This window comes from Olivibacter jilunii (genome assembly GCF_900607235.1).
Classification (GTDB): domain Bacteria; phylum Bacteroidota; class Bacteroidia; order Sphingobacteriales; family Sphingobacteriaceae; genus Olivibacter; species Olivibacter oleidegradans.
In genome coordinates, this window is sequence record NZ_LR027849.1 from 57,672 (window position 1) to 288,357 (window position 230,686).

Sequence of the window (230,686 nt, forward strand, 5' to 3'; positions counted from 1 at the left end):
CCGGTAAGTGGTATCGAACATAGAGCGGCTAACAGAATAGCCGTACCTGGAGTGGAAAGGTAGGGAATAGGCACCTCTGTTAAACCGATGTTGATTTTGGCTTGCGCCCACTCATCGAACGCTCGTTTTAATGTGGGTATGCCCCAGAGTATAATGAATAGCGTAAGTAGTAAAAACGGACTGAAAGCGCGGAGTACGCCACCTTCTGCTTGCTCTTTTTCTGTTGATATCTTGCGGAAGCGCAAGTAGCCCCATAGGGCAAGCAAGGAGCCGAGCCCTGCGATGATATCGGGCAGCGTGGGGCCAATGAAACTGGCGGAGAACCATTGCAACAAAGCAAAAGAGCCACCCGAAACGAGCAGTGCGGGAAGTATGGCTACCATCTGCTTCCAACCGGCCAAGGTGATGATGAGATACATGGGCATCATCAAAGATAGAAAGGGTAAAGTGCGCCCGACAGTCTGCGATATGGCCATCTCCGGTAAACCGGAGATATCGGCCAAAACGGTAATGGGGATACCTACGGCGCCAAAGGCTACCGGCGCCGTATTGGCAATCAGGCAAATGCCGGCAGCTTGTAAGGGTTGGAAGCCCAGACCTACTAACATGGCTGCCGTAATGGCTACGGGTGCACCATAGCCGGCAGTGCCTTCTAGGAACGCGCCGAAAGAAAAGGCTACCAGTAGTACCTGTAAACGCGGATCGGGCGTGATAGCGGCAATGTACTGTTTGATTGTCTTGAATTGACCACTTTCTACGCTCAGATTAAAAAGAAATAGCGTGTTGATTACTATCCAAGATATAGGAAATAAACCATAGAGCATACCGCGGACACTGGAAAAAGCAATCGTTTGCATCGGTACATGAAAGACGCTATAAGCTATTAAACAGGCAAATGCAAGAGCGAATAGGCTTGCCCAATGTCCTTTCCATTTAGCAAATACCAGTGCCCAGAATATCGCGAGTATGGGCAGGGCCGCAGCTCCTACCTGTACCAGCTTCCAGACATTACTGTTTGTAAAAAGACTACAGATCATGGCGTTTTATTTATCGGCTGTGCCTTTATGAACTTTTTGTTGAACACGCGTGGCATCTGGTAAACGGTGCCATTTTTGCCCAGGTAATATAAATGCGAAATAGAGGGCTTCCGTGCATTGCCATCGGCCCAAATGGCATAAAAGTCGGGTTGCGCATTACGCGGTTTCCGCACGTAACTGTGATTCATCTCGCTATGGGCCGTTAGTTGTTTAACCTGAGCCCAGTTTTTACCGGTATGGGTGCTCCGCCAAATGGCGATTTCCCCGCCTGGATTATAGGTTTGCGGGCCGTCTGCAGTGGGCCCGATGATATAGATGCCATCCTTATTCAGGTAGATAGAGCCCATATCGTAATTACTGTCAGACTGTGTGATGGTGTCGGCAATCCACTGCCCATCAAATGTAGAGAGTGTCCAATTCCTCGGTGCGTTTTTAGGGCCGGCTTCATAGCCTTTACTGGTAATCGTGAGGATAAAGGGTTTTCCCGCCTCGTCTAAATCAATGTCTAAAAGATAGCTGTTGCGTTGCGGGTTGCTGTAATCATGTACCAAAGCTGCATTTTGTATTTCCTGAAGGGGAAGGCTAACGGGCTTTCCTGCGGCGGTCGTCCACGTTTTTCCGAAATCAGCAGTCTCCAGGTAATATAAATTGGTACGGTAATTCAATCCTTTACCTTTAGGATGGTAGTCAAAGGCAACGCCAATCTTCCCGTTTCGCTCGGCACTTACTTGGTAATGCCCGTCTTCTATATGTGCCAAGACCTGCCATTCGCTCCAGCTGCGCCCATCTGCGCTGGTGTTAAAACCAATAACCCGGTGCCCTTGCTTATTGTACTTGGTAAATAAAGCAATAAAACCCTTACCTGTAAGATGATAAACTTGGAAATAAGAAAAGTTATGGAAGGGTTTTGTTTCGCCATCAACTATTTCTGTCGCCTGGATGGATTCAAATTGATCAATGTGATAAGGTGTTTTGGATTTAGAGATATAGGACGGACGGGACGTGCCATGAGAGGTGGAAAAAACCCAAATATAGCCGTCGTCATCCATTGAAATAACCGGATTATCATGGGCATCGGTTGTCTTTTTATCTAAAATGATGGTGGGATTGGCGAGTTTTTTCCGTTGATGATCATAATAGGAAACATTGTGGTATAAGGTGCTGTTTTCGTCATCGCTTCCGCCAAAACAAAAAAAAGTTTTCCGCACCTTTGGGGCATAGATAGCAAAAGGCCGATGGTTAGCGGGGTAGGTGGCCATACCGCCACTGTATTTATATGCATATTCGTCATCGGAAGGCTGATTCATGTACCAAATGCCTTTAAAGCCATTTGCTTTTTGTCCGATGATATTCGCTTCGGCAAATTGGGCATCGGGATGTATGCGCTGTTGCGCCCATATTTCGCCCGGAAAGGAGAGGAGCGTACTTATCAGTATGGTGATCAGCACAATGTTATATCTTTTCATTTTATTCGTTTTTGGTAAATACATGCTATTAAAGGATAGCGAATATTGTTAATAGCCCGGATTTTGCTTGAGGACGTCTGGATTGATATCGATCTGTTCTTGTGGTATCGGAAATAGCAGCTGATGGTCTTTTATGGCTATCCCCTTAGCACGCAGCACCTCCACTGCGCGGCCTGTGCGCACTAAGTCGAACCAACGATGGTTTTCAAAAGCAAGTTCTACCCGCCTTTCGTGTTCGAGGGCTGCTCGGAAGCTTTCCTGATTACCAAGCGCAGCACTGCTAAGCGAGGCTAAACCAGCACGTTTGCGGATGCTGTTAAGCAGTTCGAAAGCTTCCCCGTCCGGGGTGTATCCAAGCTCATTGAGTGCCTCTGCGCGCATGAGTAAAATATCGGCATAGCGTAATACCGGCCAGTTATTGTCGGCATCACCGGCACTAAAAGGGGCAGGATCCAGGTATTTCTTGATATAGCGTACCGCAATAAATTGGTTGCCCTGCTGATAACCATCTGCCATGGAGACGGCGCGCCTTTGATCACCTCCTTCATAGCTATTGGCCATGTCGGCAGTAGGTTGGTTCTGTCCACCTCCGGCGCCAATAGTGGTTACAATCTGTCCGGATAAGCGGGGTGCAAATGCATTGTTGAATGGACTGCCAAGTCCGAATCCTCCCTTTTTATATTGGACTTCAAAAAGGGATTCTGCGTTGTTTTTATTGGCTATCGCAAATACGCCCTCGTAGGTAGGCATGAGCTGATAAATACCTAGGTTCATCACAGCCTTTGTTTGCTCGGCGGCTTCTTGCCATCTTTGCAGGGTTAAATAGACTTTGGCGAGTAAGCCTCGGGCAGCTCCTGCGGTAGCTCGACCGACATCTGCAGAACCATAGCTGTTGGGAAGCGTAGCAGCGGATTGTTCCAAATCGGCAATGATCTGCTCATACACGGTTTCCTTTGGGCTGCGTGGGAAGGCATAACCTTCTTGCACATCCACAATTTCTTTAGTTATCAAAGGGATGTCTCCAAAGGTTCTAACCATATTAAAGTACATGAGTGATCGGAGAAATAAACATTCACTTACATAGCGTGCTTTTAGCGTTTCGTCCATATCCACGGCAGGAATACGATCAATAACGGCATTACAGGCGAGTATGCCCTTGTAGTGCGCATTCCACATGGTCCTGAGGATGCCATTGTTGGTGATGGTGGTAAAGGCGTCTATCTGGCTAATATCGATACCGGATTGGGCATCTAAGATTTCTGTATTATCGGATGCTACTTCACCGATGGCGTATAGGGCAGCATTGTATTGTCCGCTGTTTTGTAAGGAGGCATAAGCTGCATTTACGGCATTGAGCATGTCCCCGGCGGTACGATAGAAATTGACGGTATTGGTGTCCGATATGGGCGCCAAATCTAGAAAGCCCTTCTTGCAAGAAGTGATCAGCAAGAGGAGGCAGGTGCTGTATATAATAATCTTTTTCATTGACATAAGCTGTTTGGTTAAAATCCCAGGTTTAAACCCAGTGTGAATGTTTTGGCAATGGGATAACCGCCATAGTCTACTCCCGGAGTTAAGGAGCTGATGCCATTTACACTTACTTCCGGATTATAACCGGTATAGTTGGTAATCGTAAACAGGTTTTGTGCCTGGGCGTAGATCCGGACGTTCCGCAATTTCCATTTTTGCAGAATCTGGCCGGGTAGGTTATAAGCCAGCGATATATTGCGTAAACGGATGAAGGAGCCATCTTCGATGTGCGTGGATGATATGTTGGCACTGGCATTGCTGCTGCTATAGCGGGACAAGTCGCGGTTGGCTCTAGGGGTAAATCCATTACCCGGATTTTCCTCTGAACGCCAGCGGTTATTCAACTCCTTTAATCCGTTAGCAGTTCCGGCGAAGTTGGCATAAAAACGGCGGCCTAAATGCATAATTTCGTTACCTTGAACACCTTGTATCAAAAAGCTCAATTCGAGATTTTTGTAGCGAAAGGCATTGGTGATGCCGAAGACATAGTCGGGTTGGGGATTGCCCAGAATGGTGCGGTCGTCTACACTTAGTATTCCGTCGCCATTAACATCTGCAAAACGGAATTGCCCCGGCTTTGAATCGGCAAAAGAGGCATTCTGATCAATTTCCTGCTGATTTTGGAAGATGCCAATTACCTCGTAGCCATAGAAATTTCCCATGGGCTTTCCGATTTCGGTAATATGACTATTGGTAAGCTGATAATTGCTGAATAGGGGCTCGCCACTGGGGCCGAGGGCCAGTACTTTGTTCCGGTTAAAGGACAGGTTGATATCGGTTGTCCATTTAAGGGCTTTTGTTAGATTTTGGCTGCGCAGATCAAATTCCCACCCTTGATTCTCTACACGACCGATATTTTGGGTAGCTATGGTGTAACCGGTGAGTGATGGCACGGGTACATTCAATAACAGATCGGAGGTTATCTTGCGGTAATAATCAGCAACGAAGAATAAGCGCCCGCCAAATAATCCCAGCTCCAGGGCTAGATCCAGTTGCTTGTTCTTTTCCCAACTCAGGTTGGCGTTGCTTACGGTATTGGGCCCTAGGCCATGGGCAATGGCGCCGCCACTGCTGCCGAATACGTAATTGCTATTGCTGAGTAGGCCAATATGATCATAATTGCCAATAAAGTTGTTGCCCGTAAAACCATAACTGGCCCGTAGTTTCAGTTCATTGATGGCAGTAAGGTTGGCCATAAAATCCTCTTGAGAAAGACGCCATCCACCTGAAAACGAAGGGAAAACACCCCAACGGTTGTTGGCACCAAAACGCGAAGATCCGTCTGTTCGAAGGGTGGCTGTAAAGAGGTATTTGCCAGCGTAATCGTAATTGAGTCTGCCCAGATAGGAGAGTAAAGACCACTCCAGCGCAGTAGTGCTAGCGCCCGAAACCACTCCTGCGTTGATCGTCTGTACCAAGTCGTTCGGGAAATTCGTGGCGTTGATACTAGCCATATCAGACCGCACTTTTTGTGCAGTAAAGCCCGCTAAAGCATCAACATGGTGATCTCCGAAGAATTTGTTATAGCTGAGGGTATGTTCAATTAACCAATTATAAGATTCCTGTGAACTGTAAGAGGCACTCGGAATAACCGGTGCCGGATTACCGTCGCGTCCAACAGTGGATGGGTTGAAGGTGTTAGACTTCATGTGTTGCAAATCGGTGCCAATTAGCAATTTGTATTTCAACTCGTCCGTAAACGCGTATTCCGCAAAAGTTGTACCCAATAGTCTGAAATTAGTGCGGTGGTTCACCAGCTCGCGGGCAACTTTTACGGGGTTTTCCAGACTGCTGAATCCATTTCCGAGGGAGATGCCGGAGCTATAGCTTCCATCCGGATTATAAACCGGTAAATTTGGTGGCATCATCAATGCGCTCAACACAACGGCGCCATCTGCAAAATGGCCTTCTGCCCTAACAGGGTTGCTTACCGTGTAAGTGGGGCTCAGGTTTAAACCTATCCGGAATTTTTTTGAGGTATTGGCATCGAGGTTTACGCGAAAAGAATAGCGCTCAAAATCGGAGTTTAGGATGATGCCTTCTTGTTTAAAATAGCCCGCACTGGTCAGGTAATTGACCTGTTCGTTACCCCCGGAGAAAGTGAGCTGAATATTATGCATGGGTGCCGTACGGAATATTTCTTTCTGCCAGTTAGTGCCTTCTCCGAGTGTTTCAGGATGCTGAAGCTCAGGTAAAATTTGATAGATGGCGCTGCGCTCCTCATTGGGTGCATTGATGTCGCCGCCCATATCTACCCAAGCGTTGTTGCGCGAATCGACGATATAGGAAGCAAATTCCTGCGCATTCATCAGATCCATATATTTGCTTACCTTTTGCAAACCGGTATAGGTGTCTAAGTCGATTTTCATTTTTCCCGACTTGCCGCTTTTGGTAGTAACGATAATGACCCCATTGCTGCCCCTGGAGCCATAGATAGCAGTTGCCGAGGCATCTTTTAACACTTCTATCGATTGTATATCGCTCGGGTTGATGGAGTTTAAGGGGTTGTTGCTCTGGTTATAATTTGCGGTGATGGGGAAACCGTCAATCACATATAATGGCTCATTGCCAGCTCCGATAGATCCGGTACCGCGCACCTTTACCGACAGGCCGCCGCCTGGCGCACCGGTTGTTTGCGATACTTGTACCCCCGCCATTTTGCCGGTGATGGCGGCATCCAAACTGGGAGCGGGTACATCCTGAATATCTTGAGCACTAACCGAAACCACGGAGCCGGTGATGTTGGTGCGCTTTTGGGTACCGTAACCTACCACCACCACTTCATTTAAGTCGGCCACCTGTTCCCGGAGTTGGATTCTGATTTCCCGCTCGGCGTTTGCTACGCGCTCTTCGGTGCCATGACCCATTAAGCTGAAAACAAGCACGCTTTCTGCCGAGGGCACTTTTATACTAAACCGGCCGGATGCATCCGTGCTGCTTTGCAAACGCTCATTCTTGATGCGCACCGTAACACCGGGCAAGGGGTCTCCTTCGGTATTTACCACAGTGCCGCTGATGATTCGATCTTGTACTGCCGAAGCCGCTTTTTTTATAATAATATTCTTATCCAAAATCTCATAGCTCAAGCCTTGGTTGACTAGGGTTTGCTCCATCGCTTCCTTGATGGATACACGTAGCAGTTGTAGGCTAACGGGCTTCGTGTTACGGAGCATTTCGGCATCATAAAAGATATGATAATCACTCTGCTTTTGAATTTCTTTAAATATAGCGGTGATGCTGGCGTGTTGCTTATGAATACTGATCTGTTGGGCATAGCTCGCGGCGTTGACTTTCCATAAGCTGATACACAGGAGGATGAATGCGAGCTTCATGACAAGTATGGGTTTGAATAAGGCGTTTCTTTCCCATCTGCGGGAAAAAGCAGTATTTTTTTTATACATTTGATGGTGATTTAATGAATGATCCTACGTTTTTTAAATCCAGGCATTTGATGCTATCGGTCAGGAGCGGTTCCAAGCGTTCCTGACTTTATGTGTCAATGCCGCTTCTAGTTAGGGAGACACGGTAACCCTCCTTCCTGTTATGGTAAATTTAACGGATCCTGTTTGTTCTATCGCATGCAATAGCTGTCGGAAATCAGTATACCTGGATAATGTTCCGCCAAAGGTTTTACCTTTTAGATTTCCTTCATATACGACTTCTATATCGTACCACCGGGCCAAGGTATTCATAACCTGTTTAATGTCATCTTGGTCAAAAACAAAATAACCCCTGGCCCAAGCCATGATTTCGTCTGGATCTACCTCCCGAATAACGATGGGGTGCCCAGTTTCGTTACTAAGTGCCTGTTGTCCGGGGCGCAGTATTTTGGACTGTACTTTCAGACTCCCGGTAAGTAAAGTAGTGACAACATAAGGATCTTCCTGATATGCGCTAACGTTGAATGCCGTTCCTAAGACGTGAATATCGGTGCCTTTTGCTTGCACAAGGAAAGCTTGGTTAGGATGTTTGGCGACATCAAAATAAGCTTCACCTTGGAGTTCCACTTTACGTTCCTGCCGACCGAAGGCGACGGGAAACGTAAGGGAAGAACCGGCATTGAGCTGTACGCGGGTACCATCCGGTAAGGTCAGCTTATAATCCATTCCGATAGGGGTGGTGATGGTATGTAAAGCGGGCGATGGATGAGCCTTTGTGTCTTGGTCTTCGGTATAAATCAGCTGGTTTTGATCTCTTTTTACATGTGTGCCGGATTGAAAGGTCTGAACGCCTTCGCTGAGTGCATTAACAGGGATTTGATGTCCGTCTGATAGGGTAAGCATAACTTCTCTTCTATCCGATGTAAGTGTATCTTCTTCTTGAGTTAGCAACTTTTCTTTGGCCGCTTGAAGTGGAAGGGGGGTATATTGCCTAACTAATAAAGTGGCGAGACATACCAGCGCTGCTATGCTCGCGGCAATCAACCAGACCTTTGGTTTTTTCCTCCGGGCTTGTGTGTTAAGCTGTGGCGAAGTCATTATCCCGTGTAAGACACGCTCTGCATCCAATTTGATCGGGAGCTGCTGATTTGCTTGCTGCCAAGCTTTGTCAAATAAGTCCAACAGTTGCTCGTTTAATTGCGCTGTATCTGCTTGTTGTATATAGTTTACGAGCTCCTCGAATTCGGATTCGCTGATTTGCTCATTCATATAAGCCTTTAAAAGCGTAATAAATCTTTCTTCTTTGAAGCGCATCGTTATTGGTTAGCAGGGGACAGTTTTATCCCTTTTATATATAGATACGGATAAGGAAGGGGATCGAACTAGTGTAAAAGGAAAAAAAATAAAAAAAAGATAGTGATATCATTTTTTGAAATAAATATCTTCATGGTTTTTAAAGCACTTACGAGGTGATTGCGTACGGTATTGCGGGATATTTTGAGATTTTTGGCGATTTCGTCATACGACAAACCCTCTAAGCGATTAAGCTGAAAAACAAGCCGTTGCTGATGGGGTAATTGTTTCATTCCAGCATCAATACATTGCCGCAAATCGTGTAGCAATAGTTGCTCTTCGGTGTGGTTGCTTACATCGTTCACCACGTATTGCAAATGCTCTTTCAATTTGTTTTCTGTAATTACTTTGCGAAAAGCATCGATCGATAAACGTCGGGCGATAAGGTATAAGTAGGGATATAGTGGCTGCTGGCTGTCTAATTTATGCCGGTTCGCCCATAGCTTGATAAAGGTTTCCTGCAGGATTTCCTCGCTATGGCTTTGGTCTTTTAACAAGGCATAGATGAAACGATAAACAGCAGGATGTAGTTGCTCGTACAGTACCCTAAACGCGCGTTTATCTCCCGATTGGAGCGCAGTAATCAAAAGAGATTCATCCTTTTCTACGACTGATACTGGTTTCATCTATTTATTTTTAGCTTTTCATTTGTCAGATGGAGCCTTTGATGATTGCTTTAATCATGCCGGGTTCATATTGGTTATGAGTGCTAGGTCTACCGTACAAACGTATAGAATTTAATTGGTATTTGCAATCCTTTGCACAGCCTGTCAATAAAATGACCATATGGGCATTGATTGGCCATTTGCAGTAACCGCTGGACGTTAAATTCAATTTAAGTATGCTCTAAAATAAAATTCGTCTTCCTGCTTTCAGCTATTTTTATATAGAACCTATATTCTATTGCACGGAAAATTCTATTTCCTATGTAAGGTTGAAATTTCAAAGGAATTAGCTCCACGCTTACGCAGTTGGATTTTGGAAGCAATAGGGAAAATTGAGAAGGAGGATGGAAGTTAAGATCGCTGTCAATTCATTTGGCATTGGTTTTCATATATCCATTATTCTTTGAACTGTTGACTGAATTTTTCGACGGCTGCTTCAAGTGCACGATTGGCTTCTATCAAAATGGCAGGCTCTATTTCTTTAGTGGTACTATAATCTTTGAACAAGGCCTGCTGTGAAGCGAACTCCAGATAGGCCATCACTTCTTCGCAATCCCAGAAAAAATCATAGATAAAAGCGACACCGGTATCTGCTGCATCTTGATAGGTTGCCAATTGTTTCAGCAGAGAGAGCATCGGTGATATCTCTGTATAATTCTCACTAAAAAAAACAACGATGAATGTCCATCTTTCCGTATTTTTGTCGTAATGCTCAACACCCCCGAAATCTCTTCCATTAAGCAATTGGTCGAAGACGGCACGGTTGTTCTGAACGCGATAATAGGGGAGGTCCGATAAAGGTTGTTTGCTATACATTCTTCGGCTGTCCCACCATTTCGACCAGTTTTCATCGATGCTTTGCGGCATGGGTTTCTCTTGAAAAAAGTGTTGAAGTTTTTCTTCTTTGATCTGGATGTTGATATAAAGCGAAGAGTATTCTGACATGATCTAAAAATTAAATTATTCCGAATTTAAAGAAAAAATGGTTTACTCCAATGAACAACATCGAAGTAGAAACTGCAGCGCTTAACTTTGCTGAGCTCGCGCTGCATACCCTCATATTTTTGTGTTACTTAAATTCAGGTAAATTTATACGACTGATTATATCATATAACGATTCCGTTGATTTTGCCATACGCTATTCAACCCAAATATCTAAATTTAATTTGGTGATTGCTAGCCGTGTCCTGTACGGCTAGCTTTTTGGGAAGGTCGTTTGACTCATTTACCTTTTTTTTTCGATAAAGCCCTCTAACGCAAAAGGCTTCCACATAATAATAGTTGGAACTGTTAAGAATTCGCATAATTCTTCGCCAGTATATAAAAAAGTGGGTGTTAGCTGGGTGATGCCCTCGTACTGCCCGCAACCGAACAACAACTGTTCGATATCGAACAGCCTTGGTAAGGAATGGCCTACCAGTGTGCTTTGCAGCGTTTTCTTTACAGATGGCAGATTAATTGTAGTAGCATGGTTCAATCTGTTTCATTATGATCAAGCATTACTTTAAGACCGCTTTACGTAACCTTTGGAGAACCCGTAGCTTTAGCTTTCTCAATATCTTCGGACTCGCTGTAGGCATTGCCACGGCATCGCTGATTTTTTTATGGATTGAGGATGAAGCCGGGTACGATAAGGACTTCCCGAACAATGAAAATATATACATAACGAAATCGAAACAACCTTCGGGTGAAGGGGTGCGGGTTTTTGATGCCGTTTCAGGCCTTTTAAGTGACGCGATGAAAGCTGAAATACCAGGTGTTAAATACAGTGCACGTGCAGATTGGGGCAGATCTTTTCTGTTTACGAAAGACGAACGGTCGATTTACCAGAACGGACAAATTGTAGACCCTGAATTTATGGACATTTTCTCGCTTGAATTTGTGGAAGGGAACAGATCGAGTGCATTGGTAAGGCCTGATCAATTGGTTATCACACAATCTGCAGCTAATCGCATCTTTGGACAAGGGTCGGCGCTTGGAAAGACTGTACGCGTGAATAACGATAAGCGTTTTGTGGTGTCTGGTGTGGTTAAAGATCTTCCGAGGAATAGCAGCATTCAGTTTGATTGGCTTATCTCATTTGAAGAGTTTGAAAAAGATAATGCGTGGGTACGTGATTGGGGCAATTCGGTTGTGATGACTTATGTACAACTGGAACCAGCTGCCAGCTTAGCAAACGTGAACAAAAGGCTTTTTGATTTGGTAAAACGTCAACCGGGCAATGAGCAAGCAAACATTCGAAACTTTCTGTACCCGATGGAGCGCTGGCGGCTCTACAATAATTTTGATAAAAATGGGAATGAACAGGATGGCCGTATGAAATACATTCGCTTGTTCAGCATCATTGCCTGGGTTATATTACTCATCGCCTGTATCAATTTCACGAATCTCACAACCGCCAGATCTGAAAAGAGGGCGAAAGAAGTAGGTATGCGTAAGGTCGCAGGAGCTCGCAGGGCTTCGCTGATCGGCCAATTTTTAGGGGAATCGCTTATCCTGGCTACGATATCGGCTTTGCTTGCTATGGTGTTTATATACAGTTCGATTGGTGCGTTTAACGCCCTGGTTGGAAAAGAATTAGTGATTAATTTATTCAAACCAGCCCATCAGCTTTTTTTGATAAGCATTGTGCTGATTTGTGGTTTATTGTCCGGGATCTATCCTGCCTTTTATCTCGCCTCTTTTAATCCGATAAGCACCTTAAAAGGGGCCAAGCAAAGGATCGGATCGGTGGGATTTATTCGCCGTGGTTTGGTAGTGCTCCAGTATGCAGCATCTGTCACGCTCATTATTTGCACCGTGATCATTTTCCAGCAGATTCGGTATGCTAAGGGGCGCGACTTGGGTTTTGACCTTAGTCAGGTGCTGACAGTTCCTTTGCGAGGGGAGGCCGTGAAACACTCGGATCTCATCAAGGAACAGCTGCTAGCAACAGGCCGTGTGGAAAGTGTAGGAGCGGGTGCTGGAAGTATACTGAATTTTGGCGTGAGGACCGACCTGGACTGGGCCGGGAAGGATCCCAATCAACAGATAGATATATTTTATTCTTGGGCGGATGAGGGCATTATTCCGGCCATGGGATTGGAATTAGTGGATGGCCGTAACTTTCACCCGAATATACAGGGAGATAGCAGTAGTTTCCTGGTCAACGAAACTTTTGCAAAGCTGATCAGCGCGGACGGAAAAGTTGCTGGCCGGCAGGTTTTCTGGGAAGATGAACCGTTCACCATTGTAGGGGTGGTAAAAGACTTTGTTTATAATGATGTTTATAGCCCAACCGCACCGGTATTTTTCCGTCCTTATACGGGTAACGGAGGGATGCTGAGTATTAAAATTAAGGCAGGGGCAGACCTCGCTAAAACAGTTGAACAGATCGAACAGGTCATGAAGGCCAATAACAAGGAATTTCCATTTGAATATCAGTTTCTGGATGAAGCTTTTAATGAAAAGTTTAAATCCGAAATGCTCCTCCAGAAACTGGGCAGTATATTTGCGGTCTTGTCTATCATTATCTCTTGCCTCGGTTTGTTTGGACTTGCCGCCTTCACAGCCGAAAGGCGTACGAAAGAGCTGGGTATCCGAAAGGTATTGGGCGCTTCCATTTCTTCATTGATCAGTTTACTTAACCGAGAGTTTGTTATACTTATTCTGATTTCCTGTCTGGTATCATTTCCTCTGGCGTGGTGGGTAATGAACGACTGGCTAGATAACTTTGCGTATCGTACTGATTTACAGTGGTGGGTGTTTGCTTTCACAGGATTAGGGGCTTTGATACTTGCACTCTTTACCGTGAGTTCACAGGCGATAAAGACTGCTCTTACGAATCCGACAAAGAGCCTTCGAGAAGAGTGACAACGTGGAGTCCACCAAACCCTTTCTTAAGCGTTTGGGTGATTATTTATTAAAACAATGTGCTAATGTTGAGCTGCAGAAATTCCTGCCAAGGTAAACTGCTGTCACCAACTAACAGAACCTGGTCAGGCTTTTGCGTTTTTTGAAATACTTGCATGCCGGATGTAGTTTGTGCATGACCGCTTTTTATCTCTATGCCGATTACCTTACCCCGGTATTCCAAAACAAAATCGACTTCATAATTTCCCTCCCGCCAATAATATAATTGGAAACCAGTACTAAATGAACTGTTGATTAGGTAGGCACCGATTGCAGATTCAACCATTCTTCCCCAGGAATCGGGCTGCGATCGTACTTCTTGAAATGTTTCCACCCTTTGGGCACTGATAAGCGCAGTGTTATGCACCTGAAATTTTGGACTGGACGATCGCTTGCGTATCAGTTTATTGTCAAACTTCTCTAATCCATTTAGCAGACCTGCTGTATTTAGAAGGCCGAGATAATGAGCCAGTGTGGTTGTATTTCCAGCGTCTAACAGTTGTCCCATTATTTTCGTGTAGGATAGTATTTGTCCGGAATAATTGCAACCGATCTCAAAAAGTCTTTTCATGAGTGCCGGTTTGTCTACTCGAGTAAGCATTAATATGTCTTTAGAGATACTGGTTTCGATCAGGGACCCAACAACGTACTGTTTCCACCTCTCTTCATCTGAAATTAGACTTGCTGATCCTGGATATCCCCCAAACCATACATAATCATCCACCGTCCAGTCAAAGGCCTGTTGCATCTCGGAGAATGACCAGTGCCCCATATAAGTGGTTTCAAATCTCCCAGCCAAGGATTCGGTTAAACCCTGTTGAAGGAGTAAGCGGGACGATCCAAGTAAAATGACTTTTAAGTTGGTTTCTGTTCGGGTGTCTGTATCCCAAAGGAGCTTTACAGTTTCACTCCAATTATTTATTTTTTGTATTTCATCGATGATCAAGAGAAATTCATTGCTCTCCTTTTGCTTCATTTGTATACGCGCAGTATCCCATTGCGCTGAAAGCCAGCTGCCATCAGAAGCAGGTACAGCATCGGCCGAAACAAATAAGTAAGGAATGCTTATTTTTTTTGTCAATTGGGTTATCAAGGTGGTTTTGCCCACTTGGCGAGGTCCCATTAAAATTTGAATGAACTTTCTTTCTTCGTTTATTCTGTTTGTAAGTGTCTGTAAATAAGGTCTTTCAAACATATTTATAAAATTACTCAATACGTTGAGTAAAATTACTCAATATATTGAGTAATTACAAATAATCCATTATTTAGCTTTCTCCAAAGCTAATTTTTTTATCGGCTAGGTTTCCGAGGATGCTAAATCAAGGAACAGTTATCTTATTGCCATTTAAGATTTTTCATCACGCCATATCTTCTACAGGTACTTCCCCAGGCTATATTGCCCAATTGTGCAGCTACAAGAACCTCTCGCATTAATTCGTCCTTTATCTCGTAAGATGCTAGCAAATAGTCATTGGCCATTTGCAATAACTCTTGGACGTTATGTTCAATATCGTTTTTTTCCTTCTGTAGTAAAACGAGGGCATTATATTGCTCGTTCTCTGCTTTTTCTTTAATATAAGAGTGTAGGTCATTAAAAATAAGAATGTTAAAAACGGCTTTTCTGAAATAATGATCGTGTTCGGTAGGGAAATTCAAATTTAATGCATCGTACAGCATGATAAAGAAAATATGCACAGCGATGTTTTTAAGACGTTCATTTAAATAATCGTCCATACTGCTAAAATGCTTCTCCTGGTTACCGTCAAATTCCGTAGGTAAAAAGTCAAGCAAATCTTTATGTACAAGTTCATAGTTGAAGGGGCTCAGCGTTTCCTGTAACAGCTTTTCATAGTAATAAACGATGTCATACTTGTTGCGGTCATATTCGTCCGTTGGAGCCGTGGCCCGCCTACTATGAATATCCATCGCATGATGAACAAAATCCTTGTACCTTACCTTTGCATCTTCTACGTAGAACAGATAAGTGACACTAAAACAGGCCAGGTATAAATGTTTTTCACTGGTTAATATTTTAGGGAGTATGTAGGGAGCCCAGAGCATTTGTTCTTTTATGGTGTTAAAGTCGTAACGCCAGTCGATTCCCTTATTCAATGCTATGTTTGCTGTTTTATGGATCACATCTTCTACTATCATAGGAGTCCTAAATTTTAAGTGCGCTCTAAAATAAAATTCGTGTACCTGCTTTCCGCTATTTTTACACAGAACTTATATTCTACTACACGGAAAGTTTCGGTCTCTTTATAAGATTGAGATTTCGTTTAAAAAAAGAAATTTTTTAGTCTATTTTATTCGTTATCCTTTGTTCTAAAACGAACTCATGTTACTTCGTGGTTTTGCCGCTTTGGCATGATGTTTTTTTTAATTTCATTCTCGTTACCCGGACGCAAAAGAGGAGTTTATGTCGGGCCTCTTCGCATGAAACGCTTCTCTTTCAACTGTGAACAATTTTTACTTTTATGTTTATAATTGAGTATTGATGAGTATATTTGAGATGAATCATCGAACTTTGTGTGACATAACTGTGCAGTGAGCGTTGGGAGCATAAATAAAGAGGTCGACGGTCATTGTTCCACGCAATCAGCTATGAAATTAAAAGGCAAAATTATTGTGATATTAAGTTATATGCGGTTTGATGGATTGGCGTCCACGAATCTAACCATAGCTAAATATCTGAGCAACGAAAATGCCGTTTATTATGTAGATCATCCCTACACATGGCGAGATTATTTTTTTTCGGACAAAGCTAATAGCTCTTTTAAGTGCAGAAAGCCGTTCTTCTCGTGGTTCTCAAAGAAAGTTTTAATGCTGGAAAAATTGAGGCTTATTATTCCCTCTCCGGTACTTCCTATAAACTGGTTGCCGGAAGGACCTTTGTACCGTTTTTTTCTTAAGCTTAATGAAAAGATGATTGCCCGGAAGATACGAGCTGTTTTGGAGAAGGACGGAGTAACGAATTATATTTTTATCAATTCCTGGAATTTCCATTATCCGAATATAGGTAGATACCTGAAGGCCGATTTGTATGTTTATCATTGCGTTGATCCTTTGATAACCCCCTATGATAAAAAGCATGGCGAAACTTCAGAAAAGATATTGGTAACAGAAAGTGATGTAGTGATCTGTACGAGTAGGGCATTGGAACGTGAAAAGAAACTGCTGAACCGACATACATTTTTTATTCCGAATGCGGCTGATTTAGTGCTTTATTATCAAAAAAATAGAGGAAAAATAGTGAAGCATCCTGCAGTTAACACAATTCCTTATCCTAGGGTAGGGTATATCGGCGCGGTGGAGCGGCGCTTAGATTTTGATCTGCTATATAAGGTGGCGACCAAAAATAGCGATATGCAGTTCGTTTTTGTAGGACCGGTGAGTCATGATGTGGTGCCAAAATGGTTTTTTGGTCAACCCAATGTGCATGTGATACCGGCTATCCGTTACGAAGAGGTGCCGGCATGTATAGCGAGCTTTGATATTTGCATTATACCCTTCAAAAAGGATGAGGTAAGTGATACGATTTTTCCGCTTAAACTTTTCGAATACTTAGGTATGGGCAAGCCGGTTGTGTCTACTGATTTTAATCTCGACTTGCAAGAGTTTACAGGCAACGTAGTACGTTTTGCCGCTTGCGACATCGGTTTTAGTGATCAGCTTAAAGAGGCATTGATAAATCCTCAGAAAGGGCTGGAAAAACGGCTACATATTGCAGCGCAGAATACATGGCAGCAACGGGTGAGTCAATTTGGTGACTTAGTTTGTGAATGCTTAAATGATAAAAAGATGTCAATTTAATTTTCATGTGTATATTAACGGGCTTCATATGGTGCATCAGATAGCAATAGACAAAATTAAAATCCTTTACCTGGATGACGAACTGCACAGCTTACATGCTTTTAAAGCAATGTTGCGGGAAGCCTATGAAGTGTTTATTACCACAGAGGAAGAGCGTGCCTATGAGCTGTTGGCCGAACATAAGGATATACGGATTGTTTTTTCCGATCAGTCCATGCCAACACATTCGGGAACCGATTTCTTTGAAAAAATAAGTCATTTACACCCATTGCCGATACGAATCTTGGTTACAGGATACAGTGAGGATGAACAACACATTATTGACGCAATTAACAGAGGTAATATTTTTCGGTACCTGAAAAAGCCATGGAGCATAGATATGCTGCATAGGGTGATAGGGGAAGCCAATAGAAGCTATGTAACGACCTCCTTGCTCCAACAAAAGAATAGCGAGTTAACCGAGGCCTATGCTGAACTAGATAAATTTGCTTATAGTGTCAGTCATGACATGCGAGGTCCTTTGGCAGGCATTATGTCGGCCATGCAGTTGTTACGTATGATTGATGATCCGGCCGAGCGTGAGGAGATTGTCGAGATAGCTATTAATTCTGCTGAGCGATTGGATCGTTATATTATTAATCTGCATGATTATTATAGTGTGAGACGTGGCCAATTAACCATCGCTGAAATAAATTTATTGGCGCTGAAGCAAGAGCTAGAGCAGCTCTATGAGGCAATAGCCAATGCTAAGCAAATCCAATTTAGTATAAGTCTACAAAACGAAGAGCCCTTCCGGAATGACGAAATGGCCATCAGGTTAATCCTCACAAATCTTATTTCAAACGCCTTCAAATATCAGAAAAAGTCTTCTGGACCGAAGTATGTGGAAGTAGCGATTGAAGTGACTAAAGGAACTGCAGTCTTTTTCGTCCGGGATAATGGTATCGGTATAAAAGAATATTATCTTGATGAGATATTCACGTTGTTTTTTAGAGCATCTTTGGATGAAGCCGGTAGCGGATTAGGACTTTATAATGTTAAAAGCGTGGTGGAGCAATTGGGAGGGCAGATTAGTGTCGAATCGACAGTTGACGTTGGGTCGACTTTCAAGGTGGTACTCCCAAACAAATAATTTTCGAGCATTTTGTTTAAATTTGAATACTAAATACTATAAAATAGGTCTATTATGATGTTCTCTTTTCTTGTAATTGATGATGACGATCTGGATGGTTTGATAGCCAAAAAATTTATCTCTTTAACGGGAAAAGCGAAAAATGTGCTTTTGATGCAGAGCGGAAGAGAGGCCCTAGATCACCTAGCAGCTTTTGAGCTTACCACGGTAGACGCTACTTGGATTATTGTGCTGGATTTAATGATGCCAGGTATGGACGGCTTTCAGTTTCTTGACGAATTTTCAAAGCTACCCGCCTCTGTGAAACAACATTTCAGAATTATGATTCTGACACTCTCTAGCGATCCCTATCGATTGAAGAAGCTTGCACATTACGCGACTGTGAATGCGGTGCTTGAAAAACCGATTACTTTGGATAAGTTAAACAGCACCCTCGCTAGAATCGAACAAACCATTGTGTGAAATTTGTGTTTTAATCAACAAAAATTCATAACAATTGCATCTTTAATGCGATAAATATGTTGTTTAATGAGAAAAAGTTGTGTCATTTCTATTGATTAAAATGATGGTATAGCTGATTTATTTTTTGTAATAATCTTTTTACATTATTGTTAATGTGTATATTTGTAAAATATTGAGATGTATTTTTTTACGATATTTCACATGAATTTTTACCTTTACTTCTCGTCAAACGGCTAGTCTCTTAAATGTTATAAAATTATGAAAAAGCAAATTCTCGTAGTTGATGATGAGCCGTCCATTTTACAACTGTTGAAGTTCATTCTTGCTAAAGATTACGATGTAGTGTTGAAGAGTAACGGCTACGACGCTACATTATGGTTGGAGGAAGCCAATTGTCCTGATTTGATATTATTAGATGTCGAAATGCCCTACTTTAATGGTCCCGAATTTTTAAAGTCGATCAGAATCAGTGGTTTGTTTCGAGATATTCCGGTGGTTATTTTATCGGTTACCGAAGACATGGATTCCTTAGCACAACGGACTCCCTATTTAGTAAACAAATTTATAAAAAAACCTTTCGACCCAATCTATTTAAGAAATGTAGTGAAAGAACTGTTGGAGGAAAATGTTCATGAAAAATCCTTATGAGGAGCTGGAACAGCGACGTGCATTTGTACCTAACCTTGCCTACTGTGGCCAAAAGTATGTAGACGAATTACAGCACTTACTGGAACGTGATTTTGACCTCAATTTTTTAGCGTCAACCGATGCTTTGAAGATACATCTAGAACACTGCTCCATTATTACAAGTCCGGAGATCATCATAATGGAAGTGGATGAGGAACGGGCAGTTTTTCCATTAATCAATGCGATTAGAACAAACCCGCTTACTTCTGGATCGGTTATTATTTTGATCGCCGATAAAAAGGATGCTGGATTAAAAGCCCGTTCATTGAAGGCCAAAGTTAATGATTTTTATGTTTGCCCTTTTGATAAAGCAGAGCTGATGGAGCGTCTGAAGTTTTTGATTAAGTTCAAATTGATCAAGCCTGATATCAAAAAGCTGATTCCAAACACGGTGCAGGAGTACAAGATACCTCCTGCCAAGCGGCTGTTCGATGTTTTCTTTTCAGCTTTGGCGGTACTGCTACTTTTGCCTGTCTTTCTCCTGATTGCTATCTGTATCAAATTGGAATCAAAGGGGCCTGTATTTTACAAAAGCAAACGAGCAGGTACGGGCTATCGGATTTTTGATTTCTATAAGTTTAGATCGATGGCCGTAGGAGCGGATGCAAAATTAAAGGATCTAGCAAAAACGTCCAATCAATATGCCGGGACGGAGGCCTCGGCAAATGAACCTTTGGCTTTCGTCAAGATTAAAAATGATCCCCGCGTAACAAAGGTGGGAAATTTTATTCGGAATACGAGTCTGGATGAGCTGCCACAACTTTTTAACGTTTTAAAAGGCGATATGTCCATTGTCGGAAATAGGCCGCTTCCACTTTACGAGGCGGAACAACTGACTTCCAATTTATGGTCAATGCGCTTTTTAGGCCCTGCAGGTATTACTGGCTTATGGCAGATTACGAAAAGAGGAAAGAGTGAGATGTCTGATGAGGAACGGAAAGGACTGGATAATTTCTACGCGCAACATAGTTCCGTATGGATTGATTTAAAAATTCTGTTAAAAACTTTTCCGGCGCTTTTACAAAAAGAAAAAGTATAAATTTTAGAAACGTATTTATAACCTATGAGAATACAGTTTACCCTTATTAGTATGTTTTTCCTGGCTTGTTTTAACTTGAGCGCGCAGGAATCTATCATCGAGGATGTCAATTATGCACAGCTAGAGCGCTTCATTGAATTGGCGAAGGAACATTACCCGCGGAAAAAAATGTTCGAAGCGGCGGAAGAAAAGGCAAAAGCAGGCGTTCCCGCTGCGAAAGTTTCCTATCTGGATATACTAAATGCCTCATATTTCTACCGGCCGGAGGGTAAAAGTGCCATTGACGTAGTCAATCCGTATATAATCAATGGATTTCAATTCGGCGCGACACTGAATGTTGGAAATTTTTTACAAAAGCCTCATGAAGTTAAACAAGCGAAAGCAGACTACAAATTAGCGCAATACGAATCGAAAGAATATGACATCTTGTTGAGCAATGAGGTCAAAAAAAGGTATTACGATTATATCCTTCAGCAGCGCAAACTCAAGATCAAAACACAGGCAGAACAAGATGCGAATAGCCTGATGGAAGATCTCCGATTTAAGTTTGAAAAAGCCGAAATCACCCATGATGTATATAGCGAGGCACGCGCTGCTTTAACGACTGCAGAAACGGATAAAGTGGAAGCAGAAGCTGATTTCTTAAAGTCGCGGGATGCACTGGAGGATATCATCGGTATGAAGCTAACAGAAATTAACTAAGAGTGAGCGTAAAGAACGGATAAGCTATGGATATTAAAGCCCTATTGAAGCACTACGGTAGGTATAAATGGTTGATTATCTCTGTACCCCTATTGTGTGTGGTGGTTACTTATTTCTTAGTGAAAGATCTGCCTCAGAAATATATTTCACAGGCGCAGGTAGCTACGGGCTTAACTGATGAATCGCAGCGAACCGCTGACAGTCAGAACCTCGACTATTTCAGAGTGACCACACAATTTGGCAATATCATGGAAACGATGCGCAACCGTACCGTTTTGAGTATACTGACCAACAGTCTGATGTTACATGATCTGCAAAATCCGGTGACGGCTTTTCAACCTTGGAGTGATTTGTTGCAGAAACTTTCACCGCAAGAGCGGGAAAAGGCTGCCTCATTCGTCCGTCAGAAGCTAATAGCACGTGAGCCCATTACCTTAAACGACAATAAAGCAGCAGGTATACCTTTGCTGGATATTGCCAAATCAATGGCTTATGACGAAAAAGGGCTGTTGAAAAATCTGAACATTCAACGCCTCGGAGAAAGTGATTTTATCAATATTGAATTTACTTCTACCAATCCTGACCTCTCGGCTTATGTGGTAAACACGCTGGCGCAGGAATTTTTGACTTATTACACAAATACTACTTTTACCAATCAACGTAACTCGCTGACCTTGCTGGATTCGCTCTTGAAGGATAAAGAACGGGTAATGACCGAAAAAAATGCGGAACTGAAAAATTATAAGATAGGCAGTGGGGTATTAAATTTGGACAAACAATCTGATGTCATTTATACCCAGATATCGCAAATAGAGGCCAAAAGGGCCGAAACAATCAGTCAGATCCAGTCATTGAAGGGAGCCTTAAAGGCGATCAATACGAAATTGGCGGCCGGTGGGGAAGCTTCTACAGGCGGTACTTCCCTTGAGGAGAATAACCAGATTATTGATCTTGAAAATCAATTGAAAATTGCCAATCAGCAATATATTAAGAATAATTTCAGGGCAGAGGATAAACGGCAGATTGACTCTTTGTCTGCATTGAGACGGCTCAAAGTTGCCGCTGCTGCTGACAAGTATATAACGAGTCCATCTGCTGTAAGAAAAGAATTGAATGATCAGCGACTCAAACTGGAAACTGATCTGGCACTTGCGCAGAATAGTATGTCGTCCATAGAAGCCGAATTGGCTACCCTGCGTGGCCGCTACAGTTCATTGGTGCCGACGGATGCGGGCGTGCAGAATTTAGAGCGAGATGCTGATGTGGCCACAAAAGAGTATATGGATGCCTTGACACGCTATAATCAGACCAGCGTCGAAAAGAATACTACCGCCAAATTACATCTGGCGCAACCTGGCTTACCGGGAACGCCGGAACCATCGAAAGGTTTTATTTATGTGGGCCTCGCTGGTTTTGCCGGTCTCTCCTTGTGTTTAGCCATACTCACAATAGCTTTCGTATTGGATAAAACGATCCGTACGCCACGGGATTGGAAATCCGCAACAGGGATCAACGTGGTGGGAAGTTTAAATTTTATTCAGGAAAAGAATAAGGATCTTCGGGATATTTGGGAGGATAATGCTATTGTTGGTAACTATAGTATTTATAAGGATCTTTTGCGTTCCTTGCGTTTTGAGGTAGACCGCGAGCTGCTAACAGTTGAGGGCAACGTCCTTGGTGTGACGAGCTTGTATCGCGGAAGTGGTAAAACGTTCTTGAGTTCCAGCTTGGCCTATGCCTTCGCTATGACTGGCCGGAAGGTTTTGCTGATTTCAGAACACTCACCAAATTTAGCCAGCATGATCCGTAATGATCAGGAGCAGCCCATGCAAGGGTTTGAATCATTTCTGGTAAAGAAGGAAATTAAGGTAGAGGATCTGATTACTATTTTGAACCGAACCCCAGGGAGTAAATCCCTATTGGAAATGAAGGATGCGAACAGCTTAATAGCAGGATTCTCTTATCTGAAAGACAAGTTTGACCTGATTATTATTGATATGGATAGCCTACAGGACATGAACCGCGTGAAAGAATGGATGATGTTTGTGAGCAAATTCCTGTTGGTATTTGATGCGGGAACAAAATTAGATGATCATAGTTTAGAACTACTGGAACAGGTTAGGAAGGAGCCTGGTTTTTTAGGAGCCGTGTTAAATAAAGTGGTGCTAAATCAACCTGTATAGGAGGTTTACAAAATACCGATAGGGTTCAAATATATGGAAATGGTAATCCCTTATAGCCGCAAAGTAATTGTCGCATGTGTCTCGTCTGCACTGATCATATCGGTGATGACACCAAGAATAGGGCTCGCGCTTCCTGTATTGGCTTCGGTTTTTTGCTTTGGATTGATATATACGATTTTCTTATTTAAGGATCCTGCTGTTGGACTTTATACGACCTTGGCATTTTGCTTTCTCATGCCCATGTTAGGGCGTGAGCTAAACGGCGTGCCCTTCGGTATTGGGGTGGAAGTATTACTGATCGGCACGTGGATAGCAGTTTTGTTTAATCATCACCTGTATGATTGGTCTGTTCTTCGGGTAGATTTGGTGGCATGGACCGCTGGCTGGTTTATTATCTCTGTCTTAGAGGTATTCAATCCGGCCGGCGCAAGTGTGATGGGCTGGATACAGGAAATCCGTAATTCCGCATTGCACGCCATGTTATTAATCCCTTTAGCTCTTTTAATTCTTCAGCAGAAGAAAGTGTCTTCAGTGAATTGCATACTTTGGATTTGTCTTGCTGTATCTGTATTGGCGGCAGTAAATGGTTATAGACAATTAAAGATCCTCACGCCGGGCGAGCAAATTTTTTTGCAGGAGATGGCTTCAACGCATTTGATATGGGGAAAACTACGTGTATTTTCCTTTTATACGGATGCTGGCCAGTTCGGCGCCTCTCAGGCACATATTTTATTGGTAGCAGTGCTCTTAGCTCTCGGCCCGTTTAAATGGTGGGTGAGAGGATTGTGCCTGGTTGGCGCTGTAAGCTTGTTGGTTGGCATGATGATATCCGGAACAAGAGGTGCCTTTTTCGTGCTTTTTTTTGGCGCTTTCTTTTCGCTGATTCTCTTTAAGAATTTTAAAGCGTTATTGTTGGGAGGACTGGCGATGATGCTATTGGTAGGATTTCTGAAGTTTACTACTATAGGAAACGGGAACTACGAGATAGCGCGTCTAAGAACCGCGCTGGACCCGCAAGACGCCTCATTAAATTTACGCTTTATAAACCAGCGGAAGCTTGCAGATTATTTGAAGACGAGACCTTTTGGCGGAGGGTTGGGCGTGATTGGCGTTTGGGGACATGAATATAATAGTGATAAATACCTGTCAACGATTGAGCCGGATAGTTATTGGGTAAAGGTATGGGCCATGTATGGTATTGTTGGCTTCACAATTTGGTTTTGCATGATGATGTACTTGTTTGGCAAATGTGGCGGTATCATTTGGAAAATTCGCAATCCAAAACTCAAAATCAAGCTGGTTGCACTGACCGCCGGAGCCTTTGGGGTCTTTATTGCCAGTTATGGTAATGAGGTCATTAACAGAGTGCCTTCCTCACTTGTGGTGTATGTGTCGCTCGCCTTAATATACCTCGGACCAGCATTTGATCGGCAGGTGAATCGAATGAATTCTTTATCTAATCCTAGCTGATATGCCTTTTGAACTGTTTTTATTGCCAGGTATTGTATGTTTGATTTTTGGTTTCTATAAAGGAATGAAGTTTTACAAGGATAATGATTGATTGTTGCAAGAGATAAATGTATGCTGAAAGGGCAATGTATAATTGTGGTTGGTCAACAACCTTGGGACATCGATATAGGCAGTAATTGCAAGGATATAGCACTTGAATTCAGTAAAGATAATCGGGTGCTTTATGTAAATGCACCACTGGATCGGATCACAGCCATCAGGCGGGCGGGAGAGCAAGAAGTCATCAGAAGAAAGCGAGTTATCCGGCATCAGGAAGAGGGCTTGTTGAAGGTAAATGATCGTTTGTTTGTACTGTATCCCGATTGTCTGGTTGAATCCGTAAATTGGTTGAAACCCTATTTTCTATTCGATTTCTTTAACCGGTTCAATAATAAAAAATTTGCGAAAGTAATCGCTCATGCCATAAGACTCTTGGATTTTACCGACTTTATCTTGTTCAATGACAATGAAATTATTAAATGTTTTTATCTGCAAGAGTTGCTGAAACCAAAGTTAAGTGTTTACTATTCACGTGACTATATTTTGGGTACACCCTACTGGCGCCGCCAAGGTCTGATTGCTGAGCCCAAAATGCTTGAAAAGGTTGATCTGTGTGTGGCTAACTCGGCTTACCTGAAGAAATATTGTAAACAATACAATCCGCATAGCTATGATGTGGGGCAGGGATGCTGGTTGCCTGAGCCCGCACAGGAATATGTCACTCCGGCTGATATGATAACGATACCCAGGCCTATCATCGGTTATGTGGGTTCACTGCAGAGCAGTAGGCTGGATATGGAACTTTTGCTGAAAATAGTTGCGAGCAAACCGTACTGGCAGTTGGTATTAGTTGGGCCTGAAGATGAACAATTTAAAAGCTCTCGTTTACACGTTTGCGCAAACGTTCATTTTTTAGGTAGCAAGTATCAGCAGGAGCTGCCAGCTTATGTGAACGCTTTCGATGTCTGTATTAATCCGCAATTGGTGAATCCACTCACGATTGGAAATTATCCGCGTAAAATAGATGAGTATTTAGCACTTGGCAAGAAGGTCGTAGCGATGTCAACGGATGCCATGCTGCTGTTTAAAGAATATGTTTACCTAGCCAATAACCAAGATGAGTACATCGAAAAGATAACAGAAGCCCTGTCAGAATCTTTTAACTTAGAACGTGTAAAAGCGCGCATGGACTTTGCCGCTTCTCACACTTGGTCGAATTCGGTTTCGTCCATTTACAGAGCCATGCAGCAGCGATTAAGCGAATTAGTAAGGAAAAATAAAAAAGAATGATTGCCTTAAAAATCATATGGTGGTTGGTACAATGCGTTATATTATTTAACTTATTGATGCCCATTATTTTTTATTGTTTCTATAAGTTGATTTCCCGCAAGATGCCTCCACCGGTACCTGCTACAGAAGCGGACTATGCTATTATTGTAACCGCCTATGAAGATGTTTCAATGCTCCCCGCCGTTGTTCAGTCATTACTGGCGCTCGATTATCAGCGGTATACAATATACGTAGTTGCTGATAAGTGTGATACTTCTTCGTTACAATTTGATTCGGATCAGGTGGTGTTACTCCAGCCGGAAGTGGTGCTGGCCGGAAATGTGCGATCTCATTTTTATGCAATAGAACGATTTCAACGATCACATGATCGATTGACGATTATTGATAGCGATAATCTAGTACACAAAGATTATTTAAAAGCCTTGGACGAGTACTTTGCATTGGGATTTGATAGTGTACAAGGCGTACGTATGCCTAAAAATACGAATACCATGTATGCTTCTTTGGATGCAGCGCGCGATCTATATTATCATTTTTATGATGGAAAGGTTTTGTTTTCGTTGGGATCTTCGGCTACACTGGCAGGTTCCGGAATGGCTTTTAAGGTGGATCTTTATCGGGAGATATTCTGTAATAGTGGGGTGCAGGGCGCTGGATTTGATAAGGTCTTGCAATATGGTATTGTACGCAAGAATCTCCGTATCGCTTTCGCTGACAAGGCGATCGTGTGGGATGAGAAAACAGCCAGGACCGATCAGCTAGTGAAACAGCGAGCCCGTTGGATAAACACTTGGTTCAAATATGCAGGCTACAGTTGGAAATTAATCTTTTTTTCTTTTTCAAATGCAAGCATCAATCAGTTTCTTTTCGGCTTGGTTTTAATGAGGCCGCCTTTATTTATTTTCCTCGGGCTGGGCTCTTTGTGTTTTGTGGTAAACATGCTGACACAAAATTGGTGGATTGCCTGCTCGTTTGTGCTCGGATTTCTTTTGTTTGTGAGTGCTTTTCTGTTGGCATTGAAAGAAGGGAATGCGAACAGAAGAATATATAAAGCCTTGAAAGGAGTGCCTAATTTTATATTCTATCAGCTGAAAGCGCTATTATTGGCCAGAAGGGCAAACAAGGTTTCGGTGGCAACGAAACACGATTATCATCAACAACAGGAGTAACGGTGAAATTAGCTTCTGTTTTTTTTGAGGCGCTTGAAATGGATGTCATAATTGAACTTTATTTGCCTGAAAAGATCGCGCCCCCACTTTAGGAGAAAAAAGTTACTGTAACGCAGTTTATTTCGAATCATGGTGCTGGGTTCGTCGCTGGTATTCACCTGCTTAAAAAGGGCCCGATAGTCACGATGAAATAACACTTCACCTTTGTTTTGTATAACACTCAAACACATATTGTATTCTGTCACATCACCTTTTATTCCTTCTTTGTATCGCCCGAATTTCTCAAAGAAGTTGCTGCGCCGTAGATGGGGGTGGTCACTGTACATATGTAGCTTGTTGTATTTGATGCCGAAACTTTTAAATAGTAATTTAGAAAAGTGTTCGTCATAAGGGCGGCTGTAAGGAAAAGGTATATACGAATAGAACCTGACGAGATCAATTTTTTGATCTCTTTCCATGTGATGCAGTGCCATACCCAGCCTTTCTATAAACAAAGGCATAGGTATAAAGTCTTCCTGCACATAAAGCGTATAGAGCTTGCTTACGACGTCCTGTCCCTTATTCAAGTTATTTCCAAGTCCACGGTTTCGCTCTGACGTGACGCACCGAAAGTTAAATTGCTCCTGCAATTGACGGATGTATTCTATGTGCTCCGGTCTGCTGCCATCGTCCGAAACAATGATTTCTCCAAAAGTGCAGTTCAGGTTTGAAAATGCGTTTAACAAATTGTGTAGTGACCTGCTGCGGTTGTAGTGTGTAATTAATAAGGAAACAGATGGGAATTGATTCATAACCTAAAGTGCAAAATTAGTCATTCTTCGAGGTCTTCGTGTCGTGTGGTTCTTGTTTGCGTAGTAGGCTGGTGAAACGTTTGGTTTCCTTGGCAATTCTTAATTTCATAGCTTGCCAGAGACTGCCATCTTGTTTCAAGGTGCGCGGTTTCGTCCATACCCGCGCCCGTGTCCGTTTAAGTTGTTTCACTGTTCCGTAGTGCATTAGATCAAAACAAAGACGCCCATCTTCGCCTCGGATCTTTTGCATTACGTAGCCTATTTTTTTGCCGTATTCCGTAACATACCCAAAACTCATACCATAGGCGTTGAGGTGGGGTCGATGGAGGTGCCTGAAAGAAGCGATGATGTCTTTTAGACCTTCGTATAAATAGAGTTTCCATCGTGGATAGCCCTCTTCCGGAATAAATGAATAACGACCGTATACAGCAACGACCTCACGCTGCTCCAATAGCTCAACCATGTCATCAACCCACTTCCTGGGATATAGCACATCGGCATCCGCTGATAGAAGGTATTTTCCCCGCGCGTGATCTAGTCCCATCTGCCTTCCAGGCCCCCATCCCTGAATGGGTTGAAAATAATGTTTTACATGTAAAGCTGCCAACGTATCGCGGGTCCGATCGGTTGAGTTGTTGTCTACTACGATGATCTCCAGCGGAATGTTGGTCTCGAAGTCGGCCATGCTGGCGATGGTTTTCACCACATTCGTTTCCTCATTCCAGGCAGTAATGACAATGCTAACGAGGGGAGGTGCAGCCTGTAGCCTATCTAGCTTTTTATTGATACCGTCAAAAAAAGCAGCGGGAATCTCTTCAAATTTAGTGAAGGGAAAATCGTACTGTTTGATCCATTTAGGTGTATTTAAAGCAGGCATATGGCATGTGATTTTTTAGGTGTTTTTCATCGTCTTTTTTAATGCTCGGAAAATTTCTTGCGCACCCATTTGATAGGCCTTCTGAAGCCTGAAAGGCGCGTAATGTTTATTAACAGCCTTCAAGGACAGGAAGATCGCAACTAATACCGGAAGTGTATTGGCGAAAACGATTACATAAATATTCTGAAAAACGTACAGTCCAATGCCACCAACGGATAGATTCATGCAAAGCATAATGAGTATTTTTCTGAAATTAATTTCCGGTTTGTGAATAGCATCCAGCATCACAGCTAAAAAGCGGTCTGCCGGATAAAACAAAGCAAAGAGTACAAACAAACGAAAAATATTACCGGCCGTATGGCCGGTTGGATTGTGATAGTATTGACTGCCTCCGATAATTCCCATCGCTAAGTCCGCAAAAAGCAATGCAAACAACAGTGCTGGGATTATTGATAGGGTGATGGTGCCAATATATTTTTGCGTTGTTCGCACTACTTCATGCTTGAGGCCCTGATTGTAGTACTTAGAGAGCATTGGCATGGCTGTTGCAACAAAACTACGTAGCGGGATTTCAACAATTTCCATCAAACGGGTTCCGAGATTATAAATAGCGAGATGTGAAGGTCCTAGTATGAAATTTATGAGGGTAGCATTGGTGACATTGAATAAGTTCGCACTTATAATGGTACCTACTGTATACCGACCAAAATTAAATAATTCGGATATCGCTTTTTTTGTGCTGAATTTTATATAGTGTATTCCTGTCCACCCTTTTATAAGGCAACGCAGACTGGTGCAGACGCTTGCGAATATATTAATGTACATCAAATGCTGCAAGTCATTGCGTTTAAGAAGAATAAGGGCGACAAAGCTTATGATAAGCAAACTTATCTGTATCAAGCGAATAGACAACAGCCGATCAAAGCGTAGCTGGGCCTGAGCAAGGCACATGGCAATAATCATTGGTAAGGATGCAACAAAATTGAAAGAGAAGTAGCTTATAAAGTTACGCAAGCTCGCATCTTTGATGTAATGGATAAAAAGTAGCGATATCAGGTCGATGACAATCGCAGATGAGGTAATACCGCCAAGTATAATCCAGGTAGAGCCGACGAGTTGCCGTTGCCGTTTGAAAGTGGCTCCGGCATAAAATTTAACAAAGGCCGTGCTCAAAAAGCCCTGACGAAACATGTCAAAAAAAGCAAGTGTGGTCTGAAAAAAGAACCAGATACCGATCTCCTCGATTTCCATAAAGCGGTAGAGTACAGCAGAAAATAGGAATGTCAGTACGGACATGCTACCTGTGCCCAGTAAAGACAATAGATGAATATTTTTAAATAATTTTCCTGTTTTCATTTATACAAAACACGCACTGGTTACTTGATTTTCGCTTACTTGCTATTTAACCAATACAAAGGTCGGTTTTTCATTTACATTTAGCTCAATCCGATTATTTTTTATCCGTTGATCTATTCGCTTCCCACGGGTTTTTCCCACTATGGGTTCAATAATCGTCGCATGTCTTGCGCGGGACTTAATTTTCAATCGGTAATTGTTTTGCTGATAACCAGTTGATGTGCCAGACCAAAGTACATAGACTAGCTCATTCTTCGACAAGTGTTTGAATTTATAAATTAAAATCGTGGGATGCGTTGATCTTTCTTCTCCGGCAAACACCATATTCGTTAAAACATTTTTCATGGTATAAACATAATACCAAGATGTCTTCGGTTCCCAGACGCCTTTTTCACTAACTAGTCCGCTGGAAGAAAACTGTATGGGATCATTTGGATTTACATCGCGCAACATGTACAATTGGGCTCTGTCTACACCTGCGGCTGCAAAGGCAAGGTAGGCTCGCAAAATCCATCGTGCCTGCACTTCTCTGATGTCTGACTTGCCGATAGCAGGGGGGCTTAGAACGGACCCCGGATGGGTATCCCAACCGAATTCGGAAATCCATACCTCCAAATTTGGCAAGTGTTCATTCCGGTAAGCAACCAGCGCGGCGGCTTGTTCTTTGAATTTGGCCTGCTCAGGACTAATGGCCGGCCCACCTCCTTGCCAGTCTTTCCCGTTTTTCCACGCATAGGTGTGTACGTTAATAACATCTGCCGCAAACTTTTTGTCGCGCCGATTTTGCTTGAACCATTGATTCATTTGATCAATGTATTCCAAATTGATGCTGCTCAAGCCGCCCATGACCAATTTGATTGTTGGATCTGCATTTTTTACACCAAAGCTCGGTTTACCTGTCTTATAATGTACCATGCTCTGTTCATGGCCGTCGTAATCTGCGCTGAGCATGGCAGCAAATTCGTCGGGCTTGAATGCCGATTTAGCGCCTTCCCAAAAGCGATCAGGCTCATTCCAATCTTCCAGATACTGTATATGACCAAGTCCGGAGACCATTGGCTGATCTGCAGCAAAACGCTGTTCTTGGTTCGGAATAGGATGACTGCCGTAACGGCCGGCAAATTGGAAAAGATAGCTGGCCCTTGCTTCATAAGAACTCGGCTGATCTGCGGCAGCATTCGGCTGATCTGTCGGTTTGATGTTTGTTGGAAACCAAGACGCACTGTCCAGCCAGGGAACCGAGCTTTGAATACAAGGCGAAACTTGCAGACCAATCTGTCTTAACTGTCCATAAAATTGGTCGAAATTCCAACCAGGATATCCAGGGGCTACCTTTATCTGACGATATGGATGACCTTGGTAACCGGTACTCCCATTTCCTTCATCCCACACCCATGAGTGATATTCACGAATGAAACCCAGCGCAAGCATGTCTTCCGGGGGATCATCTACGAACGCGTTTACCCCCATAAATCTGTCTACGGTTATGGACGGGATCAAGGCGGTCGTATCCTGAAAAACAACTTTTGTTTGACTTTGATGATGTCCATCGCAGCGAATAGCTGCTAATAGGTGCATCGAAATTGCCAAAAACCTCAATGGTAAGTAAAACAGTTTGATCACCATATTAAGAATGTATGCATGCACGTCTTCGTTTCTGTGATAAATGTAACATATTGCTGCGTAAAAACGGTTCTTTTTGTGTGTAAAAAATCTAGTTTTGAGTATGGTATGTATATATTTGTGTAATAATTTTAACAAGATCGCTAGCCTCTAGGAAAGTTTGCTTATGATTAGAAATATAACGCTATGCCAACTCATTGCAATTATGGTGCTGCTGTTCTTTACGAAGTGTACCGTTGATTGGGGCGAATGGTCTCCGGCAGGCGAACCGGTGGCTGTGAAAAATATGTTGGGCATCAATGCCTTCGAATGGGATTTTCTGCAGGATCCGAATGTACCTCATAAAATCGATAGTATTCAGGAGAGACAAATGCATTTGATCAAATCGTTTAGTTCTGTCAGACATTACCTCGATTGGGATAAGTTAGAGCATGCGGAGGGAAGCTTTACATTTAATCCCACCTACAGTGGCGGCTGGAATCTGGATTTGGTGTACGAGCGTTGCAAGCAAGATAGTCTTACTACACTGGTATGCATCAAGAATGTTCCGGATTGGCTTTTTAATACCTATCCGGAAGGTGAGCGTGACCCGGAGAACATTCCCGCACCCTATAGCAGCGATTTGGAAGACGCTTCTTCCTATCACTTGATGGGACGTGTAGCCTTCCAGTTTGCTGCCAGATATGGATCAAACAAAGATCTCGACAGTAGTTTGGTGCGCGTTGATAAAAGGCCACGCTGGAAGGACGACTCGGTGAATAGGGTAAAGATTGGTTTAAACTTGGTGAAGTACATAGAGTGTAATAATGAGCCTAATAAATGGTGGAAAGGGAAAAAAGCACAACAAAATGGTCGTCAATACGCGGCTAATATGTCAGCTTTTTACGATGGACACAAAGGAAAATTGGGGAAGGATGTTGGGGTTAAAAATGCAGATCCGAACATGGTGGTTGTTATGGGTGGTTTGGCAAAAGGTGATATCAATTTTGTGAAAGATATGGTTGCTTGGTGCGTTGAAAACAGAGGTTACAAAACGGATGGTTCAGTAGATCTGTGTTTCGATGTACTGAACTATCACATTTATTCGAATGATAATCTTTCTTGGTTCTCCAAAGTGTATAAAAGCAAGAGGCGGGGTATTGCGCCGGAGCGGAGCGATATGGGCGACGTCGCTGATGAATGGGTAGCGTATGGTAAAAACCTCAAACCAGGTTTGCCGGTTTGGGTGAGCGAAACAGGTTATGACTTGCGGCAAACGAGTACACAGCGCGCCATTCCAATTGGCAATAAAGATGTACTGCAAACCCAAGCAGATTGGCTGCTTAGAACAGCGCTACTATATGCCAAACATGCTGTACAAAAAGTATTCTTTTATCAGCTGTTTGATTTCGATGCAGAAGGGCAAAACTCGGGTACGCCGTATGGTAGGTGTGGTCTTGTTAACAGAGACAGCAGACGTCCTGCAGCCAACTATTTCATACAGGTAAATCGGCTGATGGGTAACTATCGGTTCATCACAAGCCTAAGTAAAGACCCGGTGGTGGATCAATACAGCTATCAAGGAAACGATATATACGTGGCCTTCGTTCCTGATGAAGAGAATAGAAAGGAACGGTATACGCTGTCCTTGCCGGGTGCTAAGCAGGTAGTACTATATGAACCTGATCGCTCCGGAACAACCATGCGAAAAAAAGCAAAAAAATTGGTGGGGGAAACGCTGGAATTAGAAGTGGGCGAAACACCGTTGTTTATACAGCCAGTCAAATAATTTGGTAAAAAAGGTGATATGGGACTCGTTTCAATCATTTCCGTCAACTATAAGCAGCCCGTCGTTACCGCCGCATTTTTGGAGTCTATCGTCGCGTTGGCGCCTCAAATTGAATTGGAAGTAATTATCGTGGACAATGGAAGTGAGCAAGACCAAGAAGATTATTTTAAAAAGATTTTACCAAGTCTGACTTATCTGCGTGTGGAAAAAAACATAGGTTTCGCCGGCGGAAATAATATCGGAATACAGGCCTCAAGCGGCGATTACCTGTTGTTTTTAAATAATGATACAGAGATTACTGCCGGGATGATCGAGGCGCTTTTAGCAGTATTGGAAACCAAACAGGACGTGGGTATTGTATCTCCTTTGCTTTTGTATTATGACGATAAAAAGCTTATACAGTATGCCGGTTATACAGAAATGAATTATTTGACGGGACGGAATCAACAAATAGCATTTCAAGAAGTAAACCAAGGTCAATATGCATCGACAAGTCGGGAAACAGCCTATTGCCATGGAGCTGCCATGATGGTACGGCGAAAGGATGTGAACCGGATAGGACTGATGGACGAATCTTACTTTCTCTATTATGAAGAGCTGGACTGGTGTGAGAAATTTAGGAAAAGTGGGTTGCGTTGCTGGTTTCATGGTCAGGCGGTCATTTACCATAAAGAATCGATTTCGGTTGGTAAAGCAAGTGCCTTAAAGACATATTTTATGGCGCGCAACAGAATGCTCTTTATTCGTAAAAATTGCTCATGGCCATTCGTGCTGTTTTTTTCTCTTTTTTTTGTGTTTGTATCTTCTACAAAACAAGCCTTGGTTTTTTTAAGAAAAGGGCGAGCGGATCTGATCAAATGGCATTACAAAGGGATATGGTGGAATCTTACCCATGGCACAAAAAGCAAACGGCTTGGGTTTCAAACGTAGATGATTTGTCTGCAGCAATGAAACAGCGTTGTGAAAAAAACAAATTTATGAGTCTGTCATCAGTCTTTGGGCATTTATTTATAGCGGAAATATAGGATGTTATGATTTTCTTTTTTTGGTTTTGTTTAGCCTTGATTGCTTACACATTTGTTGGTTATGGACTACTATTATATATATTCGTCCGTTTAAAAGAGTTTTTTGTAAAGCCGAGATTATGGGAGGCAGGGGAGAGATATGTTCCCGAGGTTACCTTGATCGTTGCGGCCTACAATGAAGAAGCAATTATCGAAGAAAAATTAAAGAATTCACTGGCGATAGACTATCCACAGGATAAATTGCATTTCATTTTTATCACCGATGGATCTACCGATCGTACGCTGCAAATTGTTCAGCAATTTGAAATGGTTACTCTTATGCATGATGCTGCGCGGCGTGGCAAAATGGCGGCCATTAAAAGGGCTATGCAGGTTGTTAGTAGCGAAATAACCGTTTTCACAGATGCCAATACTTTTCTCAATAAAGAGGCTATACGTAATTTAGTGAGACATTATCGGACACCGAAAGTTGGCGCGGTAGCGGGGGAAAAACGTATTGCGCTACGAGGCTCAGCAGACGCCAGCGCGGCAGGTGAGGGCTTCTATTGGAAATATGAGTCTTGGCTCAAACGGCTGGATTATGCTTTCTATTCTAATGTGGGAGCCGCAGGCGAACTATTCAGTATCAGGACTGCTCTGTTTCCTTATGTAGAGGAAGATACCATCATTGACGATCATATGATTGCTATGCGCATTGCTGAAAAAGGGTATATTATTGGTTATGAGCCTGAAGCCTACGCAAGCGAGGTTGCTTCTGAAAATACCGCGGAAGAACTGAAAAGGAAAATCCGTATCGCAGCTGGGGGAATGCAATCCATCCTTCGTTTACCAATAGCTGCCAATCCTTTTAAATATCCCATGTTTTGCTTTCAATATATCAGCCATCGCGTGCTACGTTGGACGATTGTGCCCTTTTTATTGATCATATTCTTATTGCTCAATATTCTCTTGGTCATCCAAGGGCAAGGTATGTTCTATGTAGTGGGCCTTTTTTTCCAATTGGGCTTTTATTTGTTAGCCCTGATCGGTATGGCCATGGAGCGCGTATCGTTGAAAGTAAAAGCATTTTTTATTCCATACTATTTTTGCCTGATGAATTACGCTGTAATCGTGGGTATTTATCGATATTTTTCAGGTAGACAAAGTGCCATTTGGGAAAAATCAAAAAGAAAATCGGACTTAATGTTGCCGCACCATAAATGAAAAATATAATACCTCTTCAAACGCGACTGTATCTAGGTTTAGCTTTCTGTATCATCATGGTAATTGCCATTGGGGTTGTGTCATATGATCGTATTAAAAGTCAAAATAAGGAAGCCGAATGGGTTACCCATTCTTATCAGGTTATCAGTACATCACAGCATGTACGGAACTTGTTACTGAGGTTGCAAACCAATAAGATGGCTTATCGGAACACGGGTGACGAATCTTTTTCCAAACTCGTGGAGGGCTTACATGGTAAAGTAGTTTATACCCTCGATTCGCTTACAGAGCTGACGAGAAGCAATTCTGTTCAGCACGGGCTGGCTAAACAGATCATGTTAGATGTCAAGGACTATCTTGAATTTGAGGGATCTGAACAGAGAAAAGCTGTATCAAATGCGGATGATTCCATGTTGATTATGAAGGAGGATGGTTATTTTTCGGTTATTAATAAGACAATCGACCAATTTCAACATAACGAAAGGAACTTACTCACAAAGCGTAAAGACCGGAACGATCATCTGGTGAGGTTAACCCTGCGGGTCATTGTTATCAACCTATCCATCGTTTTGTTCATCGTCTTGATTTTGTGTTATGTGATACGGGCGGAGCTTATTGGCCGATTGAAAGCCCAACGTAGATTAAAAGACACCATAAAGAATATCGAACAGCTGAATGAAGAAGCAAACGAAAAAAACTGGCAGCTGGAAGGGGTGGTCAAAATCAATGATGAGTTACAAAAATATCCCCATGATTTGGAGCAGTTGGCGCAGAATGCACTGAATGTTGTTACCGACTACCTGATGGTGCCGGCCGCTGTATTTTATGTGTTTCGCGAGGAAAGACAGTCGTTGGAGGTCGCTGGTGCGGTAGCCGTTCCTGCTGCTAAAAGAATAAGTGCTAAGCTGGGTGAAAATTTAGCAGGTAGAGCGGCGCTCAACACCAAAGTGCAGGTGATTAATGGCATTGATCCAGCTTATTGGAAAATTGAATCAGGCTTAGGCAGTATCGATATAGATACCTTGGCATATGTGCCGTTGTATGACGCGACAGGATTAAAGGGATTGATTGAGCTGGCATGTGTTAGCGATACCATTAATAACAAAGCTGACTTCTTGCAGATTATTGCTTCTAATATAGCGCGGGCGTTGAACAGTTGTATTGCACATGGCAAAATGGAATCGTTAATTGAACATGTTAATCAACAAAAGGAAGAGTTGATCGCTCAAAAGGAAGACTTGGCCGCCTCGAATGAGCAAATCAAAATACAGACCGAAGAGCTGCGCGCATCAGAAGAGGAGCTTCGTGTTCAGCAGGAAGAGCTTAGGGAGATTAATGCCGAGCTGGCTATTCAGAACGGGATGATGGAAGAAGCCAAGAAAGCCATCGAATCACAGAAGAATGAACTTGAAAAAAGTAGCCGATACAAGTCTGAGTTTTTGGCAAATATGTCGCATGAGTTACGTACCCCTTTGAACAGCATATTGGTGTTGGCGAAAATGTTGGCCGACAACACCTCCGGAAACTTGACTGAAAAGCAGCAGCAATATAGCGAGATCATACATAAATCCGGATCGAATCTCCTAAACCTGATTAATGATATTCTAGACCTATCAAAAATCGAAGCGGGTAAGATTGACGTTTTTTTCGAGATGATTTCCCTTGGTTCTATTGTACGGAATATGGAAGAAACGTTTGAGGCTGTAGCAAAAGAACGCTCCATCAACTTCGTCATTGAATTCCAGGAAGATCTTCCTGAAAAAATCGAATCTGATCAAAAGCGATTGGAACAGATCTTAAAAAATTTACTGTCAAATGCCTTCAAATTCACCCCTGCGAACGGACGTGTCACCTTGGCTATAGACACAGAAGAACGAGATGCAGAAAAATTTATCGCTTTCCATGTCATGGACACCGGAATCGGTATAGCTAAAGATAAGCAGGCACTTGTTTTTGCCGCCTTCCAACAGATCGATGGAGCTATTAATAGAAAATATGCCGGTACGGGTTTGGGGCTTTCGATCAGTAGTGAACTTGCCAGGCGTCTGAACGGGTTTGTTAAACTGGTGAGTGAATTGAACGAAGGAAGCACATTTTCCCTCTATATTCCAATGGATGCTACTAGTCCACAAAACAAGCAGCTCGAACGGACTAACGCTGTTGAGACTTCCCAAATTCCCATTGCGATACCTTCGATGGTGAAGGAACAAGAAATCATACGGGATGACCGAAACGTTGTGAGCAGAGGAGATAAATGTATATTGATTGTGGAAGATGATATCAGTTTTTCTACGATTTTGCGAGATTTTGCAAGATCAAAGGGCTACCGTGTTATTGTTGCCCTTAGCGGAGATGAGGGGATCTTCTGCGTCAATAAATATAAACCAGATGCCATCATACTCGATATGAATTTACCTGTTTATAGTGGACGGGAAATTCTCCAATATGTCAAAAGTTTAGAAATACTGCGGCATATACCGGTGCACATTATTAGTTCACAGGATGATCCGGGTATAGACAAAAACGATATAACAGGTTACACCCTCAAACCGCTAGTTATAGAGGAAATGGATATGGTTTTCAATTTAATAGATAGTCAAGGAGTAGCGGATCAGCCAAAGCGGATCTTGATAGTTAATAGCGGAAAAGAAAGCACAACAGGTTTAGAGGAGCTTTTAAAAAACTATCAAGGTGTTGAGTTAACGATTATTAATGATTTTACAGCCCTCGATAATGATAAAACGGATCGCTATGATATTATTCTTTATTATCTGAATGCTCCGCTTCCACACGTAGAGAAGCGTTTATCGGCACTGAACGATCGACTGCAAGTGGATCACGGAAATATGATTATTTTTATCAACCGCCAAATTGATGAAAAAGAAGAGTTACTACTTAAAAAATATGCCAGGACGCTCATTCATATTTCTCCGAAAGCCAAGGAGCGTTTGATAGACGAGCTTGATCATTTCCTGAAAAAAAAACGCGAAGTGTCGTCGGCAGTTCCAACGGAAAGGCAAAGTTTGATTGACGACCATGTATCGAAAGTCAATACAGTCTATGATCTCCGCGATACATTGGTGTTATTGGCAGACGATGATATGCGAAATGTTTTTGCGCTGACGGCTGTACTGGAAGAGAAAGGCGCCCGAATAATTGTTGCAAATAATGGGCAAGAAGCTCTTGATGAGTTGTACGCTAATCCTAGTATTAAAGTTATCTTGATGGATGTTATGATGCCGGTAATGGATGGGCTGGAAGCAATAAAGCGGATTCGTGCAATTGAAAAATATAAGAGTCTGCCAATCATTGCTTTAACTGCAAAAGCCATGCAGGGTGATCGTGAAAAATGCATGGAGGCCGGAGCCTCGGAATATGTGACCAAGCCGCTCGATGTAAATAAACTACTAAATCTGATTAAAATTTTGGTTAGCGAAATAGCTTAGATTTATGCAAGATAAAAAGGAAAATATCAATATACTGATTGTCGATGACAAGCTGGAAAACTTACTCACGCTGGAAGCTATTTTAGAAGCACCTAACCGAACGTTTATACGCGCAACTAGTGGCAATGAGGCGCTTAGGTGCGCCATTAAACAGGGTGATATAGGGTTGATCATCTTAGATGTACAGATGCCGGAAATGGATGGTTTTGAAGTGGCATCCATTTTACAGTCCAATTCAAGCACGAAACAGATTTCTATCATATTTGTAACGGCTATCAATAAGGAAGAACATTATGTGATGAGAGGATACGCAGATGGAGCGGTTGATTACCTGTCGAAACCGTTGGATATCAAGCTTGCCCAGGCGAAAGTGAACGTTTTCGAACGTATGTATTTTTACCAGAAGAACTTAAAATTGGCGCTGGAAGAAAAAAAAGAGATTAACAATCAGCTGGAACGTTTTATGTACGTCGTCGCTCACGATCTTAAATCGCCCTTGGCAGGCCTAATCTCCATCTTGGGCATGATGGAATATGCGCTGGATGATGATGATCAGGAAACACTCAGGTCATATCTTCATTTAGGCGAAGTTTCCGCCAATAAACTAAACCAAATGATTTCATCCATTCTCAATTATTCGAAAAATGCACATAATTTTCAAGAGAAGGAATTGGTATCGGTAAAGGACCTTTTGTCAGATATAAAAGCTGCTTTGTTCCTGCCAGAAAAGGTGCAAGTCTCTGTTATAGAGCCTCTGCCCTGCTTTTATACGAATGCTGTACAGCTTTATCAGGTATTCCAAAATCTAATTTCAAACGCCATTAAGCACAACGATAAGGAACGGGTGCAGGTGGAAGCTGGTATGTCCCGTGAGGATGAAGATTTTTACACATTCTATGTAAAAGACAATGGTTCTGGAATTGCACAGAAGGATTACGCGAAGGTCTTTGGCCTTTTTCAGACGGTCGATCAGGTGGACGGTGATACCAAAGATAATACAGGAATAGGTTTGAATTTAGTAAAAATGTTTGTTGAGAAACAGGGCGGAACGGTCGATGTTGTTTCCGAGCTTGGGACAGGAAGTACATTTTATTTTAAATGGAGAAGGGCAAAACCCGAGTAAAGAGGAATGATACGGGGTTAGCATAACGACACAACGAATGCGATCGCCGACTTAAGTATGGAGAAGTAAATACGGTAAGGTACAGCTTTTCGGCACAGGTATTTACCTGCCGAAAAAAACTATGTCATTGATGGAAATGCACAGGTGCTTGTTGGTATCGATAAGCTGGCAGAATTAAAGTTTGCAGATTACACGACGAAGTTAACCGAGAAACTACAGTGATCATTTTCTTTGCAGCATGTGTAATGCCTTATCTATTATAGCGTTGCTCTACTTCAAATTGGTTGTGACACCTTCTTGGATGCTGGGTTCGGATGGTATTATTTTAAGTTGTTTCAAATGGTGTTTTCGCTGCCAAAGTTGCGAGCTGTCTTGAAAAAACAGCTCGCAATAATACACCTTATCTTATTGGATGGTGCTACCTTCTTTTATCTCATCGTTTGCGTGTAACAGAATCTGGTCATGAGCCTTTAAGTTACCGAAAACTTCTACCGAATCGTTGGCGGCGATTCCTTCCTTTACATCTGCAAAGACGGCTTTCTGGTTGACTACTTTAACAACATACTGCCTTTCTGTTGAACGTACAACACTGTGATTGGGCACCAGCAGGGAGCTTGCTCCCGATAATAAGGGGATGCTTACTTCACAATACATACCAGGTTTGAGGCGTTGATCCTTATTGATGACGTCTATTTCAATGGCTTCAGATTGTGTGGAACCGAGCATGTTGGCCGAGCGGCTGATTTTACCTTGATAGCGCTTACCGGGCTGGCTATTGAAGATATAGGACACCGGCTTACTGAGATCTACTTTATCTACATAGTTCTCCGGAATATGGACTTCAAGTCTGAGCTTGGCGATATCCTGTAGGATGAACATGGGCCGCTCATTGCTTTTTCCGGGGCCAACTAATGCTCCGGCAGAGACATTCCGCTGTACCACCATGCCGCTAAAGGGGGCGTGGATGTTGAGATAGGATTGCACCATCTTCATGGCTTCGACGTTCGACTTTTCTGACATGGCAACGGCTTCATCACCTTTCATTTTTGATAGGGCGTTGTCTAGGTCTAGTGGTGATACGGCTCCTTCTTCTAAAGAAGCTTCCTTGAGTCGGCGATATTTTTCTCTACTGGCATTGGCGGCTTCGTTTGCTTGGATGTAACGCGAGTTGGCGGATTGTAGCTGTGATAACATTTCGGGTGCTTCTAAGGCTACCATCAATTGCCCTTTTTCTACAATGCTGCCGCGGTCTACAAAAATCTGGTTGACAAAGCTATTGACTTTAGCAAATATATTGACTTCGTTGAAGGGTCTGAGCTGCCCGGGAAGGCGCACGGAACTGGCGAGTGACTTTTCGGTTACTTGCCCTATTTCGTAACGGCTTTTTGTTTGTTGTCCTTCTTTTTGAGCCGAGAGGTCAACAGGTTTATTTTGGCCTCCACATGCCGCTGCGAGCAGAGCAAAGGAAAGGATATAAAGTTGTTTGTTCATCGTTAATTGTTATGAATAATGTCTGTTACTAATGGATTACTTGGTTTATGTGCATTGTCAATTGCGTTGGGAAGTAAGGAAGGAGATTGAAATCCGGCCTTTCCTTTAGCCCAGGCAAATACGAGCGGAAGAATAAATAACACAGCAAAGGTGGATGCAAAAAGCCCCCCAATAACCGCGCGCCCTAAAGGTGCAGCCTGCTCGCCGGCCTCGCCCATTCCCATGGCCATGGGGATCATACCTGCAATCATGGCCAAACTGGTCATCATAATCGGTCGAAGGCGTGTAGAGGCGCTGAAAAGGGCCGCTGTTTCTGCATGTTGGTGATGCAAACGGAGTTGTTCTGCATTGGAAACAATAAGTATGGCATTAGCCACTGAAACGCCTGTTGACATGATCATGCCCATATAGGATTGGAGGTTAAGGGTAGATCCGCTCAGCAGCAGAAATACCAGCGAACCGAGCACTACAGCCGGAATGGTGGCAAGGGCAGTGAGCGAGAGTTTGGTCGACTGGTAATTGGCTGCGAGTAAAAGAAAGATAACCAGCATGGCGAAGCCTAAGCCTAATTGTAAACTATGAAGGGTTTCGTCCAATAAGGTTGCCATGCCTTGTAATGTCACCGTAACACCACGCGGAGGTGCCTCTAGCCGATCGAGTACTTTTTGGACCTGTACGGTGGCCGACCCCAAATCAATATGGTGGAGGTTAGCTATAACGGTTAGGTATCGGCGCGGGCCCTGGCGATCGTACTGCCCGGCTTCATAGGAAGTGTTAAAGGTGGCAATATCGCCTAAGGTGGGCGATCGTTGGCCTTTTACGAGGGAAATTTCGCGTAGTTCGTCCATGGTATTCATCACATATTCCGGAACTTGTACCTGCACTTGATAAGTGTAGGTGTTTTTCTCATCAAGCCATTGTATTTTTTCGGTAAAACGGCTTGAAGAGGTGCTGGCGGTAACGGAGCGCGCAATATCAGTCATTTTAAGTCCGAGTTGTGCAGCTTTTAAACGATCAATGTGAATGGAAACGGTGGGCATTTTCAGTGGCTGGGCAATTTGAATGTCCCGAAGGTCTTTAATTTGTTTCAAACCATCTTCTACCTGACGGGCATAAGCTTTTAACTGATCCATATCTTTTCCGGCTATTCTTACCTCAATGGGGGTAGCGGCACCTCGGCTCATAATCTTCTCCGTCATATCAATGGGCTCGAAATTGACCCGTAGATTGGGAAGTTTATAGGCAATGTTGCGCCGGAGGGCGTCTTTTAACTCGTCGGTATTGATGTGGTATCCCTTTTTTAGGTTTACTTGAATAACCGCTTCGTGGGTGCCGGTATTGAAGACATATAAGTTGCTGACACCGTAACTGCTGGGTACAATACCGACATAGGCTGAAGTGATTGCGACTTGGCCGTTTACGGTACTGTCGATAATGGCGAGCACTTGCTTAACTTTTTCTTCGGTCCGCTCTAAACGGGTTCCGTCAGGCTCTTTGATCCGCAATTGGAATTGACCGTTGTTTAATTTTGGCATCATGTCTTTGCCGATATAAGAGAAAGCGAAGGCCGTGAGCAGGATGGTGGCGACGAGATAGATGAGGGTAGTTGTACGCTTCCATTTCATCAGACCCCTTAATATATGGAGGTATTTTTTTTGTATCCTGTCAAACAGCGAGGTATCTGGGGAGGTTGCTTTGACATGATCTTTTAATAGCCAGTTGGCCAATATGGGCACGAGTGTTTGTGCCATGACATAAGACGCGATCATGGTAAGCCCAATGGCTAAAGACAGCGGCAGAAACATGGCTTTGGGAATACCTTCCATCAGAAAGGATGGAGCAAAAACGGCGAGGATACACAGCAAAATCAAAAAGAGCGGAAGGGCAATTTCTGCACACGCATCGTAGATTGCTAGGCGCTTCGGCTTGCCTGCTTCCTGATGCTGGTGGATACTCTCTATCGTGACCGTAGCTTGATCTACTAAAATACCAATAGCTAAGGCCAACCCGCTCAGGGTCATGATGTTGATGGTTTGATTGAAAAGGCTGAGTAAGAGAACGCCAATGAGCACGGAGACCGGAATGGTAATGACGACAATGAGGCTGCTTCGCCAATCTTTCAAAAAGAGCAACACCATAAGACCGGTTAAAAGTGCACCGAGCCCCCCTTCGGTGAGGAGGCTTTCTACCGAATTCATCACCGCTACGGATTGATCAAACTCGTACGAAATGGTAACATCCTCTGGTAAGAGGCTTTGTATCTCGGGTATTTTCTTTTTTAAGCCTTTTACAACTGACCAGGTGGAGGCATCTGCAGTTTTTACGGCGGGTATGTAAACAGAACGCCGCCCGTTGATAAGGGCATAGCTCACCGTTACATCGGAGGCGTCGGCCACGCGTGCTACATCTTTGATGTAAATAGGAACACCGTCTTTGGTAACTACAGGGATATTACCGAATTCATCTACATCTTTTATGAGGGAATTGATGGTGGTTACATACATGTTGTTGTCCATGCGCAGGTTGCCCGATGGAGACATGACGTTGAAAGCGGCGAGCGCTTGTACAACCTCGTCCGGTGTTAGGTTGTAACTGCGCAATTTGTTGGGATTCACGTTGATGGTGATGGTTCTGGAGTTGGCACCAAATGGGGGAGGGGCGGACAGCCCCGGCACAGCGGAGAAGCTTGGCCTTACCAAGGTGCTGGCCATGTCGTAGATTTCTTTTAGGCTGCGGCTCTTTGAGGAGAGTACCAGTTGCCCTACAGGTAATGACGATGCATCGAAGCGTATCACTTGCGGGGGCAACGCGCCGGGAGGAAAGAATTTCATAGCACGATTTACCTGCAAGGCTACCTGTGCGGAGGCTTCGGCCATGTCGGTTTTTTCGTAGAAACTGAGCTTAAGCAAGGTTAGACCCTGAATATTTTTGGCGCTTATTTCCTTAATACCCGTAACGTACAGGAATTGATCTTGAAGGCGCGACGAAAAGAACCCTTCCATCTGCTTTGGCGACATCCCGCCATACGACTCAATGACGTAAATGGTTGGGGAGTTGAGCTTCGGAAAAATATCGATGGGTATTTTGGTGGCCGCAATAAGGGAGAATATCAAGAGGCTGACGGTAAAGATAATAACCGAAATGGGCCTTTTTAATGCGTTTGTTACTAAAGACATGCGATAGATCAATTAAAGAGTTGAAGAAATGGGTCGACGTTGTTCTGCGCAATAACTTGATGAAACAACGCAAGGTAGTAGTTGTACTTGGCTGTTATATAGTCTGTTTCGGCTCGATAAAGCATGTTTTGTGCAACATTCAGTTCTACAATGTCCGTTAGGCCGTTTTTATACAGCGAGAACTTCTGCCTGTAGGCTGCATTGGCAGCTTTCACTTGTCGCGGTATTTCATGCAGGCGCTCTTCTGCGGCGCTTACTTCGGCTTTAGCCTGTAGGATATTAGTTTGCACATTCACCTGTTCTTCGGCTAGCTTTTTACTGGCACGCATGGTTTGCCTTTCGGTAAGGGCTAGATCGAGCCGCTGCCGTCGCCTATCAAACAAATTGTAGCTAATACCTAGGCCTACTAAGTAATTGCCTCGTTGCATACCGATACCTTGGTTAAGGGGAAGAAATTCATCCACACTGTTTACGCTGCTTGCGCGCCCCCATACGGCCGCCGATAGGAAAAGCTTTGGACGGTAACTTTTTCGTACCAGATCCTCTTTAAGCTCTTGATTGGCTACAATGGATTGATAGTAATTAATGAGTGGATGCTGATTGGTTTCCTGTAGCGTTGCAGGTAATGCGGTCACCTGTTGGAATAAGATATGCTCGGCTGCGGTATCGGGAATAACCTCCTGTACTTGGAGTCCGCTCACGGCGGCGATTCTTATTTTGAGTTGATTTTCTTGATTTTTGAGGTCAATCTGCTGCAGTCTGGCCTGTGAAAGCGCTGCTTCAGCCATGCTGGTGTCAACGCCGGCACGAATACCGCTTTTGGCCAAAGCCAAAATAGAACGATGTATTTCAACATTTCGTTCGATGCTGCGCTGTTGGATAATGGATAAGTCCGTTAGCTTGAGGAGCTGAAGGTAACTGTAAATGGTAAATGATTGCAAATCGAATTGCGCTTGGGCGAACTTATTGGCCTCCACGGCTAAGTCGCCTTCTGCAGCGGCCCGCTGTGCCCGGTATGCGCCAAAGTTGGCGAACTCCCACTGAAAGGCGGCAATACCTAGATTGGAGCTGACAGGCTGATAGTTGTTGCTTTCACGTACACCGCGATTATTGGTGGGTACAATACCGAAGCCAAAGTAGGGGCCTGCGACATTATTGTTGGATCCTAGGTTTGTTTGATAAGATAAGTAGAGATCTGGCGATCGGTTGTTTGCTGTTTTCTTTATTTGACTTTCCCGAATGGCTAAGGCTGCTGCATCGGTTTGTAAGGAGGGTGCATGTTGTCTCACCAGCTCCAACAGCTGATGGAGTGTAATCGGGGTAGGATTCTCTTGACCATAGCAAAGCAGTATGCCACATAGCATGCTATAGCCAAGCAATAAAAAATGCTTGAGCATATGTACGTTGTTTTAGTTTGAATGAGAGACGTTAAGGTGATCACCCTGACGGAGGCTTCACCTACTAAGAAATAAAATGGAGTGGAGGCGCATCATAGCGCTAATTGCTCGAAAATGAGGTATTGTTTAGTGGGCCAAAACCGATAGATTGAACATTGCCTTAATTGAACCAACCAGTTCGTTAGCTGATCCTTATAGCGATTAATGTATTGTAAAATGTAACTTAAGCGTAGGGGTAATAAGTTGGTTTGTCCGCTTTGCGTTGCAATATCATTCTCGCAAAGCATATCATCGAAGTATTCTTGTTTTCGCTTACTGAATGATTTTATAATAGTGATTAGCTCGTTGGCAGATAGTGGCTGCGTTTTAGCATACAGATGAAAACCGACTATTGGCTTCACTGAAAATAATAATGCTATCGTTAGCAAAAGAAGTTTTGAAAAGATGTTCTTTGGCATGTTGATCGGCGTTAGTACTATCCGCTTAGGCCAAAGATAAGTATCCTGAAATAAATCGTGTAATATATTAGAAAAATATAATGTTAAAATAACTGTTTACAGTTATCTATAAGGGTTTATCGGGTACAACCGGTCGCACCCGGCACAAGTCTGTTTCATGGCCGAAGGGTGCACGAAGTTAATCGGTAAAAAGCATTGCCGTTATCATGGCAGCTCTTTATATAGCGGTATACCCACCATCAATTGCATAATAGCTGCCATTGATAAAAGTAGAGGTCTCTGCACTTAAGAACAGGACGAGGTTGGCAACTTCTTCTGCTGTTCCGAGACGACCAATGGGATGCTTGCCGATTAATGCCTGCTTTTTTTCTTCATCAAGCTGATCTAGCAGCGGCGTATCAATATAACCGGGGCCTACAGCATTGACGCGTATGTTTTGTGCAGCATATTCGACACCAAAATTGCGCGTAAGTCCCAAAACCGCGTGTTTGGATGCAGCATAACCGACAGACTGCGGTACGGCGGTAATGCTGTGGATGGAGCCTACATTGACAACAGCGCCGCCTCCATTTTTCAACATCTGGGCAGTTGCATATTTACAGCCATAGAATACGCCATTGAGATTGATGTCGATGATGGTTTTCCAACCTTCAATACTCAGGTCTGCACCGAGGTTAGCCTCTCCGCCAATACCGGCGTTATTGCAGGCAATGTCTAAGCTGCCATATTGCGCTACTGTTTTTTCAACGAGATTTTCCACCTCTTCCGGTATGGCTGTATTGGCATTTACATAAATGGCATCTCCACCATCGTTTTTGATGGACGCCACCACAGCTTCACCATGCTCGTCGTTTATATCTGAAACAACCACCTTAGCACCTTCTTTGGCATATAATAAGGCAATTGCTTTTCCAATACCAGAACCGGCTCCGGTTACGTAGGCAACTTTATCATTTAAAATACCCATGATCGATTGTAGTTTTGTTATAGGTATAACAATGAACTATTTGCATTGTTCACCGTCAGGATACTGAGTTATTCATGGTAAGCAAAAGGTACCGGATTTACAACGGTTAAAATGGGGAAACAATGGAAGTGGTTATTTTCCTGACAGAAGTGGATTACTTTATCAAACCCGCTTTCTGCATTAAGTGGGTGGCATTTTTATTCTTCGTAATACCTTTGTTTATTTTATAATCAAAATAAAGCTCATTGGCTTCCAACCGGCTTTCAAAGCAATAGTTGCTTACTTCCAATGGATATTTGCTTTCGAGTTTATGCAAAATATGAATAAAGTTATCCATTACAAATGGATAACTTTATCCACTAGTACTGGATAAAGTTATCCAGTATTAATGGGAAACTATGAAAAAAATGTATCACCGCTAATGCTGTGCTGCTGATAGGCTATAGTATAGTCCACAGCCCGCGCATATTATTGCCGCTATAAGGTGCGCATAAAGATAACCGGTTATTCGCCCTTGGTAGGATAGTACGGTGATGAAATCACTAGCTGGAATGATGGTTCCGGCCAATAGAATATAGCCCAATATCCGGAAATCTTTTTTCAGCAGCAGTAGCAAGATAATGAATCCGAAAAAGAAGTCGCGTACACCTTTGATGTGGTGAAACGAAAAATCTCCGTTGGTAGGTGTATTGATGCCGAAAGCAATTTCTGCGCCTACCGGATCGAAAAAGAATCGGGCACCAATAAATAATAAACCTATGCCTGAAAGTAGGCATAACCACCAATTGATTTGTTTTGTTAAACGTTGCATAACATTGAATTTTTGTTGAAACAAAATTGCCCAATGGCTTACTCAATTTAATGCACCTAGGTTAACAAAATCAGGAAGTGAGCAACCTTTTTCTAATGCGACTGAGCGATTGCGGTTTTACGCCTACATAAGAGGCTATATAATATTGCGATAAGCGCTGCTGCAGCTCGGGATGCTGCCGGATAAAATTTTCATAGCGTAATGGTGCGGTATCCGTATAAAAGGAGTTTAGATCTTTTAGCGTTTGGATAAACACTTGTTCAATGACCAACCTGCCAAAACGATCACCCGCATGTATTTTATCGTAAAATTGCTGTAAATCACGGTAGGATATCACCAATAGTTCGCTGTCTTCTAATGCTTGGATGATCTGGCGGGAAGGTTTCTGTGGTACAAAACTTTCGTAATTACAAATAAATTCAGCTTCTTGGGAAAAGCCATAGGTTTTCTCCTCTCCATCATCGTTGATATAATAACGCAAAATGCCTTTTTTGATAAAGCCAACATATTTGCAGGTTTCTCCTTCTGCTAAGAAAAAAGTACCTTTTTTATAGGTTTTTAACTTGAATAAGCGTTGGATAATGTCAATCTCCTCAACATTGAGTGGAATGGCTTGTGCTATTACCTCGATTAATGGTGCATGTATAGCGGTGATGTTCATCGTCATATTGTCAAATAGACTGTTCGCTAATTTAGGCATATTGTTCCTTTTTGCCAATCCAACAACGATACATCGACTTAATTAATTCAAGTAGATCCCCTCATCAAGAGTCAGCTACCTTTTTCATACTTACTTCATAGGTTTCTCGATATTTAATTAGTTTCATACCAAGTTTTTACCAGATTCTGATCAGGTTTATCTGATGAGAATCTGGTGATACCTGGTAAAGATCTGATAACGAGCGAAATTGGTGGGGAGTTAGTAGGGGCTTGATACGTTCAACGCTGAAACCCTCATTATTGCACGGACCTTATTTATTGTTTTTCGTCTTTTACTTCTTTGTAAAAGATATAACCACCATGGTGAAGGGTATTTTCGTCAACAAATGTTCCGTCTGCCGTAAAGCCGGTGTCATCTCGATAAAAGATTTCATTTCCGCTTACTTTATAGGCTCCCTGATAAGCACTTAGACGGCTTCCCCGAGCTTCGTCGTAACGGTTGCCGGGAAGTAATTCTTGGCGTATATGTCCATCTGCCGTTACCCACATGCCGATGTACCCTTTGGTTTCTTCTATTGTTTTCTTCATAACTGTTATATTGTTTTGCATTAATTGAACTAATTCATACGTGTCTAAAAAAGCAACCGCGTGGATGATTTTCCCGTCGTTGAGTTGCAGTTTCCAGATGTAGGTGTTTTCATAAATCGTATTCGTTTTGGTTTTTGCCTGTGCTTTGAAATGAAGCCAGATAAATCGGTCGTCTGCCGTAAGACTAATTAGTTTTGGCTTTAAGGGCTCTTTCAATTTTTCAATAATGGGCGCTACAGCGCGCTCCATAAACGCTTGCTTGCCTTTATAAGCACCGGAAACGGGAGACCGTCCGCTAACCTCCCAGTTAACGTCATCCGCTAGCAGATCAAAGAAACTCGCTGTGCCATTTTCCCATTGCTTAAACTGATGGGCAACCAAGTCTAACTGTTTTTGCAAAGCAGACTCTTTCTTTTCTTGGGCATTTGCAGAAAAAACAACATGCCCAAGAAATAGTGCGAGCGTTAGAGCGCCGTAGACAGTGTGTAGCTTTTCCATTGCTCTACTTCGCTGGTTATAAAATCTACTTTTTTATACACGATATCATAGGCATCACTACCCAAAAACAAATGAACCGGCGGTTTTTCTTCTTTGCTTATCGCAATCAATACTTCTGCTGCCTTTTCCGGATCATTGGGCTGATTGCCATTTATGTCGCTAAGGTGTGCCTGTTGGGATTGGCGGGCAGCTTCATACTCCTCAATGGTATGCTGAGGTGTTTTTACCGAACCTTTGGCGAGAAAATCGGTACGGAAATAACCGGGATAAACAACAGTAGCATGTACACCCAATCCTTTGACTTCTTCGGCCAAGCTCTCTGTAAAACCGACAACGGCAAATTTAGTGGCGCAATAGATGCCCCAACCCGGAAATGCACCGGAAAAGCCGCCAACAGAGGCGATATTGAAGATATGCCCCGATCTATTTTTGCGTAAGTAAGGCATGGCATTTCTGATGACATTCAGCGAGCCGAAAACGTTGACATCAAAACTGTTTCGCGCTTCTTCATCTGTCAGTTCCTCCAATGTGCCTATTTGTCCGAAACCGGCATTGTTTACGATAACGTCTAGCTGACCGAAATGGGCGATGCTTTTGGCAATTCCTTCCTTTACATGTTCATTGTCTGTTAAACGAACTTCCAGTGGTAGGAATACGTCTGAGACTTCACCAACTTCAGCGATTAATGACTGGATGTTGCGGGAAGTGGCTACTACGCGATAGTTCTGCGCTAACAATTTTTTAACCAGTGATAGGCCTAAACCTTTTGAAGCACCGGTAACTAACCAAACTTTTTTTGTTGTGTCCATATGTTTTAATTTTTTATGATGACACAAAATTAAAGCGGCCGTAGCGGAACAATTAACGAAATGCTAACAATAACTTACGAAATTCTAACATTGCGGAATTGGGTAGGGTTTATGTTCAAATGTTTCTTAAAAAAGTTGTTGAAATGGGTCACTTCGGTAAAGCCCAAGGCAAAGGCAATTTCTGATATATTCCAGGTGGTTTGTGTGAGCAAGATTTTAGCTTCCTGTAATAAGCGCTCAGCGATAATCTGTGAAGTGGTTTTTTCTGTGGTTTCTCTGATCGCTCTGCTTAAATGGTTGACGTGTATTGAAAGTTGATTGGCGAAATCGGATGCGGAACGGAACTGTACGCGTTGTCTGACGTCCTCAATGGGAAATTGCCTTTCCAGTAATTCCAGAAATAGGATGGATATTCGATGAGATGCATTGATTTCCTGTTTGTCAATTTTCTTTGCGGGTTTCATTTTATGGGTTTGATGTAAAATAGCAAACACCAGATTTCTTAATGCATCGTATTTATGTTCATAATCTGAGCTAATTTCTTCAAACATCTGCAGGTAAATCTGCTTGATGCTTTCAGCCTGCTCATCGTTGATTTCAAAAATAGGTGTACCGTTGGGCTGGAAAACTTCGTACTTGCTCAGGTTTCCGAAATGGTGAAAAAAAGCGGGTGTAAACACACAGAAATAGCCGGATTGTTCGTCATCAAGCGATTCCCAGTTATAGGGTATCTGCGGGTTGGCAAATAATAATGCCTGCTTGGTTATTTCGATTTCTTTATCAGCATAATAGATTTTATTTCTGCCGATAATCAGGCTGATTTTGTAATAGTCTTTTCTGCTGTACGGAACCGGTTTGGGATGGGTGCCTGCGAAATCATCCAACTTGAAAACGTTAAAATGGCCAATCTCCCTACGGATATTGTCGGGTACCCAGTTGAGTTTGCTTTTGTAGAATTCTTCTATTGATTGCGTTTTCTCCATGGGACAAAGTTACGAAAATCAAACAGAATTCGCTGGATGTTTGTCTGTGCGTATTCTGCAGCAAAGTATACCGTTGATTTCACTTTGAATTGGTTGGGGCACCTGCTAAGACATGTTAATGATGGTAAAGTAACCAGGTATAGAAAAGAAAAGGTAATAAACATTGTTCTAATGTTGCTATTTTATCCGTTGTATGCATAAATGAGTTAATTTTCATACGGATTGGATAGCCCATGTTGGATCTCTCCGTACGACAGCGGTACGGAGAGATTTGATGCGAATGACCAGCGACCGGGGCTAGGCTGTTACTTCGCATGTAAACGTGACTGCGGGGCCTTCGTTAACACCAGCCTTCACGCTAAACCTGCCGATTGCATAGTAGGCATAAACACTGTAGCCTCCATAAAATTTTTCAAAACGTGCTATCCCATTTTGATCGGTTTGTACCATCGTTGGATATGCGCCGGAAGGATCTACCTGTACGGCCATACCAGTAGGCTGTTCAAACGGACCGAGGCTTACATATGCATTTGCTATTGGCCGATCATGTTCGTCTGTTACAAGAACAACCATTGGTGTAAATTTAGCGGATATAGGACCCCCACCACCCGCCGTACGGGCAAGCTTTTGGTCATTACCACTTATAATGGTGAGTTTCGCGTTTGGCAAAGGAGGTAGCGGTGGTGTGGGAAGAACTGTTAGTGAATATGTTTGTGCCTGCCCAAAACCAGCAGCGATAATGGTAAAATCACCTTGGTCATAGTAACATATGACCGAATTGCCCGACAATTTTTCAAGTCGTGCAAATCCACTGCTATCGGTCAGGATTTTTACTGTCTTCGCTGCGCCACCCGGGTCAATTTGTACCGCCATTGATTTTGGAAATTCACCTACAGAAAAAGTTACTTCTACACCTGGCACACCCACTCCTTTATCGTCCCGCACGGCAATGATTAATGGCTGGAAAAAGGCCTGACCTCCTGGAATGTGTGTCAGATTTGTACGTGGCACTGCTTGGTTATTGCCAGCTACGATACTGAGGCTAGCGGGGTTACCGGCGGCAGGCGTAATAATGGGTTCTGAAAGTGCGGACCAAGGGCCGGGTGCCCCTGGATAGGGGAGCGTTAGGTAAACAACGGCCCCTGTCATTTTACTGCCGTAATGGCCCCTCCAGAACTTGGTGTCTTTGCCACTATGTTCAAAATATACCGAGCGAACGCCCTTTCCATAATCCGTAAATTGATGTGCTATGCGCTCCCATTTGTAGACCCAATCGGGTGTACTCGGTGCGATAACCTCCCCGCTGTCAAATCTGGCTATAGCTTGATTGTTAGTATCTCTTAGCTCGATATACATGCGATAAATGCCATTGCAATCGCTTCTGGAAGAAATCCAATCGGCTACTGTAATCAAAGGTGCTTCATCAAGTTGCGCTGCGGTAAAACCATTGGCTATTAGGTCGATGGTTTGCGCCTTTTTACACCATAGATAAGAAGTAACGAAGTTGTGTTGGCTTGTAGTACCGGGGCAGCTTTTAGCCGGTCCATCTTCAATGGCCCAACCGTTGCCACCATTTTCCAGTATGTTCCAACCGCTGAAGTCGGCCGAGGCATCTCCGTTTTGTAAGAGTTGTGGCGGCGCAGGATTGAGCGCTCGGATACGGGCAATGTAGGCCGTATCTGCCTTAAGGTCGCTCAATAATACCTTTGCCCCTTGTTCATCATATTGAATAGGAGGCTGTGGATTCAATGGCATGCCATTGTTTGGATCAACAAGCTGCGCCTCATAATGGGTAGCAGCTAGCCATTGATCTTGGGGGATAATTTTCAGCGTATCTCCCGCAAGGGATAGTAAAGGCGCTTGAGGTGTTTCAATCGGGTTATAGTGGATCACATCTGAAAGTGTCCAAATACTATCGATGAAATTGCTTGCAGTAGCGTGTGTACGTACTTGGATATCCTTCCCTGCCACCGAAGTGTCTAAGGTATAAGAAGCGGTATAACCGATGTTATCTTCTTTTACCATTTGTGTCGCCTCGTTTGAAGGTGTGCCATCTATAACCAGCTGTGCCCAATAAGCAGTTGCATTTGCTACTTCTTGGCTTAAGGTAGCGCTGAGTTTATTGGCGGTAAGGCTAAGGCTAGCTGGTTCTGTTGCTGCTAGCCTAGCTACCGTATTAGGCGCAGGTTGCCAAGCGCTTGGAGCGTAACCCTCTTTTATGGCGCGAGCTTGTACCGTAAAAGTGTTGCCGGTTTCATCAGGTATGGTAAAGTTTGCTTGGTATTTCGGCGGATCGCTTTCTGCGAGTTGCATGGGTATGATCTCACCCAGGGGTGTAGCATCTGCCAGCAGTTGGGCTTCGTAGCCCGTGGCCTCTTTGGAAAGTTGCGCCAGCTCCGCCTGAATTTCATTGCCGTCTTTTATTAGGAGTGCTTGCAAGCTAGGTGCGGGTAAATTGATAATAGTTACTGGATCACTTTCTCCAGGTAAACTGTTGAGTTTGTTAGCATCGCCCAAAATTTGTGCCCAAGCTCGGTAAATTCCATTAGGCAAGGAAGGAAGACCGTCTGCAGGCCAGCTACAGCTATTGCTTGTTCCGCTAACAGTTCGCCTAGCTAAAACAGTGGGAGTATCCACTTCTTGGACTTCTACAAGGATTTGTACGCTTGGCTCGGTTTGGGCCCAACTAACGCGCAGTTCTTGCGTGGTTGTGATCTTTGCCCCGCCGGGTCCGTCTTCTTCTGCTGTCGCGGAGATGAGCCAGCTTAACTGAACCTCTTGCGGTGTGGCTTGCCGCTCGACCATATTACTGCTGGCTGAAAGCCCGCTGTTGATTGTTTGCGCATCAGCAAGGGTGAGCACACGGGCGCTAAAGGGGCCGATATCGCCATCAAAGAGGTCTGGCAAGATTTCCCAGTGATTTTGATCCGTTGCAAAGGAACTGGTATCTGCCAGCTCTTCGCTGCTGTATAGATTTGCCGTGTAACCTTGATTCGGATTGACTTGCTCCCAATCGGTAACAACTTTACCGTCTACAATTGACAGGGTAGGAGCAGAAGGCATGATCGCCCGATTAATGTTTTCAGGTGAAGAAGTGGGGTTACCGTCTAGTATCTGGGCGTTGCCGCAAGCTTTGACCTGCACGGTGAGCGAAGTTCCGCTTCCTTGTAACGAAGTAAGCGAAATATCAGACTGGAGGGTGTTTGGAGCGATGTTGTCTACATAACAAACTGAAGCTTCTTTTTCGTCTACCACCCGTACCGCATAGGTGACAACTCCGTCAACAGCACTCCAGTTGCATTGAATATAGCCGGCTTGTTTATCTAGCATGCTACCGACGGTTTCCGGCGAAGCGAGTTTAGAAAGATTGTTGCTCGTAGCTGCGGGGGCGTTTATGGTGTTTACACCGTTGCCGATGGCCCACAATATTGCGTTAACATTACCCGCTGCTAAGTTATACGTATCAACTGAATAGTTTCTGTCGTCTTTGGGAATACTGTATTGTTGCTTATCGGTGCCTTGTATCACTTCGAGTAGGTAGTGGTCAACACCTGTCTGACTGTCCTGCCAACTGGCTTGCAGCGATTGTTGATTGGCGGCGAGGGTGAAGGCGCTTACTGCGTGCAGTTTTTGCATCGTATTTCCGGATTGCACGCTTTGACTCGGAACAACCTCTGCGTTGTGCTGTTTGGTGGCTGTTACCTTTGCAGCATAAGTGCCTGGTACCCAATTTTCGGTTGTGGTTGTTATCGGGCTTGTTTGGGCAGGGCTTTGCCAGCAGGCCATGCCGTCTGCCGTGTTAAATACGGTTATCTCAAAATTTGTAGCTCCATCCTGCGCCCAGCTAATGGCAAGTTTATCATCGTTAGGTGTATAGCTCAGCTGTACATCATGCGGATCCGCCAGTTTCGGAATAGTGACTGATACCCAATCCGATTTTTTCGAATCACGAGTACTCCTCAAATCTGCACGGTAGCTACCACCATTAAATTGAAGGGAAATTGTTTCGCTACCTTGATAGGTATTCATACCGAACTGTTGTATAGTGCCTATCTGCTGCCCATTTGGATCATAAAAGGCTAGTTCGTACCCGACGGCATAAGAGGCTCCGTTCCATTGTGCAGTAAGCGTAGTTCCCGCCAAGCTAAGTGGAGGGCTGGCAAAACTTGGTTTTTCCGGATCGGGATCATTTCCGCCACCACCACCTTTATTGTGCACTAGGTATCCATTTGCGTGGTAACTGTTATTGCCAGTCAGCAGAAAATTGTAAAGTGGTGTCAGTGGATCAGCCTCAGTACTGTCGATGCTTAATAGCTCCTCCTGTTTACCATTTATAAGAGCGAGTATATCGCCTACCTCCAGCATCCCAACTTGCAGCGATGGATTCTCTGCCGCGGTTGCCAAGGGATCAATGGCTTTCCATCCTTCTGTGGTGTAAAAAGGGTGCTCGGCGGTTACGAAATAATCGCCTTTATTCAGCGCATAGAGTTTACGGTTACCTAAAAGGGGATGGTCGAAACCGATCACCTCGTTTATCTGTCCATCCATTCCTAACAGTTTATCGCCAAGTTGAACCTGTTCGATGGGCTTGGTAGAACCGTCTATCAGTAGTACCTGCGTGCCTGCAATAAAACAGGTGCTCCCTTTATTATGCGCCAGCAGTTTATTGGCAAAGTAGGTATTATTGCCGCTTAGCTTAAAATTATATAACGGAGTATGAAAATCGGCCTCAACCGAACGGATCAAGCTGAGCACCAAACGTTGCCCATTAGCAAGTAGCAGCTTATCACCACCTTCAAGTTTGGTAACGGGCAGATTTGGATTTTCTCTTTTGGTGGCCTCGGGATCGATGGCTTTCCATCCCGTTTCAGTTAAAAAGGGATGTTCGGCTGTTACGAAAAAGGGGCCATCATTGAAAGCGTACAGCTTTCTTTTACCAAGTAGCGGCCGATCGTAGGCCACTACGGTGTTAATCTGTCCATCATAGCCCAAGAGCTGATCGCCGATGCCGATCAATTCAATAGGCTTTACACTCCCGTCTGCTAAAATAACTTCGGTACCAGCTGTGAAGCAAGAGGAGAATATAGCCGCTGCCGCAACTGCACCTGCTGTGATTGCTGCGGCAGCGGCGGCTCCGCCTGCTGCAAGTGCCGCTACGCCGCCCGCCGATGTTACCGCTGCAGCTCCGGCTGCAATAGCTTCGGCAGTGAGTGCATCTATAAGTCCTTCACATAGCCACTGGGCCGCCAGTTCTGCAGCCTGTTCTACAAATAACACAGCGGCTAATTGTGCCCATTGCGCTCCATTATTGACTAAGCTTTTAACGAAAGAGCTTGCTGATTCTTTTAATGCCGCTGCAATATAATTACCCAAATCATCGAAAGAGGTATTGTCCGGCAACGGAATCCGCACGGTATCGGGAAAGTCAATGGTGCTGACCTGCTGATTGGCTACGAGCACGGAAAATTGCCCATCCAATACAAAGTATAAGGTGTATTCGCCGCCCTCATCTTCCACAGTATCAAAGCTTGGTGTCATGGTAAACTGGTTGCTGTAGGCAACATCGGCGACTAAATCGACAATGGCGCCGCAAACGAAGGTGGGGTCGGTTGCTTTCATTAATTTGGAAACCTCATCAGCTATATCAATAATCTTCTGTATGCTCTCGTATAGCTGCGTAAAGGACGGCCAGTTATTGACGACGAAACCTTCGCTTTGACAGTAGGTAAAATCAATCGAAAGGTTGCCGAAAATCGGTACAGCTTCATCTGCTGTTAATTTTGCACCGATCTTGGTTTCAGTACGACCGTTGGATAAGCTCTTCGAACCAATGCTTATATCTGCTGTACCGAAGGGATATTCAAAGAAATTGAAACCTGTAGCGAAACCAAAAACAGGTGTTTCTGCTTTGGTGTTCAAGGTTAAGAGAGGTCCGCTGATATATTGTTTATTGCCTTCGTTTGCTTTTTGTTTACCGGCTAATTCCAATATAAATATAGAGATTGGACCGCTAAGCCCTAGACTTGCTTCCATCCCTATATCCTTTTGTACATTAATACGTAATTGTAAGCTGATGGTATAGAGAAAAGTTAAATCAATGGTGGCTTCTAAGTTATAGCCGTTTACAAAACCGTTACCCGCAAAATGGGCAGGATCTGCTTGGGCATCATAATAATATACGCGCGATGGACTTTGATCGCTATTGGCTTTGAATACAATATCAAAGAAATCAGTAGGCCAAGCTTGACCGTTACCTACCAAGTTTCCGATGAGACTGCTGATGGAAAAATCCTGACTAAGGCTAACGGATGCAAGCATAGGATTTCCATTTAATAGGTAAAGGTTGGCCTGGAGGAAAATTGCAGCAAGAAGTTCGATCCGCCCGGATACTTGTAGTTCCAGTTGTTTTTCCTTCCGTGTTTCTGTTTGAAAATAATATAGTACATCGAGCCCGAGGTCGCGCAGTACAAATACCGGTGGCAAGTTCTCTGGAAACAACTGGATCGTGACACTCGTATCGGGCGTGGTGGTTAAGGTGAAATGGGTTTGATCTTTATTTACCAGTAAATTGCCTATAAAAGCATAAGTTTCTCCAAATACTTGAAAACTAATCGTTCCGTTGAGTTTAAATTCAGTTGACGCGGTTTGTGTGTACTCCAGAAGGACGCCGGGATCTTCGTTAGCTCCACTGAACTGAACGATGCCGGAAATGATGGAAAACGGAGCGATTACGGCCCGAAAAATAGTTTTTGCTGAACCTTGATTGGGTTCGGCTTGGGTTGAGATAAAAGCATAGAGCGTCACGTCCAGGCCACTTGTGCTATCTGCATCTAGTTGTGTAAATACGGCAAAAAGTGGCCCGGTAAAGAGCAGTTGCGCGTAAAGATGGACTCCTTTTTCTAAGGTGTCGGTTGGTAAGTTACCCTGTTTTATCGGATTTTGAACGGTACCCGGTTTGTTGTTGATGCTTAGTATTTGGTCAACCTGCTGAACCAGATCTGCTACAGACGGCAGGGTATAGCTTGTGATGGCGATACTGGCATTTCTTACAAGTAAAATGTTATCAATGGGTGCAAGCGCACTGAAAAGACTGGAAAATTTAAAATTTTCTGCCAAAGCGAAGGCGAAAAGATAACCACGTTCATCGCCATCTGCTGTTTTCTGCGCAAGTAGTATGGCATCGCCGAAATTGGCGATGGCACCGTATAGGAAAAATTGGTTTTGTGTTTGGTTAAAATATACAACGGCTTGGGCGTAATTGACTGCCTGCATGTCATTGGGCGTAAGTACTGACCAGCTGGTTTGGTCAGTATCCGGTTGATCTGCCACTAATCCATCGCCGAAAGTGCTTATCTGTAAGGAAGCAATCTCATTTACGGTTAGGGTACCGGTAAAAATGGTGTCTATGCCCGCAGAGCCAAGTTGCAAAGTAAGCAGCACTTGAAGGCTGTTCATATCCAAGAGCGCACGCAAATTAGCTTTATAGAAGTTTTTATTGGCGGGATCTTCGGGTTCGAGGCTTTTTAAGGCCACTTCGGCATCTAAACCAAACATCTTTAGTTCCAATCCTAAAAACGGTACGGTCCAATCGGCCGTCTGGTTGTTCGCAGGCGGCGTAGAGGGCATAACGATAATTGACCCGCTGGCTTGAAAGTTACCGGTTTCGGGGGTCATACGACCTTCTAACGTTCTAATGGTAAGGGTAGGCAAGCCAATCGAATTTGGAATTACAAATAGCTCGTTGAGGTGTATTGCCTGCAAAAATGCATCGAAGTTAAAACGCTCTTCGCTCAGTAAGCTAGCGGTAAATACCCAATGCGGTGCCTCTGAACTGTAATCTGCCGTAAAAACAATGGGTGCGCTAGATACAAAAAGCGTTACGCCGAGATGCATTGTAAGTGTGCTATGATTGGGATCTTCCGGCACTACTTGTACACTTGATTCAATACGGGCATTATCGAACACTAGAAGATTACCTATTGCATGCCATGGAGCACTGTTAACAATCGTGAAGTCGATCTTTTCAACTATTTCTGTGGTGATATTGAAGCTAATGTTTAACGCGGTGAGATCAAAACCTTTCCCAAAGGGCATAAACGTTTCTGGAATGTATTCGACCACCACAGCAGGCAGCATCCAATTGGCAAGATCGCTTAGTCCGGGTAGATGGATCGTGTCTTTTACCGCTAATGTAAATTGCCAGTTTTTCGCTAAATCATCCCGATACGCCTGTATCCATATAGCGTTGTTGAAAATATGGACAAAGGCATTGAAGGTGCCGGTACTGTTATACCCTTTGTCTTCTTGACTTATATTCAATGAGGCATATACGCTAGAGAAACTGAGGAAATCAGGCAGTACCACCCAGTCTTGTTTGCCCTTCAATGCAAATTGAAAATTTTTAATGTTAGCCGGTTGGGGCATAAATTGGATGCGCAACTGCGTTAAGCTAAAATTGCCAAAAGTATTGAAGCTGGCGGGTAACCCATCGGAAGATCCGCCAATTAATTTTAATAATTCGCCTATACCTGGAAACTCGATCGTGCTACCGGGTTTTAGGCTAATGGTCCAACCCGTTTCACCTGCAGGAATGGGCATGCTTATCTCCATGTCTGCCACCGTACCTATCTTCATGAAGCCGTGTAGTAAGCCGGTGATGGTATAGTTAGCCGCTACATCTACGAACATATTAACGTCCCAACCATATACTTCGAAATCGGCTAAAATTTTCCAGCTTCCGATTTGAGAGAGGTCGAAGCTGACAGAAGACAGTGCCGGCGTAAAGGGATTGAAGGCAATTGCAATTTCATTGATGGCAATATTGAGCGAGCTATCTACCAAGCCTTCGGGGAGCGGTGCCAAAATATCTTGTTCCGAATGTCCTCCTTGCGGCCATATAAAGTTTGCTAGGTCAGTTAAGGTTGGTAGCTGCACATTGTCTGCGCTAATGCGGAGTGTCCAATTGCCTTCCAGCGGAATTTGCATAACAACTTTCAGATTGGTAACACTGCCAATGGCAATTTCGCCGCTCACGAAGGCCTGCAGAATAAAAGGCGCTGGATTATCTTCTGAAGGCACGAACGTGGTGCTCAGGCCGAATTGAAAACCGCCCACTGCAATATTGGGGCTAGTCAATATCTGCCAGTACCGGGCTGTGCCATCTTCATTAGGCAAGAAAGTAATGGCTGCAAAAAATTGGGCCCATAGTTGTGTACTGGGATCAAATTGGATGTAGTTACCGCCCACATGTAGTTGCAGCAAACTGGTGAGAGAAGGCGGGAAGATACCGGATAGCGCATTCCCTCCCGCCAACCGAATGGCATCTTCCATCGTGGCCAGCTGAATCCCTTCTGTTGTGTCGTTACTTAAATACCAGTTGGTATTGGCTGCATTCGGAAGGGTTAATTTGGCCGGATAGTTGAAGGATGCTGATAGGGTATACATACCGGATACAAAAGCGGTATTCACCACCTGATTTGCTGCGGCCACCTCGCTGCTTAGCGAAAGGATAGGAGATACCAAGGTGGCTGCTTCTAAACCTATTGGTGCAATAGATAAGGTGCCGGCCAATTCGCTGTTCATGCGCAATTGGTAACCATCACTCTTTTGTGTTACCTTACCGCGTAAGGCAAGAGCATCTTCTGTCGTGTATATATTGCGAAGTACCGCTAATGAGCCCTCGTTCAGTGATGCAACCCAATACAGGTTAAGCCCGGGATCGAGCGCACCTATCGGCGCCACGTTCTGTTGCGCATAGGAGCTGGCAATCATGGCTTTTTCTGACAGTATTAGTCCATCAAAGAGTTCGCTCTGTGTTTGCGGGAAACTAGTGGATGGCAACCAATCGTCCGGAAGTGGACTTATGTGTAAGGTGAAATCGAGCCGCTGATTATCGGTCTCTACCACTTGAATCCGGATTGGCTGATTTGTTAGGTTATAAATTTGGGTATCGCCGTTTATGGTAAGCTGATCTCTCGTCTGTTCTAGTGATGCATTGCTAAGTTGCAGCGTCTGAGCAAATACCGCCGCATCAAACAATGGAGCTACGACATCGCCGAAATCTGTGTCGAATATAGTAAGTTGACCGTCCTTCAACCGTTCATTCAACGTAATGTAAAGTTGATCTAGGAGGTCGAGCGTTGTAGGCACTTCTACAGCTACGGGATAGGTGAAATTTTCTTTTTGGTACGTTCCTTTAAGGTAAGCTAAGTTGAGCGCTTGCTCGTTACCCGATTGAAGGAGTAGAGTGGTAGTGGTTAGCTGCAAATTAATCGGTTGCTCTAAATGCGCTTGTAGGCTTACTTGAGTAGCTGCCTCGCCTGTCTGGATCATCCCTCGCAAGGCTACCGTTTGTATGGCTGTGTTTAATTGTTGCAGACTGGCCAAAGCTGCGGTGGTCGTGCTGTTTGAGATGAAATTTAAACCAGCTTCCAAATTAGCTGAAGGAAGTTCAATGGCGTGTGCGTAGGAACAGCCAATAAGCCAGGTTTGCTGTAAATCGAGATTGTCAAAGTACGTGTTCTGCAAATCTGGAAAGCTATCGGGAAAACTCCATCCCGTTAAGGCTTCCTGATGCTGAATACTAAATTGGAGAGTTTCATTTTTTTCGATAACAGTGAGTTGCGCTTGTAAGGAGCTTGACAAGTTCCAAAGCGCCGCTTGTCCGGTGACCAGCAAAGGGCTTCCTTCGGGACTTATGCTAGTAGCCGTAAAATTTAGAGTATCAGTATTTAATGTAGACAAAAAGATCTGGCTGTTAGCGCCAAAATCTGCTGCATATATAGCAAGCTTTCCGTCGGAAAGGCGTTCCTGTAAGGTAGTTCTAAAAGTGTCTAAAAGTCCCATGGTTTATAATTGAGATGACTACAGATAAGGTACGAGTTGACTGCCCGGATTTTGGTGACTGATAAATGCTTGAACGGTCTGCAAAAACTGTTGCCTGTCTATAGCTAACAAAGGTTCAGTATGGAAGGTAGTATCAAGCCATTGTTCGTTTCCCGAGATGATATAATTGTATTGTTTAGTTAACACTACGCGGAACCCATCGAAAACTTTTAAGTGATAAAGCTTGGTATCGGCATTATAGATGGTAGCACAGGCATAAGTGTCGTAGCGAAGTGATAAGCGAAATTTTTCAATCGATAGATTCTTAATGTAATATCCATATCGGCTACTTAATTCACCGTTTAAAGCGTTCAAATCTGGCCTACCATATATCAATTGTGCTTCTTCCCATTCTTCCTGCAGGTCGTCATCTAACACTGCGTAATAGGTTGTTTGCCCATCATTCCAAACCGCAAGGAATGTTTTAGAGCGTATGCTTCTATTAGCTTTTTCCGCGAAACTCTCATAACTAATTAAAAAATAAGAGATGCCATTTATGGTTTGTGTGTTTTTTATTTGAGCGTTGTTGGGAATAATCCCCTGATCTGCAAGATATGTCTTAATAAAGGGAGCCTGGAACGGAACAATTGCTGGAATAGCCGTTCCCCTGAGCGTCGATAAATCAAGTGTGTTGAAATAAGTTAGATTGTTGAAGTCTACCGGCAGCCCTTGATAGCTCAATGCGGTCTCTAAGGTCATGAAGGCGCAGAGATTATCATTCCCTTTACGCGTAATGCCTGCTGGATTATAGCGTGTGTATCCTCCGTAAAGTTGCGGATACTTGTAAAGCTGCGGTAAAGTTAGTTGTGGATCGTCTTGTAGGGCCCACAAGGGATACTCCGGGAACCATAAATTTTTGAGAGGATTATCGTATTGCTTGGGAATATTCATCCATTTTAAAAGCTCGGGTGCATGCGATTGCGAATTGAATTGATTAGTGAAAAGGAAGGGGCTTGTCGGATCTTTCAGTTGAAAGGGCGTTTGCAAACCGTTGATCAAAAAATCGCTTACTTGAATAAAACAGATCTGGTCGTAAGCTTGGTCTCGCGCCAAAGGCGATAAAGAGGGATCAAAAAAGGCTTTGATGGTGTAGGTAAGGTCGTCTAAACGAGTAAATCCGACTACCAACGGGTTGGAGGAGCCGCCAAAGGTCTGCGCGGTTTGGCCAATCCGGATCGCTGAGGTCCCTTGACCCTCGTATACACCGGTAACTACTTTGTATCCATTTGCGGTACTTAACGTTAATGCCATGATAATTGGTGTTACTGATTATTTAAAATAGACGAGGTCTGCATTGTTGGTTTTCACTTCGTGGCACTCCATCTTAATATTCCCCTCGGCATTTGGGGTGCGCATTACGTGACTTACCATAGTGCCCGGTAGTTCGCCGTTCCAGAAAACGGTAAACCTGCTTTTTTGCTCAATATCCTCGTCATTAACAATCACCACGATATCGCCTGCAATAACGCCATTGCTTTTGGCGGGATTTCCTATATTGACGCGTGCTGAGTCGGTAAAGCCATCCATTAAAGAAGTAAGAAAATAGCGTTGAAGGGAGTTGTCAACTGAATCAGGTGTGATACCTGTCCAGCTAGAGATATCCCATTTAGGGTAAATATGCGTGTCCAACGCTTCGATTACTTCTTCATTGGGATGTCCATGTTTATCACCACAGGAGATAAGACCGGTTATCGGTTTAATTAAGCTTAGAAAATACTCACTGGTGCTGATGGTACTGCCATGATGACTCAGCTTAAAGGAACAGACATGTCCCTTGGTAACATCATTGCCGTTATGGACCCATTTGAAGTTCGATTGATCGTTAGCCTTTAACGCTTCTGCTAATGGGGATTCCATATCGATATAACCCCCACTTTTCCAACCACCAAGGTCACCTGCGCTGTAGAAACGAAAATTACCATATTGCAAGATCCAAGCTAAGCCCAGATCGTTCTGATTGCTTCCTGACCGTGGTGCCGGTTTTGTGGTGGTATCACCGAGAACGTAGTTGTTGGTGGCTACACACAGTAGTTGGATCTGTTTTTTGCCCGTACCGAATAAATTGAGTGTTGTGGCTAAATTGGTGGTGTTTCGTGTCATAGGCGCTTTGGTTACCGCTTTTACGTACTTGCCATAAACACTGGGTGATTTATTGGAGGTGGTTGAGCTTGGGAGCGGCTTTACCAGCCCCCGATCCCAGGAGCCTTTATTTGAATTGAAGTTTACAAGGACACCGGGTAAACCGCCTATATGATCCTGATGGTAATGTGAAGCAATCATATAGTTCAGCGAGTCGATCCCCATTTTGGTCATATAGAAGTTGATTTTGTTCGCTTGCTTACTGCCGTCGCCTCCGTCAATTAACACGGCATTAACGACAGTACCATTCAGCGAAACGCTGCTGTCTACCGCTAATTGAAGCATATCGGTACGATCGGCTGGGACTGTTTGCCCGGCAGCTATAATCGCCTGCCTCACTTTGGCTGTGTCTCTAACGACTACGAGTGCGGCGTCACCGTGCCCCACACTCATCTGGTGGATCTCCAGCGTTTGAGCGGTTGTTTTTGCCAGATTGAGTATAGTGAGAAGCAAAGAAAGCATCATAACCTTTCCTTGGTTGGGAAAAGATGGATTGAGCATGCATCTACAGAAAACCTGCATACAAAGGCGTAGATTAATTTTGATTGTCATAATTTGAGAAAATATGTGTAATAATATGAAAAAATGTGTGAAAAACACTGATTTACTTCTATTATTAGCGATGGTAATTACATTAAGCTTAAAGCGTGAGACCTGCAGAAATTGCATTAGCGTGGCTACCGGCACATACATTTTTTATTGTGCCTATTCCCAGTACATCGAAATTGCTCCGCTTGCAGGAAAACCTTGGAGTTGTTGAGTTTTGCTTGATACACGAGGAGCTAAGCAATATCAATAAGGCATTAGCAGTATTAAAACTACAGACGGTACAGATACAGCAAGCAAGTGGCTCGACGTAAAGGCTAATTGCTATTTTACATCATTTTCCCGAGAATTGTTTTTTATCACAACGGCTTCATAGTCGGAAAGCGTGGGTACGGTGAAGCGTATTCTGCCGTCTTTCCAAGAATAATCCAAAGCTTGATTAGCTTTTAATAGGTGAACCCCTGTCGGTTTTTCAGCTAAGGCAATATCAAGGTTTATACCATGCAAATCGTTCGGCTTAAAGTAGGTATTCCCGCTGAAACCAGTTAGGTTGATCAGGTGCAAGATATGCCCTTCTGCCTGAAAATCGACCAAATGATTTGCATCATCATTGCGTGCATATTGTTTCCATATCATTTCTACACGTTCGGGAGCGTCGGTCTTTAATAAGCTTTGGGCTGCTGGATAGATCGCCGATAAGGTGTTTAGAAATATCGCTTTATGTTGCTCATAGCCTTTTAGGTAATAATGGCGCCCAATGGCGGGCACTAGAAGGGCATTTTTTTGTTTTTCAACGGTGTTGATGGCCAGTGCTTGATGACCGATGGGTTCATGCCCGCCTACAATCTCCGGTGGGCCCGGGCGACCTTTACTAAGGATGGGCAGGTAGTTGCTAACCGATGAACTGAAGGTGTAAAGCGGCATTGGATAGGCTAAATGAATCATTTGCTGACCGCCCAATGTCTTAAAAATGCTGCTGTCATCAACCTGTAGGTAATTGCCGGCGGCATCATGGTTTATTGTTGTTAAAGAGGCTCCAAATTGCGCCTTCAGAAAGGCGGGATGATGTGAAAAAGCAGCTCCGGTTGCAAATAATCGGGTACCTTTTTTTACGGCAACCGATAAGGCATGTAAATCTAAGCTGTCAAGCGAGGGTATGCCAGGGATAATGATAACTTTATATTGCCCAAGTCTTTCGGTTTGCGCATGGGGGCGGCGGTATTCCATCACATCGAAGGGAATATGGGTCTCTTTTAACATCAGCTGGATGCCTCTGTATTCTTCTCCCTCTGCGCCGTGGGCCCATAAGCTGGGGGAGAGAATCAATACCTTGGCCGTGGAGCGGTAATTGCCATAATAGGGTTCATGTGTTTTATGGAACTGGTAAATGGAACGAATAATGGGGAAGTTGCGCGGATCGGTATTGTTATTGAATTCGCCCATCATGCTGATATCTAACCCGGATCCATTGGCAATGTTTTCATATAGCCTGATGCGAACTTCTTCAGGACCTACACTGTTAAAGCGCGATTGAAAGGAAATCTGTTGGATGGATGCATTGCTGATAATGTGCGATGGATAAGAACCCATGGCATTACTGACATTGTCTGATGCATTGTAAGGCCAATAAGGGAGGCTGGTATTACTTTGCGATTCGTGGCGGATAATATCTACATATTGATCGGTGTAGGTGCAAATAGCGACGGCTGGATTTTTGGTTTTAACCAGTTTGTGTAATCGCTGTGCCCAGTCGTCTAAAGTCATCTGTTTAAAGGCCTGGTACTTTTTAAATACGGGGTCTTGTGTGTCTTCTTTTTCCGGTAAATCCATGCCACTGAATGCTTTAAAACGTTTCTGATCATAGGGGTTGTGATCGATACCGTAGTACTTTCCGATGTAAGCATTGTTGGTTTGATAACCGGGCATGTTCAGAAAAATACCATCAATGGGAAAGCGGTCCATGATTTCGCTTACGATTTCAAACGACTTTTCCTGTACATAAGGCGCATTGATAGATACGACGTAAATATCATCATTAAACATACGTTCTCCTTTGTTAGATAGGTAGCACCAATCGGGATGCGCTTCAAAAACGGATTTATGTAATCTGCTGAAATCTACGCGTACGATGACACGGATGCCCTGTGCATGGCAACGATCAATGATTTCGCCCAATAGGGTGTCGGTGGCATAGGGATTTCGATAATGATAGGGGAGCGCGGTGGGGTAAAAGGCCATGATGCCACCGGCGTTGATGATCAACGTGTTGGCTGATGCTTCAACGAGTTGGTCTACAAAGGCCTTCGGTTCGATACGTTCGGCGGTAAAGGCAGGAAGATTTGTTTGAATAACCCGCAGGTTATTGCGGCTCCACCAGGGGGTATCGGCTGTTTGGCCTGAGGCTATACCCTGGCTTATAAATAACAGTATGAGAAAGATGAAATGATAAGATGTGTTTAAATTCTTTGCGGATACGCTCATCATAATTAGTTTAAAGGGCTATACGTCATTTCTGACCTTGGGCTTTAGATTTATTGCTAGATTGGTAAAGTTAATAAATTTGAAGGTTTTTTCTTTGTATAATTATGCTGGTTACTTTCAAAGGCACTTTTAGTTTCTGTCGCTTTTCAGGGTAGGATGAAAGAGGATTGTTGCCATTACATTGGTTTGATTTTTGTAATTTTAGGACATGGAAAGAATTGATATGAACCACTTCCTGCGCTCGCAAAATAAATTGGTGAATAAGGATTTGGGTAATTTCAACCTTTTTTGGGTACAGGAATTGGATACGTGCTCCGTACAGCCTATTCCTTACAACCGACGGGATTTTTACAAAATAAACTTGCTCAAGGGCGCGTATACAATTCATCTCGCAGATAAAACCTATGAAATTCAAAAGCGGGGTTTGTTCTTTGGCAATCCTTCTTATCCCTATAACTGGATTCCGAAGGGAGCGGATTCGCACAGTGGGGTGTATTGTATTTTTAACAAAGAGTTTTTTCATCATTTTGGCAATATCGACTCTTACCAAATGTTTCGGCCTGAAGGGGATAATGTTATTGAATTGACGGAAGGGTTGTACGATGAAATTGAAGCTATTTTTGAGAAAATGGACGTGGCTTTCCGATCGGCGTATCAACATAAATATGATAAAATCCGGAATTTGATTTTTGAGGTGTTACACAGTGTCAATGAAGTGTCTACTAAAGAAACACGGATTAACCGGCACGATGCAGCCGCTAGCAGGATTACCGGCTCATTTTTGGAGTTATTGGAAAGACAGTTTCCGCTTGAATTGAAAAACCAGCAGGTGCCCCTTCGGAACGCAGCGGATTTTGCGGATACGCTAGCGATTCACGAAAACTACTTGAACAGGGTTTTGAAAAAAACGATGGGAAGTACAACTACCCAGTTAATACAGCAACGCTTCTTACAGGAGGCGCGCGTTCTCATCAAGCATAGTTCCATTGATATTTCGGAAATTGCCTATCTCTTGGGCTTTAAAGAAGTTAGCCATTTTTCCAACTTTTTCAAGAAATATGAAGGGCTTTCGCCATTGCAATACCGAAAGGTTTGATTTTCGTAAATGATGGTTTGCTTTCTGTAAAAAAATGGCTTAACGATCCACGAACTTTGTCGTGTAAATAATACGTATAAAATTATGACAAAGAACTGGTTTATCACAGGCACATCAAGCGGTATTGGCCGTATTCTTACCGAGCACTTATTGGCATCCGGGCATACTGTTTTTGCGACACTACGGCAAACGGAACAATTGTTGGAATTGAAAGAAAGATATCCTAAACAACTCCATGTTGGTTATTTAGAACTGACAGATACAGAGAGTATTCATAATGCAGTGGAAGCAGCGCTGGCGGAAATGGGACGAATAGATGTTGCGGTGAGCAATGCCGGACTGGGTGTTTTCGGAGCGGTGGAAGAATTGGATGATCATGTCATCTCGAAGCAGATTGAAGTCAATTTGTTAGGATCAATCCGATTGATAAAAGCACTGATTCCGGTAATGCGTCAACAGCGGGATGGGGGGCATATTATACAGGTGTCTTCAGAAGGCGGTCAGATTGCTTATCCGGGCTTCAGCTTGTATCATGCATCTAAATGGGGAATAGAGGGCTTCATCGAGTCGACCGCACAGGATGTACGACCTTTTAATATTAGGTTTACAATTGCCGAACCGGGGCCAACGGGAACTAACTTCGGCAGTAGCCTGCTCATAGCGCCTGCTTTGGATGTATACCAAGACACACCGGTAAACGATCTACGCAAATTTATCGATGAGGGTTTTGGTGAACTGGACAATGTGCATGATGTTGCGCAAGCTATAATCGATTGTGCCGTCCATGCGCAACCTCCGTTTAGATTGCCGATCGGAAAAGTGGCCATACAACATGTTCAGGACGGATTACAAAAACGCTTAGACGCTGTGCGTAGCGCTATACAGTAAAAAAACCATTTACTTACTCATCCCTTAATGAATCAATCGGATTGGCTATTGCCGCTTTAATGGCTTGTGAACTCACAGTGAGTAAAGCCAGTATAAGCGCCCCCAATCCTGCGATGATAAATAAACCCCAACCGAGGGAAATACGGTACGTGTAAGCTTCCAGGAATTTATCCATCGCCCAATAGGCAATTGGAAAAGCTACCAAACAAGAAATGATGACTAACCAGGCAAATTCTTTGGACAGCAAGCGTGTAATGGAAAAAACCGACGCACCGAGTACTTTGCGGACTCCAATTTCTTTCGTCCGATTTTCGGCCATATAGGCGGCAAGTCCAAATAAACCCAGGCAGGAAATAAAGATGGTGAGAAAAGCAAATAAAGCTGCCATGGTGCCGGTTTGCTCGGATTCCTTGAATTTAGCGGCGTAAGCTTTGTCTACAAAGTTGTAGGCGAAAGGATAATTGGGGTTGTAGCGCTTAAAAATGGCTTCTGTTTTAGCAAGCGCAGTAGCCGTAGATAAGGCAGGATTGAACTTGATATGCATGACGTTAAACCATCCTTTCGCTCCTTCGATGACAGCAGGTTCCACGGGTTCATAGGGTGAACGCGAAATAAAATCGGCCACCACCCCCACTACGTGCCATTCAATGCCATTATCTTTGATCAACTGGCCAATGGGGTCTTTGAAGCCCATAAGTCTTACGGCTGATTCATTTAAAAGGATGGCTGTGGAATCGGTAGGGTACTGCGTCAGGTCCATGTCCCTACCGGCCACTAAACGAAGACCGGCTGTTTTTACAATGTGCTCGTCAGCACACATACGGTCGATAAGTGTTTTATCGTTTGGTGCTTTTCCCTGCCACCAAAATCCATTACTGTTACTCCAACTTTCGGTAATTGGAGAATTGGATCGCGTGACCGATACGGCTACACCTCCTTGGAGCAGCTCATTTTTGATCAGCTTGCTGTTCTTGGCGACCTCGCCCTCCTCCGAAATATAAACGACATTGTTTTTGTCATAACCATTTTCCCTGTCTTTTGCGTATTGGATTTGTTTATGAACAGCCAAGGTGCTTATAATAAGAATGATGGCAATTGTGAACTGAATAACTACCAGGATTTTACGAAGACTAAAAGTGGCTTTTGCTTGTTTAAAGGTGCCTTTTAACACCTTAACAGGCTGAAAGGAGGAAAGGAAAAATGCCGGGAAACTGCCGGCGAGCAAGCCTGTTATTAAAATAAAGCCTACGGCGTTTAACCAAAACTGGAAATGACCAAAATCAACAGCTAAACGCCTGCTGATTAAATTGCCGAAGGAGGGTAGGGCTAACCAGGTAATAAACAGGGCGATGACGCCGGAGATGGCGGCAATCAAAATGGATTCGCTTAAAAACTGGCCGATCAGCGACACGCGATAGGCGCCCGCTACTTTTCGGATGCCGACTTCCTTGGCCCGTTTCTCACTTCGGGCGGTGCTAATGTTCATGAAGTTAATGCAGGCAATTACTAAGATGAAAACGGCGATCAGCGTGAAGAGGTTGACCATATCAATGCGCCCGCCCACTATCTTTCCATTTTCAAATTTGGAGCGGAGCCACCAGTCGGGGAGTGCATGCAGCAGGACTTCCGTGTCTTCCTCCGGTCCATTATGCCGCTTGGTGATGTCCTTAATCTTCCTGTCCATTGCCTCTTTGCTAATGCCCGGATTTAATTCTACATAGGTCTGCACGGAATTGTTGCTCCAGTAGTCGTCACTATAACCGATCTTTTCCATGTATTTCCAGGGAAGCAGGAACTCCACGTCTGTGAACCGGGTATTGCCGGGCATATCGGCTAGAACACCGGAGACGGTCACTACATCTACACTATCTATTTTGAGCGTCTTCCCCAGTGCTTCTTCTTTGCCAAATAAGCGTTTAGCCAGGCTTTGGCTAATGACAATTTCGGTGGGGGTTTTTAAGATATGCTCTTTATCGCCTTCCAGCAACGGAAAATCGAACATGGAAAGGAAAGCGGAATCAACGAAGGCGCCCTGACCCTTTAGTTTCTTGTCGCCCACGGAGAACAGAAAACTATTATCGGAGTAGCGGCTGTAATGGGCTATTTCCGGAAATTCCGCTTTGGCGGCCGGCCCTAAAGGCTTGGGCGTGTAGAACCACACCTGAAGTTTATCGCCCCAATTGGCTCGGTTTCCTACTAAAAAGAGTTGGTCTTTTTTATGGTGAAATAGGTCAAAACTCCGTTCGTTTTGTACCCAGGAAAGGATCAACATGGCAGCTGCCATACCGATAGCCAAGCCTGTTATGTTCAAGATGGAATACCCTTTGTTTTTAAGTAGATTGCGCCAAGCAATTTTGATGTAGTTCTTTATCATACCGAGCCCTTTAATTGAATATTAACTAAACATAAATGGAGCCATAATTTTATCAATTTGATTATTAGTTGTTTGTGTCTTTGGTTTTAACAGCAAGTGTTCGTTTTCGAACAGTGATTGTTCATTGGCGCACAGCTTTCATCTCACTTTACCTTGATGCAAAGTGAGACAAACATCAAGGCTGTCCAGTTCTCGCTAAAAATTCGATTTCATACCCGCCGTTATGCGGAGCCGCCCCATATCTCAATCCTTTCCTTCGCTTTTTCGCATAACGTTTTTTCGGCCCTTCCAATCGAATTTTCTTTACGCTCACCCTGGAAGGCCGTCCTTCCCTAGGCGCTACAGCCCCTTTGCATTGAGGTTCTGAAATGCTTAAATGGCCTTGGACGATATTGAAGCAACGAGCAGCGACATCAAAATAAAAAAAATGTTCTTTTAAACAGGTTCCTAGCCATTGATAAATTAGGCAGCGAAAAAACTTTTTACCATATGGTAAGCGGATTCCTCATAATAAGTTCGAAATTTAAAGTATGAAAGAGTTTATCAACTACGTATTACAGTTTGGAAATTTGAACAAACAGCAAATCGATTTCATTCTGAGCAAAGCGGAAACGTTGGAACTTCATAAGGATGACTATTTTTCGGAAGCTGGAAAGATCCCCAGACACGTTGGGTTTATTCTTGAAGGGATCGTTCGTTTCTGCTATTACAACAACAAAGGCGAAGAGATCACACACTCATTCGTAGACGAGAACAATTTTGTTTCTGACCAACAAAAGTTTGAGGCACAAGTGGTGGCCTCCGATTATGTACAGGCCGTTACACCTTGCAAAATGCTCGTTTTTTCAAAGAAAAGTTGGGACGAGATCGGCAATACGATTGTTGGCTGGGACGCTATTATAACTCAGATTACAAAAAATTGTTTGTTAAAAGCGATTGAAAGAAGGAGCCCACTGGTTTCTGAGGATGCAACTACGCGCTATTTATCGTTCATTGAACAATTTCCCGGTCTTGTTAACCGTGTGCCGCTTTCTCATGTCGCTTCTTATCTTGGGATCACTCAACAATCCTTGAGCCGAATACGAAGAAATATCCGTTGAGCGCACTTTTTACCAAATGGTAAATGCTTCCTCTTTTTTGATACCGAGCTTTGTATCATTAATTTAAATGAATAGCAATGAGCAAAAAAGTTGTATTAATTACAGGAACAAATAGTGGGTTTGGATGGCTTACCGCTAATAGTGTAGCCGCTTTGGGGCATAAAGTATATGCCACCATGAGAGACACCCAAGGAAAGAATGCAGATAAGGCAAATGCGCTATCACAGGTAGCCAATATCACCGTTTTGGATGTTACGCTAACAGATGAAACCAGTGTTAAGGAGGCTTTTGACACTGTTATAGCGAAGGAAGGTACCATCGATGTATTGGTAAATAATGCGGGTGTTGCCCTATTCGGGGTGGCTGAAAGTGCTACTACGGCCGATGTGCAACGAGTTTTTGATGTGAATGTGATCGCTCCCTGGAGATTAATGAAATTGACCTTGCCTTTTATGCGTAAACAGTCGGAAGGTTTGATCATCAACGTCTCGAGTGGGTGGGGTAGGTTCTCGCCCCCTTTTTCAGCGGTGTATGGTGCTTCAAAATTCGCTTTGGAAGGTTTAAGCGAAGGCTTGCATTATGAGGTACGACCTTTAGGGGTAGATGTTGCAATTATTCAACCGGGGGCTTTCCCGACTGAGATGTCTCAAAAGATTCAAGCTGGATCTGACACATCGGTTGTTGACGATTATAAATTGATAGCGGAAGTTCCGGAAAAAATGTTCAATGCCCTTAGTCAGATGTTTGAAACTGTAAAACCGGATCCTCAAAACATTGCAGATGCCGTGGTAAAGCTAATCAATCTACCAAAAGGACAACGCCCGTTAAGAACCGTGGTTGACCCATCTACGGGAGAGATTGTCAAAACGGCTAATGAAGCCGTTCAGGTTGAATACGACCGAGTACTAACAGCATTTGGAATGAAAGATTTATTGAGTTTGTAGGTATAAAAGGTGATGCTTGTTCAGCAAGTTGTTCAAAGCACTTCCACCTAAACTTTTTCCTGTCTCATGCCTTTGAGAATACGTGCGCGGTGTTGAAGTCCCCATTCGGCAATGGTTTGCGTCAATTGCTTTAATGATTTTCCGTACTCTGTAATCTTATAGGCTACCGAGACAGGAGAAGTGGCCAATACATTTCTTTCAATCAATCCGTTTACTTCAAGCTCCTTCAGCTCCCGACTTAACATCTTACCGGAGATGCCCTGAACTTTCTTCAGTAATTCGGAATAGCGCATGGATTGGTAACACAGGCAGGCGATAATAAGCACCTTCCACTTTCCACCTAAGATTTCCATGGTGTCGTTTATAGCCAATACGGTTTGGCTACAGTCTTCGATTAGTATACTTTCTGATTTCATTTTTGTCCCTTGGTTACCCAAATGTCACTGTTACTTTTTGTCACTTAGTGGCAAATTTAAACAATTCTGCTTTACCTTTGCATCGCAAACATAAAAATTTATACAATGGAACTTATTAATCATTTAAAATGGCGTTACGCCACCAAAAAATATAGTACAGAAAAAGTTAGCGAGGAAAAGATCAACCAAATTTTAGAAGCCATCAACCTAACCGCTTCTTCATGCGGAATACAGCCCTATCGGGTTTTGGTAGTTTCTAATCCGGAGATAAGGGCCAAATTGGGCGCAGGTTCGTTTAACGGACAGATTGTAAATTCTTCTCATTTATTGGTGTTTGCGGCTTTCAACGAGATATCCACAACATATATTGAAGAATATATAAAAATGGCCGAAAAGCAACGGAATTTACCGGAAGGTGGGATGGCTAATTTTACAGAAAAACTAGTTAACTATTTCAGTGCAAATACAGCGGAAGCAAATGCCGTCTGGGCTAGTAAACAGGCTTATATTGGCTTGGGTACTGCCTTGCTGGCGGCTGCGGAATTGAAGATAGATTCTACGCCCATGGAGGGTTTTGATGCTGCCCAATTTGATGAGGTTTTAGGGCTAAAGGAGAAGGGATTGCATACGGCGGTGATCCTTTCGTTGGGCTATCGGGATGCGGAAAATGATTACCTGGTTGATATGCCAAAAGTAAGGTTGCCCATAGAAGAATTTTCTGCTTTTGTAGCATAAACGATTTAATCTGGCTGTAGGGGCGCTTGCTATTGCTGCGCAACACTTCCATGAGCTGGAAATTGACAAGTTGGCTTAAAAGATCAGGGACGGTTAGCCAACCACGGGAAGATTCTTATAACGCCATTCACTCGGGGAGTAGTTTACCGGCAGTTGCTGTAGATGCTCGATGCGAATCTTTTTTCTGTGCTGTTTGATATGTGTAAAGAGGAGGTGACTGTCATAGGTGACTTCGAAAGGTTGTGACAGGTTAACCGGTTCGGTTGTTTCGCCAAGGATCACATACTCCAATTTTCCTTCCGAAGTGAACCGCTTAATGATGACATTGTCGCCAGTAGTGGCTTGTATACTGAACCATGCTCCATCACCCACGCCTCCAAGATACTGTGCCTCTTTAGGCACAGTAATGGGTTTTGAGGGTGCGTTCATGCGGCCAACCGAGTGGTCGGCGGGTAAAAGACGGGCTTTTCTTTGGCTTACATTCTCTCCTAGCTTTTTCAGTAAAAAACGAACGGACTGCCAACGGTTCATCTTAACATGTTTTAAGCCCTCATGGGGTGTAAATGAGTAAATCATTCTATCTGGCACTACATTAACTAAATTACTGATGGGACTTGCTTTAATTGTTTCGGGGAAATTGATAGTATGTCGCCAGCTGTAGCGCTTGGAACACCGAGCAAGCATGCGGACAATAAATCGTGAACAATTATTGTTGTTGCGGGCGATGGCACCGTAAGGATATGCACCTTGAAGTACGCAATCGTCTCCGTAAGCTTTGGCGCGTTCGAAATTAATACCACGAGCAATAGCGAAATAAAGAATACCTTCTCCATACATGGCAGGTTTCAATGCTTCAAACTGTGTTGCGATTTCTTCAAGGTTGTCAATATAACAACCTTCAAATTTCGCCTTAATCGTAATCGCTAGGCGAGGGTCTGAAAATTTAGAACGAGCTCGACCATATTGCCGGGGCGTGATATATCGTCCGAAGTCATAGAAGAGCATTTCGCCGGTTTCTCGTTTAATGATAACAATACCGGTATGACCTACTTTAAAATTTAAGTTTTTTACGATGCCAATTTTCTTTAAAAACAACATCCACTTTTCGTCTCCACGGATAGTGGTATCCGGCCATGTTAAAATAAGGGCCATATCATTGTAGGTGATCGTTGACTGCATGATATTCTCTTTTTATGTTAGACTTTAAAGGAAGATGAAGTTTCGGTAACCCCTATGCGGTGAATGTTTGATAAATAGATTTAATTTCGTGCCCCAACGGAAGAAACGGCTTAATTCTTTTTTGTTCAAGTGCTCAAAATGGAAAATTTTATGTGGAAATGGAATCGCATTGGTATAGACACCATTTTTGGAAAAAACCAGCATAATTTTTTTGTGAAGCTTTTTCGTTAGGCCAACATGTTCATATACTGCCTGCCCGTGTTCGAAGAATGATGCTGTTGGATAATCTCGAAAGGTCAGCAAAACGATATAGTCACAGCATGTTAGCATGTTTTGATAATTGATTTCATTGCCTAAACTGGTACGGCTATACACTTCGTGTCCATTGTTCCAAAAAAACGCTGCAAGATGGTCGAGTAACATTTGTTCTTCTTGTCCGCTATCTCCAACTAATAAATATTTCATCTGTTTATTTTTTGTTTTTAGTTGTCAGATGGAGCCTTTGATGATTAAAATAATCATTGCCCTGTGTGCTTAATGATTATTTTTAATCATGTCGGGTTCATATGTAAATGACTTCTCTTTTAAAGGCCATACCTGCCTACCGGCAGGCAGGTGGAATATCCGGATTATTTTATGTTTGTCTTTGGTAATCATGGATATTTCATTATCAAAAATGTTTTATGCTAAAGATTTTTAGCCGCTGCTATCTGGAATGCTATAAATTTAATGGTGGACATCAGCTAGATGGAGATCCTTTCCATCGCTTGTGTGTCCATAACCAACCATAGGGTTCTTCTTTGATGTTTTCGGTTAAGAGGCTTACATATTTTTGGGTTATCTCGCCCTCTCGCGTAGCTGAAGCTTCGGAACAGATTGGTAAACAGGTTATTTTGTAATGCCCTTTAGATAGCTGTGTAATATGTAAGTAGATGACGGCCGATCGACTCGTGCGTGCCAATTTCTCCATGCCTGAAAAGACGTATGTGTCCTGGTGCAAGAAAGTGAACCTGAATTTTTCTTCTTTTATCGGCGGACATTGGTCGGCAAGGAATAGATAGACGGCCGGACCTGAACTTTTAGCTAGTATTTGGCGTACAACCGCTTTATCAGGTAATAACTTCATGCCAAAACGAGACCGGAATCTAATCATCAGCTTATTCATCGTGGTTGAGCGAAGGGGTTTGTAAACGGCATATATGTCGTATTGCATCTTAAAAGGCATAAAATTCAGCATCTCCCAATTTCCGCAATGGCCCAGGCAAGCAATAACGTCTCGTCCGGAGGCTATGTACTGATCAATTAATTCTTGATTCTCAAATACAATTTTCTTGTCAAGCACTTCAGCCGAAACGGAAATGCTTTTGATGATTTCGGCAAAATAGGCGGTAAAGCAAGTGTAGAACTTTTTTACAATTGCATGGACTTCTCCGTATCGCTTATCCGGAAAGGCACGTGCTATATTCTGGATAACGACTTCTTTTCTGTAACCGATGATATAATAAGCAAGAAAATAAGTGATGGAACCCAATGCATATAGAAAGGTCATCGGTAGCAGGCTTATTATGTATAGGCCGGCATAAGCACTTCTATAAGCAAGTTGTTTTAGTATCTGCTTCGGGTTCATATTTAGAGTTTCATCTTTAAGCCAACCGATGCATAAGGGGAAACAGAAAAAAAGTAATCATTATCGGATGCAAATACACCCTTCAAGGTTCTGTCGCTGTACGCAGCCGGACGGTATAGGTTTAGTCCCACCATACCGGTCATGGTTAACCCGGTTTTACCGAGCTTGAGCTCGGGACGAAAGCCTGTAACGATATACTGGTGCGAGAAGATCACGTCTTTGCCGTCTTTTTTCAATAAGGCGACCTGCCCGTTCATTTCAATGGCATAAGATAGTTTGAACCGATCGTTGAAATCGTAACCTGCCGATAATTCAAGGCCTTCGATTACTTCTACATTGACATCGTATTTTCCGTGAAGCTTCCATTTAACATAAACCGCCGGAAATATCATGGGGTACCCTAAAGAACTATTGATCGATACGCCACCGCCTATATCCAGATTCGGTTTCAGGTGCCGGATAAAAACAAGGCCCCCACTTCCCAGCACATTTTTAAATGTCAGCTTGGAGAAATCGGTAGTGGGAGCAAATATACCGGCTCCTAGGCTGGCCCGCATCGACCATCGGTCATTTAACGGACGTAGATGGTAAACCCCGAGTTGTATATTCATGATTTCGGAAACCATTTCATCTGAAAAATTTCGGTTTTTCAAAGAGACGTATGATCCGCCAAGGCCAATCCCCCAAGCTGTGGGACGATTCTTTTCATTCATTTTCATGGATAAGGGAATGTTGACGGCTCCTTGGTAAACCATGGCGGAACCTTTGCTATTACCGATTTTTTCTCGTGGTTTTTCACCCGGAGGCAGATAATAATAGCCCGAATTTCCAATATACTCGGTTCTGAAAGACACTTGTTGCGCGTTGCCTTCGAGATAGAGTAGTATGGCTAACGTTGTTAAGCAGAATGATATGAACTTCATATGATTTTTAAATTTTTATTTGCACTTATTTATTATATAGGAAGCAAAAGAAGGGTGAATGAAGTGATGTCGAAAGCAATAGATGGCAGACTTCAGCATCTGGTGGATGAAGTGTAGTATGAACCGGATAAAATGAATTCGAAAAAAGCCATTGCGTACAGAAATTCAGGTGTATTAAATTGCACGGCATAACCTATTTTTAAATAACCGGCTTGACCCTTGTTGTTTGTTTTCATCGCTTGCTTCCTATAATTAATGTCTTGTATAACGCTAAGACAATTATGAAATGGAAGACCCTACGTTTATTTGCTGTTTTCTTTAGGGGCATATATTTACACTGCTGTACGCAACCTGTTCTATGGCTTGGCTTTTTTAAAATTTATAGGCTATTCCGATGGCTGCACGTTGGTTTTTCATGGAGCCTCCCTGGGCTTTATGCAGGTCGGCCAACCCGTATTGATAACTGGCATTTATTTGCCAGTTTTTATCAAACTGGTATCCTATAATGCCGCCGACACCATAATCGAAACGTTTTAGGGCAGGTCTTCCGGTCTCCCCATTCGTTTTGAACAGGTTCACGCCACCGGCTTTTGCCAGGACGCCATAACCGACATAAGGGCCTACGCCTATAAAGGCTTTCCCACTGCCTAGCTGCCCTTGAACCATTCCATAGAGCGGAATTTCTACACCAACGGATTTGAACTTGGTAGTTGATTGAGTTGATTTGGATTCTAGGTTCGAGATGTCATAATACACATCAATCCCGGATTGCAAGGCAAAATTGGTACTCAGATCGTATTTAACGAAACCGCCAAAGGAACCGCCTATTTTCCTTTTACTTTTAAAGTTTTTCATATCACCACCTAAGCGGTAATTAGATAGATTTGGTCCGGTTTTAATACCGAATGATACAGGTTTGTCCTGAGCTGACATTTGTAGGGAAAGAAATAGGGCGCCGGCTGCTAGGAAAAATGTGATTGCGTTCTTGTTCATCGTTCTAAAATTTAATTTTGTTTTTAATGTTGAACAAAAGAACGATGGATGATCCGCTATTGAAAGGTGCAAGCGACAGACCTAAGAATTTGCCCTATGAACTATAGAATGGAAGGGATGAAGTTTTCCGTGTTTGGAGCTATTCCACAATCCCGTCCATCCATCGCAGAAAGTCGGGGACGCGTACACGACTGACTAGCACCTCATGTGGACATGCGGGTACAAAGGAAAGTTTCAGTCGGCTGTTAAAATATTTGTTAACACTTTCAATAGCTTTTACGTTCGCAATGCAGTTACGTGATACGCGGAAAAACAAGCGGCTGTCAACTTGCTGTTCTAGCTGATCTAAAGTATAATTAATAATATACCGTTTATCGTGAAGGGTGTGGAGAAAAACGACGCCGTCTTCACTATAAAAATGCGCGATATCAGTGGTTTCTATGTAGTGATAATTTTCTCCCTTCGATATCAGGAAACGATTTTTGGTTTTAACCGGTAGGATTTGCTCAAAACGCTTGGGGTCGGTTATATAGTGGTGGTTATGAAAGATGTTTTCGAATTTGATTAAGGCCGCTTCTAACTCCTTCTCATCAAAAGGTTTTAACAGGTAATCGATGCTGTTCAGCTTAAAGGCTTTGATGGCATGTTCATCGTAAGCGGTGGTGAATATGACAGGCGTGTTGACCTTTACATGGTTGAATATTTCGAAGCAATTGCCATCGGCCAGACGGATATCCATCAAAATTAAATCGACAGAAGATGCTTTCAGGAAACCAATGGTATCGATAACTGTTTTGGTTTGCTTCTCCAGGAGATAACCGGAGCGTAGTTTCGCCATCATCCGTTTTAATTCTTCGTATGCAAATCGTTCGTCTTCTACTATTAGGTATTTCATTGTTGGATATAAGGGATTTTTACAATAAATAGATCGCCGGTATGCGTCACGACGACGTCTTTGGCATACAGCTTATATTGCTTGGTAATGTACTTGAGTCCTATACCGCCTTTATCCACATCGTTAGACGGTTGAATGTTGTTTTCAATCGTAATATAATCAGGGTCGACCGTAATTTTTATGTGCAACAGTGATTCTTCGGTTGCGATATTATGCTTAAAAGCATTCTCTATCAGCAGTTGCAAAGTGAGCGGAATAATTTTGTTCTTTTCACAGTCCGCTATTTTATCTACCGTAAAAGTGAATGAGTTTTCGAACCGCATCCGCATAAGGAAAAGATACGAATCCAAGGCATCTAATTCTTCCGCTACCGAAACAACCGGCTGCCGGGTAAGAGAAAGTACATACCGATAGGTCTTGGAGAGGGCTTTGGTGAATTTATTGGCATTGTCGGGATTGATATAGATTAATGAAGAAAGTACATTCAACGAATTGAAGAGGAAGTGTGGGTTTATCTGTGACCTTAAGGTTTCGTGCTGGAATAACAGCACTTTGCGCTTGGCTGTTTCGGAGTCGGCTATAGCTTTTTGTTCCGACTGAAAATAATAGATTAATTCAAATACCAACAGAATCGGGATATTGGTTGTCATGGCAAATGCAAATTTCACCAGGAAGGGGGGAAGACCTTCCTCAGGTATATGAAATACGTCGTAGATCATGTAATTAAACATCCACAGAATGACCAAACAGATCAATGTGATGCCTATAAGGCCCGCCACAATACGATAAAATATATTTTTGGAATAAGGTAGATATTTATTTAAAAGTAGCAGTAAGCCATAATCAGCAAAACACATGATGAAGATAACGATATAATGTGCTGATAACTGTATGTGGAAATTAGCCCATAAATCTTCCTTCATGAGAATAATGCTGAAAAGCATTTGACACAAAGCATAAATCAGTGTGGAGAAGAAAAAAATGAACAGTTTTTTTATATTTATTCTTTTCACCCGAGGCATGCTCAAAAATAAAGTTTCCAGCGAAGATTTATTACTAAATCTACTCCTTTTCTGATGAACTTCATTTTTTAAGGGATGAATTTAACTGGTTATATTCTTTTTGTGAATATTTTCTGAATGGGTATCATTGGTAGCCACTTAAGGTCAGTTAATTTTTACAACATATGCAAGAAACTGAACGTTATTTTAACGCGAGCGGCGGCGGGGTCGGCCGTCGTGCAAATTATTGTGGAGCGCTTGTTGCCTTAATACTTGCTCGAAATTCAAGAGGCGTTAGTTTTGTGCGTTTTTTGAACAGCTTACTAAAGGATTGTGGATGTTCAAAACCCAAGCCATAGGCAATCTCGCTTACGGAAGCCGATGTGGTCGATAATTTTTCTTTAGCCATTTCAATGACTTTATCCTGTATATGTTGACGAGTGTTTTGTCCGGTAATATGCCGCAACATCGTGCTGAGGTAATCTGGTGTGATATGAAGTTTTTCACTGATATAGGACACCGTTGGCAAGCCCTGCCGAGTCAGTAGCTCGCTGCTACAATAGTCCACTAGAATTTTTTCAAAACGGGTGAGAATTTCGTGGTTGTTTTTTTCCCGGGTGAGGAACTGTCTTTTATAGAATCGTTGTGAATAGTTCAATAACAACCCGATCTGTGAGATGATGATGCCTTTGCTAAATTCGTCCATATTTGAAGCGTATTCGTGTTGTATATTCGCAAAAATTTGGGCAATAATCGTTTCTTCTTTTTCTGATAGGAAAAGTGCTTCATTGATCGCGTAATTGAAAAAATCGTATTGTCTGAATTTTTGCGATAGCTCGGTATTCCATAGGAAATCAGGATGGATAAGTAAAATCCATCCTGATGGTTTATTCTTCAACTGTTGTTCGTCAATCGTAACATCCAGTACCTGATTAGGAGCAAAAAAAGACATGAGTCCTTCATCAAAGTCATAATCCTGCCGTCCGTACTGCCATTTACCGATAACATTCTTTTTAAAGGCAATGGAATAAAATCCCTGCGTAAAATGCAATAGCATTTCATCGTGGTACATTTGACCGTAGTCTACCAAGCTGATCAGGGGATGCTCCGGCTTGGACAACCGATTTCGCTGATGAAATTCGCTAATTGTTTTAATATGCGTGAATGTTTTCATTACCCAAAAATACGAAGAAATTAAAGATTCATTCCACCGGATATTTCAATACGTTGTGCATTGATCCAGTACGCTTCATCGGTACATAAAAAGGCAACCACAGCACCAATATCGGTGGGTAAACCAACGCGTCCTAATGCTGTATCGGCAGCCAGTGCTTTGTTAAGGGTTGAATTATCTCGCACTGCGCCGCCCATAATGTCGGTTTCAATGGCACCTGGCGCTACCACATTGGCACGAATTTTACGGGCGCCCAGTTCTTTTGCCTGATATTTGGTTAGTACCTCCAAACCGCCCTTCATTGCTGCGTAGGTTGCAAATCCAGGGGTTGTAAAGCGGGTAAGCCCACTGGAAATGTTAATAATGCCACCGCCATTGTTCATAATTTTTAAGGCATGTTGTGTAAGAAAGAATGGCGCCATTAAATGGATGTGTATCATGTCTTTAAACTCGCTGATGCTCGCGGTCTCAAAGGGTGCGGGTGCAATTTGTCCGGCGTTGTGTACGAGATAATCAATAGTCGAAGCCTGAAAATGGTTGTTTAATGCCGGCAGTAGTTTATCCGAAAAGAAGGGTTCGTAATTTTCATAGATGCTCACATCTAAAGGTAAGGCCAATGCTTTCTGTCCTATTTTTTCAATTTCAGATACCACACTGTCAGCAGCAGTTTGGTTAGATTGATAAGTTATCACTACATCTAATCCTTTTTTGGCGATATTGATGGCCATATCTCTTCCCAAGCCACGACTTCCGCCGGTAACCAATGCAATTTTATTTGTACTCATGATTTTAATTTTTTTCTTGATACAAATTTCAGGATGTAATGAATTTGATTTGTAGCCCAACCCCGACACTTTGTAGCCCAATCAGTATTGCAGGCGTTGGCCTGTATCAGCACGGAATCATTATAGCCAAAAATTTAAGAGGGGAGGGCGTTTGAAAAAAACTTGCTGAGATATATTAAGCAGTCCGAAGCCGCGATTTCCACGCGTAACCAATGCAATATTATTTGCATTCATGATACAATTTGCGATGATAGTGCAGATGTTTATGGATTGGTACGGCATAGGGCCTAAATCGCTAAAATGCCAAGACATAAACCATATTCAAAAGAAACAAACCTGTTGGTGGGACGGAAAATCGGGGGCCGCTGTTTTAATCCGTGACGTGAAGAGGAAATAGCACTGCCCAGAGTGTTGAAAGAAAATCCGATAGTAAATGAAGAGTCATGACCTTCCTTTTTAAAGAATGAATTTAACGGTCTATGCTCTTTTTTTGTTATCGCGGAGAAATACGTCATTTTGGCTTACAATATTTCAGTTTAGATTAATTTTAGGTTTATAGTAATGTCCACTTTTGCATAGTACAATTAAAGCAAATAAATATGCAAAAGGCAATTTTTATTACCGGAGCCTCATCCGGATTGGGAAAAGCGACAGCCAAATTATTTCAAGCTAAAGGCTGGCAAGTAATTGCCACCATGAGGAGCCCGGAGAAGGAAACCGAACTGGCCCAGCTTCCAAATGTAATCTTATTACCAATGGATGTTACGGATACCGCACAAATCCAAAAAACGGTAAGAGAAATTTTGAAATCCCATTCTGTTGATGTGGTCTTGAACAATGCAGGTTATGGCCTCATCGGTCCTTTAGAAGCGTTCAGCGATGAGCAGATCGATGCTCAGCTGCAGACCAATCTATTCGGTGTCATCCACGTTACAAAAGCATTCGTCCCTTATTTTCGGGAAAGGAAAAGCGGGACATTCATCAACATTACTTCTACATTTGGCCTGTTAGGCTATCCAACTTGCTCTGTTTACAATGCTAGCAAGTTTGCCGTAGATGGTTTTTCAGAGGGCCTCGCTTATGAGTTAGCTAATTTTGGCGTCAAGGTTAAAGTGGTAGCACCAGGTGGTATGCAAACCGATTTCGCAGGAAGGTCCTTGCAGGGAGGGATGCACAAGGCTTACAATCACTTGGTGGCCAAGGTAAGTGAGGGCTACAGCGAAGAACAGGTTGCCAATTACACAAAAGCAGCAGATGTGTCGCAGATTATTTATGACGCGGCCACGGATGAGAAAGATCAACTGAGGTATATAGCTGGTAATGATGCTATAACCTTGTATAAGGAACGCATTGAAGCCACACCCGAGGGACAGTTTAAGAAAATCCGTTCCCAGTTCATCTTTTAAATATTCATTTTGCTCCTGTCAAATCTTTATTGTCTCTCAGCAGGAATTAAATTTGATTAAGTTTGTATATCGTGAAAAAACATCCCGTCATATTCAATTCCATATCTCAGCTGCATAAAGCGATGGGACAAGCTGCACCATCCCATCCGCTCATCAGCATCATGAATTATGGGGAAGCACGTTTTGATCCTAAAGATTTTGAAGAGGGCATTATTCTGAACTTTTACAAAATATCATTCAAAACGAGTTTTTCGGGAAAGTTGAAATACGGTCAGGGATTCTATGATTTTGAAGAGGGGGGGATGTCTTTCATCGCGCCTGGTCAACTTTTAAAAATGCAGGACGAAGAGGCCGACTACAGTGGTATGACGCTGCATATTCATCCCGACTTTCTTAGGTCTTATCCACTAAATTCGGCCATCAAACAATATGGTTATTTTAGCTATTCCGCGGCAGAGGCTTTATATCTTTCTGAAAAAGAAAAGGCAACCATCCTCAGCATTTACAGATTTATTCAGGATGAGCTGAACGAGCGGATTGATAAATTTAGCCAGGATGTGATTATTTCACAAATTGAATTGCTGCTTAATTATGCCAATCGTTTTTATGATCGTCAATTTCTTACCCGAAAGGCGGTGAACAATGATCTTTTGGTAAGACTGGAACAACAATTGGAAGATTATTTTAAGGACGATAAGTTATTAACAGGGGGATTGCCTTCTGTTGCTACCCTTGCAGAAAACCTGCATGTTACGCCACGTTACCTGAGTGATTTGTTGCGAAACCTGATCGGTTTGAACGCACAACAGTTCATCCACGAAAAGGTGATTGAAAAAGCAAAGGAATATCTCGCAAAAAATGACCTAACGGTGGCCCAAATCGCTTATCACTTGGGCTTTGAACACCCGCAGTCTTTCAATAAATTGTTCAAAAGCAAAACATCTTTATCTCCTTCAGGCTATAAAAAAAGTTTACGGAATTAGACTAAAGGCCTTGGATGCCAGGCTTCCCGTAGAGTTATAGCACTACTTGGTGCGTATGGATACCTGACGAAGGTCTAACGGATAATAAGGCAAAAAACTTTCCTAAAATTAACTTAAGTAAAAATCTGATAAATTAAATCAGCGGAATTTTGTTCCGCAATAAAAAATATAGAAAAATGAATACAGTTTAAAAACAAGACAAGAAATGTGATCAGGCTTTTTTCAATATCAAGTTTGGTAGTGGTAGTAGGCATGATGATTTTGGCATCCTGCTCAAAGGACGATGATGCAGGTCAGCATGAACAGAAATCTCCCGTTGTATTGGTACACGGTGCATGGCAGACATCTTACGCATGGGAGCAGGTGCAAGCGAACTTGCTGTCCGACGGATTTCAAATGACAGTGATCAACCTCAAAGGAGATGGCGAAGATAATACACCGGTTAACGAACTTAGTTTCGCTGGATATATCGATCAGGTAAAAGCTGTCATTAATTCATTTAATGAACCGGTAATCTTGGTGGGGCATAGTTTAGGTGGTGCAATTATCACGCAAACGACATCTGAGATACCCGGTAAAATAGCCAAGCTGGTGTACGTTGCCGGCTTCATTCCGCAGACCGGAAAAAGTGTGCTGGATTATGCTTTAGATGCAGGCTCAATTTTGGGACCGGTATTGACGTTTAATGCAGATCAAACATTGGCAGGCTTAGTTAACCCGGAAGTAAATTTCCCAACTGTATTTATCCAGGACGGAACTGACGAGCAAAAGCAGTTTGTGCTAGACCATTACAGAGCCGAACCTGTTATTCCGCTAGCTACATCGCTAAACTACACTGCTGAAAGTTACACTGCTATTGAAAAAAAATACTATGTATTTACTATTGAAGACAATGCCATCAGCTATCCTTTTCAGCAACAAATGGCAACTGATGCGAGCATTACCAAAACTTTTACCATTAACACAGGACATAGCCCCTTTATTTCGAAACCGACCGAACTGACTGCTATCCTTAACACTATAGCAAAAGATTAATGCGAAGAGCACAAAAAAGAAAATAACGATAGGCCTACCGAAAAGGAATTCGCGGGTACCAGTCAAGAAAATGACCTTAAGCGGATAATTCTGGAACGTATGTTCTAAATATCTTATTATCTTTGCAATAATTTATGGCAAGAAGCGTAGAATTTGATGAACAATTGGCAATTTCCAGAGCAATGGATGTTTTCTGGAAAAAGGGTTATAATGGAACCACTATGCGCGATTTGACCGAAGCGATGGGTATCAGCAGCAGCAGTCTTTACAATACGATCGGCGATAAACATCAACTTTTTTTAAAATCCATTAAGTACTATACCGAGTCGAGAATGGCTGCCGCCAGAAAACAATTGCAGCCTATCAAGTCTCCTTTAAAAGCGATAGAAAAATTTATTCTTTCGTCTGTTTATGCCATTACAAATGAACCTAATAGTTGTTTGGCTATCAAAACAACTTTTGAAGTGGCTACTACTGATGAGCAGGTGCAGAAAATTATAAAGGCTGATAACGAATTTACCTATAATCTTTTGATAAATCTGGTTGAGAAAGCGATTGAAGCAAAGGAAATCAAGGTGAGCCAGGATGCGGAAATGCTGACAGACTACATCATCAACCATTTTTCTGGCTGGCATGAATCTTTCATTATTCACCGAGACAAAACACGGATCAAGAAAATGGCTGCCTTCTTGATAAGGCAAATAAATCAATAATTTTTTTACTTTTTTTTGGAACAAATGTTCTATAATTATGAATAAACTAAATATACATCAGGAGTATAAAACCTATTATACGGCAAGGGAGCAACCCGAAATTGTGGAGATAGATAGAGCAGCCTATATTTCTATTCTTGGAAAAGGAAGCCCAGGTACTGTTGTTTTCTATGAAAAGAAAAAAGCAATCGCGGCATTTGCAGCAGCACTGGAAGACAAGTATGTAAGGACAAGCAGTGCATTTACAAGTAATATTGTGGAAATATTTTACTGGTTTAATGAGGAAGAGGTTGGATACGTAGATATCGGCCATTTCTATACAACAGTTGATCTTGAATTACTATACTACCGAATTGCAATACGCATTCCGGATTTTATTACCGATAAGGAAATTAAAAAGGTTGCCAAAGAAAGACCTGATATTTCATTCGCGAATGACTTTCAATATTTCAGCTATACAGCAGGAACCTGCGTACAGCTTCTCCATATGGGGCCTTTTGCAGGAGAATTAGAGACACTACCTGTTTTGCAACAATTTGCGGCGGACAATGGTTTTAGAAAATCAGGTATGCACCAGGAGATCCATTTAACAAATTTTGAAGTAGGGCAAAGTCAGACACATCTGCAAACCATCCTGCGTGATTGTGTAACAAAGCAAAACTAATTTTTTTAATCATATCTGGAACAAATGTTTCAGTAATAATAATTATTTATGGAAAAATCAACGAAAGAATTATCGGGTAAAATTGCCTTAGTAACGGGTGGTACTAAAGGTATCGGAAAAGCCATCGTAGATGAACTTGCTCAACTTGGTGCTACCGTGATTATTACAGCAAGAAGCAAACCTGATGGAAACCTCAGACACGCATTTATAGCAGCAGACCTTACTAAGCCCGAAGACAATGAGCAGTTGGCGAAAGAAATTATAGCAGAATACCGCGGACTGGATATTTTAATTAATAATGTAGGTGGTACCTCTGCGCCGGCAGGTGGCTTTAGCGTTTTGTCTGATGCCGACTGGGAAAATGACCTGCAATTGAATTTATTGGCAGCAATTAAGTTAGACAAAGCACTTGTTCCATTAATGATTGAACGTAACACCGGTGTGGTTATCCATATTTCCTCCCTCAATGGTAAGTTACCGCTTTATGCTTCTAATTTTTCTTACGGTGTTACCAAAGCAGCTCTTAATAATTATAGCAAGGCATTAGCTAATGAAGTTGCCCCCAAAGGTGTCCGGGTGATAACCGTTTCACCTGGTATGGTAAAAACCACGGCCATGGAAACTTTTCTGAATAGCTATGGTACCTCCATTGGAAAAAATTTGGACGAAACTGCGCAGTTGGTAATGAACAGTTTGGGCGGTGTACCCATGAACAGACTGGCCCAACCCGAAGAAATAGCACATCTGGTGGGCTTTCTGGTTTCGCCAAAAGCCTCTTACATCACTGGAACCAACTATGTGATTGATGGCGGAACTATTCCTACTACTTTTTAGGTCTCTAGTTTAAAAAAAAGTAAAAAATAAAACGAAACAGATGTTTCAATACAACAATCAATAATGGAAAAATTTGCAAAAGAACTAACCGGGAAATTAGCGTTAGTAACGGGTGGTACTAAAGGTATCGGAAGAGCAATTGCCGACAGATTGCTTGAAGCGGGTGCCACGGTGGTAGTGACTGCCAGAAATCATCCAGGCGACGAAAATTTGAAGTCTTATTTTATCCCAACAGATTTGACTATTCCTAGTGAAACCGATAAAGTAGTGCGGGAAATCAACAAAAAATTTGGAACCATCGATATTTTGGTCAATAACATGGGTGGATCTACCAGTCCGTCGGGAGGATTTGCTGCTCTTACTGATGAACATTGGGAAAATGATCTGCAATTAAATTTGCAATCTTCTATTCGGATTGACAGGGCAATTTTACCCCAAATGGTAGAACAGAAAGGGGGTGTTATTATCCATATTTCATCACTAAGTGGTATTTTACCCTTATATGAATCGCTTGGAGCGTATGCCGTTGCAAAAGCTGCCTTAAATAACTATAGCAAAAGCCTGTCAAAAGAATTTACCCCTAGGGGCATACGCGTTGCTGCGGTTTCTCCGGGGATGGTAAAAACCGACACAATGGGTGCTTATTTACAATCATTATCTGATACCTCAGGACGCAGTGTTGAAGAAGTTACACAGGATTTGATGACCTCTCTAGGTGGTGTACCGATGGGCAGAATGGCCCTTCCTGAAGAAATAGCAGAGCTGGTTGGGTTTCTTGTATCCCCGAGAGCCTCCTATATTACTGGTGTAAACTATATTATTGACGGAGGAGCAAATCCGTCATTTTAAGATAACTGATGGGTTCACCTGGGCTGCGAAAAATATTGCCTCGGTTGCGCTTCCACCAAAAAACAAATAGATCATAAATAACATCTAATGTTGAAATTAAGGTTTTAAATAGAAATGAACAATAAACGCAAATTGCTGATTTACGGAGCCACGGGATATACTGGTAAAATTATTACTGCCAGAGCAAAAGCACTAAACTTAGATTTTGAGATAGCTGGAAGATCGGAAGATAAGATCAAAGCGATGGCACGGGAGTTAAATATACCCTACCATATTTTTACGGTAGACGACTCTAAAGCTTGGGAAAGGGCATTGACGGACAAACAAGTACTCATAAATGCGGCTGGCCCTTTTCTACTTACAGCGGAGCTAGCTATGAATGCCTGCCTTGACGCTGGCGTCCATTATCTTGATATAAGTGCAGAACTAGACACCTACCGACTGGCAGAATCTTTGGATGATAAAGCAAGGGTAGCAGGCATTCAGTTGATATCGGGTGCAGGGCTATTTGTCAGTTATGATGCATTGGTGGTGCACCTGTCAAAGTTAGTGGTCAAACCCGAATATTTGAAGGTAGGGTTCCGTCATTATGGTGGATTCTCCAGAGGCTCGGTTTTAAGTAGTAAGAACATTGCCGATTTGGGCATATTAATCCGTAAAAATGGAGAAATCCTTAATAACCCACACCCAAGGTCTAAAGTGTTTTCATTCGGGGAAGAAGCGGTGGAATGTATGCCAACGCCATTGGGGGGAATTATTTTGAGCTATAAAGCTACGGGTATTCCCAATATCGAAGAATTTTTCTCTTTGAAACTGCCGGCCACAGAGCTGTCTGATTTAACAAACGAAAATCTGCCGGACGGGCCAACAAAGGAGGAACGTGCGGCGGGGCGAAATGGGATAGCAGCCGAGATTACGGGCAAAGACGGTACCGTTGTAAAAGCGTATGTAGATGCACCATCGGGCTATGACCTTACTCCGCTTTCGGTAGTAGCGGTGGCACACCGCATCTTAAATAATGATTTTAAGATCGGTTATCAATCGCCCGGATCTGCTTACGGAGAAGAGATCATAAAAGATATTCCTGATACCCATCTAATTGATATTAGGCAACCAACACAAACATTTCTATAAATGAAAAATCAAAAAATGAGTAGCGAACAACAAATTTTGAATTTAATCGCCCAATATACACACTACGTGGATCAGGCTAAATTTGATAAAGTGGGTGAACTCTTTGCCAACGGGAAAATAATTACCCCCGGCGGCACCATGGAAGGAAAAGATGACGTTTCAAAGCATTTGGAGAAGAACCTTCAGGTATATGCTGATGGTACACCGAGAACGGCACATGTGACCACCAATAGTCTTTTAGATATTCTGGAAGATAACGACGAGGCGATAGCAGTTTCATACCTCACTATTTTTCAGCAGGATGCAGATCGTGATTTTTCATTGCAACCGATAGCTATCGGACGTTATCACGACCTATTCAAAAGAATGGATGGGAAATGGTATTTCTTGATTCGTGAGCTTATTATTACATTGGCGTGAGATCTTTCCCATCACGCTAAACCAAACACGATAGATCTAAGCACGATCGAAAACAATGGAAAATAAAAACTTGCCTGTGAACTTTAACAATGAAGATTCGTCAAAACGACAACAGATCGCTCCGTTTTGGCGAACCTTATATTGATAATTTGTTTCATTTTTGTACATCAATTAAAAGTATAAATAAAATGAGTTATTGCGATTATATACCCATGATGAAAGAGCCTAGCCGTAGCCTTCATCAAAACTATCATGACAACTATTATGGTTTTCCTATTCATGATGATAATGAGCTTTTCGGACGCCTGATTATGGAAATCAATCAGGCGGGACTGAGTTGGGAAACCATTTTGAAAAAAGAAGAAGGCTTCCGAAAAGCATACAACGATTTTAATATTGAAACGATTGCCAACTACACAGAAGCAGATCGGGAAAGGCTGTTGGCAGATGCCGGTATCATCCGCAGCAAACTGAAGGTAAATGCAGCCATCGAAAATGCCAAAACTATTTTAGCCTTGCAAAAAGAATATGGCAGTTTTGAAAAATGGCTGGAACATCATCATCCGAAAACCAAAGAGGAGTGGGTAAAGTTGTTTAAGAAAACCTTCCGTTTTACTGGTGGCGAAATCGTAAATGAGTTTTTGATGAGCATCGGCTATCTACCGGGGGCACACGCTGAAACCTGTTCTGTCCATAAAACAATTCTAAAAACCAAACCCATGTGGTTAAAAAAATAATGAATATCAAGATACAAACTTTGATCGATCAATGGATTGCTGCCAGCAACGCATTCGACATAGAAAAATACCTTGAATTTTATTTGCCCGAAGCGATCTTAGATGATCCATCAGTAGGCAAGACGTTCAATGGTCATGAGGGCATTAAAGAGTATTTCTACCATTACTTTATCGGCTACAACACGCATACCAAACAAGTAGGGCTAAGGATAACCGACGAAGAAAATGCCCATCTGGAAGTTGAATTTACAGGCGATTTCCCCGAAGGTAAAATTGGGGGAACGTTTGATTTCAATTTCAAGAATGGCAAAATAGCTTTAGCTAAAGCGGATTTGATTCACTAAAATAATATAACAATGAATAAAGAAGATTTTGACGAGATCATTCGTCGCTCTATGAAAATTAGACAGGAATACCACGAACTGGAACTGCAACATCACGGCAGCAAATGGACGGTGGAAGAAGATGCCTTGGCGTATCTTACCGATGCAGGATTAGTAGGGCGTAATATCATGTCTGAGCAGCAACGCTGGCCGAAAGCAGGTTCAAAAGATGAATTAGAACATAAGCTAGGTGAAAATATCTGGTGGCTTATTGTTTTGGCTGAAAGATCTGGTATCGATATCAAAGATGCAATTAATAACTTTTTAACGAAAACAGATGCTGCATTGGGGTAAATATTTGTAAATAAGTCTTTCGTGCATGTTTATAAAAATTACTCAATGTACTGAGTAATTTTTAGCAGTACATTGAGTAATTCCAAAATTAACCGATATATAAAGCAATATCATTGCGACACACCTCTCCTAAATGCGTTGGGGGTACATCCCGTGTTCCTTTTGAAGAAAAAATTAAAATTAGGTTGATCAGAAAAACCCACCGCGTAGCTAATTTGATCCAAGGTCCAGGTAGTTTGTATTAAAAGCGCTTTGCATTCATCCAAAAGTCTTCCCTTAATATGCGTACTTACATTCTGCCCGGTTCGTTTTTTAAGAATCCGGTTTAAATAATTGGGATGCAGATTGAGGGAGAACGCAAATTCCTGTGCAGTTCGGAGCCGGATAGGGTTTTCATAGTTGATTTGAGAGACTTCTTCTTCCAGTAAACCAAAAAAGCGATGAATATGGTCGTACTCTTCATCTGTTCGTTGCGGAACAAGGTAATTGGATTTTCGGGCACTTTCAATCATCAGTAGTTGTATATAGGCCTGAATAGCATCATATCCCAATTCATTACCTTGCTCTTGATACATGCTTTCCCAAAGACGGTTAAAGCCGGGAAGGTCTCTGTCTTCTATCCGGATGACTGATTTTGACTTGTCTTTAAATAAGTTCAGTCGCTCTAATGTTGCTTTCAACATGGGGTGGTGATTGATAAAATCCCTTTTGAAAAGCAGGTAATATCCGGCCGATTCTCCTGAAGTCTTCTGCCATGAGATAATGTCATTGGGATGAATAAAAAGTAGAGTCGGCGTATCGATTAAATACTTGTTGAGCCCTAAGGTGAAAACTCCTTTTCCGCCGGCGATCATCAGAATTTTATAGAAGTCTCGTCGATTAGCGGAGAGGTAATTACGGCAGTCTTCAATCTCACGATTGAACACTTTGATGGGGGGACGGTCGTGGGCTTCCCGGTATATAGGTGTAAGTTCCGGGAAATCACGAAGCCGATCTATTGCTTTGTGGTCCATGCTCATTTTCATAGACGTGGTTAGTTTTCGTTCCATAAAGTTATCAAAAATCTTAAAATTTTTGGTCAGGTTTGATTTTCATAAAATCCGGCTTTTTTTTCCTATAAGAATCCTTCCCTATCCGCTGCAACTTTGTCTTAACAAAACGAAATAAAAACATAACAACTAAAAAGCAATAGTATGGAAATCAATCTCAATGAATCAAGACAGGTTGTGCAGCAAGCTAGGGCAAAGGCTATACAACTCAATGTAAATGTAAATATTGCGATACTGGATACGGCCGGACATCTTAAGACTTTTGAAAGGATGGATGACGCCTTCTTAGGATCCATGGACATCGCCATCAAGAAAGCGAAAACGGCCAGCCTTTTTAGAACCAGTAGCGAAAACGTTGGCGAATACCTAAAACCTGAAGCAGGAACCTACGGCATGGTAAACACCAACAATGGTCTGGTGGGATTTGCCGGCGGACTTCCAATTCTGAAGGATAAACGTATCATCGGCTACATCGGTGTATCAGGCGGTGCCGTTTCGGAAGACTTACAGATTGCAACCGCGGGAGCGGAAATTTTTAACCAAAATTAATTAGAACACTAATAAACATTTCATTACCAATTTTAAAACGATAAAAAAATGGAAACTAAAACAATTTTAATTACAGGAGCAGGTTCAGGATTCGGAAAAGGAGCTGCATTAGGAATGGCTAAAAACGGACACAACATCATTGCAACGGTACACGTATCATCACAAGTAACCCCGCTTCGCGAAGAAGTTGCTGCCTTAGGTTTGTCTGATAAAATCCGCGTGGAACGCTTGGACCTTACCGATCAGTATGATATCAAACAAGCCTTAAAATGGGACTTTGATATTCTTTGGAACAATGCCGGAATGGGGGAGGCGGGGCCCGTTTGGGAGATTCCGGTAGACCTGGTACGGAAAAACTTTGAAGTGAATGTTTTTCTCCCGCTGATTCTTACGCAAGGGGTGGTGCAGCGATGGGTGCGAGACGGCAAAAAAGGAAAAGTGGTATTCACCTCGTCGATGGGAGGTTTGTTTACACCTGCTAACTGGGGCACCTATGTTTCTACCAAACACGCGCTGGAATCTTTGGCAGAAGCCTTGCAGCAAGAGCTTGCAGGGTATGGTATCAAGGTACAGACCATTAACCCGGGTGCTTATTATACGGGATATAACGAAACCATGGCTGATAATCCGTTCCGTTGGTTGGATGATGAAGTCAACTTTACGAAAAGAGCAGACCTTCGCAAAGGTTTTGATGATTTCTTTGCTACACCGGAAGGAAAAATGGATCCGAAAGAAATGATAGATCGCATGATTGAAATCGTGCCGGCTGATGAAGGGAAATTCAGAAATGTAGTTCCTAAAGTGATTGAAGATATGCTCAAAGATCATCAATTGAAAGCTTGGGAGAATCGCATTTGATTTTAAAGGAAAATAAGCCTTAACCAACGTTGAGGCTTGTTTCGATCAACTAACTAAAAGTATAATCCTAATGAAACTATTATTAATTTCTCTTTTTATGATTTCATTTTCGATAGCGTCAGCTCAAAATTACAGCGAAGCGGAATTGGCCAATAAAGAAATTATTACAAACGCTTTTCACGACTGGCAGGAGGGGACGGGTAATTTTTTCGATTTATTGACGGACGATTTGCATTGGGAAATAACGGGGTCTACACCTTACTCAAGGGTCTATAACTCCAAAAAGGAATTTTTGGATCAGGTGATTATTCCGCTCAACAAAAAATTGAAGGTAAAAATCAAACCAACGGTACGTAATATTTTTGTTGACGGTGATATGGTAATTGCGCTTTGGGATGGCGAAGCTACGGCGCTGGACGGAAAACCTTATCGTAGCTCGTATTCATGGTATATGAAGGTGAAAGATGGCAAAATAACCGAAGTAGTTGCTTTTCTTGACGGGATTGAATTTAGTGATATCATGGAGCGGATACCTGTTGAAGAATAAAAACCTCAATTGTCATGACTTCTTCATATAACACCTAATTAGACCAATTAGTCTAATTAGGTGTTATCTTTGTGGACCAAATGGTTCAATATATGAAAAAATTAGAAAATAAGGTTGCGCTGGTTACAGGCGCTTCAAAAGGGATCGGCGCCGCTATTGCCAAAAAGTTGGCAACAGAAGGTGCTGCGGTGGTGGTTAACTATGGTGCTGCGCAAGCGGATGCAGAAAAAGTAGTTGCCGAAATTGTAAGCAATGGAGGTAAAGCGATTGCCATTCAAGCGGATGTATCCAAGGCCGCGGATGTGGATCGTCTCTTTGCGGAAGCGCTTAGCCGGTACGGCAGCTTGGATGTGTTGGTAAACAATGCAGGGATCTATGAGTGGGCTCCCATTGAAGCGTTTACAGAAGAAAGTTTTCACCGTCAGTTTAATATCAATGTATTGGGACTAATTTTAGCATCGAAAATTGCCGTGAATAGTTTTGGAGAAAAAGGAGGGAGCATCATCAATATTGGTTCGGTCGTATCGAGCGCTACACCTGCCGGCAGTGCCGTGTATACGGCGACTAAAAGTGCCGTTGATTGAATTACTCGTGTGTTGTCAAAAGAATTGGGCCCTCGAAATATCCGCGTAAACTCGATCAATCCAGGGGTGGTGGCTACGGAAGGTTCACGCGCTGCCGGTTTTGTGGGAAGCGAATTTGCAGAGGCCATGGCGAATGAGACACCGCTGCGTCGTATTGGTGAGCCTGATGACATTGCGGCCGTGGCGGCGTTTTTGGCATCTGACGATTCAAAATGGTTAACCGGAGAGCTTATCCTGGCGAGTGGTGGCTTGCGGTAATGTTTTTTCTATTAAAATCAATAGCTTTGCCTCTGTTGGGTAAGGCTATTTTTTATGAGAACAAAAGACTTTGATGAGAACGAGATATTAAAGAAAGCGATTTCTATTTTTTGGGAGAAAGGTTATCATGCGACTTCCCTGTATGATTTAATAGAAGGCCTCGGCATCGGGCGGTCAAGTATTTACCATGCCTTCGGCGACAAACATAAGCTGTTTGTAAAAGCGCTTGAGCGATATCAGGAGGAAGCCACCGCACGTATTGAAGCCGCCCTGAACGATGCATCCTCCGTTAAAGAGGGAATTAAGGCACTCTTGCGTATCGGTGTTGTGGATAGGCTAGACAGTGCATGCCCTAAAGGATGTTTTAAGGTGAATACGGAGGTAGAGCTTGCTACCCATGATGAATTGATCAGGAAGGTGCTGCGCGAGGATGAACGGCTAATTGAAGAGGCACTGATCAAAGCGATTAAAAAAGGACAGGCTGACAGGCAGATCAACGCTTCCAAAGATCCAAAGGTACTTGCGCATTTTTTATGTAACACCATCACGGGGTTGCGCGTGTATTCCAAAGTTCGGAGCGATCGTTCATTTTTCGAAGGCGTCATCGAAACGGCCTTGTCGGTGTTGGATTAACCATGTATATCTGTTCGCAAGCGTACACCTAGGTGTTCGTAATCGCACATTGATTAGCGGGGAAAGGGGCCGCTGGATGTCTTTTATCAACAAATAAGTAATTTGGCAGCTTTATTGAAGGTGATGGTTACACCCGATAATCTGCATACGATGTTAAAAAATTATCTCAAGGTAGCTTGGCGAAATCTGGTTAGAAACAAGGTACATGCCATGATCAATATTTTTGGTCTGGCATTCGGTATGACCATTAGTATCTTGATTGCTTTATGGATTTGGGATGAGGTGTCATTTAACAAGCGCTTCAAAGATAATGAGCGTATTGTCAAGGTATTACACCATTCTTCCGACGGCCTTCATATCAATACCTTTAATACGATATCCATTCCGACAGCCGAAGAACTCAAAGATAAGTTTGCGCAGGATTTTGAGGGAATCGCCTTGTATCGTAATGGGCGAGCAACGCTGACAAAAGAGAATGGGGAGGAGAAAGCCATTAGCCAGGGTTTTTATGCTGAACCTGCATTCCCTGCTATTTTATCTCTGAACTTAACAAGGGGATCTCTTGGTGATTTCACCGACCCATCCACCATCTTAATCAGTGAACGCCTTGCGGCGGTTCTTTTTAACCAAGAGGATCCAATAAATCAGACTATTAAAATAAACAATGAATCGTCTGCAAAAGTTATTGGTGTTTACCGGAACTTTGCACCCAATACCGATTTTAATAAACGGGACTTTATTCTTCCCTGGAGTCATTTGCTTGCGACGAGACCATGGGTTAAAAGGGCTTATAACCAATGGAATAATAATTCCTTTTATATTCTAGCTAAAATAGCGAAGCGTGCTGATTTAAAAAAGGTAACTAATAAAGTAAAGAACCTGCTGCTGGGTAAGCCTAATCGGGATGATCATCCCGAGATTATCCTTCAACCTGCTTCTGAATGGCATCTGTACAATGAGTTCAAAAATGGCAAAAATGTGGGCGGTAATATCCAGTTTGTGTGGATGTTTGGATTAATCGGCGTTTTTGTATGTCTATTGGCCTGTATTAATTTCATGAACCTCAGTACTGCGCGATCTCAGAAGCGGGCAACCGAGGTGGGGATTCGAAAGACAGTTGGATCTTCGAAAGCGTATTTGATTATTCAGTTTTTAAGCGAATCTGTACTGATTGCATTTTTTTCGGCTCTTGTAGCCATCGTATTGGTTTGGCTAGCCTTGCCTTGGTTCAATAACCTAGCTAATAAGGAGATTGTTTTTCCATTGCAGGCTCCGCTATTTTGGTTGGCCATTTTTCTGTTTGCACTGTTGGCCGGGCTGTTATCCGGAAGTTATCCGGCGCTATACCTGTCTTCATTTAAACCGGTGGGGGTGTTAAAAGGCGTGATGAAGGTGGGACGCTTTGCGGAGATATCGAGGCGCTCGCTAGTTGTTTTTCAGTTTACGGTTTCGCTTTCGCTGATTATCGGAACGGTAATCATTTATCAGCAGATAAACTATGTCAAAAACCGACCGTTGGGTTATAATCAAGACGGCTTGATCAGTGTGGAAATAAATACACCGGATTTAAGGTTGCCAGGTGTTTATAATGTTTTGCGGAACGAGCTGCTGAATTCGGGGTATGTAGAGAACATGGCTGCGGCCTCTAATACTGCCACCGGCATCAATAACCATTTTGATGGCTTTGATTGGCCGGGGAAACAGCCTCATATCAATCAAAGTTTTGGCGTCTCTTACGTGACGCATGATTTTGGAAATACGGTAGCATGGGAATTTAAGGAGGGACGGGGTTTTTCAAGGGATTTTCCGACCGATAGCAATGCGGTTATTCTGAACGAAGCTGCGGTGCGGTATATGGCTTTACAGCATCCGGTGGGAGAGACGATAAAATTCGAGGATGTGCCCTATAAGGTAATTGGTGTGATTAAGAATGTGTTAATGGAATCGCCTTTTGAGGAAGTATACCCCAACGTATTTATGCTGAGTTACAATAACCTGGAAGCGATAACGATTAAGATCAAACCTAACGTAAGCACTGCGAAGGCGCTCAAAGCAATTGAGGTCGTACTAAAAAAATATGATCCGGCATCGCCATTTGCCTATAGTTTTGTGGATACAGACTATGCAGATAAGTTTTCCTTTGAGCAGAAAATAGGGAGCCTGGCTTCTTTATTTGCCGGCTTTGCTATTTTTATCAGTTGCTTGGGCATTTTCGGTTTAGCAGCGTTCATGGCCGAACAACGGACCAAGGAGATTGGCGTACGGAAGGTGCTGGGAGCGACGGTGTTCAATCTCTGGATTTTACTATCAACGAACTTTTTGCTGTTGGTCGTCATTTCCTTTTGTTTGGCGATTCCTATTTCGTGGTATATGATGGAAAATTGGTTGGCCGATTATGATTATCGTACGAATATTTCCATATGGGTCTTTGTTTTAACTGCGGTTGGGGCGGTGGTTCTTACCCTGGCTACCGTGAGTTTTCAAACGATAAAGGCAGCCTTGGCAAATCCGGTAAAATCGCTGAGGAGTGAATAGATTTTGTTTGCAGCGCTATATGGCGTGTCAGTTTCAGTTTTTCTTTCCGATCCAGCCTAAGTGAGTATGTTTAAAATCGTCATTAAACTTTAATCCATAGCCAAGCGCCCGATCCATGGCCGAATGTCCAAATAAAATGATGCCGGATAAGCCGAGCATCTGACTATCCAACCAATATGCCAAAATTAAAACGACAATGGCTAGTAATTTATGATGAAAAAAGTTATAAAGTGCGGCACCTACCCGTGGGTTGATCACATAACCAAGCATAGAAAGGTCCGGTAAGAGCAAACAGGCAGGGAAAACCCACCAGCTATAGTCCAGTTGGCTGAATAGGAGTATGGAAAGTAAAAGCTGTCCTAGTTCTTCCAGTTTTAATAGCGTATTCATCAAGGTTTTTATCTTGTTTAGGAACTACCCAATGTGTCGAGTAAACTTACTTAATACTGTGCATAAATCAAAACTGTCGAAAGCTCAATTTTTCCATTAAAACTTGTTTAAGCTACTAATCCGTTGTCTATTGATTTTTGTCTTTTACCTTTTATTTCTAACTTTACAATGGTTGTAATCTTCTTTTGCGACCGCCTACACAAGGTGTCTTGATTTTCGTAGTCAATGAAATCTTGTTTAGAAATGAATTACATGTTTTGAATAATGATTAGAGGACTTTACGAGACGCATATACAGGTGCGTGATCTAGAAATGGCAACCAAGTTTTATACAGAAGTATTGGGACTTAAGTTTGCACATCGTGATGAAACAAGGCCAATCGTTTTTCTATGGATTGGCCAAGATAAGGAATATATGTTGGGGCTTTGGGAAACCAAAGAAAACTTTCAGCCACGGCATTTTGCATTTAGGAGTACGAAGGAAGATATCTTAAACCGGGCACAACAGTTTTTAACAGACAGAAGGCTTCAGCCTTACAATTTTCTTAACGATGGAAGTGTGCAACCTATGGTGTTTGCTTGGATGCCGGCTTTGGCGATCTATTTCAATGATCCGGATGGCAATCAGCTGGAATTTATTTCAATTTTAGATGGTGATGGAAAACCTGAATTGGGGGTAATCTCGTATAAGGATTGGTTAAACCAATAAGACCTCCTTAAGCATCTCTAAAGACCGGAAAGTAAGCCACCGAAGAATCACTTATGATGCTTTCTGTTTTTTCTTATTTAATAACAAGTGTATGTTGGTGTTAGATAAGAAATTTAATTTACTACGACGATATCTTGCATCTAAAAAAGAAAATAAGTAAATTTGAATATAGGTTTAGGTTTTAAACCCCTCCTTACCGCCCGGTACAACATGGAGGGGTTTTATTTTTTCAGCATTTTCATAGCGCTACTTAAACAAACTGTACATTACCGCACAGTAGTTGTTCGTATCCGAACATGATTTAAATGCCTAAATAGGGTTTTGTGAGCTACAGGAAGGCAATTTGGCTTTTGGCTTTGTAATTGTGCGTTTCTGTAGTAATCCGTTCATTATGCTTATTAACTACTTAAAATCTGCCTGGCGTACACTGTGGAAAGATAGGTATTATGCCCTTATCAATGTCTTTGGCTTAGCGGTATCGACCGCCGTATTTCTATTGTTAATTCATTTTGTCCGCTTTGAATATAGCTATGAGAACTTTATTAAAAAAGCAGATGATTTGTACCGCGTAACGTTGGACAATTATAACGGATCTGAATATGTGGATACCGATTGTGAAACTTTCCCGCCCTTAGGGCCATTTTTAAAACGGGAAATGCCGGAGGTGCTGGATTTTGCCCGGTTACAAATGTTGGAGGATAATAATGAGATTCAGTATAAGCATCGAGCTTTCCGGATTGAGCATATTTATGCGGCGGATCCTTCTACTTTTTCTTTATTTGAAGTGCCTTTCGTTAAAGGAGATGCCGACAGTTTTCATCGACCCTATCAATTAGTCTTATCTGAAACGGAAGCAAAGCGAATTTTTGGATCGGAAGATCCCATTGGAAAAACTGTTAAGCAAGAAAATACGCTATATACGGTTACCGGTGTTTTTCAGGACTCACCGGCAAACACACACCTTAAGCTGGATGTATTGGTTTCTTTCTCTTCATTGAATGCATTAGGCTGGTCAATCGATGATAATTGGGGAGGAAATAACAATTATCTATATATACAATTGCCGCCAAAAATAGATGTCAACGCCTTTAATGCAAAACTACATGCGCTGACGAAGAGCAAGTTAAATGAAAGGGTCAGAAACGTTTTTAATGCGGAACCGATTAAATCAATCCACTTGCATTCGCATAAATTCTTCGAACCGGAGGTGAATGGCGATGTTAAAGCGGTTAATTTTCTGGCCGTTATTGCGCTGTTGATCTTGTTGGTGGGATCGGTGAATTATGTGAACCTTACCACGGCAAGAGCGTCTGATCGGGTGAAAGAGATTGGTATGCGTAAATTGTTGGGCTCTTCCAAAGGACTGCTCATTCGCCAACTGCTCTTAGAAACGTTGATTATTAATGTGGCAGCTATAGGTTTTGCGATGTTGTTGATCGTTACAGTCTTACCTTTTTATAGACAGCTGATTGGGCGGGATAATCCGGTTGACCTGCCGGGTACTGGATTCTTTTGGTTGAGCATCGCCTCTTTACTTTTGTTTAATTGCGTTATTTCGGGACTGTATCCGGCTTTTCAATTGGCGGCTACTAAACCGATTAAGGTGGTAGGCCGAGTCTTTACGACCGATAAAGAGGGTAGTTTCTTTCGTAAAGCGCTTATTGTGGGGCAGTTTGTAGCTGCCATGGTGGTGCTATCAGCCACCTTAATCGTTTTTCAACAATTGAAATTTTTAAAAAACCAGGATATCGGTTTAAACCCCTCGGAACTATTGGTAATCCGTGGGCCAAAAACTGGTGCTGATTCGCTACGTAGCCAAAAAGGTCTGGCCTTTAAGAATAGCTTGCTCGCCTTGCCCGAAGTGGAGAAGGTCGCACTTTCCGATGCGGTGCCTACAGCGCTGTATGATGTTAGCACTTCTGTGGGAATCACACGTTACGGTGCTACCGACAAAAATCGATATAACTACAATCTCTATGGCATAGACGAAGACTTTGTTCCTACCAATGATATCAAATTATCAGCAGGTAAGAACTTTGAAAAAGGGTCACTAAATGAAAATAAACTCATTATTAACGAAACGGCGGCAAAATTGTTGGGCTTTGAAAGTCCGGCAGCCGCGGTAGGTGGACTGATCGATTTATGGGGAGCCAAAAGAACGGTTATAGGTGTAATACGTGATTTTCATCAGCATTCTTTAAAGGAAGCCGTGCCACCAATGATCCATTGGTATAGCACAAGAAGTGATTTCTTTACCGTAAAGCTACAGACCGACCATGTTGCGAGCAGTTTGCTGACGATTGAGAAAGAATGGAAAGCTGTCTACCCTGAATATGCCCTGAATTATCATTTTATGGACGAACTATTGGATCAGCAGTATCAATCTGACCGTCGATTTGGCGAGGTAGTGGGTGTTTTCTCCGTATTGGTGCTTCTGATTACCTGTTTGGGTGTTCTGGGTTTAACTACCTATACTATTCATAAACGTACCAAAGAGATCGGTATTCGAAAAGTGCTGGGCGCTTCGATACCTGATATCGTAAGCTTATTGTCGTTTGAATTTGTAAGATTGATTGCACTGGCTTTGGTAGTGGCAATTCCCATAACCTGGTATGCCATGAACAACTGGCTGCAAAATTATGCGCTGCATATCCAGATCCCTTGGTGGGTGTTTGGGCTGGTCGGTTTATTTGCAGTAGGTATCACAATATTAACCTTAAGCTATCAGACGGTTAAAGCCGCTTGGATGAATCCGGTTGAGTCCTTAAAAAAGGAATAAATATACTGATAGGTCCTGATAAACCCCGAAGGCTATGTCTTTAAATACTGATTTAAGTAGCTTGCAGTAACACTGGTTTTGTTTTTTAATAGCTGTTCTACGGTTCCTTCAAATACAATTTCACCGCCGTATTTTCCGGCCCCGGGCCCAATATCAATAATCCAATCTGCTCTGGCAATGATGTCGAGGTTATGTTCAATTACAATAAGCGTATTGTTTTGATCAACCAGCTGGTTCAGAAAAATCAATAATTTTTCGGTGTCGCTAGGATGGAGGCCTGTGCTCGGCTCATCCAAAATAAGGATATTGCCGGAACCACTCAGCTCTTTTGTTAATTTCAGGCGTTGTCTTTCTCCACCTGAAAAAGTATCTAACCGTTGACCAAGCGTTAAGTATTCCAATCCCAACTGAATTAACAAGTTAAAAGCTTTTGAAAACAGGGGTTCAGGAAAAAGGGAAATTGCATCGGTGATGGTCAGCTTCATCACATCGGCAATGCTCAACTTGCGGTAAGTATATTGCAAAACTTCGGGGTCATATCCCGAACCGCCACATACCTCGCATGGTTGTTCGATGTCGTCTATAAATGCAAGATCAATCTTTTCTACTCCCAAGCCTTTGCAGTTTTTGCAGGCCCCTTCGCTGTTTCTGCTAAATAGTTTTTCTGATACCTGATTGGCGTCAGCAAAGAGCTTTCTAAGGGCATCAGATAAATGAAGGTAGGTTAATACATTGGATCGGACATTGCTTACGAAGGCCGATTGATCAATGATGGTGGCTTGGGGATAAAAATCCGGTAGTACACCATGAATTAAGGTGCTTTTTCCGGAGCCGGCTACACCGGCGACAACGGTAAAGACACCTTCGGGAATGCGCACGGAAACGTTTTTTAAATTATTTTTGGTGGCATTTTTGATTTCCAGATATCCCTTAGCCTTGCGTGGATTTTTATTGAACGAAGGACGCTGTGCGAAATAGCGGCCCGTTTTTCCATCCGATTGCTTGAGACCTGCAAAGCCGCCCTGGTAGATGATTTCGCCGCCATTGCTGCCCGATCCCGGCCCCATGTCTACTACTTGATCGGCTATTTTAATGAGATCCGGATCGTGTTCTACGATCAGCACGGTATTTCCTTTGTCTTTTATCTGATGGATGATCGAAGCGATATGTTGAACGTCCTTTGGATGCAAACCAATACTGGGTTCATCAAAAATATAAAGTAAATCGACCAAACTACTGCCAAGGTATTTCACCATTTTAATCCGCTGCGACTCGCCACCGGATAATGTGTCTGTTCGCCGGTCCAGCGTTAAGTATTGCAAACCAATATCGCAGATGTTTTGGAGCTTTTTGGTTATTTCCTGAAGAATGACGGCATAGGCTTCGGATTGTAGGTTATTAATGAAATGCAATAACTCATCGATAGCTAATGCGGTGCAATCTGCTATATTTTTTCCGCCTATTTTACAAGAGAGTACCTTCTTATTTAATCGTTGTCCTTTACAGGAAGGGCAAGTTTGTATACTTATTATCTGCTTTAAGGCCTGTTTACGTGTATGATATTCCTTGGCATCTTTTCGTAAAAAAGCTTGTTCAATTCGCGGGATTACGCCCTCATACTTTACCGTCTTGCCCCAGTTTTTATCGGGGTGCGGAGGTTTATGCTCCGAAGCATAAAGTAACCTATTCCACTCGTCTTCGGTATAGTCCTTCAGTTTTTTATCGTTGTCAAAATAACCGGCATATACATAGCGGGTCCAACGCCAGCCACCAGGCTGGAAGGTTGGAAATAAAATAGCGCCTTCGTTTAACGACTTCTCCTTATCGATGAGTGCGGATACGTTGACGGTCTGAACAAAGCCTAATCCCTCACATTGTGGGCACATGCCCTGGGGGTTATTAAAAGAAAAGACATTAGAATACCCTACAAAAGGCTGGCCCATCCGCGAAAACAGAAGCCGTAAAGGAGCATATACATCGGTTGCTGTGCCGACCGTAGAACGTGCATTGCCCCCTAATCTTTTTTGATTGATAATGACCGGAACATTGAGATTTTCAATCCGATCTACATCGGCAACGCCATAGTGCTGTAAGCGATTTCGGATAAAACTACTCTGCGTTTCATTGATCTGCCGTTGTGCCTCTGCACCAATGGTTTCAAACACCAAGGATGATTTGCCGGAGCCTGAGACACCCGTAAAAACGGTGATACTTTTTTTTGGAATCTCGAGTGAAATATTTTTAAGGTTATTTTGCCGTGCATGGATGATTTTGATAGAAGACATGTTTTTTTATTAACTTTGTTAATAGTTAACTAAGTTAACCTTTTTTTGTTTTATGACAAACGCGCAGAAACGGTTTTTTGAAGTTTTTACGGATCTTCAGTGTTATATATTAGCTAATATGAACAAAGGTGATTTTAATGGAGTCACCGCAACGCACTATAACTTAGTGGAGTATATATACCGCAAAGGGAAGACAACGGGAAAGAAATTGACGATGGATTTCGGGATCAGTGCACCGGCCATATCCCGACAGGTTAAGTTTTTACTGGAAAATGATTTGCTATCTCAGGAGCAAAGCGATGAAGATCGGCGGGTTTTTTATCTCAAAGCAACCGACAAAGGGAAGTTGTTAATAGATGCTTCAGAAAGCTTCCGTGAGCACGTTACCAAACAAGCAAGCGTTATATTGTCGAAAAAAGAGTTGGAAGATTTAGCGTATTTATTGAATAAAGTATTGACTAAAATTAAATTGTGAACACCGACAATATAATTGACTGTGCAAACAAAAATAAAGGCAATATTCCATATGTTGTTAAAAATCAATTTATGAAATGATGAAGCGTTTATGAAGACGAAAATTATTGTTGCGATAGGTGGCATGCTGGTACTTGCTTCCTGCAAACCAACGGAAGCTATTGACCTAAGGAACACGATTAGCGCCAATGACGAATACCTAAAAGATATCATACTAAGTGAGCGAAGCCCGGAAGAGGCGAAATTGAATTGCTTGGTAAACGACGATTTTAAGGGCGCCTTATCAGCGATTGATAAACAGGAAGCGCAATTTGATTCCTTGATACAAAGAACTTCTGCTATTTCTGTTAGGAACGTGAAGGAAGGGGAGGCCTTAAAACGAGCGGCGGTTGATTATTATCAAGCGTTGAAGTTGCTACATATGGCCGATCGGGAAGAGGTTATGCAACAAGTAATAACGCATGGCGTGGATACCACAAAAATTAGGCTAGCGCAAGATAAAATCTTGGAATTGTTGGAGCGAAAAGGAAAGTTATTTCAGCAGGTATACGATAAAGATGAAAAAATGCGTAAGGCACTCGATCATTTTAATAAAGAAAATGGCTTATAAAGATACCCCTTGGCGCAGTAGGTCATGGGGTATCTTATTTTACAGCGTTTTACGCTAATAATCACTACATTAAAGCACATTAATCATCCCAGTAGTCTTCTTCATAGTCATCGTAAAAGTCCTCGGGGTGCCTGCTTATCGGAACATCCTTCACAACCATTATATTGGCGCGGCCAAGGTCGACATTGATCATGAAGGAAGGTATTTCTGCTGAAAAACGCCAATTCCCGCCGTTTAAATAAACATAGCCACCGCGATAGGGATCATAAAAGGTATGATAATCGCGAAAATATACATGGCGACTTGCGTCGTAGTGATGTGCCAATGCCCAGCTAGGTAGCCCATGCTTGCGGCGTTCTTTTAAGTATTCTTTACGACGTTTAGCCGACTCACGATAGTACTCTTTTTCTCTCTTTCTTTCTTCACGCGCATATTCTGCCCGCTTTTTGTCGCGCTCACGATAATATTCATATCTTTTTTTATCTGCTTCTTTACGTCGCTCCCAATACTTATCGTCCTTTTCGTGACGTTGCGCATGTACTTGGCTTTGTCCCACAATTACCACCGTGAAGGCGGCAACTGCTAATAATATTGCTCTTTTCATGTTTGCTCAATTTAATGAAAGCGTCAAAGCGAAAAATCGTTCCAGCTTAATGGCGCTTTTAGTTTTGACTTTAGAACATAGGAAAGGTTTATTGTGCCCGCGTACATTTCGCCCTTTTGGCTACGACGATGTTCCTTTTGGTTAAATTCGCTAGCTAATGATGCCTGATCTTTGCTGAAACGATACATCAGCAAAATGAACGTGCAAAAGAATACGATCTTAATTACTGGCGGAACGGGAGGTTTCGGCTACACCTTTGCTTCTAAACTGATTGCACTGGGTAACACGGTTATCATTACCGGGAGAAATGAACAGAAACTCCAAGACATAAAACGTAGACTTCCAGCTGTACACGTGATAAAGAGTGATGTGGCTCAAGTGGAGGACATTTGCGAGCTGTATGATCATATTGCAGTACAATTTCCAAATCTGAATATGCTTATTAACAATGCAGGAGAAATGCGTAAAATAAGTCTACAGCAGGCGCAGGATCTGAACGACATTACCCGTGAGGTGGAAATCAACCTAATGGGGCCGATCCGGATGATACAAGCTTTTTTGCCTTTACTTAAAAAGCAACAAAAGGCACTTATTCTCAATGTAACTTCGGGTATTGCACTCTCGCCTTTTGCGATATCGCCCATATACAGCGCGAGTAAAGCTGGCTTACGTTCGTATACACAAGCATTAAGGGTGCAGTTAAAAAATACAGATATCAAAGTAATGGAATTAGTGGCTCCCGGTTCCTCGACATCATTGAACGATAAGTTTATGCAGGAGGATGGTTTTAATGCGAAGATGCTGATGGCACCGGAGAAAATTGTGGACGCCGCTATCAAAGGAATACGGCAAAATAAAGAGGAAGTGTTCCCTGGTCTTGCTAAAGTGATGCGTATGGTAAGCCGACTCGCCCCGAAGTTAATGATTGCACAGGCGGGCAAAATGGGAGCTTCATTTATGTATGGAACTAATCGCACGAAATAATGAGAAATTTACTTTTTACGACTGCCTTGATCTGGATGGCATTTGCGGCATCTGCTCAAAATTTACCTGCCGATAAAATAATAGGCGTTTGGTTTAGTGAAGATTCAGATGTAAAGCTTAAATTTGAGATATATAGATCGGAAGGTAAATACTTTGGGAAGCTGCTATGGGCTTCGACGATGTTTGAAGCGGATGGAAAAACACCCAAAAAGGATTCGAAGAATCCGGATAAGAATTTGCGAAACAGATCTCGACAGAACATCGTCAATCTTCGTGATCTTCGCTACTATCAGGGTGAATATGAGGAGGGAACGTTATACAATCCGGACGATGGACGAACATATAACGTGAAAGCGAAATTAAAAAGTGCCAATGAATTGGAATTCCGGGGTTATGTAGGCATTTCGCTGCTGGGTAGAACGAGGCAATTTAAAAGAATTCAATAAGCTAAATGATTTGATCATGATAAAGCATATTATATCACTCATCCTACTATTAATCTCTGTCTTCCTGTCTTTTAAACATGGATGGGATTCATTACATGTCAAAGATCATCCGGAATCTGCCAAGATGATGGCTGAGTTGGGTATCAAAGAGTCTTATGTCCCGATCATGGGAATCGTGATGATCCTTATAGGGCTTTTGCTGTTGTTTCCGAGAACTTTCTTTCTCGGGAATGTGCTGAACACGGTGTCCATTCTTTTAATTATGGCCTTGGCGTTAAACGCAGGAAACACAAAAATGGCTTTGATCGAAATACCGTTTTTAATCATGCCCTTAATATTGATTTGGCTGAAGTATCCATTTGAAAGCTAAACTCTGTTATGTCAAGTTCAAAACCTGTCAGAATAAAATCAATTACGGAGGGGCATCGCTTATCCGGACTACCCAAACCTCATCACCCGCTTATTAGTATCGTTGATTGTGCGGACTTAAAGGGAAATTCGTCTGTAACGGCGGCGGTTTTTGATTTTTATATGATATCGCTGAAAAGAGGTTGTGATAAGTTGATTTATGGGCAGCAGCGATATGATTTTGATGAGGGGGTGATGGCTTTTATTGCGCCTGGGCAAATTTTGCGCGGAGAAGAGGGGAGCACACCACCGAACTTAGAAGGTTGGATGTTATTTATTGATCCTGCTTTTTTTTGGGGCACTTCGCTGGCAAAAAAAATCAAACAATATGAATATTTTGGTTATGCCGCTAACGAGGCTTTGTTTCTTTCGGATAAGGAAGAGGCCCTTATTAACAGTATTATTGACCATATTAAGCAGGAATACCATACAAATATTGATAAATTTAGCCAGGATGTGATTATCGCTCAATTGGAATTGTTGTTTGCTTATGTGCAACGCTTTTACGAGCGGCAATTTATTACCCGAAAAATTACCAATCATAAAATCCTGGAACGTCTGGAAGATGTGTTAGCATCTTCTTTCAATAAGGAAGATTTACTTTCTAAAGGTCTGCCGACCGTCGGTTACATCGCAAGCGAACTTCATATTTCGACGAAATATTTAAGCAGTTTGCTGAAACAGCTGACGGGGCAGACCACCCAACAGCATATTCACGAAAAACTGATTGAAAAAGCGAAAGAGCAGCTTTCTACTTCCGATTTGTCCGTCAGTGAAATCGCCTATGCACTAGGTTTTGAACATGCTCAGTCGTTCAGCAAACTATTCAAAGCCAAGACCAAACAAAGCCCCCTGGAGTTTCGACAGTCTTTCAGCTGATGATTATACGTTAAAGACGCCGCTCCTGTTCCGTAATAGGACAATCGTTAATGCTAGCGTAGCGTTTCCGCATCAACCCATTTTCATCGAATTCCCACATTTCATTTCCGTAACTTCGATACCATTGTCCTTCGGCCTGATGCCATTCATATTCAAAACGGACGGCAATGCGGTTCTCTTGAAAGCTCCAGAGCTCTTTCTTAAGCTTATAATCTAATTCCCGCGCCCACTTTCGGGCAAGAAAAGCTTTCACCTCTTCGCGTCCATTGATGAACTCCGAACGGTTGCGCCATTCGGTATCGATGGTATAGGCAAGGCACACCTTTTCGGGATCGCGACTGTTCCACGCGTCTTCTGCTAATTGTACCTTTTGAAGTGCTGTTTCGTAGGTGAATGGCGGTAAAGGATGTTTCTGTTCCATATATTATCAATTTAAAAACTATGTATTAGGCTATTGGGGCAGGCTGTCTAAAAAGGCCAGTATATCTGCGCCGATCTCGTTCACATGGGTTTCGAGCGCAAAGTGGCCGGTGTCATAAAATTTTACGCTTGCATCGGGAATGTCTCTTTTATAAGCCTCTGCGCCGGGTGGCAAAAAGAAAGGATCCTTGTTGCCCCAAACAGCTAAAAGCTTGGGTTGATAGGTTCTGAAGTATTCCTGAAAGCTTGGATATAAAGCAACGTTATTTTTGTAATCTCTTAACAGATCGAGCTGGATTTCATCTGATTCGGGGCGATCAAGAAAATACTGATCCAGGGTGTACGATTCAGGGGCTATTAAGCTTGGATCGGATACACCGCTAAAATACTGAAACTTGGTTCCTTCTAATGTAACGAAGCCTCGGAGTGCATCTCTGTTTTCCAGCGTATCTTCTTTCCAGTACTTTTGAATAGGTCCCCAATCGGAGCCTAAACCTTCTTCATACGCATTGCCATTTTGAGAGATGATACCGGTGATTTTTTCAGGATTGGCGAGTGCCAGACGATAACCCGTAGGCGCGCCGTAATCGAATACATAGATGGCAAATCTTTTAAGGTTTAATTTGTCAATAAAAGCCTGCATGGTTTTCGCCAGATTATCAAATGTATACGTAAATACCGTTCTGCTAGGTGCATCGGAGTAGCCAAAGCCGGGAAGATCAGGCGCGATTAGGTGATAACGATCAGCTAAAATCGGGATCAAACTCCGGAACATGTGTGATGAAGTTGGATAACCGTGTAGCAATAAAAGCGTTGGCGCTTCTGTCGGGCCGGCTTCACGGTAAAAAATATTGATGCCGTTAGCGCTCAGGGTATGGTAATGAATCGAATTTGTTTTCATGTTCTATTGTTTTGCTTATCCAAAATTATTTCAGATATTTGATTATTAAAAACGATTTATTATGATGTAATAAATCATTATTTATGATTTATGAATACAAATGACCTAAGGATATTTGAGGCCGTGGCATTGCATAGTAGCTTTACACGGGCCGCAGAAGCGATGTTTACCGTGCAGTCGAACGTAACGGCGCGTATTCGCAGCTTGGAAGAGGAGTTTGGTACATCGCTTTTTGAACGAAATGCAAAAAAGGTGGCATTGACACCGGCAGGTGAAGTGCTGATGCAATATGCTAAAGAGATTACTCACCTGCTGGATGAAGCGAAAAGAGAGGTCAAAAATATTGATGTCTTGACGGGATCATTGAAAATCGGATGCATTGAAACCACCATGGCGCTTCGTGTTCCGACGATTCTGCATGATTTTGGTGCGGCCTACCCACATGTAGAGTTGGAATTCAAATCAGCCATGCGACCGGAATTGGTGCAGGATGTACTTGACTATAAGCTAGACGCGGCTTTTGTTTCGGGTCCTATTAGCATCTCCGGTCTAACGCAGGAAATCATTCACGAAGAGCAATTGGTTATCTTGGCGCATAGGAAGGCCGCCTCCTTATCATCGGAATTAAGCCGGCATGCAATCCCTAAGATTGTTGTATTTGATCAAGGCTGCGTATTCCGGGAAAGATTGGAATCGCTATTAAGCGCAAAAGGCATCGTACAGTATAGGCCTATTGTAGTGAATTCCATTGAGGGCATTATAAATTTTGTAGAGGCGGGTTTGGGCATTAGCATCTTGCCCGAGCAGATTGTCAGTTCCTATTATGCAGCGAGAGAGATCAAGACTTTCCCGCTGAGCAAGTCGCTCGGAACGATGACAACAGTCCTGATCTCGCGTAGCAACCGCCGTTCATCCAAGCTGATGCAAGTGTTTATTGATATGTATAAAAATCAATCGAAGCATTCGAACGTGGAGCAATCAATATGACAGCTCTTCACATTGAAAACCATTCGTATGCAACACGCGAATGATGCTAAAAGCATCATTGCGCGGGGTATCGACCCGTAAGATTTTATCGCAATCCTCTAGATCAAAATTCCATTTCGCCCACGGTTGAATGCTATCTAAATAGGGCTTTAGTTGCCGGATATCCTCTTCGCGCTGTACGGAAGTTTTAAATATGTAAATCATCTGATAAAATTTTATTATAAACCCTTTTTTCCTTCCAGCCAATAACCGTGTGAGACTATTTTACCCGCGTTTCTGGCTTTCAAAACCTTCCGGAATGTTCGGACCGATTTGGCGTTCCCGGTTAGGACAAAGTTGGATTGCTGCCATTCGGTCGATTGGACAACGGGTAGCGCGTCCACCCATTTCTCATCACTAAATGCGTCGTTCTTATCAAATACGGTGCAATTGCTCAATGGCAACAGCGAGACGATGTCGTGATTTTCTTTTTCCAGTTCCAAATAGAATTGAAACTGATGCCGGTTTTGTATAAGCACCGGTAAGAAAGAACAGGCAAGTCCTAAGGATGTTTCATCGCCAAAAACGACGTACTTTGCGGCTGTTGGCTCATAATACTTGTACTCTCGGGGCGGATTGATGTTAACCGTGTCGCCAATATCGAGCTTACGCATAAAGCAGCTTCCGGGTGCTTCACCATGTATATGCGCAATGAGTTCAAGTCTTTCGCGCATATCGTCAACATAAGAAACGGTATATCGCCTGGCCTCTGTATCACTTACCCGGAAATCGATAAAACTTCCTACACCGAAATTGAACTTTCTAAAATTTCCTGTAAATTGAATTCTCTTGACGGTATCGGATAGGTATTCGACCTTGGTTACCTCCATCGTTGATGACTTAGACGATAAAACACGGTCGAAAACATCGAATACCCATTTGGGAGCGCTTGGCATAATCTTTATTTTTTTGAACAAAGAAACCACGAAACGACCGCGCAAAGAAGGTTGAAACAGGGTAAGTATTGGACTAATCAAGGTTTTTCTTTCGAAAGCTTAATGCCGTCATACCAACTATTTTGGTGAACAAACGAGAAAAGTAGGGATAATCGTCATAACCTAGCTCGAACGCGATTTCTTTTACCGATTTGTTGGAATGATAAAGTAAACGTTTCGCTTCAAGTATGATACGTTGCTGAATGTGATAGCGTACGGGTTGGCCGGTGCTTTTTTTGACACACTCGTTTAGGTAAACAGTGGAGACCTTTAATCGCCTGGCGTAATCAGTGGGTCGTTTTATGAGCGTGAAGTCCTTTTCCAGGATGGATTTGAATGTTTTGGTAATTACATCGAAGCGGGAAAGGGTTTCCGTTGGTTTGGTAAGTGCTGAATATTGAGAGGTAATTAAGGCGACTAAAGCATTGCAGCTCTCTCTGAGTATGATGTGATATAATTTTTCCTGTTTCCGTTGAAAATGTTTGATGCAGAGCGACATGCTTTCGGAGACGAGACTAAAAGCTTCCTGACTCAATCTTAGCGGCTTTGCGGGTGCTATTTCTTGCAGTGTATTGAGAATTTCGGGGTGAAGGTTGTCATGACTGATGATAAGTACACGGAAGTTCGCTTTCTCAACGCCGATTACCCGATGTACCTGATTGGGCTGTATATACATGAGCGCAGCGCCGACGACTTCATAGCGTTGAAAGTCGATCTCGAACGTGGTTGTTCCCTGGTCCTGAATGCAAAATAAATGATAGTCGTCCCGATGCGCTTCTGCCGCGGGCTTATGTAATTCTACATCCCTCGACGAGGCCGTTTCGAGGAAAATACCCGTTCCGAATGTACTGGCCATCGTATTTAAAGGAATGGTATGGGCACGTCGGTTCATGGCTTTTTAGCGTATGTATTGTTCTGACAAAACTAATAGATGTTTCTTTTATTCGGGATAGAATACGCAATTTTTTATGGCTTATCTTCTATCTTTCGCTTAATCCAATCGATAAAATCGGCGTATTTAAGGAGTTGGCGCTCGCGTTTATCCAATCGTAAGTCATCCAGCTGGGTAAACCACTTCTCGGCAATGGCTTTTCTCTTTGGCATGCTGCAGCGTCCGGGGTCTAGTTGGACCAGCTTAAAAATAAACTTCTCTATTTTGAACATCCCACCTTGCTTACTGAATGCCCGTTTATAGGTCCGGATTTCGTAGTGAAGGTATTCGAGATTATCCAGTTCCATGTGTACCAGTAGATGCAGTAGCCATGTAGAACGGTATATGAGCTGACTACTTACTTCACGCTCACGAAGAGCCAGCTGCAGGTATTGGTTGGCGTCTGACCAGCGGCCTTGCTGAAAGTAAGCCAAAGCGGTAAAAAACAGTAAGGCATTGTGCTCGTCGCGATAGTAAAAGTTATTCTTTAGCAATTGTTGTTTTTTGAGCGATAGTACAAGTTGAAGGGCTTCTTCGTCCTTACGCAACTGCGTGAGCATATTGAGTCGGTAAACGTGATGAGTTTGGCTTGCCTCGCGGATGAAATGCTCGGGGTATGCGCCCTGAGATAGTTTGTCTACACGATGGATGAAATACTGCATTTCGACATAATAGCCAATGGTTCGTAGACTATCAAGAATGCCTCGTAGCGCAGAAAGATAGTCGTAGGGCGGGAAATTCCACATATTTTCGTGAGCCTCGATTAGCGTGTTCAATTCTTTGAACATTTTTAAGGCTGCGTGATACTCACCGGTGCGGATGAAAAAGAACGATTGGAAGAGCAAATGAACTTTCTTTGATTCAAATTGATGACGCATCCCTCGATTGGTGATACTTAATTCGCTCAATACCAAATCAGTTATCTTCTTTTGGTCTTGGGAAACAAGCTCATGATCGTGATTTAGGCGCTGGGTTAGCAGCTGATACAGCGATTGATGCTCGTGGATCTGCTGCATGATACGCAATAGGTTCCGTCCGAGCATTTGTTGATCTACCAGTGTCTGTTCCGGTACATCGGGAAGGCCTATATCAGTTAGATAACCCAGCTCCATGCGTAAAGATTGATATTGAATGTAGGGATCTTCCGCTTCTATTGCAAGTTTCCTGGCTTTCTTCAATTCTTTTAAGGCCATCGAAGGAAGTGAACGCTCAAAGCATAAACGAGCTTTCATGAGCGCTTGATAACGTGCATACCAGGTATCTTGTTCAATTCGTGTTTGGATGAGCATATTGCTGAGTACCTTGTATAAATAAGCTGCGGTATTTTCAAAAGATTTTCCAGGGAAGCGCGCAGCAAACAAACTTTCAGCCTGCTGGTCAGGTGCTACCCGATATTGTGTCAGCAGATCGAATAAAGCTACATATTCTTTGTGAGCCCTTTGCCCGGCGCAGTGTTGTTTGAACTGCTTCCGCTCCGAAACAGATAGTCCACCGATCAATTTTTCCAGTTCAAGCTTCAGCATATTAATAAATTCAGGAAAATAAAATAATAGTCTGTTTACAAATGGTTGTTAGTGAGTGTTATGTGGTAAATATAGAGATTAAAAAATAAAATTACGATTCAGGAATTATATGAATTTGTGTCTATTTTGAAACTGTTAAGGGACTATCTTTGAAAATAGATAAAGCTGCACAAGGCAGTTGATCAAATTATAAACTTTTTCCTTAGATCATATATGAAGAAAATTATCGTAGCAGGTAGTATGAACATGGACATGGTGGTCAAAACAAGTCATATTCCCCGACCGGGAGAGACTGTATTAGGCGGGTCTTTTTTTATGAACCCCGGTGGCAAGGGCGCCAATCAGGCCATCGCGGTAGCACGCTTGGGTGGGGATGTTGCTTTTATTGGAAAGATGGGCGATGATATCTTCGGCAAACAGTCAGCCCAATTATTCGAGGAAGAAGGAGTGAACACGCAGGGTATTGTTTCGGATGCTGCGCTGCCTTCCGGCATTGCCTTGATAACCGTTGATCAAAAGGGAGAAAACAGCATTGTGGTGGCACCGGGAGCGAATGCGAACTTGAAAGCGACCGATGTGGAAAAGGCGCTTACCTATTATCCCGATGCGGCATTGCTGCTTATTCAGCTCGAAATACCCATGGACACTGTGGCTTACACAGCCAAAAGGGCCAAAGAGAAAGGGATGAAGATCATCCTGAATCCAGCGCCCGCAAATGAACTGCCTAAGGAAGTGTTTGAATTGATGGATATCATAACACCGAATGAAAGTGAAGCCGAAATGTTATCGGGTATACGGATAGCTGACCTGGACAGTGCCGGGCAAGCTGCTCGGAAGATACAAGCAAAAGGTCCCAAGCAGGTAATTATTACCATGGGAAAGCAGGGCGCTGCGGTGTTGGAGGATGATGCATTCTTCCATGTTCCTGCACCAAGTGTGGAAACCATCGATACTACGGCTGCGGGCGATGTATTCAACGGGGCTTTGGCCGTAGCGATCGCTGAGGGTAAGCCTCTGCGCGAAGCGACAAACTTTGCCTGTCGGGCTGCTGCTATTGCCGTAACCCGTTTGGGCGCGCAATCATCCATTCCTTATCGGAATGAGGTGCTGATGAGTATCATCAGCTAGCAATATTGAACCAATTAACCAAATTTTAAACGGATTATGTTTATTGTAGAAACCTATACGCTGGCGGTCGTATGCTGCCTAATTACCATGCTCTGCTGGGGTTCATGGGCTAATACGCAAAAGTTAGTGCAGGGGCAGTGGCGGTTCGAACTGTTCTATTGGGATTATGTATTGGGCATCCTGCTGTTTGCACTGCTCGGTGCATTCACGCTAGGTAGTTATGGTGAGGGGGGAAGGTCTTTTTTACAAGACTTGGAGCAGGCAGAAGCCGCTAATATCCGGAGTGCACTGATAGGCGGTGTGGTATTTAATTTGGCAAACATCCTGCTCACAGCCGCCATCGCTCATGCGGGTATGGCGGTGGCCTTTCCACTTGGCATTGGCCTGGCCTTGATTATTGGCGTCGTATTGAACTACGTGCTGGCGAGTAAGGGAGATCCTCTTTTGCTTTTTACGGGTGTCACCTGTGTGAGTGTGGCCATCATCCTGAACGCCTTGGCCTATCGTATGCATCGAGGTGGAAATATGGATAGTCGCGCTACGGGAAAGTGGATTGTCGTTTCGATCATTGCGGGGATATTGATGTCAACCTTTTATCCCTTTGTAGCGGCCGGCATGGACCTCTCGGATTTTAGGACACCCGCTGTAGGAAAGATGACGCCTTATACCGCTTTTGTGATTTTCGCACTCGGAATCGCGGTGAGCAACTTGTTTTTTAACAGCTTCTTGATGCGGAGACCCTTGGAGGGACCGCCTATCGCATATAGCATGTATTTCCGCGGCCCGCTGCGCATGCATACAGTGGGACTTCTGGGTGGCGCTATCTGGGGGCTTGGAAATCTCTTTAACCTGATTGCCGCCGGAAAGGCCGGTCCGGCGATTTCCTACGGGCTGGGACAGGGGGCTACTCTGGTTGCCGCAGTGTGGGGCGTGTTTGTCTGGAAGGAGTTTCAAGGTGGGAGCAAAACCGTTAAATTTTATATAACATCCATGTTTCTGCTTTTTATTATCGGTCTCGGATTGATAATAATGGCGGGAAACTGAACCTAATTTGTAAACCTTAATTTCAAAAGAAATGGAAAAGATTTCTAAGGGCTTCTTATTGCTCTGTTTTTCCTTATGGTATCTTCCCGGTTTCGCACAGTTGACCGTAAAGGGGACGGTTAAAGAACAAGGGACTGAGCGTGCGCTGGTAAAGGCCAGCATTACGGCCGTTGGTAGCGGAAAAACGGCCTTAACGGATGAAAAAGGTCGTTTTGAGTTATCGGTAGCCAATTTACAGGATACGCTTCGAATCACGTATTTGGGCTATACTGATCGCTTGATACCTCTGCAGGGAAGGGCTTCTGTGATTGTGCAGCTCGTGCCCGACGCCTCAAAACTGGACGAGGTGGTGGTAGTAGGATATGGATCGATGAAGAAAGGCGAAGTGACCAGCGCTATTGCCAATGTAAAATCGGACGAATTTGTACAGGGTATGGTGCGGAGTCCTACGCAGCTCCTGCAAGGTAAAGTGGCGGGCCTGCAAATGTCCAATCCATCGGGCGACCCGACCGCCGGTGTTCAAATTAACATCCGAGGCGTTTCCACAATATCGGCTTCATCGGACCCTTTAGTGGTTATTGATGGAATCCCCGGCGGGAGTCTGAACGCCATTGCACCTGAAGACGTGGAGTCTATTGATGTGTTAAAAGACGGATCGGCTGCAGCCATTTATGGTACGCGTGGTACAAACGGGGTGATCCTTGTAACAACTAAAAAGGCAAAGGCCGGTGCAGCTTCTTTGGATTACCATACATATTACAGTTATGAGCAGTTGCAGAAAAAGCCGGAACTGTTGAATGCGACGGACTATCGGAGCCTATTACAGGATCCGCAGTTTGCGGACAAGGTAAGCGATGAGGGCACTTCTACGGATTGGGTGGAGGAGGTAACACGGACGCCGATCAATTTTGTGCATAATCTTTCGCTAAGAGGCGGGACGGCAAGTACAAACTACATGCTTTCGGGAACCTATCGTTCACAGGAGGGAGTTTTACTGCGCACTTATAAGAAGCCGATTATTTTGAAAGCCAATATCAACCACAATATGTGGGACGATAAATTGAAATTCCAGTTTAATATCAGCAATTCGATGGTTACGCAGCAGGTTACTTGGTATGATGCTTTTCTGCAAGCGATGTTGTCAAATCCAACGCGACCGGTTTATGCAGCGGACGGAACTTACAACGAATACGGGGTTTCTTACAAACCTTATAATCCGGTTGCTTTACTGAATGAGGAAACGGATAAGCAGCGGGCGAATACCTTATTAACCAGTGGACGAATAACGTATTCACCCATCAGTAATTTAAATGTAAGTGTTATGGGCGGATTTCAACGCTATGACGATACACGTGATAAATGGAATACTTTCCGCTATTTTACGACAACGATCGAAAACAAGAACGGTGAAGTTACGAAGTGGAATAACTTGCATATGGATCGGACACTGGAACTGACGGCTGATTACGTGAAAGACATCGGATTGCATAGTATAACGGGCATGATCGGTTACAATTATCAGGATTTTAACCGGCAGGGAAGCTCCATGTATGCCTTTGATTTTCCGACCGACTATTTTGAGGCTTGGAACATTCAATCGTCAAATGCCATCTTAGATGGGAGGGCACAGCTGTCGAGCTATCGTAATAATAGTAAGCTCATTTCTTTCTTCGGACGGCTTACTTACAATTATGCGGATAAATATATGGTGATGACCAGTCTTCGGCGGGAAGGATCTACCAAATTCGGAAAGGATAACAAATGGGGTTTCTTTCCTGCGGTTTCAGCGGGCTGGCGAATCTCGAAGGAGCGCTTTATGGAAAACGCAAAGGCTATTGACGACCTGAAGTTACGCGTTGGATATGGCATCACGGGTACGGAGATCGGAAGTGCCTATCAATCCCTTGTACTTTTAAATTATACCTCACCTAGTTTTCTTAATGGCGAATGGATACGTGGGGTGGTCCCGGCATCTAACCCTAATCCAAATCTGAAGTGGGAGCGGAAAGCTGAATGGAACGTTGGTTTGGATGTAAGCTTACTGAAAAGCCGAATAAGCGCTACGTTGGATCTGTATGATCGTACGACCAGCGATCTACTGGCCGAATACCAGGTGCCAGTGCCTCCTAATTATACCAGTTCGATGTGGGCAAATGTGGGTAAAATAAATAACCGCGGAGTGGAAATCTCATTAACAGGAAAAGCTGTGCAACGTGAACAGTTTGATTTGAGTTTGACGGGCAACTTCTCCTATAATAAGAACAAGGTGGTATCCTTATCGAACGAAAGCTATCAGCGGGATTACTGGTATACGGGTTGGACCTCATCGGGTATACAACAATACACCCATATTGTTAAACAGGGCGAACCTTTGGGTAATTTTTACGGATTGAAAGCAGTAGGTCTATCTGAGGAAGGTAGGTGGCTGGTTGAGGCATTGGACGGCGGACAAAAACTGCAGAGTGAGGCAGGACAGGAAGATAAGCAAGTGCTTGGAAACGGCCTGCCAAAGATGTATGCTTCTTTGAATGTATATATGCGCTATAGGAAGTTTGATCTAGGGATGATGGTGAGGGGTGCATTTGATTACCAGGTGTTTAATGAATACCGTGCGCATTGGGAAACGATGGGTAGGATAAGTGAGGGAAACCTCCCTAAATCAGCCCTAAATAAACCCTTTGGCAGTAATTCCTATGTATGGGAACCGCAGGTTTATAATAGCTATTTTATCGAGGATGGAGATTTTGTAAAGATTGACAACATAACTTTTGGCTACAACCTGAACCTGAACAATAAGTATTTTAAAAGGTTACGGGTCTATCTCTCGGGCCTTAACCTATATACCTTTACCGGCTACAAAGGCATGGATCCGGAGGTAAGTATAAAAGGCTTAGCGCCGGGAGTTGAAAGTAAATCGCTTTATCCTACGGTGCGATCCTATACATTGGGCTGTATGATTAACCTATAAATCGTGTATTATGAAAATGTATCTATTTCGAATAACATTTGTGTTATTAAATATATTGAGCTTTAGTGCTTGTACCAATCTGGATGAGGAGGTGTATGATCAAATGACGGAAGAGCATTTCTATCGGGACGAGCGGGATCTGCTGGCAGCAGTGGCGCCAGTATATGGAGGATATAGGGGCTTGTTGGAATGGCGTAAATGGTGGGATTTTGAGGAGACCACAGATATTGTGGTGACGCCGAGGGCTGCGTGGTTTGACGGTGGAATTTACATCCGTTTGAATAATCACACGTGGCGAAGTGAGGATCCGCATTTTTCCGATCTTTGGGGCCAAGCTTATGGCGGTATCAGTGATTGCAATCGCGTGATTTATCAGATCAATAAGGCCGAGTTCCCTATTCAGAACAAGGACAGATTTATTGCCGAATTAGAGCTGGCGAGAGCCTACTGGTATTATATTCTCTGCGAAGCTTTTGGAAATGTGCCGCTGATCGATCGTTTTGATGTGGAACCGGGATATTTACCGGCGACTAATACAAGGCAGGAAGTGTTCGATTTTATTGAAGCGAGTATCAAAAAAAATGTAGATTTATTGAGTGAGGATACTCGACTTTCTTACGGAAGGTTTAATAAATTCAATGCGAAAATGCTATTGGCGCGCTTGTATTTAAATGCGGAAGCTTGGATTGGGAAACCCATGTATGATGCCTGTAAGCTTTTGTGCGATGAAATTATCGCTTCCGGGAAGTATAGCCTGGAACCGGATTATAGTGCTCCTTTTGCGGTGCGTAACGAAAACTCACCGGAGATCATATTCGCTTATCCTAACGATGAGGTAAAAACAGGTAGTACGATTTATATGGCCTTGCAGAAAACACTGCATCCTTCTAACGTAAAGACCTTTAACTTGCAGACCTGGCTGGATAATGGGGTTTGTGCGGTCCCTTCGTTTGTTGAGCATTATGCAGCGGATGATCATCGTCTGGAGAAGACTTGGCGTATGGGCCAGCAGTATGGTAGTGACGGATCGATGCTTTATTGTACAGGAATTGTACCAGGATGGGCCGGAAAACCATTGAATTATACTAAAGAGGTATCCAGTTTGGAGAATGGCGGCGAGGCCGAAGGCTATCGTTGCGGAAAATATGAAATCGAAATGGGAACAAGCCGAGCGATGAACAATGACTGGGTGGCTATGCGTTACGCTGAGGTTTATTATATGAAAGCAGAGTGCATTTTACGATTGGGAGAAGATGCAAATGAAGCGGCAATCTTGGTGAATGCGGTACGCAAGCGAAGCGTGGAGTCGGCATTGAGCGCTTCAGACTTAACGGAAACCGTTCAGGTGAACGGTACAGCTGTTAGATGGGGAAATATGCTGCTCGAGTGGGGGCGTGAGTTTGCACTGGAAGGTTTGAGACGATCGCAGTTAATCCGTTTTGATAATAATTATACCCGCGGTGAATGGCGCTTTCACTCGGCCTCACAAAGTGAACATCTGAATCTTTTTCCGATTCCGTTTACGGAGATGCAGGCGAACCCGAACTTAAAACAGAACCCCGGATACAATTAAATTTTTTAAACCTTTAATATGATGAATACTTTATTTAAAGTGGCCGTTTTTTTACTCGCCACTTCTTCGGAACTGATAGCAAAAGTCATGGATCATCCCGGCAGGGAAGAAGTGACTATCGATAGGGCCAAATTATTGGATAAGATTAAAGGTGGTTGGGCCGGACAGACGATCGGTGTTTCTTTTGGAAGTTATACCGAATTCCGGCATAACGGTACTTTTATCCAGGATTATCAACCGATTCCCTGGAGCGACGGCCAAATTAAGAAGCTGATGCTGGAATGGCCCGATCTCTACGATGATATATATATGGACTTGACTTTTGTGGATGTAATCGAACGCTACGGGATTGAGGCGCCGGTGGATTCTTTTGCGCATGCTTTTGCTAATGCCGGCTATAATCTATGGCACGCCAATCAAGCCGCGAGATATAATATATTGAACGGGCTGAAGGCGCCCGAATCGGGACATTGGCTGAATAACCCGCACGCGGATGATATCGACTTTCAAATAGAAGCGGATTTTGCAGGCTTAATGAGTCCCGGTATGCCGAATGCTGCCTCGGCGCTCAGTGATAAGGTAGGACATATCATGAATTACGGTGATGGTTGGTATGGTGGGGTATATATGGGAGCCATGTACGCCTTGGCTTTTTTGCATGATGATGTCGGTTTTATAGTGAAGGAAGCTTTGAAGACGATTCCGGTAGAAAGCAGTTTCTATCAATGCCTCGCGGATGTGATTCGCTGGCACGACCAATATCCCGACGATTGGAAGAAAACCTGGTTTGAAATTCAACGTAAGTGGACGGAGGAGGTAGGTTGCCCGGAAGGTATTTTTGCTCCGCTTGATATTGACGCCAAGGTGAACGCTGCCTACGTGGTATTGGGCCTGCTTTATGGCAAAGGTGATTTTACCAAAACCTTGGAAATTTCAACGCGTGCCGGCCAGGACTCGGATTGTAACCCTTCTTCTGCAGCAGGTGTACTGGGTACTATTTATGGCTATAATAAAATTCCGGACTTCTGGAAAAAGGGCTTAAGGGATGTGGAGGATATGGATTTCAAATACACGCGCATGTCGCTCAACAAAGTATACGATATTAGTTATAAGCACGCTTTGGAAATGCTACGTAAAAATGGAGGGGTAGTGACACCGACACAAGTAAGGATTCCGGTGGAGCCGATCAAAACCGTAAAATTGGAACAAAGCTTTGAGGGCGTGTATCCAATTGCAAAGCAAAGCATCAACCAGAGCATTTCCGATGAGTTTTCGTTCGAAGTGGAAGGTACCGGTTTTGTACTGCGGGGTGCCGCTAATCGGAACGTTGGGGTAGCAGCGGACTATGTTTTTGACGCGGAGTGTTACATTGACGGAAAGTTAATGGAACGAGCAAAGCTGCCGACTGCTTATCGCACGCGAAGGTATGAGCTTTTCTGGAAATATCAGCTGCCAACGGGAAAACATCAGGTACGTGTACGGATAAAAAACCCAAGTGATAAACATCATGTGCAGGCCTGGGATTACATTGTGTACAACGAGCGAGACTAAGTTTTTTAACTACAAAATAGATCGATTCGGCTACATCCATTTTTATGCAAATAGGGACTTTTGTACAAATAAAATGCATAAAAAATGAAGATTATAGTAACAGGTTCTTTAGGACATATCGGTAGTCCGCTAACGGAACAATTAGTAAAGAGAGGACATGCGGTAACACTTATTAGTAGCAATCCCGATAGGCAAAGGGATATTGAAACACTGGGTGCAAAAGCTGCGATCGGATCTTTGCTTGACAGTGAGTTTCTTGAACAAGTATTTCTTGGTGCGGATGCAGCCTTTTGTATGATACCGCCCGACTTTACGCAGCCCGATCAAATCGTTTATTACGAATCTACCGGAAAAATATATGATCATGCTATACGGAAATCCGGTGTGAAAAGAATTGTTCATTTGAGCAGTTATGGAGCACATTTGCCATCGGCGACCGGCATCATTACGGGTTCTTATCGTGTGGAGCAGATGTTGAATAAAATCCCGGCTATTAATTTAACGCATGTTCGTCCAGGTTTTTTTTATTATAATTTGGAGTCTTTTATCGGAATGATTAAGACAGCAGGATTCATAGGCGCTGTTTATGGCGGTAACGATCGATTACCGATGGTTTCGCCACTGGATATTGCAGATGCCGTAGCGGAAGAGCTAACGCTTGTAGGGGAAACAAGGCCGATCCGGTATGTGGTCAGCGATGATCGTACGTGCAATGAGGTTGCCACGATTTTGGGTAAGGCAATTGGTATGCCTGATCTGAAATGGTTAACTTTACCGGAAGATGAGGTGATGAAAAACTTGCGGGATAGAGGAATGCGTCAGGAGACAGCGGAAAAGCTGATCGAATTGGGAATGGCCATTCATAACGGAAAATTGCGAGCGGATTTTGACGAGCATCCACCAGCATTTGGGAGGGTATCGCTTGAAAGTTATGCAGAAGAGTTTGCGCATGTTTTTCATCGTAACTAATTAAAAATTTATGTCTGTACCAAGGCGTATTAAATCCATTAGTGAATTTCATAAGCTGCGCAATTTGCCTGAGCCCGAACATCCATTGGTCAGCGTGGTGGATTATCGGCTCATTCAGCATGATTCTTCTTATGATTGGGACAGCTTGATATTGGACTTTTATTCCATTTCTTTAAAGCGAATGAGCAATGCGAAGATACGCTATGGTCAACAGGTGTATGATTTTGATGAGGGGGTGCTATTTTTTATGGCACCCAATCAGGTGTTTAGTATTACGAAAAGTAGCGATGCTGCTATGCAACATGCCGGCTGGCTACTGCTATTTCATCCGGATTTCCTTTGGAATACATCTTTGGCCAAGGCGATTAAAAAATATGATTTTTTTGATTATGCAGTGAATGAGGCTCTATTCCTCTCAGCAAAGGAGGAATCGACCTTAAATGGCATTATTCAAAACATTGAACAGGAATATCAAACGAATATCGACAAATTCAGTCAACCTATTATTATTTCTCAAATAGAGACCTTACTTAATTACGCTGATCGCTTCTACCAAAGGCAATTTATCACCCGACAGGTAAGTAACCACCAAATACTCGATCGGTTGGAACGGCTGCTTGCCGACTATTTCGACGATGGGGATTTAATGCATAAAGGCTTGCCGACTGTAAAATATATATCCGATAGTTTGCACGTATCGCCTACCTACCTCCGCAACTTGCTCCAGCTATTAACCGGGCAAAGCACGCAATGGCATATACACCATAAAGTCATTGAAATAGCGAAAGAACAATTGTCAACAACTGATCGGTCGGTGAGCGAAATAGCCTACAACCTGGGCTTTGAGCATCCGCAAAGCTTCAGTAAGCTCTTCAAAAGTAAAACAAACTTGACACCCCTAGCTTTTCGGGCTTCATTTAACGGATGGAGTTGATAACATAATACGTTAAACTATCTTAATTGTTAATGTATTGTTAATCCGGTGGGGGACCCGCATGACACTGAATCGGCATTTTTATATTTGTTGGTATGATGTTTAAAATGAACCCTATTAAAATCAAAAAAGCCTTATCAATAGCCTTATTATTGTTTAGTGCATCCGCAAGTGCACAAACCGTCGGTGTTAAAGATGTACATGATATTGTGCAAAAATTGACAGATCAGTTGGTGGAGGTATATCCGTTTCCCGAAATATCTGCCAAATATCAGCAAGCCATATTAAGAAATGAAAAGGCTGGTCGTTACGTAGGGTTATCTGAAGATTCGCTGGCTAAGAAGTTAACGGAGGACTTACGTACTGTGCATAAAGATGTGCATCTGCGGGTCATGAAAAATGAGGAAACCTATAAGCGTTTATCGGCACCTTCAGGCCGTCGATCGGACGACAGCACAGAACTAAAGCGTATGAAAACTCAAAATTACGGCTTTAAAAGTGTACAGATCGATGGTGCTAAATCTACCGCTTATATTGATATCCCCGGTCCGTTTTGGGGAACACAAGAATCCTTTGAAATGGCATCTGCAGCTATGAATATGGCAGCTCACAGTAAATATGTGATCCTTGATATCCGCCATAATCCAGGTGGTACCGGTCATATGGGACGTTTTATCGCTTCTTATTTCTATTCGCCCGGAAATGAAAAATTTTATCTGAACGGGTTTTACAAAAATCGTAAAATGGACGAGCAGGAGTGGACCTATTCGTATGTGCCCGGTAGGAGAAACCCGGATGCTAAAGTATACATTTTGGTGGGGCCTGGAACGGCTTCCGCATCGGAAGGCTTAGCTTATGCCATGCAAAAGCTTGGTAGAGCAACCATTGTGGGCGATACCACGGCAGGTGCCGGTATTGCGGGGTCTTTTGTTCCGCTCAAGCGAAATCTGATCGCTTTTGTTCCGGTAAAGATGGTGGTCGCTCCACATTCCGATGAAGGATGGGAGGGTACCGGTGTCATTCCTGATGTGTTTTCAGGTGATGAGGACGCATTGGAAATAGCTCGTAAATTGATTGAAAAGGATCGAAAAGATCAATAGGATTGAGTAGATCGCCGCGATGGCGATTGCGACCATCATTTTTCTTAACGGCAAACAATATGCATTTGGGTCGACGTGAAAATATCAACACTTCTTTGGTTTCGGTCTCAGCTTCGCGTAATAGTAGCTTAATTCGCTAATTAAATCAGCGATTTTTTTTTGCTTGCTCAAGCTTATTAATTTTTTATATATTCGAATATATTTAAGTGATCCTTAAATAGAAGCTGATATAAACCTAATCTTCATGAGCGGAAAAAGAGATCGTGCCTTGTTGCAGCGCTTTATTGCAGGCGATGATTCGGCTTTTGCTGAATTGTACGATGCCTATTGGGAGCGACTTTTTCTGTGCGCCGTCCGCATTCTGGATAACGAGGATGACGCAGAGGATGCCGTTCAGGATACGTTCGTTTCATGCTGGAAGTATCGGAAATCAATAGAGCATGTTGAAAATATACAAAGCTATCTATTGGCAATTGTCCGTAACAATGCGGTCAAGATTATTAGGCGCAATATCGAAACTCGTCATTATCTAAGCTCAATTAAGTCTTTTTTTGATGAGTTGGCAGGTGCATCGGACGAAGCTTTCATGGCAAAAGGCCTGGAGCAATTCTTTGAGTCTGAAATTGAAAAGTTGCCAACTAAAATGCGGGAGATTTTCCTGTTAAGCCGTAAAGAGGAGCTCAGTCATAAACAAATTGCCGAACGACTGGGCATATCAAATGAAACGGTAAAAAAGCAGATATACAATTCACTTAAAACGCTACGCGAAAAATTGAATAAAGACCAGTACAGCGCCTTAATACTGCTGGTGATGATCAAATTCTATTGCTTATAAACCAAATCTTCATTTTTTTTCAAATTAATCTACCACCATTTCCATTTTTGCTACTCTTATAGGAAAGACCTTTATAAATCATAAATACCGATGACCGAAGAGGAAATCAAAATCTTGCTGGAACGTTATGCCAAGGATCGATGTACGCCTGATGAAAAAAAATGGGTGGAAGCTTGGTTGCGCCATGTTGAAGAGCAATCGGATTGGTCTTGGAGTAATCGGGAACACTTGGCCGAGGTGAAGCAGCGTATTGCCGGTAAAATCGAGCAAAGCGTGTCGCTTCGGTTGCGGCGACGCGTACCCGCCTATTACCGTTTCGCTGCCATTGCGGCCTGCTTTTTAGCGGTAGTGACGGGAATTGTTTTTTGGCAGAAAGCGGAACAGCCGCAATTACAGGCGGACCATATAATCGCTTTACCGGAGCAGGTTGATGGTGCGCGGCTCACTATGTCTGATGGAACCGAAATTGACCTTGGAAGTTTAAAGGGGGGAGGCGTAAGCCAAACTGAAGCTGGTATCATAAAAAAGGGAATGGACAATAGCATCAGTTACGCATATCGGTCAGAGACAGAAGATAGGGCTTCGGAAGAGAAATGGAATACCTTACGAATTCCTCCGGGAGCCAGCTATCACTTGCTTTTACCCGATGGTAGTAAAGTCTGGCTGAATGCCTGCTCTGAACTTTCTTTTCCTTCCGCCTTCGGGAGGGCAAGTCGAAAGGTAATATTGAGAGGAGAAGCGTATTTCGAGGTGAAGCAACAAGCACAGCAACCTTTTTTTGTGGAGGCGAATGGGACTATGATAGCGGTAATGGGCACTGCATTCAATGTGTCCGCTTATCCGGACGAGAAGGAAGTGCTGACAACGTTAACCGATGGCGCCGTTGCCGTGTCCTTAGCTAAACAGAGAGTGGTATTAGAACCGGGCGAGCAGGCAAGAGCAGATCGTGGCGGAAGTCATTTAAGCAAGTCAAAGATAGATCCCGAAATTTTTGTGGCATGGAAGAATGATTATTTCGTGTTTGATGACCTTGATATTAAGTCTATTATGTATCAGATTGCACGTTGGTACAACACAGAAGTGGTGTTTCAGGGGACTATTCCGACAAAAAAGTTTGGAGGTACTTTCTCACGTACGAAACCTATCGAGGAATTGTTAAGCCACCTGGAGCGATTGGGAGGCTTAAGGTTTAAGCTAGAGAATGGTTCTTATTTTAAAAAAGGAAGGAGGATTGTTGTTATGCCTTGATATTTATTTACAAAGGGAGTTACAAAAATACCGGAAATGTTCACGGCACTTCCGGTACATGCTAGGTAACCAATTTTTGTATACTACAATTATTAATTAAAACCTATACAAATGTACAAAAAATATACTACCAAAAAAGGTGGTAAGGGATACCCTTGCCTATTAAAACCTATACTGGTTATGAAATATGCTGTTTTCCTGACAATGGTGTTTTACTTCCATCTGGAGGCTGCCGTACGTGCACAAAATGCGACACTTTCAGTAGAGAACCTGTCCTTGAAAAGTGTTTTCAGAATATTAAAGAAGCAAACGGGATACGATTTTTTGTATGCCACCGACGACCTTTCAGATGTGGCACCGGTGACTGTTCATCTACACAATCGGCCTCTGTCTGAAATATTGGACCGTTGTTTGGAAGGGCAGCCACTGATTTACAAAATCGACAAATCTACGGTATTGCTGGAACGGAAGAAAGCCGTAGTATCACATCCGGTAATACAACAGGAAGTGTCTGTTAAAGGAAAGGTGACGGACAAAGACGGTGCGCCAATGCCTGGTGCATCAATCTACCGGAAAGACCGCCAAAACAGTGGTACAAAAACGAATATGGACGGCGAATTCTCTTTGCAGGTGTCAAGAGATGCGGTCTTGGTAGTCAGTTCGATCGGTTTTGTTAAAAAGGAGATCGACATAAGCACGATAGATATACGACAACAGCTTGTAATTCAATTGGAACGTGAAGAGGCTTTACTCGACGAAGTAGTGGTTGTTGGTTATGGGACCGTTGCCAAAAAGGATTTGACAGGAGCCGTTTCGAGCGTGCAGGGCGACCTGATTACCGCCCGTAAAACGACGCAGATATCACAGGCTTTGCAGGGAGCGGTTCCGGGTTTGATGGTGACTCGTAATAACAACGCACCCGGCTCGTCGGCCACTATACGGGTACGGGGTATCACAACCATCACCGATGGAGGGCTAAACCCGCTTTATATTCTTGATGGGGTGCCCATTGACGATATCAACAGCGTAAACCCGAACGATATTGAAAATATTTCCGTATTGAAAGACGCAGCCTCAGCTTCTATATATGGCTCGCGCGCGGCCTCAGGGGTGATTCTTATTACTACCAAGAGGGCAAAGGAAGGGCAGATAGGCTTGGATTATTCGGTCGAATATGGCTGGGAAAAAGCTACCCAATACCCTGAATACGTTGATGCAGTTCGTTATATGCAGCTGACCAATGAGCTACGTTGGAATGATAACGGTAACAGTGAGAATCAATACCCGATCTATACGCAACAGTTGGTGGAAAATTATCTGCAATTGAATGGCGAGAACCCGGACGCTTATCCCATTACTGATTGGCGTGGACTCATGTTGCGCGACTTTGCACCAAGACAGAGTCACGTACTGGGTATCTATGGAGCTAATAAATTTATAAAAACCCGCGCGTCTATCGTGTATGATAAAAACGAAGCTTTTTATGACGAAAGAAGTTATGATCGGATCACAACCAGAATCAATAACGACTTTACCATCGGAAAGTATTTAAAGGCGAGCGCCGACCTTAGTTATCGGCGAACCATTACCAAAAATGCGGTTTTTGATGCACGATCGCTGAACGAGGATGGCCGGGCCACTACGCCGATGTATAAAATGGGTATTATGCCACCTATTTATGCGGCTCTATGGTCAGATGGACGAATCGGGGCGGGTAAAGATGGTGCTAATATCTACGCATTGATGAAAGAGGGGGGCTTTGAGCACTACTGGTACAATCAAGTGGGTGGAAAAATAAGCTTGGATTTTACACCTCTGGATGGCTTGAAATTATCGGGCGTTTTCTCTCCCTTTCTAAATTTTGATAAGGCCAAGGTATTTAACCGAAAGGTACCTTATACTACTTTTAGCGACCCGGAAACGATTGCCGGTTATATTGAACAGGCCACGGAGACGAAGTTGCAGGAGGAACGCAACGACAGTCACCGCTATACCGTACAATTCCTGGCGAATTACACCAAGCAGCTGGGTGATCACCATATTAATGCGTTAGCGGGCTATGAGTACTTTTATGCGTTTAATGAGGATCTGGGTGCTTCACGTGGTCAATATTTACTGACGAACTATCCCTATCTCGATATCGGTCCGTTGGACTATCGCAATAACAGTGGCAATGCTTATGAAAATGCCTATCGGTCGTGGTTTGGCCGGATAATGTATAACTATCAGGATAAGTATCTTCTTCAGGCTAACATTCGCTATGATGGCTCATCACGTTTCGCTCCCGCCCATCGCTGGGGCTCCTTTCCTTCGGTTTCGGCAGGCTGGGTGCTGTCTAACGAAGACTTCTTAAAGGATCAATGGAAACCGCTGTCGTTTTTAAAACTACGAGCGTCTTACGGTACGCTAGGTAATGAACGTATTGGCAACTATCCTTACCAGGCTTTGTTGTCATTTGAGAATAAATCCCTCTTTTATCAGGGAAACACCATCATCGCCGGACAGTCGGCTGCGCAATGGCAGTATGTGATCCGTGATATTTCTTGGGAGACTACCTCTTCGTTCGATATCGGACTGGATGTGAACTTTTTTGATAACCGGTTGAGTTTTGTAGGCGACTATTACAAAAAGACAACCAAGGATATGTTGTTAAAATTGGAAATTCCGGATTATGTGGGCTTCGATAATCCGGATCAGAATACAGGAAAAATGTATACAAAGGGCTGGGAAGCGCAGATTGGTTGGAACGACCGTGCCGGTGATTTCCGTTACGGTGCCTCCTTCAATATATCCGATTTCATCTCCCGTATGGGCGACTTAGGAGGAACGGAGTTTATCGGCGATCAGATAAAAATCGAAGGGAGTGAGTTTAATGAATGGTATGGCTATCTGTCGGATGGTCTGTATCAAACACAAGCGGAAGTGGATAATTCGGCCAAACTAAACGCCAATGTCCGTCCGGGGGACGTCCGTTACAAGGATATCAGTGGGCCTGACGGTGTTCCCGATGGCAAGATATCGCAGGAATACGACCGAGTTTTGCTGGGCGGTTCCTTGCCGCGCTACATATTCGGTGGTAACTTCAACGTAGGCTATAAAAGTTGGGATTTATCTTTCGTTATCCAAGGTGTCGGAAAACAGAACAGCCGACTGCATCAGGACATCGTGCAGCCGCTCCGCGAAAACTATGGTAATTTTCCGGCCATCTTGGACGGAAATACATGGAGCTATTACCAAAGTGATGAACAAAACTTACAAGCTAAATATCCCCGCTATTCGAATACTTCTGCCGGAAATAATTATGCGATGTCTGATTATTGGCTCATCAATGGGGGCTATCTCCGCTTGAAGAATGTGACCATAGGTTATGCCTTTCCACAGAGATGGATGGATAAAGTACATCTGAAAGGATTGCGGATATATGGAACCGTGAACGATGTTTTCGCCATTCATAATTTTCCCAAAGGCTGGGATCCGGAAATGAATACGCTCGGTTATCCCATCACCAGAACTTTTTTAATCGGTGCTTCCGTAAAATTTTAACGAAATGGATATGAACTTTTCAGTAAAAACATACATCTATGCAGCGTTTACACTGCTTTTGGCCTCCTGCGGTAAATTGGATCTGAATCCGCTATCACAAGGATCGAGCGAAACTTGGAACTCTACACCGGAAGAGATTGAGATGTCTCTGAACGGTTTGTATAAAGCTGATTTTTGGATGATGGATCAGGATGAGTGGACCGACGACTGGATTTATCGGGATGGGTTAACACCAATTACAAACGCAACGCTTGATGGGCGAACACAGTTTGTGAGCGACTGGTGGAAAAATACGTATAAGTGTATTGCAAGGGCCAATAACATTGTGGCCAGTGTAGACAGGGCGGCAAATCTGCTGTCGCAGGAACAGCGCGATCGTTATGTTGCTGAAGCGCGTTTTGTGCGCGCTTCCCAGTATGCGCGGCTTCTAACGCATTATCGTAATATCATCTATACGGAAACGATGATGGACATTGACGAAGCTATGGTCGCTGAACAAGCCGACCCTACCATGGTGCTTCAAAAGATCTATGAAGATTACGATTTCGCAGCGGATAAGCTAAAGATTAGTTACGGTGCCTCAGAACCCAAACGGGCGACTGCCGGAGCGGCGTTGGCGCTGAAAGCGCGTATTGCTTTGTATATGGGCGATTGGGAAACGGCAAAAAATGCTGCAAAGGCCTGTATGGATCTAGATGTGTATCGCCTGCACGCGGATTTTTCGGAGTTATTCCTCTCCAAAACGAAGAACTCGATTGAAACGGTTTTTGGATTTCCGCGTTCGATTGTCCTTAATGTTACCAAAGGAGATTGCCAGAACTATGTGCCCCGTAATGCCGGCGGATGGGGAGCGAAAGCGCCTTCATGGGATCTTTTCTGTGCTTTTCTGTGCACAGATGGCTTGCCGATAGACGAATCGCCCTTGTTTGATCCACGAATGCCTTTCCGAAATCGTGACCCCCGTTGTGCTAAAACCATTGTCGAGTTTCAGACACCACATCTAGGTTATATCTATCAGCCACATCCCGATACACTGACGGTCTTAAACGTGACTAATGGCACAAGGGTTGAGAATAGGGATACCCGTTCGGTTGCGCAATACGCTTCTTTTAACGGGCTGCTTTGGAAAAAGGGCATCGATGAGGATTGGTTGAAAAATTCATGGCAGGTGGAACCCGATCAGATTATCATCCGCTATGCGGATGTACTCCTTATGTATGCGGAGGCTAAGATTGAATTGGGCGAATTGGATGATTCCGTAACGGAAGCGATTAATCTGGTACGGGCCAGAGGCTATGGCGTTGACCTCGGCGATACACAAACCTACCCGGCTGTGCAATTGAGTACGCAAGACCAAATGCGCCGGATTGTGCGGACGGAACGCCGGATGGAATTTGCGCTCGAAGGTATTCGGTACATGGATATCATTCGTTGGCAGTTGGCAGAAAAGGTGCTGAACAGAATAAACTATGGCATGCTCGATGTCGATGATTTGCGGGCGAAAGTGATAAACACAGGTTTATGGTTTTTTCCGCAGGTACCGTTGATTGATGAAGATGGTACGGCCGATTTTTCGGCTATGTATAGCGCGGGACAGATTAAACAGATCGCTGTACGGAAGTTTGACGCAACGCGGCAATATATTTGGCCTATACCTACCAATGAGGTGCTAACCAGCGGTTTAAAACAGAACCCTAACTATTAATTCAATACCAAAAGAAAGATGTTACAAATGAAAAAAATAGTAGGTTATGCGCTGTTGTTCTGCTTACTGAGCGCTTGTGCAGTACAAGAACCTAAAGAGCCGATCCAGATCAGTGGCATTTATCCGCATCTAGCAATGTATAATGATGAGGGCGAATGTGGTACGGGCGCTGTGGTGCCTTGGCAGGATAGGTTATGGGTGATTACTTATGGTCCGCATCTCCCTTTCGGCTCTTCAGACCGTTTATATGAAATAAAGGAGGATATGGAACGGACAATCCACCCGGAAAGTATCGGTGGTACGCCTGCCAATCGTATGATTCACCGTGAAAGTAAACAACTGTTCATCGGCCCATATGCAATTGATTCGACTCGACAGGTACGGGCCATTCAGTACAAAGATATGCCGGGTCGTCTGACGGGCAATGCCCGCCACTTGACGGATCCTGCCAACAAAATATACTACGGAACGATGGAGGAAGGTTTTTATGAGGTGGATGTGCATACGTTAAAACCGCAGTGGCTCTTTGCTGATGAAAATTTGAAACCGGAGCAAAGACGGCAGGTACCCATGGCCAATTTAATCGGATGGCATGGTAAAGGGCTTTATTCAGGACAAGGGGTCCTGGTATACAGTAATAACGGCGAACGGGGGGATAGTGCGCTTCATCATTTCAACGCGCCTTCCGGCGGTCTGCATGAGTGGGACGGCAAGCAGTGGAAAATGATCCGTAGAAATCAATTCACGGAAATAACGGGTCCGGGAGGTATTTATGGAAATGTTAATCCTGGTGAGGATCCTATCTGGACCGTCGGTTGGGATCATAAATCGGTGCTGTTGGGTGTGCGGGGAGCTGATGGTTGGTCATTCTTCCGCTTGCCGAAAGCAAGCCATAGTTATGATGGCGCCCATGGTTGGAATACCGAATGGCCGCGGATCAGAAATATAGGTACGGCGGAGAAACCGGACTATTTGATGACTATGCACGGTTTGTTTTGGCGTTTTCCAGGGAATTTTAACCTTAGGCAAACAGCTGGTGTCCGCCCACGATCGGCATACCTTAAGGTGATTGGCGACTTTGCAAGATGGAACGATCGCTTAGTTTTCGGCTGCGATGATTCAGCCGAGCGGGAGTTTCTGAATAAACGAAAGGCAAAGGGGGGCATTGAAGGCCCCGGACAATCGAATTCCAATTTATGGTTTACTTCGTTGGAAAAACCTGATCTGCTAGGACCAGCTACCGCCGACGGCTCGGTTTGGCAGCAAGAGCATGTAGGCGCCGGACAGCTCTCCGATCCCTTTTTGTTTGCAGGTTGGCCGATCCGGTCCTGCTGGTTGTCGAATGACGGTAAGGTTGAAACAAGCTTCACGTTTGAAGTAGATCTGTCAGGTAATGGGCAGTGGCAAACACATAAGGTGGTGAAGGTGTTACCGGGAGAAGCGATACAGGTACCCTTTGATAGGGAAGAAAAAGGAGAATGGATACGGATTAAAAATGCAGTGACAACAAATGCTAGTGCACATTTTACTTACGCACAAACTGAAAAACGTGGACGGGATGCAGCTGATCTTTTTGATGGCCTTGCAAAGACATCTACCTTCAACGGTGGCTTATTGTACGGTTTAGGCGATCAACGAAAGGCCATGGGAATGGTGGCCAGACAATACGAAAAGGGTGAATTAAAAGCGAATATCGGATATTATGAACTGAATGAAAAAATGCAGCTCGTTGCCAAGAAAGATGATACAACTGCAAGGTTTATCGAGCAGCGTTTTGCTATACCCAAAAAAGTGGTACATGTAGATAGCGCTTCGGTACTGATTATTGATGATAAAGGACGCAGATGGCGACTTCCAATGGGGAATAAGTCTTTTACGGAATTAATCCATGAGGGAACCTTGCGGATATGCCGCGAAGTGGCTACTGAACGCGATTTGTTTAATTGCCATGGTACCTTTTACGAGTTGCCTGCAGAAAATGCGGATGGCTTTGCAAAGTTGAGACCGGTAGCCTCGCATGCGTTCAACATGAACGATTACGCTTCTTACCGAGGGATGTTGATTATGACGGGGATAGACCCCTCGCAGCTGGAAGTAAACCGAAACGAACATATAATTGTCTCAGAAGATAAGAAGGCTGCGGTTTGGGCCGGTGTGATTGATGATCTATGGAAGCTCGGCAAGCCAAGGGGGGAGGGCGGCCCTTGGAAAGATAGCGAGGTGCGTGAAGGCATCGCCTCCGACCCGTATTTAATCGGGTTCTATGATCAACGGAAATTGAGAATGTCCCACCAGGCAACGGAAAGCGTGATTTTTACTATGGAGGTAGATCCAGGAGGCGATGGTAATTGGATACGTTATAAATCGATCAAGGTACGGCAAGGCGAAAAGGTCGATTTTGATTTTCCGCCGTCATTTCAAGCACGATGGATCCGGTTTAAAGTTGATCGAGATTGTGTTGCAACCGCTTGGCTTTCTTATAGTTAATTTCGATGAACGAGAAGGTTTAAAATTATGATAAGCATGCTTCGCTACGGATTAAGTTTGTTGATGAGCTATGTATGGCTCGCTTCAGTGCAGGCACAGTCGGCTCGGGAAAGTTATACATTAACAGAGCAGGGTGAGACTTATGAATTGGTGTTGGTTTTTGATGCAGGGAACCAACCTGTTTATTATTTCCGGGATGTATTTACGCCGGTTTGCCTAGACAATGTCTGCAAACCGGTACGCATTAAATTGTTCTGGGATTTGCTGGGTAATTATTTGCGTTATGAAGTGCCAAAGGCGGAACCTTTGACTAAGTTAGACCATAAAGAATTTACGCCGGAAGACCATAGTAAATTACAGGAAATCCTTTTGAACGAAAACTCGCTCTTAAAGGATTTTAAAATGGAAGACCTCGTAGATTCAACCAGTCAAGGCCTATCAGATTCGGTGGACGCAATTACCGGTGCTACAAAAAACACCGTGAAAGGAGAGGTTATTGAGGGAGCTTTATATACCTGCTATACGCTATGGCACCTGGCACATGGTACGACTCCGGGCGAAATTCTAAAAATTACGCAGAGCAAGTTGAATGACGCCTTGCTGCATCACTTTTTGCGGAGCGACAACTACCATTATGTGTATTTTGCGCTGGGCGAGGTGATGGATACGGAAGGGTTGGTACGTGCAGGCTTTCTAACGGATGTGCTGACTTTGTTGGAAAGCGATAACGTGTTTGCCGCCCGCCGTGTTTGGGAACGGATCAACTTAAGTTATTTTGCCACAGACAAAATGCAAGAGCAATTATGGCGCGTTTTTGACCGATCACCTTATATGCAACAAGTAGCTATGTTAAAAAAGATAAGCGAACTGAGTCTGGATTCGGCTGTGGTATTACAAATAGTTGATTACTTACCGCAACTAAATCAGGCCCTATTTAAACAAGCACTGTCAGTATTGGCTAGTCAGGAAACATTATCGAAGGCAGCACAGGAAAAGTTGATGGCTTATCTTACTGCACCGGATAAAGAAAGAGCAAGAGCAGTATATGAAGTGATGAAGCAGCATAAGCAAATACGTGAAAATTTTAACGAACAATTAAGAACTTATAAACCATAAAAAATCATGATAAAACTTATTTTTAGCAGGCATCTACTAAGCTTTGTCGTTTTCTTCTGTATGCAACGTTTGGTAGCACAGGAACAAATATTAATAGAAGCGGAGTCTTTTAAACAAAAGGGAGGATGGGTAATTGACCAGCAATCGTTCCCCGTCCTTCACTCTTCGTATCTGATGGCCCATGGAATGGGCAGGCCGGTTTCAGATGCGAAGACGACGGTGAAGTTTCCAAAGAAGGGTACTTACCGAGTGTGGGTGCGTACAAAAGATTGGGCGCCTTTTCCGGTGGGCCCGGGTAGGTTCAAACTCTTTGTGGATGGTCAGCCTTTGCAGGTAACTTTTGGAGAAAGTGGCGACAGCGCCTGGAAATGGTATAATGGCGGTGACATTAAGGTCGACCGAGATTCGGTTGAGTTGGTGTTACAGGATTTAACCGGATTTAACGGTCGGGTAGATGCTATACTTTTTAATAAGGGAAGTGAGGCTGAGCCCCCAAATGAACTCGCGGCATTGGATATGCTGCGGAATAGACTATTGGGTTTGGCGGCAGGTAGAAAAGAGATGGGAAATTTTGACCTGGTCGTGGTAGGTGGAGGAGTGGCCGGAACCTGTGCTGCTTTATCTGCTGCTCGTTTAGGTCTTAAGGTCGCCTTAATACAGGACAGACCCTTGTTAGGGGGGAACAATAGTTCAGAGGTACGGGTGCATCTGATGGGCGACCTCGATAAAAGTTATTATCCTAAGTTGGGTAGAATTGTACGTGAATTGGATAATGGAGATCCCGGTAACGGCAACCCGAATGCGAAGGAATACGGCGATGCACGTAAGTTTGCAATTGTGAAAGCCGAAAAAAATCTCTCGCTTTTTATCAATACGCATGTTTACCAAGCAGAAACTGAAAACAATACAATTAAAGCCGTTATAGGAAGGAATATTGAGACTAATCAGGAAACGCGTTTTACAGGCGCTTATTTCGCAGATTGTACGGGAGATGGCACCTTAGGCTTCTTGGCGGGTGCTGATTTTAGAATGGGACGTGAGAGTAGAAAGGAAACGGGCGAATCTTTGGCTGCTGATGAGGCAGACGATTTTACCCTTGGAACATCCAATCTCTGGGCATCTATACCGGTTGATAGCACTACGACTTTTCCCGAGACGCCATGGGCACTTCCGTTTTCAGATGAATACCATATTGATGAAGTGCAATCGGATTGGCAATGGGAAACGGGTTTCGGAAACTTTAACACCATTACCGAAGCAGAACAGATACGAGATCATAATCTACGCGCGGTTTACGGAAATTGGTCTTACTTAAAAAATCACAAGCCGGAAAAATATGCTAAGCGTGAATTGGCTTGGGTTGCTTATATTGGCGGAAAGCGCGAATCCAGACGCTTGATGGGCGATCATATCCTTACGCAGATGGATATTCAAGAGGGTAAAATGTATCCGGATGCAACGGTGACAGCTACCTGGACGATAGATCTTCATTTTCCGGACAAAAAGAACAGTTTGTATTTTCCGGACGAGGAATTTTTTGCTGGTACCAAACATATCCGCGTAGCGCCTTACACGATACCTTATCGAAGTCTTTACTCGCGGAATATCAATAATCTTTTTATGGCTGGAAGGAACATTAGTACCACACACGTGGCCTTTGGAAGCACTCGAGTGATGCGTACCTGCGGAATGATGGGCGAGGTGGTGGGAATGGCGGCTTCTATTGCCAAAAAGTACCAAAGCAGCCCACGAGGTGTGTACGAAAAGTATTTATCGGAATTTATGAGGATGATTAAGGATTAAATGAGATGGAGCAAAGGATAGCGACTCTATTCATATAGAAAATAAACAATTATAAACTGATACAATACTCAAGGTCTGAGCCAAGGTTTCATCCACTTCGTCAAGGTGGGCATAACTACCCATGTCAAAAGTAACACCATCAGAATCGCCATGATAAAGAGGCGGGCAATGATAGGCACATTTTTTATGAAAGGGCCAAGTGCGAATGACAAAAATGTACTTGTTGGCAGAACACCGCAAAAAGTGGCAATCGCCATTTTCCACCTTGGTGGTGGCACAGGAGAACGGAACCAGGCTTCAAGGCCGCTAAGCTCGCGGTACAGTGTATCTTCGGTGACGCTTGACGCATAAGCTTCCCATTTTTTAAACGCATCCGAACGATAGAAAGCATCTCGTTCAGCCTCATCTTTAAAGGTACGGAGAATGCCGATTTCTCGGTTTTCCGTACCTGGCAGCGCGGTAATCATGGCCGCGCCATGTACGCCGCCGTGCGCAAAAGAATCACCTAAAAACTGACGCAGTGCTTCTTTAAATTCTTCTTCTTTTCCCGGTAAAATTTTTCGGGTTATTGCAACATGAATAGGCATATGTTTTTATTTATCAACAGGTAAATATCGCATATAATTTTAAGCTAAGCTTAGTCGGACCCTATTTTTTTGTTTTTCCATAGCGCAGCAAACCGCTGCTAATGCGTTCACAATTCCCGAGTTTTTGGTTTTAAATAGCATGCTTTCTCATGATTTAACCAAATGGGCTTTGGCTAGCGAGGGTTAATCTAAGCGAGTTTGCATTATAAGAAAGAACGTGTTTTTATTGTTTTGCCGCGCGACTTATGACGAGTTGTTTTGGATGAATTGATTTCTTTTAACACACGGTTATATTCTTCCAATACTTGTATGTATTTTTCCTTCCAGTAGGTGACACTCTCTAAATCCGTAATATTATTGTCTTTCTGAACTGTCGGGACCAATGGTGTGGTTGTATGAAAATCTTCGGTGGAAAACAATTCCGGAAACTCAAAGGAAAAGTCATAATTGAGTGCTTTGCCGATTTTCAATATGATATCCCGTCTCAGTTTGGGTTGACTGAACCAGTTGTACATAGATCGTCTATTGACATTGATCGTTCGACTTAGGTCCGTAATACTATAGCCGTTTCTTCGGATGGTTCGCTCGATGATCTCCCCGTGATGCTTATTCATTTGATACTTAAATATTCAGTTAGGTGCTATGGTTGTTTGGATCCCGAATGGTAACCTAAAATGCATAACTGTAGCTTATAACGCATTCATTCAGCTTTTATTGTCTTCTGCTGACAATACGGTTATATTTTGCCAATTTGTGCGTAAATCATATGCAGGAGGCCGCTTTGGCAGCAGGGTGTCTTTAGATGCCCCAATACGTTGAATAAAGTCAACGTATTGGGGCATGGTATTTGGTGCCCATGATGATCTATCCTAAAATTAAGCACATTGGTTGACATACATTGTTTTCTTCCTTGTTAGTTACGACGGCAATAAGAAGAGTGTAAATACCCTATAACTCTTTTATAGAATAGAGCGTCAACTGAATCACCGGCAATGAATTTGCGCTGACATTAAAAGCTTATGAAAATTGTGAACAGCTTGTTACATTTTTAATAGTGGAATCGTTATAAAGAGAGTGTATACCGAAAGGTAAAGGGTAGGATTTTAATTGAACAAATTATGCAAAATTTTTGGATGAAAGTAAGGGGTGACTTTTACAACGTCAATATAACATCGATACAGGGCATGCAATTATGTATGGTAGACATTATGAACGAGCAAGTTACTTTTGAGTTTCCACAAAAGGAGGCCTGTCGTTTTCAAGCAAAGCGTGTCGACCCGAGTTTATTAAGAGAATTTGCACATAGGATTGAAAGTTATCTGCAAAGTTAACTCGGCAAATTAAAACCGGTATCTCTATGTTTAGATGGCGCTTAAGAAGGGCCCCGCTAAAAGACGGAGCCTTCCATATTTTTTATAGTGGACAGTTTTATTCGAAGGTACTTATAACCTGGTTGATCTGATAGCCCTGATCGGTTTGCGAGATGGTCACATAATCGATGCGTGAAAACTCTTTGTATTTCATTTCGATTTTAGCAATCGTTACGCCATCGTTTTCTTCTAAGATACTATAATCCGTTTCGCAATTCTGCTGTACATTTCGTTGATTTTTTAAGAAACTGACTAGCTGTTTTTTGTTAAAGCTATTACCCTTTTTTCTTTGCACAATGCGCTGATGAAACTGTTCACTAAATAGTTGCTCTATGTTAGTAAGCTGTCCATTGGTTACAGCATCTGAATAACGATCTAAGGTTTGATTAATAGCTGCTATATTGGAGCGTTTGGCCGGTTTAGGTGTTGCAGAAAATGCAACAGTACCTGTTAATACAATGGCTGCGATGATGGAGGTGATGAACGTTTTCATAATTGTAAATTTTATCGAGTTAATTTTTTAGTGTTCTATGCCAAGTGCATGACATAATTGTTCCGCTTTATTTAAAATGTTGTCTTGTAGTTACTTATGTGTTTAAGCTGTTCTCGTTTCTGTACGAAAACGTACATCATCTGTCCTATGGCGGACAGCGTTGGGTGCTTGCATGTTTTGCTTTGAACAACATCTTGATATTTATCTTGTTGATTCAAATCTAGGAAGTGGATTGCGCTTGACCGAGAAAAAATAGGTGAACAGCAGAAAATAATCGGTAAATGGTGGCGTGAGACGGTGAAGAAACACATAGGTTTGTTGGAACGCTTCTAAAAGATAAGCTAAGGTCATATATAACGACTATTTCCTATATTCGCAGCTATAAGGTATACATAAGTTGCCTTAAATCATAAATGACCAATACGAGTTTTAGAACGTTAGCGGGCACGATACAGGGATGGCAGGATGGAGCTGTTATAAGGGCGACAGGTATTCCCTATGCGATAGCAGAGCGCTATGAAAAGCCCCGGGAGATAATCGGTTTGGGCAGTATAGAACCTTATATGGCGACCAACTGGTCGCCGGCTTGTCCACAATCCTTTTCTCCTGTATTAAAGGAGGTGTTTGGCATGGATATGATGGATGAATTGCCCCTGAATGAGAATTGTCAGCACTTGTCGATTACAATTCCCGCTAGTACCCCTGTATCAGCGGGCTTGCCGGTAATGGTCTGGATTCATGGAGGTTCATATCTTACCGGTGCAGGGGATATGACAGCTTACGACCCAGCCTTGCTTGTCAGTGAACAGCAGGTGGTGGTTGTTAATGTGACTTATCGATTAGGTTTATTTGGTTTTTTAGGGGGATATAATGATATACCGGCGAATCTAGGACTGCTTGACATTATAGCTGCGTTACGGTGGATAAAAAGGCATATTGACGCGTTTGGCGGAAATCCGGAAAATATTACCCTTTTTGGTCAGTCAGCGGGTGGCGATGCCATTGCGCACCTGATGTTAGCGGAGGGCGTAGAAAATCTATTTCATAGAGTCATCATTCAAAGCGCACCTTTAGGGATCAGGAAGGGAAAAGCATCACTTACTGAAACCTTGATAAAGAAAGTGGCTGCTTTCCCCAAAAATTCACCGGTAAACAAGCTTTTGGATATACAGAATACGATGCTATTTTCCATGAAACGGGTAGGATTGAAGGGGGGAATGCCTTTTGGTGTCCAATATGGATTTGAGCCACTTCCTCACGAAGAAAGGACAGAAGAGGTTTGGCGAAAAAGGGCAAATCAATGGGATATACTGATCGGGTGGACAAACCGCGAAACAGCGCTTTTTGCTCCCTATATTAAGCTGGTGCAACACTTATCTTACGTGCCTGTGTTCGGTAAAGCGATGTTAGAATGGCTGATCCGTAAGACAACAGATAGCGTGTACCGAACTTCAGGAAGAGCTTTTGCAGAATTAATGGCAAGCGGCCATAGGCAAGTGTATGAATATCAGATTGATTGGGGCGAGAAGAAAAATAACTTTAGAGGAGCGCATGTGATTGATATCCCGCTTTTATTCGGTAATGAGCAGCTATGGAAGAATGCGTTGTTTTGCAAGGGAAGCTCGCCTGAAGAGCTACGCCTTGCCGGAAGACGTCTGCGTACCGTATGGGCAAACTTTGCGCGGACCGGCGTCTTGGAGGAAAAAAAGACGATACCTGGACTTATTAGCTATAAACGCGTAAACGTTTAAAAGCTCGTCTATTTCGAAGGCCTCATAAAGGGAGGTCATTTCTTCCTCGTCATCTGTGATATAATTTCAGACAGCATCTCCACAATTGCGTTCCGTTCGAGCGGTAAATCTGCGCCCATGATCTCATAACCATCCGCGTAAGGAATCAATAATGATACTACTTTTTCAGGACAGGGAGTAAATTGCGAAATCAATTGAACCAACCAGTTCGCATAATTCCTGTAGAAGCGATGAACGGTTTCGGCGAGTTCTTTGTCTCTCAACATAAGGGCCCAGAGCTCTCGAAAAATGCTATGATCATAATCGTTAATTCCGTCTACAATCAACATCTCAAGTAATTTTTTAATGAAGCCGTTAGTGGATGCACGATCGTTTACATTAATGGTAGACAGTTCACTGAGTATTGTTTTCTCACATTGCCGAAAGAAAAATTCGCACATCGCTTGAAATAGCTTGGTCCGATCCGGGAAATAGTATTGCAAATTACTAAGTGTTATACCCGTTTTATTCGCAACCTGTCGCATCGTTACACCACTACTTCCTTCTGCTTTTAAAATCGCTATCGTCTGTTTAAGAATGTCGGCCGTTACGTTTTCTCTTTTTGACATAAAGAAGATAAATCAATTTTGCTTTATAGGTCATTTGACCTATTTTTGTTTTGGTCATTTGACCTATTTTTTGATATACAATTTAAATATAATGGAAAAAAAGAATATTTTAGTGATTAACGGTCATCCTGACAAAGAAAGTTTTAACCAATTGATTACCGACCGCTATATAGATACAGCGGTTTCTTTCGGTGCAAATGTGCGCAGTCTCATGCTGGGAGAGCTCGATTTCGATCCCAATCTCAAGTATGGTTATAGAAAACGTATGGAATTAGAACCGGATCTATTGATGGCCTTAGACAATATTTTATGGAGTGATCATCTGGTTTGGGTTCATCCTTTATGGTGGTGGAGTTATCCGGCTGTGATGAAAGGTTTTATTGACCGACTCTTCCTTCCAACAATTGCTTTTGAAAGCAGAGACGATGGTTCTTATAATAAATTATTCAGTGGCAGGACGGCTCGAATTATCTGTACTGCTGATACATCGGAAGAGGATTATATTGAACAGTATAAAGGTTCCGCTTTTTTACAGCTGAAGGAAGGGACCTTGGAGTTTTGTGGAATTACGCCGGTGTACACGACTTACTTAAGCCCGATTTATCAAGTGGGTAAAGAGCGCTTGGATCACTACCTAGAAATTGTTTCGAAGACTGCGGAAGAAGATATTCATCGGTTGAACATGAGCAAGTAGCGGGAGTAGGCCCTGCTACGCGACAATTATTCAAATCGTTCAAAATTAGCCCGCGAAGGCGTTGGTAGGTCTGTCTAGTCGGTTGAGATAATAGAGCGGTTAGACTTTTTAATTTCGCCATGATGGACTATCAACGGAAATGAGGTTTAGGGTCAATACGGAATAATTCCTACGATTTGATTCTTGCCGTCTTCAACCGTTTTCTCCGAGCGATTAATGATTGTAGTACAACCGACGTCATCACGAAAGTGCAACCCACATAAAACGATAGGTTCACTTCCTTACCTTCATTAAATAGCCAGAATGCCAGTATTATGGCGTATATCGGTTCCAGATTAAAACTCAAGTTGACGGTGAATGCGGAGATCTGTTTTAAACTCTCTGCAAATAGCATATATAAAAGGACGGTACAGAATAGTGCTAAGAAAAGCAGGTATAGGAGATCGGTTAGACCGGGAAATAGATTGTCTGTTGGAAAATAACGGAGATACAGTGGCATTAACAACGCTAAGACGCAAGTTCCGCTAATCATCTGATAATAGTTAATGACTTTACTGTCATAATTTTTGACCAGTCGTTCATTAAAAATAGTATAAAGTGCTGCAAAGGAGGAAGAGATCGTTCCAATCAGAATACCGAGTTGATAAGAGGTGTCAAAATGAAAGATTAAGCTGATACCCAGCAACGTCAAAGCACTCAGGACAAGTTCCGTAGGTACAAACTTTTTTTTATTGATTAGCGGTTCGAAAATAGCTGTGAAGAAGCTGGTGAGGCAGTAGCATACGACGCCAATGGATACGTTAGCATACTTGATGCTTGCATAAAACAGCACCCAATGGGTCATCAGTAAAAGTCCGACCTTTCCGATCGCTATTTTTTCCCGAAAATGAAGTATTCGGTCTTTGCGCGTAAAACGAAGAATGACGAAAAGAATAAGGGACGCAAAGAGCATTCGATACCATACGAGGAGCCCTTCATTGAGGGTAATAAGTTTTCCGAAGATACCGGTGAAGCCAGCCAGAATTACAGCAATATGTAATAGCAGATATGATTTTTTCATTTGAATTGCCTATTTATTGATGACGGTTAACGTTTTTTTATAAATGATATGCGTATTACAACAGCGGATTCTTATAACCCGAGTACGCAAGTTCATGTTGAAAAACTAACAGGTTGGCGGGGGAAGGCAACTCTTGCTATTCATACTAATAGATGTTTTTGCAAATAAAAGAAATATTTTCCGATTTTTATCAGCTAATTTGCTTTCATGTGAAGAGCAAAATTATGAATTTATGCAATGGAATGGGGACGAATGCGTCAGAAAGAATATTGAATCGCTTCCTTCTATACAATAGCTAATGAAAGAAAAAGTTTTTGATTTATGTGTAGATGAAATTTGGAAGTTTTGAGAAAAAAGAAAGGAGGGTGTCTAAAGGGTGACAGGTTGAACGTCACCTTTCTTGTGAACACCCTCTTTCTCGTTTTTACTCGTTTTAGGCTAGGACGGTAGTTCTACCAAATTGTTGTGTTTGTCTTGCTAAGGCAACATTATACTCTTCCAAAAGGCTGATGTATTTGTCTTTCCAATAAGAGATCTCTTCGACCTGTTGAATGGTGGCTGAAAAGTTCTGCTTACTTTTTTCAATTTCGCGTTGAAAGTCTTCAGAGGTGAATAGTTCGGGAAATTCTTTAGAAAAATCATGACGAATTGCGACTCCGATTTTAAAAATGATCTCAGGTTTGAATCTTGCCTGAGCAAACCAATTATAAATCGATCGTCTGTTTACTTTCATCATCCGACTCAATTCACTGATACTGTAACCGTTTCTTCGAATCGTCATTTCGATAATTTCTCCATAATGCTTGTCCATAGATAGTATTTGTTTTTTTGTGATGCAAAGATTGGGAAAAACGGAGAAATAATCTACAGGTGGAATACTGTAAATGGCACAGGAAAAACCCTGTTTTTTGAGAAAAAATGATAGGTATATTGCTTATTTGTTCGATAATTGTTATCATAATCTCACATGGCCAATTAGTGAAGCGCGTAAGAATGTGACGAACCGCGAAGTGCTTATTAATAAAGTGCATCGAAGGCAGTGGGCCACATCCTAAGTAGTTTGTTCTTCAAATCAAGATCTATATACCTATAAACAAAGGAGATGCTGACACCGCATTTGAAAAAAATATTGTAGATTTAGCGGTGAACGATAAATAAAATTATGGTGAAAAAAATTAGTATTTGCTTGCTTGCATTCGGAATTGCGCTGGCTAGCTGTAATCAAAACACAAAAAAGTCAGAAGGTAAACCGCAAAAACCCAATATTATATTCATTTTTTCCGATGATCACGCTTACCAAGCAATCGGTGCCTATGGTAGTAAATATGCACGCACACCGAATATTGATCGCATTGCAAAGGAAGGGGCTATCTTTAATAATTTCTTAGTAACGAATTCGATCTGCGGACCTAGCAGAGCAAATTTACTGACGGGAAAATACAGTCATGAAAATGGTTACTTGGGCAATGAAGGGAAATTCAATGTAGAGCAACAACTCTTTAGTCGTTTGTTAAAACAAGCAGACTATCAGACCGCTTGGATCGGTAAATGGCACTTAGGGACATTGCCCGGCGATGCCTTTGATTATTGGAATATCTTACCTGGGCAAGGGCATTATTACAACCCCGATTTTATTAACCAAGCGAATGATACTACCCGAATTGAGGGATATGTGACTAATATTATTACAGATCTAGCGACGAACTGGTTGGATAGTCGTGATACAGATAAACCGTTTTTCTTAGTGGTAGGAGAGAAGGCTACCCATCGCGAATGGCTACCCGATCTAGAAGACTTAGGAGCTTACGATGATGTTAATTTTCCCCTGCCGGAAACTTTTTATGATGCTTATGCAGGAAGAAAAGCAGCAGCGGATCAGGATATGACCATCGAAAAAACGATGCGCTTAAAACAAGATCTAAAGGTGAATTTAGATTATGGAGTTAGTAAAAATGGTGTCTATAATCGTTTTACTGATGCACAAAAGGAGCGTTTCAGTACCTACTATAATAAAATATCGGAGGAATTTGACTCAAAGAAGCTAAGTGGGAAGGCCCTCACCGAGTGGAAATACCAACGTTATATAAGAGATTACCTCTCCACTGCGAATGCACTGGATCGTAACATCGGCAAGTTGTTGGCATATTTAGATGAAAAGGGCTTAGCAGAAAACACGATTGTAATCTATGGTTCGGATCAAGGGTTTTATCTGGGAGAACATGGCTGGTTTGATAAACGTTTTATCTATCAAGAGTCACTAAAAACGCCGTTTCTAATTCGGTACCCCGGCGTAGTAAATCCGGGCACTAAGATTGACCAGCATGTATTGAATATCGATTGGGCGCCTACTTTGCTTGAAATTGCGGGTGTAACGGTTCCAAAGGATATTCAGGGCCAGTCCTTTCTTCCCGTGTTGCAGGCCAATGGAAGGGATGTGAGAACTCGAGAGGCGAGCTATTATCATTATTATGAATTTCCGGAGCCTCATCACGTGTCTCCCCATTTTGGCGTTACCACGGAGCGTTACAAACTGGTGCGTTTTTATAAAGGGCAGAATGCTTGGGAATTGTATGACTTGCAAAAAGACCCACAGGAACTTCATAATGTTTACGAAGACGAGGCTTATCAGACGACAATTGAAGAATTGAAAGATAAACTCAAAAAGTTAATCGACGAATATCGGGATAAAGAAGCGGCTACCGTCTTTTCACAGCAAATTTAAGGAGAAGCGTAGGTTTTAACGGCCGGTCTGTCAGGAGGCTGTCCTGAGTGGCTGGCCGTTTCCGATTCTTTTCCGGTAGATTTCTATGATGGTTACTTCGGTGCTCGCAAGATGGGAAGCTTTGCTCTTAGTCGAATTATTTCTTTCATTAGTTGTTCTTTGGCAGCCGGAGATTGCTTTTTATTTATGGCTTTTTGGTAATGCTCGATTGCCCGGTCTTTATTAATTGATGCGTAAAGATAACCCAATAGCTCGTGCCATCCCTCATGTTGTGTTAACCCGGTTTTTTCTAATTCTTCGATGGCTTTTTCGTGACCGTATACTTTTCCATAAGCAAAAAACCTGTTTAAAGTTCTTGGTGGAGTCGGGGCCAGTTGGAGGAGCTGGTCATAAAGATCAAGAATGTTATTCCACTTTTCTTTATGCAGGGTGGTGTGCCAGTAAGCAATACTTGCCTCCAGATGATAACTTGACATCTCATTACCATGGCATGCTTCAAGCATATAGTAATGCCCTCTTTCAATCAAGCTGCTGTCCCAACGTTCCCGGTCTTGCTCATCAAAGCGGAGCGGCTCACCATGCTCATTCATTCTGGCATCCAGTCGTGAACTTTGATAGCACATCAAAGCCATCAAGGCATTAGCTTGAGCGGTATTTGTTATTTGATTTTCCAATAATAAGAGGGCCAAGCGAATGGCTTCTGCGCATAAGTCTTTTCTTATGATCTGACTGTTGCTTTTGGAATAATACCCTTCATTATAAAGTAAATATAACACTTTCAGAACCGTTTCAGAACGCGCTTTGATTTCCTGCTCATTCAGTTCGTTAATACGAAATTTTATTTTTCGTAGGTTATTCCGAGCACGATACAGTCTTTTTTTTATGGTTTCCGTTTTAGTGAGGAAGGCCTGGGCAAGCTCCTCAACACTAAAACCTGAAAGTATCTGCAAAGCAAGGCATATTTGGGATTCGGGAGAATTGTGTGAGTCGCATACCGCAAACATCATGGCTAAAACGCTGTCGGCAATATATTGTCGCTCTATAAGAGAATCACTTGCTATAAACGACTCACTTAGTTCCTTAATCGTGTTACGCTTAGACTGAAAGAGTGTATCTCGTTTAATAAAATCTTTCGCTTTGTTTTTTGCTACGGTATACAACCAAGCCGCCGGATTATCGGGTATTCCGTTTACTCCCCAATATTCAGCGGCTTTTAAAAATGCATCACTAACGATATCTTCAGCTATTTCTAAGTTGACGAGCCCAAAATGACGACATAATACTGCCGTCATTTTCGTATATTCAGATCTAAAAAGATGCGATAATTCGTTTTCTTTTGAAAAATTGCTCACGATTTTTGCTCGTATAGTTGCACGACTTCTCGTATTTCGATGCTACCTCCGACCTTAAAGATCGGGTTTGTCTTGGCCAATTCAACAGCCTCCTCGATTGTTTCCGCTCGCACGATGAGATACCCGCTGACAAATTCCTTTATTTCGGTATAGGGACCATCGGTTACAACGTGATCGGCGTGTACCGTTTTTGCTTCAGTGACGGATAAGGTATTTCCTTTATTGACCAGTTTATTTTGAGCGGCTAGCCCGGCTAGCCAAGCCATTCGCTCCTGTAATTGCTCGAGCGACGGTTTTTTGTCTGATTGACTACTCAACCTGAAAAGTAAGGTGAATTCTTTCATGATTTTCGATATTTCTTGTTACGACGAATGAAATTTCCAAAAGAGGACAAGCGCGCTAACTTTTTGTATTAAAGTTCGGTCTTTTCAACGATATTGCGGGTAATAAAATCGTAATTCGCCTGAAATCCGGCTTCGGCAGTACCTTCTATTCGAAGTGAAGTTATGTCATTGATTCCAATAAAACCTAAAATCGTAAAGAGATAATCTTCAATATAGTTCTTAATGGGATCGGAAGTGCTGTCCGGATAGCGGCCTCCTGTACTAATGGCTAAAAAGGCCTGCTTATCCGGGAATAATCCAATACGCTTACCATCGGGCAGATATCGAAAGGATTCACCCAGCCGAACCAACTGGTCGATCCAAGCTTTTAATGCGGCATGTATAGTGAAGTTATACATCGGTGCGCCTATGACTAAAATATCGGCGCTTTTAACTTCCTGAAGAATTTTGTCGGAATACATAATAGCCTGACGTTCTGCCTCGGATCTGTTGTTCGCTGTGTTAAAAAATGACGACAGATGGGAAACTGTCAAAAACGAAGGCTGATCTTGTAATAAATGGTTTTCCACGACTTCACTTTCCGGATAGGCTGTTAGAAGTCGTTTAATGATAGCGCGCCCCAAACGAATACTTTGCGATTCTGCTCCGCGCGGACTAGAGATTACGTGTAAAATGTTTTTTTTCCGGTGCATACATGATGTTTTTATTATATGCATGACGACCGAACTCAATAAAAGGGGACACTGACAGACCACAGTAAATAATTGAGACAAAACTGCTAAATTTTGATCAACTTATCCTTTGTATGTTTCTTATCTTTGGATAAGGACCGCCAATTAACCATGTTTACGACATATGATGATCATCTTACTACGCACTAACTTTATTTCAGTACGGATTTTAAACGCTCTTTTGCTTTTAGCTTTGCTTGTCGCTTGTTTACAACGCGCGCAAGCGGCCCTTCCTAATAAAGACGAAAAGCCGAATATTATAATAATAATGGCCGATGACCTTGATTCCAAACAATTGAGCTGCTATGGTGGGGTCAATATAAAGACAAAATATATTGACCAACTAGCCTCCGAAGGTATGAAGTTCAACACCCTTGTTGCTTCCGAAGCTATGTGTGTGCCTACTAGAGCTTCACTGTTTACCGGCCTGTATCCCGCCAGACACGGTGCTTATCAAAATCACAAACAAGTTTATCCGGAGCTAAAAAGCATCATCCATTACCTGAATGCGGTTGGTTATCGGGTCGGTCTTGCCGGTAAGGATCACGTTACTAAGCCGGTTTCCATATTTCCATTTGATCGGGTAGGTGGCTTTGAGCCGAATTGTGTGTCTCAAACAGATAATTATACCTTAGATAGCGTGAGGAGCTATATAAAACAAGAAGACCCCTTTTGTCTTTTTGTAATGAGTATTAATCCTCATGCGCCATGGACTGTGGGAGATCCAACGGAATTCGACCCATCAAAATTAAAACTACCGCCTCATTGGGTGGATACAGATTTAACACGCCGGCAATTCTGCAATTATTTGGCAGAAATACGTCGGCTGGATAATCAGGTAGGTGATATCATTAACGTATTAAAGGAAACGGGTAAGGAAGACAATACCATGGTTATTTTTCTTGGCGAACAAGGTCCGCAATTTCCGGGAGGAAAATGGACTCTGTATGACAACGGACAAAAAAGTTCTATGATTGTTAAATGGCCGGGCGAGGTGGATGCGGGTACTAAAACGGATGCGATTGTTCAATATGAAGATATTATGCCAACCTTGCTAGATATAGCGGGCGGTAAGTCTATAAAAGCACTGGACGGATTTAGCTTTAAGCAGGTTTTATTAAACAAGGCAAGCACACATCGTGATTTTGCTTATGGTATTCACAATAACATACCGGAAGGGCCTGCTTATCCTATTAGAAGTATTCGCGATCTTCATTATAAATATATCCGCAATTTATTGCCGGACTCAACCTATTACATTAAATATATGATGAATACCGACAAAGACAATTTGGCATGGACAAGCTGGGTTCGAAAAGCGGAAAATGATAAGTCGGCGGTACCACTTATAGAGCGAATTGCTCATCGTCCGGCAGTGGAGTTATACGACCTAAAAAGGGATCCGTATGAGTTGAATAATTTAGCGGAAAACCCGGAATACCGCAGTCTACTTGAGAAATATGCCAGACAACTGGATAATTGGCTGGCCTCTCAAGGCGATCATGGGATAGCAATGGATGTGCCTCTGAACAAACACAAACAATAAGATACCCCACGCTTATATGGGGGGTTGGTTTCGTATCTGATACATGTTCGAATCCGCACAATGCTGTACGGATTCGAACAACACCTATAGCGAAAACCGGGAACAGGATGTCTCAAGCGACTTTTTTACCATGGCAGATTTATTGTGCATGACTACGGGGATAAAAATCTTATGTTGCGTTACCATATAAACATTGCTTGGCGTAATTTATGGAAACATAAATTGTATACTTCAATTAACATTGTCGGCTTATCGGTAGGAATCGGTGCTTGCCTGCTTATCTTTTTATTTGTGCATTACGAGTTGACATATGATCAACATAATGTGCATTTTAGGCGTATAGCGCGAATAACAACTACCTTATCCACGCCTGAATCTGATTTAGCATTTGCTACTAGCCCATATCCCTTAGCAGATATTATACGGCGTGAATATCCGGAAACAGAGGCCGTCGTACGTCTTGAGTCATCCCCGGCTGTGGTGCCTTATAAGAATGAACTGATTCGGGAAAAAGGTTTTTATGCGGCAGATCAATCGGTGTTCTCAATCTTTACCTTCTCGTTTATTGTCGGTTCGGCACATCATGCGTTGACGGCACCAAATACGTTGATTTTAACGGAAAGCATCGCAAGGAAATACTTTAATAGTCCGGACCAAGCATTCGGAAATATCCTGCTATGTAATGGAAAACCTCATCGTATTACAGGCGTGATTGCTGATCTGCCAACAAATACGGATCTTCATATCGAAGGATTGCTTTCGGCTAACTTTTCAGACATAAGGACGTGGACTGATCTCGATTTTCCGGTTTATACTTTTGCTCTGTTGAAGAAGGGTACGAACCTGAAGCGCTTCGAATCCAAATTGCAACGAATAGCAACCCAATATGTACAACCGGAACTAAACGGTGTCGGTGCGAATGATTATCGTATTCGTTTCCAAACGGAGCCGCTTGCTTCAGTACATTTTAGTCAAGGAAAGCTGATGGATACAGTGAAGGGAAATAAGCATTTCAACAATGTCTTTTCCTTATTAGCGCTGCTTATACTCCTTATTGCCCTACTGAATTATGTTAATTTATCAACTGCCGCCGCTATGGAAAGGAACAAGGAAGTAGGGATCAGAAAGGTGGCGGGAGCACGACCTATTCAATTGATCAGACAATTTGTGATCGAGTCGTTCTTGTTGATCGCCACAGCTTGGGTGATTGCCACTATGTTGGTGTCGTTGTTAATTCCATACTTTAACCACCTATTGGGGACTGCTATCGCTTTTGAATGGCAAGAATATGGTCTTTTTCTACTAGGTGTATTTGTTTTAACTACGTTATTGGCAGCAATTTATCCATCCCATACGTTAGCACGATATGGGCCCATAGGGATGCTGAAAAAAAGTTTTAAAACAAGTATAAAAGGAATAATCTTCCGTAAAGGAATTGTTATTGTTCAGTTTGCTATGGCTACCGCAATGATTATTGGTACAATAGTGGTTTATCGACAAGTAGAATATGTGACGAATACGGATTTAGGCTTTAATTTAAATCAGATAGTAAGTGTACGTGTTCCAACCGATTCAATCGAACAAACAAAGGTTAAGGGATTCTATGAATCTTTAAAACAACTTCCGGAAGTGGAAGGAGTAACCATGGGGAGTGGTTTACAAGCCGATGACCTGACGATGGCTACAACCTTTGCAAAAAACAACGGCCAACGAAGGGAGTTAATGTCTAATTATTTTTTGATTGATCCTTATTTTGCGCTCTTATTAAAACTACATTTTGTTGCCGGGAGAAACCTATCTGACAGCTTACACCTGGATCGGGAGCAGGCATTTCTGGTAAATGAAAGTTTTCTGCATGAGATGGGGTGGAAAGAGGCTATTGGTCAACCTTTAGAAGGATTTGGGCATAAAGGAAAAGTAGTGGGTGTTGTGAAAAATTTTTATTATAAATCAATGCATAATCTAGTAGAACCCTTGGTAATGATTTATAATACATTTCCCGCTACTACGATCTCGCTTCGGATTAATTCTCATAGTTTGTCGAAAGTAAAGGATGCTTGGACTAGTTTTTTTCCAAACAGGAGTTTCGACTATACCTTTTTAGATGAAGCCTATGCAGCGCAATACCGAAAGGACAAAATAACAACCCAATTTTTTAACTATTTTACCTTATTGGCAATCTTTATTTCTTGCCTTGGCTTGTATGCCCTCATCGCGCTGACCATCACTCAAAGGGCGAAGGAACTAGGTGTGCGTAAAGTGCTTGGTGCTTCAACCATGCATATAGTGCGACTTTTATCCAATGATTTCGTTAAATTAATCTGCGTGGCTATTTTAATTGCCTCACCGGTAGCCTGGTGGATGATGAATAGATGGTTAGCTAATTTTGCTTATCGAATGGACATCCCATGGTGGATATTTGTCGTTGCGGGATTGGTGGCGATGATAATTGCGCTATTGACACTGAGTTGGCAAGCAGTTCGAGCATCCTTAGCTAATCCGGTTGAATCTTTACGAGACGATTAGGAAATGCAATAAAGGATCAACTCGTTGCGGTTTATGATAGAACTTATCGTCTAGCGCTTTTCACGGCTCTTTTTATCAGCTTTATGGTGATAATGGTAATTAAAGCAACCAAAGCGATTTTGTCCAGGGATGTCTTGCCGATTGGCCTTTTTTCGCTGTCTTTTGTAGATAACCAGGCAACCGCTGCGCCTACTTCTGCGTGGGAAAAACCCTTGGCGATTCCCGGCATGATATAACTGGCCATATCAGTAAATGTTCGTACGTTCTCCTCATCGGTTACGATGGCCATTTTTTTCCACTTATTGAAGTGTTTGATACCTGCCAACATATCTTGAAGCCAGGCGCTACTATCAAAATTCTGTACCGATGTGTTCAGTACCAGCAAATAATAGATTTCTCCAAAGCTAGCGGCAAGTTTTTGCAAACCTGGATGCAATACCTTTTTTAAATCCTCTCCGCTTACCTCTCCTGATGCTCGAACACCGAAAACATGAGCCGGAAGGTCTTGAATCTTCTCTAACATAAATCTCGTAGCTGTTTCACTAATTTCTAACAGCCCAGGTGTTAAAATGTTTGTATACAGTTGTATCGATGATGACGTGCGAAAGATTGTGAACCTTTGTTGTGCATTAGCGTACACGCTGCAAGAGATATGCCACCAAGATAATACCAAGAAGTATGATAGCAGTAGTAATTCCCAAAAATATGCCGGACGATGGTCGAAATCTGCCGGCAAGCAATTGCTGTTGAGTACTCTTGAATCGATAGTAGGCAAACAAGGCAAGCAACATACCGCCAATAACCAAAGTAATTCCGATAATAGACGAATAGCCATGATTGGGCAGTTTGGTACCGGTACCCACTACTAAGGCCAATTGTCGAATGAATAGCGAAAATTTAACGACAACAAAGCCTAAACCAATGGTAGCAATACATGTACGTATCCAAGCTAAAAAGGTACGTTCATTGGCTAGATGATCGTTCGGAACAGCTTTTCTGTCTTTTTCCATCTATTAAATGCTTTATTACATAACAGCTTACCGGTCGAGCTGTTTGAAAAGTTGCAAAGTTTAAGGTTTTTTTGCGTTATTCATTAAATAGTGTCAAAAGCTTAATCGGGTAAATAAAGGGTTGTAATAACAAACTCTTGCTAAATCGTTTTTATTTTCTAAATTAGCAACATATAAACCTGGTGAGTGGCATTGATTTCTCTTGATACGGAAACCGACCTATTGGTCAGGGTAGCGAATGGTGATGAAAAAGCCTTCGAGCAGCTATTTTATGCTTATTATGATAAGCTGGGGGCCTTTGTTTATCAGCTCACTTCTTCCGATATCTTAGCCGAAGAAGTGGTTCAAGAAGCTTTTATCGAAGTATGGCTCAGGCGCGAATCGTTAAGGGAGATTTCCTCTTTTAGAGGATATATCTTTATTCTTACAAAAAACAGAATGTTGAATGCGTTGCGTAAAATTGCTAATGAAAAACTTCGGAATGAGATTTGGCAGGGGGGATTGATTCAATATGAGTCTGCTGACGCTGGCGACGATCCGGTAGATCGCTACAAGGCCATACTGGAAGAGGCCATCCAAAAATTGCCACCACAACAACAGAAAGTGTTTAAAATGAGTAAAATAGAACACCTGAAGCAAGAAGAAATCGCGCGTGTATTGCAACTCTCACCCGAGACAGTAAAAAAACACATGAAATTGGCGCTTAAATTTTTGCGTAACTATTTTGCCGAAGCACGAATCGACCTGCCTTTATTGGTGATATTGTTAAGTCGTTTTTTACGTTAAAAAAAATCGACCCATTACCCCTTTTTACTTTTGACTGTGTCTTTAAGATAAATAAACCAATAGGCTAATTGATTGTAAATGGACAGCAGGTTACGCATCTTGTTCGAAAAGTATTTCAATAAACAAGCTTCTCCGGAGGAAGAACGTGAATTGTTCGAGTTGCTCCAAAGGGAAGAGCTACAAAAATCGCTGGAAGCTTTATTGGAAGAGACTTATCTGGATTATGAACAAAAGGAGCGCTTCTTCAACGCCAAGCAAACAAGTCGGATACTAAAGCGCATCAAACAACAAACGGTTTTAAGCCCCCGGGTTCTATGGTATCGCATCGGGGGATATGCTGCCGCTATTTTAGTGTGCCTAGGCCTCGGGCTATTTGTTTATTCTTATCTATCGAAGTCCATTGACACTTCATCAACAAAAAAGACGGTGGTTAAACGGGATGTCGAGCCTGGGTTTGAAAGGGCCACCATTACACTCGCAGATGGCCGAACGCTTGAGTTGGAGGAGATAGCAAACGGTATATTTGCAGATCGTGAGAGCCGTTTCGTGAAGGAAGGAGAAGGCCGGTTAAATTACAGCGGGCTTGAAAAATCGACTAAAGAGATGGTTTTTCATACCATGCGCGTACCCAAGGGAGGGCAATACCGGTTGGTGCTTGCCGATGGAACGAAGGTATGGCTAAATGCTGCCTCTTCTTTACATTATCCAACGCGTTTTGATGGAGATATCAGGGAAGTCACGGTTAGCGGTGAAGCTTACTTTGAAGTAGCTCGTAATGTGAATAAGCCGTTTTTTGTGAATTGTGAAGGCCAACGTGTTCAAGTACTCGGAACAGATTTTAACGTACGCGCATATCCGGATGAGACAGCGTTTAAAACGACCTTGCTGGCGGGAAGTATAGCGATAACAACAGTTGGGACGTCCTCAAAAAAAATCCGGTTACAACCGGGTGAGGAGGCTAGTTTAACAGCAAAAGGAAGTATAAAAGTCAACCGTTTGAAGGAGGCAGACTTAGCTATAGCATGGACGAAAGGCTATTTTGCCTTCAATCGAGCTGATCTACCATCTGTTTTACGCGAGCTCTCTAGATGGTATAATGTGGATCTAAAAGTGAAATCAAGTACAACAAAGACATATACAGGTAAAATAGATCGTCAACTTACTTTGTCTGAACTCCTGAATGGTCTGGCCTTATCGGGTATTCCTATTCAGATAGAAGACCAAGAGCACATTATTGAATTACCAAAAGACTTGTTTAAATAAAAGCATATGGAAACAAATGGACCCTGAGGTCGTATAACACAAAAAACCAATGAGTAAATAAATTTAAATTAACAAACCTAACATTATAGACTTATATGATCGCAATTAAAAGTAAGGCGAAAGGGAATACTATTGGCCTTTATTTAGGGAAACAGGCACGAACCTGGTCGTTTTTGGCCAGCTTGTTATTAAGCACCTCGTCGCTTGCCGCTCAAGGTATTAATCTACAGATGCGAAAAGCGCGATTGTCAGAGGTCTTCGCAGCTATTGAAAAGCAATCGGATTATACCTTCTTTTATAATGATCAATTACTGGAGCCAACGCGCATGATAGATCTGAATGTCAGCAACGGCTCTGTAGATGAGGCACTGCGGGCGGCTTTGTCGACTTACGCCTTAACGTATGAAATTAAGGGGAAGACTATTTTTATCAGCGAAAAGCGTATCGCATCAGCCATCAAACCCGAGAAACAGATGACATTACATGGGAAAGTGCTAGATGAAGCCGGGCAACCTTTGGCTGGTGCTTCTGTACGCGTTAAAGGCTCAAAGACAGGCGCCTTAACAGACAGCAATGGTGCTTTTTCGATTCAGGCACCAAAGGGCGCACTACTCGTTATTTCCTATGTCGGTTATTCGGAAAAAGAAATGCCGGTTACGGATGCTGAAAATTTAACGATAACCTTGACGACCGCCAGCAATAGTTTAGAGCAAATCGTAGTAGTGGGTTACGGTACCTCCCGTAAGGGGAATTTGAGTACGGCGGTCGGTTCTGTAAAAGGGGAGGAATTATTGGAGCGGCCGTCGGCACAGAATCTATTGCAGGGAATGGCCGGAAAGATTGCCGGTGTAAACATCAATCTTAATTCGGGTAAACCGGGAGGCAACCCTGCGATTAAAATCAGGGGAACAGGTTCTATCAATGGCTCTAATACGCCACTTTATGTGATTGATGGCATGGTGGGAGCCGACCCAACTACCATCGATCCGAATATCATCCAGTCGGTGGATGTACTGAAAGACGCCTCGTCGGCAGCTATCTATGGATCACGAGGAGCAAATGGGGTGGTAGTTATTACGACAAAAAATGGAGATCTTAACAGCTCACAAATTGCTTTCGATAACACATTAAGTTTTGCTTCCCTTGCTCGCGAATTGGATCTATTGGATGCGAATGAAAGCTTGGAAATGTTTAAGCGCCAGTATGAGTATGTTCCCGGTCGCATAGCGCCGCACCTGGATCCCAATAATTTTTTTCTACATAAAGATGATTTGTTCAATAGTGATGGAACACCAAAATACAATATAAACTGGCAGCGGGAGGCAACCCGCCTGGCAGTATCGCATCAACACGCATTGACTTTTTCAGGCGGAAAGGACAATATTAAGGTGTTGGCAAATGTGTCTTACCGAAATAATGATGGAATTATGTTAAATAGTTATTATAAGCAATTGAATGGGTTTTTAAACCTCGATTGGGAGGTGAAACCATGGCTGAACATCAAGGCTAATTTGAATGCGGGCGGATATCAAAGTAATAACATAGACAACAATACATTGGGACTCAATGCGCTACGTCAGAGTTTGGAATATCTGCCCTTTTTGCCGGTGACTTACCCCGATGGGACTTATTCGAGAAAAGGTGATTACCCTGGCGCTGAAAACTCGGAAAATCCGGTTAAACTGCTGAATGAGGTGAAGAACGTAACAGGAAGAACACAGTCATTAGGTAATTTAATGGCTACTTTTCGTCTTTCCGACAAATTGGACTTCAATGCCTCGGTAAGTGGGCAACTTTCTTCCAGTTATAATCTTTATTATGGTGGCAGAACTGTATTTGATGTGGCCGAAAACCAGCAGGGCATCGCTGAGAGGGGGCACACGGATTTTGGATCTTGGACAACCGAGCACTACTTTTCTTATACAAATAGTTGGGCTAAACATCATCTAAATGCGGTGGCAGGAGCAAGCTGGTATTATTATGTGACTTCTACGGATCGTGCCGGCGCCGAGGGCTTTTTTGACGATTTTTTCCAATATAATAACTTAGGTACCGGAACTACGCCCCGGATACCCAGTTCAGGAAAGACGGAGAATCAATTGAATTCTTACTTCGCGAGAGCTAATTATAATTTCGACGATCGTTACTTATTTGGCGCGTCCTTCCGCATTGATGGAAGCTCTCGTTTTGGATCCAACAATAAATATGGCTATTTTCCATCCTTTTCAGCGGCCTGGCGCATCTCCCGAGAGTCTTTCTTTAAAAATATGGATAGCCGTATTGACGATCTGAAATTGAGAATCAGTTACGGTATTGTCGGCAATGCGGAGATCGGTGACTATGTAACTTTGAATCGTTATAATAATGGACAAGCGGTTTTCAATAACGCTTATCAATCAGCCGTTACCTTGGCAGGTTTAGGAAATCCGGATTTGCGATGGGAAAAGGCAAAGCAATTGGACATCGGCTTCGATATGAGTTTATTCAATGGTAAAGTGCTCTTGACGGCAGATGTATATGACAAACGCAACGATGATTTACTATACCTTCGAAAACTGCCGGTTACTACCGGGTATACAAATGTCTTTGATAATATAGGAAGTATTCAAAACAGGGGTGTGGAGCTTGGCTTGAATACGGTAAATATCAGAAAAGCAGATTTTAGCTGGACAACCGGTTATAATTTTTCCATCAATCGTTCAAAAGTAATCGATATTAACAATGATGTAATTTATCCTTGGTTCGGCCGCATTATTGCAGGCGGTCCATTGAACGAGTTCTATGGGTATGAACGATTAGGTGTGTGGGGAACAAGCGAAGCAGAACAGGCAGCACAGTATGGTAAAAAGCCGGGCGATATCAAATACCGCGATACGAACGGGAATGGTGCGAAAGACGCAGACGACCGCGTGAATTTAGGGAATGCAATGCCTAAATGGGAAATGAATATGACCAATACCATCAGCTATAAGGGCTTCTCCTTGTTTATAGATTTGCAAGGCGTATATGGTAATCACGTCGTTAGTTTGGCGAAAGCATTGATGGTAAATCCCGGGCCTAATGTGAATAGTTTCAAATCCATTTTAAATGCTTGGACTCCGGAAAATCAAAACACAATGCTCGGCCAGTTACGGGTGAATTCGGACGGTTTTGACAATGAAGCGGGCGATTCCTTTAATGTGGAGGATGCTTCTTTCCTACGGGTACGCAATGTAGGCCTTTCCTACCGTTTTGACAAGAATTGGCTCCAAAAGATCAAATTAAATACCTTGGTGCTCGGCGTAAACGTTGAAAATGCCCTTCTATTTACAGGATATACGGGTTATGATCCGGAAGTAACATCATTCGATGCGGCACTTAATCAGGGCGTAGACGTATACCAATATCCCAAACCAAGAACCATTTCTTTTTCGCTTAAAACTAGCTTTTAATAATCATGAACACAATTTTTAGATTAGCCTTAGTGATACTCGTTCTTTTTACCTCTTGCAACAAATTTCTGGAAGAGGAGCCCGCGAGTTTTCTGACCACGGATCAGTATTATAAAACAGAAGATCAAATTCAGGCAGCAGCTAATGGTACTTATGCTGGTTTGAATATGCCGTTTTCAACGGAAATAACGGTGGCTGCCAGTCCCGTATATGCCCTTGAGTATATGACTGGATATAGTAAAAGGCCGCGACCATCGGGAAGCGCCGATGATCAGTTCTTGCTTTTGCAGAATATTGAAAATTCAAATAGCCGTTTTGAAACCTGGTGGAACAGTACTTATATTCCCATAGAGAATTGCAATAGCTTCATTGCCAATGTTACAGAAACAAAGGTGGTGAGTGAAGAAAAACGAAATCGTTTTTTAGGAGAGGTATATTTTTTGCGCGCCTATTATTATTTTCGAGCGGTACGTTTGTTCGGGAGTATACCTCTTAAAACAGAACCTACTCAAAATCTGAACAACATCCTGATCGGGAAAACCCCAATTGCCGATATTTATAATCAAATTGTAAGTGATTTACAATTTGCAGAAAACGCGGGCCTGCCTTGGACAGATAAAAGTGGTCGTGTAAATCTAGGAGCCGTGAAGGCGCAGTTGGCCGAAGTTTACATGACGATGGCCGGTTATCCCTTACAGAAAGGGGCAACGTATTACCAAATGGCTTATGACAAATGCATGGAAGTAATAAATGCCGGCGAATATAGCTTGTTTACTACCTATGCCGACTTACGGAATCCGGCAAAAAACAATGAAGGGGAGCATCTATTGATGAATCAACGTGATCAACGAAACGCCGGTAGTATCATCCATTTTAACTTTATGCCTTATCCCGAACCCCCTGAACCGGTGTCGGTCATTCCTAATTTTGGTGGTGCCATGGCGCCTACGATGGCGTTCTATCAGTCATTTGCCGAAAATGACTTACGTAAGCAGGAGAAGCAGTTTTTTTATAATGTACGTTATGTGGGCGATGCACCAGGTAAGCAGAATCCTTTTATTTACAAATTCTGGGATGACGCCGCTGAGGAGACGTCCCGCTCAGGTGCTAATTTTCCATTAATGCGTTATGCCGATCTCTTATTGCTTTGTGCGGAGGCAAAAACCATGATAGACGGCGGTTCGACCGGTGATGTGGCGGCTATCGATGCATACTATGCGGTGCGGAAACGCGCTTTCCCGACCTTACAAAAACCAGCCAATATTACCACGGATGAAGTCTTGAAAGAACGTTATTGGGAATTATGTTTTGAGTTTCATACTTGGTTTGATATGTTACGGACACGGAAGGCCTTTGACGTGGAAAACGATCGCATCGTTGACCTGATCGGTTTTAAGGCCCCGAACCATGTAAATGCCTTTCGGGAAGCGGACTTGTTTTGGCCAATTCCACTCTCGGAAATTCAGGCGAATCCAAATTTGAAGTAAATACTTGCCAAATGCAGAAAAAAAAATTAAATACAGCTTTTTTAGTGGGCGTATTTTTGTTGAATGGTTTGGTAGTTCAAGCACAGAAAGCCTATTTTGCGGATGGTTATCATGGTGGGAAATGGGGGCATTTTCCACCCAAGTATACCAGCTTTATGGTGAATCAGTTGCTGCAGCATCCGGATTGGAAACTGAACCTTGAAATAGAACCGGTAACTTGGGATTGGGTAAAAGAAGTGGACCCATATGGTTATCAGCAATTTGTAGCTTTAATGCAAGATCAATCCAGCTCCGGACGTATGGAGTATGTGAACCCCGCTTATGGACAGGCTTATTTATATAATATATCCGGAGAGAGCATTATTCGGCAATTTACCTACGGAATGGAACTATTGCGTAAACATTTTCCTACAATCCGATTTGATACTTATGCTTCTGAAGAGCCTTGTTTTACAAGTGCGCTACCTCAGATTCTGAAAAGCTTTGGATTTAAATATGCCTCATTGAAAAATCCGAATACTTGTTGGGGTGGCTATACGCGGGCCTACGGAAGGGAAGCGGTCAATTGGCTCGGACCGGATGGCACCACGATACCTACAATACCTCGCTACGCGATAGAAGCTTTAAAGCCGGGCTCCACGTGGGAGACTATAGCAAGTTACAATAGCAAGCGCTTTATTAAAGCAGCCCTAGATGCTGGTATTGAGCATCCGATAGGTATGTGCTTGCAGGACGCGGGTTGGACAAATGGACCTTGGCTTGGCAAAAATAAGGGTGATTATCAGCCTACCGAGTATGTCACATGGCGCCATTATTTTCAACAAGTGAGCACGAATCGGATTTTGGAGAACTGGCAACTTTCGCAGGAGGATATTCAGGTTAGTCTCGTTTGGGGCGCACAGGTGTTGCAGCGGATTGCACAACGGGTTCGTAAGGCTGAGCAGCATTTACTGATGGCTGAAAAGTGGGCTGCGATGGACCATCTATGGCGGGGAAAGGAATGGCCGGAGTTTGGCTTTCGGAAGGCTTGGTATCCCTTGCTTTTGGCTCAACATCATGATTGTTGGATTGTTCCTTATAACAAGGTGGATAGCACTGATTGGGCCGGAAAGGTGAAACTGTGGACAGACACAACCATGGAAGTTGCCGATTCGGTGATGTCGCTTGAGGCTAAAGAAAGTCTTTCATCGTCGTCATTCATGGTTCGGAACGTACTGCCCTATAGAAGGAGGGGTGTGGTTGATTATCGCTTTGCGAACTCGAAAATTGATACGGGCTTGGTTGTGGTGGATGCTGATGGGCATCAGGTAACGACCCAATGGAGTCGGCGAAAAGAGGCATTACATCTGCTTTTTGAAGTCAATGTTCCCGCCATGGGGGAGGCGCGGTATCAGTTAAAAGAGAAGCAGTATAAGCCTCGCTCTTTTGCTCACTTATCTTGGAGAGGTGACGAATTGTTGGTAGAAACTGACAAACACTTATTATGCTTAAACGCAAATTTAGGTGGAGTTATCCGCAGCCTGAAATTGAAAGATTTAGGTGATAAAGAGTGGGTGGACACTTCTGCTTTTAAAGGATTCAATGAACTGCGCGGCTTTTTTTATGATGAGCAACGCTTTCGATCAAGCACTGAAAACAAGGCCAATATTACCGTTTTGGAGCAGGGCCCCTTGCATTTGAGATTGGCCGTAACGGGAAAAATCGCTAACCATGATTTTTTACAGGAAATCTGCTTAACAAAAGGGGAGCCGCGACTGGATATTCGGTTAAAGATCGATTGGAACGGGCAAGCGCATATCGGACAATTTAACGATGAGGAGCTTCGTTTTGAAAATAGGAAAAAGGCATTCTATAATGATCAATTTAAACTACTGGTACTTTTTCCGACACAACTGGAAGAACAGCGTATAGCAAAGAATGCGCCATTTGATGTGACACAAAGTAGGCTTGATAATACGTTCTTTAGCAGTTGGGATAGTATCAAGAATAATGTTGTGCTCGATTGGGTGGATGTTACCGATCGTCAAGAGCAGTATGGTTTGGCCTTATTTACCGATCATACAACATCTTATGCGCATGGAGAGCGACATCCGCTGGCATTAAATGTACAGTATGTCGGAAAAGGCCTGTGGGGACGTAACTACTACTTGGACGGGCCTACTGAATTAAATTACAGCTTGTTACCTCATCGGGGAAATTGGGAAAAAGCGGACCTTTGGCAGGTAAGTGACGTTTTGGCCAATCCGCTGAAGCTGACCTCAACGCAGCAGATAGTCGAAAAGGAACGTTCTTTACTAGATTTTAGTAAACCGGGATACCAACTAACGGCATTGCGATGGGACGAAGATGATTTACTGTTACGTATCTTCAACGCCGCCGGCGATGAAGGACCGTTAAGAATTGATTTAAAACTTCCTATCCATCGTGCGCAATTGGAAGATTTAAATAAAGTGACTATAGAGGAATTGGAGATAAAACGAGACGCTAATGCGGCAAAGTTGGAGATACAAATGCCTCGTTTTGGCTTCCGTACCTTGCGAATTAAAATGAAATAATAAGATGAAAAAGAACTACCTCTTGTGGGCCTTGCTTGTCCTTTTTAAGTTGGGCTATGGCCAGTCTGTCAAACCTTTTAGTAATGGTGATCGCGTTGTGTTCGCAGGTAATAGTATTACCGAAGCAGGTCTATACGAAAATTATATTTGGTTGTACTACATCACACATTTTCCTGACATGAAATTACAAGTTTTCAATGCCGGTATAGGCGGGGATGTTGCTGGTCAGATTTATGATCGATTACCGAGAGATATCATGGAAAAGGATCCGTCTGTACTGATTGTGACTTTTGGAATGAATGATAGTAAGTATTTCGAATACCAAGATACAACGAAGACCGCCCAGACGCGTCGAGAAGCGGTAGACACTGCCTACGCCAACTTCCTGAAAATCGAAGAATTTTTGAAAGGGCGTCCCGGAATCCGAAAGATCATTATGTCGTCATCTCCTTATGATGAAACCATGCGGAATGAGAAGAACTATTTTCCTGGCAAAAGTCAAACTATGGAAGAGATTGCCGGTTTTCAACAGGACGTCGCGCGTAAAAATCGATGGGAATACGTGGATTTATTGCATCCAATGTTGGCTATTACCGAGAAGGAACAGGGTGAGAATCCTGCATTTACACTGACCGGACCTGACCGGATTCATCCTGGTAGTGCAGGCCATTTTGTGATGGCTTATCTTTTTCTTAAAGAACAGGGATTAGCCGGTAAAGCCGTAGCAGACGTTTCTATTGATGTACCTTCAAGAAAGGTTGAAAAAAGTGATAATGCGAAAATTAAATCGCTGAAGGTGGAGCCGTCCGTTATAAGGTTCGACTATTTATCGAACGCACTTCCTTATCCTATTGACACCTTGCCCAGGGTATGGGAAAACAGTCAGATACAAAGAGATGCTTTGAGCGTTATTCCGTTTACCGAAGAATTTAATCAGGAACGTTTGATGGTGAAAGGATTAAAGGCAGGCAACTATGCCTTAAAAATCGATGGAGAATGGATTGGAGCTTTTAGCGCTACTGAATGGGCGAAAGGAATTAACTTAGCGGAAATAACCCATACTCCGCAATATAAACAGGCGCTCGAACTAATGGAGTTGAATCGGAAGCATCGTGAGTTGGAAGCTAAACTCAGAAACTATTATTGGGTAAACTATAATTTCCTGAAGGGAAAAAATCTGTTGTTTGATGATTCAGAGAGAGCACGTGATACGATTATGAAACATCAAGAGGATAATGTCTGGCTAAAAATAAAGACGGCGGATTATGAACAGATCCGAGTGCCTAATACGCGCAGACAATTGGAGAAAGAAATGCAATTTCTACGCGAGGAGATCTACCGGAAAAATAAACCGAAGGAGCATCAGGTTACGATATCAGCAATATAAATAAGATGAAGAAGTTTTTGAATATAGGATTAGCAGTTTCTTTTTTGATATCACTTGCAGGACAATCATGTATGTCCGCAAAAAGCAAAAAGCAAAAAGATCCGGTCGATTATGTCAATCCTTTTATTGGCGCTAGCACCAGCGTGGGGGCGGCAGGTGTTTATCACGGGCTTGGTAAAACAATCCCCGGCGCCACCACGCCTTTCGGAATGGTTCAATTAAGTCCTAATACGATTACCGGAGGTGATAACGGCTCAGGCTATAGTTACGAGCACAAAACAATCGAAGGATTTGCTTTTACACAAATGAGCGGTATTGGCTGGTACGGCGATCTCGGTAATTTTCTGGTCACGCCTACTGTCGGACCTTTAAAGACCTTTGTAGGAATAGAGGGTAAGAAGGATGGTTATAGAAGCGCTTATGATAAGGAATCAGAAAAAGCGTCTGCAGGTTATTATAGTGTTGAATTAACGGATCATCATATTAAAGCGGAGATAACGGCGGCGCCTCATAGTGGTATCTTGCGCTTTACTTTTCCTAAAAGCAAGGACGCACGCATTCAGATCGATTTGGCGAGACGGGTTGGTGGAACCTCTACGGCTCAATATGTACGTGTCCGGGATAATCATAGCATTTCGGGCTGGATGCGCTGCACACTGGATGGCGGTGGTTGGGGCAATGGAGATGGACAAGCTGATTATACGGTGTATTTTTATGCCGAATTTAGTAAACCATTGAAAAATGTCGGCGTATGGAAAGCACGGATTCCGGATACCGCCAAAAGAAAAAGAGAAAATGTAGAGGCTGACTATTACCAACAGTGGATTGCTGACGCGGAAGTAGTCGCTAACACAAGACAGGCTGAAGGAAAGCATATCGGCTTTTATACCACTTTTGCTACGGAAGACCAGGAGCAGGTATTCATGAAAGCCGGTATTTCTTTCGTCGATGAGGCTGGCGCTGAGCAAAACCTAAGAACTGAAATTAAGGACTGGGATTTTGATAAAGTACATCAATCTGCTCGCCAAAGCTGGTCTGACGCACTGAAAAAGATTCTAGTGGAGGGAGGTACAGAGGAGGAAAAATCAGTGTTTTATACCGCTTTGTATCGGACGATGCTAGACCCACGTAGCTTGCAGGATGTGGATGGGCACTTTCCCGGAGGTGATGGAAAAACCCATCACGCGAGTAACGGGCATGTGCGTAGAACGATCTTTAGCGGTTGGGATGTATTCAGAAGTCAAATGCCTTTACAAACCATCATTAATCCGGAAGTAGTGGGCGACTTGATACACTCGCTCACCGATCTGGCAAAGGAAAAGAACAAAAACTATTTTGAACGATGGGAATTGCTAAATGCCTATTCAGGTTGCATGATCGGTAATCCCGCGGTGAATGTGTTAGCAGAAGCTTATGCGAAAGGAATCCGCAACTACGATGTCGAAGCGGCTTATCAGTTGGCTGTTGGTTCCTTGGAAAAATTCGGAAATGGACCAAAGCACTACACGCCGGGTAACCAAGGGATATCGGTGACGCTGGAATATGCTTATAATGATTGGTGTCTCGCAAAACTAGCGGGACAACTTGGCAAGCAACAAGAAGCGGATCAATATTTAAAGCGGTCATTGGCTTACCAAAACTTATTCGATAGAGAGAAAGCTTGGTTCCGGCCAAAGGACGACGCGGGAAATTGGTTGCCATGGCCAGCGAAAGGAAGGGAAGAGCATTGGTATGGTACGATTGAATGTAATCCCTATCAGCAGGGATGGTTCGTTCCGCATGATGTAAACGGCTTAGCCGATTTAATGGGAGGTAAGGAGCGCATGTTAGCCGATTTAACCTCCTTTTTTGATCGAACGCCGGCAGATTTTAGCTGGAACGATTTTTACAACCATGCCAATGAACCAGTCCATCATGTTCCCTTTCTATTCAATAAATTGGGTAAACCTGAGCTGACGCAAAAATGGACGCGACAAATATGTGAACAAGCTTATCATAATGCCGTTGAAAGAGGATTGGTGGGAAATGAAGATGTCGGTCAAATGTCTGCATGGTATGTATTGGCAGCCAGTGGTATCCATCCGATTGCAGCGGCAGATGGAACTTATGAGATTACGAGCCCTGTATTCAATCGTATCCGTATCCGTGTTGGAAGTAAGCAGGGAAAAGACATCTATTTTACTATTAGTGCCCCGAACAACTCTCCTCAAAATCGTTATATCCGTGCTATTCGTTTAAACGGAAATGTTTATCCGCATTATAACCTTCGACACCGGGATATCATGAAAGGTGGTGAACTAGTCTTTGAAATGGCGGATAAACCTACCTAAACCTTCTAACCTGCTATGTGGACAGATGAAATTGGTGCTTTTTAACAGTTAAATCTTAAATTATGACAAAACAGGTATTACTTACAAGCCTATGCTACTTGCTGTTGCTGTGCGCTTGTCAACGTGTGATGAAAGAAGTAGATCAACCTACTTCTTTACAACTCGCTTCCCTGCCGGATTATGGCGTAATAACGCTGAAAAATGTGGCTAGCAACAAATTTATGGAAGTGGCAGGTGATCCACTCTACAATAACAAATTTGACGACGAAGCGAAATTGCAGCAATGGGAAACTTCCATGTCTGACGGTGCACAAAGCCGATGGCAGAAATGGCATTTGATTTATCGTACCACCACTGATGGGGTAAAGTATTATCAAATTAGAAATCTACATAGTGGAAAGTTAATCGATGTTCCTGCGGCATCTGATTCAGTAAATATGCAAATACAGCAGTATGCGGCTTTTCCTTTTTTAGCCGACCAACAACTATGGCGTTTGGAGGAGCAGTCGGACGGCACCTCTGTTAGATTGGTGAATAAAGGAAATGGTTTGGCCTTGGCAATAGCGAATGGAAATACGAATAATGGAGTCGCTGTTGTGCAGGAACCCTTGGTCAATGAGAGCCGCCAGCAGTGGGTGATTAGCTTGGAGGCGGAAGATACCTATCGTGATGATGAAGTTGTTCGTTTCTTTAACCGTAATGAATCAGAGCAAGGCTCGGTTGCTTTTGATCAGGGAAATAGCATCTTATTGAGTTGGGGCACTAATGCCGGCAAAGTGCTGTGGGTTACACAGGACGCTTGGGATGGTACCTCTTTAACATCGGAGGATAAATTTCCTTGCAATTATTTCTTCAGTTATGGGAATTCGATGCTGCTACAACCTTCCTTAACGGATTGGAATAACCTGCATACACCAAATGTAACCGTTCCCGGTGGTGCAAATGGACGGCCAAGGCAAGTTTGCACTATTCAACCAAATAATACTTTTGCCTGGCCAGGGGTGGGGGTAGAAATCGGCGATAAAGTATATGTTCACTGTGGAGAAGGTTCCGGTTTAAACGCCACCAATCAATCGCTCTATGTCTTTACGCAAAATGCCAGCACTACCTGGCAAACACAACGAACTACCCCAACGGGTTTAAGCGGGCAGACTGCCATTTTATATGCTACCGGCATGGTTAAAGCAGGGGATGGCTATGTGTACGCTTATGGAAGTGAGACAGTTGGGTTTGGCTACGAAAGCTATATTCATGTTGCACGTTTTCCGGAAAGTAATCCTCAACAATGGGAATTTTTTAATGGTACCGAGTGGACAGCAACGCCTACTACCGGTGCTGCTTCAAAAGTAGCAGATGGCTTGGGCTCAAGTGCCGTATCCTATCTGAATGGAAAGTATATTTTGATGACGATGGATCAGGGGTTTAATTGCGATGCCAATCGGCGCATTTGCCTGGCTACTGCTGATAGCCCGACGGGTCCCTTTACCGAACGAAAGGCTGTTTACACGATTAGTGAATATTTTTACGGACAATATGCCCGGTATTATACACCCGCTATTCATCCACATTTTAATAATGGCCGGAATGAATTGTTGCTTACCTACTGCTTAAATTATTCTGCATGTGGCTTAGACGGATGTCAAGACGGCTATATAGACCCGTATTATTATCGAGTCAAAGGTATTCGAGTTCCTTTTACAATGATTGGTTTGTAAATGAACCGCCTACCCGATGCATGCGGGGGGCGGTTTTCTTTAGAAGCATCGTTTATAAAAGCGAATTGAATTGCACGTTTTATAACAAAGCCTTATATTCGCAACATCTTAATGTTAGTCTTTTGAAACGCTTTGCTATCATATTATTAATCCCCATCGTGTTGCTTCAAACCTGCGCAGGATTATTTATTATGACAGCTTTTTACGCCAATCAGGATTATATAGCCAAAAATCTTTGTATTAATAGAAATACAAAAATGGCTCCTTTATGTAGTGGTCGATGTATCTTGGTAAAAGAACTTAAAAAAGAGCAAGATCAAGATAAAAAAAATGCGGAAACCAAGTTACGGGATTTCCAACCAATGAACCGAACCTTTGTGTTTCTCGATATTAATCCACTGGTTCTTCCTCTTGATAAACCAATCTTATTTTCGGAAAGGGCGCTTCCGTATATTGCACCGAGCTTGGCGTCTATCTTTCATCCCCCACTTGTATAATTTAAACCTTGGTTCAAATCAAAACCCATAAGTGTAAGACTTGATGGAAGCTATGGTCGTTTGATCCATTCGGATTAAGTATTCTTTTTATTTGTATACTATTTCAATAAAGAAGTGTTTAGGAAAACATTCGTTTATCTATTGCTACTCAGCTTGGTTTTTCAGTGTCTGGGAAGCTTAGGACTGCTGACTTGGTTTATAGTCAATAGGGAGTATATTACGAATGAATTATGTGAAAACAAGGAGCGGCCGATGATGCACTGTAACGGTCAGTGTGTATTAATGAAAAAATTAAAAAAATGGGGAGAAGCTGAATCACAAGACAGTGAAAGATATATCAATAAAATAGAAGCTCTTGTTATTGTTCCTGAAACCTTGAAATTAAAAGCCCCGATATCCACCCTACGGCAATGGATCGTTCCTCCTTACTCGGGTCGATACTACTATCTTTATGCAACAAGTCTTTTCCACCCGCCAAGAATGACTTGAAAAATTACTTTTGCGGCTAAGATATTAGCCTTTTCACGCTTTATTTATAAGCCGAGTATATCAAAAATATAAAATCACACGGTTGTCTGGCTGCTTTACCTGGGCAAAAGCTGCCTAATGGGCTTAGATAACTAAACTTATTTTAAAGACTATGTTAACACATTGCAAATTTATTTTCATACCGACAATATCTTTAATGCTCCTTCTGCTATCATGTAATCAAAATCCACAGACTCACGTAGCTGAGAACGATCATGGTCAAACCGTAGCTAATACATCTTTTGATGAATCTTCTTTGATCAAGGTGGGGGAGGGGGCGTCGGTTGACGGCGATCTTTCAGCTACGCTTTATGCTAGCGATTCATTATACGATACCTATCAATCCTTTTTTATAAAACTCAACGATGCGAAAGGCCGGCCAATAGAGAAGGCGCGCTTACAAATTCTGCCTGAAATGAAAATGGGGATGATGGCTCATGGAGCACCGGTAATACAACCAAATGAGGAAACAGAAAATGGTTTTTTTAAGGGGGCAGTGGTGTTTATTATGCCCTCATCATCAGAAAGTGGCCATCGCTGGACGCTTAGCTTGTTGGTCGACCAGCCCGATGCTAATCAAAATCGAGTGAGCATTCCGGTGGAGGTAAAACATTTGAAAAAGCCACGCACCATTGCTTTCGACGGTGGGGCGGATGGACGTTTCTTTTTGTCGTGGTTGAACAGCGACTCGGTGAAAGTTGGGAAGCAACCGGCGCATTTTATCCTTCATCGTATTAGTAAAAATGAATATCCGGCTGTTTTTGATGGTTATGAAATCCAACTGAAAACACATATGCCGGATATGGGCCATGGTTCCGAAGGCAATCAAGATGCCAAAGCTACGGGTAATGGCTATTATAAGGGAGAAATAAATCTTGGCATGCCTGGTTTGTGGGAGGTGCAGGCAAGTCTATTGAAAGACGGAAAGGTTGTATCAACAGAGCCCATTGTGTTTAAGGTGAACATTAGCGAATAGTTGTTTATGAAGAATCTATTATATGTAGCAGGGTTTCTCACCCTGTTCTTTTTGGGAGCTTGTAAGGATGAAAAGTTACCTTACTACGGTGATGCTGCTCATCGAATTGCCGATTTCCGTTTCCGCAACCAGGATAGCGTGTGGATCAGTAATGATAGTTTTGCAGACAAGATCTATGTGGCCGATTTCTTCTTTACAACTTGCCCAACCATTTGTCCCATTATGTCGAAGAACTTGCAACGAGTAGCCACTCATTTTAAGGGAAACCCCTCAATAGCGATCCTTTCGCATAGTATCGATCCAAAGCATGATAGTATTCCCGTGCTTAAAAAGTATGCGGAGAAGCTTGGTGCGGACACCTCCCTATGGCATTTTGTGGGCGGACCGGCAGAACAGGTATATACGCTGGCCGAGAAATCTTACTTCGCTGCAGCCGCAGAAGAAGAAGAGGCCCCGGGAGGATATATCCACAGTGGCAGTTTTGCCTTGGTGGATCGAGATCGACGAATACGGGGAATTTACGACGGAACCGTTGATGAACAAGTATCAAAATTGATTGATGACATGGAGATACTTCTAAAGGAAAACAATGGACTGACGAAAGAACTTAAAAACAAAAACAATGATCACACGAAATAAATGGATGGCTATCGTGCCATCCTTAATTGCGCAACTGTTCCTATTAGCCTGTGGTGGAACGGATCAGAACGCCGGAAGTGAAAGTGATAATAGGAGTAAAGCGATAACATCGGCAGTACAGCACGCAGAGAAGAAAACAGAAGTGTCACCTGCAGATTTAACCAATAAAGGTGTGGGCCCAATAAAGGCGTTCAAACCCGGCAGCATAAATGCCCAGCTGGTGAATGAAGGGTCGGAGCTCTTCACGGTTAAATGTGCCATGTGCCATAAAATGGACAGAAAGATCGTAGGGCCGCCGCTGAAAGGAGTCACAAGTAGGCATAGCCCCGAATGGGTGTTGAACATGTTGCTTGCACCGGATAAGATGATTGCCGAAGATCCGGCGGCGAAGGCTTTGTACGAGCATTATCAAACACCCATGATTAATCAGCAATTGACGGAGGAAGAAGCAAAAGCTATCTATGACTACCTAAGGAAAAATTAACAGTAATAAGATGTTAACACGCAGAAAATTTATAAAAAACACAGGTAAAGGGCTCGTAGGGACGATGCTAGCGGGTTCTTTACTCGACGTTGAAGAGGCATCAGCACTTGAAAACGAAGCACAGAAACGCTTATCTTTTACACAAGATAGGTTGATGTATACTTATAAGGATTTAGCACCATACATCGATGCTTTGACGATGGAAATCCACTATACAAAACATCATACGGCCTATATTAAATCAGTCAATGAAGCAATAATTGCCGAAAATGTTATGGAGCAGACAGCCCATGACTTGTTTAAGGATGTAGCAAGCTATTCGGACAAGCTCCGAAATAATGCAGGAGGTGCTTGGAATCATAATTTCTTTTGGGAAAGCATGACGCCAAAGGTAGGAACACCTCCAAGCAAATTGGCCGATATGATTCAAGCTACATTTGGTTCTTGTGAACAATTTAAGGAGCAGTTTGCACAGGCTGCTGTTACCCATTTCGGCTCGGGTTGGACCTGGTTGGTCGATCATAAGGGAAAAATGGAAATTATTTCAACCTCCAATCAGGATAATCCATTGATGGGACCCGCTCAAAAGACTCCCTTGCTGGGGTTGGATGTGTGGAAACACGCCTATTATTAAAAATATCAGAACCGCCGATCTGAATATGTACAGAATTGGTGGAATGTGGTACATTGGGATAAAGTAGCCGAAAGGTTGATTTAATATAGAAAGGGATGCCAAAGCATCCCTTTCTATATTAAAGTAATTTGCCTGAAAGAAAAAGGGCCGCTACAGAAAAGTAGATGATTAGACCGGTTACGTCAACGAGTGTAGCCACAAAAGGAGCAGAGGCCGTAGCGGGGTCCATGCCTATTCTTCTTAAAACAAAAGGAATCAGTGATCCCGATAAAGAACCCCAAAGTACAATGAAAACGAGTGATATGGAAACACTTAAGGCTACCCAGATCCAATAAGTACCATAGTTGTAGATACCGGTTTGTTGCCAAATAAAAATCCGCAAAAATCCAATGGTGCCGAGGATGATACCTAGAGATAAACCCGATAGCATTTCCTTTCGCATGACATACCACCAATCTTTTAGTTTTAGTTCACCCAAAGCCATAGCTCGTATAATGAGCGATGCAGCTTGTGATCCCGAATTTCCCCCACTGGATATAATGAGCGGAACGAATAAAGCCAATACAACTGCTTTTTCAATTTCGGAATCAAAAAAACTCATAGCAGAAGCCGTAAACATTTCACCTATAAAAAGGATGATAAGCCAGCCTGCTCTCTTTTTTACCAAGTCGACGAGCGACGTCTGGGTATAGGATAAATCCAGTTCTTCAACACCCCCGAATTTCTGAATATCTTCGGTATCCAATTCTTTCATTTTATCCAAAATATCATCGGAAGTAACATCCCGACTAACACACCTTTTTCAGTGGTAATGGGTAGCGCCGCGCGATCGTACTTCTCGAAAATGTCCAAGGCAGTTTCAATGGAGGTGGTTGTAGTGATAGCGATAAAGCTCTCATCCATCAATTTTCGAAGCATATCGTCGGGCTCGGCCATCAATAACTGACCAATGCGAAGATCATCAATCAATTTGTTATCCTTGTCGACTATGTATATATGATTGAGCGTTTCTGCCTTTTTTCCAAATTTCTTGATATGCGTAAAAACTTGCTGTACAGTCCACTCGGCTCTCGCTTGCACGTAGTTGGGTGTCATCAACCGCGCAATACAATCTGCCGGATATCCGATTAAATTTAACGCAACCTCTTTTTCCTCATCATTCAATAAGTTAATGCTTCGCTTAATAAGATCGTCAGGAAAGCTCTCAAATAGCGATGTACGATCGTCTGGTTCTAAATTGTTCAATACCTCAGCTACTTCTTTATCTCCCAGACTTTTAATAATCTCTTTTTGTAGATCAATTGTCAGATACGAAAATACAGCTGTCTTTTGTTCGCCAGCTAATTTGAGAAAGGCAATGTTTCGCTCTTTGCTGTCAAATAAAGTGATTTGCTCAGCAATGTCTGCAGGGTGAATTTCTTGAAAAGTGTTCATTTCTTGATGATTTACAGATAAACAATGCAATGTTGAAAGCAGGAACCATTAAGCGTTATCAACGCTTTACTTGATAACTCGTTCAAAAAGAAATGCGAAGGTTGATGGAAAGTTTGTTTGTCATCGCTCCTTTCGCTTATGCAGCTCATTAATTACCACACAGCTGAAAGAAGCAGCAGGTTTAATGAGCGCGTTCTCCTGTTATGTAACTGGGTCCCGTATCCATTTTTTGTTTTATTTTTTTTTATGTCGACAAAGATAGCATTATTTATGTCGAGAGAACTTAAAGATATATTGGAAAGTGATTAGAAATTTATTAGAATGTTGGATGACAGAGGCTAGGAAGAACAGGTAAGGATGCTTCTCGACTATCACAATTTAGCACAGATTGAGGCAACCTAAAAAGTGTATAAAAAACAATTCGAAGCGAGGAAATGAACTTTCGTGTAACAACAAGGCATTTCTGTGTAAAAAATTTTATTTTGCATAAATCATACAGTTTATTTGTGAAAAAATGAGTGATGATCGAGGCAGTTGTTCTCGGTGAGCGCGTACAAATATTGTTAGGTTTGCAAATATTAAAAACCGGATTATGTATACAGTAGGATTTATTAGAAGATGTTATCCTGACGTCCTGATCAACCCAGTATCTTGCAGGAGCTTCGCGGAACTTTTAACATGGTTCAATCAATACGTGAACGACGAAGGACACTATATGCATAAAGACTATGTAATCGATACCTTTGCCGATACATTGGAACAGGAAAATGCCATTACTATTAACCTGGATAACGGTATTGCGCTTGTGTTCGCTATTGCGGATCGCTTCGAGAAAAATGTTCATAAGCATGTGCATTTTAATTGACGGATGCTTGCTACAGAAAACCGATTAACAGTTACTTTTTAGCATTTGGACGTTATTTGGACTTTGTTAGTTACTTGCTTATAAAACGATAAGTATTAACTTAGCCTTTCTAACAATTTCAATATGTTAAAAAAGCTGTCTTTGTTGTCTGCTCTTCTATTTTTTCCTTTCTTAGCTCTTTACGCCCAGAAGAGGTTGAAAATTATTAAACAAGAACTGGTGTTTACCAATCCTCCTTTTAAGGAATGTCATGCATCTACACTTTTGGAAGTAAAGCCGGGTATCTTATTGGCGGCTTGTTTTGGAGGTTCGCAAGAAGGGAAGGAAGATGTGAGCATTTGGCTATGCAAAATAAACAGCGAAAAGATTTCAACGGCCCAAATAATAGCTGATGGTGTCATAAATGATACCTTACGTTATCCAACCTGGAATCCCGTTTTATTTAAATCACAAGCGGGGAAAACCTTTCTGTTTTATAAGGTTGGACCCAATCCGAGAGCATGGTGGGGAATGGTAAAAACATCAACCGATGACGGGCTAAACTGGTCATCCCCGCAGAAACTTCCCGATGGAATCCTAGGCCCGATCAAAAATAAGCCGATTCAGTTAGCTAATGGCTATATCTTATCGCCCTCTAGTGTAGAAGTTACCGAAAATAAATGGAGAGCTCATATTGAACTATCAAAGGATGACGGTGAAAGCTGGCAATATATACCCATAGATACTGCCTCCGAGTATAATGTAATTCAACCAAGTATTTTAACTTACAAGAATCAACGATTACAAGTACTTTGTCGAAGCAAAGAAGGATCAGTAATCCAATCTTGGTCTGAAGATGGAGGACTACACTGGGGTTCGCTGAATAAAACCGCCCTTTTAAATCCAAATTCCGGAACGGACGCCGTTACCTTGCGCGACGGACGCCAACTGATCGTATACAATCCGGATGTACCTGGAAAGGAGTGGTTCAACAATAGAGGAAAACTGCGCATTGCCTGCTCGATGGACGGCCAAAAGTGGAATGATGTTGCTGTATTGGAAGATGGTACGAATGAAGAATATAGCTACCCTGCGATTATACAAACGAGTGACGGCCTGATTCATGTCTTGTATACCTATGATCGGAAAAATATAAAGCACGTGGTTTTGCAGTAATTGGATGCATTCATTCTTATACCCTTAATTTTTTTGTCTTTTTTGCATGTATAAAAAATAATCGTATGTTTGACATTTAATAGTCGTTTACTAACCATTTTCTGTATAAACCTTGGGGACGATGCATACGAATCAATATCATTTCCTTTCCGACAAGGAGCTGATTGCTATGTTAACCAATAGTGATAAGCATGCTTTCGATACGTTATATCATCGCTACTCAGCTATGCTTTTGCATTATTTGAGTAAATTGTTGATGGACGAGGAGTTGGTACAGGACTTATTGCAAAATATATTTGTTTCCTTATGGGAACGAAGAAAGCGATTGCCTCCTATAGAGTCTTTAAAAACATACCTTTTCAACTGTGCTAAATATCAGGCCGTCGACGTCATTCGCAAACAGGTGAAACAACGTTCTTTTGAACAACGCCACGTTTTTCCGAACCAATCGGTTTCACCAATCGAATTACAATCCGCAAAGGAGTTAGCTGCATTCCTGGAGGCCTGCACGAGGAATATGCCCAAAAAGACAAAAGAGATTTTTGACCTAAGTCGGAACGAACAACTCAATCATAAAACAATTGCGGATAGGTTACATATCGCTCCAACAACCGTAAAAAAGCAGATCAATAATGCATTGAGGTACCTGCGCTATAAACTGTCTACTACTCCTTTTTGGAATGATATGCTGTTGCTATTTATCATTGTGAATGGCGTGCAATAAAAAATAAATTTTTTATACTACCTATCGCCTCCTTCTACGACTTATGTGAAATTAATCTTTATGGATGCACATAAGCTAGCCGATCTGTTAAAGAAGTACCTAAACAATACTGCTTCTGAAGAGGAGCGAACACTTGTTGATGCATGGCTTAAACAGCGAGAAGCAAATGCATTTTACCAAGGGAAAGATGCCGACTTAACGCGCGCGCAATTCATAAAAGAAAAAATAGATAAACAGATTCGCATTAATAAATATAAGCGGACGGCGGCCAGGACCTTAGTGGGTGCTACTTGCATCTGTCTGTTCTCGTTAGGGCTTAATTATTGGACAGAAAACACAAAGGAACACTACGACGAGCAGTATGTTGTGCAGGCCTCTAAAAATCAAAAAGTCCGCATCCGAATGACGGATGGTTCTATCATTATGCTAAATGCCGAAAGCAAGTGTAGTTATTCAAAGAAGTTTGGGGTTAAGGAGAGAAGGGTACAATTGCTAAAAGGCGAAGCTTATTTTGATGTAGCAGCCAATCAGCACCAGCCTTTTGTAGTGGAAACAAGGCACAGTCGAACCTTGGTTCTCGGTACAGCTTTTAACATCAATATAAAAGAGGCGGCGGATGCTGTAACACTTAGGAAAGGGAAAGTCGCCGTAACATCGAAGCAGGTAGCGGGGCAGCATAAATCGCTCTATTTAAAACCGAATGAACGGGCCTTGATCGTCAGCAATAAAACACCCATGAAGGAACCGGCAGATGCCTTGTCAATAAGTAATTGGAACCGGATTTATTTTGAGGGGCAAACACTTGAAAATGCTGCAAACAAACTGATGCAAGTGTATGGAATACAGATCGATATTCACCGTGAAAAGCTACGAAAGGTCAGGTTCTCAGCAAGCTTCAATCTTTCGGACAAACCTACCGATGTCATTTATGAACTAGCAAAAGCCAACAACTTTAATTATAAATGGGCTAATAATCAAGTAACCCTGTACTAAACATGCATTAATGAGATAAGAAAATGAAATGAAACCAAAAAGGGGAACAGAACACAGTGCTCTGCTCCCAGCGGCATGGTTTGTAACGCGAATCACTTCATCATGCCCCGTTCAGAAATTATACCAATTAACCGAACATTTAAAGATATGGAAATCTGTATTAAAATGCCCACGTTGATAAAAAGACGGAGGGATATAATTAGTTTATTATGTATTGTTTTGTATTTACAGCTACCAATGTTTGCTGTAGGTACAATTAGAAAAAAGCAGTCGTTAAGTGAAACAAAGATAAGCATTCACAAAAACGGCACCTCCCTAAAGAACATATTAGAGGAAGTAGGCAAGCTTACCGGCTTACGGATTATATATAACGAAGAATTGGTCGCAGCTTATCCTAAGCTACAGGTCGACGAGAAGGAAAAACCGCTTGCTATAGTCTTGAATCATCTTTTAGCGAATACAAAGCTTACCTATGAGCTGCGTGCCGAAAGCATTATCATCAGTGAGAAAGATAAGTCTGTTCCGGAGTCGATTAAGAAAGAAGAAATAAATGACGCAAAACTTGCACAGGAACGCCAAATCAACGGGGTGGTAAGGGATCAAAATGGGAGTACTTTACCAGGAGTTAGTGTACGACTTGATGGAACGAACCGAGGTACTACGACCGACGAAAACGGAACATTCAGTTTAGCGGTTCCTGACAATGCTAAGCTGCTAATCTTTTCATATATGGGCTTTCGTGCGCAGGAAATACCTCTTACAGGTACCAATAGCTTAAAAGTTGTATTGCAAAGCCTCGAAAATAACCTGGAAGAAGTGGTAGTTATCGGTTACGGAACACAGCGTAAAGGTGACCTTACCAGCTCAGTGGCAACGGTTAAATCGGAAGACTTTTTAAAAGGCGCTGTGCGGGATGCTGGTCAGTTGATTCAAGGGAAGGTAGCTGGTTTAACTATTACCAATCCCAGTGGTGATCCAACCGAAAAAACGCAGGTGCTATTGCGGGGAAATACCACCATATTGGGTGCCAATTCCGATCCTTTGGTGTTAATAGACGGTGTTCCAGGTACGTTTAATACGGTAGCGCCTGAAGATATTGAGAGTATGGACGTATTGAAAGACGGCTCGGCCGCCGCTATATATGGTACAAGAGGAACAAATGGGGTGATTCTTATTACCACGAAGAAAGCGAAAGGGGATGGAATCAACCAAGTTGACTACGGCGTGTATGCTACCACTTCGCAGATCAGCCGCCGTCTTGATATGCTAACGGCAGCCGATTATAGAGCCCAAATTGCTGCCGGTGAGCGCGATGCTTCGTGGGACTTGGGGGCATCAACCGACTGGTTGGATGAAATAACTAGAAACCCTATAAGCCACGTACATAATTTGGCCTTTCGAGGAGGAAACCATAAAACAAATTACATTGCTAGTCTTAATTACCGCGCATTACAAGGAATATTTAAGCGATCAGATAACAACATCTTTCAAGGCCGACTGGAAATCAATCAATCCTTGTTTGACGACAAGGTGAATGTAAATTTTAGTATCATTGGCAATCAGACCAATTATACGGCTACCGGTGATAATGATGGTTTCAATAATTATGTTTATAGGCAAGCTATCATTAGAAACCCAACGGCTCCTATTTATGATGCAGAAGGCAAATGGCAGGAACAAGCTGGTTTATTTGAATACGAAAATCCACTCGCGCGTTTGTATGAAAGTGATGGAAAGCAGGAAATTTCTGAAATGCGCTATAATGGTAATATCAGTTATAAGCCGATCTCGGACTTGAAATTAAACGCCTTATTATCTTATGTGAAGAGCCAGCAAAATGGGGGCTATTATGAAACCAAGAATCATATCTCCACGTTAAGGGACGGAAGAAATGGTTTTGCCGCCGTCGGTTCAAATGCAAATATGACCAAACTGATGGAGCTTACAGCACAGTATAGCAAGGAAGTAAATAACCATACGTTTAATCTATTAGGCGGCTATAGTTATCAGGAAACAGATTATACCTCGCAGAGGATGACGAATTGGGACTTTCCAACCGATAACTTTAGCTACCATAACATAGGAGCTGGCAGAGCATTAAAAGAAGGTTTGACTGAAGAGACGACCTCCCGTATAACGACGAATTTAATTAGTTTTTTCGGACGTCTCACATATTCTTACAAGGATAAATACCTACTATTAGCAAGTGTAAGGCACGAGGCGGCAAGTCAGCTGTATGGTACCAAAAATCCTTGGGGAACTTTTCCGGCTGTTTCATTGGGATGGCGATTAACCAAGGAAGCTTTTATGCAAGATCAGGAAATATTTGATGATTTGAAGCTTCGCGCAGGTTATGGTGTAACGGGAAGTCAACCGAATTTAGGGTTTCTAGGCGTTGCCTTGCTTAATTATAGCGATTACTTTTATTCTAATGGTAACTGGATACAAACCTTGGCTCCGTCACAAAATCCAAATGCATATCTACGTTGGGAAGAAAAGCACGAAACCAACTTCGGTTTGGACTTTAGCATGTTCAACAGCCGGTTAAGCGGGAGCATCGATGTATATAATCGGGATATCAACGGGTTACTCTATGATTACGCGGTACCAAGTCCGCCTAATTTGTATAAAACAACGAGGGCTAATGTAGGAAAAATGCGCAACAAAGGGATTGAAGTACTTCTATCCTTTAACCCGATCAGAAAGAAGCAATTTAACTGGTCGACCTCCATTAATTTTTCAACAAACAGCAATGAGCTGATCAGTTTGTCTAACGAACTATATCAGTCGTCAAGCGATTATTTTATGACCGGATGGATCAGCGAACCGGTTAAGACTGAGTCTCACATTGTGCGTGTAGGCGATAAGATCGGTAATTTCTATGGCTTTAAAGTAATTGATATTTCAGACGACGGAAAATGGATCTATGAGGGTAGAGACGGAAATCCGGTAGCTTATGACGACTTTCCGCGCGCATTCGAAGATAAAAAAGTAATCGGTAATGGACTCCCTAAATGGTATGCGGGATGGAATCATTCCTTCCAGTATAAGCAGTTTGATTTGAATATCAGTATGCGTGGCGCATTTGGTTATCAGATTATTAACGGTGCACGGATGTATTATGAGAATACAAACTTAGAGCAATACAATCGTTTAAAATCAGCCTACGACAAGATTTATGGAAAAGCAATTTTGAACAAGCTCGTCCCCGGCGAATTTAATAGCTATTATGTAGAAAATGGTGATCATTGGAAAATAGATAATATTACACTTGGTTATACTTTTAAATCGGATAAGTGGAAGGGAGTCAAGAGCTTGCGTGTTTACGCATCCAGTTTAAATACCTTCATTATTACTGGTTATAAAGGGATCGATCCGGAAGTAAGCCGTGCAGGCCTTGATCCGGGTTATGACAACCGAGATCAATATCCGACGATACGCTCCTTTACGATCGGGGCAAATGTTAGCTTTTAAAGGAACGAAGTGTACATGGATATTATAGAAATGCTAAAAAATAATAAAGATGAAGCCGAGATGTAAGTAATATTGACACACGGGGCAGTCATTATTTACTCGAGCTCTCATCAGCCATTAAAAAATAATAAAGATGAAAATAAAGATATTCTTAATCGGTTTAATGCTATCATCATTGATCATAAACCTTTCCTGTACGAAGTTGAAAGACGATGCTTACGACCGGGTTATCGCAGATGAATTTGTGGCGTCTGGTGACGATCTAATTGCGCTAATAGGATCCGCTTATGTTCCATGGCGACATACCATGCTTCTATGGAATGGTGTCGTTCGAGCGCAAATGCTTACCGCTGATCAGGACGTATTACCCGCCCGACCCAATGGCTGGGTAGATGGTGGTGTTTATAAACGTTTACATCAGCATAAATGGACTTCTGAAGATGAGGTGGTGCGGAATTGCTGGGAACGAACATATGTAGGTGTGAATAGTTGTAATCGCATAATTTATCAGATCGAATCGGGGGCTATTGAAGTTCCAGATACCCGCGAACAAATATTGGCGGAGTTAAAGGTGCTACGTGCTTCCTATTATTATTTATTATGCGATCTCTATGGTAATGTACCTATTGTAACCCAATTTGACGTGCCGGAAGGCTATTTGCCAGAACAGAACACGCGACAGGAAGTGTATGATTTCATTATTTCAGAGATAACAGGAAATATCGATCAGTTGAGCGAAACGGTAGGTGGTAATTTTTATGGCCGTTTTAATAAGTGGGCTGCATACAGCTTGTTGGCTAAGGTATACCTGAATGCCGAAGTGTATACCGGTACAGGAAACTATGATGCTTGTATTGAAGCGTGCAACCGCATTATAGAGGCGAATAAATATGCTTTGGAGGGAAATCAATCTAATGTATTTGCTACACATAATGAAAGCTCTGTTGAAATTATTATGGCACTGGCATTTGACGAAAATTATGTGAGCGATTGGAATGCTTTCGATTTTCATATGTATACGTTACAGCCTGCAAATCAGGCAACGTACAATTTCACAGCTACCCCCTGGGGAGGAGTTTGTGTAACGCCTCAATATATTAATTCTTTTGATCCGGATGACAATCGCTTAGTCACTAATTTTATACAGGGACAGCAATATTCGTCTACAGGTGCCGCATTGAATTGCACAATGGGAGCCTTTGCCGGGCGGCCTCTTGCTTATATCAATGAGGTGCCAAGTATGGACGAATCACAAGAGGTGCATGGGTTACGCTGGGGTAAGTTTGAGTACGCCCAGGGAATAACGAATCGATTGAGTAACGATTGGCCACTGTTTAGGTATGCGGATGTCCTGTTAATGAAAGCAGAATCGCTTTTGCGAACCGGCCGACAGGATGAAGCGGCGACCCTTGTAACAGAGGTAAGGGCCCGTAATTTTAAAGCAAGCCCGGAGAAGGCCAAAGTAACCGGCGCCCAACTCTTGCAGGGAAGCGCTTATGACTATGGTAGGCGAGATAATAATGCGAATACACATGAAGGCGGTGCTGATATTCAATATGGAAGATTTTTAGATGAACTGGCCTGGGAGTTTACACAAGAGGGACGCCGTAGGCAAGATATGATTCGCTTTAATGTATTTACGAAGAAATCTTGGTTTTCGCACGATCCAAGCGCGGATTATAGAAAACTATTTCCTATTCCAAATTCTGAGTTACTGACTAATAGTAAGCTTAAACAGAACCCAGGGTATTGAGGTGTTTTGCATAGTTAAATAGGATTAGCGGCAGTTGCACTAGTAGGCATTTGCGGTTGTTTTTTGCAAAAGAAACAACAAAGCTGTCTGCAGGTTACTGTCGCTATTACGAATGAAATAAAGAATTCTTTAAAATAAATCGATCGCCTATTGCCTATAGACTCTTATTAGTAATAATAACCGCTTTACTGCGGCACCGACAAAAGTTGGCTGCCGGCAGCTAAAAGCTAATACTAATAACCTAGTGCCTAAGGCCCTAAAACCAAAGCCTAACCTTTAGATACGCTATTTAATCTACTAAGTTATTCTATCATATTCCTTAAGATTCTTATCATGATTTTATAGGAATTTATCTCGTATTGTGTTGATTAATAGTTTTTTGTGCTGTTTTGTTTTTAAGATTAAGTTGGTTCTGCTTCCGTTCTTCAATTGCCTGAACCGGTTTAGATTACTAGTTTTGATGAAACCATTATAAAAAAACGGCGGTAAGCGTGCACTATTTTAGCGTGTCATAATTGGGTTTGGTGTTTTACTTGCTACCACAGAAATTATAAACTTAATCGGATTAGATGATGAAAAACATGTACTTTAAAAGTGTACTTGTCGTTCTTGCAAGTATTTTCTTATTGTTGTCTTGTAAAAAAGTTTTACATCCTGTCAACCCGGGTGCAGAAGAGCATTTAGATGGTTATTTTTTTGACGATTTCGGCAAATTGGATAGTTTGACATGGCGCACGCCAACCAATGGTGCCACCGTAGCCCTATTGAATGGTGCCATGCAGGTAACAATGTCCGGAACCACAAAATTTAGAGGCGATATACAGCGCGTTGGCGGAGCGGTACTTAATATTAGCAACTATCCTATAATTGCCGTTAAAATGGCAAAACCGCCTAAAAGTAATTTTTTTTTCGATACGAATCTCGGTGCTTTTGATAACCGTAATAACAACCATACAGTTATCAAAATGGCTTCCGGTAATGTTTATTATTGGGATCTGAGCAAAGGAAAACTCGGCAGCAACGCACTGCCCCTTGACAGCAACATTAACTTATCGCTCTTCCAATTTAAGGTAGCGGATGTTGAATTAACTGCTGCCCAATTGGCTAACCGGCAACTTGACTATCCGGTTTATTGGGTGGGTACTTTTAAATCCGTCGAAGACCTTCGTCAAAAGGTTGGTGCGCCAAACCCTGCTCCATTTCAATTCACAGCACCGTTCAAACATCCGGGTATGTTACATACAATGGCGGATTTAAATCATATTCGTTCCTTAGTTGCCGACCAAAAGCCAAATGCTTATGCATGCTATCAGTTGTTGGCCGCTAATGGCCGTTCCTCAGCTTCCTTTAATATGGCGGGGCCCTTTACAAAACTTACAAGAGATGCAAGTCAAACCGTTGACGGGATAGGAGGAGGCGCGGTGAAATCGCGAGTAGAAAATGATTTCCTGGCTGCTTATTACAATGCCTTGATGTGGAATATTACGGGTAATGTCGCTAATGCACAAAAATCGATTGAAATTATTGATGCTTACGCTTCCACTACCACCGGTATCATCGGTGGCGATGCTGAGTTGAACGGCCTTTATGGCTTCATTTTAGCAAATGCTGCCGAAATCATGCGATCGACTTATCCACAGTGGCCCACAGCCTCTATCCAGCGTTGTGGTACTATGCTAAAGCAGATATTTTATCCGACTTTACAGAATTTCAGACCCTATGCCCATGGCAACTGGGATATTATTTGTATGAAGGCATTGATGGCCATTGCCATCTTTACCGAAGATCGGGAAATGATAAATCGAGTTGTTACTTACTTTTATCATGGTGAGGGCAATGGAAGTATCGACAATTATGTAGTATCTACCGCCGGACAACTGCAAGAAAGCAATCGAGACCAACCGCATACCATGCTGGCGCTCGGATCATTAGCTGAACTTGCTGAAATGGCTTATCACCAAGGAATAGATTTATACAAGGCTTCTAATAATGCTCTTATGAGAGGTTATGAATATACAGCCAATTATAACTTGGGAAATGAGGTGCCTTACGTGCTTTGGTATGACTACGGGGAAAGAAATTATCAAGATTACACACCAGAGGCCATATCTCCAAAGAATAGAGGAAATTTCCGATCTGTATTTGAAATTGCATTCAATCACTACGTACACAGAAAAGGCTTGGCAATGCCCTTTACTTCTCAGGTACTACAGGACCTGCGGCCGGAAGGGGCCCCATTTGGAGCCGATCACCCAGGCTATGGAACCTTGCTTTTCAATAGGTGGGAATAAAAGAGTGTACGAATAGCTATTAAACTATTTAACATATTTTCCATCAATCTACGTCCATACAGAGGTGCTTTGACGGAACTAATAAATTTATAAGCTGGATAAAGTTTGGAATGTTATTACATTTATTCAACTTTATTGAATAATAAAATATACCAATTTTATAAATGATTTTTCAACCACTTATAAATCATAGATATGCGAAACACATTTAGCTATTTACTTCTTGTTTTTTTTGCAATTGTATCCACAAATGCAAAAGCCCGGCAAACTTCAACTACTAATAACCTCATCAAAGTAGATCTTCAAAAAAAGATAGCTCCGATGAAACCGATATGGGCCTGGTTTGGATACGATGAACCTAATTATACTTATATGAAAGATGGCAAAAAGCTTCTTTCTGAACTGGCTGATTTAAGTCCGGTTCCGGTATATGTCCGTACACACAGCTTATTGGTAAGTGGCGATGGAACCGCTGCTTTAAAATGGGGCTCAACGAATGCGTATACCGAAGATGCAAATGGGAAGCCTGTTTATGATTGGAAAATTATTGACAGTATTTTTGATACGTATATTCAGAGAGGAATGAAACCCTTGGCTCAAATAGGTTTTATGCCCGAAGATTTATCATCAAATAATCCAAAACCTTATCGACATCGTTGGAAGCCCGGTGATCCTTATACCGATATTATTACCGGGTGGGCCTATCCTCCAAAAGATTACAATAAATGGCGAGAACTGGTTTACCAATGGGTAAAACATGCCGTGGAGCGATATGGAAAAGAGGAGGTAGAAACGTGGTATTGGGAGGTATGGAACGAACCTAATGGCCATTATTGGATGGCTAGTCAGGATGAGTTCTTTAAGCTTTATGATTATGCGGCGGATGGTGTTAAACGCGCACTGCCAACTGCTAAAATTGGAGGACCTAATATCGCGGGCACTTCGAGTAAAGGTGCTATGGAATGGATGAATAATTTTATAAAGCACTGCATTTCCGGTACCAATTACGCCACGGGAAAAAAGGGATCACCCTTGGAAGCCTTGCTTTTTCATGCTAAAGGTTCACCCAAGCAGGTAGACGGGAAGGTCGTGATGAACATGTCGCCACAAATGCGTGATATTGCTGCGGGTTTCCGCATAGCGTCTTCTTATCCTGAAACAAAACATTTGCCGCTTATTATCGGTGAATCAGATCCTGAAGGATGTGCAGCATGTGGTATGGCAACGAACCCTGAAAATGCTTACCGAAATGGCACCATGTATTCGAGCTATACTGCCGCTTCCTTCGCAAGGAAGTATTTGTTAGCTGATGATGCAAAAGTGAATTTTCTGGGCGCGGTATCTTGGTCTTTTGAATTTGAAAATCAACCTTGGTTCTACGGCTTCCGTGATTTGGCAACCAATGGAGTTGATAAACCGGTACTGAATGTTTTCAGAATGTTTGGTATGATGAAAGGCGATCGTATATCAGTAGAGAGTAATCGAATGTATCCACTTGAAACGGTACTTGATTCCAGTGTGCGTGGACCAAAAACGGATATTGGCGCATTGGCTACTAAAGATGGAAAATCAGCAGCGGTGATGGTTTGGAATTATCACGATGCCGATGAACAGGGGCCTGCCGAAATTGTGAATGTAGTTTTAGCGCATATACCAGCTAAGGATGCCACGCTCCATCTGTATCTTATTGACGACGAGAATAGTAATTCTTACGAAGTTTGGAAAAAAATGGGCTCACCGCAAAAGCCAAGTCAACAGCAAATCTCAACGCTTGAGCAAGCGGGTAAACTAAAGTGCATTTTGGAAAAAAGAATAGATATAAACGCGGGCAAAGCCCTTGTGCCTTTGTCGTTAAAACGACAAGCGGTAGCGCTTATTAAACTGGACTGGTGAGGCTGTTTTTAATCATTACTGCATAGCGTAGATGAAGAATATTTTATGACGGAGATGGTTTGATCAAATAAGCTTAACTTTTTATTTTACGCTTGTTAATAATTGGATGTTTAGTGAAAAACGAAATAAAAGTCCTAAAGAGCATGTTTTAACATCTTTAGCTGTGGGCGACCGCATCAGGATACTAAGGATGAATCAGCGGAGAACCTTGCAGGACGTGGCGGATGGCTCAGGACTTTCCAAAAGCATGATCTAAAAATTGAAAATAACAAGGCTATTCCTTCATCTCTATGTTAAAGGCGAATCCACCAACGGGAGTTTACTTTAAGGAAATTCCATTTTCGGTAAATTTTAAATATTTTTAACGATTGTAATCAATTTTAATTTGCCGATATGCTTCGCAACCTGTTTTGTTTAATCTTTTTTCTAAACTACCTAACTGTATGTCTGGCACAAGTGCCACTTGATCATAGTAAATATAGGGACAGTTTAAATATGGTTTTGAAAGGCACCGCGTCTGATAGTGTTAAAGCACGAACAAGTTTTCTTTTAGCTGAATATTGGTCCGCTAAGGATACAATCAAAGCAAAGCGATACCTTGAACAAGGAACGCAATTGAGCCGTAACTACCCTTATCTACAGGGAATACGTTATTATTTTGAAGGTTCTTTTGAAGAAGAAAGGAAAAAAAGTGAGGACATTTATTTAAAAGCGGACGACGCTTTACGCAAATATACAGGTCGGGATGTTTATTTATTTCGATCAAAAATTTGGCGGAAGATTGGTTTGTGGAAACAATTGGATGATGACGAAAAGGCTTTCACCGATATTTTAGTAAATAAAGCCATTCCGTTTGCCCAAAAGTCCGGCGACTATTCGCTGGTTGGTGATAATTACCTGGCAATGGGGATTGTTTTCAAAAATAAACGGCAACTGGAGAAATCTGAAAAATACTGCTTGAAGGCGATTGAGACATTAAAGGATGCACACGCTGAGCCCGGATTATTGGCGAAAGCCTACGTTACTAATGCTGAAAATTATGTTTTTCTGGAAAAGTACCCGAAGGCAAAAGCGATGCTGGATAGCGCACGTGTTTTACTCGCTCCTTTTCCCGAGTCTGAACATTTTCTGCGCTATTATATGATAGAAGGAATGTACTTTACCGTAGTTAGAGCCCCTGTTAAAGCGCTGAAAAGTTTGGATAAAGGAATCGGATTAGCAAAAAAGCTAAACATGACCTATGACGAGCAGAGTTTGGTGTTCCAAAAATTTTATGTCTACTATGAAAACGGAGACTATCAACGAGCAAAAGAAGTACTTCATCAGCTATTAAATCGAAAGGAATTGATGTCACTTGCCGTAAATAGATTGCAAATTTATGAAGGATTGGCGGAAACGAATGTAAGGTTGAAAGATATGTCTTCTGCTTATAACTGGTTAAAGCAATATAGTGTTTTGAGTGATAGTTTGAATGCGAGTAAACTGAAAAATGATATACACGAACTGGAAGTCAAGTTTAGAAATGCAGAGAACGAAAAGAAAATCAGCGAATTGAAAGCGGAGAATGATCGAACTGTACTGGAAGCCCGTAACAATCGTCTCTTTAACTGGCTATTAGGAGCTTTAAGTCTGGTATTATTGTTAGCTTCCTTTTTCTCGTTATGGTATTACCGGAATAATAAAAAGTTGTCGGAACAAAAGGAACTAAATTATCGACAGCAATTAAAGGAAGCCGAACAACAACGACAGCTTGAGTATAGTTCAGCCTTATTAGAAGGAGAAGAGAAGGAACGTCGACGTTTAGCACGTGATTTGCATGATGGTTTAGGCGGCTTGCTTGCCAATGTAAAGATCAATCTTTCGGGTTTGGAGTCGAGAGCTGAAACCAATGTAATTGTAGAGGATTTAGGCGGCATCATTAATCAGGTTGATGGTTCACTGACAGAATTGCGCCGTATAGCCCATAATATGATGCCTATGGCGCTTATCAAATTTGGTTTAGAGATCGCGTTGGAAGATCTTTGTGATTTCTTTAGAAACGAGGTAACCTACATAAGTTTTCAGGCATTTGCTATACAAAAGGATATACCTGAACAGGTACAAGTGAGTATTTACAGGATAATACAAGAGTTATTGACAAATGCTGTACGTCATGGAAGGGCTAGCCAAATTGTGTTGCAATGTAGTCAAAATGAAAATCGCTTTTTCATTACCATGGAAGATAATGGCAGGGGTTTCGATAAAAGTATATTGAAAACTAAGAAAGGTATCGGCCTGAACAATATGGAGAGTAGAGTGTCCTTTTTGAAAGGAAATCTAGAGATTGATTCAGCAATAAACGAGGGAACTACCGTGAATATAGAATTATCTATACGCTAATTAGCGACCTCGTTATTCTTTTTTCTGAACTTTAAAATGCTTAGCAAAGGTTACCCTGTGTTTTCTGATAAATCCTGATAGATTAGAGCAATTGCCGTTAGAAAATATAGCCTACCTCGAACTCCAATTTACGTTAGAGAACCGTTAGACTCCATTAGATGAATAATAAGATTGAACTCAGAATTAGCATGCGATTATCAATAATATGATTAAATTAGAATGCCAATTTTGGCTTAGCAGATAAAAAATAATTGTAAAGATGCGAAATAAGCCTTATTCATCTATTGAGAACATTGTCATCGCTGCAGATATTGGTGGTTCACATATCACGGTTGCTCCCATCGATATTTCTTTGTCACAAACGGTTTCAGAAGAAACGTTTCGCGTGCGTGTAAATAGTAAGGGAACTCGTGAGGAAATTTTGGATGCTTGGTTAAATGCGTTGGAGACAGCTTTTTCCTCCTTTGATGAACGTCCTGATAAATTAGCCTTAGCGATGCCAGGTCCATTTGATTATGAAAATGGTATTTCCTTTATACGAGGGTTCGATAAATATGAGAGCTTATATGATATCAACATAAAAGAAGAATTAGCAAATACATTAAATTTATCTCATAAGCACGTTTTGTTTAGAAACGATGCAGAAGCTTTTCTGCACGGTGAAGTAGCGACGGGTTTAGTAGAGATGAATAATCGTGTTTTAGGCCTCACATTAGGCACAGGCATGGGAACAGCGTTTAGTCATGTTGGAAAGACCACCGATTTGAACTTGGGAAGTATGACCTACGAAACAAGTATTGCAGATGATTTTTTTACAACGCGTTGGTTTGTAAAACGTTATGAGGCATTAAGCGGAAATAAGGTTGCAAATGTCGAGGCGCTTAGCGAGTTGGTTGAAAAAGATCGGGCAGTGGAAGTACTATTTGAAGAATATGCGGACGGGTTAAGCAGTTTCCTTGCCGATCATATTGCCGGTTTAAAGATTGATACCTTGGTTTTTGGCGGCAATATTTCAAAAGCGAGCCGACTTTTTTTGCCTCAATTTTCTGCAAGGTTAGCCAGTCTCGGCGCTACACCTACCATCAAAATGGCTCAACAAGGGGAACAATCGGCAATGATCGGAGCGGCATTTTTATTTAAGGAAATCGAAGGTTTATATGCACATAAAATAATAGCTTAAAAAAGACGATTATGACTTATCCTACACGTATTGCATTGATTGCAGCTTTAGGGGGCTTCTTGTTTGGTTTTGAAACAGCGGTCATTTCGGGAGCAGAGAGAACAATACAAGAATTTTGGAAGCTTGATGCTTTTTGGCTCGGATTTACAGTTGCGGCCAGTTTGATTGGGACGGTTTTCGGTTCTCTGATCATAGGTTCTCCTGCTCAAAAATACGGAAGAAAGAAAGTACTCATCGGTATTGCTTTATTGTATTTGCTTTCTGCAATTGGTTGTTCAATTGCTCAACAATGGATATTGTTTGTTCTTTTCCGTTTTTTAGGAGGAATTGCTGTGGGAGCGTCCTCTGTGGTAGGACCCATGTACATTGCCGAAATTTCCCCTGCACGAAGTCGCGGTCGACTAGCCGGGATGTTTCAACTTAATATTGTAGGTGGTATACTGATCGCCTACTTGACGAATTATCTACTATCAAATACTGGTGATGACAACGCTTGGCGCTATATGCTTGGTATTATGGCTGTACCGGCCGTGTTATTTTTTGTTTTACTTCAGCTGATTCCCGAAAGTCCGAGATGGTTGGTATTGAATGACCGGGATGAAGAGGCAGAGCAGATCTTCGTTCGACTTGGCGAAAAAGGCGCGTCGCAACTTATCCGTGAGGAGCATCGTTTGGCAAGTGGCGGTACACGCGAAACACTCTTCAACGGCAAGTATAATAAACCCATACTTTATGCCATTTTGCTTGCTATGTTTAATCAGCTCTCCGGCATTAATGCTATTCTGTATTATGCGCCGCGAATTTTTGAAATGGCTGGCTTCAATAAAGCGGATGCCTTTCAACAGTCAGTTTATATCGGGCTCGCTAATTTTCTATTTACAGCGTTGGCCATGACTGTCATCGATCGTTTTGGGAGAAAACGTCTACTGTTGACAGGAACGGTAGGTATGGTCGTGTTTTTAATCTTAACTGCCATCTCGTTCAGTGATCCGGAAGCAGCTGATAAGCATGTTATTGTCTACTTAATTGGATTTATTGCTTTTTTTGCCTTTTCGCAGGGAGCTGTTATCTGGGTATTTATTTCCGAAATCTTTCCGAATTCAGTGCGTTCACAAGGTGGGTCGCTCGGAAGCTTTACCCATTGGATTATGGCCGCTATTATTTCTTGGGTATTTCCCATCATTGTGGAAGGTAGTGCTATGGGAGGCTTTTATTCCTTTGTTTTCTACGGCGCCATGATGTTCTTGTCCTTCTTATTTATCTGGCGGGTTATGCCGGAGACAAAAGGGAAAAGCTTAGAACAGATCCAGAAGGAATTGGGGATTTGATAGGTTTTGAGTAACGATGTTGTTGGCAGTTCAATTAGCAGAATGCTTTAAGGGATATAGTTTGAAGCTGATCTTAGTCAAGGTGACAACTATTATTTGTGTTTCAAAGGTAGGAACTAGGAAGGGCCAAAGGTGCCGCAAACGGTTCATATTAAACTCACCAATGTTTTCTGAGTAAGGGGGCGTCATATATTAAAAGCGGTTGATTGGATTTCGATTTTATGAAAGAAGCATCACGCAATCTTTAAAAGACCGAGGTTTTCATTTTTTTGCAAAAAACTATTATCTTCGATTGTTATCCTCTTATACAATCTGGAAATGTTAAAACACCTTCTTATCAAACGAATGCTGCAACGGACGCTTCTATTGCTGTCAGGTTGCTTTTTAAGTACACTCGCTTTTGCTGAGATTTCGGTCAACAGCTTGTTTAGTGATCATATGGTACTTCAACAAGGCACAACTGTCCCTGTTTGGGGTACATCAACCAAGACGGGGCGGGTGACTGTGCGATTCAACGGACAGGAGCTTAAGTCTAAGGTTTCCAATGGCAAATGGATGGTGAAGCTTAAACCCATGGCTGTTTCCAAGGAACCCTTAACCATGGAAGTTTTTGCCGAAGACACTATACGTATTCATGATGTATTAATTGGTGAGGTGTGGCTTTGCAGTGGGCAATCTAATATGGAACGGCAACTTGGTCCACGTCCACCGCAAAAGCCTATACTTGGTTGGGAAGCAGAGCGAGATCGGGCTAATTATCCCTTAATCCGTCAATTTTATGTGCCGCTGAAGTATGCAGAAACACAACAAGATGATGTTGATGGAAAATGGAAAGTATGCAGTCCAAACACGGTAGTAGACTTTTCCGCTGTCGGCTATTTCTTCGCAGCGGATTTATATAAGCAGCTTGAAGTACCCATAGGAATTTTATTTTCTGCCTTTGGCGGAACACCTGCTGAAGATTGGACAAGTAGGGCAGCTTTGGAGCGTAATCCGGAACTAAATGAGTTGGTTAAAAATTATGTTGAAACCATGAATGTCGGCTATCATCCAAAGGGGCAGTGTGTTTCGGGCTTATATAATGGCATGATCCATCCGCTGCTTCCCTTTGCAATTAAGGGTGTCGCTTGGTATCAGGGAGAATCTAATAATAATCGGGCAGAGCAATATGAAATGGTGCTCACGAATATGATAAAAAATTGGCGCACCGATTTTAATCAAGGTGATTTTCCCTTTTTAATTGTTCAGATTGCACCACATAAAGATATGAAGCCCGAATTAAGGGATGCGCAACGTATGGTAGTAGCACAAGTACCTAATACGGCATTGATTGTAACTACCGATTGTGGAGATGCGATGGATATACATCCGACCAATAAAAAGCCCGTAGGTGAACGTTTGGCACTTGCCGCCCATGCCCTCGCTTACCATGGCAAGGAGGAGTATCAGGGACCTATGTATAGTGCGTACAAAATAAAAGCTGATAAACTATACTTAACATTTAAGCATATTGGAAAAGGACTGGTAAGCCTTCCTCAAGAAGAGAAATTAAAGGGATTTGAACTTGCCGGAGCCGACGGCGTGTATTACCCTGCGATGGCTTCTATCGAAGATACTACGATCGTGTTAAGTAGCGATCGGGTAAAAAAGCCAAAGCAGGCCCGTTATGGTTGGGCAAATGTGCCTGATGTAAACTTTTATAATAAAGACGGTTTGCCGGCATCTCCGTTTATTACCGAAGATGTTAATGAGAAAAATTAGCTCTTTGTTTCCCGACCGCCATTTTAAATTGGTTGATAAATAGAAAACTTATTAAAAAATGCTATCTTGTCTTAGCCTAAATCAATTTTCTTTGGGGTGTCGCAACTAACAACCTTGATTACAAGCTTCTCCATAATCATACTACACCAAGATAAGACAAACGAGGTACTTTCTTCGAGGTGAGTCCAGGGTGAGTCCACATTGAGTCCAGGGTGAGTCCAGGTTTTTATAGCAAAAACCTGGACTCAATGCGGAGATAGTCTTCTCAAATAATGTTTGCATGGAGAAGATGGTAGCTACTTGGTATTAAGAAGGTGTTTGCTGTATTGGATATCCGTTAAAGGCAAGTGAATGGACCTCAAAAAAGTTCTACGAATATACTAAAAATCATTAAAAAACCTGCATTTTAATACTGTACCTCAGGGATTACCTTCGGTGAACTCCTATTGATCGGTTTCGTTTTTATATATAAAGGTGTTTCTATTAAAAGAACATTTATTTTATACATCCCACTTGCTGCGCCCATTGGGGCAAGGTGCTTCGGCTTGTCTATTCCGTTGCAACTCGTGGTCAGATGCCCATCCGTGAATCGGAGCCACCCTCTTGCGCAATGGCATGCCCTTCGTTCGTCGATTCACTCATTACCACCTGCTTCGCACGATAATGGTGAAGGGGCATCTTTGACTGCCGGTTGCTACCTCCACAGACTAGGCCATTGATGCACTTCGGAACGGCAGTGCTGATACCAGGCTACAGTGCGTAGGGCAAAACGGCCTCACAGCATGAGCGTGAAGAAGATTTAGGATAGCCGAGGACAAAAAATCATGTGAAGAAGCGAAGGGGAAGACTGGCGGGAAGGAGCGGCTCCACAGGATTCAACATTGGGCCTAAATCTTTAGCGAAAGGATGTGCAGCCTTGATGTTTGCCTCTCTTTGCATCAAGGTAAAGAGAGATGAAATAAAAAAAATCATCAAGATAAAACGTAAATAAAATTGACTAAAATAAATGTTCTTTTTTAAAGACGAAATCCCTGATTACCTCGGTGAACTCCCGTTGGTCGGTTTCGCCTTTAACATATAGATAAAGGTGTTTATATTAAAAGCGAAATTCTTGCATATACAGCGGGAATTAAGCGTAAATATCCGGTGTTTTTCATGCTTTTATTTGATTTATTGAATAGTATTAATATATTTGATTTATAATTGTTATTGTAACACTTATTTTCTAACCAATTAATACAAATGAGAAGTAACCCACTGTGCTTGGTATCCTCTTTCTTGATCTTTATTAGCTTATGGCTTGGAATGAATCAGCGATCATTGGCTCAAAGAGTTAAAATGGAGCCGTTTCCTTTAGCATCCATACGATTAGCTGCTGGCCCATTAAAGGACGCGCAGGAAACGGATCTCCGATATATATTGGCATTGAACCCGGATCGTTTGCTAGCTCCTTATTTAAGAGAGGCGGGGCTTGAGCCGAAAGCCTCTAGTTATGGTAACTGGGAAAACACAGGCTTGGATGGCCATATAGGGGGGCATTACCTTTCGGCACTATCGCTTATGGCTGCAGCAACAGAAAATCAAGTTATACAGGATAGACTTACTTATATGTTAAGCGAGTTAAAACGTTGTCAGAATCAAGATTCGGACGGCTACGTGGGCGGTATACCGGGAGGCAAGCAAATGTGGAACGACATTAAAAGAGGGAAAATAGAGGCCCAATCTTTTTCTCTAAATGGAAAATGGGTTCCCATTTATAACATTCATAAGCTCTTTGCCGGTTTAATTGATGCATATCGTTATACAGGCAATGAGCATGCCCGGCAAATGGTTCTTAAGCTAGGGAATTGGTGGTTAAGTGTTTTCGGTGGACTTACTGATGAACAGATTCAAACGATATTACGTTCGGAACATGGTGGAATTAATGAAGTTTTTGCGGATTTAGCGCAGATAAGTGGTGATCAAAAATACTTAACCATGGCTAAACGACTTTCGCACCGTGCCATATTGCAGCCCTTAATTGCTGGAAAGGATGAACTGACCGGCTTACATGCCAATACGCAAATTCCGAAGGTCATTGGCTTTGAAAAAATTGCGGCGCTGGCCGATAGTATGAGCTGGGCGAATGCTGCTCGTTTCTTTTGGGAGACCGTCGTAGAACATCGTACCGTATCGATCGGTGGGAACAGTGAAAGTGAACACTTCCATGCACTTAATAGCTTTGGAAAAATGCTATCCTCGCGTGAGGGGCCTGAAACCTGTAATACCTATAACATGATGAAGCTCTCCAAAGATCTTTTCTTACAGGGGCCGGATCGCAAATTCATCGATTATTATGAAAGAGCAACTTATAATCATATCCTTTCATCACAGCATCCGAAGGAAGGCGGCTTTGTATATTTCACACCAATGCGTCCCAATCACTACAGAGTGTATTCGCAAGCGCAGGCTTGTTTTTGGTGCTGTGTGGGTAGTGGTTTAGAAAATCACGGTAAATATGGTGAGTTAATTTATACGCATAGTGGACAGGACCTCTACATCAATCTCTTTATCCCGTCTACATTGAAATGGCAGGAACAGGGCATATCGCTGACGCAGCGTACACGGTTTCCCTATGAACAGAAAAGCAGTGTAACAATTGAGGTGGAAAATCCAAAAACCTTTTCCGTGTTTATTCGTAAACCAAAATGGTTAGGAAAACAACCTATCAACCTATTAGTAAACGGAAAGCTGATAAGCTATCAGGAAGATAAAGAATATTTGAAAATCAATCGTAAATGGGTAGGGCAATCGATTATTACTTTTAATTTACCTATGCAAATCAATGCGGAGCTGCTGCCCAGTGGCGAGCCTTGGGTTTCTTATACCTACGGTCCCATTGTGTTGGCTTCAAAAAATGGAACGGAAGATTTAAAGGGGCTTTTTGCAGATGACAAACGAATGGGACATATCGCTGCGGGAGCATTACTTCCGATGGATGCCAATCCGATCCTTGTACCTGAAAGTGGGGAACTTAATAAGTACGCAAAAGTTCTGGATGCGAATAAGTTGTTGTTTGAACTCGATCACTTATATAAAAATGGCAAAGCAACGAAAGTAACGTTACAGCCTTTCTTTTCGGTACATGATGCGCGTTATACCGTTTATTGGCGTACGGCCGACAAACGGTCATTAGATAGTATTGCCGGTGTTGCACGTCAGCGCGAAGAAGCACAGTTAAAGCTAGATAGACAAACCATAGATGTAGTAGTATCGGGTGAACAGCAACCTGAGTCAGATCATCATATGCAGCAAGAGGATTCCTATACAGGTGTGTTGGGTGATTATCATTGGCGTGCGGCAAGGGGATGGTTTAGTTATGAAATGCTTAACAATGGTCGACAAAGTAAAAAAATAAGCATTAAACATGAACATGATGCAACCGCTTGCTATGAACTATGGATAAATGATAAAAAAGTTTCCGTAACGTCTCGAACGACAGACGCAGAAGGAATTGATATTTCCACCTTTAATCTAGAAGCCGCTGATACGGATCAAGATAAATTAAGGGTAAAAATCAAAGCATGTAATAAAAAAGCTACGGGAAAAATTTTAGAAATAAGGTTGTTGAAATAAGTGAATATTCTTCGTTTGAAAGCTAATAACAAATAAACCGTATACAAATTCATGAAAAAGTACTTGATATTACTTATTGCCTCTACGTTACTAAGCTTGACGCGCGCAGGTGCTGCTGAGATGACGAAAGAACCGGATTCCGCCTATATTTTTGCCTATGCTTCTCTAAAAAATGGAGGACGGAACGGCTTACATTTCGCATGGAGTATCGATCGCAAAAAGTGGCATGCAATAGGACCGGAGTACAGTTACGTCCGTTGCGATTATGGGACTTGGGGAGCTCAGAAACGGATGCTTACACCTTTTTTGTTCTATGGTCCTGATAGCTTATGGCATGCTGTCTGGTCGGTCAACGAAACTGACGGTGTTGTTGTGCACGTAACTTCAAAAGATCTTGTGTATTGGAGAAGACAATCTTATCCTATCTTGATGCAAAAAGAGAATTGTTTGCTTCCCGCTCTTTCCTTTGATAAAGAGCATGGAAAATTTATAGTGGAGTGGAAGAGTACGAATGGGGGAGCCGATGCTACTTATTATAGAAGTAGTACACTTGACTTTAAAAATTATACACCTCCAGAACCAGTTGCTAAAGCTACGTTTGATAATAGGCATACTATACGTTTGGAAAATGGGGAGGAAAATGGAACCGTCCATAAAGTGTCTTGGAATGTAATTAAAGGTTTACTGCAGGCTCAACAGCAAGCAGCCTATGAACAGGAATTATGGTCGGAGAAAACGGCTGAAGATGGTATTCGATTCGCTTCTTTAAAACCAGTCGATGTGGAGGTACAAATTGACGTGGAAAATAAAAAGAAAATCAGTGATTTGCTAATGGGTGTTTTTTTCGAGGACATTAATTATGCTGCTGATGGTGGTTTATATGCCGAATTAGTGCAGAATCGAGATTTTGAATATCGCTTAAGTGATAAAAAAGGTAGCGATACCAGCTGGCATAGTTATAAGGCATGGTCTTTAAAAGGAGAGGAGGGAACATTTAAGATAGATAGCGTAAACCCTTTACACCCAAATAACGTACATTATGCGATTTTAAATATTGAAAAGGCAGGCACTGCTTTGGTCAATGCCGGTTTCGACGGCATTCCATTAAAAGCCGGAGAGCGTTATAATGTCTCTTTATTTGCGAGGAACCCGCAAGAGAAAGCCATAGCGCTTCTAATCCGTTTAATTGATGAGCATGGTAAGCTATTAGGTGAAGCTCGCATTCGGGCTATTAAAGGTAATTGGAGAAAGTATGAAGCGGCGATTTCAGTGAAAGCAGACGCGGCCAAAGCATCGCTGGAGATTATTCCACAAGAGGCGGGGGAAATAGCGCTTGACATGATTTCGCTATTTCCGGAGAAGACTTTTAAAGGGCGGAAAAATGGTTTGCGTGCAGACTTAGCGCAAACCATAGCTGATCTACATCCGCGGTTTGTTCGTTTTCCAGGCGGCTGTGTCGCACATGGAGATGGTTTGGGAAATATGTATCGTTGGCAAAATACAATTGGTCCGTTGGAAGCTCGGGTACCGCAACGAAATTTATGGAATTACCATCAAACGGCCGGGCTTGGTTACTTCGAATATTTCCAGTTTTGTGAAGATATTGGGGCTGAGCCAGTACCGGTAGTTCCGGCGGGTGTGCCTTGTCAAAACTCATCCACGGGCGGTGCCGGTCAGCAAGGCGGGGTACCGATGGCAGAGATGGAAGCCTATATACAGGAGGTGCTGGATTTGATTGAATATGCGAACGGAGATACGCATACAGTTTGGGGGAAAAAGCGCGCAGAGGCAGGCCACCCAAAACCATTCAATCTAAAATATATCGGTATCGGTAATGAAGATCTTATATCCGATATTTTTGAAGAACGTTTTACCATGATCTTTAACCGGGTACGCGAAAAACATCCTGAAATAACAGTGATCGGTACGGTTGGGCCAAGTTTTGAAGGTACTGATTATACGGAAGGTTGGCTGATTGCTAATAAACTTCAAGTACCTATGGTGGATGAACATTATTACCAGTCACCGGGTTGGTTTATTCATAATCAAGCATATTACGATAAGTATGATCGATCAAAGGCTAAGGTATATTTAGGTGAATACGCGGCTCATTTGCCAGGTAGGCCTAGTAACCTGGAAACGGCTCTCGCCGAGGCGATACATTTAACAAGCTTGGAGCGTAATGGGGATGTGGTTAGCATGGCTTCCTACGCACCTTTATTAGCTAAAGAAGATCATACGCAATGGAAGCCCGATCTTATTTATTTTAATAACACAGAAGTGAAACCTACGGTCGGTTACTTTGTACAGCAGATATATGGGCAACATGCCGGTGATATTTATCTGCCCACTCAAGTTCGCTTATCCAACACCGAAGAGGCTGTTAAAAAACGTTTGGCTATATCGGTCGTACGTGATACAAAATCCGGAGATGCCATTGTGAAAATAGTTAACCTTTTACCGGTTAGTACACGGGTGGCTTTGAATTTAGAACCGTTAGGCAACATCTCAACTGATGCCTTAAAAATCAGCTTAGCGGGGAATCCGGAAGATGAAGCGCTCAGACCAAAAAGTACGCCGATAGCTGTAACGAAGAACTTCAAAGATGAATTACCTGCCTACTCCTTTACGGTGCTCCGATTTAAGATAGTTGAGTAGTAGAGTAGGGAACTAGATGATTAGCCAATTAGCCAATTAGTTAATTAGCCAAATAGCCAATTATTCGTAAGTGTTTGCTTTTTTCGGCACTCATGAGCTCCCTAAGGTCGGTTAGCCAATTTGATAATGGAGCCTGCTTGCCGCATGTGGGTGCTTAGGGCCTACTGCTTATAGCTAATTGCTATTATAATCACGATATGAAACCCTTCCGTTCCACAAATGGAACGGAAGGGTAGATAACGATATATTTTAATAGCTCCGTTGTTCTTTTAAATCAATAGGTAACCGGTAAATCCTTTTTCCGGTTGCAGCATAGATGGCGTTGCACAAAGCAGGCGTAAAGGGCGGTACGGGAGGTTCACCAACGCCGGTTGGTTTAGCTTCGCTGTCCACAATATGGACATGAATCTGTTGAGGTGACTCGGGCATGCGTACAATTTGATAAGCATCAAAGTTGTTTTGTACGACGGCTCCATTTTCTACGGTGATTTCGCTTTTTAGGGCGATGCTCGTAGAGAATTGCGCACCCCCTTCAAATTGTGATTTAATTCGATCCGTATTGACTGCCGTACCGCAATCTACCGCATAATGCACATGAGGAATATTGATTTTGTTATCCGGACCTACTTTTACTTCCACTATACAAGCAACATAGGTCAGAAAACTTTTATGCGCTGCAAAACCCAGTCCCGAACCCGCAGGTAGTTTTTTACCCCAACCTGCTTCTTTGGCGACTCGTTCTATGACTTTTTTCATACGCGCAGTCTCCCAAGGATAGGTACTGATATCCTCTCCGTAATTACCATATTTTCCATTCACCATCTCCTCATCAAAGGTGATCGAACGATCGTCTCCCAGGAGAGATAGTGCCTGTTGAACGGGGTCTATTCCTCGCGCTTCAGCCAGTTCATCCAACATCGTAGCAATGGCAAAAACCTGTGGAATATTCCGTACCGAACGGAGCCATCCAATTCTTAAATGTGCTTTTGCATCATGGGTTTCCACCCTGACGGCAGGTACATTGTAAGGAAAGTCGCTTGCTCCTTGGCCCAATTCACCGTCGGCAGGTTGTAATACCGACGCATCAAAAGTAGCGCTAATGGAGGGGTAGGCTATATGATGGTTCCAGCCGCTTATTTGATTGTTCTGATCAATAGTGGCGGTAATTCGCTGCACACTCAGTGCATGAAAGAAATCGTGATGCAAATCGTCTTCACGCGTCCATTGCACTTTAATCGGGAAACCGGATTCTTTAGCTAACAAGGCCGCCTCTACGATAAAATCGGGTTTCGATTTCCTTCCAAAACCGCCACCCAATAGGGTTACATTGACTTTTACATCTTCCGCGGAAATTCCTAGAAATTGAGCGATGGCGTCTCTGGCTCCCTGTGGATGTTGTGTTGGGGCCCAAACTTCGCATTTTCCGTCTTTTACCACTGCTAAAGCATTAGGAGGTTCGATGGTTCCATGTGCTAAATACGGAGCTATATAGGTATGTTCAATGACTTTTTTAGCCTGTGCTTTTGCTTGATCAAAGTTACCGCGATTTCTTCTGAGCGTACCTTTTTTCAAAACCTCTTTACTCAGTTCCTCTAATTGTTGCGCGGAGTTGTAAGTAGCATGTTCTCCTAAATCCCAAGTTACGTCTAAAAGGTCCCGACCTTTAATAGCTGCCCAGGTATTCGCTGCAATTACGGCTACACCACTTAAGGGTTTTTCAATCGTAGGCGGAATATCCCCTCCTTTAATAGGGATAACTTTTAGTACGCCAGGCACAGCCAGTGCTTTTTTGTCGTCATATGATTTTACTTTACCACCTAGCACAGGACAGCGTTTAATCACCGCTATTTTCATATTATCGACAACGGCGTCGATGCCAAAAACGGCCGTACCACTAACGATTTCGTGTAGGTCTATGATGGGTGTTGCTTTACCGATCAACGTGAATTGCTGTCTTTCCTTTAGTTTAATGTCTTGTATGCGGGGAATAGGTGAGTTTTTAGCAGATTCTATTAATTCTCCAAAATCAATTGCTTTACCGGAGGCTTTGTGTACAACTTGATTTTTAGCGGTATCGCATTCCTCAATGGGGACTTGCCACAGCTTAACTGCCGCTTGAATTAGCAATAATTTGGCAACCGCACCGGCCTCGCGCATAGGTTTATAAAACATTCTCACAGAAAAGGAACCGTCGGTGTTCTGGCTTCCATATTTCTTTTCATCCCCCTCTGCTTGTACAATGCGAACTTTATGCCAATCGGCCCCTAGCTCGTCTGCTACAATAAGGGGAAGTGAGGTGCGTATACCTTGTCCCATTTCAGAACGATGGGCAATAATGATCACTTCTCCTTTAGATGTAATCTGTAGGTACACATTGGGAGCGAGGGAACTGATCTTTTCTCCTTTCTCATTGCAGCTGAAAAAACTAACGCCGAGGGCGAAACTGCCCGCAAGCATACCGCCTATTTTTAGAAAATCTCTTCTTGATGCTTTAAAGATTTGTGAACTTACGTTCTTCAGGTCTTTTTTATCGAATGTAGGTATGTTCATATTGTTGATTGCCTTGGTTGATAATAAAAACTATGCGCCGGCGATACTTAAAATAGCTGTTTTTATGCGATTATATGTACCACATCGACATAAGTTACCTTGCATTGCTTGTTCGATTTCCTGCTCCGAAGGGCGGGGATTACTTTTTAACAGCGCTACCGCATTCATGATCTGGCCAGTTTGACAATAACCGCATTGCGGTACAACATACTGCTCCCAAGCCTTTTGAACAGGGTGATCACCATGATCCGAAATTCCCTCGATGGTGGTGATTTTTCCCTTTCCAACTGCTGATATAGGGAAACTGCATGATCGAATAGCGGTGTCATCTAAATTGACCGTGCAGGCACCGCACAGTGCTTTGCCACATCCAAATTTTGTTCCCCGCATACCCAGTACATCTCTTAAAACCCATAAAAGCGGCATGTCGTCCATTACATCCACCTCGTAGGTTTTATCGTTTACCAGAATTGAATATTTTGCCATGTTGTTTATAAGTTGAGTGTTTACAATGTTGATAGCCGTCACCTTATCTTTCTTAAATGGATCAGTAGGAAGTTAAACGGTAATGGGCTTTTGTCTATCAATATGAACAAACTTAAAAAATAATCTCCGTATTTTATCGCACTTTTTACTAACTAATTGCGAAGTGTAATCGTCTCCAATGCCTGAATTGGATAAGATACAGTCAATGAATGGAATTATATAATTAGCACTGAATTTTAATGATGTCACAATTGTTTTGTATATCCAATCTGTTTTGAGTAAATTTATTTAACATCTTAAGATTCCTCATTATGGTTACTATCCGTCAATTCAGAGAATTAGCTTTATCACTTCCTGAAGTAATGGAACGAGCACACTTTGATAAAGCATCTTTTGTAGTTAATAAAAGGATTTTCGCTACACTTTCTGAATTCGAAAACAGCGCATGCGTTAAACTTTCGGAAATCGATCAATATGTTTTTTCCTCATTTAACAAATCCAGTATTTATCCAGTGCCAAATAAATGGGGTAAGCGGGGATGGACCTTTCTACTGCTTGATCACGTTGAAGAGGAGCTTTTCAAAGACGCGGTAATAACGGCCTATTGCAATATTGCACCTAAGAGGTTGGAGGAACGAGTGAAAAACAAAGAATAGGAAAAATAAAAGCTGCCGATCATTGATCGACAGCTTCATAAAATCAGGCTGCATGCTTCCTATATAACCAGGGAGCAACCGGCTTGTTCATGCGCCATAAGCCTCTTCTTTTTTGCTTTGCGTTTCTTTCAAGATCAGCAAATTCTTTTGAATGATCAAAGCTAAGATAGTGCCATGCAAGTCCTGCTTTCAGCAGCTCTTTATTTAAATTTTTTCCATTTGGTAGGATAACGATACCGACTTTACGACCATAACGATCCGCTTGTTTTATTTCGACTCTTATCACTTGCCGAAAGCAACGGTCGGCTGTAAACTGCCTCGCTATCATACCATAGTCTTGACGGCGTTCAGGGCAATCAATACCATATAAACGGATTTTCAGTTGTTGTTTATTTTCATCTAAAAGGGTAATGGTATCCCCGTCCGCAATCCGAATGACTTTGCCTGTCACCCATGTTTGACAAATGGCAATAGTAGTGAAGAAGAGGAAAAAGATACCGCTCGTTATATATTTCATCTTTCTGCGATACAATTCTTCCAGGTTATCTCACTCGATTTGCGGCGGCCTCATCTACGAACCAGTAAACCTCACCCTGAGCCGGCCTAATCAACTGCGATGGATACTGGCTTGGATTGGGTTCCCCGTGTAAGACTTCATAAAGTGCTTTTGCTTTACCTTTTCCGTAAGTAATAAAAGCAATAACTTTCGCTTGATTAATAAGAGGGGCTGTTAATGTAATGCGATACATCTGTTGCGGTTCCAAGTAGTAGGCCTCGACCCATTTTTTTTTCTCTTTTAAAACGGCCGTGTTCGGAAATAAAGAAGCCGTATGCCCATCTTCTCCCATGCCCAATAATATCAGGTCAAATTGTGGATTCGTACCAAAATGCGTTTGTAATAGTTGTTCATATTCCAATGCATAAACCTCCGGTGTAGTATTTGCCTTCCACATCGGGAAAATTTGATTTTTTGGAATGGGAACATGGTCTAACAGCGTTTCAAATGCCATTTTTGCATTGCTCTTGTCGTCGGTTAACGGTACCCACCGCTCATCTCCCCAGAAAACAAATACTTTCGTCCAATCGATTTGTTCTACATAGGGCTGTTCAGCAAGTAAGTGATAGAGCTGAATAGGAGAGCTCCCTCCCGTTAGCGCTACGGAAAACCGACCGCTCGACTCGATTGCATGTTGGGCGATTTGTACAAAATGCTCAGCCGCACTTTTGCTCAGTGTATCAATATCTTTGAAAACGTTAATCATCTTGAAATTTTTAGTGGTGTTCTTTCGGGTGGAGGTTTGTTGCCCATACATGCCCATCGCGGGCAATTAATGCCTCGGCATTTTCGGGTCCCCAAGTACCGGCCGCGTAATTTGGAAAATCAAGCGATTCTCTGGATTCCCAAGTGTCCAATATTGGCATAATTACATCCCATGCTTCTTCTACCTGATCGGATCGCATAAACAACGTTGTGTCCCCGCGCATAGCGTCCAAAAGCAAGGTTTCATAAGCTTCGGGTGTTTGGGTTGAGCAGGTGTCGTAGTCGAATATCATTTCTGCCGGGTTAAGGTTCATTTCTAATCCGGTCTTTTTAGCCATGAAACGCAGGCGGATATCCATCTGAGGTTGTATGTTAATTGTCAGTCGATTAGGCATAAGGCTATCCGATTGACTTTCAGGGAAAGTGGAGTGTGGAACGGGCCGGAATTGTATGGTGATGGAAGACGTTTTTTCTTGCATCCTTTTACCCGTTCGTAAATAAAATGGCACTCCTTGCCAACGCCAATTATCTAGGTAAAATTTAATGGCGACGTAAGTCTCTGTGTTAGATTTTGGAGACACCTCCGGCTCTTCCCGATACCCCGGAACTTTTTTTCCTTGTATCCACCCCGCATCGTATTGACCTCGAACGGCGTAACGATGTACATCCTCCGGTTTAATTCGTCTGACAGCTCTTAGCACATCTACTTTTCGATTTCTTATTTCTTCTGCTTGAAACGAAACCGGCGCTTCCATAGCCACCATACAAAGAATTTGGAGTAAGTGATTTTGGATCATATCACGTAAAGCACCGGAACCCTCATAATACCCCCCACGCTCTTCGACACCTACCTGTTCAGCTACCGTGATCTGTACGGAATCAATATAATTTCGATTCCACAGGGGTTCAAATAACGCATTCGCAAAGCGAAAAGCCAAAATATTCTGTACGGTTTCTTTACCAAGATAGTGATCAATTCGATAGATTTGTTCTTCCTGAAACGTACGTGTTAATAAATTATTTAACTCAATCGCGGTTTCTTTGTTATGACCAAATGGTTTCTCTATAATAATCCGATCGGAAACGGGTTCTGATGCCAGTTTGCTGTCATGTAGGTTGACGGTTACCGCTTCAATAAATTGAGGCGCTACCGACAAGTAAAATAGGCGGTTGGCTCGCATGCCCCACTCAGCATCAATTTTATCTAGCTTTTCGGCCAATACGGAATAATCACCGGTATTGTTGATATTTGATTTAAAATAGGAGACATTTTTTTTAAAGCTAGCCCATTGTGCTTCATCCGGTTTGCCTTTTCGTGAAAATTCGATCAGCCCTTCATGCAAATGATTATTATATTGTTCATCATCTAACTCGGTCCTTCCCAATCCGATAATGGCGAACTTTTCAGGCATCCAACCGTCTAAATATAAATTATAGAATGCGGGAATTAATTTTCTTTTAGCTAAATCGCCGGTTCCTCCAAAAATTACGATAATGGTAGGAGTTGCCTTTTTACCTGTTTTCATGTTCTTGTTCTTTTCTTTTTTGTTTTCTGTCGAACTAGTAATTATGGCAGATCTCTTTTAGATGGTTTAAAACATATAAAAAATGGATACTGCTATAATTAACCTCTTAGTCCCATTGTGTATGAAATGTACCTGGCTTGTCGGTGCGTTCGTAAAGATGAGCACCAAAGTAGTCGCGTTGCGCCTGAATCAGATTCGTCGGAAGCGTAGCGCTTCTGTAAGCATCGAAATAGGCTAAAGACGACATAAAAGCCGGAACCGGAATGCCTTTGTCAACTGCTTCCTTCACAATCGCTCGTAAATCAGCCTGTCTATCTACTAGTTTACGACCGATTTCTTTGTCTAACAAAATATTAGGTAGCGAAGCCGTACGTTTGTAAGCTTGACGAAAATCTTCTAGACACAGGGCCCTAATAATACAACCGCCGCGCCATATTTTGGCAACCTCTTCTAGGTTTAAACCATAATCATATGTTTTGGAGGCTACATGGAGTTGCGCCAGGCCTTGTGCATAAATGGTAATCATAGCAAAATAAAATGCATTCTTTACTTTTTCTTGCAGGGCCGACTTTTCATTGGCGTCAATAGAGCCAACCGTATAATCCCAGGTAAGTTGCTCGGCCGCCTGTATACGTTCTTCTTTATAAATGGATATGTCACGCATATTCACAGCCACGTCGATGGATGGGATGGGGACTTGTAGATCCATCGCATTTTGTGAGGTCCATTTTCCTGTACCTTTGGCGCGTGCACGATCGGAGATCAGATTAATCAATCGCTGGCCGGTTTCATCATCATATTTTTTCAAGACTTCACCTGTTATCTCAATTAAGAATGACTGAAGTTCGCCTTGATTCCATTCTTCGAAAGTCTGCTGGAGGGTTTCATCATCAAAAGCGTATCCTCTTTTTAGTAAATCGTACGTTTCGGCAATGAGCTGCATGATGCCGTATTCTATACCATTATGCACCATTTTAACATAATTACCTGCCGAACCATTGCCGAGATAAGCCACACAAGGTTCGCCATCTACTTTAGCGGCAATTGCTTCGAATATTGGGCGAAGACGCTCGTAGGCTTTTTTATCGCCACCCGGCATCATACTAGGACCGAAACGCGCACCTTTTTCGCCACCGGAAATTCCCATACCGAAGAAATGTATTTTTTTTTCTGCAAGGCTGGCAACCCGCCTGTCCGTATCCGGAAAATAGGTGTTTCCGCCATCGATGACGATGTCGCCTTCTTCGAGATAGGGAAGAAGCGTTTCAATCGCGGCGTCTACCGGATTGCCCGCAGGAACAAGTAGCATAATAGCACGCGGACGTTTAATGAGTTTAACAAATTCCTCAGGAGCGGTAGTGCCTTTTACACGCTGCCCTGTATCCGCTTCGCTTTCCAATGAATTGGCTTTTGCCGCATCTAAGTCTAACCCCGCCACGGCAAATTGATGGTCAGCCATATTGAGTAGTAGGTTTCTGCCCATAACACCTAGGCCTACAATGCCAAAATCGAATGATTCCATATAGTATAATTTTATTATTGAGTCTTCTGAATCTGTTTTTGTGCTAATCTATATTTTTAAACGTTGCAAACTGTTGTTCTAATGCAATTATTTTATCAAGGCGACGTTGGAAGCGTTCCTCTCCAATATACCGGGCCTTTAAAAAAGTTTCTACCAGTTCCCATATCAGTTGGGGCCCGATTACTCTTCCCCCTAGACAGAGCAGGTTCATATCATCATGTTCTACACCTTGGTGTGCAGAATAAGTCTCGGTTACAAGCGCCGCTCGCACCCCGGGAATTTTATTGGCAGCAACCGATACACCTACGCCGCTTCCGCAGATGGCAATACCTCTTGTTACCTCGCCCTTTGCCAAAGCGAGGCCCAACGGCTTAATAACATCCGGATAATCATCTGTGGCATTGTAACTAGTAGCACCATAATCGGTCACATCAAAACCTTTTTCACTTAGTTGTTTAAGCAGTTGCTGCTTCTGCTCGAAGCCCGCATGATCTGCAGCTAGACCTATTTTCATTTTCAAGTAATTTATTGTTAAGTCATTAATGAGCATACTTGTTTTGTTTCACTTATCGTTTCAAGCGATTGAGCCCTTCCTCAGCTAAATTCCAACTAATATTCAATAATTCTGTATTTTTTAAGCAATTTTTACGATTAAAAATTCAATGGCGCCGCGTCGAATGACTGAACGATGAGGCACACGATTGTATATGAGCGGTAAATTCTCTAAGTTTGTTAACAAGAGAACAAGGCTTTTAGCTTTAATTAGAATGACTTAAATAAATAATATGTCAATAAGTAAAGAATCAGAATTGGTTGGAATGATGAAAATAGGCAAGATCGTAGCAACGACATTGAAGGCAATGCAGACCTATGCTAAGCCTGGGATGACGACGAAGGAATTAGATGACTTTGGCGCTGAGATCTTGCAAACATACGGTGCAAGGTCAGCTCCGGCACTGAGCTATGGTTTCCCTGGGTGCACCTGTATTAGTGTCAACAACGAAGTCGCTCATGGTATCCCTTCTGCGGAACGCGTACTTCAGGAAGGGGATTTAGTGAACATTGATGTATCGGCTGAATTGAATGGGTTTTGGGCAGACAATGGAAGCTCTTTTATATTGGGAAAGGATATTCATAAAAAAATGCATTTGATACATACTTCCAAGCGTATTCTGCAAATGGCAATTAATCGTATTAGAGGTGGTGTCCGGATTGCTGATATTGGCGAAGTAATGGAGAGAGAGGCAAAGAAGGAGGGTTATAAAGTTATAAAGAATTTAGCTGGACATGGCATCGGGAAGAGCCTACACGAAGAACCGGATAATATCCTAAACTATAAAGATCGCTTTGATAGAAGAAGATTTAAGAAAAATTCGGTGGTAGCCATCGAAACTTTTATAGCTACTGATTCTACCCTCGCCGTTGAACAGCCGGACGGATGGACTTTAGTTGGCAATAAAGGTGGCTATGCCGTACAACATGAACATACCATTGTCGTTACAGATGGAAAACCATTGATTCTAACAGCCGAAAATGGTGTTTGGGATTAATCGCCTTATCCCACGTCTGAAATAAAAGATGTTATGAATGAAATTGTCTTAGCCCGCCTCGAATCTGCCCGTAAAGAACTTTTAGATTTAGGATTACGCAACCCGTTACTAAACTATCGGGTGTCGAAAAGTAGGGGTTTACATATTATTCACGAAAAAAGTACCGCTATATATGAAGTGTTAGTAAGGCAAGGAAAAGCCTTGAGCTTTATTGGCCTATCCGAAAAGGAAGCCCGAAATAATGGTTTGTCTCTACCGGCTGAATTACATGCGGAAGTACCGGAAAATGCCTACTTAGATACAAAACTGCAAACAGACGAACTGGTTAGTCGCTTACAAACTAAATTATTAAATACTTTTTATTACGCTCGTACCTGTATCGAGGAACAGGGTGTAAACACGCTTTATCTAGCACTCGGTATGCTTCATTGGACCGAAAGTAATCAATCCGATGAAGTTCGTCATGCTCCCTTGGTTTTAATACCCGTATCACTCGAGCGATCCAGTGCCCAAGAACGTTTTCGATTACGGTATTCAGGAGGTGAGGTTGGTGCAAATTTATCGTTACAGGCGAAAATGCTGTCTGATTTTCATGTTGTAATTCCGGATATGGGGGATATCGAAGACTTTGGTATGGATGCCTATTTCGATGTCGTTGAAAAATCTATTCGCAGTCAGGCCAATTGGAAGATAGATCGAGACCATATTGAGCTTGCATTTTTCTCATTTGGGAAATTTATGATCTACCATGATCTCGACAGCGATCCATGGCCATCGGGAAATAAGCCCGCGAACCAACCGCTTTTACAGGCACTGTTTACGGATGGTTTTAAGGAGTCTGCGCCGACAGCCAATGAGGAACATGACTTGGATAAGTATCCGGAAGCGGCCAAGATTTTTCATGTGATGGATGCTGATAGCTCGCAATTGCTCGCCCTGCTTGCTGTTAATGAAGGAAAGAATATGATAATTCAGGGGCCTCCCGGAACCGGTAAATCGCAAACCATCACCAATATGATCGCTAATGCAATCGGACAGGGTAAGAAGGTCTTGTTTGTAGCGGAGAAGCTAGCAGCTTTGGAAGTGGTGAAGAGGAGATTGGATATGATCAATCTCGGTGATGCCTGTATTGAGTTGCATAGTCATAAAAGCAATAAAAAAGAGCTACATGAGGAGTTGCGGCGTACAATGGATTTAGGACGACCTGCTCTTGCCCACTTAGAGCGAGAGGTCAGCCTGCTCAGCGAATATAAAGATGAGCTCAACGCATACTGTCAAGCTATTAATACCTTTGTTGAAAAGAGTGAGTTGACGCCGCACAAAGTTATTGGGCATCTAATGGCTATACAGGATGCCATCGGTAACCTCAAGTTGCCGAAAATACCATTGGATGATTTGCAAAGTTGGGATGCGGAACGCATGCGAAAGGCCGAAGCCTTTGCTGAACGCGTTCAGGCAAGTTTGCGGGAGATTGGTATACCGGCGGAATTACTGTTTTGGGGCAGTGGCCTAGAGGTTTTGTTACCACATGAACATGACGAAATCCGCGCGTTGCTGCAGGGAAGTAAGAAAGCGAGTGAAGATCTCCTGTATCAAGGGCAGCGCTTAGGTGAAGATATGAAGGTCCTAAGAGCTCCAAAAAATACGGATGACATCCGTTTGCTCATTGCTCTTTTTGATATTGTAGGTAAAGCGCCCCAATTGGACAATGTAGACGTATTATCAAAAAAATGGATCACCGAGCAGGAAGACATCCGCGAATTTATAGAGGCCGGCGAAAGGCTATCAGCAATTTATCGACAATATGAGTCGGTATTATTACCTGAAGCTTGGGAGCAAGAAGTTTTAGCGATCAGACAGTGTTTGATGAGCCATGGAAGGAAATGGTATCGCTTTTTGATCAGTGACTACAGAAAAAGTACGAAACAGCTTGCTGTAATCTGTCGGACAACACTTCCCGACGACATAAACACACGATTAAATTACGTCAATGCGATACTGGAAGTAAAACGCTTAAGAAAGAGTTTATTGGAATATCAGGACTTAGCAGAGAAGCTTTTTGGAACAACTTGGAAACGAGAGAAATCAGATTTCGTTACCATGACACGCATTGCTGCTTTTTTATCACAAGTACATCAAGACGTGTTAGAAGAAAAGTACCCTGCTTGTTTGCTTTCTTATTTAAATCGCTACAATGAACCGTCAGTTGCTCAAAATAACGTAAAGGTTCTAACAGATTTATTGGAACAGCAGCATAGAAAGTTGCGGGAGGTTTTGGAACGACTTGCCTATGATGACCAAAAAAAGTTTGAGAAGGGCTTATTGGCCGAAGATTTTTCCATTCAGTTGGATCTTTTAAATAGATGGAATAACAACTTCGTTAAGATCAACGATGCAATTGCGTGGAATAATTTAACGCAACAAGCAGAAGAACTCGACTTGAAGCGGATTACGGTTGTTGCTCAATTTTGGCCGGAGGCAAAGGATCATCTTAAAACAGCACTACAAAAAACTTGGTACGAGTTGCTTATTGAACAGGTCATGTTCAATGAACCTGCCTTGCGAAAGTTTGAAAAAAACAGTCATGAAGAAACTTTATCGAAGTTCAAGAAGCTCGACTTGCTGAATCAACAATACCATAGGGCCTTGGTAGCCTTAAAACATTGGGAAGATATTCCAAGGCAGGAGGCCGGTGGGCAAGTAAATGTCTTACGAACCGAGTTCAATAAAAAGGCGCGGCATATGCCTATTAGGCGGCTTATGCAAGAAGCTGGACTGGCAATCCAAGCGATTAAACCCGTGTTCATGATGAGTCCGCTTTCGATTGCTAATTTTTTACCGCCGTCAAGTGTAGATTTTGATTTGGTAATTTTTGACGAGGCGAGCCAAGTGCGTCCTGTTGAAGCTATAGGAGCTATTCTGCGTGCAAAACAGTTGGTAGTAGTAGGAGACAGTAAGCAACTGCCACCGACAAGTTTCTTTGATACAATGAACAATGATTTGGAAGAAGAGGAGAATATTACGGCAGATGTGCAAAGTATATTGGGATTATGTGAAGGGCAGGGAGCATCCCAGTCGATGCTACGTTGGCACTATCGAAGTCGACATGAAGCACTTATCGGTTTGTCGAACCGAGAGTTCTACGAAAACAAATTAGTGGTTTTTCCGAGTCCCGGCTCAGCGTTTCATATGGGCCTAAAATATCATTATTTAGAGAATGCCTTATATGATCGAGGAAAAACCCGTACCAATCCGCTGGAGGCAGAAGCCGTGGCCGACGCGGTTATGTCGCATGCCGCAGAACATGCTCATCTTACTTTGGGCGTCGTTGCATTCAGTTCAACACAAATGCAGGCTATCCAGCTGGCTTTGGAAATTAGGAGGCGTAAGCAGCCTGAAATGGAAGGTTTTTTTAAAAGTCACTCCAACGAGCCCTTTTTTATAAAAAACCTTGAGAATGTTCAAGGAGATGAACGGGATGTGATTTTTATCAGTGTGGGTTATGGTCGCAGTGAAGATGACAAATTGTTGATGAATTTTGGACCGCTTAATAACGATGGGGGCGAACGGCGACTGAATGTGTTAATCACACGCGCCAAGATGAGATGTGAGGTGTTTACCAATATTACAGCGGAGGATATTGATTTAAATCGATCGAATAAAAGAGGAATCTACACGCTCAAGCGCTTTTTACACTTTGCGCAACATGGAGATTTCTTAGCAAAGGACGAGTCCGAACTTGTAGCAAAAACTCCTTTTGAAGACCTCGTAAAAAGCAGTTTGGAAGAAAAGGGATATCATGTAAGAAAAAACGTTGGTACAGCTGGCTTTTATCTGGATTTGGCGGTGATTGACTCAAAATATCCGGATCGTTATATTCTTGGAATTCAATGTGATGGCGAGAACTACGCGAAGGCAAGATCAGCACGCGATCGGGATCGCTTGCGGGAACAGGTATTAACCAATATGGGTTGGAACCTATACCGCGTGTGGAGCGTTAGCTGGTACAGAAATCCAGCTAGAGAATTGCAGGCTTTGCTGGAAGCTATTGAAGAAGCTCAAGGAAAGTCCCTGATGGAAGATGTTTCCGAAGCCACGTATAGAGAAGAGTTTACTGACCTAATGCGTGAAGAGCTGGTTGAACCGAGTTCCGCATCTTTTGAGCTCTACGAAATCGCAGAATTACCGAAGATGTCATCGAGTCTTAACCTACATCAGCATCCTCTTGAAGAGATTGTTGAATGGGTAGAATATATAGTGAAAATTGAAGGACCGATTCACTTTGAAGAGATGGCTAGACGTATTGTAAATGCCGTTGGCGTTTCAAAATTAGGAGCACGCATGCGAGACACTTTAACGATAGCTAGTCATTTAGCGGAAAAGAAAAGAACCATCCGGCGCGTAGGTGATTTTTTGTGGAGAGGCAAGCAAAATGAGCCGCCGGTAAGAGATCGGACTAATTTGCCTGCAACATCAAAAAAGATTCAATATATCGCACCCGAGGAGATAGCATTTGCTGTTTTGCAAATAATTGACCGTTCCATTGCTATTGTACCGGAAGCACTCTTCCCGCTTGTTAGCAGAGCGCTGGGCTTCGGTAGATTGACAGAAGAAGTACGAAATGAAGTTGCGCGTGCAATCGAGCTACTGGTTGAGCAAGGAAAAGTAAAAAGCGAAGGCGATCTATTGAAGCTGATCTCCTAAAAATACTTGTTAAGTTTTCGGTTGTGCCTATGTTGTCGATTGAGCTATTTTTGATCTATTAAATACAGTATTATGCAATTAACAATAGATCTAATGTATGAAGCTGCCGTAAACAAAGATTCCTCTTTTGAAGGGATCTTTTTCACGGCCGTAAAGACGACCGGTATTTTTTGTCGCCCCACTTGTACTGCACGGAAACCAAAGAAAGAAAACGTTGAATTTTTTAAAACCGCAAAAGAGGCCATAATGAAGGGGTATCGGCCTTGCAAAGTGTGTCATCCCTTAGAAAAATATAATATGACACCTGATGGCATAAGGAATATCCTGAATCAACTTGCTGAAAATCCCACTAGGAAATTCAGAGACAGTGATTTGTTGCAAATGGGTGTTGAACCCAGTACGATGAGACGCTGGTTTTTAAAAAACCATGGTATGACTTTTCAGGCATATCAAAGAATGTTTCGCATCAACCATGCTTTCAAGCGTATTCAAAGAGGTGAATCTATTACAGCAACGGCCTTTGATGTGGGATACGAATCGTTGAGCGGGTTTGGAGATTCATTTAAATCAATTTTCGGGGTATCTCCCAAGCAATCAAAGGAGCAACGAGTAATTGATTTGAAACGTCTGGAAACACCACTCGGAACCATGGTTGCCTGTGCTGTTACGGAGGGAATTTGCTTGTTGGAGTTTACGGATAGAAAGATGCTTGAAACGGAATTTAAAGCACTTTCTAAAAGGCTAAATGCAACTATCATGCAAGGTGATAACTTGCATATCAGACAGTTGGAAATTGAATTGGCCGAATATTTTGCCGGCCAGCGAAAACAGTTTACGGTCCCGCTTTTTACACCAGGCACAAATTTCCAAAATCTAGTTTGGAACACCCTTCAACGTATACCCTATGGTCAAACCGTCTCTTATAAGGAGCAGACGAAAATGATGGAAAAGGAAGCTTCTATTAGAGCTGTTGCAAACGCAAATGGTATGAATAGGGTATCCATCTTGATTCCCTGCCATCGGGTGATCGGATCAGATGGACAGCTAACGGGCTATGGAGGTGGCATCTGGCGAAAAAGAGCTTTACTCGAACTGGAAAATGAATTAGCTGCCAGCTGAATCGATCGAGTTGGGTAAAAGTGCGAGAATAGCTACTTCTCGTTCTTTTCCCCGTAATCGTATGCTACCCAACAGTTTGCTGCTGTATTCCTTGGCGCTATTCAACAGAGATAGTAAATCGGCACTGATGATTACTTCTTCCTTAAATTCTCCGCACTTCCCCAATATACGAGAAGTCGTGTTCAACACGTCACCTGAGTAGGTGATATCTCTTTTAACAACACCTATTTCACCCGCGATGACATTACCCGAATGAATACCCGCTTTAAAGGTTGGCACCAAACCATACAATTGTTCGTACCTGTCTTTCTTATCTTCAATAGTCATCTTTATATCGAAAAAGCAACGAAGGCAGTGAGACTTTTCCAAGCCATCCTTGTAGCTCCATGCTACTACTACTTCATCTCCAACATATTGATAGATATTTCCCTTGTTTTCAAGAATTGGGTTGGTAATATCAGCAAAAAAATCTTTAAGAAGCGAATGGTACCGTTCGTTACCTAACCGCTCTGCTATGGTGGTGGATGCATTTAAATCCAGAAACATAAAAATGCGCTTTTCAGCCTTGGGCGTATTGTATTTGCCTGTCAAAATATGGAGAAATGTTTCATGTCCGAATTTACTGCTCACCTGTAGAAGAAACTGGGTGAGCGCGACAATGAAGGCCCAAACCAAGCCATTCTTTAGTGGATAACTATCTGTCATGAACGAAACAACCGCCTGTCGCGTGGCGGGATCGGATAGTGGCCTTTTCAATTGATAGGGTACGATTGTTAGACCCATAACAAGTGTAATGATACCGACGATAAGCACAAAACATATAATCACAATTAAAATGGTATAACCATAAGGTTTATCTCTGAACTTTTCGTTGATGTAAAAAACGAGTATACTGCCACCCAATAGCGCACCAATGAGACCCGCTCCTATATTCCTAAGTACGGAAATAAAGAAGGAATAATTGGCCGTCGTACCTAGCGATACTTGGGTATGCAACACTAAATGATCATATATAGCTATTATAAAGCCAATGAACATCCATATAATAATGATGAGTCCTAATTGTCTCAGTTTTAGAAATGTTCCCCTTTTCATTCGTTCTGTTGTGTGTGTCGTTGTTCCAAGATCTGTGTATTAGCTAAATGCATGAGCATTTAGTCGAAAATAAGACATTTTTAGCTTTTGTTTGCTTCAAAAAACAGAGAAAAGAAAGAGGTTGGGTTTTATTCATAATCGAGCAGCGAAATTCAGTATTTCACTCAGCGATTTTACTGTCCATTGATAAAGGTGAAGGTCATTCAACTCCAGTTCTTTTGTTAGGTAGTCTTCTGTAACGATGTAGCGATCGCCCAAAGGAATGTAAGGAACGTTGCCAATATTGTTGTTTTGGATCTCGATATTCAGAAGAATGCTTAAAGTTTGTAAATTGTTACACATATGTTTTAGTTCTGTAGGCTAAGTTGTTCACAAGTTACATAATGTGTCTTAATATTTACTTCGCACATCTTTACAATAAAGATACATAGTTGCCTCACCGCAAGTGTGTTAATGAATTGGATCGAGATTCGCGTTCTTCTTTTTACAAGACGCTAGGTTTATGGGAACAATTGCGCTGCGTTCTCTTTTTTTTCACGATTTTTGTATAATAAGTGAACATTTTTATGCTGACAATGCCCGTTAATGTCTTGTCAATCGTATATAAAAATGATTTCTCTCAATCCCGAATAGATTTCCCGACGATCGCATCACATGTGCCGATAAAGCAGCGAACTACTATTTTAATCGAATATTCTTATGGATGTTGGGGAATGGTCCAATTTTCTCTAAGTTTGTTCGATAGGATAACTGACAATCCCATTTGTCCGTATCCAATTAAATTGTTCGAAAGTGAAGCATGTATTATTAATTGACGACGAGGAAAAGCTCCGCCAGCTTACGGCTCGCATTATTGCGTTGGAAGGTTTTGAAGTTGTACAAGCAGATAGTTTAAAAAGCGCTCGAAAAAAACTCATAAGTGAAGAGTTTGATGTAGTGATTTGCGATGTCAAATTGCCGGATGGTAATGGGGTGGAGTTTATAGAAAGTATCAAAGAAAAGCAGCCCTTTGCTGAAATTATTTTATTAACAGCCTATGGGAATATTGCGGACGGTGTACAATCTATAAAAAATGGTGCATTTGATTATATCACTAAGGGAGATGATAACAATAAGATTATACCCCTGTTACATCGTGCATTTGAAAAAGCTCAGCTTGCAAAAAGAGTACAGCAGCTGGAAAAGCAGGTCGCAAAGAAATATAATTTTGATAGTATTATTGGGAGATCGCCTGCCATTATAGATGCTATTAATTGGGGTAAAAAAGTAGCTCAGGGAGATACAACTGTTTTGCTATTAGGCGAGACAGGAACAGGCAAGGAAGTGTTTGCACAAGCAATCCATCAAGCCAGTAATCGAAATAAGAGAAACTTCGTGGCTCTAAACTGCGCTGCTTTTGGAAGAGAATTGTTAGAAAGCGAACTTTTTGGTCATAAAGCGGGTTCGTTTACAGGTGCATTGAAAGATAAAAAGGGATTATTTGAGGAAGCAAACGGCGGGACGTTATTTTTAGATGAAATAGGAGAGATGGCTGTTGACTTACAGGCTAAATTGTTAAGAGTTTTAGAAATGGGAGAATTTTTAAAAATTGGAGAAACAGAGCCGACAAAAGTAGACGTCCGTATTGTTGCCGCTACGAATAGACAGTTGGAAGACGAGATTGAAAAAGGGACTTTCAGAAGTGATCTTTATTATCGACTTTCGGTATTTACTATTTTTTTACCGCCACTCAGAGAAAGGAAGCAGGATATCGCTTTGCTTGCCAATAATTTTGCTGAAGTTTTTGCCCTGAAAACGAATAAACGAATCGTCAAATTAAGCCACACTTACCTGCAGGCTTTGGAACATTATCCATGGAAAGGAAATATTCGGGAACTAAAAAATGTTATCGAACGCAGCGTCATCCTGGATGAAAGCGGGGTATTGAATGTTGATAGCTTACCGTACGAAGTTCGTCATCCCGAATTGCAGCATACAACTGTATCTTCGAATTTTTCGCTTGAAAGCATGGAGAAGCTGCATATTCAAAAAGTATTGGCTTTTACACACGGAAATAAAGCGGAAGCTGCTCGTTTACTCGATATTGGTATTGCGACATTATACAGAAAGATTGAACAATACAAGATCTAACAGGCCTTATGCTTGTTTTAGTGGGATAACCATATTCCAAGATTTTTCCAAGTCGTAAGATCTGCTGCCGGCACCGGTTGCAGCAAATAGATGTTTGGATAGTGCATGGATGCCGCCGCCTTCCTCCCCGCAAATATGTCCAAAACGACCTTTAGTAAAGGATCGTCTGGATAGTACGTTCCTCATTTATTCCAACAAATAAAATGTGATAAGAGTCTGAATATAATTCAGGGTTCTAATAGCATTTAAAACTAAGCATAAATTATTACTTTTTGAAAATAAAGTAAACGGCTAGTACAAGAAATACAAAACCGATAAAATGATTGCCGGTAAAATGGATATTCTTGAATGCAATAACGGAGAATAACATGAATATGACCAAGGTGATCACCTCTTGTAATACTTTTAGTTGTACCAAAGAGAACGGACCTCCATTTTGTTCAAAACCGATCCGATTAGCCGGTACTTGAAAGCAGTACTCGAAAAACGCTAAACCCCAGCTGACTAAAATGATAAGCCACCATGCCGTGTTGCCTTCCGACTTGGCGAAAAATTTTAGATGACCATACCAGGCAACATTCATAAAGGCGTTTGAAAGCACAAGCAAGCCAATTGTAGTAAATACTTTCATATATTGTTTATTATATGCTAGAAAAATACGCATATTTACTCGTATTTGTTGTTCCAATTTTTTAATTGATCATTTCTTAAATGACTGAAAGACTTGATTATATCAGTGAGCGGATAGAAGTGTCGGAAAAATTCCAACCTGTTTTTAGCCATTTTTACTATGCCGCTAACATAGGCAGCGAATCCCTTACAAAAACACTGTTACCCAATTATCAGACAGTGCTTGTTTTTTGTTTTGGCGGAGAAGTATCGTTATCGGTGGGTGAAGCCGTTGCACGCTTTATAAATACTTGTCTTGTCTTAGGCCCTATAAAAAGAGCCTTTGATTATACCTTGGCTCCGGGCACTGAACTATTGGTCATAAATTTCAAAGGCGATGCTTTTTATCGTTTTTTTGGAAGAGCACTAATCGATCATTTTTTTATGCATCCGGATGATTTATTAACGGATAGTTGCTTCGCGGAACTGACGTTGAAACTCCAGGCAAAATCCAATGAGGAACGGATCCGGTACTTACTGGCGTTTTGTGAACCCTATCTTCGTATAAATGACCAGGATGTTGCCCACATGTTGACTTTTCACGAAACACATACCTGGCTCAATCCTATTCAAGAGATAGCTAGAGAAACCAGGCAAACTGAGCGGAACTTGCAGTTAAAACATAAGAAAATCTTAGGCTATAGCGCCAAAGAGTTGAATCGTTATTATCGTTTTCTTAAAGCGATTCAATGGCTGGAACAACAACTAAAGAGGAAGGGAAAAATTAATTGGTTTGAACTGATAGAACACTGTTCTTACTACGATCAGAGCCAGTTAATACACGATTTTAAACACTTCACGCAATTGACTCCGAAGCAATATCTGTCTCTTCAGCATCAACTATGTAACCCCAATTCAGTTGATTAAATTGATGGCTTAATCATGGAATCAGGATGCCAGTACGAAAGGAGAAAAGATGATATAAATCAATACCATCAGGATGAGTAAGACAACGTTTACAATGTGCCGGTTTTTCCATGGAACGACGAGGCTATGGGAGAGGTTGATTGAAATCGCTTTCGTGTTTTTTGATGGATAACAGAAGCTGATAGCGATCATGATGAAGACTGTAAGTAAGAAGAGGATGGCTAGAATGTGTAGGTAATGTATCGTCAATACGAGGATATATTCGCATATAAAGTAAGCAACCATAAAAAAGAGCAAGCCGATTTTTGCAGCGATGGGTGGGACCTTTTGGTTTATAAAGCCAACAACAATAATGGTGAAAATAGGCATGCTGAAAAGTCCCGCTACTCGCTGTAAATAGGTATAGAATCCGCTGTCAACAAAGAGAATAAAGGGAGCGGCTATCATCGCGATCATCGATAATAGCAATTCAAAACGTTTGGCAGTTCTTACTAATTGAGTTTCTGTAGGTGTTTTATGTTTTTTTTCTAAATAGGGTAAATAAAGATTCATAACAAAAAGCGTGCTGCTTCCATGTAATCCTGCATTATAGGTAGTTATCGCTGCACCGAAAACAAGTGCTGTCGTAATGCCCAATAGTGTATTAGGAAGCGTATCTGCTGCTACCTGGGGGAAAATTGATGCGGTATTTTCAACGCCTGCATATAAATGCACGGCTATTAAGCCAGGCAGATTAATTAAAAGAGGCATAAATAATTTGCTCAATGCAGCGAGTGCCATTCCTTTTTGAGCTTCTTTTAAATTTTTAGCAGCAAAGGTTTGTTGGACAATGTATTGCTCGATTCCCCAATAATAAAGATTGACCAATAACATTCCTGTAAAGATTGTGCTGAAAGGAACGGCATCTTGAGCCGTGCCGATAGCATTTAAATGGCTCGTGTGTTTGCTTAAAAGAAGCGTTAAACCAAGTGCGAGGTCGCCCTTGCCTAAATAACGAAGTCCATAGAAAGGTAGTACAATAGCAAGCAACAACAAGCCTATGCCTAAAAGCGTGTCCGATATGGTGATGGCTCGTAATCCTCCTAAAATAGTGTAAGCACTTCCTATTAAACCCAAAAGCCATACCAAAAGCCATATAGATTGCCAATAACTGATTCCCCATAAGCTTGGGAGATGAAACATCCCTGTTAATGCCACCGCACCACCATATAATACCGGTGGTAGCAAATTCACCGTATAGCTCAAAAGAAAGATAATGGAAACAAGTCGCTTTGTATCCTCGTCATAACGCTTTGCTAGAAAATCCGGCGTCGTAATCATTCCTCCTTTAAAATAGATGGGAAGAAAGTACTCAGATACCAGGAGCATGGCAACTACAGAGGTAATACCCCATGCCATAACAGATAGGTTATTTAGGTATACCGACTCATTCTCGCCGATAAATTGATTCGCGCTAAGATTGGTGAGAATCAATGAACTTGCAACGATCAAATAACCATTGTTTTTTCCTGCAAGTAAGAGTCCTTTTACAGTCCGTAAATTAGTTGATTTCGTTTTATACCATGAAATAAAAGCAATCAATAAGGTGCATAGTCCAAAGCTGACAAAGGCCTCCATTATTTACAATGACTTTCTTTGATATAATTCCGTTTCAATAACAAGTTGAATCTGTTCACGATCTTTAGCATAAGTAGCAGCAAGTTCGCCCATTTTCTTAAAATCCGTTGAAAATGTTGTGATACCTCCTGCCAAGATCTCCTTAATCACATCGTCATTATGTGCCAACACCCCCAAGTCTTTCCCCAGTTCCCATCTCTTGTCCATTACGTCTTTAAGGATCGCGTACAGTTCAGGATTATGGATCGTAAAATATACTTTATTTTTCTGTATCGTACCCGGTTTATAGCTGGTTTCGACTTTACCCTTGATTCCGGTCTCCTTTAAGAATTTTTTAAAAGACTTCAAAATATCCTGCGGTTCGGCGGTGTCCTTTCTAAAGAAGAAAATAACCTCCTCATAAGTCGATAACTTGCTTTCCAGTTGTTTAAATATGCGATAAGAGGTGTGTTGAAACTCTTGTACGATATAAGAATAGTCTTTTCCCAGCGAAATAAGGCGGTCGATGATCAGCAATTTAAAGGGAGGGATACTCAACAAAAGCTCTTTAATCCGTTCAGACGGAATAGGGGCAATGATGTATAAGCCGTAATGCCCAACAATGCGATGAAAAATGGCTTCAAACACATCCGGATTGTTATGGTGAAAATAAAGATCAACTTGGGCATCATCGCCCAGGTTGATCTTTAAATGTTGGTATAAAGTTTCTTGAAAGGTGTCAAAAGCGTACATCAATAAGGCGATCTTCTGCTTTTGTTTGGTGTTTTTACTGATTACAAAATAACCCTTCCGGTTCTTCGAGGCAATAACCCCCCGCTCAATCAGTTCTTTATAAGCTTTCACAATTGTCTCACGCGCGTAGCCCAGCTCTTTTACCATTGTATTAACAGAAGGTAATGGATCGTTTGCATATAGACATTCGTCATCAATAGCATCCAAAACACCTTGAATGAGCTTTTCATGCTTCGAAAGCGATTGAATTTTTTCTAATGAATGTATTTTTTCAAAAATAGGTGACCGATTGGAAGGCATATTTTGTATCATTTAGTATTTACTTAGCACTGATTTTGTAAAGATAAGCACCTTCTTTTTCAAATGCGATGTCCATCTGCTTGTTTAGTTTCATTTCTTGGCCACTTAATACCTCTTTAAATACGTAGGTCTTATTGGGGTTTAAACCAACCCGCTCCGTGTCGAGATGAATAGTTGTAGCCTCGGTGTCGAAGTTAAATACGGCAAGGTAGGTACCGGCCTGATCAGAGCGGATAAATAGGGGATTGGTTTTTGTCCCAGTGTTCCCTTCTACCGGACGAAAGGCTTTCCCGGATTGTATGATTGATTTAATTTCAGCACTTTGGAGCCATTTTATGATCCGTTGTTGCCAATGCGCAGGCTTTGAATAATCATCACCTAAAATAACCGAACCTGTAATTAAACCAGCGATTAGGCGTGCACGATTAGCCCCTTCGCTCTCCTGTTCGAAAACCAAATGATCTGCATCGATATAATCGTATTGATAAGTCTGCCACCAGCCATAATTGACGCTGTTTAACGTGTATTCCGTATCTTTAATACTTTTCCAAGCATCGCAGGCTATGCGTCTCATATGCGCATAGCGCGCTGTTGCTAAAGAAGGGGAGATGGCTGCATATACCAACATGCTGTTAGCTAGATGGTTTGATAGACATTCCATTCCAACTCGATATGCCTGCATACCGGTGCTTATTGTGCTATCGAAAAAACCACTGGACTCAGCTGCGGCATGTGCGAGGAAGTCGATTTTTATCATCTTAAATCCGCACTCCTTAAGTTTGTTAATAACATAAGCGATTCGGGCTTGTGTGCCGGGATGGGTGGGATCAAGTGCTCTGCCGCCATCGAGGTCGTGGTAACCTTTAGTGGTTTTCGTCCACATGTCTGAAAATTTATAGTTACCCCCCTCCGCTACCCTGTTAGAATCTCCTCTAAAGCCCCAGTCGGTGAATGGTGCCCAATAAACCCCGGGCTCCAGCGCTCTTTTTTTGCAATAAGCAACGAATTCCTTTAATTGGGAAAAATCACCGGAGAATCCACCCTCCACCATATTATCCCAAAAAGAGTCGAGATCGATAAAGGCGGTTTGATCATTATTTCTAAAGAATGGAATTTTTTTGTCAAAAAAATCAACTACACGGGTCGCCTGTTCGTAGCTGAGATGTTCCTTGATAACGCCCCAGCTATTCCAACCAACGGGTGTAGCTTTGGCCCAAGGTTTAATATAGGGCGCTTCAACCGATCGACCTGCTTTTGCGTAAATTTCCAGGCCATCTCGCCAATCCGAAAAATAACCAACGAAAATTTTCGGCGATTGTATCGTTTTGCCACTGATTGCTCCGTGCGCCATGGAATCTCTGGTCACCTTTACGTCGCTGTAACCAGCACATATTTCGAGTTCATGAATAGAGGCTTTTTGACCGGCAGTTTTCACGCCGGTTTTCCAGTTCATATGGTTTAAGGATCCAACAACCAATCCGTGACGAGATTGATTATCAAACACAACGCCTATTTCTGCACTTGTTTGTGCATTCAAGCTGATAGGTTTTGCGTCGTAAGAGATAAATGTATCGTTATCAAAAGGTACGAATAGCGTTCTAACATCTTCACCGTGTAGGAGCTGTGCATGCTTGCTATATAAGGGTATGAGCTGGTTGGAAGTCAATAATTGTTGGTCCATTATTTCCAATTGCGTCAAAATAAATTCCCGGTTTGGATAGCAGTAGAAATAATGGTTGACCGTTGGTTGCCCCGGTGCTTTTGCGGTAAGTTTAATCTGAACACCTTTCCCCAATTCGTCTTTTATTTGCTGTTGTTGTATTTCGTAGTTACTGTAATCGGTGTTAGTGTATTTCTTCTGGTTGGCTAGAAAAGAAATTCCAGCTTCGTTTATAATAGCTGTGCTCTTATATTTTATGGAGAATGACCCCGATTTTCTATGAATAATCAGTTCATTCTCTCCGCCAAACGGGACAACGTAATCTGCTGTGGTTTGAGCCACCACATTTGTTGTCGTAAAAAAGAATGATAAAGCAGCGAAGCTGAAGCTATATAAATACTTTATGATTTGCATATGGTCTGTTTGCTATATTAATACCCTGAATTTTGGTCGCTTTCTGATAAATCCGGATTTTGTCGAAGTTCATCTAAAGGTATTGGCCAAACAAGGCGAAAATCCGGTATGGTCACCGGTTCGCTGATTCTGTTTCCTTTATACATACCCGAAACCCAACGATTTCTTTCCTGTACGTATTGCTTTAGCAATCCAGTGCGTAATAAATCGAATTTGCGCCAGCCTTCAAAACAGAGTTCGCGCATCCGCTCATCCATCAGGTTTTTCATAAACTCTTCTTCGCCCATCATGCCCCATCTTTTGTCTGTCGGAAGGTTACCTCCGAAAGCTCTTTTACGGACGACGTTATTGATTAGTTCTATAGCTTCTCCTTGTCTGCCTATCTTGTATAAGCATTCAGCATAACATAACGCAACATCGCTAAAGCGAACGAATGGGACATTCTTGCCGCTATAGTAGGAGCTGAGGCCTTGCTCTACCGTGCGTGTGTCTTCATATTTTTTTACATGGGGATCAAGCTCATCGCCCCAAACATAGCCCGTTAATGATGGTTTTTTGCCATCCCAGGTAAAATCATATCGTATACTCTCGGCTCGTCTCACATCGCCTTCTTCCCATACACCTCCTTCCGATCGTAGCTTATAACAGTATTCACTTGGCATGGTTCCATCAAAGCCTGCAAATAAAGCGGTTGCCTCTACGGCCGTCATACTCGCTACCGGTCTTGAACCCATATCCCATTGTATGCTATTCATATCGCCGCTCACATTACTGAATTGGAAAGCATACACCATTTCTCTTTTATAATCGGTCGAATTCTGCTGATGGGCATCATAAATCGTACTATAATTGATTGCTCCTGTACCACCAAAGTAGGGATTGTTATAGACTTTTTCAAATTGTTCTGCGGCTTTTGTATAGTCTCTGAAACCGGAGGATTCCGGCGCATAAAGGTAAACTTTGCCGAGTATCGCTTGTGCTATGGCACGTGTAGCTCTTCTTAAATCGGTATAATTAGGATCCGCCGGATCAGGCAAATACTGAATGGCCTTTTGTAAATCGCTTTCTATGGACTTATAAACTAAATCAATTGATTGTCGTTTTCCGCCCATATCTGTTCCGGTGAGGGGGATAGCACCAAACATCTGTACGAGCTCGAAATTATTGACAGCTCGTAAAAAACAGGCTTCACCTAAACGGAGATTGAAAGCGTTATCTTGACTACTTTCATTCGGGCTTAAGGCGGATATCGCGCTAGACGCACGCGCTACGATACGGAATCGACTTTTCCATACATCGAGTATACCACCATTGGTACTGTTCATACCATCAAGGTAAGTTTCTAATCCTTTGCGAAAATTATTATCCCGCCATTGTATGCCTCCCATGTTGGCTTCATCAGTGCCTGCATATAGTTCGATCCGATTTTTGTGCGAGTCGCGCCAATCCTTGTAAAGCCCCAGGATATAGCCGTTTAAATTCTCAATATTATCAAAAATGGCATCATCC

The 230,686-nt window shown here is 42.6% G+C and carries 179 protein-coding genes and 2 pseudogenes (2 of these 181 only partly in view); 104 read left to right on the top strand and 77 right to left on the bottom strand.

Translation table 11 applies throughout. From position 1 onward, the window contains the following. The 7 genes from E0E36_RS06320 to E0E36_RS06350 form a co-directional block, all read right to left on the bottom strand. A protein-coding gene (locus tag E0E36_RS06320; RefSeq protein WP_130855217.1) for an L-lactate permease crosses the window boundary here: on the bottom strand, positions 1-1,037 show its 5' portion. It extends 517 nt beyond the left edge of the window; 1,037 of the gene's 1,554 nt are visible here — the first part of the coding sequence; its start codon is at positions 1,035-1,037; the stop codon falls past the left edge of the window. Next, the gene (locus tag E0E36_RS06325; RefSeq protein WP_130855218.1) at positions 1,034-2,503 is read right to left on the bottom strand and encodes a BNR-4 repeat-containing protein; all 1,470 of its coding nucleotides are present in this window, start codon (positions 2,501-2,503) and stop codon (positions 1,034-1,036) included. The genes E0E36_RS06320 and E0E36_RS06325 overlap by 4 nt, the downstream gene beginning before the upstream one ends. Positions 2,504-2,551: 48 nt before the next feature. Beyond that, positions 2,552-3,988 (bottom strand): RagB/SusD family nutrient uptake outer membrane protein, encoded by a 1,437-nt coding sequence (locus tag E0E36_RS06330; protein WP_198140284.1) that lies wholly within the window; start codon positions 3,986-3,988, stop codon positions 2,552-2,554. 17 nt (positions 3,989-4,005) lie between these two features. Then, positions 4,006-7,434: a TonB-dependent receptor gene (locus E0E36_RS06335; protein ID WP_130855219.1), complete on the bottom strand. Its 3,429-nt coding sequence runs from the start codon at positions 7,432-7,434 to the stop codon at positions 4,006-4,008. Positions 7,435-7,545: 111 nt separating this feature from the next. Next, positions 7,546-8,727 carry a FecR family protein gene (locus E0E36_RS06340; RefSeq protein WP_130855220.1) on the bottom strand — a complete coding sequence of 394 codons (1,182 nt, stop codon included), beginning with the start codon at positions 8,725-8,727 and terminating at the stop codon, positions 7,546-7,548. 68 nt (positions 8,728-8,795) lie between these two features. Then, complete coding sequence (locus E0E36_RS06345; protein ID WP_130855221.1) at positions 8,796-9,392, bottom strand: RNA polymerase sigma factor; 597 nt, start codon at positions 9,390-9,392, stop codon at positions 8,796-8,798. Between the two features lie 435 nt (positions 9,393-9,827). Continuing rightward, entirely contained in the window at positions 9,828-10,376 is a 549-nt protein-coding gene (locus E0E36_RS06350) for a hypothetical protein (protein ID WP_130855222.1), read from the bottom strand. 543 nt (positions 10,377-10,919) lie between these two features. On the opposite strand from E0E36_RS06350, the gene E0E36_RS06360 reads away from it, so the two are divergent. Further along, positions 10,920-13,283 carry an ABC transporter permease gene (locus tag E0E36_RS06360; RefSeq protein WP_130855224.1) on the top strand — a complete coding sequence of 788 codons (2,364 nt, stop codon included), beginning with the start codon at positions 10,920-10,922 and terminating at the stop codon, positions 13,281-13,283. Positions 13,284-13,332: 49 nt separating this feature from the next. Here E0E36_RS06360 and E0E36_RS06365 read toward each other — a convergent pair whose 3' ends face one another. After that, the gene (locus tag E0E36_RS06365) at positions 13,333-14,517 is read right to left on the bottom strand and encodes an ATP-binding protein (RefSeq protein ID WP_130855225.1); all 1,185 of its coding nucleotides are present in this window, start codon (positions 14,515-14,517) and stop codon (positions 13,333-13,335) included. Between the two features lie 140 nt (positions 14,518-14,657). Then, complete coding sequence (locus E0E36_RS06370) at positions 14,658-15,476, bottom strand: terpene synthase family protein (protein WP_130855226.1); 819 nt, start codon at positions 15,474-15,476, stop codon at positions 14,658-14,660. Positions 15,477-15,926: 450 nt separating this feature from the next. Here E0E36_RS06370 and E0E36_RS06375 point away from each other — a divergent pair, with 450 nt between their 5' ends. The 10 genes from E0E36_RS06375 (at position 15,927) to E0E36_RS06420 (ending at position 27,308) form a co-directional block, all read left to right on the top strand. Continuing rightward, entirely contained in the window at positions 15,927-17,135 is a 1,209-nt protein-coding gene (locus tag E0E36_RS06375) for a glycosyltransferase (protein ID WP_130855227.1), read from the top strand. Between the two features lie 28 nt (positions 17,136-17,163). Then, positions 17,164-18,267 (top strand): hybrid sensor histidine kinase/response regulator, encoded by a 1,104-nt coding sequence (locus E0E36_RS06380; protein WP_130855228.1) that lies wholly within the window; start codon positions 17,164-17,166, stop codon positions 18,265-18,267. Positions 18,268-18,321: 54 nt separating this feature from the next. Then, entirely contained in the window at positions 18,322-18,729 is a 408-nt protein-coding gene (locus E0E36_RS06385) for a response regulator (RefSeq protein WP_130855229.1), read from the top strand. A 258-nt stretch (positions 18,730-18,987) separates the two neighbouring features. Then, positions 18,988-19,377: a response regulator gene (locus E0E36_RS06390; protein ID WP_130855230.1), complete on the top strand. Its 390-nt coding sequence runs from the start codon at positions 18,988-18,990 to the stop codon at positions 19,375-19,377. Continuing rightward, positions 19,361-20,455 (top strand): sugar transferase, encoded by a 1,095-nt coding sequence (locus E0E36_RS06395; RefSeq protein ID WP_242627141.1) that lies wholly within the window; start codon positions 19,361-19,363, stop codon positions 20,453-20,455. The genes E0E36_RS06390 and E0E36_RS06395 overlap by 17 nt, the downstream gene beginning before the upstream one ends. 24 nt (positions 20,456-20,479) lie before the next feature. Then, on the top strand, positions 20,480-21,157 hold the full coding sequence (locus E0E36_RS06400; protein ID WP_130855232.1) for a TolC family protein: 678 nt from the start codon (positions 20,480-20,482) through the stop codon (positions 21,155-21,157). A gap of 26 nt (positions 21,158-21,183) precedes the next feature. Next, positions 21,184-23,340: an exopolysaccharide transport family protein gene (locus tag E0E36_RS06405; RefSeq protein WP_130855233.1), complete on the top strand. Its 2,157-nt coding sequence runs from the start codon at positions 21,184-21,186 to the stop codon at positions 23,338-23,340. A gap of 33 nt (positions 23,341-23,373) precedes the next feature. Continuing rightward, entirely contained in the window at positions 23,374-24,810 is a 1,437-nt protein-coding gene (locus E0E36_RS06410) for an O-antigen ligase family protein (RefSeq protein ID WP_130855234.1), read from the top strand. 111 nt (positions 24,811-24,921) lie between these two features. Continuing rightward, on the top strand, positions 24,922-26,139 hold the full coding sequence (locus E0E36_RS06415) for a glycosyltransferase (RefSeq protein ID WP_130855235.1): 1,218 nt from the start codon (positions 24,922-24,924) through the stop codon (positions 26,137-26,139). Beyond that, positions 26,136-27,308, top strand: a complete 1,173-nt coding sequence (locus E0E36_RS06420; RefSeq protein ID WP_130855236.1) for a glycosyltransferase — start codon at positions 26,136-26,138, stop codon at positions 27,306-27,308. Before E0E36_RS06415 ends, E0E36_RS06420 begins: the two co-directional genes overlap by 4 nt. 8 nt (positions 27,309-27,316) lie before the next feature. Here E0E36_RS06420 and E0E36_RS06425 read toward each other — a convergent pair whose 3' ends face one another. The 4 genes from E0E36_RS06425 to E0E36_RS06440 are packed head-to-tail and all read right to left on the bottom strand — an operon-like array spanning position 27,317 to position 31,958. After that, positions 27,317-28,099: a glycosyltransferase family 2 protein gene (locus E0E36_RS06425; RefSeq protein ID WP_130855237.1), complete on the bottom strand. Its 783-nt coding sequence runs from the start codon at positions 28,097-28,099 to the stop codon at positions 27,317-27,319. A 16-nt stretch (positions 28,100-28,115) separates the two neighbouring features. Beyond that, positions 28,116-28,976 (bottom strand): glycosyltransferase family 2 protein, encoded by an 861-nt coding sequence (locus E0E36_RS06430; RefSeq protein ID WP_130855238.1) that lies wholly within the window; start codon positions 28,974-28,976, stop codon positions 28,116-28,118. Positions 28,977-28,991: 15 nt separating this feature from the next. After that, a complete protein-coding gene (locus tag E0E36_RS06435) occupies positions 28,992-30,332 on the bottom strand; it encodes a lipopolysaccharide biosynthesis protein (protein ID WP_130855239.1) in 1,341 nt (446 codons plus the stop codon). 42 nt (positions 30,333-30,374) lie between these two features. Beyond that, a complete protein-coding gene (locus E0E36_RS06440) occupies positions 30,375-31,958 on the bottom strand; it encodes a hypothetical protein (RefSeq protein WP_130855240.1) in 1,584 nt (527 codons plus the stop codon). A gap of 163 nt (positions 31,959-32,121) precedes the next feature. Here E0E36_RS06440 and E0E36_RS06445 point away from each other — a divergent pair, with 163 nt between their 5' ends. From E0E36_RS06445 to E0E36_RS06465, 5 genes are all read left to right on the top strand, one after another. Next, a complete protein-coding gene (locus tag E0E36_RS06445; RefSeq protein WP_130855241.1) occupies positions 32,122-33,723 on the top strand; it encodes a hypothetical protein in 1,602 nt (533 codons plus the stop codon). Positions 33,724-33,741: 18 nt separating this feature from the next. After that, positions 33,742-34,653, top strand: coding sequence for a glycosyltransferase family 2 protein (locus E0E36_RS06450; RefSeq protein ID WP_130855242.1), 912 nt, complete (start codon positions 33,742-33,744; stop codon positions 34,651-34,653). 101 nt (positions 34,654-34,754) lie between these two features. Continuing rightward, a complete protein-coding gene (locus tag E0E36_RS06455) occupies positions 34,755-35,951 on the top strand; it encodes a glycosyltransferase family 2 protein (protein ID WP_130855243.1) in 1,197 nt (398 codons plus the stop codon). Continuing rightward, positions 35,948-39,397 (top strand): response regulator, encoded by a 3,450-nt coding sequence (locus tag E0E36_RS06460; RefSeq protein ID WP_130855244.1) that lies wholly within the window; start codon positions 35,948-35,950, stop codon positions 39,395-39,397. Before E0E36_RS06455 ends, E0E36_RS06460 begins: the two co-directional genes overlap by 4 nt. 4 nt (positions 39,398-39,401) lie before the next feature. Further along, positions 39,402-40,520: a hybrid sensor histidine kinase/response regulator gene (locus E0E36_RS06465; protein ID WP_130855245.1), complete on the top strand. Its 1,119-nt coding sequence runs from the start codon at positions 39,402-39,404 to the stop codon at positions 40,518-40,520. A gap of 405 nt (positions 40,521-40,925) precedes the next feature. Here the strand turns inward: E0E36_RS06465 and E0E36_RS06470 are convergent, their stop codons facing one another. From E0E36_RS06470 to E0E36_RS06535, 14 genes are all read right to left on the bottom strand, one after another. Continuing rightward, complete coding sequence (locus E0E36_RS06470; RefSeq protein WP_130855246.1) at positions 40,926-42,011, bottom strand: efflux RND transporter periplasmic adaptor subunit; 1,086 nt, start codon at positions 42,009-42,011, stop codon at positions 40,926-40,928. Between the two features lie 2 nt (positions 42,012-42,013). Next, entirely contained in the window at positions 42,014-45,187 is a 3,174-nt protein-coding gene (locus tag E0E36_RS06475) for an efflux RND transporter permease subunit (RefSeq protein ID WP_130855247.1), read from the bottom strand. 8 nt (positions 45,188-45,195) lie between these two features. Beyond that, positions 45,196-46,584, bottom strand: a complete 1,389-nt coding sequence (locus E0E36_RS06480; RefSeq protein ID WP_130855248.1) for a TolC family protein — start codon at positions 46,582-46,584, stop codon at positions 45,196-45,198. 92 nt (positions 46,585-46,676) lie between these two features. Further along, a complete protein-coding gene (locus E0E36_RS06485; protein WP_130855249.1) occupies positions 46,677-47,042 on the bottom strand; it encodes a hypothetical protein in 366 nt (121 codons plus the stop codon). Between the two features lie 217 nt (positions 47,043-47,259). Further along, a complete protein-coding gene (locus E0E36_RS06490; RefSeq protein ID WP_130855250.1) occupies positions 47,260-48,009 on the bottom strand; it encodes an SDR family NAD(P)-dependent oxidoreductase in 750 nt (249 codons plus the stop codon). A 154-nt stretch (positions 48,010-48,163) separates the two neighbouring features. Then, a complete protein-coding gene (locus E0E36_RS06495) occupies positions 48,164-48,346 on the bottom strand; it encodes a P-loop NTPase family protein (RefSeq protein WP_130855251.1) in 183 nt (60 codons plus the stop codon). An 81-nt stretch (positions 48,347-48,427) separates the two neighbouring features. Continuing rightward, the gene (locus E0E36_RS06500; RefSeq protein WP_130855252.1) at positions 48,428-48,820 is read right to left on the bottom strand and encodes a DUF4267 domain-containing protein; all 393 of its coding nucleotides are present in this window, start codon (positions 48,818-48,820) and stop codon (positions 48,428-48,430) included. Positions 48,821-48,890: 70 nt separating this feature from the next. Then, positions 48,891-49,520: a Crp/Fnr family transcriptional regulator gene (locus tag E0E36_RS06505; RefSeq protein WP_130855253.1), complete on the bottom strand. Its 630-nt coding sequence runs from the start codon at positions 49,518-49,520 to the stop codon at positions 48,891-48,893. Positions 49,521-49,795: 275 nt separating this feature from the next. Continuing rightward, positions 49,796-50,566 carry an Atu4866 domain-containing protein gene (locus E0E36_RS27990; protein WP_242627142.1) on the bottom strand — a complete coding sequence of 257 codons (771 nt, stop codon included), beginning with the start codon at positions 50,564-50,566 and terminating at the stop codon, positions 49,796-49,798. Then, positions 50,533-51,375 carry an SDR family NAD(P)-dependent oxidoreductase gene (locus tag E0E36_RS06515; RefSeq protein WP_130855254.1) on the bottom strand — a complete coding sequence of 281 codons (843 nt, stop codon included), beginning with the start codon at positions 51,373-51,375 and terminating at the stop codon, positions 50,533-50,535. The genes E0E36_RS27990 and E0E36_RS06515 overlap by 34 nt, the downstream gene beginning before the upstream one ends. A gap of 74 nt (positions 51,376-51,449) precedes the next feature. Beyond that, a complete protein-coding gene (locus E0E36_RS06520; protein ID WP_130855255.1) occupies positions 51,450-52,358 on the bottom strand; it encodes a helix-turn-helix domain-containing protein in 909 nt (302 codons plus the stop codon). A 297-nt stretch (positions 52,359-52,655) separates the two neighbouring features. Continuing rightward, the gene (locus E0E36_RS06525) at positions 52,656-63,203 is read right to left on the bottom strand and encodes a Hint domain-containing homing endonuclease (protein ID WP_130855256.1); all 10,548 of its coding nucleotides are present in this window, start codon (positions 63,201-63,203) and stop codon (positions 52,656-52,658) included. 18 nt (positions 63,204-63,221) lie between these two features. After that, entirely contained in the window at positions 63,222-64,493 is a 1,272-nt protein-coding gene (locus tag E0E36_RS06530; RefSeq protein ID WP_130855257.1) for a hypothetical protein, read from the bottom strand. Positions 64,494-64,511: 18 nt separating this feature from the next. Further along, complete coding sequence (locus tag E0E36_RS06535; RefSeq protein ID WP_130855258.1) at positions 64,512-65,933, bottom strand: ComEC/Rec2 family competence protein; 1,422 nt, start codon at positions 65,931-65,933, stop codon at positions 64,512-64,514. 95 nt (positions 65,934-66,028) lie between these two features. Here E0E36_RS06535 and E0E36_RS06540 point away from each other — a divergent pair, with 95 nt between their 5' ends. Next, the gene (locus tag E0E36_RS06540) at positions 66,029-66,241 is read left to right on the top strand and encodes an aldo/keto reductase (protein ID WP_130855259.1); all 213 of its coding nucleotides are present in this window, start codon (positions 66,029-66,031) and stop codon (positions 66,239-66,241) included. A gap of 10 nt (positions 66,242-66,251) precedes the next feature. On the opposite strand, the gene E0E36_RS06545 is transcribed toward E0E36_RS06540, so the two are convergent. Next, positions 66,252-68,411, bottom strand: a complete 2,160-nt coding sequence (locus tag E0E36_RS06545) for an alpha-amylase family protein (RefSeq protein ID WP_130855260.1) — start codon at positions 68,409-68,411, stop codon at positions 66,252-66,254. A gap of 205 nt (positions 68,412-68,616) precedes the next feature. On the opposite strand from E0E36_RS06545, the gene E0E36_RS06550 reads away from it, so the two are divergent. Further along, positions 68,617-69,504, top strand: coding sequence for a helix-turn-helix domain-containing protein (locus E0E36_RS06550; protein ID WP_130855261.1), 888 nt, complete (start codon positions 68,617-68,619; stop codon positions 69,502-69,504). Between the two features lie 84 nt (positions 69,505-69,588). Beyond that, positions 69,589-70,392, top strand: a complete 804-nt coding sequence (locus E0E36_RS06555) for an SDR family oxidoreductase (RefSeq protein WP_130855262.1) — start codon at positions 69,589-69,591, stop codon at positions 70,390-70,392. 13 nt (positions 70,393-70,405) lie between these two features. Here E0E36_RS06555 and E0E36_RS06560 read toward each other — a convergent pair whose 3' ends face one another. Then, positions 70,406-72,766 (bottom strand): ABC transporter permease, encoded by a 2,361-nt coding sequence (locus E0E36_RS06560; RefSeq protein WP_130855263.1) that lies wholly within the window; start codon positions 72,764-72,766, stop codon positions 70,406-70,408. Between the two features lie 530 nt (positions 72,767-73,296). Here E0E36_RS06560 and E0E36_RS06565 point away from each other — a divergent pair. Together E0E36_RS06565 and E0E36_RS06570 are read left to right on the top strand one after the other, a co-directional pair. Next, a complete protein-coding gene (locus E0E36_RS06565) occupies positions 73,297-73,866 on the top strand; it encodes a Crp/Fnr family transcriptional regulator (RefSeq protein ID WP_130855264.1) in 570 nt (189 codons plus the stop codon). 77 nt (positions 73,867-73,943) lie between these two features. Next, positions 73,944-74,810 (top strand): SDR family oxidoreductase, encoded by an 867-nt coding sequence (locus E0E36_RS06570; protein WP_130855265.1) that lies wholly within the window; start codon positions 73,944-73,946, stop codon positions 74,808-74,810. Positions 74,811-74,857: 47 nt separating this feature from the next. Here E0E36_RS06570 and E0E36_RS06575 read toward each other — a convergent pair whose 3' ends face one another. Continuing rightward, the gene (locus E0E36_RS06575; RefSeq protein ID WP_165446932.1) at positions 74,858-75,226 is read right to left on the bottom strand and encodes a winged helix-turn-helix transcriptional regulator; all 369 of its coding nucleotides are present in this window, start codon (positions 75,224-75,226) and stop codon (positions 74,858-74,860) included. A 105-nt stretch (positions 75,227-75,331) separates the two neighbouring features. Here E0E36_RS06575 and E0E36_RS06580 point away from each other — a divergent pair, with 105 nt between their 5' ends. Then, positions 75,332-75,961, top strand: a complete 630-nt coding sequence (locus E0E36_RS06580) for a nitroreductase family protein (RefSeq protein WP_130855267.1) — start codon at positions 75,332-75,334, stop codon at positions 75,959-75,961. Between the two features lie 93 nt (positions 75,962-76,054). Here E0E36_RS06580 and E0E36_RS06585 read toward each other — a convergent pair whose 3' ends face one another. The 9 genes from E0E36_RS06585 to E0E36_RS06625 form a co-directional block, all read right to left on the bottom strand. After that, positions 76,055-77,140, bottom strand: a complete 1,086-nt coding sequence (locus E0E36_RS06585) for a DUF6695 family protein (protein WP_130855268.1) — start codon at positions 77,138-77,140, stop codon at positions 76,055-76,057. A 24-nt stretch (positions 77,141-77,164) separates the two neighbouring features. Further along, the gene (locus tag E0E36_RS06590; protein ID WP_130855269.1) at positions 77,165-77,605 is read right to left on the bottom strand and encodes a hypothetical protein; all 441 of its coding nucleotides are present in this window, start codon (positions 77,603-77,605) and stop codon (positions 77,165-77,167) included. Positions 77,606-77,879: 274 nt separating this feature from the next. Then, on the bottom strand, positions 77,880-78,767 hold the full coding sequence (locus tag E0E36_RS06595) for a lysophospholipid acyltransferase family protein (protein ID WP_130855270.1): 888 nt from the start codon (positions 78,765-78,767) through the stop codon (positions 77,880-77,882). Positions 78,768-78,769: 2 nt separating this feature from the next. After that, a complete protein-coding gene (locus E0E36_RS06600) occupies positions 78,770-79,690 on the bottom strand; it encodes a DUF6268 family outer membrane beta-barrel protein (protein ID WP_013667612.1) in 921 nt (306 codons plus the stop codon). A 372-nt stretch (positions 79,691-80,062) separates the two neighbouring features. Next, positions 80,063-80,683 (bottom strand): porin family protein, encoded by a 621-nt coding sequence (locus tag E0E36_RS06605; RefSeq protein ID WP_013667611.1) that lies wholly within the window; start codon positions 80,681-80,683, stop codon positions 80,063-80,065. 139 nt (positions 80,684-80,822) lie between these two features. Beyond that, positions 80,823-81,578 (bottom strand): LytR/AlgR family response regulator transcription factor, encoded by a 756-nt coding sequence (locus tag E0E36_RS06610; protein WP_013667610.1) that lies wholly within the window; start codon positions 81,576-81,578, stop codon positions 80,823-80,825. Further along, on the bottom strand, positions 81,575-82,501 hold the full coding sequence (locus tag E0E36_RS06615) for a sensor histidine kinase (RefSeq protein ID WP_242627143.1): 927 nt from the start codon (positions 82,499-82,501) through the stop codon (positions 81,575-81,577). Before E0E36_RS06615 ends, E0E36_RS06610 begins: the two co-directional genes overlap by 4 nt. A gap of 322 nt (positions 82,502-82,823) precedes the next feature. Beyond that, the gene (locus E0E36_RS06620) at positions 82,824-83,753 is read right to left on the bottom strand and encodes a helix-turn-helix domain-containing protein (RefSeq protein ID WP_130855272.1); all 930 of its coding nucleotides are present in this window, start codon (positions 83,751-83,753) and stop codon (positions 82,824-82,826) included. A 20-nt stretch (positions 83,754-83,773) separates the two neighbouring features. Beyond that, positions 83,774-84,538 carry an SDR family NAD(P)-dependent oxidoreductase gene (locus E0E36_RS06625; protein WP_130855273.1) on the bottom strand — a complete coding sequence of 255 codons (765 nt, stop codon included), beginning with the start codon at positions 84,536-84,538 and terminating at the stop codon, positions 83,774-83,776. 599 nt (positions 84,539-85,137) lie between these two features. Here E0E36_RS06625 and E0E36_RS06630 point away from each other — a divergent pair. From E0E36_RS06630 to E0E36_RS06685, 12 genes are all read left to right on the top strand, one after another. Beyond that, positions 85,138-85,944 (top strand): SDR family oxidoreductase, encoded by an 807-nt coding sequence (locus tag E0E36_RS06630; protein WP_130855274.1) that lies wholly within the window; start codon positions 85,138-85,140, stop codon positions 85,942-85,944. A gap of 71 nt (positions 85,945-86,015) precedes the next feature. Beyond that, positions 86,016-86,927, top strand: a complete 912-nt coding sequence (locus tag E0E36_RS06635) for a helix-turn-helix domain-containing protein (RefSeq protein ID WP_242627144.1) — start codon at positions 86,016-86,018, stop codon at positions 86,925-86,927. Positions 86,928-87,134: 207 nt separating this feature from the next. Beyond that, a complete protein-coding gene (locus tag E0E36_RS06640; RefSeq protein WP_130855275.1) occupies positions 87,135-87,962 on the top strand; it encodes an alpha/beta fold hydrolase in 828 nt (275 codons plus the stop codon). 134 nt (positions 87,963-88,096) lie between these two features. Next, complete coding sequence (locus E0E36_RS06645; RefSeq protein ID WP_130855276.1) at positions 88,097-88,675, top strand: TetR/AcrR family transcriptional regulator; 579 nt, start codon at positions 88,097-88,099, stop codon at positions 88,673-88,675. A gap of 37 nt (positions 88,676-88,712) precedes the next feature. After that, positions 88,713-89,339: a hypothetical protein gene (locus tag E0E36_RS06650; RefSeq protein ID WP_130855277.1), complete on the top strand. Its 627-nt coding sequence runs from the start codon at positions 88,713-88,715 to the stop codon at positions 89,337-89,339. A gap of 48 nt (positions 89,340-89,387) precedes the next feature. Continuing rightward, positions 89,388-90,173 (top strand): SDR family oxidoreductase, encoded by a 786-nt coding sequence (locus E0E36_RS06655; protein WP_130855278.1) that lies wholly within the window; start codon positions 89,388-89,390, stop codon positions 90,171-90,173. Between the two features lie 63 nt (positions 90,174-90,236). Continuing rightward, positions 90,237-91,022, top strand: a complete 786-nt coding sequence (locus tag E0E36_RS06660; RefSeq protein WP_130855279.1) for an SDR family oxidoreductase — start codon at positions 90,237-90,239, stop codon at positions 91,020-91,022. 114 nt (positions 91,023-91,136) lie between these two features. Continuing rightward, complete coding sequence (locus E0E36_RS06665; protein ID WP_130855280.1) at positions 91,137-92,156, top strand: saccharopine dehydrogenase family protein; 1,020 nt, start codon at positions 91,137-91,139, stop codon at positions 92,154-92,156. Next, on the top strand, positions 92,157-92,576 hold the full coding sequence (locus E0E36_RS06670) for a nuclear transport factor 2 family protein (protein WP_130855281.1): 420 nt from the start codon (positions 92,157-92,159) through the stop codon (positions 92,574-92,576). Positions 92,577-92,665: 89 nt separating this feature from the next. Next, positions 92,666-93,313 (top strand): DNA-3-methyladenine glycosylase I, encoded by a 648-nt coding sequence (locus E0E36_RS06675; protein ID WP_242627145.1) that lies wholly within the window; start codon positions 92,666-92,668, stop codon positions 93,311-93,313. Then, positions 93,313-93,657 (top strand): nuclear transport factor 2 family protein, encoded by a 345-nt coding sequence (locus tag E0E36_RS06680; protein WP_130855282.1) that lies wholly within the window; start codon positions 93,313-93,315, stop codon positions 93,655-93,657. The genes E0E36_RS06675 and E0E36_RS06680 overlap by 1 nt, the downstream gene beginning before the upstream one ends. Positions 93,658-93,669: 12 nt before the next feature. Beyond that, positions 93,670-93,990: a nucleoside triphosphate pyrophosphohydrolase family protein gene (locus E0E36_RS06685; protein ID WP_130855283.1), complete on the top strand. Its 321-nt coding sequence runs from the start codon at positions 93,670-93,672 to the stop codon at positions 93,988-93,990. Between the two features lie 110 nt (positions 93,991-94,100). Here E0E36_RS06685 and E0E36_RS06690 read toward each other — a convergent pair whose 3' ends face one another. Continuing rightward, entirely contained in the window at positions 94,101-95,039 is a 939-nt protein-coding gene (locus E0E36_RS06690; protein WP_130855284.1) for a helix-turn-helix domain-containing protein, read from the bottom strand. A gap of 144 nt (positions 95,040-95,183) precedes the next feature. Here E0E36_RS06690 and E0E36_RS06695 point away from each other — a divergent pair, with 144 nt between their 5' ends. The 6 genes and pseudogenes from E0E36_RS06695 (at position 95,184) to E0E36_RS06720 (ending at position 101,003) form a co-directional block, all read left to right on the top strand. Next, positions 95,184-95,588, top strand: a complete 405-nt coding sequence (locus E0E36_RS06695) for a GlcG/HbpS family heme-binding protein (RefSeq protein WP_130855285.1) — start codon at positions 95,184-95,186, stop codon at positions 95,586-95,588. A gap of 48 nt (positions 95,589-95,636) precedes the next feature. Continuing rightward, a complete protein-coding gene (locus E0E36_RS06700; protein ID WP_130855286.1) occupies positions 95,637-96,446 on the top strand; it encodes an SDR family oxidoreductase in 810 nt (269 codons plus the stop codon). A gap of 70 nt (positions 96,447-96,516) precedes the next feature. Beyond that, positions 96,517-96,993 (top strand): nuclear transport factor 2 family protein, encoded by a 477-nt coding sequence (locus tag E0E36_RS06705; protein WP_242627146.1) that lies wholly within the window; start codon positions 96,517-96,519, stop codon positions 96,991-96,993. Positions 96,994-97,085: 92 nt separating this feature from the next. Beyond that, a pseudogene (locus E0E36_RS06710) lies at positions 97,086-97,835 on the top strand (SDR family NAD(P)-dependent oxidoreductase). A gap of 54 nt (positions 97,836-97,889) precedes the next feature. Further along, entirely contained in the window at positions 97,890-98,468 is a 579-nt protein-coding gene (locus E0E36_RS06715; protein ID WP_130855287.1) for a TetR/AcrR family transcriptional regulator, read from the top strand. A gap of 150 nt (positions 98,469-98,618) precedes the next feature. Beyond that, on the top strand, positions 98,619-101,003 hold the full coding sequence (locus tag E0E36_RS06720; protein WP_242627147.1) for an ABC transporter permease: 2,385 nt from the start codon (positions 98,619-98,621) through the stop codon (positions 101,001-101,003). 33 nt (positions 101,004-101,036) lie between these two features. Here the strand turns inward: E0E36_RS06720 and E0E36_RS06725 are convergent, their stop codons facing one another. After that, a complete protein-coding gene (locus tag E0E36_RS06725) occupies positions 101,037-101,393 on the bottom strand; it encodes a DUF4260 domain-containing protein (protein ID WP_013667591.1) in 357 nt (118 codons plus the stop codon). A gap of 264 nt (positions 101,394-101,657) precedes the next feature. On the opposite strand from E0E36_RS06725, the gene E0E36_RS06730 reads away from it, so the two are divergent. Next, complete coding sequence (locus E0E36_RS06730; protein ID WP_130855288.1) at positions 101,658-102,101, top strand: VOC family protein; 444 nt, start codon at positions 101,658-101,660, stop codon at positions 102,099-102,101. A gap of 391 nt (positions 102,102-102,492) precedes the next feature. After that, positions 102,493-104,880, top strand: a complete 2,388-nt coding sequence (locus E0E36_RS06735; RefSeq protein ID WP_130855289.1) for an ABC transporter permease — start codon at positions 102,493-102,495, stop codon at positions 104,878-104,880. Positions 104,881-104,912: 32 nt separating this feature from the next. Here the strand turns inward: E0E36_RS06735 and E0E36_RS06740 are convergent, their stop codons facing one another. After that, entirely contained in the window at positions 104,913-107,165 is a 2,253-nt protein-coding gene (locus E0E36_RS06740; RefSeq protein WP_130855290.1) for an ATP-binding cassette domain-containing protein, read from the bottom strand. Between the two features lie 118 nt (positions 107,166-107,283). On the opposite strand from E0E36_RS06740, the gene E0E36_RS06745 reads away from it, so the two are divergent. Both E0E36_RS06745 and E0E36_RS06750 read left to right on the top strand, forming a co-directional pair. Then, a complete protein-coding gene (locus tag E0E36_RS06745) occupies positions 107,284-107,640 on the top strand; it encodes a MarR family winged helix-turn-helix transcriptional regulator (RefSeq protein ID WP_242627148.1) in 357 nt (118 codons plus the stop codon). Positions 107,641-107,730: 90 nt separating this feature from the next. After that, on the top strand, positions 107,731-108,249 hold the full coding sequence (locus tag E0E36_RS06750) for a hypothetical protein (RefSeq protein WP_130855292.1): 519 nt from the start codon (positions 107,731-107,733) through the stop codon (positions 108,247-108,249). 79 nt (positions 108,250-108,328) lie between these two features. On the opposite strand, the gene E0E36_RS06755 is transcribed toward E0E36_RS06750, so the two are convergent. Further along, positions 108,329-108,853, bottom strand: a complete 525-nt coding sequence (locus tag E0E36_RS06755; RefSeq protein WP_130855293.1) for a hypothetical protein — start codon at positions 108,851-108,853, stop codon at positions 108,329-108,331. Positions 108,854-109,048: 195 nt separating this feature from the next. Between E0E36_RS06755 and E0E36_RS06760 the strand changes: the two genes are divergently transcribed. Genes E0E36_RS06760 through E0E36_RS06775 form a run of 4 tightly spaced genes read left to right on the top strand, consistent with a single transcriptional unit; the run spans position 109,049 to position 111,570 of the window. After that, a complete protein-coding gene (locus tag E0E36_RS06760) occupies positions 109,049-109,837 on the top strand; it encodes an SDR family oxidoreductase (protein WP_130855294.1) in 789 nt (262 codons plus the stop codon). Next, positions 109,837-110,283, top strand: a complete 447-nt coding sequence (locus E0E36_RS06765; protein ID WP_130855295.1) for a DUF2147 domain-containing protein — start codon at positions 109,837-109,839, stop codon at positions 110,281-110,283. Before E0E36_RS06760 ends, E0E36_RS06765 begins: the two co-directional genes overlap by 1 nt. A gap of 16 nt (positions 110,284-110,299) precedes the next feature. After that, entirely contained in the window at positions 110,300-110,653 is a 354-nt protein-coding gene (locus E0E36_RS06770; protein WP_130855296.1) for a hypothetical protein, read from the top strand. Between the two features lie 8 nt (positions 110,654-110,661). Next, on the top strand, positions 110,662-111,570 hold the full coding sequence (locus tag E0E36_RS06775) for a helix-turn-helix domain-containing protein (protein ID WP_130855297.1): 909 nt from the start codon (positions 110,662-110,664) through the stop codon (positions 111,568-111,570). Positions 111,571-111,580: 10 nt separating this feature from the next. On the opposite strand, the gene E0E36_RS06780 is transcribed toward E0E36_RS06775, so the two are convergent. After that, entirely contained in the window at positions 111,581-111,991 is a 411-nt protein-coding gene (locus tag E0E36_RS06780) for a nuclear transport factor 2 family protein (RefSeq protein ID WP_130855298.1), read from the bottom strand. Positions 111,992-112,021: 30 nt separating this feature from the next. Further along, entirely contained in the window at positions 112,022-112,891 is an 870-nt protein-coding gene (locus tag E0E36_RS06785) for an alpha/beta fold hydrolase (protein WP_130855299.1), read from the bottom strand. Positions 112,892-112,981: 90 nt separating this feature from the next. Between E0E36_RS06785 and E0E36_RS06790 the strand changes: the two genes are divergently transcribed. Continuing rightward, on the top strand, positions 112,982-113,878 hold the full coding sequence (locus tag E0E36_RS06790) for a LysR family transcriptional regulator (RefSeq protein WP_130855300.1): 897 nt from the start codon (positions 112,982-112,984) through the stop codon (positions 113,876-113,878). On the opposite strand, the gene E0E36_RS06795 is transcribed toward E0E36_RS06790, so the two are convergent. From E0E36_RS06795 to E0E36_RS06810, 4 genes are all read right to left on the bottom strand, one after another. Next, positions 113,870-114,082 carry a hypothetical protein gene (locus E0E36_RS06795; protein WP_013667579.1) on the bottom strand — a complete coding sequence of 71 codons (213 nt, stop codon included), beginning with the start codon at positions 114,080-114,082 and terminating at the stop codon, positions 113,870-113,872. The two genes, E0E36_RS06790 and E0E36_RS06795, sit on opposite strands and share 9 nt — an antisense overlap. Before the next feature lie 14 nt (positions 114,083-114,096). Beyond that, positions 114,097-114,813 (bottom strand): siderophore-interacting protein, encoded by a 717-nt coding sequence (locus E0E36_RS06800; RefSeq protein ID WP_130855301.1) that lies wholly within the window; start codon positions 114,811-114,813, stop codon positions 114,097-114,099. Positions 114,814-114,886: 73 nt separating this feature from the next. Then, complete coding sequence (locus E0E36_RS06805; protein ID WP_130855302.1) at positions 114,887-115,744, bottom strand: helix-turn-helix transcriptional regulator; 858 nt, start codon at positions 115,742-115,744, stop codon at positions 114,887-114,889. Between the two features lie 74 nt (positions 115,745-115,818). Beyond that, positions 115,819-117,306 carry a hypothetical protein gene (locus E0E36_RS06810; RefSeq protein ID WP_130855303.1) on the bottom strand — a complete coding sequence of 496 codons (1,488 nt, stop codon included), beginning with the start codon at positions 117,304-117,306 and terminating at the stop codon, positions 115,819-115,821. Between the two features lie 213 nt (positions 117,307-117,519). Between E0E36_RS06810 and rbsK the strand changes: the two genes are divergently transcribed. The 15 genes from rbsK (at position 117,520) to E0E36_RS06885 (ending at position 141,310) form a co-directional block, all read left to right on the top strand. Then, on the top strand, positions 117,520-118,434 hold the full coding sequence (gene rbsK / locus E0E36_RS06815; RefSeq protein WP_130855304.1) for a ribokinase: 915 nt from the start codon (positions 117,520-117,522) through the stop codon (positions 118,432-118,434). Positions 118,435-118,521: 87 nt separating this feature from the next. Beyond that, positions 118,522-119,478 (top strand): GRP family sugar transporter, encoded by a 957-nt coding sequence (locus E0E36_RS06820; RefSeq protein ID WP_242627149.1) that lies wholly within the window; start codon positions 118,522-118,524, stop codon positions 119,476-119,478. Between the two features lie 31 nt (positions 119,479-119,509). Continuing rightward, a complete protein-coding gene (locus tag E0E36_RS06825; protein WP_130855306.1) occupies positions 119,510-122,446 on the top strand; it encodes a SusC/RagA family TonB-linked outer membrane protein in 2,937 nt (978 codons plus the stop codon). A 10-nt stretch (positions 122,447-122,456) separates the two neighbouring features. After that, positions 122,457-124,019 carry a RagB/SusD family nutrient uptake outer membrane protein gene (locus E0E36_RS06830; RefSeq protein ID WP_130855307.1) on the top strand — a complete coding sequence of 521 codons (1,563 nt, stop codon included), beginning with the start codon at positions 122,457-122,459 and terminating at the stop codon, positions 124,017-124,019. 18 nt (positions 124,020-124,037) lie between these two features. Further along, positions 124,038-125,570 carry an ADP-ribosylglycohydrolase family protein gene (locus E0E36_RS06835; protein ID WP_130855308.1) on the top strand — a complete coding sequence of 511 codons (1,533 nt, stop codon included), beginning with the start codon at positions 124,038-124,040 and terminating at the stop codon, positions 125,568-125,570. An 84-nt stretch (positions 125,571-125,654) separates the two neighbouring features. Beyond that, a complete protein-coding gene (locus E0E36_RS06840; RefSeq protein WP_130855309.1) occupies positions 125,655-126,539 on the top strand; it encodes an NmrA family NAD(P)-binding protein in 885 nt (294 codons plus the stop codon). A gap of 10 nt (positions 126,540-126,549) precedes the next feature. Continuing rightward, positions 126,550-127,473, top strand: a complete 924-nt coding sequence (locus tag E0E36_RS06845) for a helix-turn-helix domain-containing protein (protein ID WP_130855310.1) — start codon at positions 126,550-126,552, stop codon at positions 127,471-127,473. Positions 127,474-127,580: 107 nt separating this feature from the next. Then, positions 127,581-128,573 (top strand): S41 family peptidase, encoded by a 993-nt coding sequence (locus E0E36_RS06850; RefSeq protein ID WP_130855311.1) that lies wholly within the window; start codon positions 127,581-127,583, stop codon positions 128,571-128,573. 244 nt (positions 128,574-128,817) lie between these two features. Beyond that, positions 128,818-129,408: an RNA polymerase sigma factor gene (locus tag E0E36_RS06855; RefSeq protein WP_130855312.1), complete on the top strand. Its 591-nt coding sequence runs from the start codon at positions 128,818-128,820 to the stop codon at positions 129,406-129,408. A gap of 90 nt (positions 129,409-129,498) precedes the next feature. Beyond that, complete coding sequence (locus E0E36_RS06860; RefSeq protein ID WP_130855313.1) at positions 129,499-130,656, top strand: FecR family protein; 1,158 nt, start codon at positions 129,499-129,501, stop codon at positions 130,654-130,656. A gap of 111 nt (positions 130,657-130,767) precedes the next feature. Then, positions 130,768-134,199, top strand: a complete 3,432-nt coding sequence (locus tag E0E36_RS06865; protein ID WP_130855314.1) for a TonB-dependent receptor — start codon at positions 130,768-130,770, stop codon at positions 134,197-134,199. A 10-nt stretch (positions 134,200-134,209) separates the two neighbouring features. Beyond that, positions 134,210-135,904: a RagB/SusD family nutrient uptake outer membrane protein gene (locus tag E0E36_RS06870; RefSeq protein WP_242627150.1), complete on the top strand. Its 1,695-nt coding sequence runs from the start codon at positions 134,210-134,212 to the stop codon at positions 135,902-135,904. A 27-nt stretch (positions 135,905-135,931) separates the two neighbouring features. Further along, positions 135,932-138,391, top strand: coding sequence for a hypothetical protein (locus E0E36_RS06875; RefSeq protein ID WP_242627151.1), 2,460 nt, complete (start codon positions 135,932-135,934; stop codon positions 138,389-138,391). Positions 138,392-138,418: 27 nt separating this feature from the next. After that, positions 138,419-139,507 carry a hypothetical protein gene (locus tag E0E36_RS06880; protein ID WP_130855317.1) on the top strand — a complete coding sequence of 363 codons (1,089 nt, stop codon included), beginning with the start codon at positions 138,419-138,421 and terminating at the stop codon, positions 139,505-139,507. A 6-nt stretch (positions 139,508-139,513) separates the two neighbouring features. After that, the gene (locus E0E36_RS06885; protein ID WP_130855318.1) at positions 139,514-141,310 is read left to right on the top strand and encodes an FAD-dependent oxidoreductase; all 1,797 of its coding nucleotides are present in this window, start codon (positions 139,514-139,516) and stop codon (positions 141,308-141,310) included. A gap of 68 nt (positions 141,311-141,378) precedes the next feature. Here the strand turns inward: E0E36_RS06885 and E0E36_RS06890 are convergent, their stop codons facing one another. Both E0E36_RS06890 and E0E36_RS06895 read right to left on the bottom strand, forming a co-directional pair. Further along, positions 141,379-141,897, bottom strand: a complete 519-nt coding sequence (locus E0E36_RS06890) for an antibiotic biosynthesis monooxygenase (RefSeq protein ID WP_130855319.1) — start codon at positions 141,895-141,897, stop codon at positions 141,379-141,381. Positions 141,898-142,100: 203 nt separating this feature from the next. Then, the gene (locus E0E36_RS06895) at positions 142,101-142,511 is read right to left on the bottom strand and encodes a helix-turn-helix transcriptional regulator (RefSeq protein ID WP_130855320.1); all 411 of its coding nucleotides are present in this window, start codon (positions 142,509-142,511) and stop codon (positions 142,101-142,103) included. 504 nt (positions 142,512-143,015) lie between these two features. Between E0E36_RS06895 and E0E36_RS06900 the strand changes: the two genes are divergently transcribed. After that, positions 143,016-143,228 (top strand): hypothetical protein, encoded by a 213-nt coding sequence (locus E0E36_RS06900; protein ID WP_130855321.1) that lies wholly within the window; start codon positions 143,016-143,018, stop codon positions 143,226-143,228. A 97-nt stretch (positions 143,229-143,325) separates the two neighbouring features. On the opposite strand, the gene E0E36_RS06905 is transcribed toward E0E36_RS06900, so the two are convergent. Next, positions 143,326-143,760, bottom strand: a complete 435-nt coding sequence (locus tag E0E36_RS06905; protein WP_130855322.1) for a nuclear transport factor 2 family protein — start codon at positions 143,758-143,760, stop codon at positions 143,326-143,328. A 413-nt stretch (positions 143,761-144,173) separates the two neighbouring features. Here E0E36_RS06905 and E0E36_RS06910 point away from each other — a divergent pair, with 413 nt between their 5' ends. Beyond that, positions 144,174-145,511: a carboxylesterase family protein gene (locus E0E36_RS06910; protein ID WP_130855323.1), complete on the top strand. Its 1,338-nt coding sequence runs from the start codon at positions 144,174-144,176 to the stop codon at positions 145,509-145,511. 35 nt (positions 145,512-145,546) lie between these two features. Here E0E36_RS06910 and E0E36_RS06915 read toward each other — a convergent pair whose 3' ends face one another. Beyond that, positions 145,547-146,119 carry a TetR/AcrR family transcriptional regulator gene (locus tag E0E36_RS06915; RefSeq protein WP_130855324.1) on the bottom strand — a complete coding sequence of 191 codons (573 nt, stop codon included), beginning with the start codon at positions 146,117-146,119 and terminating at the stop codon, positions 145,547-145,549. A 91-nt stretch (positions 146,120-146,210) separates the two neighbouring features. Between E0E36_RS06915 and E0E36_RS06920 the strand changes: the two genes are divergently transcribed. Then, positions 146,211-146,813, top strand: coding sequence for an NAD(P)H-dependent oxidoreductase (locus E0E36_RS06920; RefSeq protein WP_130855325.1), 603 nt, complete (start codon positions 146,211-146,213; stop codon positions 146,811-146,813). Positions 146,814-146,982: 169 nt separating this feature from the next. Here E0E36_RS06920 and E0E36_RS06925 read toward each other — a convergent pair whose 3' ends face one another. Together E0E36_RS06925 and E0E36_RS06930 are read right to left on the bottom strand one after the other, a co-directional pair. Then, positions 146,983-147,873, bottom strand: coding sequence for a DMT family transporter (locus E0E36_RS06925; RefSeq protein WP_130855326.1), 891 nt, complete (start codon positions 147,871-147,873; stop codon positions 146,983-146,985). A gap of 433 nt (positions 147,874-148,306) precedes the next feature. After that, positions 148,307-148,684, bottom strand: a complete 378-nt coding sequence (locus E0E36_RS06930; RefSeq protein WP_013667555.1) for a hypothetical protein — start codon at positions 148,682-148,684, stop codon at positions 148,307-148,309. A 351-nt stretch (positions 148,685-149,035) separates the two neighbouring features. Here E0E36_RS06930 and E0E36_RS06935 point away from each other — a divergent pair, with 351 nt between their 5' ends. After that, positions 149,036-150,595 (top strand): sulfatase family protein, encoded by a 1,560-nt coding sequence (locus tag E0E36_RS06935; protein WP_130855327.1) that lies wholly within the window; start codon positions 149,036-149,038, stop codon positions 150,593-150,595. Positions 150,596-150,687: 92 nt separating this feature from the next. On the opposite strand, the gene E0E36_RS06940 is transcribed toward E0E36_RS06935, so the two are convergent. From E0E36_RS06940 to E0E36_RS06950, 3 genes are all read right to left on the bottom strand, one after another. Next, positions 150,688-151,947, bottom strand: a complete 1,260-nt coding sequence (locus E0E36_RS06940) for an RNA polymerase sigma factor (RefSeq protein WP_130855328.1) — start codon at positions 151,945-151,947, stop codon at positions 150,688-150,690. Further along, positions 151,944-152,291 carry a YciI family protein gene (locus E0E36_RS06945; protein ID WP_013667552.1) on the bottom strand — a complete coding sequence of 116 codons (348 nt, stop codon included), beginning with the start codon at positions 152,289-152,291 and terminating at the stop codon, positions 151,944-151,946. Before E0E36_RS06945 ends, E0E36_RS06940 begins: the two co-directional genes overlap by 4 nt. Before the next feature lie 68 nt (positions 152,292-152,359). Continuing rightward, positions 152,360-152,983 carry an FMN-dependent NADH-azoreductase gene (locus E0E36_RS06950; RefSeq protein ID WP_013667551.1) on the bottom strand — a complete coding sequence of 208 codons (624 nt, stop codon included), beginning with the start codon at positions 152,981-152,983 and terminating at the stop codon, positions 152,360-152,362. 163 nt (positions 152,984-153,146) lie between these two features. On the opposite strand from E0E36_RS06950, the gene E0E36_RS06955 reads away from it, so the two are divergent. Next, positions 153,147-154,568, top strand: a complete 1,422-nt coding sequence (locus tag E0E36_RS06955; RefSeq protein WP_130855329.1) for a sulfatase family protein — start codon at positions 153,147-153,149, stop codon at positions 154,566-154,568. 171 nt (positions 154,569-154,739) lie between these two features. After that, the gene (locus tag E0E36_RS06960; RefSeq protein WP_130855330.1) at positions 154,740-157,094 is read left to right on the top strand and encodes an ABC transporter permease; all 2,355 of its coding nucleotides are present in this window, start codon (positions 154,740-154,742) and stop codon (positions 157,092-157,094) included. 43 nt (positions 157,095-157,137) lie between these two features. Here the strand turns inward: E0E36_RS06960 and E0E36_RS06965 are convergent, their stop codons facing one another. Continuing rightward, entirely contained in the window at positions 157,138-157,617 is a 480-nt protein-coding gene (locus tag E0E36_RS06965; protein ID WP_130855331.1) for a SpoIIAA family protein, read from the bottom strand. Between the two features lie 106 nt (positions 157,618-157,723). Continuing rightward, positions 157,724-158,104 (bottom strand): YidH family protein, encoded by a 381-nt coding sequence (locus E0E36_RS06970; protein ID WP_130855332.1) that lies wholly within the window; start codon positions 158,102-158,104, stop codon positions 157,724-157,726. 186 nt (positions 158,105-158,290) lie between these two features. On the opposite strand from E0E36_RS06970, the gene E0E36_RS06975 reads away from it, so the two are divergent. The 14 genes and pseudogenes from E0E36_RS06975 to E0E36_RS07040 all read left to right on the top strand — a co-directional run bounded on the left by E0E36_RS06975 (position 158,291) and on the right by E0E36_RS07040 (position 176,900). Then, positions 158,291-158,890 carry an RNA polymerase sigma-70 factor gene (locus tag E0E36_RS06975; RefSeq protein WP_130855333.1) on the top strand — a complete coding sequence of 200 codons (600 nt, stop codon included), beginning with the start codon at positions 158,291-158,293 and terminating at the stop codon, positions 158,888-158,890. A 78-nt stretch (positions 158,891-158,968) separates the two neighbouring features. After that, positions 158,969-160,153: a FecR family protein gene (locus tag E0E36_RS06980; protein WP_130855334.1), complete on the top strand. Its 1,185-nt coding sequence runs from the start codon at positions 158,969-158,971 to the stop codon at positions 160,151-160,153. Between the two features lie 95 nt (positions 160,154-160,248). Further along, positions 160,249-163,584 carry a TonB-dependent receptor gene (locus E0E36_RS06985; RefSeq protein ID WP_130855335.1) on the top strand — a complete coding sequence of 1,112 codons (3,336 nt, stop codon included), beginning with the start codon at positions 160,249-160,251 and terminating at the stop codon, positions 163,582-163,584. Between the two features lie 5 nt (positions 163,585-163,589). Beyond that, the gene (locus E0E36_RS06990; protein WP_165446933.1) at positions 163,590-165,071 is read left to right on the top strand and encodes a RagB/SusD family nutrient uptake outer membrane protein; all 1,482 of its coding nucleotides are present in this window, start codon (positions 163,590-163,592) and stop codon (positions 165,069-165,071) included. Positions 165,072-165,082: 11 nt separating this feature from the next. Then, complete coding sequence (locus E0E36_RS06995; RefSeq protein ID WP_130855337.1) at positions 165,083-167,626, top strand: glycoside hydrolase family 38 C-terminal domain-containing protein; 2,544 nt, start codon at positions 165,083-165,085, stop codon at positions 167,624-167,626. A gap of 4 nt (positions 167,627-167,630) precedes the next feature. Beyond that, a complete protein-coding gene (locus E0E36_RS07000) occupies positions 167,631-169,013 on the top strand; it encodes an SGNH/GDSL hydrolase family protein (protein WP_013667541.1) in 1,383 nt (460 codons plus the stop codon). 5 nt (positions 169,014-169,018) lie between these two features. Continuing rightward, the gene (locus tag E0E36_RS07005) at positions 169,019-171,343 is read left to right on the top strand and encodes a GH92 family glycosyl hydrolase (RefSeq protein ID WP_130855338.1); all 2,325 of its coding nucleotides are present in this window, start codon (positions 169,019-169,021) and stop codon (positions 171,341-171,343) included. Between the two features lie 62 nt (positions 171,344-171,405). Then, a complete protein-coding gene (locus E0E36_RS07010; protein ID WP_130855339.1) occupies positions 171,406-173,058 on the top strand; it encodes an RICIN domain-containing protein in 1,653 nt (550 codons plus the stop codon). 191 nt (positions 173,059-173,249) lie between these two features. Then, positions 173,250-173,555 carry a hypothetical protein gene (locus tag E0E36_RS07015; protein ID WP_130855340.1) on the top strand — a complete coding sequence of 102 codons (306 nt, stop codon included), beginning with the start codon at positions 173,250-173,252 and terminating at the stop codon, positions 173,553-173,555. A 114-nt stretch (positions 173,556-173,669) separates the two neighbouring features. Continuing rightward, positions 173,670-174,044, top strand: coding sequence for a hypothetical protein (locus E0E36_RS07020; protein ID WP_130855341.1), 375 nt, complete (start codon positions 173,670-173,672; stop codon positions 174,042-174,044). Positions 174,045-174,195: 151 nt separating this feature from the next. Further along, positions 174,196-175,059: a FixH family protein gene (locus E0E36_RS07025; protein ID WP_130855342.1), complete on the top strand. Its 864-nt coding sequence runs from the start codon at positions 174,196-174,198 to the stop codon at positions 175,057-175,059. Between the two features lie 6 nt (positions 175,060-175,065). Continuing rightward, positions 175,066-175,698, top strand: a complete 633-nt coding sequence (locus E0E36_RS07030) for an SCO family protein (RefSeq protein WP_013667535.1) — start codon at positions 175,066-175,068, stop codon at positions 175,696-175,698. Beyond that, positions 175,682-176,182: a c-type cytochrome gene (locus E0E36_RS07035; protein ID WP_130855343.1), complete on the top strand. Its 501-nt coding sequence runs from the start codon at positions 175,682-175,684 to the stop codon at positions 176,180-176,182. The genes E0E36_RS07030 and E0E36_RS07035 overlap by 17 nt, the downstream gene beginning before the upstream one ends. A 64-nt stretch (positions 176,183-176,246) precedes the next feature. Continuing rightward, positions 176,247-176,900 (top strand): annotated as a pseudogene (locus tag E0E36_RS07040) (superoxide dismutase). A 34-nt stretch (positions 176,901-176,934) separates the two neighbouring features. Here the strand turns inward: E0E36_RS07040 and E0E36_RS27995 are convergent. Then, complete coding sequence (locus tag E0E36_RS27995) at positions 176,935-177,570, bottom strand: magnesium transporter (protein ID WP_242627153.1); 636 nt, start codon at positions 177,568-177,570, stop codon at positions 176,935-176,937. Next, complete coding sequence (locus tag E0E36_RS28000; protein ID WP_242627154.1) at positions 177,567-178,250, bottom strand: magnesium transporter MgtE N-terminal domain-containing protein; 684 nt, start codon at positions 178,248-178,250, stop codon at positions 177,567-177,569. Before E0E36_RS28000 ends, E0E36_RS27995 begins: the two co-directional genes overlap by 4 nt. 592 nt (positions 178,251-178,842) lie before the next feature. Between E0E36_RS28000 and E0E36_RS07050 the strand changes: the two genes are divergently transcribed. The 14 genes from E0E36_RS07050 to E0E36_RS07115 all read left to right on the top strand — a co-directional run bounded on the left by E0E36_RS07050 (position 178,843) and on the right by E0E36_RS07115 (position 204,319). Further along, complete coding sequence (locus tag E0E36_RS07050) at positions 178,843-179,115, top strand: hypothetical protein (protein ID WP_013667531.1); 273 nt, start codon at positions 178,843-178,845, stop codon at positions 179,113-179,115. A 123-nt stretch (positions 179,116-179,238) separates the two neighbouring features. After that, positions 179,239-180,270 carry a sialidase family protein gene (locus E0E36_RS07055; protein WP_130855344.1) on the top strand — a complete coding sequence of 344 codons (1,032 nt, stop codon included), beginning with the start codon at positions 179,239-179,241 and terminating at the stop codon, positions 180,268-180,270. A gap of 121 nt (positions 180,271-180,391) precedes the next feature. Continuing rightward, a complete protein-coding gene (locus tag E0E36_RS07060) occupies positions 180,392-180,994 on the top strand; it encodes an RNA polymerase sigma factor (protein ID WP_013667529.1) in 603 nt (200 codons plus the stop codon). Between the two features lie 60 nt (positions 180,995-181,054). Beyond that, positions 181,055-181,987: a FecR family protein gene (locus tag E0E36_RS07065; RefSeq protein ID WP_130855345.1), complete on the top strand. Its 933-nt coding sequence runs from the start codon at positions 181,055-181,057 to the stop codon at positions 181,985-181,987. A gap of 147 nt (positions 181,988-182,134) precedes the next feature. After that, positions 182,135-185,461, top strand: a complete 3,327-nt coding sequence (locus tag E0E36_RS07070; protein WP_207303732.1) for a SusC/RagA family TonB-linked outer membrane protein — start codon at positions 182,135-182,137, stop codon at positions 185,459-185,461. A 133-nt stretch (positions 185,462-185,594) separates the two neighbouring features. Further along, positions 185,595-187,214, top strand: a complete 1,620-nt coding sequence (locus tag E0E36_RS07075; protein ID WP_130855346.1) for a RagB/SusD family nutrient uptake outer membrane protein — start codon at positions 185,595-185,597, stop codon at positions 187,212-187,214. Between the two features lie 569 nt (positions 187,215-187,783). After that, entirely contained in the window at positions 187,784-189,505 is a 1,722-nt protein-coding gene (locus E0E36_RS07080; RefSeq protein WP_130855347.1) for a DUF4979 domain-containing protein, read from the top strand. A gap of 195 nt (positions 189,506-189,700) precedes the next feature. Then, the gene (locus E0E36_RS07085; protein WP_130855348.1) at positions 189,701-191,398 is read left to right on the top strand and encodes a GH39 family glycosyl hydrolase; all 1,698 of its coding nucleotides are present in this window, start codon (positions 189,701-189,703) and stop codon (positions 191,396-191,398) included. Between the two features lie 495 nt (positions 191,399-191,893). After that, positions 191,894-193,777 carry a sensor histidine kinase gene (locus E0E36_RS07090; RefSeq protein WP_165446934.1) on the top strand — a complete coding sequence of 628 codons (1,884 nt, stop codon included), beginning with the start codon at positions 191,894-191,896 and terminating at the stop codon, positions 193,775-193,777. Between the two features lie 259 nt (positions 193,778-194,036). Then, complete coding sequence (locus E0E36_RS07095) at positions 194,037-194,957, top strand: ROK family protein (RefSeq protein WP_130855350.1); 921 nt, start codon at positions 194,037-194,039, stop codon at positions 194,955-194,957. A gap of 11 nt (positions 194,958-194,968) precedes the next feature. Further along, entirely contained in the window at positions 194,969-196,285 is a 1,317-nt protein-coding gene (locus E0E36_RS07100) for a sugar porter family MFS transporter (protein WP_130855351.1), read from the top strand. 318 nt (positions 196,286-196,603) lie between these two features. Beyond that, on the top strand, positions 196,604-198,046 hold the full coding sequence (locus tag E0E36_RS07105; RefSeq protein ID WP_242627156.1) for a sialate O-acetylesterase: 1,443 nt from the start codon (positions 196,604-196,606) through the stop codon (positions 198,044-198,046). A 1,242-nt stretch (positions 198,047-199,288) separates the two neighbouring features. Beyond that, complete coding sequence (locus tag E0E36_RS07110) at positions 199,289-201,661, top strand: glycoside hydrolase family 127 protein (protein WP_130855352.1); 2,373 nt, start codon at positions 199,289-199,291, stop codon at positions 201,659-201,661. Positions 201,662-201,712: 51 nt separating this feature from the next. Beyond that, positions 201,713-204,319, top strand: a complete 2,607-nt coding sequence (locus E0E36_RS07115) for an alpha-L-arabinofuranosidase C-terminal domain-containing protein (RefSeq protein WP_130855353.1) — start codon at positions 201,713-201,715, stop codon at positions 204,317-204,319. Positions 204,320-204,568: 249 nt separating this feature from the next. Here E0E36_RS07115 and E0E36_RS07120 read toward each other — a convergent pair whose 3' ends face one another. Both E0E36_RS07120 and E0E36_RS07125 read right to left on the bottom strand, forming a co-directional pair. Beyond that, positions 204,569-206,869 (bottom strand): xanthine dehydrogenase family protein molybdopterin-binding subunit, encoded by a 2,301-nt coding sequence (locus E0E36_RS07120; RefSeq protein ID WP_130855354.1) that lies wholly within the window; start codon positions 206,867-206,869, stop codon positions 204,569-204,571. Between the two features lie 30 nt (positions 206,870-206,899). Continuing rightward, positions 206,900-207,355, bottom strand: coding sequence for a (2Fe-2S)-binding protein (locus tag E0E36_RS07125; protein WP_013667517.1), 456 nt, complete (start codon positions 207,353-207,355; stop codon positions 206,900-206,902). Between the two features lie 311 nt (positions 207,356-207,666). On the opposite strand from E0E36_RS07125, the gene E0E36_RS07130 reads away from it, so the two are divergent. Next, entirely contained in the window at positions 207,667-208,011 is a 345-nt protein-coding gene (locus E0E36_RS07130) for an MmcQ/YjbR family DNA-binding protein (RefSeq protein WP_130855355.1), read from the top strand. Between the two features lie 43 nt (positions 208,012-208,054). Here E0E36_RS07130 and E0E36_RS07135 read toward each other — a convergent pair whose 3' ends face one another. From E0E36_RS07135 to E0E36_RS07155, 5 genes are all read right to left on the bottom strand, one after another. Continuing rightward, complete coding sequence (locus tag E0E36_RS07135) at positions 208,055-208,528, bottom strand: thermonuclease family protein (protein ID WP_130855356.1); 474 nt, start codon at positions 208,526-208,528, stop codon at positions 208,055-208,057. Positions 208,529-208,553: 25 nt separating this feature from the next. Further along, positions 208,554-209,273 carry a 6-phosphogluconolactonase gene (gene pgl, locus E0E36_RS07140; RefSeq protein ID WP_130855357.1) on the bottom strand — a complete coding sequence of 240 codons (720 nt, stop codon included), beginning with the start codon at positions 209,271-209,273 and terminating at the stop codon, positions 208,554-208,556. A 10-nt stretch (positions 209,274-209,283) separates the two neighbouring features. Then, a complete protein-coding gene (gene zwf / locus E0E36_RS07145) occupies positions 209,284-210,798 on the bottom strand; it encodes a glucose-6-phosphate dehydrogenase (RefSeq protein ID WP_130855358.1) in 1,515 nt (504 codons plus the stop codon). 106 nt (positions 210,799-210,904) lie between these two features. Further along, a complete protein-coding gene (gene gndA, locus E0E36_RS07150) occupies positions 210,905-212,320 on the bottom strand; it encodes an NADP-dependent phosphogluconate dehydrogenase (protein WP_013667512.1) in 1,416 nt (471 codons plus the stop codon). 43 nt (positions 212,321-212,363) lie between these two features. Further along, on the bottom strand, positions 212,364-212,834 hold the full coding sequence (locus E0E36_RS07155) for an RpiB/LacA/LacB family sugar-phosphate isomerase (RefSeq protein WP_013667511.1): 471 nt from the start codon (positions 212,832-212,834) through the stop codon (positions 212,364-212,366). Positions 212,835-213,105: 271 nt separating this feature from the next. On the opposite strand from E0E36_RS07155, the gene map reads away from it, so the two are divergent. The 3 genes from map (at position 213,106) to E0E36_RS07170 (ending at position 219,693) form a co-directional block, all read left to right on the top strand. Continuing rightward, on the top strand, positions 213,106-213,870 hold the full coding sequence (gene map, locus E0E36_RS07160) for a type I methionyl aminopeptidase (protein ID WP_013667510.1): 765 nt from the start codon (positions 213,106-213,108) through the stop codon (positions 213,868-213,870). A gap of 33 nt (positions 213,871-213,903) precedes the next feature. Further along, entirely contained in the window at positions 213,904-218,574 is a 4,671-nt protein-coding gene (locus E0E36_RS07165) for a DUF3320 domain-containing protein (protein ID WP_130855359.1), read from the top strand. Positions 218,575-218,646: 72 nt separating this feature from the next. Then, complete coding sequence (locus E0E36_RS07170) at positions 218,647-219,693, top strand: bifunctional transcriptional activator/DNA repair enzyme AdaA (protein WP_130855360.1); 1,047 nt, start codon at positions 218,647-218,649, stop codon at positions 219,691-219,693. Here E0E36_RS07170 and E0E36_RS07175 read toward each other — a convergent pair. Beyond that, positions 219,679-220,788, bottom strand: a complete 1,110-nt coding sequence (locus tag E0E36_RS07175) for an adenylate/guanylate cyclase domain-containing protein (RefSeq protein WP_130855361.1) — start codon at positions 220,786-220,788, stop codon at positions 219,679-219,681. The two genes, E0E36_RS07170 and E0E36_RS07175, sit on opposite strands and share 15 nt — an antisense overlap. A gap of 132 nt (positions 220,789-220,920) precedes the next feature. Continuing rightward, positions 220,921-221,130, bottom strand: coding sequence for a hypothetical protein (locus tag E0E36_RS07180; protein ID WP_013667506.1), 210 nt, complete (start codon positions 221,128-221,130; stop codon positions 220,921-220,923). Between the two features lie 450 nt (positions 221,131-221,580). Between E0E36_RS07180 and E0E36_RS07185 the strand changes: the two genes are divergently transcribed. Continuing rightward, a complete protein-coding gene (locus E0E36_RS07185; protein WP_130855362.1) occupies positions 221,581-222,918 on the top strand; it encodes a sigma-54-dependent transcriptional regulator in 1,338 nt (445 codons plus the stop codon). A 6-nt stretch (positions 222,919-222,924) separates the two neighbouring features. On the opposite strand, the gene E0E36_RS07190 is transcribed toward E0E36_RS07185, so the two are convergent. Beyond that, positions 222,925-223,104: a hypothetical protein gene (locus tag E0E36_RS07190; protein WP_130855363.1), complete on the bottom strand. Its 180-nt coding sequence runs from the start codon at positions 223,102-223,104 to the stop codon at positions 222,925-222,927. Positions 223,105-223,183: 79 nt separating this feature from the next. Continuing rightward, complete coding sequence (locus E0E36_RS07195; protein WP_041388553.1) at positions 223,184-223,549, bottom strand: DMT family protein; 366 nt, start codon at positions 223,547-223,549, stop codon at positions 223,184-223,186. A gap of 80 nt (positions 223,550-223,629) precedes the next feature. Between E0E36_RS07195 and E0E36_RS07200 the strand changes: the two genes are divergently transcribed. After that, positions 223,630-224,454, top strand: a complete 825-nt coding sequence (locus E0E36_RS07200) for a helix-turn-helix domain-containing protein (RefSeq protein WP_130855364.1) — start codon at positions 223,630-223,632, stop codon at positions 224,452-224,454. A gap of 21 nt (positions 224,455-224,475) precedes the next feature. Here the strand turns inward: E0E36_RS07200 and E0E36_RS07205 are convergent, their stop codons facing one another. The 4 genes in view from E0E36_RS07205 to E0E36_RS07220 are tightly spaced (at most 17 nt apart) and all read right to left on the bottom strand, a layout consistent with a single transcriptional unit that may run on beyond the window. Further along, positions 224,476-226,071, bottom strand: coding sequence for a solute:sodium symporter family transporter (locus E0E36_RS07205; RefSeq protein ID WP_013667501.1), 1,596 nt, complete (start codon positions 226,069-226,071; stop codon positions 224,476-224,478). Positions 226,072-226,074: 3 nt separating this feature from the next. After that, positions 226,075-227,115 (bottom strand): GntR family transcriptional regulator, encoded by a 1,041-nt coding sequence (locus tag E0E36_RS07210; protein ID WP_242627157.1) that lies wholly within the window; start codon positions 227,113-227,115, stop codon positions 226,075-226,077. 7 nt (positions 227,116-227,122) lie between these two features. After that, positions 227,123-229,177 (bottom strand): alpha-amylase family protein, encoded by a 2,055-nt coding sequence (locus E0E36_RS07215; protein WP_130855365.1) that lies wholly within the window; start codon positions 229,175-229,177, stop codon positions 227,123-227,125. Between the two features lie 17 nt (positions 229,178-229,194). Further along, a protein-coding gene (locus E0E36_RS07220) for a RagB/SusD family nutrient uptake outer membrane protein (RefSeq protein ID WP_130855366.1) crosses the window boundary here: on the bottom strand, positions 229,195-230,686 show its 3' portion. It continues 104 nt past the right edge of the window; the window shows 1,492 of its 1,596 coding nt (coding positions 105-1,596); its start codon lies beyond the right edge, outside the window; the stop codon is at positions 229,195-229,197.

Bases quoted from the DNA above. Each gene is read 5' to 3' on its own strand.
- E0E36_RS06325 (WP_130855218.1), bottom strand. From the start codon at position 2,503: ATGAAAAGATATAACATTGTGCTGATCACCATACTGATAAGTACGCTC.
- E0E36_RS06330 (WP_198140284.1), bottom strand. From the start codon at position 3,988: ATGAAAAAGATTATTATATACAGCACCTGCCTCCTCTTGCTGATCACT.
- E0E36_RS06335 (WP_130855219.1), bottom strand. From the start codon at position 7,434: ATGTATAAAAAAAATACTGCTTTTTCCCGCAGATGGGAAAGAAACGCC.
- E0E36_RS06340 (WP_130855220.1), bottom strand. From the start codon at position 8,727: ATGCGCTTCAAAGAAGAAAGATTTATTACGCTTTTAAAGGCTTATATG.
- E0E36_RS06345 (WP_130855221.1), bottom strand. From the start codon at position 9,392: ATGAAACCAGTATCAGTCGTAGAAAAGGATGAATCTCTTTTGATTACT.
- E0E36_RS06350 (WP_130855222.1), bottom strand. From the start codon at position 10,376: ATGTCAGAATACTCTTCGCTTTATATCAACATCCAGATCAAAGAAGAA.
- E0E36_RS06360 (WP_130855224.1), top strand. From the start codon at position 10,920: ATGATCAAGCATTACTTTAAGACCGCTTTACGTAACCTTTGGAGAACC.
- E0E36_RS06365 (WP_130855225.1), bottom strand. From the start codon at position 14,517: ATGTTTGAAAGACCTTATTTACAGACACTTACAAACAGAATAAACGAA.
- E0E36_RS06370 (WP_130855226.1), bottom strand. From the start codon at position 15,476: ATGATAGTAGAAGATGTGATCCATAAAACAGCAAACATAGCATTGAAT.
- E0E36_RS06375 (WP_130855227.1), top strand. From the start codon at position 15,927: ATGAAATTAAAAGGCAAAATTATTGTGATATTAAGTTATATGCGGTTT.
- E0E36_RS06380 (WP_130855228.1), top strand. From the start codon at position 17,164: ATGGTGCATCAGATAGCAATAGACAAAATTAAAATCCTTTACCTGGAT.
- E0E36_RS06385 (WP_130855229.1), top strand. From the start codon at position 18,322: ATGATGTTCTCTTTTCTTGTAATTGATGATGACGATCTGGATGGTTTG.
- E0E36_RS06390 (WP_130855230.1), top strand. From the start codon at position 18,988: ATGAAAAAGCAAATTCTCGTAGTTGATGATGAGCCGTCCATTTTACAA.
- E0E36_RS06395 (WP_242627141.1), top strand. From the start codon at position 19,361: ATGAAAAATCCTTATGAGGAGCTGGAACAGCGACGTGCATTTGTACCT.
- E0E36_RS06400 (WP_130855232.1), top strand. From the start codon at position 20,480: ATGAGAATACAGTTTACCCTTATTAGTATGTTTTTCCTGGCTTGTTTT.
- E0E36_RS06405 (WP_130855233.1), top strand. From the start codon at position 21,184: ATGGATATTAAAGCCCTATTGAAGCACTACGGTAGGTATAAATGGTTG.
- E0E36_RS06410 (WP_130855234.1), top strand. From the start codon at position 23,374: ATGGAAATGGTAATCCCTTATAGCCGCAAAGTAATTGTCGCATGTGTC.
- E0E36_RS06415 (WP_130855235.1), top strand. From the start codon at position 24,922: ATGCTGAAAGGGCAATGTATAATTGTGGTTGGTCAACAACCTTGGGAC.
- E0E36_RS06420 (WP_130855236.1), top strand. From the start codon at position 26,136: ATGATTGCCTTAAAAATCATATGGTGGTTGGTACAATGCGTTATATTA.
- E0E36_RS06425 (WP_130855237.1), bottom strand. From the start codon at position 28,099: ATGAATCAATTCCCATCTGTTTCCTTATTAATTACACACTACAACCGC.
- E0E36_RS06430 (WP_130855238.1), bottom strand. From the start codon at position 28,976: ATGCCTGCTTTAAATACACCTAAATGGATCAAACAGTACGATTTTCCC.
- E0E36_RS06435 (WP_130855239.1), bottom strand. From the start codon at position 30,332: ATGAAAACAGGAAAATTATTTAAAAATATTCATCTATTGTCTTTACTG.
- E0E36_RS06440 (WP_130855240.1), bottom strand. From the start codon at position 31,958: ATGGTGATCAAACTGTTTTACTTACCATTGAGGTTTTTGGCAATTTCG.
- E0E36_RS06445 (WP_130855241.1), top strand. From the start codon at position 32,122: ATGATTAGAAATATAACGCTATGCCAACTCATTGCAATTATGGTGCTG.
- E0E36_RS06450 (WP_130855242.1), top strand. From the start codon at position 33,742: ATGGGACTCGTTTCAATCATTTCCGTCAACTATAAGCAGCCCGTCGTT.
- E0E36_RS06455 (WP_130855243.1), top strand. From the start codon at position 34,755: ATGATTTTCTTTTTTTGGTTTTGTTTAGCCTTGATTGCTTACACATTT.
- E0E36_RS06460 (WP_130855244.1), top strand. From the start codon at position 35,948: ATGAAAAATATAATACCTCTTCAAACGCGACTGTATCTAGGTTTAGCT.
- E0E36_RS06465 (WP_130855245.1), top strand. From the start codon at position 39,402: ATGCAAGATAAAAAGGAAAATATCAATATACTGATTGTCGATGACAAG.
- E0E36_RS06470 (WP_130855246.1), bottom strand. From the start codon at position 42,011: ATGAACAAACAACTTTATATCCTTTCCTTTGCTCTGCTCGCAGCGGCA.
- E0E36_RS06475 (WP_130855247.1), bottom strand. From the start codon at position 45,187: ATGTCTTTAGTAACAAACGCATTAAAAAGGCCCATTTCGGTTATTATC.
- E0E36_RS06480 (WP_130855248.1), bottom strand. From the start codon at position 46,584: ATGCTCAAGCATTTTTTATTGCTTGGCTATAGCATGCTATGTGGCATA.
- E0E36_RS06485 (WP_130855249.1), bottom strand. From the start codon at position 47,042: ATGCCAAAGAACATCTTTTCAAAACTTCTTTTGCTAACGATAGCATTA.
- E0E36_RS06490 (WP_130855250.1), bottom strand. From the start codon at position 48,009: ATGGGTATTTTAAATGATAAAGTTGCCTACGTAACCGGAGCCGGTTCT.
- E0E36_RS06495 (WP_130855251.1), bottom strand. From the start codon at position 48,346: ATGGATAACTTTATTCATATTTTGCATAAACTCGAAAGCAAATATCCA.
- E0E36_RS06500 (WP_130855252.1), bottom strand. From the start codon at position 48,820: ATGCAACGTTTAACAAAACAAATCAATTGGTGGTTATGCCTACTTTCA.
- E0E36_RS06505 (WP_130855253.1), bottom strand. From the start codon at position 49,520: ATGCCTAAATTAGCGAACAGTCTATTTGACAATATGACGATGAACATC.
- E0E36_RS27990 (WP_242627142.1), bottom strand. From the start codon at position 50,566: ATGGAAAAGCTACACACTGTCTACGGCGCTCTAACGCTCGCACTATTT.
- E0E36_RS06515 (WP_130855254.1), bottom strand. From the start codon at position 51,375: ATGGACACAACAAAAAAAGTTTGGTTAGTTACCGGTGCTTCAAAAGGT.
- E0E36_RS06520 (WP_130855255.1), bottom strand. From the start codon at position 52,358: ATGGAGAAAACGCAATCAATAGAAGAATTCTACAAAAGCAAACTCAAC.
- E0E36_RS06525 (WP_130855256.1), bottom strand. From the start codon at position 63,203: ATGGGACTTTTAGACACTTTTAGAACTACCTTACAGGAACGCCTTTCC.
- E0E36_RS06530 (WP_130855257.1), bottom strand. From the start codon at position 64,493: ATGGCATTAACGTTAAGTACCGCAAATGGATACAAAGTAGTTACCGGT.
- E0E36_RS06535 (WP_130855258.1), bottom strand. From the start codon at position 65,933: ATGACAATCAAAATTAATCTACGCCTTTGTATGCAGGTTTTCTGTAGA.
- E0E36_RS06545 (WP_130855260.1), bottom strand. From the start codon at position 68,411: ATGATGAGCGTATCCGCAAAGAATTTAAACACATCTTATCATTTCATC.
- E0E36_RS06550 (WP_130855261.1), top strand. From the start codon at position 68,617: ATGGAAAGAATTGATATGAACCACTTCCTGCGCTCGCAAAATAAATTG.
- E0E36_RS06555 (WP_130855262.1), top strand. From the start codon at position 69,589: ATGACAAAGAACTGGTTTATCACAGGCACATCAAGCGGTATTGGCCGT.
- E0E36_RS06560 (WP_130855263.1), bottom strand. From the start codon at position 72,766: ATGATAAAGAACTACATCAAAATTGCTTGGCGCAATCTACTTAAAAAC.
- E0E36_RS06565 (WP_130855264.1), top strand. From the start codon at position 73,297: ATGAAAGAGTTTATCAACTACGTATTACAGTTTGGAAATTTGAACAAA.
- E0E36_RS06570 (WP_130855265.1), top strand. From the start codon at position 73,944: ATGAGCAAAAAAGTTGTATTAATTACAGGAACAAATAGTGGGTTTGGA.
- E0E36_RS06575 (WP_165446932.1), bottom strand. From the start codon at position 75,226: ATGAAATCAGAAAGTATACTAATCGAAGACTGTAGCCAAACCGTATTG.
- E0E36_RS06580 (WP_130855267.1), top strand. From the start codon at position 75,332: ATGGAACTTATTAATCATTTAAAATGGCGTTACGCCACCAAAAAATAT.
- E0E36_RS06585 (WP_130855268.1), bottom strand. From the start codon at position 77,140: ATGCAGTCAACGATCACCTACAATGATATGGCCCTTATTTTAACATGG.
- E0E36_RS06590 (WP_130855269.1), bottom strand. From the start codon at position 77,605: ATGAAATATTTATTAGTTGGAGATAGCGGACAAGAAGAACAAATGTTA.
- E0E36_RS06595 (WP_130855270.1), bottom strand. From the start codon at position 78,767: ATGAACCCGAAGCAGATACTAAAACAACTTGCTTATAGAAGTGCTTAT.
- E0E36_RS06600 (WP_013667612.1), bottom strand. From the start codon at position 79,690: ATGAAGTTCATATCATTCTGCTTAACAACGTTAGCCATACTACTCTAT.
- E0E36_RS06605 (WP_013667611.1), bottom strand. From the start codon at position 80,683: ATGAACAAGAACGCAATCACATTTTTCCTAGCAGCCGGCGCCCTATTT.
- E0E36_RS06610 (WP_013667610.1), bottom strand. From the start codon at position 81,578: ATGAAATACCTAATAGTAGAAGACGAACGATTTGCATACGAAGAATTA.
- E0E36_RS06615 (WP_242627143.1), bottom strand. From the start codon at position 82,501: ATGAAGGAAGATTTATGGGCTAATTTCCACATACAGTTATCAGCACAT.
- E0E36_RS06620 (WP_130855272.1), bottom strand. From the start codon at position 83,753: ATGAAAACATTCACGCATATTAAAACAATTAGCGAATTTCATCAGCGA.
- E0E36_RS06625 (WP_130855273.1), bottom strand. From the start codon at position 84,538: ATGAGTACAAATAAAATTGCATTGGTTACCGGCGGAAGTCGTGGCTTG.
- E0E36_RS06630 (WP_130855274.1), top strand. From the start codon at position 85,138: ATGCAAAAGGCAATTTTTATTACCGGAGCCTCATCCGGATTGGGAAAA.
- E0E36_RS06645 (WP_130855276.1), top strand. From the start codon at position 88,097: ATGGCAAGAAGCGTAGAATTTGATGAACAATTGGCAATTTCCAGAGCA.
- E0E36_RS06650 (WP_130855277.1), top strand. From the start codon at position 88,713: ATGAATAAACTAAATATACATCAGGAGTATAAAACCTATTATACGGCA.
- E0E36_RS06655 (WP_130855278.1), top strand. From the start codon at position 89,388: ATGGAAAAATCAACGAAAGAATTATCGGGTAAAATTGCCTTAGTAACG.
- E0E36_RS06660 (WP_130855279.1), top strand. From the start codon at position 90,237: ATGGAAAAATTTGCAAAAGAACTAACCGGGAAATTAGCGTTAGTAACG.
- E0E36_RS06665 (WP_130855280.1), top strand. From the start codon at position 91,137: ATGAACAATAAACGCAAATTGCTGATTTACGGAGCCACGGGATATACT.
- E0E36_RS06670 (WP_130855281.1), top strand. From the start codon at position 92,157: ATGAAAAATCAAAAAATGAGTAGCGAACAACAAATTTTGAATTTAATC.
- E0E36_RS06675 (WP_242627145.1), top strand. From the start codon at position 92,666: ATGAAGATTCGTCAAAACGACAACAGATCGCTCCGTTTTGGCGAACCT.
- E0E36_RS06680 (WP_130855282.1), top strand. From the start codon at position 93,313: ATGAATATCAAGATACAAACTTTGATCGATCAATGGATTGCTGCCAGC.
- E0E36_RS06685 (WP_130855283.1), top strand. From the start codon at position 93,670: ATGAATAAAGAAGATTTTGACGAGATCATTCGTCGCTCTATGAAAATT.
- E0E36_RS06690 (WP_130855284.1), bottom strand. From the start codon at position 95,039: ATGGAACGAAAACTAACCACGTCTATGAAAATGAGCATGGACCACAAA.
- E0E36_RS06695 (WP_130855285.1), top strand. From the start codon at position 95,184: ATGGAAATCAATCTCAATGAATCAAGACAGGTTGTGCAGCAAGCTAGG.
- E0E36_RS06700 (WP_130855286.1), top strand. From the start codon at position 95,637: ATGGAAACTAAAACAATTTTAATTACAGGAGCAGGTTCAGGATTCGGA.
- E0E36_RS06705 (WP_242627146.1), top strand. From the start codon at position 96,517: ATGAAACTATTATTAATTTCTCTTTTTATGATTTCATTTTCGATAGCG.
- E0E36_RS06715 (WP_130855287.1), top strand. From the start codon at position 97,890: ATGAGAACAAAAGACTTTGATGAGAACGAGATATTAAAGAAAGCGATT.
- E0E36_RS06720 (WP_242627147.1), top strand. From the start codon at position 98,619: ATGTTAAAAAATTATCTCAAGGTAGCTTGGCGAAATCTGGTTAGAAAC.
- E0E36_RS06725 (WP_013667591.1), bottom strand. From the start codon at position 101,393: ATGAATACGCTATTAAAACTGGAAGAACTAGGACAGCTTTTACTTTCC.
- E0E36_RS06730 (WP_130855288.1), top strand. From the start codon at position 101,658: ATGATTAGAGGACTTTACGAGACGCATATACAGGTGCGTGATCTAGAA.
- E0E36_RS06735 (WP_130855289.1), top strand. From the start codon at position 102,493: ATGCTTATTAACTACTTAAAATCTGCCTGGCGTACACTGTGGAAAGAT.
- E0E36_RS06740 (WP_130855290.1), bottom strand. From the start codon at position 107,165: ATGTCTTCTATCAAAATCATCCATGCACGGCAAAATAACCTTAAAAAT.
- E0E36_RS06745 (WP_242627148.1), top strand. From the start codon at position 107,284: ATGAACAAAGGTGATTTTAATGGAGTCACCGCAACGCACTATAACTTA.
- E0E36_RS06750 (WP_130855292.1), top strand. From the start codon at position 107,731: ATGAAGACGAAAATTATTGTTGCGATAGGTGGCATGCTGGTACTTGCT.
- E0E36_RS06755 (WP_130855293.1), bottom strand. From the start codon at position 108,853: ATGAAAAGAGCAATATTATTAGCAGTTGCCGCCTTCACGGTGGTAATT.
- E0E36_RS06760 (WP_130855294.1), top strand. From the start codon at position 109,049: ATGAACGTGCAAAAGAATACGATCTTAATTACTGGCGGAACGGGAGGT.
- E0E36_RS06765 (WP_130855295.1), top strand. From the start codon at position 109,837: ATGAGAAATTTACTTTTTACGACTGCCTTGATCTGGATGGCATTTGCG.
- E0E36_RS06770 (WP_130855296.1), top strand. From the start codon at position 110,300: ATGATAAAGCATATTATATCACTCATCCTACTATTAATCTCTGTCTTC.
- E0E36_RS06775 (WP_130855297.1), top strand. From the start codon at position 110,662: ATGTCAAGTTCAAAACCTGTCAGAATAAAATCAATTACGGAGGGGCAT.
- E0E36_RS06780 (WP_130855298.1), bottom strand. From the start codon at position 111,991: ATGGAACAGAAACATCCTTTACCGCCATTCACCTACGAAACAGCACTT.
- E0E36_RS06785 (WP_130855299.1), bottom strand. From the start codon at position 112,891: ATGAAAACAAATTCGATTCATTACCATACCCTGAGCGCTAACGGCATC.
- E0E36_RS06790 (WP_130855300.1), top strand. From the start codon at position 112,982: ATGAATACAAATGACCTAAGGATATTTGAGGCCGTGGCATTGCATAGT.
- E0E36_RS06795 (WP_013667579.1), bottom strand. From the start codon at position 114,082: ATGATTTACATATTTAAAACTTCCGTACAGCGCGAAGAGGATATCCGG.
- E0E36_RS06800 (WP_130855301.1), bottom strand. From the start codon at position 114,813: ATGCCAAGCGCTCCCAAATGGGTATTCGATGTTTTCGACCGTGTTTTA.
- E0E36_RS06805 (WP_130855302.1), bottom strand. From the start codon at position 115,744: ATGAACCGACGTGCCCATACCATTCCTTTAAATACGATGGCCAGTACA.
- E0E36_RS06810 (WP_130855303.1), bottom strand. From the start codon at position 117,306: ATGCTGAAGCTTGAACTGGAAAAATTGATCGGTGGACTATCTGTTTCG.
- rbsK (WP_130855304.1), top strand. From the start codon at position 117,520: ATGAAGAAAATTATCGTAGCAGGTAGTATGAACATGGACATGGTGGTC.
- E0E36_RS06820 (WP_242627149.1), top strand. From the start codon at position 118,522: ATGCTCTGCTGGGGTTCATGGGCTAATACGCAAAAGTTAGTGCAGGGG.
- E0E36_RS06825 (WP_130855306.1), top strand. From the start codon at position 119,510: ATGGAAAAGATTTCTAAGGGCTTCTTATTGCTCTGTTTTTCCTTATGG.
- E0E36_RS06830 (WP_130855307.1), top strand. From the start codon at position 122,457: ATGAAAATGTATCTATTTCGAATAACATTTGTGTTATTAAATATATTG.
- E0E36_RS06835 (WP_130855308.1), top strand. From the start codon at position 124,038: ATGATGAATACTTTATTTAAAGTGGCCGTTTTTTTACTCGCCACTTCT.
- E0E36_RS06840 (WP_130855309.1), top strand. From the start codon at position 125,655: ATGAAGATTATAGTAACAGGTTCTTTAGGACATATCGGTAGTCCGCTA.
- E0E36_RS06845 (WP_130855310.1), top strand. From the start codon at position 126,550: ATGTCTGTACCAAGGCGTATTAAATCCATTAGTGAATTTCATAAGCTG.
- E0E36_RS06850 (WP_130855311.1), top strand. From the start codon at position 127,581: ATGAACCCTATTAAAATCAAAAAAGCCTTATCAATAGCCTTATTATTG.
- E0E36_RS06855 (WP_130855312.1), top strand. From the start codon at position 128,818: ATGAGCGGAAAAAGAGATCGTGCCTTGTTGCAGCGCTTTATTGCAGGC.
- E0E36_RS06860 (WP_130855313.1), top strand. From the start codon at position 129,499: ATGACCGAAGAGGAAATCAAAATCTTGCTGGAACGTTATGCCAAGGAT.
- E0E36_RS06865 (WP_130855314.1), top strand. From the start codon at position 130,768: ATGTACAAAAAATATACTACCAAAAAAGGTGGTAAGGGATACCCTTGC.
- E0E36_RS06870 (WP_242627150.1), top strand. From the start codon at position 134,210: ATGAACTTTTCAGTAAAAACATACATCTATGCAGCGTTTACACTGCTT.
- E0E36_RS06875 (WP_242627151.1), top strand. From the start codon at position 135,932: ATGAAAAAAATAGTAGGTTATGCGCTGTTGTTCTGCTTACTGAGCGCT.
- E0E36_RS06880 (WP_130855317.1), top strand. From the start codon at position 138,419: ATGATAAGCATGCTTCGCTACGGATTAAGTTTGTTGATGAGCTATGTA.
- E0E36_RS06885 (WP_130855318.1), top strand. From the start codon at position 139,514: ATGATAAAACTTATTTTTAGCAGGCATCTACTAAGCTTTGTCGTTTTC.
- E0E36_RS06890 (WP_130855319.1), bottom strand. From the start codon at position 141,897: ATGCCTATTCATGTTGCAATAACCCGAAAAATTTTACCGGGAAAAGAA.
- E0E36_RS06895 (WP_130855320.1), bottom strand. From the start codon at position 142,511: ATGAATAAGCATCACGGGGAGATCATCGAGCGAACCATCCGAAGAAAC.
- E0E36_RS06900 (WP_130855321.1), top strand. From the start codon at position 143,016: ATGCAAAATTTTTGGATGAAAGTAAGGGGTGACTTTTACAACGTCAAT.
- E0E36_RS06905 (WP_130855322.1), bottom strand. From the start codon at position 143,760: ATGAAAACGTTCATCACCTCCATCATCGCAGCCATTGTATTAACAGGT.
- E0E36_RS06910 (WP_130855323.1), top strand. From the start codon at position 144,174: ATGACCAATACGAGTTTTAGAACGTTAGCGGGCACGATACAGGGATGG.
- E0E36_RS06915 (WP_130855324.1), bottom strand. From the start codon at position 146,119: ATGTCAAAAAGAGAAAACGTAACGGCCGACATTCTTAAACAGACGATA.
- E0E36_RS06920 (WP_130855325.1), top strand. From the start codon at position 146,211: ATGGAAAAAAAGAATATTTTAGTGATTAACGGTCATCCTGACAAAGAA.
- E0E36_RS06925 (WP_130855326.1), bottom strand. From the start codon at position 147,873: ATGAAAAAATCATATCTGCTATTACATATTGCTGTAATTCTGGCTGGC.
- E0E36_RS06930 (WP_013667555.1), bottom strand. From the start codon at position 148,684: ATGGACAAGCATTATGGAGAAATTATCGAAATGACGATTCGAAGAAAC.
- E0E36_RS06935 (WP_130855327.1), top strand. From the start codon at position 149,036: ATGGTGAAAAAAATTAGTATTTGCTTGCTTGCATTCGGAATTGCGCTG.
- E0E36_RS06945 (WP_013667552.1), bottom strand. From the start codon at position 152,291: ATGAAAGAATTCACCTTACTTTTCAGGTTGAGTAGTCAATCAGACAAA.
- E0E36_RS06950 (WP_013667551.1), bottom strand. From the start codon at position 152,983: ATGCACCGGAAAAAAAACATTTTACACGTAATCTCTAGTCCGCGCGGA.
- E0E36_RS06955 (WP_130855329.1), top strand. From the start codon at position 153,147: ATGATGATCATCTTACTACGCACTAACTTTATTTCAGTACGGATTTTA.
- E0E36_RS06960 (WP_130855330.1), top strand. From the start codon at position 154,740: ATGTTGCGTTACCATATAAACATTGCTTGGCGTAATTTATGGAAACAT.
- E0E36_RS06965 (WP_130855331.1), bottom strand. From the start codon at position 157,617: ATGTTAGAGAAGATTCAAGACCTTCCGGCTCATGTTTTCGGTGTTCGA.
- E0E36_RS06970 (WP_130855332.1), bottom strand. From the start codon at position 158,104: ATGGAAAAAGACAGAAAAGCTGTTCCGAACGATCATCTAGCCAATGAA.
- E0E36_RS06980 (WP_130855334.1), top strand. From the start codon at position 158,969: ATGGACAGCAGGTTACGCATCTTGTTCGAAAAGTATTTCAATAAACAA.
- E0E36_RS06985 (WP_130855335.1), top strand. From the start codon at position 160,249: ATGATCGCAATTAAAAGTAAGGCGAAAGGGAATACTATTGGCCTTTAT.
- E0E36_RS06990 (WP_165446933.1), top strand. From the start codon at position 163,590: ATGAACACAATTTTTAGATTAGCCTTAGTGATACTCGTTCTTTTTACC.
- E0E36_RS06995 (WP_130855337.1), top strand. From the start codon at position 165,083: ATGCAGAAAAAAAAATTAAATACAGCTTTTTTAGTGGGCGTATTTTTG.
- E0E36_RS07000 (WP_013667541.1), top strand. From the start codon at position 167,631: ATGAAAAAGAACTACCTCTTGTGGGCCTTGCTTGTCCTTTTTAAGTTG.
- E0E36_RS07005 (WP_130855338.1), top strand. From the start codon at position 169,019: ATGAAGAAGTTTTTGAATATAGGATTAGCAGTTTCTTTTTTGATATCA.
- E0E36_RS07010 (WP_130855339.1), top strand. From the start codon at position 171,406: ATGACAAAACAGGTATTACTTACAAGCCTATGCTACTTGCTGTTGCTG.
- E0E36_RS07015 (WP_130855340.1), top strand. From the start codon at position 173,250: ATGACAGCTTTTTACGCCAATCAGGATTATATAGCCAAAAATCTTTGT.
- E0E36_RS07025 (WP_130855342.1), top strand. From the start codon at position 174,196: ATGTTAACACATTGCAAATTTATTTTCATACCGACAATATCTTTAATG.
- E0E36_RS07030 (WP_013667535.1), top strand. From the start codon at position 175,066: ATGAAGAATCTATTATATGTAGCAGGGTTTCTCACCCTGTTCTTTTTG.
- E0E36_RS07035 (WP_130855343.1), top strand. From the start codon at position 175,682: ATGATCACACGAAATAAATGGATGGCTATCGTGCCATCCTTAATTGCG.
- E0E36_RS27995 (WP_242627153.1), bottom strand. From the start codon at position 177,570: ATGAAAGAATTGGATACCGAAGATATTCAGAAATTCGGGGGTGTTGAA.
- E0E36_RS28000 (WP_242627154.1), bottom strand. From the start codon at position 178,250: ATGAACACTTTTCAAGAAATTCACCCTGCAGACATTGCTGAGCAAATC.
- E0E36_RS07050 (WP_013667531.1), top strand. From the start codon at position 178,843: ATGTATACAGTAGGATTTATTAGAAGATGTTATCCTGACGTCCTGATC.
- E0E36_RS07055 (WP_130855344.1), top strand. From the start codon at position 179,239: ATGTTAAAAAAGCTGTCTTTGTTGTCTGCTCTTCTATTTTTTCCTTTC.
- E0E36_RS07060 (WP_013667529.1), top strand. From the start codon at position 180,392: ATGCATACGAATCAATATCATTTCCTTTCCGACAAGGAGCTGATTGCT.
- E0E36_RS07065 (WP_130855345.1), top strand. From the start codon at position 181,055: ATGGATGCACATAAGCTAGCCGATCTGTTAAAGAAGTACCTAAACAAT.
- E0E36_RS07070 (WP_207303732.1), top strand. From the start codon at position 182,135: ATGGAAATCTGTATTAAAATGCCCACGTTGATAAAAAGACGGAGGGAT.
- E0E36_RS07075 (WP_130855346.1), top strand. From the start codon at position 185,595: ATGAAAATAAAGATATTCTTAATCGGTTTAATGCTATCATCATTGATC.
- E0E36_RS07080 (WP_130855347.1), top strand. From the start codon at position 187,784: ATGATGAAAAACATGTACTTTAAAAGTGTACTTGTCGTTCTTGCAAGT.
- E0E36_RS07085 (WP_130855348.1), top strand. From the start codon at position 189,701: ATGCGAAACACATTTAGCTATTTACTTCTTGTTTTTTTTGCAATTGTA.
- E0E36_RS07090 (WP_165446934.1), top strand. From the start codon at position 191,894: ATGGTTTTGAAAGGCACCGCGTCTGATAGTGTTAAAGCACGAACAAGT.
- E0E36_RS07095 (WP_130855350.1), top strand. From the start codon at position 194,037: ATGCGAAATAAGCCTTATTCATCTATTGAGAACATTGTCATCGCTGCA.
- E0E36_RS07100 (WP_130855351.1), top strand. From the start codon at position 194,969: ATGACTTATCCTACACGTATTGCATTGATTGCAGCTTTAGGGGGCTTC.
- E0E36_RS07105 (WP_242627156.1), top strand. From the start codon at position 196,604: ATGTTAAAACACCTTCTTATCAAACGAATGCTGCAACGGACGCTTCTA.
- E0E36_RS07110 (WP_130855352.1), top strand. From the start codon at position 199,289: ATGAGAAGTAACCCACTGTGCTTGGTATCCTCTTTCTTGATCTTTATT.
- E0E36_RS07115 (WP_130855353.1), top strand. From the start codon at position 201,713: ATGAAAAAGTACTTGATATTACTTATTGCCTCTACGTTACTAAGCTTG.
- E0E36_RS07120 (WP_130855354.1), bottom strand. From the start codon at position 206,869: ATGAACATACCTACATTCGATAAAAAAGACCTGAAGAACGTAAGTTCA.
- E0E36_RS07125 (WP_013667517.1), bottom strand. From the start codon at position 207,355: ATGGCAAAATATTCAATTCTGGTAAACGATAAAACCTACGAGGTGGAT.
- E0E36_RS07130 (WP_130855355.1), top strand. From the start codon at position 207,667: ATGGTTACTATCCGTCAATTCAGAGAATTAGCTTTATCACTTCCTGAA.
- E0E36_RS07135 (WP_130855356.1), bottom strand. From the start codon at position 208,528: ATGAAATATATAACGAGCGGTATCTTTTTCCTCTTCTTCACTACTATT.
- pgl (WP_130855357.1), bottom strand. From the start codon at position 209,273: ATGATTAACGTTTTCAAAGATATTGATACACTGAGCAAAAGTGCGGCT.
- zwf (WP_130855358.1), bottom strand. From the start codon at position 210,798: ATGAAAACAGGTAAAAAGGCAACTCCTACCATTATCGTAATTTTTGGA.
- gndA (WP_013667512.1), bottom strand. From the start codon at position 212,320: ATGGAATCATTCGATTTTGGCATTGTAGGCCTAGGTGTTATGGGCAGA.
- E0E36_RS07155 (WP_013667511.1), bottom strand. From the start codon at position 212,834: ATGAAAATAGGTCTAGCTGCAGATCATGCGGGCTTCGAGCAGAAGCAG.
- map (WP_013667510.1), top strand. From the start codon at position 213,106: ATGTCAATAAGTAAAGAATCAGAATTGGTTGGAATGATGAAAATAGGC.
- E0E36_RS07165 (WP_130855359.1), top strand. From the start codon at position 213,904: ATGAATGAAATTGTCTTAGCCCGCCTCGAATCTGCCCGTAAAGAACTT.
- E0E36_RS07170 (WP_130855360.1), top strand. From the start codon at position 218,647: ATGCAATTAACAATAGATCTAATGTATGAAGCTGCCGTAAACAAAGAT.
- E0E36_RS07175 (WP_130855361.1), bottom strand. From the start codon at position 220,788: ATGAAAAGGGGAACATTTCTAAAACTGAGACAATTAGGACTCATCATT.
- E0E36_RS07180 (WP_013667506.1), bottom strand. From the start codon at position 221,130: ATGTGTAACAATTTACAAACTTTAAGCATTCTTCTGAATATCGAGATC.
- E0E36_RS07190 (WP_130855363.1), bottom strand. From the start codon at position 223,104: ATGAGGAACGTACTATCCAGACGATCCTTTACTAAAGGTCGTTTTGGA.
- E0E36_RS07195 (WP_041388553.1), bottom strand. From the start codon at position 223,549: ATGAAAGTATTTACTACAATTGGCTTGCTTGTGCTTTCAAACGCCTTT.
- E0E36_RS07200 (WP_130855364.1), top strand. From the start codon at position 223,630: ATGACTGAAAGACTTGATTATATCAGTGAGCGGATAGAAGTGTCGGAA.
- E0E36_RS07205 (WP_013667501.1), bottom strand. From the start codon at position 226,071: ATGGAGGCCTTTGTCAGCTTTGGACTATGCACCTTATTGATTGCTTTT.
- E0E36_RS07210 (WP_242627157.1), bottom strand. From the start codon at position 227,115: ATGATACAAAATATGCCTTCCAATCGGTCACCTATTTTTGAAAAAATA.
- E0E36_RS07215 (WP_130855365.1), bottom strand. From the start codon at position 229,177: ATGCAAATCATAAAGTATTTATATAGCTTCAGCTTCGCTGCTTTATCA.